Source organism: Acidovorax sp. 69, assembly GCF_002797445.1.
Lineage (GTDB): Bacteria > Pseudomonadota > Gammaproteobacteria > Burkholderiales > Burkholderiaceae_C > Acidovorax.
On the sequence record NZ_PGEP01000001.1, the window covers coordinates 1,486,531 to 1,717,216 of the forward strand.

Below are 230,686 nucleotides of genomic sequence, written 5' to 3' on the forward strand. Positions count from 1 at the left end.
GTGGCCGAGTTTCATCACGGGTTAAGCAGGAGCACCGACCATGGATCTTATTAATAACCTCTCGTTGGGTTTTGGTGTTGCGTTCACCTTCCAGAACCTGATTTACTGTTTTGTGGGCTGTTTGCTGGGCACGCTGATTGGCGTGCTCCCTGGCATTGGCCCCGTGGCGACCATCGCCATGCTGTTGCCCGCCACCTACGCGCTGCCCCCGTGGCTGCGCTGATCATGTTGGCTGGTATTTACTACGGCGCCCAGTACGGTGGTTCGACCACCGCCATTCTGGTGAATCTCCCCGGCGAGTCTTCGTCGGTGGTGACCGTGATTGACGGCTATCAGATGGCACGCAAAGGGCGAGCGGGGCCGGCGCTGGCGGCTGCTGGACTGGGGTCGTTCTTCGCGGGTTGCGTGGGTACGCTGATCCTGGCGGCCTTTGCGCCCCCGCTGACCGAAGTGGCTTTCAAGTTCGGCCCTGCCGAATACTTCTCGCTGATGATTTTGGGCCTGATTGGTGCCGTGGTGCTGGCTTCGGGCTCGCTGCTCAAGGCGGTGGCCATGATCGTGCTGGGGCTGCTCATGGGCCTGGTGGGTACTGACGTGAACTCGGGTGTCGCCCGTTTCAGCTTCGACATTCCTGAACTGACCGACGGCATTGGTTTTGTGACCATCGCCATGGGCGTGTTCGGCTACGGTGAAATCATCGCCAACCTCTCGCGTCCCGACGACGAACGTGAAGTGTTCACCGCCAAGGTGGAAGGCCTGTTCCCCACCAAGGAGGACTTCAAGCGCATGATTCCCGCAGTGCTGCGCGGTACCGCCTTGGGTTCTGCCCTGGGTATCTTGCCCGGCGGTGGTGCTCTGCTGGCCGCCTTCGCAGCCTACACGCTGGAAAAGAAAACGAAGCTCAAGCCAGGCGAAGTGCCTTTCGGCCAAGGCAACATCCGTGGTGTGGCGTCTCCTGAAGCTGCCAACAACGCTGGTGCGCAAACCTCGTTCATTCCGCTGCTGACGCTGGGTATTCCCCCGAACGCGGTGATGGCGCTGATGGTGGGCGCGATGACCATCCACAACATCCAGCCTGGCCCTCAGGTGATGACGAGCAACCCGGAGCTGTTCTGGGGCCTGATCGCGTCGATGTGGATTGGCAACGCCATGTTGATCATTCTGAACCTGCCGCTGATCGGCATCTGGATCAAGCTGCTGACCGTGCCTTACCGCTGGTTGTACCCGTCCATCGTGTTGTTCTGTGCCGTTGGCGTGTACTCCACGAACAACAACACCTTTGACATCTGGATGGTGGGTGCGTTTGGCCTGATTGGCTACATCTTCCACAAGCTGGGCACCGAGCCAGCGCCTCTGCTGCTGGGCTTCATTCTGGGCCCGATGATGGAAGAAAATCTGCGCCGTGCCCTGTTGCTGTCCCGCGGTGACTGGAGCGTGTTTGTCACCCGTCCGCTATCGGCCGGCCTGCTGGCAGCGGCTGCTCTGCTGCTCATCATCGTGCTGCTGCCCTCGGTGAAGAACAAGCGCGAAGAAGCGTTCGTGGAAGACTGATCGCTATCGGGTTTTCCGGTATTCCTCTGCAACGGCACCTTCGGGTGCCGTTGTTTTTTGGAGAGTCGACTCCGTTCCGTGCCATCTAGGCCGGTACACAATTGCGGGCAGAGGTCCGCATGTCAACTCCTGTCCGTCCGACGCAGCACCCCCATCGGGTAATGCTGCACAACGAAATCCACGCCCGCCCGCCCGAGGCGATGGCAGCGCCCCTGGCCATTGCCCATGTCGTGATGCTGGCGGATGCTGCCGAGCGTGAAGCCAGTCGTGCCCATGTGGCCGCACTCTTGCGGGACCACCACATGGCCCTGCCTGATGCCCACACCACCCACTTGCGGATGGATCTGGGTGCTTTCCGCATGCGCTGGGAGCTGCACACCGAGTTTGTGTCCTGGACCTTCATGGTGCCCGCCCTGGCGGACGCCTTTGGCGAGCGCGAGCCCGTGAGCGCAGTGGGCTCTGTGCCCCGCGAATGGCTGGCGGCACTGCCCGGGCAGTGCCTGTGTAGCCTGAACCTGTGGGTCTTGCCCACACACACCTTCGGCTCGGGTTCTTTGGTCAAACATGTGTTGCACGAAGACACCCTGGTGGCAGCCACCGTGGCCGATGGGCATGGGGAGATCTACACCGACTTTGCGATCCATGCTGACGGTTTTTCGCGCATGGTGTTGCTGGCAGGTGGCATGACGCCACGCCGTCTGGGTCGCCTGGTGCAGCGTCTGCTGGAGATCGAAACCTATCGCATGGCGGCACTTTTGGGGCTGCCGGCAGCCCGGGAAGCAGCCAGCGAGCTGGCCTTTGCCGAGCGTGAACTGGCTGAGCTGGCCAATGCCATCCGTACGGCCAACCGTGACGATGAACCGGCTTTGCTGGACCGCTTGACGCGTTTGGCCGGGCAGGTGGAGAGTCAATACGCGGCGACCCATTCCAGATTCTCGGCCAGCAGCGCCTACTTTGAGCTGCTGGACAAGCGCATCGAGGACATCGCTGAGTCTCGTCTTGCGGGCATGCAGACCATCCGCGAGTTCATGGACCGGCGTCTTACGCCCGCGCGCAGCACCTGCGAATGGGCGACCCGCAGACAGGATGCGCTGTCCCAGCGTGTGTCCCGCATGAGCAATCTGCTCCGCACCCGCGTGGAAATCGAGCAGCAACAAAGCAGCCAGGCGCTGCTGACCACCATGAACCACCGGCAAGACCTGCAGCTCCAGATGCAGTCCACCGTCGAGGGGTTGTCTGTGGCTGCCATCACTTACTACATCGTGGGGTTGGTGAGTTATCTGGCCAAGGGGGCGCAGAAGCTGGGATGGCCCCTATCCCCAGAGACCACGGCAGCCATTGCGATTCCTGTAGTGGCGATCGGGGTGTGGTGGTCGCTCAGGCGCTTGCACCACCGCGTGTTTCACAAACACGACTGACCGCGCTGGGTTGTGGAAGGCCCTTGCCATCGTTGATGAAGGCGACGCCCGCGCAGAGGTCCGATGGCGGTGGGCAGTGCTCCCATGCCAAACTAGTCAGCATGTCTGCGGCATGGCGGGCCGTTGATGCAACAACAAACCCGGCGGTCAGCGGCCATCGCGCTGGGTGGCACCCCGGAGGTATGCGCTGCGTTCGTGTGTTCGGTGCGATCACGCTGCCCATCTTTGGGGGGTGCGGTGTTGTTGCATATGGCCTGGTGCGAATTTGCTCCGAACCCGTTTTTTGACAGGAACTAGAACCCGGTGTCTTCAGCCTCCTTTTCACCCACGCAAGCAGCGAAGAAGAGCATGCTGCCCGGCCTATTGCTGGCCTTCTTTGGTTCCATTGCGTTCAGCGGCAAGGCCATCATCGTCAAACTGGCATACCGCTACGGTGTGGATGCAGTCACGCTGATCATGTACCGCATGTTGTTTGCGTTGCCTATTTTTGCCGCGATGGCCTGGTGGGCGAGCCGGGGCAAACCGCCCCTGACGCTCAAGGACTGGCTGGGCGTTCTGGGCCTGGGTGTGACCGGCTATTACTTGGCCAGCTTTTTGGACTTTGCGGGCCTGGCCTACATCAGCGCGAGCCTGGAGCGGCTCATCCTGTACCTCAACCCCACGCTGGTCATGGTGCTGGGCTGGCTGCTTTATGGGCGTGGCATCCGCTGGGCTCAGGCGGCGGGCATGTTGGTCAGCTACAGCGGCGTGGTGCTGGTGTTTGGCCATGAAGCCAATCTGCAAGGTGCTGATGCCGCGTGGGGCACCTTGCTGGTGTTCTTGAGCGCGGTGAGCTATGCCATCTACCTCGTCTACAGCGGTGAGATGGTGCAACGCCTGGGCTCGCTGCGCCTGGTGGGGCTGGCGACCACGGTGGCGTGTCTGTGTTGTCTGGCCCAGTTTGTGGTGCTTCGCCCGCTGAGCGCAGCGGTGGTGGCACCCGAGGTGATCTGGTTGTCGATTCTCAACGCCACTCTGTGCACCGCTGTACCGGTGCTGATGGTCATGATGGCCATTGAGCGCATCGGTGCTGGTATGGCTGCGCAGACTGGCATGGTGGGGCCGCTGTCCACCATTCTCATGGGTGTGTGGATTCTGGGCGAGCCTTTCACCGCCTGGGTGGCTGCCGGAACGGTTTTGGTGGTTGCGGGTATTTTTGTCTTTACCCGCATGGCACGGCGGCCGGACTGAGGGCCTCCTGCTCAGTCGCGGTCGTGCTCCTGGCGGCGCATGGGGTTATGACGTCTTTTTCTTTGGCGGTGTTTTGCGTGTGGGCGCCTCCGCCGGGGCGGTGGGTGCCACAGGGGCTGCCTTGGGGTGCATGCGCTGGGCGACCGTCACTGCGGTGCCGCCCGTGAAACCGTCCAGGTTTTTACCCATGGCCAGTTCCAGTTGCTCCAGACGCGCCTGTGCTGGCGGGTGGGTGGCCAGGGCCAGCGCGAACATGGGGTTGTCGGGGGTGGCTGTGCGCAGCTGTTGCAGTACCGACACCAGTCCATAGGGGTCAAAGCCCGCCCGGGTGGCCAACGCCACGCCAGTGCGGTCGGCGTCGTATTCATCGGTCTGGTCCAACCCGCGGGCATACAGGTTGCGGCCAAGGGCCAGGAACTGAGAGGCCACCATGTTGCCAACCGCGTTGGACCTGATCTGTGACGCCATCAGCTGTGTCAGCATGCCTGACTGTGCTGTCTTGCGCATGGCCAGAAGATGGTGCTTGGCCGTGACGTGGGTGATCTCATGGGCCAGGATGCCCGCCAGTTCGGCTTCGTCCGCGCACCGGTCAATGAGCCCTTTGGTCACAAATACATAACCCCCCGGGGCCGCAAAGGCGTTGTAGCCGGGATCATCCAGCACCACAAACGTCCAGGGCAGGTTGGGACGCGGAGACTGCAGGCTGATCCAGCGCCCCAGCTGGTTCACATAGCGCTGCAGCGCCATGTCGGGGTGAAGGGGTTTGCTGCCCAGCAGCACCGCCGCCAGCTGGCGGCCAATCTCGATCTCGCGCGGCTCGTCAATGCTTTCGACGGAGCGCGTCAGCAGGCTGACGAGGTCGTCGCCCTGGCTGGCGGGGCTACCACCGCCTGTGATGGCGCCGAGCAGGCCGCCGCCTGAGTTACTGCTGGTGCTGCCGCCACCCAGGGCGTTCAGCAGGTTCATCACACCCTGACTCTGGCCCTGGCTGGGCAGCAGGGTCAGGGCCAGGGCCGTGCAGGCCGTTGCAAGCAGCCGGGTGCGGAAGGGGCGGAAGGGCAGGCGCATGGCGGCTCTTGATTAGTTGGGGCTGAAGTTGGGATCTGACGGATTGTTCGAAGAGCCTGTGGCCCCCGATCCGCTGCTCGACGATGGGCGGGGTGGCTCGGCCAGAGGCGACACCGTGCGCGGTTGCAGCGCTGCGTTGCTGGCGAATTGGCGGGCCTGGTCGGCATTGACCCGCATGCCCTCGGCTTGTCCCACGGCCGCAGGGTTGGGTTGCGCCTTGGCGATGTCTTCTGCACCCAGGCCGCGGATGCCCACGGTAGAGGTTGCCGTGGTGGACGGGCTACTGTTGCCACCGAACAGACCGCCGATGCCCCGCAGGCCGCTGGTGGCGGTATTGTTGTTGGCCGACGCCGAGCCCGATTGGGGTCCCAGGTCAAACATATGCACCCACCCCGAAGCGCCCTGGGCCGTGCTGACCTTGGTCCAGGGGCCTTTGCGTTCACTGCCGCGCGTCACGACGGTGTTGGCCTCCAGTGGCGCCACACTGGCACCACTTTCAGCAGGGCTGTCGCGCAGTTGTGTAGCGCGTTTGACCACGGCAGCCTCCTGCGCATGTGCAGTGCCCGCCAAAGGGGCCAGGGCGGCCCATGCCAACCAGGTGGCCAGGGCTCCACGGTGCAGCCAATTCATCTTGCAACTCTCCACTTATGATTTGCCAGGGCTGCAGGGTGCAGCACCGGAACCGGAGATTGTTATGGATTTGGGTATTGCAGGCAAATGGGCACTGGTGTGCGGCGCTAGCAAGGGGTTGGGCTATGGCTGCGCGCAAGCGCTGGTGCGCGAGGGTGTCAACGTGGTCATCAATGCCCGCAACGCTGAGGCCTTGGATCAGGCTGCTATTCGTTTGATAGCTGAAAGTGCAAATCAGTCCGGCACTAGCGGCCAAAATGAATCCAAACCTCGCGTATTGGCCGTGGCTGCAGATATCACCACCGTCGAAGGGCGCGATGCCGTGTTTTCCGTGGCCGGTGGCCCTGGGCGTGATTTCGACATCGTTGTGACCAATGCGGGGGGGCCGCCCACCGGCGACTTCCGGGACTGGGATCGCACCGCATGGATCAAGGCAGTGGATGCCAACATGCTCACGCCCATCGAACTCATTCAGGCCACCGTGGATGGCATGGCAACGCGGGGTTTTGGCCGCATCATCAACATCACATCCAGTGCAGTGAAGGCGCCCATTGACATCCTGGGCCTCTCCAACGGAGCGCGCAGCGGCCTCACAGGGTTTGTCGCTGGCGTGTCGCGCAGCAAGATTGCGGCGCATGGTGTCACCATCAACAACCTGCTGCCGGGTAAGTTCGACACGGACCGGCTGGCCGCAACGGTGAATGCCGCAGCCAGCAAGGCCGGTAAGAGTGTGGGCGACGTGCGTACTGCCCAGCAGGCGCAGATTCCTGCGGGGCGCTACGGAACGGCCGATGAATTTGGTGCGATCTGTGCGTTTTTGTGCAGCGTGCAGGCCGGCTACATGACAGGGCAGAACGTGCTGGCGGATGGCGGCGCCTACCCTGGCACGTTCTGACGCTGAGCGAGTGCGGCGCTGGGTGACCTGCCCGTGGGCGGCGCGTTTTTGCTCGCACTTGTGCGGGTTGCGTCACTCGCCCGCTTGATAGGGGCGTGTGCGTGTTGTTTTGCCGACAGCCTGCCCGCCAAGCCGAAAAATTGGTGGAATACTGCGTTCCGACACTCGCCATGCCTACTCATTTCGCCCCACTGATGTCCCGCTTTCGCCTCTGGGCGATTCCCCTTTGTATGCTGTGGGCTGCCGGTGGCTGCGCGCTTGCGGCGGAACCTGCCTCTGCACCATCGCCTGCGAAGACCCCAGCGCCGTACAAGCTGCGCATTGTGGGTGGGCTGGCTGGCATCAGCCAGTATGTGCGGCAGGAAGAACCGTTCTGGAGCAAAGAGCTGCCGCGCCTGAGTGGGGGCCGTTTTCAGGCCGAGATCGTGCCGTTTGACCGTGCGGGTGTGCCAGGCGCAGAGATGCTGCGCCTGCTGCAACTGGGTGTGGTGCCCTTTGGCACCACCCTGATGAGTTCATTCACCTCGCAGTACCCGGAGTACACAGCGCCCGATCTGGCGGGCCTTAATCCTGATATCGCCACACTCAAGACCACGCTGGCGGCATTTCGTCCGTATCTGGAGAAGGCCCTGCGTGACCAGCATGGCGTAGAGGCCTTGGCGGTGTATGTCTATCCCGCCCAGGTGGTGTTTTGCAAGAAGCCGCTGCGAGCGCTCGCAGACCTCTCCGGGCGTCGTGTCCGCGTGTCCTCGTCCACGCAGGCCGATTTTGTGGGCGCGCTCGGTGCAGTGCCGGTGCTGACCAGTTTTTCTCAGATTGTGCCCAGCTTGACGGCCGGCAATACCGAGTGCGCCATCACGGGCACCATGTCGGGCAATATGCTGGGCTTGCCAACACTGACCTCTCACGTTCACACACTGCCCGTGACCTGGGGCTTGGCCGTTTTTGGGGCCAATCAGGCCGCCTGGACTGCTTTGCCCCCCGATCTGCGTGAACTGCTGCAGCGCGAATTGCCCCGGCTGGAGGCTGCGATTTGGGCCGAATCCGAGCGCGAAACCGCTGACGGTATCGCCTGCAACCGCGGTGCACCCACATGCGCTGCGGGCACCAAGGGGGCGATGGTGGTCGTGCCGGTCTCGCCGCAGGATGAGCGCAGCCGCCAGGAGATTCTGGCGACGACCGTGCTGCCACGTTGGGTGCAACGTTGTGGTACGCGCTGTGCCCAGGTCTGGAACCAGACGATCGGGCCCGCGCGCGGCCTGCTGGCAGCCCCCGCGAAATAAATGAGGGAAACCACCACGCCGTGGCGTATCAAGGCCTTTGTATGGACAGGGGTCGTGGTGTTTGTGATGGCCGTGGCCCTGGTGGCTGCCGCCTTGGTGTGGAACGCCCGCAAGGTCGCTCTCGATGACGGCGAGGCCCAGGCCACGCGCTTCGTGGCGGGCGCGGAGGCCGCACTCAACCGATCCTTGCTGGCTGTCGATGTGCTGCTGGCCAGCATGGACGAGTTGCTGGGCCTGTCGAACGCCACAGCCGCCTGGATGGACCCAGACTCTGCCAGTCAGCGTCTGCGGGGTTCCACCCGGCAGAACCTGATGGTGCGCTACGTGGCCCTGCTGGATGGCTCCGGCAAAACCATGGCTTCTTCCGATCCGTCGGGCAGTGCGCTGGCGGTGCAATTGCCGGCCGGGTTTCTGGAGTCCGTGCTGGAGCAGCCGGTGTCCACCCTGATGGTCAGCGCGCCGGTCGTGAGTTTTGCCAGTTCCGAGCGGGTTCTTTACTTTGCGCGCCACCTGCGCCTGGCCGACAGCACCCAGGTGGTGGCCGTGGCTGAACTGCCGGTCGTGGCGCTGAGTTCCGTGCTGGTGCAGGGTGTGGATATCAGTGGCCTGCAGGTCACGCTGGAGCGGGCGGGTGGCCAGTTGCTGCTGGGAGTGCCTGGCCGTGATGAAGTCATTGCGCCCACGCTGGCCCCGCCCTTGGGCGATCTGGCCGATCTGGGAATGCAATGGAAGGCCCGTGCACGCTTGACCGGTGAGCCTGCGCTGGTGGTTTTTCGGCCCATTCTTTATCAGGACCTGCGGATTTCCGCCAGCATTCCGCTGCGCGATGCGCTGAGCAGCTGGCGCGGCCAGCGTGACACCATTGCGCTCACGGCGCTGCTGTTTGAAGCCATGATCCTGGCGGCAGGGGTGCTTGCTCTGCGCTACCTTGATCGCCTGTCGCAGGCGCGTGTGGCCATCGCCCAATCCAAGGCCACGCTCGACCAGGCGCTGGAATCCATGGTCAGCGGTTTTCTGCTGCTCGACAGCCAGAACCGCGTGGTGCAGTGGAACAGCCAGTTCGAGTTGATTTTCCCCTGGCTCAAAGGCATCCTCGCGCCCCGGTTGCCCTTTCGGAGGGTGATGGAAGAGACCGTCAAACACCACCTTCCCCGCCTTCCCGATGATGAGCACCAGCGCTGGGTAGACCAGCGTCTGCTCAAGCAAAAACAGCACCAGGAACCCCACGAACAAGAATATTCCAGCGGCCGCACCATCCAGATCACGGAGCGTGCGACCCCTGATGGCGGACTCGTCATCAGCTACCACGACGTCACGGCCCTGCGGCGGGCCAGCGCTGAAATCGAGAGCCTGGCTTTTTACGACCCGCTGACCAACCTGCCCAACCGCCGTCTGCTCATGGACCGCATGCAACAGGCCATTGCGGCCAGCGTGCGCAGTGGGCAGTACGGAGCCCTGCTGTTTTTGGACCTGGACCATTTCAAGACCCTGAACGACACCCGGGGCCATGAGGTGGGCGACATGCTGCTGCGCCAGGTGGCCCAGCGCCTGCAGACCTGTGTCCGGCGCGAAGACACGGTGGCGCGGTTGGGGGGCGATGAGTTTGTGGTCATGCTCAGCGATCTCTCGGCCAGCAGCGCTGAAGCCGCCGCCTATGCCCGCCGGGTGGGCGAGAAGATTCTGCGCAAGCTCAACGTGCCCTACACCCTGGGAGGGCACGCCCACCACAGCACGCCCAGCATTGGCGCCACGCTGATGGGGGGGGCGATCCAGTCCTCGGTCGATCTGCTCAAGCAGGCCGACATCGCCATGTACCAGGTCAAATCGCAAGGGCGCAATGCCTTGTGCTTTTTTGACCCCGAGATGCAGATCGTCATCAGTCTGCGCGCGCAGCTTGAAGGTGATCTGCAAGTGGCGCTGACGGCGCGGCAGTTTGTGCTGCACTACCAGCCCCAATTTCACCTGGATGGCCGCATCGTGGGCGCCGAGGCGCTGATCCGCTGGCAGCATCCCGAGCGTGGGCTGGTGGCACCGGGGGCCTTCATCGGGGTGGCCGAAGAGAGCGAACTCATCGTGCCCATGGGCCACTGGGTGCTGCGCACGGCCTGCGAACAACTGGCCGCCTGGCAGGGCGACCAGCGCTACCAGCACATGCAACTGTCGGTCAACGTGAGCGCGCGGCAGTTTCGCCAGCGCGACTTTGTGGCGCGTGTGGTCGAGGTCCTGCGCGAAACGGGTGCCAGGCCGCACCTGCTCAAGCTCGAACTCACCGAGTCGCTGGTGCTGGACAACGTGGACGACACCATCGCCAAGATCGGCATGCTCAAAACCAAGGGCGTGCGCTTTTCGGTGGACGACTTCGGCACCGGGTATTCATCGCTGGCCTACCTCACACGGCTGCCGCTGGACCAGCTCAAGATCGACCAGTCCTTTGTGCGCAACCTCGGCGTGCGGCATACCGACGACGTGATCGTGCAAACCATCCTGGGCATGGCGCGCAACCTGGAGCTGGATGTGATCGCAGAAGGTGTTGAAACAGAAGCCCAGAAGAACCTCTTGGCCCAATATGGCTGTGTGTTCTTTCAGGGCTTTCTGTTGGGGCGACCCACCCCTGTGGCGGAGCTGGAGGCGTTGATGAAAGCCTCTGTGCCGGCGGCTGTGCAAGGGTGACCCGCGCGACGATGTGGCGGTGACCACCGCCTGCCCATGGCCCACCACCCTGGCCGGACCTTGTAGGGATTTGGGGAATGATTGCTATATTTTTAATAGCTGATTGCGCTTTGTGGGTGGGCGCTAGAACCGATTTTTACTGAAACCGCCCGCCTCTGTCCATCAGATCAGCGCCGTGAAGACACCACGATGCCACCCACAATCAATGCAAATGCAACGCCGTGGAACGCCTGGGGTGTATCGCCCAGAAACGCGGCCGACAATATCCCGGCAAACAGGGGCGTGAGGTTGATGAAAAACCCGGCCACCGCAGGCCCGGCACGCTGCACGCCTACCCCCCAGCAGCGGTAGGCCAGCACGGCGGGCCCCACGGCGATAAAAGCCAGGGCCGCAATCAGCGGCCAGCCCCATTCAATGTGCGTGCGGCCACTGGCCCACTCGGCCCCCGCAAAGCTGCCCGACCAGGCCAGCCCAAACACCATCTGCGCCATCAAAAACGCCGCCCAGTCCCCCGAATGCGGGAGGGCTCGCTGGTGCGCGACAGCAGCCAGCTGTAGAACGCCCACGAGATGGTCGCCAGCAGCATGAACAGATCGCCCGGCACCAGGCGGAACGCGAGCAACTGCGACCACTCGCCCCGGCTCAGCACCAGCAGCACGCCACACATCGACAGCAGCGCACCCATCACCTGCCGCCGTGTCACGGAGGCTCCGAAAAACAGCGCCCCCACGGCCAGCATCCACACCGGCATGCTGGAGCCCACCAGGGTCACGTTGATGGGCGTGGAGGTCTGTAGCGCCATGTATTGCAGCGCGTTGTAGGCGCCGATGCCCAGCAGCCCCAGCAGCGCATAACGGCGCCAGTGCGGCCACAGCGGGCTGTCGGCACGCAGCACGCCGTGGGCCAGGGGCAGCAAGATGGCAAATGCCAGCACCCAGCGGATGAAGTTGAGCGTGATCGGGGGAATCAGGTCATGTACCAGCCGCCCCACGACGGCATTGCCAGCCCACAGCAGGGGCGGTATCACCAGCAGCACGGCTGTGCCGGGTGTGATTTTTTGAGTCATGGGGCAGGACTGTAACGGCGCGCGCCCTGTCACGCTGCCGGTGGCCATAAGGCCCTTGGGTGCCATCGGCCGGCGGGCGGCACGTTCGCACGATTCGTGGCAGGATGGCCGCCGTTGTTGCATCCCCCATTTTCAGGAGAGCTTTTGCCATGAGCCTTGCCGTCCAGATCCGCCAGCACGGTGGTCCCGAAGAACTTCATATCGTTGACGTGACCGTGGGCGAGCCTGGCCCCGGTGAAGTCCGCATCCGCCACCACGCCATTGGCCTGAACTTCATCGACGTGTACCACCGCACCGGCCTGTACCCGCTCACCATGCCCGCCACCATCGGCATGGAAGGCGCGGGCGTGATCGAAGCCGTGGGCGAGGGCGTCGCGCACCTGAAGGTGGGCGACCGCGCCGCCTATGCCAGCAATCCGCCTGGCGCTTACTGCGAAGTGCGCGTGATGCCCGCCAAATGTGTGTGCAAACTGCCCGACGCCATCAGCTTCGAGACCGGCGCGGCCATGATGCTCAAGGGCCTGACGGCGCAGTACCTGCTCAAGAAGACCTTGCCCGTGGAAGGCCTGCAGCCTGGCGACCATGTGCTGTTCCACGCTGCTGCCGGTGGTGTGGGCCTGATTGCCAGCCAGTGGGCCAAGGCCTTGGGCCTGCAACTCATTGGTACGGCCGGGAGCGATGCCAAATGCCAACTGGCCCTGGCCAACGGTGCAGCGCATGCCATCAACTACAACACCGAAGATTTTGCGGCCCGGGTGAAGGAGATCACCGGTGGCAAGGGCGTGAAGGTGGTGTACGACTCGGTGGGCAAGGACACCTGGGACAAGTCGCTCGAATGCCTGCGCCCCTTTGGCCTGATGGCCAGTTTCGGCAATGCATCAGGCCCGGTGGCGCCGTTTGCGCCGGGCTCGCTGGGCGCCAAGGGTTCGCTGTACGTCACGCGCCAGACGCTGTTCACCCACATCGCGACGCGCGAGGCCACGCAGGCCATGGCCGATGAACTTTTTGCCGTGGTGGCCAGTGGGCAGGTGAAGATCCACATCGACCAGCGCTACCCGCTGGCTGATGTGCAGCAGGCGCACCGCGATCTGGAAGCGCGCAAAACCACCGGCTGCACCATCCTCACGCTGTGAACGCGGCTGTTCAGACACCCACGTTCGACCAGTGGCTGGCGGGGGCGCGCCAGGCGTCGCAGCAGCCCCCGGTCCAGCCACGCCAACCCCTGGTGGTGGCCGGGCAGGTGGTGGGCTCGGTGGCGTCAGGGTTTTTAAACCAAATCCGCCTTGAGCGCTTTATTCATAAGCGCTACCAGCTATCAGAAACAGAGCATTCTCCGGGCCGTGCATGGCATTTGCAGGCATCGTCCGCTGACACCACGGATGCCCTCAACACCCTGGCGGCCGCGCTGCGCGATGCGGGCCTGTGCGGCCCGTGGCGCGACGAGCAGCTGGCGGTGACCAACCCGGCGGGCGAGGTGGTCGGCACCGTGGAACGCGGGGCGGTGCGTGTGCTGGGCGTGGCCACCCGGGCCGTGCACCTGGTGGGCCTGGCGCCCGACGGCCGCATGTGGGTGCAAAAACGCGCGATGACCAAGCCCAACAACCCTGGGCTGTGGGACACGCTGATGGGTGGCATGGTCTCGGCCGCCGACTCACTGCCGCAGGCGCTGGCCCGCGAAACCTGGGAAGAGGCCGGTTTGCGGGTCGAGGCATTGGCCGACGTGGCCCACGGTGGTCAGGTGCTGTTCAGCCGCCCCAGCCGCGAGGGCGGTGGCGCGGGCTTCATGGTCGAGCGCATCGACTGGTTCTGCGCCCAGTTGCCTCAGGGCATGGAGCCCGACAACCAGGATGGCGAGGTCGAGCGTTTTGACCTGCTGCCTCTGGAGGTGGTGCGCGAGCGGGTGGCCCAGGGGGCGTTCACGCTGGAAGCTGGGCTGGTGATTGCGGGGTTTCTGGGGGTGTAGGCGCCGAGGGGTTCTCGGCAGGACCACGGCAAATTTTGCTTTTGATGGTCAATGGATTTCTTTCATGAAATTTGGATGACTATCAATCCTTGACTGCATGGCTGTGGTGATCCCTTGCACGGGTATATGCGCAGTGTCAGGAGATGTTCCTCAAGTTCGTTCCGCACCCGCCGAAAAACTCTTGAGCGCATTCCGCAGTGGCCCGCTCTACAGGCAGAAAAACGCCACCAGATACAGCGCGAGTAACCCGCATGGCATCCACCATCAACAGCAATGTTGCGTCCTTGACGGCGCAGCGTCACCTGGGCGCCAGCCAGGCCTCGCTCAACACATCCATCCAGCGCCTGTCCTCGGGCCTGCGCATCAACAGTGCCAAGGACGATGCGGCCGGCCTGGCGATTTCCGAGCGATTTACCAGCCAGATCAAGGGCCTGAACCAGGCGGTGCGCAACGCCAACGACGGCATCTCGCTGGCCCAGACGGCAGAAGGCGCGCTCAAGGCTTCGGGCGACATCCTGCAACGGGTGCGGGAACTGGCCGTGCAGTCAGCCAACGCCACGAACAGCGCGGGTGATCGGCAAGCCCTGAACCAAGAGGTCGGCCAATTGGTGGAGGAGTTGGGCCGCATTGCCCAGACCACCGAGTTCAATGGCCAGAAGTTGTTGGACGGTACCTTCGGTACGCAACAGTTTCAGGTGGGCGCCAATGCAGGGCAGACCATCGTGGCTGCGGGAGCCAACTTGCGAACCACCCAGTATGGCAACAACCGAGTGACGACGACCGGCCCCGGACTGCAGTATTCGCCCAACCATCCTTTTACGTTCAATGGGACCTTGGCCGGTGATACGGTGGCGATCAAGGGCAGTTTCGGTAGCGCCAATATCACCTACGCGGTCAATGCCTCGACCAAAGAGATCGCCGAATCCATCAATCAGGTGGCGGCGCAGACAGGCGTGCGTGCCACTGCGAAAACGGAAGTGGGTGTCACTTTCTCTGCGGTGGGTGATTACACGCTGGAGCTGCGCTCGGATGCCACCTCTGTGGAAACCGTGAGCTTTGGTGTCTCAGCCACGCAGGGGGCCAATGGGCTTTCATCGGCCACCGCAGCCATCAATGAGCGCACCAGTAAAACGGGCATCACGGCTACCTTGAACAGCGCCAGCAACGGCATCATGCTGACCAATGCGACCGGCAACAACATCATGATTGGTGAGGCCGTCACCAATGCGGGCGATGTGACGATGCAAAAGTTCGCTCGCGATGGCGACCAGGAACTCGTTGCGGTGGGGGCTCCTGTGACCATGCTGACGCCCAATGCTGCCAACTACAACTATGTGTCCAGCGGCTATCTGGTCCTGGATTCCGAAAAGTCTTTTGGTGTTGACGCCAACGGCGGTACCGCGATGGTGGACGCGAGCGCCACACTGCGCAAGGTTTCGGATCTGGATGTGTCGTCGGTACTGAAGGCCACGGACGCATTGCAGACAGCGGATTCGGCCCTGGCGTTCATCAACGGTGAGCGTGCCAAGTTGGGTGCCCTGCAGTCCCGGTTTGAGACTTCGATTGCCAACTTGCAGGTGACGTCCGAGAACCTGTCGGCCTCACGCAGCCGCATTCTGGATGCCGACTTTGCGGCCGAAACGGCCAACCTCTCCCGCTCGCAGATCCTTCAACAGGCGGGCACGGCCATGGTGGCCCAAGCCAACCAGCTGCCTCAGGGCGTGCTGGCGTTGCTGCGCTAACGCGGCAGTCGCGCCTCCAACGCGCTTGCATGGGTCCACACCCGCCCGCAACAAATGCGCGGCTTCTTGATGCTGCCGGTTCTCAAGCCTGGTCCACCATCGTCTTGAGCCGGCTGGGCGCCAGCGCCCCGGCAGACTCAAGAATCGGGTAGGCCACCGAGCACAGCAGCGAGTTGATGCGCTTGAGTTCGCTGATCAGGTCAATGTGCAGCGAGCTGGTCTCGATGCTCTGCACCGTGTTGTCCGACAGGCGCGCCAGGTGGGTGGCCGAGTACGCATGCTCCAGGTCGCGAAAGCGCGCCTTTTCTTCCAGCAGCTTTTGTGCATCGCGCACGCTGCCGTTGAGGAACACGCTCATCGCCAGCCGCAGGTTGTCGATCAGCCGGGCGTGCAGCTCGTTGATCTCTTCCATGCCGGCTTCGGAGAACTGGCGGCCCTTCTTGATCTTCTTGTCCTCGATGTCGATGAGCACACGCTCGATGATGTCGCCGATCTGCTCCATGTTGATCGTGAAGCTGATGATGTCGGCCCAGCGGCGGCCCTCGCGTTCGTCCAGGGCCTCGCGCGAGATTTTGGTCATGTAGTACTTGATGGCCGAATACAGGCCATCCACCTCGTCATCGAGCTTGCGCAGGTCTTCGGCGAGCTTGATGTCGTCAGTGCGAATCACCTTGTGCAGGCCCAAAAGCATGGACTCGACCACGTCGGCCTGGTGCAGTGCCTCGCGGGCGGCGCAGGAGATGGCGAGGGATGGTGTGGCCAGCGCGGAGGGGTCAAGGTGCTGGGGGCGGGTGCCTGCGGCCGCCTGTGTTTTTTCCACAGGCAGCAGGCGCTGCACAGTGCGGGCCACGGTCCCCGTGAGGCCGATGCAGACGATGCCCACCACCACGTTGAAGGCCAGGTGAAAGAGCACCACCAGTGCGGCGGTTTCGGGCACATAGGGGCGCACATGCTGCAGCCACAGGCCCGTGAGCGGCGTCATGATGACCACGCCGATGATCTTGAAGAACAGGTTGCCCAGCGGCACCTGGCGCGTCTGTACGTTGGCCTTCATGGTGGTCAGCACGGCCAGTACGCCGCTGCCCAGGTTGGCGCCCAGCACCAGGCCCAGCGCGACGTCGGCCGGGATGCCCCCCGAGCCTGCCAGTGCAGCGGTCAGCAGCACGGTGGCGAGGCTCGAATACGCCACGATGGCCAAAATGGCCCCGGTGAAAATCTCCAGCAGCAAATCGCTGGTCAGTGCGCCCAGCAGCGTGCGCACGGTGGGCGACTGGGTGAGGACCGTCGTCGACTCGGTGATGAGGCGCAGGGCTAGCAGCATCAACCCCAGGCCGATCAGCACCCGGCCCACGCGGCCCACGGCCGTGTCCTTGCGCGAAATGAACAGCACGACCCCCACAAAGATGAACAGTGGCGACAGCCACGACAAGTCCATCGAAAACACCACAGCCATCACGCTGGTGCCCACGTCGGCACCCAGCATGACCGCCAGCGCAGCAGGCAAACCCACCAGACCCTGGCCCACAAAGGACGAAACGATGAGCGCCGTGGCGGTGCTCGACTGAACCACCGCCGTGACCCCGATGCCGGACAGAACCGCAGTGAACCGGCTGCTGACGCTGTGCGCAATCAGCTGTCGCAGGTTGGCGCCAAACACGCGCAGGATGCCGGTACGCACCAGGTGGGTGCCCCAGATCAGCAGCGCCACGGCTGCCAGGAGATTGAGGAGATGCTTCATGAAAAACCGTTGTTTCTTCTTCTTGTGATCTGCGCCAAACATGGCATGGGGGCACCAGGGTGCTGAACCCCTGTCCATGACTCCCATTGTGTGGCGCATTCCCGGGTCGGCGGTGCCTGATTGCCTGCGCGGCTGTCAGCCCCTACCGCTGTACGCAAGAACTGCGCACACTGGTTGTCATAAAACTGACATATAAGCATACTCCTGATTCCATAGCGCGGGCGCAGATGCCCATGCGGCGATGGGGCGATAAAGCAAAACGGCCCGCGTCTGGCGGGCCGTTTTTGGGGGGCAGGCGGGATGGGCGCTGTCAGCGCTCGCGCCGCACCCGCAGAAGCTCATCCAGGATGAGGCAGGCTGCACCTACGCTGATGGCCATGTCTGCCAGGTTGAAGGCCGGAAAATGGCCGGCCGGGAACATGCCGGCAAGGAAATTCCAGTGGAAGTCCAGAAAGTCCACCACGTATCCGTGCATCAGCCGATCCACCACGTTGCCCACAGCACCCCCGAGGATGCTGGACAGTGCAAAGCAAAATAGCTTTTGCCCTGGGTGGGCACGCAGTTGCCACACGATGAAGACCGTGGCTGCTGCGCCGATGCCGGTGAACAGCCAGCGCTGCCATCCCCCCGCGTCCGACAGGAACGAAAATGCCGCTCCTGTGTTGTGGGCGCGCACGATGTTGAAGAAACCCGTGATGAACGTGGCGTCGCCCAATTGGTAGTGGCCCAGGATCAGCGTCTTGGTGATCTGGTCGCCCGCCAGGAGCACTACTGCCCAAGCCAGCCAGGGCCACATGTGGGCGCCGGAGCGCCCGGACAGTGAGGGGCGCACCATCAGGCGTGCGCCCGGCTTTCGCCGGCCCCGTAGAGGTTGCTGGTGCAGCGGCCACAGATGGTGGGATGGGCGGCATCCTGCCCCACATCGCTGCGGTAGTGCCAGCAGCGCTCGCATTTGGTGTCAGAACTGGCCTTGACGCTTGTCTGTAAAGCGCTGCCAGCTACCACTTCAATAGCGGAGGTGATGAACACGAACTTCAGGTCCTCGCCGAGGCTGGCCAGAAGGGCGTGGTCCTCGGGGGCTGCCGTGAGGGTGACGGCCGCCTGCAGCGACGAGCCCACCTGACCGGCCGCACGCAGCACTTCGATCTCCTTGTTCACCACATCGCGGATTTCGCGCAGACGCGACCACTTGGCGAGCAGACCTTCGTCGGCACCCGCCATGGAGCCATAGGTTTCCAGGAAGATCGAGTCCGAGCTGCCAAACACCTTCCACGCCTCTTCGGCCGTGAACGACAGGAACGGTGCCATCCAGCGCAGCATGCCGTGGGTGATCTGGTACAGCGCCGTTTGTGCACTGCGGCGCGCCAGGCTCTTGGGCGCCGTGGTGTACAGGCGGTCTTTCAGCACATCGAGGTAGAAGCCACCGAGGTCTTCCGAGCAGTACAGTTGCAGCTTGGCCACCACGGGGTGGAACTCGTACACCCTGTAATGCGCGAGCACCTCGGCCTGGAACTCGGCCGCGCGCGTGAGCGCGTAGCGGTCGATCTCCAGCATTTGATCGAACGGCACGGCATCGGTGGCCGGGTCGAAGTCACTCACGTTGGCCAGCAGGAACCGCAGCGTGTTGCGGATGCGGCGGTAGGCATCCACCACACGCGCCAGGATCTTCTCGTCGCCCGCGATGTCGCCCGAGTAGTCGCTGGCCGCCACCCACAGGCGGATGATTTCGGCGCCCAGCTTCTTGTTGATCTCCTGCGGGTCGATGCCGTTGCCCAGCGACTTGCTCATCTTGCGGCCCTGGCTGTCCACGGTGAAGCCGTGGGTCAGCAGGCCACGGTAGGGCGCGCGGCCTTCGAGTGCGCTGGCCAGCAGCAGCGAGCTATGGAACCAGCCGCGGTGCTGGTCATGCCCTTCGAGGTACAGATCGGCCTCGGGGCCAGTGTCGTGGTGCACGTTGGGGTGCGTGCCGCGCAGCACATGGCTGAAGGTCGAGCCCGAGTCGAACCACACCTCCAGGATGTCGGTGCTCTTGGTGTAGCAAGCCGCGTCTTCGGCACCCAGGATTTCCTCCGTGGTCACGCGGCTCCAAGCCTCGATGCCACCCTTCTCCACGATATCTGCCGCCTGGTCCAGGATCTCCATGGTGCGGGGGTGCAGTTCGCCCGAATCCTTGTGCAAGAAGAACGGGATGGGCACGCCCCAGCTGCGCTGGCGCGAGATGCACCAGTCGGGCCGCCCGGCGATCATGTCGTGCAGTCGGGTCTTGCCGTTTTCGGGATAGAAGCTGGTGTGCTCGATGGCGTCGAGAGCGATCTGGCGCAGTGTCTTGGCGGGCTTTTCGCCGGCCTTGGTGAATACGCCTTCGCCTTCGTCCATGCGCACGAACCACTGCGCGGCGGCGCGGTAGATCACCGGCGTCTTGTGGCGCCAGCAGTGCGGGTAGCTGTGGGTGATGTCCTTGGTGGTCATCAAGCGGCCCGCGTTGCGCAAGGCTTCGATGATGGCCGGGATGGCTTTCCAGATGTGCTGGCCACCGAACAGCGGGAAGTCGGCTGCGTAGGTGCCGTTGCCTTGCACGGGGTTCAGGATGTCGTCCAGCGCCATGCCGTGCGCAACGCAGGAGTTGAAATCCTCCAGCCCGTAGGCGGGCGACGAGTGCACGATACCGGTGCCGTCGTCGGCCGTGGCGTAGTCGGCCAAGTAGACGGGCGACAGGCGCCGGTAGCCGAAACTGCCGTCTTCGCTGGCCACGTCGTACAGCGGGTGTTCAAATTCCAGCCCGCCCAGGTTTTTGCCCAGGGTGGTGGCAATGACACTGCCGGTCAGGCTGTAGCGCTCCAGGCACGATGCGACCAGTGGCTCGGCCACCAGCAGGATGCGCTCGCCGGTGTCGACCAGCGCGTAGCTGATCTCGGGATTCAGGTTCAGCGCCTGGTTGGCCGGGATGGTCCAGGCGGTGGTGGTCCAGATGACCACGAAGGCTTCTTTGGTCAGTGCGGGCAGGTCAAATGCGGCTGCCAGTTTGGCGGGCTCATGCGATTTGAACGCTACGTCCAGCGTGGTGCTGCCTTTGTCCTGGTATTCGATCTCAAACTCGGCCAGCGACGATCCGCAGTCAAAACACCAGTACACGGGCTTGAGGCCACGGTACACAAAACCGCGCTCGATCACGCGCTTGAACGCACGGATCTCGCCCGCCTCGTTGGCGGGGTTCATGGTCTTGTAGGGGTTGTCCCATTCGCCCAGCACACCCAGGCGCTGGAAGTCGACCATTTGCTGCGCGATCTGTTCGGTGGCAAACGCACGGCTCTTGGCCTGCATGTCGTCGCGCGACAGTTTGCGGCCGTGCTTCTTTTCGATGGCGTTCTCGATCGGCAGGCCGTGGCAGTCCCAGCCGGGCACATACAGCGCGTCAAAGCCTTCGAGCTGGCGCGCCTTGGTGATCATGTCCTTCAGGATCTTGTTGACCGCGTGGCCCATGTGGATCTGGCCGTTGGCGTAGGGCGGGCCGTCGTGCAGGATGAACTTGGGCGCGCCCCGGCGTGCGTCGCGCAGGCGTTTGTAGATGCCTTTGTCGTCCCACTCCTTGACCCAGCCCGGCTCGCGCTTGGGCAGGTCGCCGCGCATGGGGAAGGGGGTGTCGGGCAGGTTCAGCGTGCTGCGGTAGTCCGTGGCGGGGGGCGCTGCGGAAGCTGTGGAGGGGGTGCTGGCGTTGTCGTCGGACATGAGGGAGCCTTAAAAACAGGGCATTCCGGGGCAAGGCCCAGAGCGAGAGCAGGGTAGGAGCGCGAAGGATGACGGGCCCGCCAGGCGGGCGCTGCGAAAAGCAGCCCCCCTCAAATTCGGTCGCGGGTAGTCTGGCGCCGGGTTTCGGTGTGGTTGGGTGCCTGGGCCGCGGCAAAGTAGGCTCGCGCGTCGGCGCAGTCTTTGGCAATGCCCACTGTCAGGGCATTCAGACCGTCGTATTTCAGCTCGTCGTGCAGTTTGTGCAGTAGTTCCACCCGCACGATTTTACCGTACGCCCCTTCGGGCCCCAGATCGGTGGGCCACTGCAGACAATGGGTTTCCAGCAGCACGCGGCCGCCGTTGACATCGGTGGGGTCCAGCGAAGGGCGCACGCCCAGGTTGGCCACGCCGGGCAGCGCGGTGTCAGAGAGTCCATGCACCAGCACCGCAAAGATGCCGCTGGCGGCGGGCTTCCAGTGTGCAAAGCGCAGGTTCAGTGTGCGAAAGCCGTTGCCTGCACCGGCTGCGGTGGCGCCCAGTTCCCGCCCCAGCTTGCGGCCGTGCACCACGTGGCCGCTGATGGTGTAGGGCCTGCCTAGCAGGCGCGCAGCGGTCTCCATCTCTCCCGCACCCAGCGCCTGGCGCACGGCCGAACTGGAAACCCTCAGCCCATGCACCTCGTAGCTGTTCATGCGCGCCACATCAAAACCTTTGGCTTGCCCCGCGGCGTCCAGCATGGCGTAGTCGCCGGCCCGCTGGCGGCCAAAGCGGAAGTCATCCCCCACCAGCACGTAACGCGCACCCAGGCCGCGCACCAGAACTTCGTCGATGAATGCCTCGGGCGATTGCGCGGCCAGTTTTGCGTCAAAGGGCAGCACCACCGTCTGCTGCACGCCACAACGCTCCAGCTCGGTGAGCTTGTCGCGCAGAGTGCCGATACGGGCCGGTGCCAGTTCGGGCTTGTGGTGTGCGCCCGCAAAGTAGTCGCGGGGGTGGGGCTCGAAAGTGAGTACGCAGCTTTCCACCCCCCGGTGCGCCGCCTCGCTGTTCAAAAGGGCCAGCATGGCCTGGTGGCCTCGGTGCACGCCGTCGAAGTTGCCAATGGTCAGCGCACAGGCACTGGCAATACCAGGGTGGTGGAATCCGCGAAAGATCTTCATCGGTCTGTTATCTTTTTGATAGCAGCATGCGCAGGTACATCAAGCGCAAGACGCCAATTTGTCATGGAAACGGAGTATATTGTGATGGACAGGCTGCAGAGTGCCAGCGGCCTGCGAGACATCTGCGTTCCGAATCCTTGTGTACTTTGTGTCCCAGGAGGCGTGTTTTGAAGGTCTTGAAGCTGTCAGCCCAGGGGTTGCCCCAATCGTGGATTTCGCTCGAACAAGCGGTGATTCATTACGCAGCGGGTGAGGTGCGCTGGGAATCCGGTGCCCAGATCGCCCGTTTTCGCGGCGGGTACAACGCCGTCACGGGAGAGCAGTCGGTGATTGCCATCAATAGCATCATCGGCACCAAGGGCGTGCCCAGCATCAACCCGTTCGACCTCAAACCCAGTCTGACTAACAGCAAGCTGTTTGCCCGTGATCGCAATGTCTGCGCCTACTGCGGCGGGCATTTTCACGAAGAAGACCTGACCCGCGAGCACATCGTGCCCTTTGCCCGCAACGGTCAGGACCACTGGATGAATGTGGTCACTGCCTGCCGCCCTTGCAACCACCGTAAGGGCCCGCGCACGCCAGAGCAGGCGCACATGCCGCTGCTATACACGCCCTACGTGCCCAGCCTGTGGGAGGATTTCATCCTGCGCAACCGGCGCATCCTGGCCGATCAGATGGACTTTTTGATGGCCCATGTGCCCAAGTCGTCGCGCCTGCTGGCGTGACGGATTCAGGTTTACCCATCAATGCGTTCCGGAGAGCTTGCCCACCGCAATGCTGAAGAAACAGCAAGCTCTGGCGGACATCATGCAGGCTTGTGGCCCATTACGACGAAACCATTGACGGGTTGGTGGTTCTCATGGCGCAGGACGGCTTCTTCGACGTTGACCGTGTCAAAACCTGCGGCCTTACACAGCGCCTCAACGTGACTGCGCTTGTGTGCATAGCGCCCGGTGGGTAGCAGAGCCAAATCAGACCCGGTTTCACTTGCGGTTTCGCAGGAGAAGATCAACGTTCCGCCAGGAGCCAGAACACGGAAAGCATTCGGGATGGCCTGGGTCAGGTCGCCCGCATAGATAAACACATCCAGCGCGGTAATTACTTGGTAAAGCCCATCAGGGGTCTCGCGCAGGGCGTCATGCAGATTGACCGTGTGGAAGCGGTCGTACACGTTGTGGCGGGCTGCCTGCTCGATCATCTTCATCGACAGGTCTACGCCGATGAGGGCGCCATCCAGGCGACCCAGACACACGCCGAGAAGACCCGTGCCGCACCCGAGGTCCAGAACATTGAGCTTTTTGTCGGGGTAGCGGGCAATGATCTTGTCTGCAACCTGCTTTGGCAACTGGTACTTCAAGCTGCGCACCATGTGCGTGTCATAGAACTCGGCCATGCCGTCGAACAGGGGGCGCGTCAGCTCGGCAGGCTGTTGGGTCGGTGTATCGCCGCGTGTGAGCTGGACGTAATAGTGATAGACCGCATCTTCGGGAGCTAACTCCTGCAGGGTTGCCGCGTTTTTATGGGCATCCGCAGGTTTGCCGGCGGCAATCGAGGCTTGCACATGTCCGACCAGTGATTGAGAGTCCGTTGGATTTTCATCCACCAAGGCACTCCACAGTGTCAGGGACGCATCGTGCTGGCCTTGTTCGCTCAGATCTCGTGCCAACAGGCGCCGTAGTGCGACATCGCCAGGCACTAGCTCTAGTCCGCGACGCAGGTGACGGATCGCCATTTCCGTGTGGCCTGCACGGTGGGCAATGTCGATCACGCCAGCCAGCACCAGCAGGTTTTCGGGCTCCAGCGTTGCCACTTTCTCGGCAGTCTCTACGGCTTCCTGAAATTGGTTCTGGCGAGCCAAAAGCAATGCTAGCTCCAGCAGGCCTGGGCCCCAGTCTGGTGCCAAAGAAACGGATTTACGCAGAGCGTCAAATGCGCCCTTCACATTGCCCGTCTTTTCTGCCAGCAAGCCGCCCAACATGAAGACGCGCGGGTCCTGTGGCCATTGGGCGTTGGCTTTGTTGAGCGTCAGCGCGGCATTTTTAAGGTCGCCTTTGTCGATTTGTTCGCGGGCCTTGGTCAGGTGCTTGAGGTTGGGGTCGGTCGCTATGGCGCTCATGGCAAAAGAAGTGAAGAGGCTAAAAACGTACAACGGGCTTCGCCACAGGCCGTCGATGTTGTATTGAGCTTCGGATTATCCCGGATTTGTTGTGCGCGGATGCCGGGCTCTGTGGCGCAGGGGTCATCGATGGTGCTGCGTATTCGCACACGGCCTTTACGGGGGTGTCGTGCGTGCAGGTATTGACTGCGGTGAATGTTAACTATTGTCAAAGCTGTATCAATTGCTGATTGAATTTGACTATGCTATCCCCAGTCCTTGTTCTTGCAGTCTTGGCTAGGTGAATGAACCAGTGCTGCGCTAGCCGGCAGGTGGCTATGGGGGGCGCCTGTATCCAGGCGGCCTGATCGACAAAAAAATGAAAGAGTGAGTTCCATGAAGAACGACTGGATGCCGGTGCGTTTTGCACGCGGCAGTGGGTGGGTGCACGGGTTGTCAAACGCATGGCGAGTAATCGCCGTCGCGTTTATCGGCAGTTTGATGATGATTGGCCAGGCGGCTTTGGCCGGCGTCGTCAATGGCGGGTTTGAAAGTGCTCCCGATTTTGCGGGTTGGACCAAGCAGTCCTACAACCTGCAAGCTGGGGGCATCACTACCTTTCCCCCCACACAGAAATCGGATCTGAACCTGTCTGCCCCTGTATTGGCGTTTGACCTGTCTGCGGTTCTGCGTGGTGCCCCGGAAAGTCTCAGCGACGCTAACACCAACGGGCTGTTGAAGTTTCCGCGCTGGGGCAATGCGGTGGCTCGTGTTCACAATCAGTTTGGGGCTGCTCCTGGCACAGCCCAGGACAAGGCCAGCTCGATCGAGCAAACAGCCACGATGACGCTGGCGGATGTGGATCCCACCGATGGAAAAATCCATTTGCGTTTTGCCGCCGCACCCGTTTTGCGTGCGCCAGCCCACGCTGATAACCTGCAGCCGTACTTTTTCATCGAGGTGACGAATGTCACCAAAGGCACGAAGCTGTTCACGACTTTTAATTTCTCGAACCAGCCCGGTATTCCTTGGCAAAGTGGCGTAGGCGACTACAAGTTTACGGACTGGCAAGGTTTTGATATCGCGCCGGGCAATGGCTTTCTGGATGTGGGTGACTCGGTCAAGATGGAAGTGATCGTCGCCGGGTGCCAGCCCAGCGGACACGAAGGCCACTTGTACCTCGACTCAGTGGGTGCGTTTATCCAAGGTTTGGCTGTTACCACTGTGGGACCTACTACTGCCCGGCCTGGTGATCAGATCACCTACACCTACACCTATACCAACAACAGTGGTGTGATCTCCAGCAACACGACGGTGACCGCAGTGATGCCCAAAACGGGCAACGACCTGGATACCACTTTTGTGTCTATCCAGCCTAACGGTGGCACCTGCACGCTGCCGACAGTCGGTACCGCCGATGCACCCGTGGTTTGCAATTTCGGCACCCTCAATAACGGGGCCAGTGGTTCGTTCACGGTGACGGTCACGATTCCTCCGGCTTCCAGTACCGCCAGCCCGACCAACGTGGTCAACAACGGCAATTACAAGGTGGCATCAGACGGAACCAGTGCATTTCTGGGGCCCTTGTTCCAGACCCAGGTGATGCCCTTGGCAAGCCCGTTGACTGACTTGGGCATTACCATTTCTGATGGTGGCGTCTCTGCTGTGGCGCCAGGCAGTACGGTGACTTACACCGTGGTAGTGACCAACAATGGGCCCACGGCTGTGGTGAGCGCGCCCGTATCCCAAACCTTATCCGGTTTGAGTGGCGTCACATGGGCCTGCGCTGCTGGCGCCGGGGCCGCATGTGGCGCACCGGTCGGTGCAAACGCGATCGTGGATGCACCCTCGTTGCCGGTGGGCGCTTCGGTCACTTATACGGTCACGGGCACTGCGGGTGCTGCGGGTACCACTACCGCCACGACCGTGAGTGTGGCAGCCCCCGGTGGCATCACTGACAGCAACACGGCAAACAACGCTGCGGCAGATACCAATGCGGTAGGTACGCTGTACGCTGTGGGCGTTTCTAAATCCGGCGCGGGTTCTGGCTCCGTCAGCAGTGTGCCTTCCGGCCTCAGTTGTGGTGCGGCCTGCGCATCGGCATCGGTGAGTGTGGCAAACGGAACGACAACGATCTTGTCGGCTGTGGCTGCGCCTGGTTCCATCTTCACCGGCTGGTCGGGCGCCGGGTGCTCGGGAACGGGTACTTGCACGGTGAATGTCTCTGGCGCCAACGCGAACGTCATAGCAAACTTTGCGCTGACCCGGACTGTGACGCCTGTCGTGGGTGCCAACGGAACCGTCACGCCAGCAACGCCGACGACAGTGGCCTCGGGTTCGTCGGTGACTTACACCATCAACCCTGACCCAACCTATGCCCCGCTGATCACTGGGAACTGCCCCGGTGTGCTCTCTGGCAATCAGTACACCGTATCGCCAGTGAACGCTGACTGCACTTTCAACGTGGCGTTTACCAATGCGACTGCCACTGTGACGTCTTCTGTCAATGGCGGTAACGGAGGCATCTCCCCGGCGGGCGCACAGACCGTGGCTTTGGGCTCGCAGCAGACCTTCACCCTCACGCCGGTTGCGGGCTACGTGGCGCGGGTCGCGACGGGTGGAACCGCCTGCCCAGGAAGTCTTGTGGGGAACACCTTCACGACCAACGCTATTGCTGGAAGCTGCACGGTGGTCGCGTCTTTTGTTCTGTCTGCGGGAGTATCCAGTGTTCCTACCTTGTCGGAGTGGGGCCTGATTGTGTTGTCCCTGGTGCTCGCTGCGCTAGGATTGCGACGTCTGCCAGTGGGTCGCAGACCCACGCACTGATCCGGATATTCCTCATTGCTGTGACATCCCAAATGCCCACCTTGGTCACGGGTGGGGGTTTGGTTTGCTTCTGTCTGCAACGCATTTGAATGCAAGTATGAAAACGTATGTCGTCTTGGCCTTGGCCGTTGTGGTGCACCAGGCAGCATGGGCACAGAGTGTGCCCACACGCAAGGCTGGGTTGTGGGAGGTGTCGATCCGCGCGGAAGGAGAAGCAGAAGCACTTGCGCTCAAAGTGTTGCAGTGCACGGACCGTGCGTCCGACGCGTTGACACTGATGTCCATTGCGCCCGGGCAGGAAAACTGCCGCAAGCCTGTTGTCGAGAGGCTGAAAACAAAAGGTTATCGCATCCGTACCGCATGTGTCGTGCACGAGCAACGTGTAAACACCGTCATGGATCTGAGGGGCGATGTGACATCGCGCTATGAAGGACGTTTGGAAACTCGCTACCCCACTATGGCATCCCAAACGCCAAGTCCCAAGCTGTTTGAGGGCAGGTGGCTGGGCGAGTGCCGCGCGGGAATGCGACCCGGCGATATGTTGTTGCCCAACGGTGTCACGGTGAACGTGGTCGATGACCGCAGGCGCGCAGAGATCAATCAGGACCATAAGGGACACAAGCACTGAATGTGCTCTGCCCAGTTGCCGCATACCCGACTCGCAGACCTGACTGCATGCCCTACCGCTAGATGGGCGTTGGGCGATGGGTGTGTTTCCCGTCCAGTCCTTTGCAGGCAGCCCATGCGGGCTGCCTTTCTTTTTTTACTGACTGATCTCCAGCATCACCACATGCCCTTGTGCAGCAGGCCAAGTCTGGCCTGTGACCCTTTCACCGTTGAACTCGGCACTGACGGTCCGCACGCCGCCGCTGGGTTTGATCTTGGCACTGGCGGCGCCTGCACCGGCAGGCACCCCGGCGGGCGCTGTGCCATCCAGCATCATCTTGTCGCGCGCTGGGTCCAGGTAGCCCCGGGGACGGGTCAGGGTGACGATGGATTCGGCCGTTCTGTCCGCATCGGCGATGCGTTCGGGGCGCAGGTGGATGATGTCACTGCTGCGCGGGAAACCACTGCGATAGACATGGGTGGTGGCGTAGCCGGGGGCGGTGATCACGAACTCGATGGGGGAGCCAGGGGGTACCGTCAGCGGGCCCCATTGGCCATCTGTACCCACGGTTTTGCGCAGCAGGGCGTTGCCGGAGCGGGCGCCGGTGGCCGCGTCGGTGCCATACACCTCCAGCTGCGCCCCCGCCAGGGGCAGGTTGTTGCTGAAGTTGCCAGTTTTGGGGTCTGCGGAGTCCACGCCCAGGCCGGTGACCTTGCCATTCAGCACCACCGTTTTCTCGGCGGCGATTGCTGTGCGTTCCGGGGTCTTGCCGGTGATGAAACGGTACGTGGCCTCGAACGCGGCGGGCGAATACGACGTCTCGCGGTGGTCGATGCGGGGAATCACCACGTTGGTGGCGCCTTTCAGCTCGGGGCCTGATGCCGTCACGTGGGTGGGCGTGCCTTTCTGGCCGATCCACAGCCCATCGGGCTGCGCGAACTTGTCGTTGTTGTCCGAGCGAATGGTCATCCATTTCACCGGGCCGCTCACTTCGTCGCCCGCCGCATTCTTGGGCGCGTTCAGCCCCTTCAGGAACGGCCCCGTGCCCGAAAACTCATTGCCTTCACGGAATCCTGGAATGGCCCAGACACCATGGTTGGGCGTGCCGCCCAGGATGGCGTGGCTCACCGTCTTGTCACCGCCGCCGTTGTAGATGTAGTTGCGGATGGCATTGCCGCCGCGCGAGTTGCCCACCAAAACGACCTGGCTGGCGCCGGTGGCTTTGAGCACTTTCTCAACCTCGGCCTTCAAGTAGGCCATGTGTTCCGCTGCCGAGGTGCGGCCGGGTTGTGGCTTGGCATCGTCGTCGCGCGACAGCGGGTAGGGCACGTCGATGGCGTGCAGGCGTTCGCGCGGCCAGCCGTTGGACTCGAATCGCCACGCCGTGGTTTGCCACAGCGCTGCGGTGTCGCCGTTGCCATGGACGAAGACGATGGGCGGGGCCTCGGCCAGGCTGGGGCTGCGGGTGGCGCAGCCGGCCAGGGTCAGGCTGGCGATAGCGCCGGCCAAAAGGAAGGCGCGGCGCTGCACAAGGAGGCGTGTGTTCATTGGAATATCTCCAGAAAGAAAAAATGCCCGTGGACCGGTGAGTCCACGAGCATTGCAGGGTTGCGTGACAGTCCTTGCGGCTTCGTTAGGCAAACACGCCAGCAGTGTCCTGCATGCGGGCCGACACTTCACCCAGGTGGTGCAGTGTGTCACCGAACGTCGTTTCCAGCTGCGTGAACTTCTTGAAGTAGTGGCTGCCGATGTACTCGTCGGTCACGCCGATACCGCCATGCAGTTGCACCGATTGCTGGCCCACAAAACGCATGGACTGACCCAGCTGCACCTTGGCGCGGGCCATGGCAGCACGGCGCTCGGCAGCGGGGGCACCGAGCTTGAGGCTGGCGTAGTAGCTCATCGAGCGGGCCAGCTCCAGCTGCATCTTCATGTCGGCCACGCGGTGGCGCAGGGCCTGGAAGCTGGCGATGAACACGCCGAACTGCTTGCGCTGGTTCATGTATTCCACGGTCAAGGCGACGGTCTTGTCCATCACGCCCACGGCCTCGGCGCAGGTCGCGGCGATGCCCGTGTCCACGGCGAGTTCCAGCGCGGCCAGGCCGTCGGCAGTGATGAGCGTGGCGGGGGCGTTGACCAGTTGCACTTCAGCGGCGCGGCTGCCGTCCTGCGTGATGTAGCCCTTGGTGGTGACGCCAGTGGCCGAGCGCTCCACCAGGAAGAGGGCGATCTTTCCGTCGAGCTGCGCCGGTACGATGAAGGCGTCGGCCAGGTCACCAGCCGCCACTATGCTTTTGGTAGCTGTTACCGTATGTTCCGCCTGCGCTGGAGCCGCTTTTGCCTCGCAAACATCCAGGCGGTAGCGCGCCTTGCGCTCCTGGTAGGCCAGCACCACCAGCGCTTCGCCGCTGGCCACGCGGGGCAGCCAGGCGGATTGCACGGCAGCGGGGGCATAGTGGGTCAGCACACTGCTGGCGATGAAGGCCTGCGCAATGGGCTCCAGCACCATGCCTCGGCCCAGTTCCTCGGCCACCACCATGGCGTCGATAGCGCCCTGGCCCATGCCGTCATGGGCTTCGGGCACGGTGAGTGCAGTCAGGCCCAGTTCGGCCAGTTCGCCCCAGGCGGCGCGGTCAAAGCCACCGGTAGCCACAGCGGTGCGGCGGCGCTCAAACGTGTAGCCCTTGTCCACCCACTTGCGCACGGCGTCGCGCAGTTGTTCCTGGTCGTCAGAAAAATCGAAATCCATGTGTCTCTCCTTGTGCTGGCTTGTGGCGCCGTGGCGCCTTCTACAACCAGCGAAGCTCTAGCTGGAACCCCCTCCCGGAGGGGGCATGGGGGAGCAGTCCTGTCGCGCAAGGCGCGGACTGTCATCGGCGTCAGCCGAGAACAGTCTGCGCCACGATATTGCGTTGCACTTCATTGCTGCCACCGTAGATGGTGGTCTTGCGCAGGTTGAAGTAGGTGGACGCCAGCGGTGCGTTGGCAGTCACGCCACCAGGGAAGTCGCCCTGCCAGCCAGCTTCCATCGCTTCTTCGATGAAAGGCAGGCTGAACGGCCCGGCGGCCAGCATCATCAGCTCGGCATAACGTTGCTGGATCTCGCTGCCTTTGATCTTGAGCAGGCCCGCAATGTCGAGTGAGTTCTTTCCTGTTTTCTCGGCAGAAAGCACGCGCAGCACCATCATTTCGAGGGCCACGATGTCCACTTCGAGCAAGGCGATCTGGTCACGGAAGCGGCTGTCATCCCACATGCCTTCGGTCTTGGCGATGCGCTTGAGGCGCTCCAGCTCGCGCTTGCTGCGGTTCACGTCGGCGATGTTGGTGCGTTCGTGGCTCAGCAGGTGCTTGGCGTAGGTCCAGCCCTTGTTTTCTTCGCCAATCAGATTCTCGGCCGGCACTTCGACGTTGTCGAAGAACACTTCGTTGACTTCGCACTCGCCGTCCAGCAGCTTGATGGGACGCACCGTGACGCCCTTGGACTTCATGTCGAGCAGCAGGAAGGAGATGCCCGTCTGGGGCTTGCCCTCGGTGCTGGTGCGCACCAGGTTGAACATCCAGTCGCCGTGCTGGCCAAGGGTCGTCCAGGTCTTTTGGCCGTTGACGATGTATTTGTCGCCCACGCGCTCGGCACGGGTCTTGACGCTGGCCAGGTCGGAGCCTGAGCCCGGTTCGCTGTATCCCTGGCTCCACCACACTTCGCCGCTGGCAATGCCGGGCAGGAAGCGTTTTTGTTGCTCGGCATTGCCAAACGCCATGATCACCGGCGCCACCATCACGGGGCCGAAGGGGATGATGCGCGGCGCGCCGGCCAGTGCGCACTCTTCTTCAAACAAATGTTTTTGTACGGCGGTCCAGCCGGGGCCGCCAAACTCCTTGGCCCAGCCAAAACCGAGCCAGCCTTTTTTGCCCAAAATCTTGGCCCAGCCCTGCATGTCTGCACGGGTCAGGCGCAGGGCGTTGTGCACTTTGTGCGAAATGTCCTGGGGCAGGTTGGCGTGAACCCATGCGCGAACTTCGTCGCGAAAGGCCTGTTCTTCGGGGGTGAATGCGAGATCCATGCGGCTTGTCTCCTGAGAAGTTGTATTTGTAGCACGGTCGTTCGTTTTATTCCTGTCCGGGTGGCGACATGGGCGCAGGCTCGGGGCCATGCCCAGTTCTGCGCACAGCCGCTGAACGGTAGCCCGCAGGCTCGCCACCTCAGTCTCCAGCGCGTCCACCCGGGCCTGCAGGGCCGTGGTTACGCCACTTCCGCCGCCGCTGGTAGCGGGCCCGCTGGCGCTGGTGTCCACCGGCCCACACATCAGATGCGCCCAGCGCTGCTCGCGGGCCCCGGGGGCGCGCGGCAATGGCACGACCAGCGGGCCGCCTTTTTCTGCGCTGCGCTCCTGCAGCTCGTCAAGGAAGGCTTCCACGGAGGAAATGTCGGCAAATCGGTACCAGCGCTCGGCATTGATGCGCAGTTCGCCCGCTGTTTGCGGGCCGCGCAGTATCAACAGGCCGAGCAGCACGGCCGATTGTTCGGGTACGCCGACGCCGCGCTGGAAGTTGTGCTCCCAGCGTGTGGTGCGGTTGCCGCTGGTTTCAAACGCCAGCGTCAGCAACTTGAGTGAGTCCAGTGCCTCCTGTGCGTCGGCGTCGCTCAGAGTCATCACTGGGTCGCGGCTGGTCTTCTGGTTGCAACCGGTGACCAGGCCGTTGAGCGACATAGGGTAGCTGTCGGGCACGGTGCGGGCCTTCTCCATCAAGGTGGCGAGCACGCGGGCTTCGTGGGGGGTGAGGGGGCGGATGGCGGGATCAAAGGGCATGGTGGGGAGGCTGTCGGGCTTGGGGTTGACTCTGCGTTGTGCGACAGAGTATGCAGGCTGGGCGCCCGGCGCAAGCTGCACTGGCAGTGCAGCGAGCATGGGCAACGCAGCCTGCGTGCTCTGTCGCGCAACCCTTCGGGCCGCCGCCTGGAACGGCCATGCCGCATTGCGGGTTCGTTGTGTGGCTTGGCCACACGGCCTCACCCGCGTCTTGCCTGGCCGTGCCAGGCGGTGGCGCAGAGTCAACCCCAAGCCCGACCGCCTCCTAGATAATCCGGGGCAATTTATGAAGAACATCGTCATTCTGATCTCTGGCGGCGGCTCCAACATGGCCACCATTGTTCGCACCGCACAACAAGAGCACTGGGAGCAGCGCTACGGTGCCCGCGTGGCCGCCGTGATCAGCAACAAACCCGAAGCCGCCGGGCTGGCGTTTGCGCGCGGGCAGGGCATTGCCGCCGAGGCCCTCGACCACAAGGCTTTTGGCAGCCGCGAGGCATTTGATACCGAACTGGCCGCCATCATCGACCGCTACCAGCCCGTGCTGGTAGTGCTGGCTGGGTTCATGCGCATCCTTACGCCGGGGTTTGTCGCGCATTACGCGGGGCGGCTGATCAACATTCACCCCTCGTTGCTGCCAGCGTTCACGGGGCTGCACACGCACCAGCGCGCGATTGACGCGGGCTGCAAGTTTGCGGGCGTGACGGTGCACCAGGTGACGGCCGAGCTGGACGTGGGCCCCATCCTGGACCAGGCGGTGGTGCCGGTGCTGCCGGGTGACACGGCGGACACCTTGTCTGCCCGCGTGCTCACGCAGGAGCATGTGATCTACCCCCGGGCAGTGCGTGCATTGGTGCAGGCGTTGTAGCTCCGGTGGGGGCGCAAATGCCTGCCAAGTGCCGTGGGCGCTCCGGGCTGGCGAATATAACGGCCCTTTAGAACTTTGATGCTATCAAAATATGAGCTGCTAGCGCTTATTCGATAAGCGCTATCAGTCATTTTTATTCAATAGAGATAGCTCCGGGTATTGCCGTGGCTTCTGGCGCGCGCAGCTCGTCAACTGACGGGCGAATCGCACTGCGCGGCCAGAACGCAGGGGCGGGCCCGAGGGGCCAGATGGGTGGGCGGTCAGGCCATCGCGCTCAGGCCGCCAGCGCTGGAGGACGTATTCCAGTCATTGGCGGCCATTTCGTACTGGTGCCTTGCAAAGTCGGCCAGCCGTGCCAGGTCATTGCGTGGGCCGGATTCCTTGCTGTTGCTGGACGATGTGGACGATGTTGTGCTGGTCATTGGCTGCACCTGGCTTGTCAGCGGGTCGATGAATGCCTTTGATTCGCTGGCACTGAGGGTGGCGTCGCCGTCGGTATCGATGCGGTTGAACAGCGCCGTGATGGCGTCTTGCTCCACGCTGCTCCTGCCGCCCGCCAGCCGTTCAGTGAGCGAGACCACGCCATCCTCATTGGTATCCAGAGGGTCGTACGTGGCGCTGCCGCTATCCGAAGCCGCCCCTGCACCGCCTGGGCCCCCGGGGGGAGGTGGCATGCCACCCATGGCCTGCATGCCACCGCCCACCTCGCTCGCTGCTTCCCCGGCGGTGCCCGAGGGGCGGGCTGCGTCGAATTCGGCTTGGCTCAGGCTGCCGTTGCCGTCCGCGTCCAGTTGGCTGAACAATTCATCGCTGCTCACGCCGGTCTGGCTCGCTGTTCCGCCCGACATGGCTTCGAGCAGTGCCTGCAGCTCGGTTTTGCTCACGGTGCTGTCACCGTTGCTGTCCACTTTGCCAAACAGGTCGTCGCCAGCGCTGCCCGTGGCGGTGTCACTGGCAACACTGGTACCACTGCGGCGCGACTGGGCGAAGGTCATGGTCGAGGGAGGTGCGGGCAGCACGTTTTGCAGGGTCTTGCCCAGCTCATCGGCATTGAGGCTGCTATCTCCGTTGCTGTCGTACTGGGTGATGAGGTCTGCGGAGCTGGTGGTGGTGCTCACGCCCGTCTTTTTGGAGACATCGTCCAGCAGGCCTTGCAACTCGCTGCTGTCCACGCCGCCGCTGCTGTCTGTGTCCAACTTCGACAGCAGCCGTTCCGACATTTGCCCAGGGCGCTGGGCCCGTTGGACACTTGCACTGGACCAGGCACTGCTGACGCTACTGATGGTCGTCATCGTCGTTCCTTTCGTTCCATGGGTGGGCCAGCGGCTGGGCCCCCCGGGCGGGAGCTGGCAGCGCCAGTGCCTGCGCAGGGTCTCTCTTCCGAAAGAGCGTGGACAGGCTTCAGGGCCCGAATCCATTGTTGGGTGCGTGTGTCTCTGTGGTTTGTCTGCTTTGTACCAAGCCCGATACAAAGCGCCCCTGCAAGGCCTGAACAGGGGGGCAAATGCCCGCCAGATTGTTGCCAGTGCGCGGTGGGTGCTGCCTAAACTCAGTGTTCAAAGACCCAGACTTTTGCGCACGCAGGCCCATGCAACACATCTTGGTGGTGGACGACGATGTCGAGATCACCACGCTGCTCACTGAATACCTCGCCCGTTTTGGTTATGCCGCCCATGCGGCATGCGATGCGGCATCAATGCGCGCCCAGATGGTGGCGCACCCCGTGGGCCTGGTGGTGCTGGACGTGATGCTGCCCGGCATTGACGGCATTACGTTGGCGCGCGAGCTGCGTGAACGCTCCCGTGTGCCCATCATCATGCTCACCGCGCGGGCCAATCCGTATGACTGCGTGTTGGGGCTGGAGATGGGGGCCGACGACTACATGGGCAAACCCTTCGAGCCGCGCGAGCTGGTGGCCCGCATCCAGACGGTGCTGCGCCGCATGGCGGGAGAGAGCGCCCCGACAAGGCCCGGCCCCGACGACGTGGTGCGGTTTGATGGCTGGACGCTGCACAGCATCGAGCGGCACCTGGTGTCCCCCCGTGGCATGGTGGTGCCGCTGTCGAACGCAGAATTTCGGCTGCTGTGTACCTTCTTGCGCATGCCGCGCCGCATTTTCAGCCGCGACCAGCTCATGGAACAGGCCCGGGGCAGGGCGATGGACGCGTTTGAGCGCAGCATCGACCTGCTGGTCTCGCGCCTGCGCAGCAAACTGTCAGATGACCCGCATTCACCCTCGATGATCCGCACCGTGCGCGGTGCCGGTTACCTGTTCAATGTGCAGTCGCTGCAAGGGCAGGTGGGATGGCCGCGTTGATGGGTGGGCGCTTGCGCGCATGGGGGCAGCGCTGTCTTCCCGATACCTTGTTTGGGCGGCTGGCACTGCTGCTCATCGTTGCGGTCATCGTGAGCCATGTGCTGGCGCTGACCTTGATGTTCGAGCTGCGCCCTGCGCACCCACCCGGTCCGCCGCCGCATGAAGTGGCCGTGGAGGGGCCCCCGGGGCCACCTGCTGGCCCGGGGCCGGGCGGGCGGCGGCCGGGGTTGTGGGATGCACCGCCATCGCTGCAACTGGGCCTGCTGCTCGATATTGGTGTGCGACTGGCGGCCTTGGTGGCCGTGGCGTGGTGGGCGGCACGCTGGTTGTCGCGCCCGATGAACCGGTTGGCCACGGCGGCGCAGGAGCTGGGCCGCGATATTGAAAGACCCGCGCTGCCAGAGGATGGCACGCTTGAATGCCGGGATGCCAGCCGGGTGTTCAACCAGATGCAGGCGCGCATCCGGCAGCAATTGGCCGAGCGCGACCGTTTTGTGGCGGCGGTCTCGCACGACCTGCGTACGCCCTTGACCCGGCTGCGCCTGCGCGCTGAAAGCCTGGACGACCCCCGGGCGCAGCAGCTTTTTCGCCGGGATATCGCCGAGATGGACGCCATGATTGCCTCGACGCTGGACTATCTGCGTGGCGTGGCCGGCGCAGAGGCCTGGGTGTTGCTGGATGTGCAGGCGCTGGTGGAAAGCATGGCAGACGACCACCTTGCCATGGGCCAGCAGGTCACAGTGGTGGGGCAGGCATCGCCCTTTCGGGTGCAGGCCGTGGCCTTGCGCCGCTGCCTGGACAACCTGGTGGGCAACGCGATCCGCTATGGAGGCAGTGCCGAGATCGCTCTGCATGACATGGCGGATGCGCTGACCATCGCTGTGCGCGACCATGGCCCAGGCCTGCCACCCGAGGAACTCACGCGGGTGATGGAGCCGTTTTATCGCGTCGAGGCCTCGCGCAACCGCCAGAGCGGCGGGGCCGGGTTGGGGCTCACCATTGCCAGCGACATCGTGCGCCGCCACGGGGGACGGCTGACTATGGGCAATGCCGAAGGCGGTGGGTTGGTGGCAGCGGCCATCTTCCCGCGTGCTGCAGCGTGACCTGGGTCGATCTCAGCCGGCAGAGGTTTGATCCTCGCATCTTTCGAACCGGGGGCGCAGCACCCCGTCGATGAGCACCTGCTCTTCAAACATGGCGGCAGGGCGCACCCACAGGCCCCGCTGGCCATAGAGCGCGCGGTACAGCGTCATGGGCTCCAGCGTTTCGCTGTGACGCACGGTGTCGATCACCTCATAGAGCATGCCCTTGTAATGGCGGTACAGGCCAGGGGGCGTGTGGCGGAGGGGGGGCAGGTCGTCGTCGGTCATGGTGGCAGGTGGGGTGGGCATGAGTGGTTAGGATGGCGTCTGAAAAAAATCAACCGAGAGAGGGGTGCCCGTGGATCAGGCAGATTTTGTGCATTTGGTGCGCATGAGCGAGCATGCCAGTGCGGACAACAGCCGTGCCTACCGTCGCAGTGTGGCGGCCTTTGCGGCGCTGGGCTATGCGTGGGTGTTGGGTTGTCTGGCGCTGGCCATCGGTATTTTGCTGTGGGTGGTGCCGCAGATATTGCACGGGCGGTTTCGGTTGGCGATGGTATGGGCCCTGTTGGGAGCCGGGGGGCTGCTCTGGGTGAGCCTGCGAGCGTTGTGGGTGCGTTTTGACGAGCCCACCGGGGTGGAGATCACGGCGCTGGAGGCTCCCGATCTGTTCGAAGCCCTGGAGCGCATCCGCCGCAAGATCAAAGGGCCGCCCCTCCACAAGGTCACCCTCAACGACGAGTTCAACGCCAGCATTCAGCAACTGCCTCGCTTTGGCCTGCTGGGTGGGGCGGTCAATCACTTGAGCATTGGCCTGCCCTTGCTGATGGCGCTCGACCGGCCGCGCTTTCTGGCCGTTCTGGCCCACGAGTACGGGCACTTGCGGGGTGATCACGGGCGGTTTGCGGCCTGGATTTACCGCACGCGCTTGTCGTGGATGCGGCTGAACCACAGCCTGGCGGATGACGAGGGTCCGGTGGCCGCCGCCACGCAGGCGTTCATGCGGTGGTACTTCCCGCGCTTTTCTGCCAAAACCTTTGCGTTGGCCCGCCAGGACGAGTACGAGGCGGACCGTATTGCCGGCAGGCTGCTCGGCCGTGATGTGACATCCGCCGCGCTGGCCGAGATCGAAATACGGGGCGCATGGCTGCAGTCGGAGTTCTGGGGCAACCACTGGTGTGCGGCCGCTGGCAACCCGCTGCCGGTGGGGCCCTACCGCAGCATGCGCCGCGCTCTGTCCAAGGCCCCAGAAGCCGCCTTTGCCAATGACGCCTTGCGCCAGGCACTCAAGCGCCTCAGCAGCGTGGACGACACCCACCCCGGTCTGCGCGACCGCATCGAGGCGCTGGACGCCACACCCACCTTGCCCGATTGGTCGCATGGCAACGCACTGGCCCTGTTGGGACCCGAGGCCAAACGCTGGGTGGCCCATTTCGACAAACAATGGTGCCGCGATAACGCCACGGAATGGAAGCAGCACCACGCCTGGCTGGGCCGAGTGCGTGCCCGCGCGGAGGCTTTGGGCGCATCGACCGCCCAGAGCAGCGCCGCCGACCTGGTGGAGCTGGCGCGCCTGAAGCGCCACCTGGACCCCCACGCTGATGTGCGCGCTCTGTATGTGTTGGCCCTGGAGCGCAGCCCCGATGACCCGGCCGCGCTGCGGGGGCTGGTACCTTGTCTGCCCGACGATGACCGTGACGGCAAGCTCCAGTTGTTGCACCGGGTGTGGGATGCCGGGAGCAGCGACCGATACTGGGCTGCTCGCACCGCGCTGGCCGAACTGGAGACACCTCGCATCGGCATGGACCATGACGCCGCCGTCTTCAAACAGTGGCGCAAGCGGCTGGAACGCGCCCAGGAGTCCGAAGAGCGGGCCTGGGAAGAGCTATCGGGTACGTCGTTTTTCAGCCAGATTGTGCGGAACGACCTGAGGGCCTTCGAACTGGCTGAACTGCAATCGGAGCTGGCCCGTTGTACGTCGCTGACCCGTTGCTGGCTGGTGCGCAAGAGTCTGCGCGAGCATCCGCAACGCAGGGCGTACCTGGTGTTTGTGGAATTGCCGGGGATGGATGACGAAAGCCGCTACCACCTGTGCCGCGCGCTGGAGCGCAACCTGAGCCTGCCCGGGCCCGCCCTGGTGTTGTGGGCGGGCGAGTCGCCGACGTTGCAAGAGATCCAACGCTCCGCGTTCGAACCCATTTATACGCGCTGACGTCAAGCGACAACCCTCCGTGCGGTTTTTTTGCTTTCCTTTTGCTGGCGTTGCTCAGGAGGGGCGTAGGCAGCGCATGCGGGTGCACAGCGCCCTTGGGCCGCACCAGTTGCGTGGGCGGTGGGTGGCGCACAGCGCGATGGATTGCCACTGAGCAGGGTCGGAATGTGGCCCGCGCAGTGAGGAATGGGACAATCGGAGGATGCATCCCAAAGTTCTTCTCGACGCCTGCGCTGAATTGGTCAGGCTCACCCTCACGTTTGAACACCCCGCCGACGCGGTGGTGTCACGTTTTTTCCGCGACAACCGGGGCCTTGGCCCCCGTGAGCGCGCCACGCTGGCCGAAACGGTCTACACCGTGCTGCGCAAGAAGCTGTTGTTTGACCACATGGCTCCATCGGGCTCGGGCCCGAAGGAGCGTCGGCTGGCCATCCTGGGGTTTTATGGCCCGCGCGACTTCCTCAACGGCGCCTTGACGGACCAGGAGAAAAACTGGCTGGACCAGTGCGACTCCGTGAAGCCTGACGACCTGATGGAGCGCCACCGCCATAACCTGCCCGAATGGCTGGTCAAGCCCCTCAAGGACCAGCTCGGCACGGGCTTTTGGCCCCTGGTGGAGAGCCTGACCCAGAGCGCGCCGCTGGACCTGCGTGTCAATGCACTCAAGGACAAGCGCAGCGATGTGCAAAAAGAATTGGCCAAGGCCGGCATCAAAGCCAGTCCAACGCCGTACTCGCCCTGGGGCCTGCGCATTGACGACAAGCCCGCGCTGACCAAGCTGGATGTCTTCACGCGCGGCGCCATCGAGGTGCAGGACGAAGGATCGCAATTGCTGGCCCTGCTGCTCGACGCCAAACGCGGCGAGATGGTGGTGGATTTCTGTGCGGGTGCGGGTGGCAAGACGCTGGCCATCGGCGCCGGAATGCGCAGCACCGGGCGTCTGTACGCCTTTGATGTGTCTGCCCACCGGCTGGATGCCCTGAAGCCGCGTCTGGCCCGCAGCGGCCTGTCGAACGTGCACCCCGCCGCCATTGCGCATGAGCGCGATGAGCGAGTGAAGCGGCTGGCGGGCAAGATCGACCGTGTGCTGGTGGATGCGCCTTGCTCGGGCCTGGGCACGCTGCGCCGCAATCCCGACCTCAAGTGGCGCCAGTCGGTCAAGGCGGTGGAAGAACTGGTTGCCAAGCAAACTTCCATTTTGGACAGTGCCGCCCGTCTGCTCAAGCCGGGTGGCCGTTTGGTGTATGCCACGTGCAGCATCCTGCCGCAGGAGAATGAGGCCATTGCCGAGGCCTTCAGTGCCGCTCACCCTGATTTTGAGCTGGTCGATGCGGGTGAACTGCTGGAGCAGCTCAAGGTCGAAGGCGCCAAGGGCTTGTGCAGCGGTGGTGCATCGGGCAGTGGATATTTGCGACTCTGGCCCCACGTACACCAGACGGATGGCTTTTTTGCCGCCGTTTGGAGTAAAAAGAGCTGAGTTAGCGCTCTAAAAGCGCAAAATCAGCGTGAATGGTGTGGGTGTCCCCGAGCCCTTTCGGGTCATGCCACTCTAAAATCAGACACCCGATCCGCTGGCGAACGGGTTCTTTGTAGAACGAAGGCTTTCTGACTATGTTGTTACCCGATTGGGCTGTGCTGAACGCTGCCATTGACTGGCTGGGCCATGGGTTGTGGAACCTGGCCTGGTGGCAGATCATTCTGTACACCTTGGCGACGACCCACATCACCATTGCTGCGGTCACGATTTTTCTGCACCGCGCCCAGGCGCACCGTGCGCTCGACCTGCATGCCATTCCCTCGCATTTCTTCCGATTCTGGCTGTGGGTCGGCACGGGCATGGTCACGAAGGAATGGGTCGCTATCCACCGCAAGCACCACGCCAAGTGCGAGACCGTGGAAGACCCCCACAGCCCCCAAACCAGGGGGTTGGACACCGTGATGTGGCGGGGCGCCGAGCTGTACCGAGCCGAGTCCAAAAACATGGAAACCATGAAGAAGTTCGGCCACGGTACGCCCGATGACTGGATGGAACGCAATGTCTACACCCGCTACGGTTGGCAAGGCGTGGGTCTCATGCTGATCCTGAACCTTGCCCTGTTCGGCGCCCTGGGTGCCGCCGTGTGGGCCGTGCAGATGCTCTGGATTCCGTTCTGGGCGGCCGGTGTGGTCAACGGCGTGGGTCACTATTGGGGTTACCGCAACTTCGAGGCACAGGATGCCAGCACCAACCTGTCGCCCTGGGGAATCATCATTGGTGGCGAAGAGCTGCACAACAACCACCACACTTACCCCACGTCGGCCAAGTTTTCGGTCAAACCGTATGAGTTCGACATCGGCTGGGTCTACATCAGCCTGATGAAGGCAGTGGGTTGGGCCACGGTCAAGAAGGTGCCGCCGAAGCTCCAACTGGGCGATATCAAGCCCGTGGCCGACGAAAAGACGCTGGAAGCCCTGATTGCCAACCGCTACGAGGTGATGGCGGGCTACGCGCGTGGCGTGCGCAAGGCGTGCAAGGAGGAAATGGCTGCGCTGCAGGCGCGTCAAGCCGATGCGTCCGCGCTCAAGACGGCCAAGCGCTGGCTGCACCGCGATGCGGAGAAAGTGCCTGCCGTGGCGCTGCCGCAACTGGCGCAAGCCCGTGCTGCACACCCGGCCCTGGACAAGATGGTGACCATGCGTGAAGAGCTGCGCCAACTGTGGCTCAACACCTCCCAATCCCGCGAGCAGCTCACGGCCGATTTGCAAGCCTGGTGCCGGCGGGCGGAGGAAAGCGGGATTGCCGCATTGCGTGAGTTCTCTATCAGCTTGCGTGCTGCACGGGTCTGACACTGAGAAGCCCTGTTCTTCAGGAACGTTCCGAGCCGCTGCAGGGCCCTTCCAGCCCGCAGCGGCTTTTGTTTGGGGTGTGGCACTTTGACCCGTGAGGAGTGTGAGCGCCGCCCCGATGGTTGTGAAGCGAGCGTCAGGCAACGAAGTGGGGGAGTGGCGCCTCGCTCGTTGTGGATGCCAGGCAATGTGGCATTGCACGAAGGCTTGCTATCTCAACCAACGGGGGAGCCATGGAGTGGCCTGTCCTTGTGCCTTCTCCATTCTTTCGCGCAAAGAAAAAGCCGCCGAGCGTAACGCCGGGCGGCTTGATCGGGGAAAGAGGCTGAATTACTTCAGCTTCATTTCCTTGTATTCAACGTGCTTGCGAGCTTTTGGATCAAACTTCATGATCAGCATCTTCTCGGGCATCGTCTTCTTGTTCTTGGTCGTGGTGTAGAAGTGGCCAGTACCCGCAGTGGATTCCAGCTTGATCTTGTCGCGTCCGCCTTTGCTTGCCATGGTGCTTCTCCTTAAGCCTGACCACGTGCGCGCAGGTCTGCGAGCACTGAGTCGATACCGTTCTTGTCGATCAAACGCAGGGCAGCGCTCGAAACACGCAGGCGAACCCAGCGGTTTTCGGTCTCGACCCAGAAACGGCGGTATTGCAGGTTCGGCAGGAACCGGCGCTTGGTTTTGTTGTTGGCGTGGGAAACATTGTTCCCAGTCATGGGCTTCTTGCCCGTTACGTCGCAGACGCGTGCCATGAGGACACTCCGATACTTTTAACGGCCGTTTGCTGCGTGCCTCCGGGATGTTTCCCAGAAGCACAGCTTGCGGCCTCACCTCGCCAGAAAGGGTGGCGGTAACCCGATTTGCCTTTTTCGGCGGGCCGCAAAAAACGGGCCGAATTCAGCAAAGCCGCAGATTATAGCCTGCAGCCCACTTTTTCATCAACTTTCTTGTTCGAGGAAACGCTGGGCGTCCAGCGCCGCCATGCAGCCGGTGCCTGCGCTGGTGATGGCCTGGCGGTATACATGGTCTTGCACGTCACCAGCAGCGAACACGCCCGGCACGCTGGTCTGTGTGGCAAAACCCTTGAGCCCGCCCTGCGTGATGATGTAGCCGTTCTCCATCTCCAATTGGCCCTGGAAGATCTCGGTATTGGGCGCATGGCCGATGGCGATGAAGCAGCCCTGGAGCTTGATGTCTTCGGTGCTGCCGTCCGTGGTGCTCTTGATGCGGATGCCGGTCACGCCCGTGTTGTCGCCCAGCACTTCATCCAGCGTGTTGAACAGCTTGAGTTCGATCTTGCCTGCCGCGACCTTGTCATTGAGCTTGTCCACCAGGATGGGCTCGGCCTTGAACTTGTCGCGGCGGTGCACCAGGGTGACCTTGCGGGCGATGTTCGACAGATACAGCGCTTCTTCCACCGCCGTGTTGCCGCCTCCGACCACACAGACATCCTGCTCGCGGTAAAAGAAACCGTCGCAGGTGGCGCAGCCCGACACGCCCTTGCCCATGAAGGCCTCTTCCGAGGGCAAGCCGAGGTACTTGGCCGAAGCGCCGGTCGCCAGGATCAGTGCATCGCAGGTGTAGGTGCCGCTGTCGCCGGTCAGTGTGAAGGGGCGCTGGCTGAAATCGACCTTGTTGATGTGGTCAAAAATAATCTGGGTCTTGAAGCGCTCGGCGTGCTCCAGAAAGCGCTGCATCAGGTCTGGGCCCTGCACGCCATGCACGTCGGCGGGCCAGTTGTCCACCTCGGTCGTGGTCATCAGTTGGCCGCCCTGGGCTATGCCGGTGATGAGCACAGGGTTCAGGTTGGCGCGGGCGGCATAGACCGCCGCAGTGTAGCCAGCGGGGCCAGAGCCGAGGATCAGAACTTTCGCGTGTTGGGTGGTGGACATGGTAAAAGCCTGTGTTTTGCGCCCGCTACATGGGGTGCTGTTGGTAAAGCTGGGGGCTGAGCCGTCGAGTATCAACCGACGCCCGCTCATGCGAGAGGCCCCGTTTTCAATCACGGTGATTGTAAGAACCCATTGATAACCCGTTGCGGCACCGGTTGGGTCGCACCCCCTCTGAGGAGATGTTTGCATGTCGACGATGTTGTCCAACCTGGACCTGTTGCGCCGGGTGCCCTTGTTTTCGCTGTTGACGGTGGCGCAGGCCGAGGTCATCAGCGGTGCGGTGATCAAACGCCGCTTCAAGCGCGGCGAGGCGTTGGTGGAGCAGGGGCAGAAATCCAATGCCTTGTTCATCCTGCTCACCGGCCGGGCCCGGGTGATGACATCCGACAGCCGGGGGCGCGAGGTGATACTGGCCACGCTGGCACAGGGCGACTACCTGGGCGAGATGAGCATCATCGACAACGAGCCCCATTCAGCCACGGTGCGGGCAGAGGTGCAGACCGATGTGCTGATGTTAGGGCGCGCGGAGTTTGCCCGTTGCCTGACGGAAAACGCATCGATGTCACTGGTGGTGATGCGCGGCCTGGTTAAGCGCTTGCGCCACGCCGATCGCAAGATTGAGTCACTGGCGTTACTGGATGTATATGGCAGGGTGGCCCACGCGTTGCTGGATTTCGCCCTGCCTGATGCCCAGGGTCAGTTGCTGATCAAGGAAAAAATTTCCCGACAGGATCTCGCCAAGATGGTGGGTGCCTCGCGCGAAATGGTCAGCCGTGTGATGAAAGACCTGGAGGAGCGTGGTTTCATCGAGGCACTGCCTGGTGGCGCCACTTTGCTCAAAGACCGACTGAACGCACTCGGCTGAACGCATGCCAGGGTGATGCCGGCTGGAGCGTCAATCCCTTGTTGCGCATGGGGTAAGCTCCCCCGGCACGCTTATGACCTATTCCCTCAATACCCTGAATGCATCGGCAGCGGCCAAGTCGCCGCCGCGCACGGGCGCCGCCCGTTTTGGCCATGAAATCGCCCTGATGGCGGGCCTGCTGGCCCTGGTTTTCTGGCTGCTGGCGTTGGTCAGCTATTCGGCCCAGGACGCCGCCTGGTCCACCTCGGGCGCGCGTGACGCGCGCATGGTGGCCAATTGGGCGGGGCGGTTCGGTGCCTGGCTGGCCGATGGCAGCTACTTCGCACTGGGTTTTTCGGTGTGGTGGTGTGTGGCTGCAGGTGTGCGGGCCTGGCTGTCGTCGCTGGCGCGCTGGATGCGCGGAGGCGAAGTGGTGGCCGGGGCTGTCAGCCCTGTGGTGCGCCGGGCCACTTTCTGGGTGGGTTTGGTGGTGCTTATGGGGGCCAGTACCGCGCTTGAATGGTCGCGTTTGTACCGGTTTGAATCCTTCTTGCCGGGGCATGCCGGTGGCGTGCTGGGTTATCTGGTGGGGCCTGCCAGTGTGAAATGGTTGGGCTTCACAGGCTCCGGCCTGCTGGCGATCGTGCTGGCGGTGGCCGGTGCGGCGTTGGTGTTCCGCTTCTCATGGGGTCATGTGGCAGAGTTTCTGGGGGGCGCCTCGACACCCTCGTGCAATCGCGCCTGGCCAAGCGCGAGGTGGCCAAGGACGTGGCCGTGGGTCGCAAGGCGGCGCGTGAGCGCGAGGTGGTGGTGCTCGAAGAGCGCATCGAGAGCGAAGTGCACCATCCCGAGCCCGTGCAGATCATCGAACCCATTCTGGTCGACGTGCCGCAGAGTTCCCGGGTTGTGAAAGAGCGCCAAAAGCCCCTGTTCACTGAAATGCCCGACAGCAAGCTGCCACTGGTGGACCTGCTCGACGGCCCTCTGCAGCGCCAGGAAACCGTGGCCCCCGAGACGCTGGAGATGACCAGCCGCCTTATCGAGAAAAAACTCAAGGACTTTGGCGTGGAAGTGCGTGTAGTGGCGGCCATGCCCGGCCCGGTGATCACACGCTACGAGATCGAGCCCGCCACCGGCGTGAAGGGCTCGCAGATCGTGGGTCTGGCTAAGGATCTGGCGCGCTCGCTCAGCCTCGTCTCCATCCGCGTGGTGGAGACCATCCCGGGCAAGAACTTCATGGCGCTGGAGCTGCCCAACGCCAAGCGCCAGTCCATCCGCCTGTCCGAAATCCTCGGCTCGCAGGTCTACCACGAGGCCAAGAGCATGCTCACCATGGGCCTGGGCAAGGACATTGTGGGCAACCCGGTGGTGGCAGACCTCGCCAAGATGCCGCACGTGCTGGTGGCAGGGACGACCGGTTCGGGCAAGTCGGTGGGTATCAACGCGATGATTCTGTCGCTGCTTTACAAGGCCGAGGCACGCGATGTGCGCCTCTTGATGATCGACCCCAAGATGCTGGAAATGTCGGTCTACGAAGGCATTCCGCACCTGCTGGCGCCGGTGGTCACCGACATGAAGCAGGCGGCGCACGGCCTGAACTGGTGCGTGGCCGAGATGGAGCGCCGCTACAAGCTCATGTCCAAGCTGGGTGTGCGCAACCTGGCCGGCTACAACGTCAAGATCGACGAGGCCAAGGCGCGCGAAGAGTTCATCTACAACCCCTTCAGCCTCACGCCCGAAGAGCCCGAGCCGCTGCAGCGCCTGCCGCACATCGTTGTCATCATCGACGAACTGGCCGACCTGATGATGGTGGTGGGCAAGAAAATCGAGGAGCTGATCGCCCGGCTTGCGCAGAAGGCGCGGGCTGCGGGCATTCACCTGATCTTGGCCACCCAGCGCCCCAGCGTGGACGTGATCACGGGCCTGATCAAGGCCAACATTCCTACCCGTATTGCCTTCTCGGTGGGCTCCAAGATTGACAGCCGGACCATCCTCGACCAGATGGGTGCCGAGGCGCTGCTGGGCATGGGCGACATGCTCTACATGGCCAGTGGCACGGGCCTGCCGATCCGGGTGCATGGCGCCTTCGTGTCGGACGAAGAAGTACACCGTGTCGTCAATTACCTCAAGGAACAAGGGGAGCCGGACTACATAGAAGGCGTGCTCGAAGGCGGAACTGTGGATGGCGACGGTGATCTGTCAGGGGACGGCGGTAATGACGGGGGCGAAAAGGACCCCATGTACGACCAGGCCGTCGAAGTGGTGCTCAAGGACCGCAAGGCGAGCATCTCGTACGTGCAGCGCAAGCTGCGCATTGGCTACAACCGCTCGGCGCGCTTGCTGGAAGACATGGAGAAGGCGGGTCTCGTCAGTGGCCTCACCACCAGCGGCCAGCGCGAAGTGCTGGTGCCAGCGCGCAGCGAATGACCGGGCAGGGCGCCGAGCCTGGCCCATGCCCCCACAGGAGTTTCTGTTGAAAAAGATCGCCACTGCAATTTTGATAGCAGCCAGTGCATCGTTGGCTAGCGCTGACGGCTTGAAAAGCCTGGAATCCTTCATGAAGGGTACACAGGCAGGCAGGGCCGACTTCAGTCAGACCGTGACCTCACCGCCCAAGGAGGGGCAGGCGGTACGCACCAAGATTTCCAGCGGCAGCTTTGAGTTTCAGCGCCCGGGGCGCTTCAAGTTTGTCTACAAAAAGCCGTTTGAGCAGACCATCGTGGCTGACGGCCAGACCCTGTGGCTCTATGACGTGGACCTGAACCAGGTCACCCAGCGCTCGCAGTCCCAGGCGTTGGGCAGCACGCCCGCTGCGCTGCTGGCGTCGGCGCCCGACCTGTCGGCGCTCAAGGCCGAGTTCACGCTGGAGGCTTCGCCCGACCAGGATGGCCTGCAGTGGGTGCTGGCCAGCCCCAAGACCAAGGACGGGCAGCTCAAGAGCGTGCGTGTAGGCTTTGCGGCGGATCAGCTGGCGGCGCTCGACATCCTGGACAGCTTTGGCCAGCGTTCGCTGATTCGTTTCACCGGGATGCAGGCCAACGCGTCGCTGCCCGCCAGCACGTTCCAGTTCAGGCCGCCCGCCGGGGCGGATGTGGTGAAACAGTAGGTTGCTGCGAAAAAGATAGCTGCCAGCGCTTTATAGTAGAGCGCTAGAGGCCAGTTTGGCCTAAAAACGGCGTGACGTAGACAGGACATGAACATGGCAGCACGCAGTGCCTCCGCCCCTTCTCAGGCACACCAGGCGCACCCCTCGGCCCACCAGCCCCTGGCAGAGCGCCTGCGGCCCCGCACGTTGGGCGAGGTGATCGGGCAACAGCATGTGCTGGGCCCGGGTATGCCGCTGCGTCTCGCTTTTGAATCGGGGCGCCCGCACAGCTGTATTCTTTGGGGCCCGCCCGGTGTCGGCAAGACCACCATTGCGCGCCTGATGGCCGATGCGTTTGATGCGCAGTTCATCAGCATCAGCGCCGTGTTGGGCGGGGTCAAGGACATCCGTGAGGCCGTGGAGCGCGCCGAGGCAGCGCGCGACGGGCTCATGCAGCAGCGCACCATCGTGTTTGTCGATGAGGTGCACCGCTTCAACAAGAGCCAGCAGGACGCCTTTTTGCCGCATGTGGAGGGTGGCCTGTTCACCTTCATCGGGGCCACCACCGAGAATCCATCCTTCGAAGTCAACTCGGCGTTGTTGTCGCGTGCAGCGGTCTACGTGCTGCAGCCTTTGTCCGAGCCAGATTTGAAGCAAATTGTGGCCCTGGCACAGGCAGAGAAAGCGCTGCAAGCTATCGAAGATGTAGCAATCGACCGGCTGGTGGCGTATGCCGACGGCGATGCCCGCCGATTGCTCAACACACTCGAAACCCTGGCCATGGCGGCCACGCAGGAGAAGCTGGACCAGATCACCGACGTCTGGCTGCTCAAGGTGCTGGGCGAGCGCATGCGCCGCTACGACAAGGGCGGCGAGCAGTTCTACGACACCATCAGCGCGCTGCACAAGTCGGTGCGCGGCTCCGACCCCGACGCCGCGCTGTACTGGCTGGTGCGCATGCTCGACGGCGGTGCCGATCCGCGCTACATGGCCCGCCGCCTGGTGCGCATGGCGAGCGAAGACATTGGCCTGGCCGACCCGCGCGCCCTGCGCCTGGCGCTGGACGCCACCGAGGTCTACGAGCGCCTGGGCACGCCCGAGGGAGAGCTGGCGCTGGCAGAGTGTGTGGTCTACCTGGCCGTGGCGCCCAAGTCCAATGCGGTCTACAAGGCCTACAACGCAGCCCGCGCCTGGGTGAAGGCGGATGGCACGCGCCCCGTGCCGATGCATCTGCGCAACGCACCCACCCAGCTCATGAAGCAGCTCGACTACGGCAAGGGCTACCGCTACGCCCACGACGAAGAGGGCGGTTTTGCAGCGGGCGAGAGCTACCTGCCTGAAGGCATGCCCGAGCCCGGTTTCTACCAGCCGGTGGAGCGGGGGCTGGAGATCAAGATTGCGCAGAAGATGCGCAACCTGCGAGAGCGCAACACCACCGCAGGCCATGGCGGAGACTTCGGCGAGGAGTCTTGACCGTTGGCTCCGGATTGAGCGGGGTACGCCAAGGATTTGCCACTTTATGCCGATTGTGCATGGTCAAGGTAATAAGTTTGCACATCAATTTTCCTGCGTGCATCAATATTTCTTATGAATTGCGTTGCGCGCTGATGGGCCCAAAACCCGAGGGAAAACCCCGCCCGGCTTGGATAGGGGCGGTTGTGACTACTCGCTACAATCCCGTCCACAAACCCGCACAGTTGTATTCCTGGCGGGTTTTTTGCTAGATGGCAGTCGGGCCCACAAGGCTGTACCGATTCCGGTGCCTGAGCGGTGGGTGCGTCACAAACGAAGGACTTCTCTTATGGACATTTTGCTGCAACAGATCATCAACGGTCTGGTACTGGGCAGCATGTACGCCTTGATAGCCTTGGGCTACACGATGGTGTACGGCATTATTCAACTGATCAATTTTGCGCACGGTGAGGTGCTCATGATTGGCGCTCTGACCAGTTGGAGCTGTATAGGAATGATGCAGGGTGCCATGCCCGGCGCGCCCGGCTGGGTCATTTTGCTGCTGGCCACCATCATTGCCTGCGTGGTCGCCGCAACACTCAATTTTGTGATTGAAAAAGTGGCCTACCGCCCTCTGCGCAGCAGTCCGCGTCTCGCTCCCCTGATCACGGCCATCGGCATGTCGATCCTGCTGCAGACGCTGGCCATGATCATCTGGAAGCCCAACTACAAGCCCTATCCGACGATGCTGCCCAGCGCACCCTTCGAGATTGGTGGCGCGTACATCACCCCCACGCAGATCCTGATCCTGGGCGTGACCGCAGTGGCCCTGGCCTCGCTGGTGTACTTGGTGAACCACACCAACCTGGGCCGCGCGATGCGCGCCACGGCGGAGAACCCCCGCGTTGCGTCCCTGATGGGCGTGAAGCCCGACATGGTGATTTCTGCCACCTTCATCATCGGCGCCATCCTGGCGGCCGTGGCCGGCATCATGTACGCCTCCAACTACGGCACGGCGCAGCACACCATGGGCTTCCTGCCGGGCCTCAAGGCCTTCACGGCGGCGGTGTTTGGTGGCATCGGCAACCTCGCTGGCGCCGTGGTCGGCGGCATCTTGCTGGGCCTCATCGAAGCCATCGGCTCGGGCTATATCGGCACCCTCACCGGCGGTTTGCTGGGCAGCCACTACACCGACATCTTTGCGTTCATCGTGCTCATCATCATCCTGACGCTGCGCCCTTCGGGCCTGCTGGGTGAGCGTGTGGCCGATCGCGCCTGAGGAGCCTCACACCATGAAGAACACCAAAACCAACTGGATCATCGGCGCTGTCGCGCTGCTGGTGCTGCCGCTGCTCCTGCAATCCTTTGGCAACGCCTGGGTGCGTATTGCCGACCTGGCGCTGCTGTATGTGCTGCTGGCCCTGGGCCTGAACATCGTGGTCGGCTACGCCGGCCTGCTGGACCTGGGCTATGTGGCTTTCTACGCCGTGGGCGCCTACCTGTTTGCCCTGATGGCCTCGCCGCACCTTGCGGACAACTTTGCGGCCTTTGCTGCCATGTTTCCCAACGGCTTGCACACCTCGCTCTGGCTGGTGATACCGGCTGCGGCGATATTGGCGGCATTTTTCGGAGCCCTTCTCGGGGCGCCCACGCTGAAGCTGCGCGGTGACTATCTGGCCATCGTGACCTTGGGTTTCGGTGAAATCGTCCGCATCTTCCTGAACAACCTGGATCACCCCATCAACCTGACCAACGGCCCCAAGGGCCTGGGCCAGATCGATTCGGTCAAGATCTTCGGCCTGGATCTGGGCAAGCGCCTGGAGGTATTCGGTTTCGACATCAGCTCCGTCACGCTGTACTACTACCTGTTCCTGGTGCTGGTGGTGATTTCCATCGTGATCTGCTACCGCCTGCAGGATTCGCGCATCGGCCGCGCCTGGATGGCCATCCGTGAAGACGAAATCGCGGCCAAGGCGATGGGCATCAACACGCGCAATATGAAGCTGCTGGCCTTTGGCATGGGCGCTTCGTTTGGCGGCGTGTCGGGTGCCATGTTCGGTGCCTTCCAGGGCTTTGTGTCGCCTGAGTCCTTCAGCCTGATGGAGTCGGTCATGATCGTCGCCATGGTGGTGCTGGGTGGTATCGGCCACATCCCCGGCGTGATCCTGGGTGCGGTGTTGCTGTCGGCCCTGCCTGAAGTGCTGCGGTACGTGGCCGGCCCGCTGCAGGCCATGACGGACGGCCGTCTGGACTCCGCCATCCTGCGCCAGCTGCTGATCGCGCTGGCCATGATCATCATCATGCTGTTGCGTCCCCGTGGTTTGTGGCCTGCGCCCGACCATGGCAAGAGCCTCACGCAGAAGACCTGAACACCGCAGAAAGTCAGAACATGGCAGAGAACACTAACAATTCGGCCAAAGACGTGGTGCTGAAGGTTGCAGGCATTTCCAAGCGTTTTGGTGGCCTGCAAGCCCTCTCCGACGTGGGCATCACCATCGAACGGGGCCAGGTCTACGGCCTGATCGGCCCCAACGGTGCTGGCAAGACCACGTTCTTCAACGTGATCACCGGCCTGTACACCCCCGACAGCGGCACCTTCGAGTTGGCAGGCAAGCCCTACGAGCCCACGGCTGTGCACGAAGTCGCCAAGGCGGGCATTGCGCGCACCTTCCAGAACATCCGCCTGTTTGCAGAAATGACGGCACTGGAGAATGTGATGGTGGGCCGCCACATCCGCACCAAATCAGGCTTGCTGGGCGCCGTGCTGCGCACCAAGAGCTTCAAGGAAGAAGAAGCGGCCATCGCCAAGCGCGCACAAGAGCTGCTTGACTACGTGGGCATCGGCAAGTTTGCTGACTACAAGGCGCGCACTCTCTCTTATGGTGACCAGCGCCGTCTGGAGATCGCCCGCGCCCTGGCCACCGATCCGCAACTCATTGCCCTGGACGAGCCCGCTGCTGGCATGAATGCCACCGAGAAGGTGCTGCTGCGTGAGCTGATCGACCGCATCCGCAAGGACAACCGCACCATCTTGCTGATCGAGCACGATGTCAAGCTGGTGATGGGCCTGTGCGACCGCGTGACGGTGCTCGACTATGGCAAGCAGATCGCCGAAGGCACGCCTGCCACCGTGCAGAAGAACGAAAAAGTGATTGAGGCCTATCTGGGCACCGGAGGACATTGAGAATGGCCGAAAAATCCAACAAGGTACTGCTGCAGGTCAAGGGCCTGAAAGTGGCCTACGGCGGTATCCAGGCCGTCAAGGGCGTGGACTTTGAAGTCCGCGAAGGTGAACTGGTTTCGCTGATCGGCTCCAACGGTGCGGGCAAGACCACCACCATGAAGGCCATCACCGGCACGCTGCCCATGAACGACGGCGACATCCAGTACCTGGGCAAGAGCATCAAGGGCAAAGGCGCATGGGATCTGGTCAAGGAAGGTCTCGTGATGGTGCCGGAAGGCCGGGGCGTGTTCGCGCGCATGACCATCACCGAAAACCTGCAGATGGGCGCCTACATCCGCAAGGACAAGGCGGGCATCCTGGCCGACATCGAAAAGATGTTCACCATCTTCCCGCGCCTGCGTGAGCGCAAGGACCAGTTGGCCGGCACCATGTCGGGCGGCGAGCAGCAGATGCTGGCCATGGGCCGCGCGCTGATGAGCCAGCCCAAGGTGTTGCTGCTGGATGAGCCTTCTATGGGCCTGTCCCCCATCATGGTGGACAAGATCTTCGAGGTGGTGCGCGATGTGTACGCCCTGGGCGTCACCATCCTGCTGGTGGAGCAGAACGCCAGCCGTGCGTTGGCCATTGCCGACCGTGGTTATGTGATGGAGTCTGGCTTGATCACCATGACTGGCCCGGGCCAGGAGCTGCTGAACGACCCCAAGGTGCGTGCTGCGTACCTGGGCGAGTGAGTCGACCCCACCAGACCTGCTGCGCGGCGTTTTTTAGACGCATGCAGTCAAGGCACTTCCTTCGGGCAGTGCCTTTTTTTTGGCCCGTGGGTGGCAATTAAGTTGTGAAATTGCTATGCTTTATATAGCTACTTGTGCATATTCCATAAGCGCAATCTGGCATTTTGTTCATAATTTGCTTTCTACCAAAGTTGTGGCACCCATCACCTCGCCATGGGTGCCCTTCCATCTTTGGCATCGCGCCGGGCTTGTGTGCCTTTTTCCGGGCTTTGTATGGGCCAGCCACCGAAATGGGACGACCCGTTGGCAGGGTCCTGCCGAGTAGGTGTGTGTATTTCATTGCCTGCAGTGGTTGAAGGGGCGCTTTCTGGGGGCCTGCGGTAGCCCCAGTCTTGCCCGACGTCACCACCGGTGGGCCTTGGTCCGTCAGGTCGGACGGTTAAACTCGCCGGGTCACGAAAAAGTCATGCTGCTGTCATGACTTGGCCTCTTTCAAAAAATCGATCCCGTTCCAGGAGTTCCCATGCTGTTTGCCAAGCTGTTGCCACGCGAAGGCAATTTTTTCGAAATGTTCAACCAGCATGCAGACCGCATCGTCGAGGCGGCCCGGGCCTTCTCGCAACTGGTAGCGAACTACAACGACCCACACTTGCGGGACAAATACAACCAGGATGTGGACAACGCCGAGCGTGCTGCCGACCGCGTGACACACGAGGTGAACAAGGCCATCCACAAGACCTTCATCACCCCCATCGACCGTGAGCAGATCCACACGCTGATCAACACCATGGACGATGTGGCCGACCTGATCCAGGACTCGGCCGAGACCATGGCGCTCTACGACGTGCGCCACATGACGGAAGAGATTACCCGCCTCACCGACCTGAGCCTCAAGTGCTGCGAGCGCCTGCGCGATGCCGTCAAGCTGCTCGACAAAATTGCCGACCCCGCTGTGGCCGAAGCCGCGCTCAAGACCTGCGAAGAGATTGACAAGCTTGAATCCGATGCCGACCGTGTGATGCGCAGCGCCATGAGCAAGCTGTTCCGTGAAGAACCCGATGTGCGCGAAGTGATCAAGCTCAAGGCGATTTACGAGCTGCTGGAGACGATCACCGACAAGTGCGAAGACGTCGCCAACTGCATCGAGGGCATCGTCCTCGAAAACTCCTGATCCGGCGGGCTGACCAGCATGGAAACCGTACAGACGGCCCTGTGGGTTGTGGTTTTGCTTGTGGCGTTGGCGATCCTGTTCGACTTCATGAACGGGTTCCACGACGCGGCCAATTCGATTGCCACGGTGGTGTCCACCGGGGTGCTCAAGCCGGCACAGGCGGTGTTATTTGCCGCTTTCTTCAATTTTGTGGCCATCTTCATCTTCCACCTCAGTGTGGCCGCGACGGTGGGCAAAGGCATCGTGCAGCCCGGCGTGGTCGATACCCATGTGGTGTTCGGTGCCCTGGTCGGCGCAATCACCTGGAATGTGATCACCTGGTACTACGGCATCCCCAGCAGCTCTTCGCATGCGCTTATCGGTGGCATTGTGGGGGCCGTGATTGCCAAGGCGGGGGCGGGTGCCCTGATGTCCGCCGGTATTCTCAAGACCGTGGCGTTCATCTTCGTTTCGCCGTTGCTGGGTTTTGCATTGGGGTCGCTGATGATGGTGGCTGTGGCATGGATCTTCCGGCGGACGCGACCGAGCAAGGTGGACAAGTGGTTCCGCCGGTTGCAGTTGGTGTCTGCGGGCGCGTACAGCCTGGGCCATGGTGGCAACGATGCACAAAAGACCATCGGCATCATCTGGTTGCTGCTGATTGCGACGGGGTACTCGTCGGCATCTGACGCATCGCCGCCGGTTTGGGCCATCGTGAGTTGCTATGTGGCCATCGGCCTCGGGACCATGTTTGGTGGCTGGCGCATCGTGAAAACCATGGGCCAGAAAATTACCAAGCTCAAGCCCGTGGGTGGCTTCTGTGCCGAGACAGGTGGTGCGATGACGCTGTTTCTGGCGACCACGCTGGGGATTCCGGTCTCGACCACCCACACGATCACCGGCGCGATCGTCGGGGTGGGCTCTACCCAGCGCGCCAGTGCTGTGCGTTGGGGGTGGCGGGCAACATCATCTGGGCCTGGATTCTGACCATTCCTGCCAGCGCGTTTGTGGCCGCCGTGGCCTACTGGATCAGCCTGCAAATCTTCTGATCGTCAGTGCCCTCTGGGCGGAGGCCGGCGAAATGCTGCTGGTGCTCCCTGAAAAGCACCAAAGCCCCGGCGGATGTTCATCTGCCGGGGCTTTGGTTTTTGCGACAACGGGCCGTGGGGTGCCTACTGCGAGATCTTGCGGGCTTCCTCGATCTGGTACTCGAAGTACCTCTGAAAACTGAAAGCGAGGCTGGCCATGAGCACTGTGGTGCCGATCAGCAGCGACACCACAATGGCACCGATGGTGATCCACTGGGTTCTCCCTGGCTCGGCGTCTGGCGCGGCGCTGGGGTTGAAGCGGGCGTTCCAGGCCTCGGGCGTCATCAGTGCGTACAGAATGGCGCGCAGTGCACACCCTGCAATCGTGAAGCCCAGCAACGGTATCAGCACCCAGCTGTAATGGTCGTCCTGCCCCAGTTGCTGGACCCGCTGGATGCCGTAAATGCCCAAGGCCGTCGGGATGGGGAGCAGCCAGCCGAGCATGTCGGAGAGGCCGTGCAGGTAAAAGCGGTGCAGGCCCAGCGGGCCGCCCACGAAGGCGAGCCAGGCCGCCACGGTTTTGTTTTTCATGCCCGATTATTCATTCAGGAGAGGTGGTGTCCCCTGCGCCCAGGGTCTTTTCCATGAGAACGATGTCGCGCCAGGCACCAAATTTCCAACCCACGGAGCGCATCACCCCCACGTCGGTAAACCCCAGGGCCCTGTGCACGCCGATCGAGCCTGCATTGGCCGAGTCGCCAATCACGGCCAGCAGCTTGCGTACTCCCGCTGCCTCGGCCTGCACCGCCAGCTCGGTCAGCAGTTTGCGGCCCAGGCCCATTCCGAGAGCTTGGTCGGCGACATAAATCGAATCCTCGGCCGAAAAACGATACGCCGGGCGCGGTTTGAACCAGTTGGCGTAGGCAAAACCTAGCACCTGCCCCTCTTTTTCTGCCACCAGCCAGGGCAGGCCGCGTGCCAGAACGTCCGCGCGACGGCCGAGCATGTCGGTCTCGGAGGGAGGGTCGATCTCGAACGTACCGGTGCCGTGCAGCACATGGTGTTGGTAAATAGCGGTAATTGCGGGGATATCGCTGTCGGTGCTAGGTCGGATGGTGGGCATTTTGGGGAAATGGATATAATCGCGGGCTTTGCAGCGTGTCGCTGGCCGGGTGGCCATGTCGCGTGTCTCAAGCGTTGCGAATATGGTTGCGAATACAGTGGCTCAAGGCAAAGGTTGCCGGAGTTCACCACCCGAAGGATAAATCATGGTCGTCATTCGACTCTCCCGCGGCGGCTCCAAGGGCCGTCCTTTCTTCAATATCGTTGTTGCTGACAAGCGCGTGCGCCGTGACGGCCGCTTCATCGAGCGCATCGGTTTCTATAACCCCACCGCCAAGGAAACCGAAGAAGGCCTGCGCATCGTGCAAGACCGTCTGACGTATTGGCAGAGCGTGGGCGCCCAGTCCTCGCCTACCGTGGACCGCCTGATCAAGCAAGCCGCCAAGAAGGCTGCTTAAAGCTCCCTGAAAAGGGCGGGTTTCGTCGGCTTGCCTGGCGAAACCCGCCCTTTTCCTATTCTGGAATCCCTACCACCATGGCCACCCATTTGTCCCTAGAACCAGCAGAGCTGCCCGCCGATGCCATTGAAGTGGGGCGCATTGCCGATGCCTGGGGCGTCAAGGGCTGGTTCAAAGTGTTGTCCCACAGCAGCAGCCCCGAGGCGCTGTATTCAACCAAACAGTGGTACCTGCTGCCGTCTGAGCGGGGTGCCAAGACGTTTACGGGCACTGTGCGGTTGTCCATCCGCCAGGCCAAGGACCATTCCGACACCGTGGTGGCCTGGGCGCAAGGCATTGATGACCGCGATGCGGCCGAGGCATTGCGCGGCGCGCGTATCTTTATTCCTCGGTCGAGTTTCCCGTCCACCACAGAAGATGAGTATTACTGGGTCGATTTGATCGGCCTGGATGTCACCAACCGCGAAGGCGTTGCGCTGGGACGGGTGCAGGAACTGATGTCTACAGGCCCGCAGACAGTGCTGGTCTTGGCCTACGAACACAATGGCAAGGCGCAGGAGCGCATGATTCCTTTCGTCTCGGCCTTTATCGATAAGGTGGACCTGCCTGAAAAGCGCATCACGGTCGATTGGCAGCCTGACTACTGACCGGCTCGGACCAGGCCGCGTTACACACCATGCGCTTTGACATCATCACCTTGTTCCCCGAGCTGTTCGCGCCGTTCCTCGCCAGCGGTGTGACCCGTCGGGCCTACGCGAACGGCCAGGTTGATGTGCACCTGTGGAACCCGCGTGACCATGCCGAAGGCAACTATCGCCGTGTGGATGACCGACCCTTTGGTGGCGGTCCGGGCATGGTGATGATGGCGGAGCCCCTTGTGAGATGTCTTTCCGCCATCCGTGCTGAACGGTGTGAATCGGAGACCGGCCAGGTGCCGGTGGTTCTTTTTTCGCCCATTGGCGAGTCGCTCAACCATGCGGTGGTTGAGCGCTGGTCTGCCAGTGCGGGGGCGGTGCTGCTGTGCGGACGCTATGAGGGGGTTGACCAGCGCTTCATCGATGCACATGTCGATCTGCAGATGAGTCTGGGCGATTTTGTGCTCTCGGGTGGTGAAATCGCCGCCATGGCCCTGTTGGATGCCGTGGCGCGGCTGCAGCCCGGCGTGCTCAATGACGAGGGCAGCCATCAGCTCGACAGCTTCAATCCTGCGCTTGATGGACTGCTCGATTGCCCGCACTACACGCGCCCCGAGGAATGGGCGGGGCAGCAGGTGCCAGCTGCGCTGATGTCTGGGCACCATGCGCAGATTGAGCGCTGGCGGCGTGACCAGCGGCTGGCCATTACGGCCCGGCATCGCCCTGATCTCATCGATGCGGCGCGCAAGGCTGGGCACTTGGCGCCGGTGGATGAGACGGTATTGGCCAAGCTCGGCTGAATTGCTATAATCAAAGGCTTTTCGATCCTCTGGCCGGCCGTTTTGACAGGGAGTTCTCCCGCAAAACACTGAATCGTCAATCCCGACGCAGCCATTTTTGGCGCGGACAAGATCGTTGGATATCAAACATGAACCTGATCCAGACCCTGGAAGCGGAAGAAATTGCCCGCTTGAACAAGACCATCCCCGAATTCGCCCCTGGTGACACCGTCATCGTGAGCGTGAACGTGGTTGAAGGTACCCGCAAGCGCGTGCAGGCTTACGAAGGCGTGGTGATTGCCAAGCGCAATCGCGGTCTGAACAGCGGCTTCACGGTGCGCAAGATCTCCAGCGGTGAAGGCGTGGAGCGTACGTTCCAAACCTACAGCCCGCTGATCGCCAGCATCGAAGTCAAGCGCCGTGGTGACGTGCGCCGTGCCAAGCTGTACTACCTGCGTGACCGCAGCGGCAAGTCGGCACGTATCAAGGAAAAGCTGCCTTCGCGTGTCAAGGCCAAGGCTGCAGCCACCGCCGCATAAGGCGCGGGCTCATCCTGGTAAGCCGCTACAGCGTTCGTCTGTAGCGGCTTTTTGTTTTTTGGTCCTTGCTTGCTTTTGTGAACTCACCTTCTTCCCCCGCCGTGTCTTCGGTCATTGCTCCGCTGTCGAGCTTGCCCGATTTCGACCCTCGTCTTGTGCCTGTGCTGGGCGTGGATGCGCATCTGCCCGCAGTGCCTGCCGATGCGCAGACACCGCAGGCGCTGCGCGCGCGGTTCGCGCGCCCGCCGCAGTGGGAGCCCGAGGTGCTGCTGGAGAAGAAGTTCATGAACCGCGAGCCGGCCCATGCGTCCGTGCTGCTCGCGATCATCTTGCGCGACCAGCCCATGGTGTTGCTCACGGAGCGCACGGCGCATCTTTCTACCCATTCGGGGCAGGTGGCGTTCCCTGGCGGGCGGGCGGATCCTGAAGACGCCACGACCGCGGAAACGGCTTTGCGTGAAGCCCAGGAGGAGGTGGGGCTGGGGCGTGAGTTTGTGGAGGTCCTGGGCACTCTGCCGACCTATGTCACGGGGTCATCGTTCATCATCACGCCGGTGGTCGCACTGGTGCAACCGGACTGTGTGCTTGCGCCCAATCCCTACGAAGTGGCGGATCTTTTCGAGGTTCCTCTGGACTTTTTGCTCAACCCCGCGAATCACCGGCGCCATGTTTTTGATCGGGATGGCGTGCACCGCGAGTGGTTCTCCATGCCGTATCAGGACGGTGAGAAGAATCATTTCATCTGGGGTGCAACGGCGGGCATGCTGCGTAATTTCTACCGGTTTATGCGGGCCTGAACCTGGAGCGCACGCAATGAGGTGGGTTGATGCGAAGCACCAGTATCATTGCCCCCCATGAGTTTCTTCGCCATCCTGTTCGCTCTGCTGATCGAGCAGGCCCGCCCTCTGGCACGCAGCAACCCCATCCATGCGGGTCTGCGCGCTTGGGCGATCTCCGTGAGCCGCAATTTTGATGCGGGCAAGCCGCACCATGGCTGGGTGGCCTGGAGCCTCGCGGTCCTGGTTCCTGCCTTGGCCACGCTGGCTATCCACTGGCTGCTGCTGTGGGGTCTGGGCTGGCCGTTCGCTGTGGTGTGGAGCGTGGCGGTGCTGTATGTCACGCTGGGTTTTCGGCAATTCAGCCACCATTTCACCGGTATCCGTGATGCCTTGGAAGAGGGGGATGAAGACGCCGCCCGCGAACGCTTGGCGCACTGGCAGCAGGTGGATGTGGGTGTTTTGCCGCGCAGCGAGATCGTGCGCCATGTCATCGAGTATTCGGTGCTGGCTGCCCACCGACATGTGTTTGGTGTGTTGGCCTGTTTCTCGGTCTTGGCGGCGCTGGGCTTCGGCCCCACGGGGGCAGTGTTGTACCGATTGGCCGAATTTGTGTCGCGCTACTGGCATTACAGGCAACGGGCTGGAGCGCAGCCTGCCAGTGCCTCCTTGCAGCAGGCGTCGGCCCAGGCCTGGACGGCCATCGATTGGCTTCCTGCCCGGCTCACTGCGCTGAGTTTTGCGGTGGTGGGCAGCTTTGAAGAGGCCATTGAAGGCTGGCGTTTTCACGCGCAGCGCTTTCCCAATGACAACGATGGTGTCGTGCTCGCTGCCACTGCGGGGGCCATCAATGTGCGTCTTGGCGGCGAGGCGTTGAAGGCCCGCACCGAGATGCACACGCCACAGGGTCTGGAGATCGACGCCGACATGGGTGATAGCGACTCCACCCCAGGCCGGGAGCCCGAAGTGGGCCACTTGCGCAGCGTGGTGGGGTTGGTGTGGCGCTCGGTGGTGGTCTGGATGCTTCTGCTCGCATTGCTCACGCTGGCGCGTTTGCTAGGGTGAGGGCGCCGTTCCCTGCATAGATCTCTGTGACTGCCCCGGAAGGGGATGGACCCGGCTGCCTGGCGGAGCCAGGTTCACAAGTGTGCTCTGGTGTAGGCCGTTGCAGCATCAATAACGGGTATGGCTCAGTTCTTCGAATAGGTCGCTATATATTTTGTAGCGTTTAGCGCTTATACCACCGGCACTAGCGCCTGTTTTGACTGCATCCAGCACGCCGCAGCCTGGCTCGTGCAGATGCGTGCAGTTGTAGAACTTGCAGTCGGTGGCGTGTTCGGCAATGTCGGGCATGCAGGCGGCCAGTTGCATGGGGGCAATGTGGTGCAGCCCAAACTCCTGAAAACCCGGAGAGTCGATCAGTGCTGTGGTTCGTGCCGCATCCATCCAGTACCAATGGGTGCTGGTCGTGGTGTGTTTGCCCGAGTTCAGGGCCTGTGATATCTCGCCAGTCAGCACGGAGGCGCCCGGTACCAGCAGGTTGATCAGCGTGCTCTTTCCGGAGCCCGAGGGGCCCAGTACCAGCGTGGTTTTGCCCTGCAGGTGTTCCATCAGCAGGGCGCGGTCCACGTCGCTGGAGAGCGCCAGAGACAACGGCAGCACACCATAGTGCTTGCCTGAACCCATGCGGCGGTACGGCAGCAATCGCTCCCAGGCGCGGGCAAAGGGCTCGATCAGATCACTTTTGTTGAGCGCAATGAGGGGCTTGATGCCCTCTGCCTCGGCAGCGATCAGCGCGCGGGAGAGTTGACTTTCGGAGAATACGGGCTCTGCAGCGATCAGGATCAGCACCTGGTCGAGGTTGGCCGCAAATGACTTGGTGCGAATTTCGTCTTGGCGGTAAAAAAGATTGCGCCGCTCCTGCACCTTCTCGATGGTGCCTTCTTCGCCCTGGCCGGGCGGTGGTGCTTGCCACAAGACGTGGTCACCGACCACAGCCTGGCTTTTTTTGCCCCGGGGATGGCAGATGCGGCGTTCTCCATCCGGGGTCTCGACCATGCAGTGGCGCCCATGGCTGGCCACCACGGTACCTTCCATGAGGGCGCTGCGTTCAGCCATGGTGGGCCTGTGTCACAGCGCGACCAGTGCGTCGAACTGGGTGGCACACTCGAAGTCGGTGCTGGAGATGCCATGCACATCGTGCGTGTTCAGTCGCACCACGCAACGGTTGTAGTGCACCGACAGGTCGGGGTGATGGTCCTGGGCGTTTGCGATAAAAGCCAAGGCGTTCACGAACGAGATGGTTTCGTAGTAGTTGGCGAACTGGTAGGTCTTTTCGATGGCGACATTGGCGCCGTCGCCGCTCAGGCTCCAGCCTTCCAGTTTGGCGAGGTTTGCTACAACTTCGGTAGCTGTCAGTGCACGGCGGGTCAGCGCGGACCAGTCTTTTTTCTTCAACATGGTAGTCATGGGTGAGCGGGGGTTTGCATGCGCGCCAGCCGTTCGGTGGCGGGCGGATGCGAGTAGTAAAACTTCACGTACACCGGGTCTGGCGTGAGTGTGGAGGCGTTGTCTTCATACAGTTTGAGCAGAGCTGAAGACAGATCAGCGCCGCTGGCTTGGGTTACTGCATATGCGTCCGCCTGAAACTCATGGCGGCGTGATTGCTGTGAGAACAGTGGTGAGATGAAGAAGGTGAACACCGGCACGACCAACATGAACAGCAGCAGTGCCAGCGCGTCGTTCGGCGCGGCGGTGATCGCTGGGTCCAGCGAGATATTGGGCCGCACACCCAGTCCGGTGTAGAACCACACTTGGGTGGAGAGCCAGCCCAGCAGTGCAAATCCTGCCAGGCTCAAGGCGAACATGGTCACGATGCGCTGGATGATGTGGCGGTGCTTGAAGTGCCCGAGTTCATGGGCCAGCACGGCCTCGACTTCGCCCGGTGCCAACTGGCGCAGCAGCGTGTCGTAAAACACCACGCGTTTGGCAGCACCAAAACCGGTGAAGTAGGCGTTGGCATGGGCGCTGCGGCGGCTGCCGTCCATCACGAACAGGCCTTTGGCCGAGAAGCCGCAACGCTGCATCAGTGCCGTCACGCGCGCCTTGAGTGATTCGTCTTCGAGCGGCTGGAATTTGTTGAACAGCGGAGCGATGAAGGTGGGGTAGATCACCATCAGCAGCAGATTGAAGCCCATCCAGAAACACCAGGCCCACAGCCACCACAGCGGGCCAGCCGCCCCCATGAGCCACAGGATCAGTGCTGCGATGGGCAGGCCAATGGCCACGCCCACTGCCAGACCCTTGAGGGCATCTGCCAGCCACAAGCGCAAAGTCATCTTGTTGAAGCCAAAGCGTTCTTCGACCACGAAGGTCTGGTAGAGCGATAGTGGCAGGTCGATCAACCCACTGATGGCTACAAACGCCACCAGCAGCGCCAGTTGCTGCCACATGCCGCCCTCCAGAGTCGCAAGGAGGGCCTGGTTCAGTGCATCCAAACCGCCCAGCAGGGTCCAGCCCAGCAGACCGACGCAGCCCAGCACCATCTCCAGCATGCCGAGGCGACCCTTGGTGACGGTGTAGTCGGCGGCTTTTTGGTGCGCGGCCAAGGTGATGTGTTGGGCGAAGGGGGCAGGAACAGTGGCGCGGTGACGGGCCACATGCCGAATCTGGCGGCTTGCCAGCCAGAACTTGAGTGCAAGGCCTGCTACCAGCGCCATGGCAAAGGCCAGGGTGAGCAGCATGGAGGGGGAGTAGTCAGGGGAAGTGGGCATGAGCGGCGAGTTTAGGTCATCGGCGACAATGCGCGCTATGTCAGAAGCCAACAACCCCACCCCTCTCACGCTTGCCAAATCCGACCAAAACCTCGTCTGGCTCGATTGTGAAATGACCGGCCTGGAACCCGATACGGATCGCCTGCTGGAGATCGCAGTGGTCGTGACCGGTCCGAGCCTGGAACCCCGCATCGAAGGCCCTGTGTTTGCCATACATCAGGCGGATGAATTGCTGAACAAGATGGATGCCTGGAACAAGGGCACCCATGGTCGCAGCGGACTGATCGACAAGGTCAAGGCTTCCACCGTGACCGAATCGGAGGCAGAGCAGCAGATACTCGCTTTTTTGAGCCAATATGTTCCGAAGGGCTCAGCGCCCATGTGTGGTAACAGCATTGGCCAGGACCGGCGCTTTTTGGTCCGTTACATGCCTAAGCTCGAACGCTTTTTTCACTATCGCAACGTGGATGTCAGCACGCTCAAAGAACTGGCCAAGCGTTGGAAGCCCGAGGCCTACACCAGCTTCAAGAAGGCCCAGAGGCATACCGCCCTGGCCGATGTGCACGAATCCATCGATGAACTTGCACACTACCGCCAGCACCTGCTGTCCGTGTGAGGCCCTGCGATCCCCTGGCATGGGCGCGAGCCCGGTCACGGGGTTGCGTCCATGAAGGGTATTGCGGGCAAACCCTAATCGTGCAATAATCGATGGCTGCGCAGGAATCCCTCGCAGATTGTGCATCTCCCCTCACACACCGGGCTTGCCAGCCGACTGTCCCTAGACAGTGCAGGACTGGCGAATAACGCCCACCCGCTACGGCCGCTAGAGCCAGCGCAGGTTTCGTTTGATGGTTGATGTTTTTTAACCATTTGACGAAGCCAATCGTGGGCAGCGCCCGCGACCGTCTTCGTGAGAGAAAAATCATGACCGACACCTCTTTGGTGCAGGGCGAATTCGCGCCTGCAGATACTTCCTTTGCTGCCGACATTTCCGTGCAGTCCTCCCCCCTCGACGCCGTGGTGGAATCCGCCGCTGAAGCCGATGCCGCCGTGACCGCCGAACCCAATGGTTTCGTGGAACTGGGCCTGGCCCCTGAACTGGTTCAGGCCGTGGCCGACCTGGGCTACACCCAGCCCACCAGCGTGCAGCTCAAGGCCATTCCCCTGGCCATGGGTGCCGGCGCCGATGCCAAGCACTTCATCGACCTGATGGTCTCCAGCCAGACCGGCTCGGGCAAGACGGCCGCTTTCCTGCTGCCCGTTCTGCACACGCTGATCAACCAGCAAGCGGCTGCCGAAGCCGAAGAGCGCGCTGCGTTCGATCGCGCTGTGGCCGAAGCCGCTGAGCGCGGCGAGCCAGCTCCCAAGCGTGCCAAGCGCAAGGACCCCACCAGCTCGCGCAACTTCAAGGCCGCCACCCCCGGCGCCCTGATCCTGTGCCCCACGCGTGAATTGGCCCAACAAGTCGCTCATGACGCCATTGACCTGGTCAAGCACTGCCGTGGCCTTCGTGTTGCCAACGTGGTGGGCGGCATGCCTTACCAGTTGCAGATCGCCAAGCTGCAGAACGCAGACCTCGTGGTGGCCACCCCTGGCCGCCTGCTGGACCTGCAGCGCTCGATGCAGATCAAGCTCGACAAGGTGCAATTCCTGGTCGTCGACGAAGCCGACCGCATGCTCGACCTGGGCTTCTCGGACGACCTGGCCGAACTGAACCAGCTGACTGCCCAGCGCAAGCAGACCATGATGTTCAGCGCCACGTTTGCGCCCCGCATCCAGCAACTGGCCATGCGCGTGATGCACGACGGCGGTTCGTCGGTGCAGAAGGTGACCATCGATTCCCCACAGGAAAAGCACGCCAACATCAAGCAGGTGCTGTACTGGGCCGACAACGCCCAGCACAAGCGCAAGCTGCTGGATCATTGGCTGCGTGACACCACGATCAACCAGGCTATCGTGTTCGCCAGCACCCAGGTGGAGTGCGACGGTCTGGCCAACGACCTGCAACAGGAAGGTTTCTCGGCTGTGGCGCTGCACGGTGCCCTGAGCCAGGGCCTGCGCAACCGTCGCCTGATGGCGCTGCGCGCCGGCCAGGTGCAGATCCTGGTGGCCACCGATGTGGCGGCGCGCGGTATCGACGTGCCTACGATCACCCACGTTTTCAACTTCGGTCTGCCCATGAAGGCCGAGGACTACACCCACCGCATCGGCCGTACCGGCCGTGCTGGCCGCGATGGTTTGGCCATCACGTTTGCCGAGTTCCGCGATCGTCGCAAGATTTTCGACATCGAAAGCTACAGCCGCCAGCAGTTCAAGTCGGACGTGGTTGCCGGTATGGAGCCCTCGCAGCGCTCGCCCCAGGCGCCGCGCGGTGGTGACTTCGGCGGTGGTCGTGGCGCCCCTGGCCGTTCCTACGACAACCGTGAAAACCCTTCGCGCGGCCGCTTCGGTGGCCCCGCACGTGGTGGCAATGACCGTGGTGGCTTTGGTGGCGGTTTCGCCGGCCGTGGCAGCGACAACCGTGGTGGTTCGCAAGGTGGTTACCAGGGTGGTGGCGGCAATGGCGGTGGCGGCGGCGCCTATGCCGGCCGTGATGACCGTGGTGGTGATCGTGGCAGTTTTGGTGCTCCCCGTCGTGACGGCGAAAGCTATGGCCGCAAGCCTGGTTTTGGCGATGCAGGCCGTGGTGGTTTCGCCCCCCGTGGTGATGCTGGCGCACCCCGTAGCGACTTCGCTCCCCGCAAACCTGCATTCTCCAAGCCAGCGGGTGCTGGCGGTGGCAAGCCGTTCGTGGCCCATGACGCCCGCAAGCGTCCTGCCCGTCCTGCACGCTGATCGATGGGGCTGTTGAGGCCCGATCAAGATCTGCAAAGGGCTGGTGCCGCAAGGTGCCAGCCCTTTTTTTTGTCGATAGCGTGGGTCACGCCTTGCATGATTTATCTGCCATGTCGTCAATAATCGCCCACGGAGGAATTTGTTGTGGTGTCTTCTCTATCCTCGGGCGCTGATTTTGAGCACATGTTCGAGCTGGCTCCCGTGTCGTTGTGGCTTGAGGATTACAGTGAACTCAAGCGGTTGTTTGACGGCTGGCGCACCGAAGGTGTGACCGACATTCGTGCCCACCTGGCGGGGCATCCGGAACGTCTGCGCCTGTGCAGTGCTTCGCTGCGCATCCTGCAGGTCAACCGCCGCACCCTGGAGCTATTTTCTGCAGACAGTCAACAGCATCTGGAAGCCAATCTGGGCGCAGTCTTTCGCGACGACATGCACGACGCTGTGGCGCATGAGATGGCGCAGCTGTGGAATGGTCAGCTCGAATTTTCCAACCAGACAGTGAATTACGCGCTCGATGGCCGGCGCCTGGATGTGCAGATCCGTGCTCGTATCCTGCCGGGCCATGAAGGCGATTGGAGTCGTGTGCTGGTCTCGCTGGAAGACAACACCCTTCAACTGGAAAACGCACGTCGCCTCCAGCGCAGCGAGCAGTACGCACGTGATCTATTCGAACATTCGCCGGTCTCGCTCTGGGTCGAGGATTTCAGCGCGGTCAAGAACCTGCTCGATGGTGTACGTGCCCAGGGCATTGGCGACTTCAAGACGTTCCTAAAGGTGCATCCTGACTTCGTGACACGCTGTATGCAGGAAATCCGCGTCATTGATGTCAACCAGCAGACTCTGCGCATGTTCGGTGCCGACAGCAAGGAGATGCTGCTCAATGGCATTGGTCGTGTCTTTCGCGGAGAGATGCACGAATCTTTTGCAGAACAGTTGCAAGACCTGTGGGATGGCAAAACCTTCCAGCAGCGTGAGGTTGTCAACTACTCGCTCTCAGGCGACGCGGTGAACATTCACATGCAGTTCTCTGTGCTCGACAGCCATATGCGTGATTGGGGTCTGGTGCTCTTGTCGCTGGTCGACATTACGGCACGCAAGAAGGCCGAGGCCTACCTGGAGTACCTGGGAAAGCATGACGTACTGACTCAGTTGCGCAACCGTGCCTTCTATGCCGAAGAGCTCAATCGACTCACGCGCAAAGGGCCTTGGCCGTTGTCTGTGATTGCCATCGACCTCAACGGCCTCAAGGTCGTCAATGACGAGCAAGGCCATGCCGCCGGCGACTCCATGTTGCGCCGCGTGGGCGAGGTGCTGGCCAAAGCCGTGGACGCGCCTGCCTGCGCGGCGCGCATCGGAGGGGATGAGTTCACCGTGCTGCTGCCTGGTACTGATGAGCGCGGCGCCCATGCACTGCAGGAACGCATCATTTCCATGCTGGACCTGAACAACCAGTTCTATCCTGGGCAACATCTGAGTCTTGCGATGGGCATTGCGAGCTGCCGGTCGGGTGACGCCGTGGAGGCCACGATCAACCGTGCCGACCAGGCGATGTACGCCGAAAAAAATCGCTATTACCAGCAAAAGAGCGTGGACCGCCGCCAGCCGACCGAGTGAACAACCGTTCGCCTCCGTGGAGGCCGGGTTTCGGCGTTGGGTCAGTGATGCACGGGTAGTCGGCCGATGTCGGGCCAGCGGTGGTGCAGGTAGATCCAGGCCAGCATGCCAACACCCATCATCAGGAGTGACGACAGCGCGAGCCAGACCGTCGAGTGCATCACCAGCGGCGCTATCACCCCGGCCACCAGCCCGTTGGCCGTAGAACCCACAAAAGCTTGCATGGACGAGGCCATGCCCCGGCGCTCGGGGTACAGATCCAGCACCAGCAGGGTCACCACCGGCACCATCAACGCCCAGCCAAAGGCAAAGACCGCAATCGGCGCCAGCGCCCACCAGGCGTGCGGTGGGAACAACAGGTTGGCTGCCAGGTTCAGCACGGCCACCGTGAACATGATCAGAAAGCCGTGGCGAATCTGCCGCTTGGGTGGAATGCGCCCGGCCAGGCGTCCGCTGAGCCAAGCTCCGCCCATGATGCCCGAGATGGTCAAGATGAAGAACCAGAAGAACTGCGTGGGCGCCAGCGACAGGTGATCGCCCAGGAAGGCCGGCGCCGACAGCACATACAGGAACATGCCGTTGAAGGGCACGCCGCTGGCCAGCGCCAGCAGCACGAAGCGCGCGCTGGAGCTCAGCTGCACATAGCCCTGCATCAGGTGGCGCACGTTGAAGGGTTGGCGCTGCTCCACGTGCAGTGTTTCCGGCAGCAGCCGGTAGTTGGTGGTCCACAGGACCACGCCCACCAGGCTCAGGAACCAGAAGATGCTGTGCCAGCCCATGTGCACGAAAAGCCAGCCGCCGATGATGGGCGCAATCGCCGGGGCCACGCCGAAGTAGATGGTGACCTGGCTCATGACCTTCTGGGCCTGAGCGGGCGGGAACATGTCGCGGATCACTGCGCGTGAGACAACGATGCCGGCCCCGGTGGACAGGCCCTGCAGCGCCCGGAACATCACCAACTGTCCGATGGTCTGCGACAGGGCGCAACCGGCCGAGGCCAATGTGAATACCGCGATGCCCCACAGGATCACCGGTCGGCGGCCAAAACTGTCCGCCAGCGCACCATGGAACAGGCTCATGAACGCAAAGCCGAACAGGTAGGCTGACAGCGTCTGTTGCATCTCCAGCGGAGTTGCTCCCAGTGCGGTGGCAATGCCAGAAAACGCCGGGATGTAGGTGTCAATGGAAAACGGCCCCAGCATCCCCAGTACGGCCAGTAGCACCGCCAAAGCCCAGCGAGGCGCTTTCCAGAGCAAGTGGGCTTGTGGGTTCATGCGAAGGGGCTGGAAGTTCGTGGGATGCGCTGCCGCAAATGGGCGAGGAGGCAGGCCCGCCGCAGGGCGGAGGGCTGCGACTCATTATGCGGGAAGCAGCCCGCCCCGGCGCTGTGCCTGCGCAATTCTTGCACCAGATTGGGGCTATCCATTCCCCCCGGCTGTACCCGGTCGCGAAGAGCCTCGGCGCATCAGTAGTTGTAGGGGATCCACTCCCCGTTGCCCGACTTCATCACGTACCTGCCCGCAGCGTTGCGCATCACGACCACGTCGGCGTTTTCAGAAACGAATGGCGTTGTTTTGGGTGTTTGCAGGCGCTCGGTCAGGGGGCGGGCGGATGCAGCGTAGGGGCTGTCGTTGAGCAGGTCGCCCAGCAGCGTGAACAGGCCCAGATAGCTCATGGGCTGATTCACCACGAGGGGCGCTGTGGGGGGGGCCTCAGGTACCTTCTTCAGACCCACCAGCTTCACGGCGGCGGGCACCAGCGTGATGCGCGGGCCGGGGATCTCGCGCATGCCCGAGATCTGGATCTTGTCAGCGCGCAGCGAGGCACCGTGCTCGGGTACCAGCACCACAACCACCGGGCGTCCAGACGCTTCCAGCTCTGAGATGAATTTGTCAAAGTCCGCCAGCAACTGCACCAGGCGAGGCTTGTAAGTATCGAGGCTATTGCGCGAACTCATGCCGGGCACGCGGTTGCCGTCATGCAGCGAGATGGTGTTGTAGTACAGCGCCATGGGGGCTGCGCCGCGCTCGGAGCTGTGCTTTTTCCACCATTGCGACAGCAGCGCATGGTCGTTGTAGATCGGCGAGCCGTCGAAGTTCTGCATGTGCACCGGCGCGTCCTGGTTGCGCTGCAGCTTGCCAGCCAGGCCACCACGCTGCTCCAGCGTGTGGGCGAACTCTTCGTACACACCATCGTGGTTCATCAAGCCTGCCGTCTGGTATCCCAGCTTTTCGAGGTTGGGGAACACATAACACTGGGGATCGATGCCTTCGTAAAGTTTGGTGTGTGGCGTTTGCCCACAAGAGCCATGCAGCACCCGCAGCGATGCCGGTCCGCTGTAGCTGGCAGCGCTGTTGAAGTTGGTAAACAGTACATCGAAGCGTTGGAGCAGTGCGTTGTCGCGCTGCCCCACGAATTCCATGTCGTCCCAGGACAGCGAGCACACGTGCAGCAGAATGATGTCGAAGGCTGGCGGCCCGCCAGCAGAGGTGAACTGCATGCGCTTTTGGCTTTCGCTGGCGTAGAACTTCTGCAACGAGGCGTCCGGATCGGACGCGTCGGCGCCAACCGCCTGTGTGCCATTGCCCTGGCCGGCCAGGGCATCGTCTGCATCGCTCTGCTGGATGGCCGCCACCAAGGGGACGCTCAAAATGCCCGCCAAAGCAAATGTGGCAAACCGCACGCGCCGCGCCAACGCTGCGTACACGACGATGCCAGCGATGGCCGTGACCAGTGCCGCGGGGCTCACCAGCCGCGTGGCCAGTTCGAGCCAGTAGTCCGCACTGAAGCCTGCCAGTGCTTTGAGCTGCGACACCACGCGGGCCAGCGTGGGAAGATAGGAGTCGTAGTAGAGCAGGGCCATCGCGGCCGGCCAGGCCAGCACGGCACGCGTGCGCCGCAGCGTCTTGTGTGCGATGGGGGGCAACAGCGCCAGCCACAGCAGCAGGTTCAACCACCAGTGGAAGCCGATGTAGCCCGTGAAGGTCAGCCCGACCTTGGCCAAGAAGTACAGGTTCCAGTACCTCATGCGCGCAGCCTCTGTGGTCCGTGCTGGTGGCCCCGGGACCAGCGGCTCTTGGCCGCTTCGACCAGGGATTCCCAGAACTTGTGGTAACCCAGCACGCCCAGTTGCGCGATCTCCTGCAGTCCGTGCAGGGGGCGGTCGGTGTCATGGCTGTCGTTCCACTCGCGCCAGGTGTCCGGGCGGGCAAAGGTGCACTGCACCAGATCGATCTGTTGTTCGCGTGTCATGGGGTCGAATTGCAGACCTGTGGCGCTCTGGCCTCGGTGCAGCATGATGGTGGCAGGGAAGGTGCACTCGGTATCGCCGCGCCACAGGCCCACATGGACCTTCTCTCCCACGGCCAGTCGCACGCCCTCGGGCAGTTGCAGGCCCACGCCGGTCATCGAGAAGTCGATGCATACGGCTTGCAGCACGCTACCGTCGTCCTGATAGAGCGTGGCCTGCAGCTGCGTGGCCACGCGGTGCATGCGGCGCACCTGGCGGGCCTCTGAGGCAACGCCCAGCGCGGCGCCCAGCATCAGGATGCTGTAGGTGGTCCACAGCAGGTTCAGCAGCACGGTGGCCGTCTCATCCGTGTTCCAGTAGAACAGGCGCATGATTCCCATGCCGAATGCCGCAAAGTTAAGCAGCACCAGCACGGTGTATGGGCGTGAGATCGCCCAGTCGAAGTAGGGCTCGTCCACCAGGCCACCCTTGGCTGTCACATTGAACTTGCCCAGGCGCGGGTTGATCAGCGCTACTGTGGTCGGCAGGGCCACGTACCAGGCCAGCACAGTCTCGTAAACCTCAGCCCAGAAGGTGTGTCGGTGCTCGCCCTGCACGTGGGCGTTGGCGATGTTGGATTGCAGGATGTAAGGCAGCACGTACAGCGCGATCATGATGGCGCCTGCATTGATGATGTGCCACTCAAAAAACAGGAAGGCCATGGGCGCGGTGAGGAACACCAGCCGTGGCAGCCCGAAAAAGAAATGCACCATGGCGTTGGCGTAGCAGATGCGCTGCCACAGCGTGAGGCCCTTGCCCAGGAAGGGGTTGTCCACACGGAAGATCTGTGCCATGCCACGCGCCCAGCGGATGCGCTGGCCCACATGGGCCGACAGGCTCTCGGTAGCAAGGCCCGCTGCCTGCGTCTCGTTGATGTAGGCCGTGTTGTAGCCGAGCCGGTGCAGCTTGAGTGCAGTGTGTGCATCTTCGGTCACCGTCTCCACGGCGATGCCGCCCACCTCCATCAACGGGCCCCGGCGTATCACCGCGCAGGAGCCGCAGAAGAAGGTGGCGTTCCAGAAGTCGTTGCCGTCCTGGATCAGGCCGTAGAACAGCGATCCCTCGTTGGGTACGCGGCGGAAGGTGCCCAGGTTGCGCTCGAAGGGGTCGGGCGAAAAAAAGTGGTGCGGCGTCTGCAGCATGGCGCACTTGGGATCGCGCTGGAACCAGCCCACGGCGGTGGTCAGGAAGGAGCGCGTGGGGATGTGGTCGCAATCGAAGATGGCGACCAGCTCGCCGTCGGTCTTGGCGAGCGCGTGGTTCAGGTTGCCGGCCTTGGCATGGTTGTTGTCGGGGCGCACGATATAGCCCACGCCCATGGATTCGGCGAACTCGCGGAATTCCTCGCGCCGGCCGTCGTCCAGGATGAAGACCTTGACCTTGTCCTTGGGCCAGTCCAGCGCCATCGAGGCCAGCACGGTGGTGCGCACCACGCTTAGCGGCTCGTTGTAGGTGGGTATGTACACGTCCACCGTGGGCCACGATGCCGGCACGCCCTGCAGTTCGGCCGGGCGGCGGTGCAGCGGCCAGGCGGTCTGGATGAAGCCCAGCACCACCACCAGCCAGGTGTAGGCCTCGGCAGCCAGCAGGCCGTAGCCGAGGAAGGACTCGATGACCGAGTCGAATTCGATGGACGACGTGATGCGCCACCAGGCATAGCGTCCCATGGCCAGCAGGCTGATGGCGGCCAGTGCCAGCGAGGGGTAGCGCCCAGGCAGGCGGCGCAGCACCAGCGACAGGGCCCAGCACAGCATCATGAACAGGGTCTGCCCGAACCAGTTGAATGGCGTGGTCATCACCACCAGTCCGGCCATCATGCCCACGGCCAGAACGACCCAGCGCAGGCCTGGTATCTCCATGGCGGGCGAGAGCACTTGGTCGGCCAGGCGCATGCCTTTTTCCACGTTGACGTGCGCGGCCAGGCGGTCCATGGCGCGCAGAAAGAGCCGGATCGGCCAGAACACTGCCGTGAGCAGCAGGGCCAGACCCTTCCAGCCCCAGCGCAGCGTGAAGCCCAGTCCGGCCCATAGCCAGTGCAGCGGCTGTAGCAGCCAGGGCAGCAGGGTGCGGTCGGGGGTGGCGGGCAGCACGATGCAGCGCCACAGCCACATCCACCAAGGGGCACCGGGCGCCACCTCCAGCTGGCGTGCCAGCCACCGCCACGCCAGGCGCAGCCACGTGCGGCTGTCCAGTGTGGGTGCGGGTGCCGCTTCGGGTGCTGCGGCGGGCAAGGCCGAGCTGGTATCGGGCTGCTCCGTCATGGCCGTGCCGCTCCGGCGGACAGCATCGACAGGGGGGCGGCGCGCTGCCCGGAGAGCCAGTTGCACACGCCCTGCAGGTCATGGGCCGACTGTGCCTGCGGCGCAAAGCTGCCGACACACATCGAGCGTGCGAGCGCCCGGGGGATGTTCTCGTCTTCGTGCAGTGTGTAGGGAATCAGCCGCTCACCCCATTGCCCGCGCAGCGTCTGCAAGGCCTCCCGGTGGGATATGCGGCGCGGGTCGAAGCGGGTCACCAGCACGCCCTGGTCGGCGGGTGCTGCAGCCGCTTCCTGCAGCATGGCCTGCACCCCGAGGGGGTTGGCGCAGGCGCGGGTCGATGCCTCCAGCGTCACTAACACGGCATCGGCACAGCGCAGGGCCGCCTGTGCCAGCGGAGATGGCCATGCGGGGGTGTCCAGCAGCACCGTGCAATTGGCGGGTACGTCCAGCAGCTCCATCTGGTCCAGCAGCCAGCGCGGCTGCGCCTGCAGCTGCCTGTGCAGGGTTTCGAGGGTGTCCAGCCCCGCCTTGCCAAATGGCAGTATGGCTACGCCGTCCGAGTTGTCGAAGCCGCCATCGGCCCACCACTGGCCGTTGGCCGCCAGAGCGGCCCAGCCCAGTGCGCTGGGCTCCTGCATGCCCAGGTGCCTGGAGAGCAGGTTCTGGGCGCACAGCTCCACCGCCAGGCAGGGCTGGCCCTGGCGGGCCAGGAGCGTGGCCAAGTGGGCGGTCAGCGTGGTGCGCCCGGATCCGCCCAGGGGCGATACGACGGCAATCACGCGCATACGGGGTCTCGGTTCATTGTGGATTACTCATTGCGCGCGCGGAGGCGTTGCGGTATCGCCCGCATCTGCGGCGGGCAGGCGGGGCTGGCGGGGCTGGTAGGGCTGTACGCAGCGCAGCGGCTGGCGGGCCTGCTGTGCACGGCGCAGCAGTAGCCAGCAGGGCCAGGCCAGCAGGGCGCCCAGCAGCATGTAGAACAACAGCATCGATAGCGTCATGCCATGGACCTCGGTGAAACGCGTGGCACGGCGCGGCGTGCAATCGGCCGGTGCTGCACGCTGGGCCCGGCCGCAATGTGCAGCAGGGGCATGGTCAGCGGGTCTGCCGGCGGGTGGGGGGCACCGGTGTCGATGGGCAGCGTCGGCATGCCCGGCGCTGGTGCGCGGGCCATGGGCGTGGGCACCACGGCGACCGGGTGCGGATGGTTGTCAATGACGGCACTGTAGTCGGGCAAGCCCTTGCGCAACGATTCCTGCAGGTGGCCTGCCATGGCGCGGATTCCCATCTCCGAGCAGTCGGTGGCCTCGGAGGCGAACAGCTGGGTCAGCGGCAGCGTGAACAGGCGGTTGAGCGCCAGCTCCACATCGGGCTCGCGGCAGGCAAAGAGGAAGACGTAGACCGCCTCGTGGTCGGCTGTGAACAAATCGCCGTCGCGCGAAGTGTGGCAGGCGCGCAGGGCATCCAGGTGCGGGATCTGGGCCAGTACGTTCAGGCGCACCATGCTGTGCGACAGGCCGATGTTGTGCGTGCGATCCAGCATGCCGCGCACCAGGGAGCAGAACTGGGCGGGGGGCTGGTAGCCACGTTCGCGTGCCGGCATGAAGCTGTCCAGCGCCTGCTCGTAATCGGGATGCACCTTGCGGGTGTGGCTCTGGGCGTTGACGTCCTGCAGCAGCTGCAGCAGGCGCGAAAAGCCCACTTCCTTGTAGACCACCGCGCTGGCACCCAACTGCAGCAAGGCCTGCTCGCTGTGGGTGCGCAGCTTGCCCAGGTTTTCGCGCACCACGATCTTGAGCGTGAGCGGGCGCGACAGGCGCAGCTGGTGCACCAGGCGTGCCCGCGACTCGAAGTCGGCCGCCTGGCCCGCATCGATCAGCACCGTGGCCGCCACGCTGGCGGCCGCAGCCACCTCCACATCGGCCAGGCTGTCGACAATGCGCCAGTGGCCCGGCACGCCGCGCTGCCCGTGGACCGAGGCGCGGGTGGCGATCACGTCCGACTGGTCCACGGCCTCCACCAGCTCGCGCACGGCGCCGCGGGTGCGGGTGCCGTCTGCGGCCAGCCGGCCGGATGCGGCATCGTGCAGCACCCCGAAGGCGGTCTGGAAGAGGGCGCCTGCATCCGTGTTCCAGCGCTCCAGGCCCAGGCTCCAGCGGTCGGCGTCGGTGCGCAGGGTGGCGATGTGCATGGACATCTGGCACAGGTTGCGCAGGGCTGGCAGCAGCACCTCGGGCTCCAGCGGCGGGAAGAAGCCCAAGACCACGGGCCGCAGCCGCTCGCGGCACAGTGCACCGAGCTGGCGGCTCACGCGGGCGAGCTGGGCCACGCTCAGACCCGACAACAGGCCCTGGGCATCGCACATGTACAGCGCGTGCTCGTCCCTGAGCCCCGTGCGCTCCAGTTCGTCCATTAGGGGGGCAAGGCCATGGCGCTGCACCTCGGCCTGCAGGCCGGGGGCGAGCAGCCACAGCATGAGCCGGCCCGTGCGGCAGGCCTCGCGCAGCGTAGGGTGCAGCAGCAGCGCGTCCGCCCATGCGGCGCTGGAGGCGACCAGCGCCACGGGGCCGGCTGCCACGGCGTCTTCGAGCAGGGCCGGGAACCACAGGGCGGCGCTGCTGTCGTCGGCGGCTACCAGGGACACGGGCACATGCGGCGGCAACTGGCCCACGCCGTCGGGCAGGCCTTCGATGCCGATGCGCGCCGTTGGGGCGCTGCTGGCGGCGCGCTGGCGGGAGGACGGCCGCAGGCGCTGGGTGATGGCGCGCAGGAAGCCCGCTGGCGTGGCAGCCTTACGCTGTGAGGAGGAGGCGGAGGACATGTCAGAAGCTCGAGTAGGTCTGTACCGGGCGGGGCCGGTTTTCCAGCGGGGCCAGCACCGGATCAAACCGGTAGCGGCCATAGACCATGAAATTGGTGGGCGCGTAGTAGGCAGAGCGGTCCAGCTCCAGCTGGGCTCCCAGTGCCAGGTTGCGTGTGGCCTGGTACTCCAGCACGCCCCGGAACGAGCGGCCAAAGCCCGAGCCCGAGCTGCCCGCATACACCGGTACGCTGCCGCTTTCGGCCAGGCGCGCACGCGCTAGTGATTGGAGCAGTGCGCTCTGCGGGAAGTAGTCGGTGTCTGCGCTGCTGCTGCGCGATACAGAGATCGACCCCCGGGCCAGCCAGGTGAGCGGGCCCCTGCGGCCACTCCACTCGACGGGCAGCGCGACAGAGGCGTAGCTGCGCGGGCTGTAGTAGCCGCCGTGGCCGAAGCTGTACTCCGACAGGTCCTTGCCGTAGTGCCAGGCCGAGAACGTCACACCCATGTTGACCACGCTGGTGGTGCTGCGCCAGACATCGCGGTCCACGGCCACGCGCAGCTGCGCGCGGGTATTGGACTGCACGTTCTTGCCCGTCAGTGCGGCCAGGTTCAGGCTCACCGAACTGCTGTACGGACCGATATCGGTCGACAGGCGGCCCGAGGCACCCGTGGCCACCACACCACCCCAGATCTGGCCGGTGATGGGGTCGGCTGCGCCCGCATACGACAGCAGGCTGCCGGTAACGGGCCGGCGAAAGCCCTCCAGCTTGTAGCCATAGCGGCCCAGGTCCCCGGTCTTGGCCAGGCCGCCGACCAGGTTGGTCACAGGAAGCCCGACGCCGGTCGTCCCGACGTCCCACTGGAAGTTGTCCCCTGCGAAGCCGAAACCCAGGTTGGTGCCCGTGCCACGCTGGCGCCGGTAGGCCAGGGGCAAGCCTGTGGGCTGTGCTGCGACCTGTCCGAAGCCCAGGATGTCCGGGCCATTGGCCGGCAGTTCGCCCGCGTCGAGCTGGACCCGGTCCACATGCAGAAAGTAGTGCCCGTCGTAGCCGCGCGGCATGAAGGCCACCATGGGTCGCTCCCAGCCGCGCAGGCTGGAGATGCCTTCGGTGGCGCTCTTGCGCAGCGCCTGGTGGCCTGCCTCGATCCACACCTGGCGGCGGGCCTCGATGGCGTCTATCTCCCCCTGGATCTTGGCGACCACGGCCGTGTCCACGGGCAGCGACAGCGCGTAGCTTTGCAGCAGAACAAGAGGGGGCTCGGTGTCGGCCAGCTCGCCCTGTTGCGGCTTTGCCGACGCGCTGACTGCACTGTGGCCCTCCAGCGTCAGCGCGCTGCGGAAGAACCCCAGGGCTTGCACATAGTTACGGTTGGCGCGTGACAGGCGCGCAGCGTGCAGCAGGACGTCGCTGTCCTGCGGGAAGTCCTGCAGCAGCCGTGCCGACAGGGCCCGTGCCTCGTCCATGCGGCCGATGCGTTGCCAGATGCGCAGCAGCGCCAATGCCTGGCCAGCATCGGTGGCGGGCAGGTGGTCCTGCAGCCACAGCGCCTGCTCTGCGGCGCCGCGCACGTCGCCCACGCGCGACAGCGCATCCGCCAGGCCCATGCGGACCTCCAGGCGCTTTGGCGATGTCTTGGCCAGCGGCGCCAGCAGCTGCGCGGCATCGGCGTATTCACCGGCGGCCATGAGCAGGCGGGCCTGCGTCTGGGCGCGCTGCTGGGCGGTGGTGGGTGTGGCGGGCAATGGCAGTGGCTGGCGGGCCAGGCGCACGGCTTCGGCCAGGTTGCCGGCCTGGCGCTGCTGCTCCACCAGCCGCTCGCGGTGCGATGCGTAAAGGGCCACCAGCCGGGCCTCCTGCTCCTCGTTCCAGCCAGGCGATTGCAGCAGGCTGGGAAGGCGTGCGGCCAGGCCCGCATCGTCCTGCGCACGGCCGAGCAATTGGGCGTGGTCGAGCTGTGCCTCCAGCGGCAGGCCAGGGCTGCGCGCCGCCAGGCGGTCGAACACGGCCACGCCGCGCTTTGGCTGTGCGCGGCGAAACCAGGTGTTGGCCACTGAGTACAGCAGTTCCGCATCATTGCCGGCCGCTTGCTCGGCCCTGTCGAGCAGGGCTTGCGCCTCGGCCGGGCTGCGGTTGGCGGCACCCTGCGCCAGAAGCGATTGGACCGTGGAGCGCTGCACCAGCGCGCGCATGGAGTCGGTCTGATCGGCTGCGGCGACCTGTGCGAGGTCGGCCAGGGCACCCTGGTCGTCGTCCGCCGCAGAGCGGATCAGCGCACGTGCATAGCGCATGGCGCTGCGGTCGGCGGCGGGGAAGGAGGCGACGGTCATGCGAGCGATGCCTTCATCCATCACGCTGAGTGCCTCACGCGGCAGGTTCAAGCGCAGGTACAGGCGCGCCAGGCGGTGGCGCAGCCAGGCGTCGTCGGGGGTCAGCAGCACGGCGGATTCCAGCGTGCGCATGGCGGTACTCAGGCGCTGTGCCTGCATGTGTTCATCGGCCTGGGCCAGCAGGATGTCGGCCTGGGTGCCCACCAGCTTTTCGCCCAAGGCGGCATCGGTGGCCGCAGCCTTGGCCAGCAGGGTCAGGGCTTCGTCGGACCGGCCGGTGCGAGCATAGAGCCCGGCCAGGCCCTTGTAGGCTGAGCTGTTGTTGGCCTCGGCCTTGAGCGCGTTCTGGTACAGGGCTTCAGCCTGGGTGCGGTCGCCCTGCAGGTCGCGGATGCTGGCCAGCGTGGTCAGCGCCTCGGCGCTGCGGGGCTGCATTGCCAGCGCGCGGCCCGCCAGATCGGCGGCGGTGGCCAGTTCGTTTTTATCGAGGGCCATGTCGGCCTGGCGCAGAAACCCCCAGAACCGGGCCGTGGACTGCAGGTCTTTCCATTTGCCCTGGCGGGTCAGCGTGAAGGCCTGGCCAAACAGGTCCTGGGCCTGGGCGTGCCGGCCCTGGCGCAGGCGAATGAGTCCCAGGTTGCCGAGGCTGTCTCCATCGCTGGGGCGCAGGGCCAGCACCGCCTGCAGCTTGTCTTCGGCCAGTTCGATGTTGCCCTGGTCGAGTGCGGTGCGGGCGGCGTTGCGTGCGATGTTGGCCGGGTCGCGGGCCACGCGCTCGGCGCGCTCCACCGCCTGCTGCATGGCGGCCAGGCGGTCCATCGCAGCCTGGTCGGCAGGGTAGCGCTGCAGGAATGCCCGCACGCGCGGGATGCTGGCGGGCGTGTTGGTCAACCGGTCCAGTGCGCGGCGCCACAGGTCCTGCAGTTGTTGTGCATTGATATCGGGCTGCTTGGCGAGCGCCTCGATCTCCTGCACCACGGTGGTCGGGTTCGCGCCCTGGTACATGCGCATTTCCAGTTGGGCCATCCGGTAGCGGGACTCCCCGGTGTCCTGGTAGAGCTTGCCCAACTGGCGCATGGATTCCGTGCCGCTCTTGGGGCTCGATCCGATGATCTGGTGGTATTCCAGTGCCAGTCCGCCGAGCTCCGGCGGGCCCTGCGGGAACAGCTTGCGGGCCAGCTCGGCCGCCTCGGCCTTGCGGCCAGCGCGCGCCATCAGGCGCATCTGCGAGAGCTTTTCACGGTCGGGGCCGTAGATTCGCACCAGGGTTTCCAGTTCCTGGGTCACACTGTTCTCAGGGTGGCGGGTGCGCAGAGTCTCCAGGATGCGCTTGGCCTCGTCGGTTTTCTTTTCGCGCAGGGCCAGGTCGGCCAGCGCACCCAGGCCCTGGGGGGAGTAGGGGTCTATGGCCAGCAGCTTGTCCACCAGCTGGCGTGCCATGTCGGGCCGGTTTTTGGAGGCCCACAGGCGTGCGCCACTGAGCAGCTCGGCCTCGATGGCGGGAGGGGCGCTCGCTAGCACCCCCTGGCTCGTCAGCAGGCAGGCGGCGGCCAGCAGGGTGAGCGAGGGCAGCCAGTGGCGGGGTCGGCGCAAGGCTCGGGTCACGGCTTCCACCGCACGATGAGCTGGCCGGCCGCCGTGAAGCGGTACTGCCCGTCAAAGGCGCCCAGGCCGAACAGGGCCAGCACCTGCTCATAGTAGGCCGTGGGCCGCAGGGGCCTGGCCTCCAGGCGCATGCGCTGCGATTGCAAGGCTTTGTCGTCCCCGGCAGCGCGCAGGAAGGGCAGCATCGCAGCCGAGAAGCCGGAGGGCGCAGGCCCCGAAGCCTGCACCGTCAGAATGTCGATGGACTCCGGCGGGTAGCCCTGGTCGCGCACGTAGCGCGCCATGGGCGCAAGGGTGTCCAGCAGTGCCTTGCGGCCGGGTGCGTCGGTGTGCATCACGCCGGCCCACAGGTAGACGCGGATGGCGTTGTAGGTGCCCTGGCCCTTTTCCTTGCCCTGGTCGTCGATCAGGAAGCCCTGCTTGGCGTCGTACACCGTCCAGTCGGGCGTGAAGCCCTTGGGCGAAGAGCCACGGATGACCTTGAGCGAGCTGTCCACCAGCTTCTTCCACTGCGGGTCGGCCTCAGCGCCTGCGGCCAGCCAGTGCATCAGGTGCATGGGAATGTAGCTCGGGTTCAGGCGCCAGCGGCCGTTGGCCTGCACGAAGCCCTTGGGGGCCGGCAGCAGCGTGGGGCCCAGGCCCGGGATGTCGGCCGTTTCCTCGCGCAGGATGCGCGCGGCCAGCAGGCTGGACAGTGCGCGGTAGCTGCGCTCGTTCCACAGGCGGCCGGCTTCGCCCAGCGCGTAGGCGATCCACAGGTCGGCGTCGGAGGCGGCGTTGGCGTCGATCACGCCCCAGGTGCCGTCGGGCCGCTTGCCCCATAGCCAGGCGGGCAGGCGCGCGGTCATGTCGCCCTCGCACAGGTTGTTCTCGGTCCAGCGCAACAGCTTGTCAAACATGGGCCGGTCGTTGGCTACCAGGGCGAAGAACAGCGCGTACGCCTGGCCTTCGGAATAGGTCTGGCCGCTATCCCCATCGTCGGAGACTACGCGGCCGCCGTCGTTGATGAACTGGGCCTTGAACGCCTCCCAGGCGGGCCAGGCCACACGGCCCGCACCGGCCGACACCTGCTGCGCCTGCAGGGGGGGAAGCCATGAAAGCAGGGCGGCTCCCCCGCTGGCCTGCAGTGCGGTGCGCCGGCGGATGGAGTCAGTCATTGCGCGAAGCCAGCCGGCGGCGGGCCATGCTGCGCAGCGCGGCATAGACGATGAAGGTCAGTAACAGGCCGGTGGCAATGCCCACCAGGGCCAGCAGCAGCGGGTGGCTGTGCATGTGGAACCACAGGCGCTGCCACCAGGGCAGGTCGCCCACGTAGTACACGGGCTTGATGCGGAAGCTCTCGATGGCGTCACCGCGCATCAGGCCCAGGTCACCGCGCAGGCTTTTGATCTTGCCGGAGTCGTTGAGGCCCAGGCTCAGCAGGGCCATGGCTTCTTTGTCGGTGGCGGTGAGTGCCACCACGCTGCGCCCGGCCGATAGGGGCGACTCGAAGCCTGTGACAGCCGCCAGCGACCCATTGCCGTGCAGGATGGCCTGGCCGCCCGAGGCCGACAGGCGCTGGTTGGATTCGAGGTTGAACAGGTCGATGAACGAGCCCATGGCGCGCTCCAGCGGTTGCACCGAGCGCGCACCTGCGGCCAGCAGGGCGGGCAGGTGGCTTTTCCATTTTTCGAGCAGTCCGTCGCTGTCCGCCTGAGAGATCACCAGGATGTCGGTATCGCCTGCCTTCTCGGCGTCCGCTGAGCGCAGCAGCTGAAAGCGTGTTCCGGGGTAACCGGTGGAGGCGCTCATGCGGCCCACGGCCGTGAGGAACACTTCCACGTCCGCGGTGGTGGGTTGGTTGGGCAGGATGATGGAGGTTTGCGCCAGGTCGGGCACCCGGGTGAAGGGGAAGCCGCTGTTGGCATAGGCCGCCAGGTTGGGCATGGCCAGATAGTGGCGAAAGGCCGTGAGGTCGATGGTGGACTGCGGGTCGATGGCGGCGAACAGTTCGGTCGGTGGTGCGGACTTGCAGCGGCCCAGGTCGTTGGGCGGGATCTGGAAGGCGAACTGCAACTGGTTGTCGCCGCCGATCATGAAGGCCGGGATCTTCAGGTCCGAGCGGGACTGTGCATTGCCGTCGTCGAACAGCGGCAGCATCACCGTGCTCTTGCTGCTGGTGCGGTCCTCGCGTGACTGCAGTGGGTAAGACTGGATGAACTGGTTGTTGATCGAGATGTTCAGCGCACCGTGGTCCGACACGCTGTTGGGTGTGTAGCGGTACGTCAGGTTCAGCGGCACGCCCTTGGCGTTCCAGGTGAACAGGTCGGGCGCCATGCGCGTGTAGATGTTGACCGTGTCGTTGAGCACCGAGCCGCGCAGCTGCAAATCGGCGGCGCTGGGTACCAGCTCGGCCAGCTTGACCGGCCGCTGGGTGGTGATCCAGCGGGGGGCGTCATAGGGCTTGGCCAGCGCGGGGTACTCCAGCGACTTGACGGCAATCGTCTGCCCCGAGAGCACCGCCTTGCCCAGCGCCAGCGCATCGGCGGCGAGTTGCAGCTGGGTATCGTCCTTGCCCAGTACCAGCAGCAGCTTGGCGCCAGCCACATCGGGGTGGGGCACGATGGACAGTGTGGGTTCCGTCACGGCCGGCAGGGCCTGCAGGAAGGACGGGCGGTTGTCGTTGGTGGCCAGCACCACAGCATGCTGGCGCGGCAACTGGTTCTCGAACGCCGGGAACTGGTTGCCCCGGTAGCCGGCGAGCATGCCGATCCAGCTGGCAATGGAGCCCGAGGCCTTGAGCGTGCCCGTGCTGGGCTTGCCGCCGTACACAAACGGCAGGTTCACCGGCCGGTTGTCGCGCGCATCGAAGAACGGTGCGGGCAGCAATGCCAGGTCATCGCGCAGGGGGATCTGGCGCAGCGACAGTTCCAATTGGCTTTCATTGCTGATGGTGGCCCACAGACTGGAGTGGTTGGGTGTTTCGCATTCCATCGTGTAGTGGCCGATGAACTGGTAGCGAAAGCGGTTGTAGTCCGTGAAGTAGCGGGGATCGATGTTCAGTTCGACGGTCTGCGGCGTGCCCAGGCGCTCCTTGTCGAGGACGATGGTCTGCAGCGTCTCATCGTTCAGCATCACCTTGAGGTGTGACAGTGCGGGGATCAGGGCGGGCGAGAGCGTGAAGGTCAAGCGCAGCTTGGCGGCCTCAACGAGTTCGTCACGCCGGACGCCGACACCAACACTGGCCTCGCTTTCCACACCGCGCAAGGCAATAGGGCGGGCCACACCCAGTTCCTTCAGGCTGACTTTCCATCGGCGCAGCGGAAGCTGCGGGCTGGCAGTTTGCTCAGATGCCCGGGTACTTGCTGTCGCGCTCTCCGCAATCGCGCGGCGCGTTCCGTTGGGTTCCTGTCTGGCTTGGGCGCGTTCCTTGGCCGAGGCATCGCTTGATTTGGTGGCTTGCGCGTCGGCAATGGGGTGATGAAGTGAGACGAGGCCGACAGTGACCAGTGCAATCCAAACAGGCGGTGCGCAATGTATTTTTCTGAATTTCACGGTGTTCTTGAAGGTTCTTTTCTTGCCTGTTGGAGGTCGGCGTCTATTACCCCGTCAGCGGGCGTGTCATCTGTATGACAAAGTGTATCTACAGGCTTTCGCAGTGAAACGCCCAAAGACAGTTGTTTGCAATTGCCGATGACCAATGTGCGGAGCATTCGCAGCAGTACGCGGCCATATGACAGCTGGATTCATGAACCAGAAATTTCTGTCAGCACGGTGCGTGCACAGGTCGAACGCCGCACCGTGGCGGCAGAGGACCTGACTGATGGGAATGGGTCGTCTCTGCGGAGACGCATTTGTTGCCGCCCTGAGGGAGGGCGGACACCAAGACCTTGTGGTCTGGTGGTCAGATGTTGCGCCGGCAGACCTCTGAGTGATGAACTCGTGCAGGCCGCAAGAATAGGCGGTTGTTCTGAAAACAAAAAAGCCTGCTAATTTTATATAGCAGGCTTCTTGTGCCTTGCGGCTTTGATTTGGTGGGTCCTGAGTGACTCGAACACTCGACCTACGGATTAAGAGTCCGCTGCTCTACCAACTGAGCTAAGAACCCAAATCTTTTAATTCGTCTGCGTTGCTGCAGAGCCTCGAATTATGCACTATTTTCTGTGGCGCTCGCAAGTGGCTCTGAAAAATTATTGCATCGCGTTGCGGCTGGCCAGCTCGACGAACAGGCCGCTGTGGTCCAGTTCACCCAGCCCATGCTCGACACCTTCTGCATAGAGGGCCTCGAACAGCGCGGTGATGGGGGCGTCGAAGCCAGTTTCTCGGGCTGTGGCCATTGCGTTGCGCAGGTCTTTCAGTTGAACGGCCATTCGGCCGCGCGGGGCAAAGTCGCGCTCCACCATGCGTTGGCCGTGTAACTGCAGGATGCGACTGTCAGCAAAGCCTCCGCCAATGGCTTCACGGACCTTGGCCATGTCTGCGCCGCCCTTGGCTGCAAAAAGAAGGGCCTCTGCGACGGCACCGATGGTGATGCCCACAATCATCTGATTCGCAAGCTTGGCCAGTTGCCCCGCACCGTGGGGGCCTACATGGGTGGCGCGGCCCAGGTGCTCAAACACGGGTTGAGCGCGAGCAAAGTCTTCGGACCGGCCGCCCACCATGATGGCGAGCGTGCCTGCTTCTGCGCCGACGGTGCCGCCGGAGACAGGAGCGTCCAGGTGGGCTACGCCCAGTTCTCCCAGGCGTGCGGCGTGGTCACGCGCCTCGCTGGGCTGGATGGAGGCCATGTCCACAAACAGCGCGTCTTTGCGCATGGACCGCGCGGCAGCCAGGTCGAACAGCACATGGCCCACGACAGGCCCGTTTTCGAGCAGGCTGATAACGACGTCAGCCTCCCGAACAGCTTCTGCGGGTGTGTTGTCCACGGTGATGCCGTGGCGGACCAAGGGCTCAGCCTTGGCGCGGGTGCGGTTCCAGACGTGTACCCGGTGGCCCGCTTCGCTCAGACGGCGTGCCATGGGCAGTCCCATCATGCCAATGCCGAGGACGGCGATGCGTAGCGGTGTAGTGGTCATGGCGTCATTCTTTTTTGAAGGGAATACGGAGGCTGTCTCTGGCGCCATCATGTGCCTTTTTTGGCGCGTCAGTCTGTCACGGAGCTTGCAGCGTGGTACGAATGGAAAGATGATCCTTGGCGTACCAAGCCTCCGCCCGGGCGCCTTCGTTGTTGGTTGACCGAAGTTTTCCCTGGCCGCTGGCTCTTACCCCTAGGAGATATCACCCATGACCTTGTCCTCTCATGATCCCGCCTGGCTGGAGCGTATGTACAACAACCGCGCGCTGGTGCCAGACCATATGGACTATTTCCAGCGCTGGGCCCAGGATTCGGCCCAGGTCCGGGCCAACGTGCCTTGCGTGCTCGATCTGGCCTATGGGACAGGGCCTGGAGAAACCCTCGATGTTTTCCCCCCTGCACATGCGTCGGGTGCCCCGGCTCCGGTGCTGGTTTTCATCCACGGGGGCTATTGGCGATCGCTCGACAAGTCTGATCACTCGTTCATTGCGCCTCCGTTTACCCAGGCGGGTTTTTGTGTGGTGGTCGTGAACTACGCGCTGTGCCCTGGCACACCCGAAGCGCCTGTCACCATTCCTCACATCGTGCGCCAGATGGAAAAGGCCCTGGGCTGGGTCGCACACCACATTGGAGAACATGGTGGGGACATGAGGCGCATCACGGTGGCGGGGCATTCGGCCGGTGGTCAATTGGCAGCGATGCTGCTGACCAGCGTCTGGCCCTTGATCGGGAGTGGATTTCCTGACGGGCTGGTGCGCAATGCACTGTCCATTTCTGGTGTGCATGATCTTGAGCCCCTCATGTACACCCCTATGTTCCAGTCGGTGCTGCATCTGACGGAACAACAGGTGCTGCAGTGCAGCCCTGCGCGCTTGCTGGAGCCACCCACAGGCCAGTTGTATTGCGCCGTGGGAGGGGATGAAAGCCCCGAGTTCCTGCGGCAGAACCAGCTGATGCAGGACGCCTGGGGCAGTCACTTTGTGCCCCGCAGTCAGGCGCTGCCGGGGTTGCACCACTTCAGCGTTGTGGATGCGCTGGCCAGGCCGGGGCATGACCTGCACCACATGGCGCAAAACCTGTTGCGGTCTTGATGCAGGGCCTGCGCAGCAGGCCACTGCCGCCCAGTTACATCAGCAGGTGTTCACCCGCGTTGTCGCCGCCCAAAATCACATAGTTCACCTTGCGGATGTCCATCAGCTTCTTGCCACCCGCATAGCTGATGGAGCTTTGTACGTCCTGCTCCATCTCCACCAGCGTTCCAGCCAGTGAGCCCTTGATGGGTTCGAGGATGCGCTTGCCTTCGACATGCTTGTACTCGCCCTTGTTGAAGTCGCTGGCAGAGCCGTAGTACTCCTTGAACAGCGCGCCATCGACCTCTACCGTCTTGCCGGGGGATTCCTCATGGCCCGCGAACAGTGAGCCGATCATCACCATGCTGGCGCCGAAGCGGATGCTCTTGGCGATGTCGCCATGGCTGCGGATGCCCCCGTCGGCAATGATGGGTTTGGTGGCTACGCGCGCGCACCACTTGAGCGCTGAGAGTTGCCAGCCGCCCGTGCCAAAACCGGTCTTGAGCTTGGTAATGCACACCTTGCCTGGGCCCACGCCGACCTTGGTAGCGTCGGCACCCCAGTTTTCCAGGTCAATGATCGCCTCGGGCGTGGCCACGTTGCCAGCAATCACGAAGGCCTTGGGCAGCTTGGCCTTGAGGTAGCCGATCATGTTCTTCACGCTGTCGGCATGGCCGTGCGCGATGTCGATGGTGATGTATTCGGGCGTCATGCCTTCGGCCACCAACTGGTCCACGGTGTCGTAGTCCGGTTGTTTGACACCGAGCGAGATGGAGGCATAGCATCCCTTGGCATGCATGTCCTTCACGAACTGGAGGTTGTCCAGGTCAAACCGGTGCATCACGTAGAAGTAACCGTTCTGGGCCATCCAGGCACAGATTTTTTCGTCCACCACGGTTTTCATGTTGGCTGGCACCACCGGGATGCGGAACGAGCGGCCGCCCAGTTCTACGCTGGCGTCGCATTCCGAGCGGCTCTCCACACGGCACTTGCGTGGCAGCAGCAGAACGTTGTCGTAGTCGAAGATTTCCATGAGATTCCAAGCTCCTTTGAAAGGTCGCCACCGAAGGATTTCGTTGGCGTGGGCGCTTGGCTTGGGACCGGCTTTGTGGGCATTGGCGTGGTGGCCAACTCCGACCCCGCAGTTTGCGCGGGCACAAAAAACCGGGCGTCAAGAAACTTGGGCCCGGTGATTGATTCTACCCGCCTGCCCGGCAGACCCTATAACGGTGCGGGTATGACCGGTATCACCCGCGTCACTTGCAAGTGGACTGCGCAATCGCAAGGACTCGGCCCTGGGCATCCTGCACCCAGCCGACCAGGCTCAGCCGCTCGGCCTGTGCGCTTTCAGGGATGCGCATGGACCGGGTCTCCATCCATTTAGATTGCTCTGATTTTGATAGCTTTACGCGCTTTTCCCATGTGCCGTGGAGCATGTTTCTCACCATATTCCGGTCCACGTTCGTGCCCTCTGCACCTGCAGGCACAGATTCGACAAGCAGCAGATAGAAGTCCATGGCCCCAGGCGCCGCGCCGGAGCGCTGCGCGGCGCGCTGCGCAGGCGTGAACGCGATGGCTGCGCCCAGGTAGTCGTTGAACGGCATGCCGTGGGCCACGCGCACGCGGGCGGGCGGGGTCGCCTCGATCGCCGCGGTGTGCACATCGGTGGTGACAGGGGGCTTGCGGCCCAGGGCTTGCAGGCGGGCCAGGGCGTCGTTGGTGGCGGCAGCCGACAAGGGCGCGTCGTCGCCGGTCTTGCCCGGCACGACCCAGTCCAGCACCACCGCGCGCGCCGTAGAGGAGGGCGCTGGCGTCTTCGCATCGCTCCAGCAGTTCTCGCAGTCGGCGCTGATGAAGCGTTCGAACACCGCCACGGGCTGGGCCGTACCGTCGCTGCTGCAGCTCGCCTGGGCCCAAGCGTGTGGCACCTGGGCAAGCGCCAGCAGGCTGGCCAGGGTGAGTGCGGTGTTTTTCATGGTACGGGGCTGCGCAGGGCAGGGTGCTTTCTACAATGGCCGCATGTTCCCACAAGACCCGTTTTCGGGTGCACCAGACGCCCTGGTGCCCCCACACTCCGGTGCGCCCTTGGCCGCATCGCCCCTTCTGGCCCATCTGAACGACGAGCAACTGGCTGCCGTCACCCTGCCTGCGGGCCACGCGCTCATCTTGGCGGGGGCCGGATCTGGCAAGACGCGGGTGCTCACCACCCGCATCGCCTGGCTGCTGCAAAACGGCTACGCCACGCCCGGCGGCATCCTGGCAGTCACCTTTACCAACAAGGCCGCCAAGGAAATGGTGGCCCGCCTGTCGGCCATGCTGCCGGTGAACGTGCGCGGCATGTGGATTGGCACCTTCCACGGCCTGTGCAACCGGCTCTTGCGCGCGCACCACAAGGCGGCTGGGCTGTCGCAGTCGTTCCAGATTCTGGACACGCAAGACCAGCTCTCGGCCATCAAGCGCCTGTGCAAGCAGCACAACGTGGACGATGAGCGCTTTCCGCCCAAGCAGCTTTCATATTTCATCGCCAACTGCAAGGAAGAGGGCCTGCGCCCCGGCGATGTGGAGACGCACGACAGCGACGCGCGCAAGAAGGTCGAGATCTACCAGCTCTACGAAGAACAATGCCAGCGCGAAGGCGTGGTGGACTTTGGCGAGCTGATGCTGCGCAGCTACGAGCTGCTGCGCGACAACGACCCCATCCGCGAACACTACCAGCGCCGTTTTGCGCACATTCTGGTCGATGAGTTCCAGGACACCAACAAGCTGCAGTACGCCTGGCTCAAGCAGCTGGCCGGCAACGAGGTGGATGGGCGTTTTGAAGCGCGCGGCAGCGTGATTGCCGTGGGCGACGACGACCAGAGCATCTACGCCTTTCGCGGTGCGCGCGTGGGCAACATGACCGACTTTGTGCGCGAGTTCGATGTGCAGCGCCAGATCAAGCTGGAGCAAAACTACCGCAGCTACAGCAACATCCTCGACTCGGCCAACGCCCTCATCAGCCACAACAGCCGCCGCCTGGGCAAGAACCTGCGCACCACGCAGGGCGCGGGCGAGCCGGTGCGCGTGTACGAGGCCAGCTCGGACCTGGCCGAAGCGCAGTGGATGGTCGACGAGATCAAGCAGCTGGTGAAGAGCGACGGTTTCGACCGCAAGGAAATCGCCGTGCTCTACCGCAGCAATGCGCAAAGCCGGGTGATCGAATCAGCGCTGTTCAATGCCAGCGTGCCCTACCGCGTGTACGGCGGCCTGCGGTTCTTTGAACGCGCTGAAATCAAGCACGCGCTGGCCTACCTGCGTTTGCTGGAGAACCCACACGACGACACCAGCTTCACCCGCGTGGTCAATTTTCCGCCGCGCGGCATCGGCGCGCGCAGCATCGAGGTGCTGCAAGACGCGGCCCGCGCTGCTGGTTGCTCGCTGCACGACGCCGTGAGCGCCGTGCCCGGCAAGGCCGGGTCCAATCTGGGCGCGTTTGTCGCCATGGTCGATGTGCTGCGCGAGCAGACCCAAGGGCTGAACCTGCGCGGCATCATCGAGCAGATGCTCGAATCCACGGGTCTGGTGGAGCACTTTCGCACCGAAAAGGAAGGTGCTGACCGCATCGAGAACTTGCAGGAACTGGTCAACGCTGCCGAGAGTTTTGTCACGCAAGAAGGCTTTGGCCGCGACGCGGTGGCTTTGCCGCTGGACGAGCACGGCACGCCACTCGCACAAAGTGCCGTCAGCCAAGGCCTGGACCCCGACGCGCCCGTGCTGGACGAGCCGCTGAAACCAACGATCCCCGGCATCGTGGACATCGACACCGGCGAAACCCTCTCGCCCCTGGCCGCCTTCCTCACCCACGCCGCGCTGGAGGCGGGTGACAACCAGGCCCAGGCTGGGCAAGACGCCGTGCAACTGATGACTGTGCACGCGAGCAAGGGCCTGGAGTTCGACGCCGTGTTCATCGGTGGCATGGAAGAGGGCCTGGTGCCACACGAGAACTCCGCCAACGAACGCGATGGCCTGGAGGAAGAGCGCCGCCTGATGTATGTGGCCATCACCCGTGCCCGCAAACGCCTGTACCTGAGCCATTCGCAAACGCGCATGCTGCACGGCCAGACGCGCTACAACATCAAGAGCCGCTTCTTCGACGAACTGCCCGAGGCCGCGCTCAAGTGGATCACGCCCAAGCAGCAAGGATTTGGCTCGTACGCTCCTAATTCAGGAGCTGGTGGCGCTTATGGATCAAGCGCTAGAGGCCAATTTGGCTTCAAATCCGAGACCTTTGCCAGTCCCCCCGTGCCCGTCCAGAAAACCGCGCCATCGCATGGCCTGCGCGCCGGCATCAACGTGTTCCACACCAAGTTCGGTGAAGGCAAAGTGCTGGCCATCGAAGGCACGGGCGACGACGCGCGTGCGCAGGTCAACTTCCCGCGCCACGGCACCAAGTGGCTCGCACTGAGTGTGGCGAAGCTCACGGTGGTGGAGTGAGAGCAGCCGTCGCCCAGACTGAGGCCCTCTATGCCCGATAACAGCGATTCCTCCAAAGAATCCCGGCGCCCGCGCGGCGCTACGCACGGCGCGTCGGCACGCCATCTTGTCAGCCCTGCGCAGTGGGCAGAGAGCGTGGCCATCGGCGCACCGCCCTCGCTGCGCATCTTCGCCATAGCGGGGGTTCAGGCCGCGCTGGCCGTGCTGCTGGCCATGGTGGCCACGCATTTTTCGCCCTGGCCCCCGCTGGTGGGATATGCGTCGCTCGGCGCGCTGGCAGCCTTGTTCGGGCGTTTTGCCACGGTAGAGCGGCGCATGCGTATGGTGGTGATCTGCGCGCTGCTGCTGGCGCTGGGGGTGCTGCTGCCGTCGCTGGCATCGTGGGCTGGCGCGTTGCCGTGGATGATGGTGCTGGTGCTGGCCCTGGTGGCTGGCGCATCCACCGTCGCCGTGTCGTGGTGGGGGCTGGGCGGGCCTGGGGCGGTGATCATCGTGTTTGCGGCCGGGGCGGCCTATCACCCCGTGGGCAGCGGCGCCGAGGTGCTGGCGCGAGTGCTGGCTACATTGGCTGGGGGTGTGGTGGCGGTGTTGACCTGCCTGGCGACCGACCGCTGGCGGGCCGCAGAACTCAAAACCCTGCGCTTGCCACCCGTGCATGTGCCCCCTTGGTCGCACCAGTGGATTGCCGCAGCGCGCATCACCGCCTGCGCTGCACTGGCCGCGTGGATGGCCTTCATGCTCGGCTGGCATTACCCGGCATGGGCGGCGATTGGCGCGGTGTCGGTCCTGCAGGGTGGGCACCTGCACGTCACCATGAGCCGCGCGCTGCAGCGCATGGCGGGCACCATCGTGGGCTCCGTCATCGTCTGGGCCATGCTGGCGCAGCAGCCCTCGTTCTGGACGGTGGTGGCTGCGATCGTGGTGTTTCAGTTTTTGACCGAGGTGGTGATTGGCTACAACTACGCGCTCGGCCAGATCACCGTGACGCCCATGGCGCTGCTCATGACCTACCTGGCATCGCCCACCGCGGGCGCGAGCATGCCGGTCGAGCGGGTGCTGGACACCATGCTGGGCGCGGTGCTGGGCATCGTGTTTGCCGTGGTCTTCTCCAGCCTGGACGACCGCATGCACCTGCATGAGCACCGCAGCAAGGCGCGCTGAGGTCGGTTTGCATTTTTGATGCTACTAAATTTATAGCTGATGGTGCTTGAATTGATTGCGCTAGTGGCATATCCCCCCTTGGTTCAGAAGCAATGGATCCAGCCTTTTACGGATGGGTGCATTCGCGTCTGGCGCAGTCGCCATAAAAAAAGGCGGGGCATCAGCCCCGCCTTTTTGCATGGAAGGCATGCCGTGCATGCCCGCCATTTGCCCGTGGATCAGCCCAGCTTCATCTGTGTCGGCGTACCCGTGAGGTACCCCACGGCCGCACCCGACTTGTTCTTGTAGTTGGCCTTGACCAGCGGGTCGAGGGTGTCCTTGACCACGCTGTGGATGGCGCCCCAGTCACCGGCGTGCTGGAAGTTGCTCATGATGTAGGTCCAGCCGTTGATCTCGTCCACGGCGTGCAGGCCTGTGGATTCGCCGCCGGCAGGGATCGACATCACGCGCGACAGCTGCTTGGTGTCCACGTTGTAGGCCCACAGGAAGTTGTTCACGTGCTGGCCGCTGTCCTCGCCGATGAACAGGGTGCGCATCTTTTCGGAGAACTTGAGGTTGTCCGGGTTGGCGATGGTGTTGGGGTTGGCGGTGTTGCCCAGGGCGTCGGCGGTGATGTCTTCACCGGCCAGCAATGCCTTGGTGTCCACGGGCATCCATTCGCTGTTGATGGCTGCACCTGCGGTGTCCTTCTGGCCACCCTTGAGGTTCAGTGCCATCACGGCGCCGGCCACCAGTTGCTTGGGCACCGAGATGCCGTTGCCGGGTACGTTGGCAGCATTGCCCGCCACCATGGACGACTGGATGTTCTGCAGGGCAGAGTAAGCCACCTTGTCCTTGATGTTGACGGTGGTGCCTTCCATCTTGGTGAAGCCCAGGCTGGCGCCCATGAAAGCGGCGTAGCGATGGGTTTCCAGGAACGCGGCGGCCTTCTCCATGCCGGCGTTGATCTTGATCCACTCGGTTTTGCCGTTGGCGACGATCTTGGTGTACGAGGCATCGCTGGGGTCTTTGCTCACCACCGTCATGATGTCGGTGGGCTTGAGCGTGTTCGCCAGGTTCTCGATCTCGGCGCTGGTTGCAGAACCGAGCTTGATCCAGGTCAACGCGGCGGCCGTGGTGGCCTTGGGGTCGATAGAGAAGCCGCTACCCACCTTGGCTGCGTACAGCGTGCCCGACGACAGGTCTTTTTCCTTGTCTGCCACGAACACGAAGTAGGCGCTGTTGGTGGCGTCGTCGCCCATCAGCGCGGTGCGGTTGTCGGGCATGACCTGCACCAGTTCGTGCGAGATGCGGCCCATGCAGTAGTGCTTCTTGATGCTGCCCGTGCCGTCGGCGTTCACCGTCACTTCCGGCATGTGGCCGTAGTGGTACGGGTTGGCTTTGGCGGCGTCGCCATACAGGTTCTTGCTGTAGGCCTGGAACATGGTGTTGCTGGCGATGCTGAAGGCATCGGGCTCGTACTCCTCGCTCGACAGGTGCGTGCCCCAGGGCGACAGGCTGGCGCCGCAGGTGATCCACAGGCCATGCACCTTGGAGGTGTCCACGTTGTGGTAATTCACCAGGCTCAGCTTGCCGGTGGTCTGGTCCTGGTCAAGGGTCAGCACGGCGATGGGTGAAGGCAGCTTGCCGTACATGTCGCTCTTGCCGTCTTGCGCCCAGGTGGTGTATTCAAACTGCACCACGGCAAACACGGCCTTGCCCTTGAGGCCGGTGACCGTTGGGTTGGCGACCGTCAAGAGCGAAGTGCCGTCGGGTGCATCGGAGTAGAAATGACGCTCTTTGCCCACCACGGTGCTGTCGATGATGGGCTTGTTGTTGATGTCGTAGTACCCACCCGACAGGATGGTGCCGCCCTTGCCGTCGGAGACCATGTCACCCGTCACGAAGAAGGGTTGGTAGGCCAGCTGGAACGACCGCACGGAGTCATCGCTGAGCTTGATGTTCAGCGTGGAGCCCACCGTGGTGGTGGCCATGGCAGCCGCAGATGCGAGCGTTGGTGCGGCCATCGAGGTGAAGCTGGCCGAGACAAAGCTGGGTGCGGAGTCGCCGCCGCCGCCGCAGGCAGACAGCAAGGCTGCCGACGCGCTGGCGCTGAGTGGAAGCATGGGAACGCCCGCCAGCAGTTGCAGGGCTTTGCGGCGGGTGGGCATCGTCGGTTGGGTCATTTTTGGGGTGTTTCCAAGTAGGTATGCGGACGTTCGTGGCCATGCCGCGCCCTGGCCCCATGCCCCTGTGTGACGGGATGAGGGTGGGTGGCATGGATTCCAGCGGCCGATGCTAGGAATTCCCCGTGACAGTGGTTTGACGGTTGTGTGACGGTTTGACGCGGGCGCAGGCACCGAGGGGCTGGGTCGGCGGGCGCTGTGCAAGGTCGGGCGTGCTGATGGGCGGGCGCCGTGGAGGTCGCCGGCAGGCCGGGATGGTGGTGGGCGGGCGCCGTGGAGGTCGCCGGCAGGCCGGGATGGTGGTGGGCCTGGTCCGTCTTTGCCCGCCAGAAACTGCTCAGTCGCGGGAGCCCGGTGGGCCGGATGAATAGCTGGGTGAGGCCCCGCCGCTGCCATCCTTGCTGCCTTTGCGCCCGGTGATTTGCCAAGCCGTGCGCTGGTTCACGAGGCCCGCCAGAAATTCCAGCTCTTCGTCGGTGTGGTTGATGGCGCCTGCCGGTGTCAGCAGGCGGCCATTGCGCGGCGTGGGTTCGGCCCAGAACGACTGGTGGTAGGACGACTGGCTGACCACGCTTTCGCTGCCAGATGTCAGGTCCACCGTGCCATAGCAGTTGCACAGGTAGCCGCGCTGGCCCTGATCGGCAAACACCTCGGCATACACCCCCGTGCCACGGATGCCTGCGGTGGCAGTGGGCAGGATGATCTGGCGGTCGGTGCCGCGCCCCCACACGCTGGCCACCGCACCGCTGAGCACGCGCAGCACCTTGACGGCGGTGGGGGTGTCGCTCTCCAGCGCCACGCGCGAGTTTTGTCGCACCATGAAGGCGCTGTCTCCGATGCTGAAAACAGCGGTCGAACCGGGGCCGGTCTCTATGCGGTCGCTCGCGACGACGGTGTGCTGGTTGGTCAGGGGCTCACCGTTGCGCAGCACATCACCGCGCAACTCCACGATGTTGCTGCGCGCTTGGGCATGGGCTGCGGCCCATCCGCCGGACGCCATCCACAGCGCTGCGGCCTGCATGAGGCTGCGCCGCCGGAACCAGGCCAGTTCGTCCTCAGAGCGGCCCAGGAGTTGATGCGGGTGGTGGTGGCTCGTCATGGGGCGCCTCGGGCACGGTTGTGGAAGGAGGTTCGAAGCAATCACGGAAGGTGAACACCACCGACGTGAAGAACATGGCAGCCATCATCATGGCGGCTCCCACCATGATGCCACCGGCCGCCGATCCGGCAAGCCCTGCCACCGCAAGCAGCGCCGAGACCAGGCTGACCACCAGACCCCCCAGCAGGAAAACGCCCAACCAGCCGAGCCCATAGACCACGAAGGCGCCAAAGTTGCGCACGCAGGCCACGATGCTGAAGAACAGCGCTTTGACCGGCGGCACGCCGTGCCAGTGCACCAGCCCCGGTGCATGCCAGAACAGCAGCGACAGCGGCAGGTACAACATCATGGACAGCCACATGGCGCTCTGGAAGGCTGGGTCTTCGGCCACCTCCTTGGTCAGCGGGGCACCACCCAGGTACACCTGGGCAAACTGCCCGCCGTCCAGCAGGGCCGAAAGGCCCATGATGGCCAGGAACCCCCCAGCGTACAGCGCGCCCAGCACCAGCATGTCGCGCAGGCGCTGCTGGCCGGTGCGAAACGCCACCAGCAACAGGGCAGGGGTCGGAAACTTTCCCAACGAGGCCTGCGCTGAGGCCACCATCATCGCCAGAGTGGCCGACGGCAGCAGAGCCAAGGCAATCGCAGGGCCCACCAGGGGAATCATGGTGGCCAGCGACATGGAGGCCATGGTCATGAAGAACAGCGCTGCCAGCGCCATGGGCTGCCGCCAGAACGCCCGGATGCCGAGCTTGACCCAGGCCATGCCAGTGCGGGCGGGGACGATGTGGAGTTTCATGAATGCGTTGGAGAGGAAAAGAAGGCCTGCACCTGCGCAGGGCCCCATGTTGGCCACAGAAAGGCCAGGCCCGGTGGTGGCGCCAAGGCATCGAATTTACCGCAGTGCCTCAATCCGGCCACCACGCAGGGCGTAAACAGGCCTAGGGGAGGGGGCTTTGGTGCGGCGACTCCTCCACGGCCCAGCGGTCAGCGTGGGTGCACGGGACGCGCAATCCGGCCCCGCAGCACGCGCTCAAAATGTGTGGGGTCGTGGGGCGTGAGCATGGAGGCTTCACGGGGCAGGTAGAAGTCCCACAGGCGCGATATCCAAAAGCGCAGCGCACCGGCGCGCAGCATGGCGGGCAGCAGTTCACGTTCAGCCGCCGTGAGCGGGCGCACGGCCTGGTAGGCGTCGAGCATGCGGCTGGCGCGCTTGGCATCGTGGACGCCGGTGGCAAGGTCGATGCACCAGTCGTTCAGGCACACGGCCAGGTCGAAGAGAAACGTGTCCACGCCCGCAAAGTAGAAGTCGAAAAACCCCGTGAGTTCTTCGCCATCAAACATCACGTTGTCGCGGAACAGGTCGGCATGCACCGGGCCCCTGGGCAAGGCAGCATAGGCCGAGCTGGCGGACACGTGGTTCTGGTAGGCCAGCTCCGAGCGCAGCAGAGCGGCCTGCGCCTCGCCAATGTGTGGCAACACCACGGGCACGGTTTCGTTCCACCAGGGCAGTCCGCGCAGGTTGGGCTGGTGCCTGTCAAAGTCGCGTCCCGCCAGATGCATGCGTGCCAGCATGGTGCCCACGGCCGCACAGTGCGCGCCCTGTGGCGCTAGCTGGCTCTTGCCATGCAGCTTGTTCACCACGGCAGCGGGCTTGCCACATACGGAGTGCAGGATGTCGCCGTTTTTGTCGGCACGGGGGTCTGGCACAGGCACACCGGCATGCGCCAGGTGTTTCATCAGGTACAGATAGAAAGGCAACTGCTCGGCGGTGAGCCGCTCGAACAGCGTGAGCACGAAAGCGCCCTGGTCGCTGGTGAGAAAGTAGTTGGTGTTCTCGATACCGCCCTCGATGCCACGCAGCTCCACCAGCTCACCCAGTTGTAAACGGCACAGCAGATCGCGCGCCTCGGTATTGGAGACTTCGGTAAAAACAGCCATCGCTCAGAAGGTATCGAAAAAGTGAGGGAGGAATTGGCGGGTGCGAAAGGAAGACGCGGCAGTGCTGCGTGCAGCGGCAGGTGCGCTGCAGCCCCCTGGGCTCAGAACTTCAGCACGTTCCAGACGCGGGGCGCAGTGGTGGTTTCTGCGCCACTGTTGCTGCCCGCACGGCTGCGGGCGCCATCGGGTGACTGCACTTCGTACCCCGGCAGGTTGCCCGCCTTGGGCTGCACCGAAATCGTCTGCGTCTGACCGCCGACGCGAAGTTCATCCACCCGGCTGCCTGCATCTTCCACCTGGATGCGCTCGGTGCGCTGGTTGGCGCGGCCCGATGGCTGCTCTTGATTTTGCAGCACCTCGCGCTTGTCTGTAGCGCCCTGGGGGGCGGTTTGACTTGAATTTTGGGCAAAGACGGTGCCGGAGGCCATGCCCAGCAGAAAAAGAAGGTGAACAGCGCGCATCGGGCGATTGTAGAGCGCTGCCCGGGTGTGGCAGGGGCGGGCACAATCGCTGCATGAGCAACAAAAAGACCCTGGTGCTGGTGGATGGCTCCAGCTACCTCTACCGCGCCTTTCACGCCATGCCCGACCTGCGGGCCGTGCCGGGTGACCCCAGCAGCGCCGCCACAGGCGCCATCCGCGGCATGATCAACATGATGCAGGCGCTGCGCAAAGAGGTGCATGCCGACTATGCCGTGTGCGTGTTCGACGCCTCGGGCCCCACCTTCCGCGATGCCTTGTACACCGAATACAAGGCCACGCGCTCGCCCATGCCCGACGACCTGCGCAGCCAGATCGAGCCCATCCACGAGGTGGTGGACCTGCTGGGCTGGAAGGTGGTGGCCGTGCCTGGCGTGGAGGCCGACGACGTGATCGCCACCTTGGCCAACGCAGCAGCCGCACAGGGCATTGAGGTCATCGTGTCCAGCGGCGACAAAGACCTGAGCCAGCTGGTCAACGAGCACATCACCATCATCGACACCATGAGCGGCAAGCGCCGCGACGTGGCGGGCGTGACAGCAGAGTTTGGCGTGCCACCCACGCTGATGGTGGACTACCAGGCCCTGGTGGGCGACACCGTGGACAACGTGCCCGGCGTGACCAAGGTGGGGCCCAAAACGGCCGCCAAGTGGCTGGAAGAATACGGCTCGCTCGACAACCTGATTGCGAACGCCGACGCCATCAAGGGCGTGGCAGGCAACAACCTGCGCGAAGCCATTGCCAGCGGCCAACTGGCCCTGAGCCGCCAGCTCGTCACCATGAAGACCGACTGCGCGCTGGCCGACTACATCCCCGGTTTGCCCGCGTTTGACGACATCACACTCGACGCGCCAGACAGCGCTGGTTTGCTGCCGTTTTACGAAAAATACGGCTTCAAGGGCCTGGCCAGCGCGATCAAGGGCGCAGCGGCCCCAGCGGCTGCAGCCCCCACCGTCGCCATGCCCGGCCAAAGCGGCGACCTGTTTGCCGATCATTCCGCCAGCACCGTGGCCGAAGAAGCCCAGCACCGCACGGTGGTGTACGACACCATCCTGAACTGGGCCGACTTTGACCAGTGGCTGCAGCGCCTGCACAAAGCCCCGCTCACGGCCATCGACACCGAAACAGACTCTCTCGACGAAATGCGCGCACAAATCGTCGGCATCAGTTTCAGCGTGCAGCCCGGTGAGGCCGCCTACATTCCCCTGCGCCACGAAGGCCCCGATGCGCCCGCGCAAATGCCGCTGGATGAAGTGCTCGCCCGCCTCAAGCCCTGGCTGGAAGACTTAAGGCACCCCAAGCTGGGCCAGCACATCAAGTACGACCGCCATGTGTTCGCCAACCACGGCATCGAGGTGCAGGGCTACGCGCACGACACCATGCTGCAAAGCTACGTGCTCGAAGTGCACAAGCCCCATAACCTGACCAGCCTGGCCGAGCGCCACACCGGCCGCAAAGGCATCACCTACGAAGACCTGTGCGGCAAAGGCGCCCACCAGATCCCGTTTGCGCAGGTGCCCGTGGACAAAGCCGCCGCCTACTCGTGCGAAGACTCCGACCAGACCCTGGACGTGCACAACGCCCTGTGGCCCCTGCTGCAGGCTGACGAAAAATTGCGCTTCATCTACGAGCTGGAAATGCGCAGCAGCGAAACGCTTTACCGCATTGAGCGCAACGGCGTCCTGATTGACGCGCCCACCCTGGCCAACCAGAGTCACGAACTGGGCCAGCGCATCCTGCAGCTCGAAACCGAGGCGTACGAGATTGCAGGCCAGCCCTTCAACCTGAGCAGCCCCAAGCAACTGGGCGAAATCTTCTTCGACAAACTGGGCATGCCGGTTGTGAAGAAGACCGCCACCGGCGCCCGCAGCACCGACGAAGAAGTTCTGGAAAAACTGGCCGAGGACTACCCCCTGCCCGCCAAGCTGCTGGAGCACCGGGGCCTCGTCAAGCTCAAAGGCACCTACACCGACAAGCTGGCCCAGCTGGCGCTGCCACGCACCGGCCGCGTGCACACCCACTACGCGCAGGCCGTGGCCGTGACTGGCCGCTTGTCCAGCAACGACCCCAACCTGCAGAACATCCCCATCCGCACTCCCGAAGGCCGTCGCGTGCGCGAAGCCTTCGTGGCCCCCGCAGGCTGCGTGATTGCCAGCGCCGACTACTCGCAGATCGAGCTGCGCATCATGGCCCACCTGAGCGGCGACCACTCGCTGCTGCATGCCTTCCACGCCGGGCTGGACGTGCACCGCGCCACCGCTGCCGAGGTGTTTGGGGTAGAGGTGGACCAGGTCACCAGCGAGCAACGCCGCTACGCCAAGGTCATCAACTTTGGCCTCATCTACGGCATGAGCAGCTTTGGCCTGGCCAAGAACCTGGGTATTGAGACCAAGGCCGCTGCGGCGTACATCGACAAATACTTCCAGCGCTACCCCGGCGTGAAGCAGTACATGGATGAAACCAAGGCTTTAGCCAAGTCCATGGGCTACGTCGAAACCGTGTTCGGCCGCCGCCTGTACCTGCCCGAGATCAACTCCCCCAACGGCCCCCGCCGCGCCGGGGCCGAACGCGCCGCCATCAATGCGCCCATGCAGGGCACGGCGGCGGACCTGATCAAACTGGCGATGGTGGCCGTGCAGAAAGAGCTCGATACCCACAAGCCGGACATCCAGATGATCATGCAGGTGCACGATGAACTGGTGTTTGAGCTGCCGGAGGGCGAGGTGGATTGGCTCAAGAGCCATATCCCGCGCCTAATGGCGGAGGTGGCGGCGCTGAAGGTGCCGTTACTGGCGGAGGTGGGGGTGGGGGTGAATTGGGATAAGGCGCATTGAGCCTGCCAGCGCAAGCGCGGCAGGGCGTCAATTTGAGTGTTTTTGGCCCCTGGAGCTTTCCCTTAAAGCGCAAGAAGCTATATTTTTGATAGCTGATTATTCAGCGGCCAATAAAAAGGGCTCCCCGATGGGAGCCCTTTTTGTTTTCATGCACAGCAGTGGCGGTGAAAACACTCCCCATGGCAGCTCCCCCGCCAATGCTAGGGACCGCCACCATGGGAAGGCCCGCAACTCAATCGATCACATCGCGCCGATTTCGCCAGACGAGATCTGGCCGGTGCGCAGGGCTTCTGCAGCCTGGGCACGCACCGCAGCGCGGTCAGCCGTGGACTTGTAAGTCACGACACGCGAGCCAGCAGGCTCGATGGAACGGGTCTGTGCCACGGTAGCGGCTTCAGCAGCCACTTCAGCGCGGGTGCGGCTGGTTTCAAACTTGGTGGCAAATTGCGAAGCATCGGCTTCGTCGGCCTGTGCACCAAAAGAAGCGAAAGCGGCCACAGCGGCGATAGACAGGAAACGGGCAGTCTTGTTCATGGTGAAACTCCAGTGAAATTCAAAAAATGGGGGTGAGGTACTGACAAATACGCAAACAGGGGAACAGCGGATTCAAAAAGAATCAACCGCGCTCGCCCGAAGGGATCTGGCCAGTACGCACAGCGTCAGCAGCCTGGGCACGCACCGCAGCGCGGTCAGCCGTGGACTTGTAAGTCACGACACGCGAGCCAGCAGGCTCGATGGAACGGGTCTGGGCCACGGTAGCGGCTTCAGCAGTCACTTCAGCGCGGGTGCGGTTGGTTTCAAACTTGGTGGCAAATTGCGAAGCATCGGCTTCGTCGGCCTGGGCACCAAAAGAAGCGAAAGCGGCGACAGCGGCGATGGAGAGGAAACGTGCGGTGTTGTTCATGATGAAAATCCTTGAAGTTAAAAAGCGGCTCAAAAAACCGGAGCAAAGAGCAAGAAGAAATGACTGCTTCAAACCGGGTTCGGTGAGTCGCCTTGCGGGTTCGGCTCATCGATGGGTTGAACTGTACGCCGATGGTGTTCAGAGAAAAACTACCCGGTCGCGAACTAACTGTTCCAGTATTGGAAACAATGAGGGGCGAATTTTTTGGGGTTAACCCGAATTTTTTGGATGAAACAGGCACCGAATGCTGTTTTTTGAAGGCAAAACATGTCTTTGGCAGGAATGGTTGTTCGGGCCATGAGGGGCTGGGGCCTGCGCAACATCGCCCGCCGAGGCGACCACATCCCCTGAGCCGGTGGAAGGGTTTGATGGGCTTTGACAGACACCGCCTTGCTCCGTCGCTACACTTTTTTCGCACAGCGGCGCCATGGCGCAAGCCGCTTCACCCTTTCTTTTCACCCCCTATTTGGTGCCCCTCTCATGACCCATCCGACCCCCTACACCCCACCCGCCATCTGGCAATGGAACAAGGAAAACGGCGGGCAATTCGCCAGCATCAACCGGCCCGTTGCCGGGGCCACGCATGACAAGGAATTGCCCGTGGGGCGGCACCCGCTGCAGCTGTATTCGCTGGGCACTCCCAATGGCGTGAAAGTGACGGTGATGCTGGAAGAGCTGCTGGCGCTGGGCCATAGCGGGGCAGAGTACGACGCGTGGCTGATTCGCATCAATGAGGGGGCACAGTTTGGCAGCGGGTTTGTTGGCGTGAACCCGAATTCCAAAATCCCTGCGCTGCTGGACCGCAGCGATGCCGCCAACCCGGTGCGCGTGTTCGAGTCCGGCGCTATCTTGATGTACCTGGCCGAGAAGTTCGGTAATGCCTTTCTGCCCACCAGTGGCGCGGCGCGCGCCGAGTGCCTGTCTTGGCTGTTCTGGCAGATGGGCAGCGCGCCGTTTTTGGGTGGCGGGTTTGGGCACTTTTATGCCTATGCGCCCGAGAAATACGAATACCCGATCAATCGGTATGCGATGGAGGTCAAGCGCCAGCTCGATGTACTTAACCAGCGCCTGGCCGACAACGAGTTTTTGATTGGCAGCGAGTACACAGTGGCGGACATCGCCATCTGGCCCTGGTATGGGTTGATGGTCAAAGGCCAGGCCTATGACGCGGGCGAGTTTTTGCAAGTGCACGAATACACCCATGTGGTGCGCTGGGCCGACCAGATTGCCAGGCGCCCCGCGGTGCAGCGGGGGCGCAAGGTGAATCGCGTCAATGGCGACCCGGCCAACCAGTTGCGCGAACGGCATGACGCCAGCGACTTTGATACGAAGACGCAGGACAAGATCGAGGCTGCCGCGTCGGGTTCTTCATCATCCGCACAATGAGCGCTTTGCAGGACGCCACCATGATCACCCTCTACGACTGCGCCACGGCGCCCAGCCCGCGTCGCGCGCGCATCCTGCTGGCCGAAAAAGGCATTGCCCACGACACCGTGCAGGTGGACCTGCGCAGCGGTGAGCAGATGGGCGATGCCTACCGGCAGATCAACCCGCAATGCACGGTGCCCGCGCTGCGCACCGACGACGGTTTGCTGCTGACCGACAACGCGGCCATTGCGGCGTATGTGGAGGCGCGCTACCCGCAGCCGGCACTGCTGGGCGAAACCCCTGCAGAAAAGGCCGAGATCGCCAGCTGGAACTGGCGCATGGAGTTTGAGGGACTGCAAGCCATTGCCGAGGCGCTGCGCAACAGTGCGCCCGCCATGGCCAACCGGGCCTTGCCGGGCGCGGTGGACTACCCGCAAATCCCGGCGCTGGCCGAGCGCGGGCTGGTGCGGGTGGCGCAGTTCTTCCACCTGCTCAATGAGCGCCTGGCGGGCCGCGACTTCATTGCCGCCGGCCGCTTCAGCATGGCCGACATCACGGCCGTGGTGGCGGTGGATTTTGCGCGCGTGGTCAAGCACAAGCCGGGCGAACAGCACCCGCACCTGCTGCGCTGGCGCACGGCCATGGCGGCGCGGCCGTCGATGTCGCTGTAGCGTGTGCCCCCGTGGCGTGGCGGGCCTGTCGGGTTCCTGGTGTATCCAGGGCCGGGTGAGCCCATCGGTTGGTAGATTGCTATTAAATAAATAGCTATCAGGGCATGCAAAGCCTGCGCTAGAGGGTGATTGGTCTGTGTATTGGGCGCCAACCACCCCGGCGGTACTGCGCTCAACGCCAGGCGGTAGCCACCAGCTCGCTGTAGTGCACCGCCTTGCGCCCCAGCAGCTGTTGGAACAGTGCCGGGTTGCCCACGTTGTCGCTGCCCAGCATGCTCAGGGTTTCGGTGCACCAGGGCACGCCCGGCACCGCGTCGCCCAGGCGGGCGCTCAGCTGGGTCAGCGGGTCGGGGAGGCGCAGCACATGGGCTTTGCCATGGCCCAGTTGCTGGCGCAGGCTGGCAATGAAGTCGCCCATGGTCAGCGCCTCAGGCCCTGCGCATTCAATGATGCCCTGGGTGGCGATGGCGGGCCCCAGCAGCGCAACGATGGTGGCGGCCAGGTCGTGTACCGACACCGGCTGTACCCGCGCTGTGAGCATGGGGCCCGGGAACAGCGCGAGCGGCAGGCGCGCCAGGTTCATGAACAGGGCGCTGCTGTCGCCGCCTTTGCCAAACACGACGCTCGGGCGCAGGATGGCGGGCTGCACGACCCCTTGCCCGGCCAGTGCCATCAGGTGCGTGTCGGCAGCGCGTTTGGTGGTGGCATAACGGGTGGCGCTGCCTTCAATGCCCAGTGCCGAAATGTGCACCACGCGCCGCACGCCCGCCTGGGCGCAGGCGTCAAACAGGGCCGAGGGCGTGTGCTGGTGCACGGCGTCGATGGGGCGCGCGCGGCTGTCGCGCAGCACCCCCACCGCGTTGACCACCGCATCGATACCCGCCAGACGGGGCACCCAGGCCTGTGCCGTGGTGTCGTGCGCAAAATCCATGGGCACTTGCAAGGCATGCGGCGACCGGTGCCGGGGGGATACACCGCCGTGCACCTGGTGCCCGGCGCGGGTGAGTGCTGCGGCCACGGTACGGCCCACAAAACCGGTGGAGCCGGTCAGCAAAATATTCATTGGCGTTGTCCTGCGAAGAATGCGAAGAAGCGGTTTCTGTACCCGCCCCGCAGGCACCCCGGTCACTGCGGTGGGCTGAAGACCTCGAAGCGGTTGCGGCCCCCGTATTTGGCACGGTACAGGGCTGCATCGGCAGCTTGCACCAAGGTGTCAGACCCCGTCTCTGGGTGGGGTATGACACTCGCAATGCCCATGCTGAGCGTAATGACCGGCGCGGTGGGCGAGCGGGGGTGTGCCAAGGCGGCATCGTGCAGGTTTTCCATGCAGCGCTGCGCGACCGTCACGGCGTCGGCCAGGGGGACATCCGGCAGCAGCAGGACAAACTCTTCGCCGCCGTAGCGGGCGGCCACCTCGTCGGCACGCCGAATGGTGCCCTGCAGCAATTGCGCGACGCGGCGCAGGCATTCGTCGCCAGCCAGGTGGCCAAAGTGGTCGTTGTAGAGCTTGAAGTGGTCGATGTCGATCAGGATCAGGGCGAGCGGCAGGCTGTGCCGTCCGCAGCGCATCCATTCGGTGGCCAGGCGTTCGTCAAACCGGCGGCGGTTGCCGATGCCGGTCACGCCGTCGGTGGTGGACAGCAGGGCCAGCTTGGCGTTGGCCGCTGCCAGCTCTTGCTCCTTGCGCACGAGTTGGGTCACATCGGTGCGCACGCCGGCAATGCCTCCTTGGGGGGTGCGTCGCTCATCGGCCTGCACCCAGCGCCCTTCGGGCAGGCGTTGCAGCACGGCACGCTGGGCGGCGCGGTGGTCGGCCACACGTTGTGTCACCCAGGCCTCTTCATGGTCGATGGCGTCCAGGTATTGGCCTCGCTCGGCGCCGTAGCGCGCAATCTGCTCGAAAGTGCTGCCCGGCACGATCATGGGGGCTGAGATGGAATACATGCGCCGGTACTGCGCATTGCAGACCACGAGACGGTCGTCCGCGTCGAAAAGTGCAAAGCCCTCCGGCAGGGATTCGACCGCGTCCTGCAACAGTTGGCGCGCCTGAAGGGCGGCATCCTGGGCGTTTTCGAGTGCCTGGCGCTGTTCGATCAGATCGGTGATGTCCAGCCGCACCGCCACCACGTAGTTCTCAGGGGTGCGGGTTTCATAGATATTGATCCAGCGTCCGTCGGCGAGCCGTTGCACCAGCGTGGATGTGCTGCTCCCGTGTTCAGACAGGCGCTCTGCAATCCAGGCCTCCTCGCGACCCTTGGCCGAAGGGATCAGGCCCCGCTCCACCGAGTAACGCAGGATGTCAGCAAACCCTTTGCCCAGATGTTCCGCGTAGTTCATGTGCGGATACATGCGCGAGAGTTGCTGGTTGTAGAGCACCAGCCGGTCTTGATCGTCAAAGATCTCGATGCTGACGGGCAGGGCTTCGACCGCCCGTTCCAGCAGTTGCCGGATGCGCTGGCTTTCCTGGCGGGCGGTTTCCACCTTGTGGCGCTGTTCGATCAGGTCACTGATGTCCAGGCGCACACAGACGGTCATGCCCGACGGTGTGCGGCTTTCGTGCATGTGCATCCATGCGCCGTTGGGATAGTGGCGCACCTCGGCGCCCGGGCGATGCCCGCGAATGGCCAGTTCGTGGGCCAGCCACAGTTCTTCCTGCCCGCTGGCTTCGGCAGGAATTCCGTGGCGCAAGCCTTCGCGCAGAAGGTCTTCGTAGGTCTTGCCCAGTGACTGCTCTACGGGCAAGTGGGGGCGCAGGCGTGCCATCTGGTCGTTGCACAGCACCAGCCGGTCGTTCTCATCGTAGATTTCGAGCCCGGCCGGCATGGCATTGACCGCTTCGCGCAGGCTGCGCTCCGCGCGCTCCGCGTCGTGCAAGGCTTGCTTGAGCGCGCGCTCCCTGAGCACCGTGTCGGTGATATTGGTGCGCAGCACCACCACGCCCCCGGTGTCGGTGAGGCGCTCGGTGATCTGCATCCAGCGGTCGCCGTCGATCTCCTGCACCTCCGGCTTACCTGGCGAGCGGTGGCGGGCCATGCGATGGGCCAGCCAGGTCTCGGTGTCTGGGCGGGCGGCGACGATGTGACCTGACCGGGCAGCGCGGCGCAACACGTCTTCAAACCGCGTGCCGTATTGGACGGACATCGAGGTGCCTGTGCTCACCTCCAGGTAACGGGTGTTGCACAGCACCAGGCAGTCGTTGGCATCGTAGATGGCCAGTCCGTCCGGCAGGATGTCCAGGGTGGCGGACAGCTGCGTGCTGGCGCGCTGGGCGGCATCCTGGGCCTCGCGGGCCGCTGTCTCCAGTTTTTGTGCCTGTTGCGTCAGCCGCCAGTAGAGGATGGCACTGACCACCAGCCCCAGCCCCGCAGCGGCCGATGTTGCGCGGGTGACCCCATCCATGGATTCACGGGCCAGGGTCCAGGTCAGCAGCACCAGGCCGCCCGCTCCGCAAAGCCAGACCACCAGCAACGCCAGCAGGTGTCCACGCGGTGGGGTGGGGTTCATGGTGCGATGCATGCGCTAGGGCAGTTGCTGTTGGGGTTGGCGGGTGGAGCTGTCTGGCTTGATCGGTCGGAGGGTGCGCTGCGGATGTGGGGCTGTTCGCAGAAAGTCTAGCAGCGCTCCCTGTTTTCCGGTATCCGAAAATGCAGTGCTGCGGTAAACCCCCTAGACTTCGGGGCTGGCAGTTTTCTATCTTTGCCCACCCCCACTTTTTCTGGAGAACCCCCATGTTCAATGACGACCTCCATGCCGATGCCAGAGCGCTGTTGCCCGGCCGCGCCACCGATGCGGGTGCCACCCGCCGCACTGCACTGCAGGCCGCGCTGGGACTGGGTTACGCGGCTGCTGCTGCGCCCGTCATGGCCCAGACGGCCATCGCCACGCCGGCAGACGGACTGACGGCCGGAGAGGTGAGCTTCATGGTCAATGGTTTCAAGGTGCCGGCCTACCGCGCCGCGCCGGCCGGCAAGACGGGATTGCCGGTGGTGCTGGTGATTCAGGAGATTTTTGGCGTACACGAATACATCGCCGACACCTGCCGCCGTTTTGCCAAGGCGGGTTACCTTGCCATTGCCCCGCAGCTGTATGCGCGCCAGGGCGATGCCTCTTCTTACACTGAAATCGCCAAGCTCATGGCCGACGTGGTGGCCAAGGTGCCCGATGCCCAGGTGATGGCCGACTTGGATGGCGCCGTGGCCTGGGCGGCTGCCAATGGCGGCGACGCCGCGCGTGTGGGCATTACCGGCTTTTGCTGGGGCGGCCGCATCACCTGGATGTATGCCGCGCATGGCCCGGTGAAGGCGGGGGTGGCCTGGTATGGGCGCTTGGTGGGGCAGGCCAGCGAACTGACCCCCAAGCACCCGATTGATATCGCGCCCATCCTCAAGGCGCCGGTCCTGGGCCTGTATGGCGAAAAAGACACCGGCATCCCCCTTGACACGGTTGATAAGATGAAAGTCGCCTTGGCCAGCGGCTCCGCGCAGGCCAAGGCGTCGGAATTTGTGGTGTACCCCGATGCGCCCCATGCCTTCCATGCCGACTACCGCGCCAGCTTCCGCAAGGAAGCGGCCGAGGACGGCTGGAAGCGGGCGCTGGCCTGGTTCAATAAACACGGCGTGGTTTGATCACCACGGCCTCCTGCCGCATCCTGAGCCGCCCCGATGGGCGGCTTTTTTTACCCTTGCGGCAGGGCATGAAAATTTGAAGTAAAAACAAGCCCTAGCGCTTATCCATAAAGCACAAGAAGCTATGACTTTGGTAGCAATTCTCCTGGCCACCCTGGCCGCTGGTATTGGCAGCGTGTGGCTGGCCGCGCTGCTCATGCGGCTGGGCCTGGGCGGGCGGGGCGACAGTGTGGGCCCCCAGCACCTGCTCAGCCTGGCGGCGGGCGCCTTGCTGGCCACGGCCTTCATGCACCTCTTGCCCGAGGCGTTTGAAAGCCAGGCCGGTGCGCACGACCTGTTTGCCACGCTGCTGGTGGGCTTGGTGTTCTTCTTTTTGCTCGACAAGGCCGAGCTGTGGCACCACGGGCATGAGCACAGCCATCCTGAGCCCGCAAAACACGACCCTGCCCACGGGCATGCGCATTCCCATGCCGGGCACGAAGGCCATGACCATGGCCACGCGCACCACCACCACGGCCCGCGCGCGGGCGGCTGGGCGGTGCTGACGGGCGACAGCGTGCATTGCTTTGGCGATGGCATCCTGATCGCCTCGGCCTTCATGGCGGACATCCGCTTGGGCGTGATCGCCGCCGTGTCGGTGCTGGCGCACGAGGTGCCTCACCACATGGGCGATCTGGTGGTGCTGCGCCAAAGCAGCCCCAACCGGCGCATGGCGCTGGTCAAGGTGTCGCTGGCAGGTGCCGTGACGGCGCTGGGCGGGGTGGTGGGCTACTTTCTGGTGGGTCAACTGCACGATTTCCTGCCGTATTTCCTGGCCGTGGCATCGAGCAGTTTTGTGTACGTGGCGCTGGCCGACCTGATCCCCCAGCTGCAAAAGCGCCTGACAGCGCGCGAAACCATTGCGCAGATCGCCTGGCTGATCGCCGGCATGGTGGTGGTCACGCTGGTGAGCGGGGCTGCGCACAACCACTGAGACTATCCACGGGGTTGGGCGGCCCCAGGCTCAGCCCGTGCGCAGCGCCCGGGTCAGAAACTCCAGGCAGTCCTGCACCAGCGGGGGCCGCGCATCTTGGGCGGCATGCACCATGAGCGCCACCTTGCGCGAGATCACCGGGGCCTGCAGCGGGCACACCTTCACGGCGCCTTCGTGCAGGCTGTGGGTGTACAGCCGCGAGATCACGCCCACCGCCAGCCCGCAGCGCACCAGGCTGTAGAGCGACTCGCTGTACAGCAGCTGGTCGGCACGCGCCAGATCGGCCCCATGCTGGCGCAAGGTGGCCATGGCCAGCTCGTAGGTGCTGCCGCGTGCAAACAGTGCCAGCCGCTCACCTGCCAGGTCTTGCCAGGTCAGGCGTGCACGGTGTGCCAGCCGGTGGCCTACGGGCAGCACCGCCACCAGGTCGTCTTGCGCCACGGCGATGGCTTCGATCTGCGGCGGCAAGTCCAGCGCCACACCCAGCGCCAGGTCCACTTCGCCGCGCTGCAGTGCGGCCAGCAGGTCGTCGTTGAGCGGGTCGTACAAGCGCAGGTCCACATCGGGGTGCTGCGCCAGCCACTGCCGCAGGGGCTCGGCCAGCAGGTGCATGGCCGAGGGCAGGGCGGCCACGCGCAGGACGCGCTTGCCATCGTGCAGCGTGCGAAACAGCCCATCCACCCCTTGCTCGTAGCCATTGATGAGTCGCTCGACCTGCGGCAGCAGCAGGGCACCCTGCGGGGTGAGGCGCACATGGTGCGTGCTGCGCTCCAGCACCGGGGCGCCCAGCACGGCCTCCAGCTCGCGGATGGAGGCCGACAGCGCGGGCTGCGTGAGCGACAGGGCCTCAGCCGCCTGCCGAAAGCTCATGGCCCGGGCCACCGCCTGAAAGCTGCGCAACTGGCGCAGCGTGGGGGTGCGATGTGTGGGCGAGGGCTCGGTTGCGGAATGTGTTGCCGGGGTCTTGCTCATAAATTGCTTTTATTGCGCCATCAAATTAAATCACTTCCGTTATCACCCTGCGCTGCATAGCATGCGGCCATGCCCACCTTTGTTGCGCCCGCAGACCCGCTGTACACCTTTCTCCATGCCCTGCCCAAGGTCGAGCTGCACTGCCATTTGCTGGGCACCGTGCGGCGCGAGACGTTCACCCACCTGGTGCGCCGGGCAGGCGCGGCCATCAGCGATGCCGAGATCGAGGCCTTCTACACCCGGGGCGAAAAGCCCGTGGGCGTGCTGCGGGTGCTGCGTGCGCTGGACGCCGAACTCATCCGCAGCCCCGACGACCTGCACCGCCTGACCTACGAATACCTGCAGGATGCCGCTGCGCACCAGGTGCGCTATGCCGAGTTCTTCTGGAACCCCACGGGCACCGCCCAGCAGTCGGGACTGGCCTATCCGCAGGCGCTGGGCGGCATCGTGCGCGCCATTGCCGATGCCGAGGCCGACTTCGGCATCACCGGCCGTTTGATCGCAGCGATTGACCGCGAGGCCCCGCCCGAAGCTGCCACCGAGATGGTCGAATGGGTGCTGGCCCATCGGCGCGACGAGGTGATTGGCATTGGCATTGATTACCGTGAGGTGGACCACCCGCCCGAGTGGTTTGCTCCGGCCTATGCGCTGGCGCGCCGTGGGGGCTCAAGACCACTGCCCATGCGGGCGAATTTGGCATGCCCTGGAACAACGTGCGCACGGCCATCGATGTGTTGCAGGTGGACCGCATTGATCACGGCTACACGGTGCTCGACAACCCAGCCCTGGTGCGCGAATGCGCCGACCGGGGCATCGTCTTCACCGTGGTGCCCACCAATTCGTACTACCTGCGCACGCTGGCCCCTGAGCGCTGGGCGCTGGACCACCCCATCCGCCGCATGCCAGCGGCGGGCCTGCGCATCCATCCCAACACCGATGACCCCACGCTGCACCACGTGAACCCCACACAGGCCTGGGCCATGATGGTGCGCGACTTTGGGTTTGGCGCGGCCGACCTGCGCGGCTTTCTCGTCAACGGCCTGGATGCCGCCTGGATCGACGATGGCACGCGCCGTGCGTGGCGTACGCAGTGGCTGGCGGCGTTTGATGGGCATTTGGCGGCCGCCAGTCCTTTTTCTGTTGCACCCCTCTGAAGGAGTCTTCGCATGTTCACCCCACCTTCGTTTTTGTTGCCACGGCGCGTCGCCTTGCAGCTGTTTGCCGCGCTGCTGGCCGGGGGCACTGGCGTGGCCGCGCAGGCGCAGCCCGCCTGGCCAGCGGCCAAGCCCATCACGCTCATCGTGCCGTTCAGCGCCGGGGGCAGTGTGGATGTGACGGCGCGCCTGATTGCCCAAAAGCTGGCCGAACGCCTCAAGCAAAGCGTGGTGATTGAGAACGTGGCGGGCGCTGGTGGCGTCATCGGCATGGAAAAAGGCGCCAAGGCCGCGCCGGATGGCTACACCCTCGTCCTGGGGGCCGACAGCCCCGCCGCCATTGCGCGGCTGGTGAACCCGGTGGCGGTGCGCTATGACACGCTCAAGGACCTGGCCCCCGTGGGACTGGTGACCACCGCCCCCATGGTGATCGTGGCGCGCCCTGGCTTGCCGGCCAACAACCTGGCCGACGTGATCCGCCTGGCGCGCGAAAAGCCGGGGCAGTTGAGCTACGCCACGTCGGGTGTGGGCACCGTGCTGCACCTGGCCATGGAACGCGTCAAGGACCAGAGCAAGACCTTCATGGTGCATGTGCCCTACCGGGGCGGCGCCCAGATCGTGACCGATGTGGTCGGCAACCAGGTGGACCTGGCCGTGCTCATCAGCGTGACGGCGGCGCCGCACATCCACAGCAAGAAGCTCAAGGCCATTGCCCTGACGGACGGCCAGCGCCTGCCTTCGCTGCCTGATGTGCCGACCGTGGCCGAGACCGCAGGCTTCAAGGGGTTTGACATGGTCTCGTGGACGGGCCTGTTTGCCCCCGCGCAAACGCCCCCCGCCGTGGTGGAACGCCTGAACCGCGAGCTGGGCGAAGTGCTGCGCATGGACGATGTGCGCGCCAAGCTGGCCGATGGCGGGGCCGTGCCCGGCAAGGGCAGCGCGCCCGAGTTTGCGCGGTTTGTGCAGACCGAAAGCGCTCGGTATGCGGCCATCGTGAAGGCTGCAAACATCAAGGAATAGCCTGCGGACGGGGTCGTGGCTGAACGGCCTTGCGCCCCGTGGTTCTTGATTCAGGTCAACGGGACGTTGGGCGGCCGGGCCATCGGGGCCGTTGCGGCAAGACAAGGACAGGTGTCTGTGCCATGCTGATTGGATGACACCAGCCGACTCAGTCTCTGCCTCTCTCCACTCGCCCTCGATTCGTCTGGGCCTGCTGGCGCAACCCACGCGGTTTCTTTTCTTCACGGGCAAGGGCGGGGTGGGCAAGACCTCGTTGTCCACCGCTGCGGCCATCGCCTTGGCAGACGCCGGGCGGCAGGTGCTGCTGGTCAGCACCGATGCGGCCTCCAACCTCGATGAAATGCTGGGCGTGCCGCTGTCCAACCAGCCGGTGGCCGTGCCCGGGGTGCCAGGGCTGCACATGCTCAACATCGACCCCGACACGGCTGCCGAGGCCTACCGCCAGCGTGTGCTGGCGCAACTGGAGGCCACGGCCACCAGCGACGAGCGTGCCACGGTGCGCGAACAACTCTCGGGCGCCTGCACCACCGAGATCGCTGCGTTCGACGAATTTGCCGCGCTGCTCGCCAGCGAGGGCAGTGACATCGGCCATGTGTTCGACCACGTGGTGTTCGACACCGCGCCCACCGGCCACACGCTGCGCCTGCTGAGCCTGCCCAAGGCCTGGACCGGGTTCCTGGCGGGCAACGACCGGGGCGCCTCGTGCCTGGGCCCGCACTCGGGGCTCAAGATGCAGGAGGCCCGCTTCAACGCCGCCCTGGCCGCGCTGAGCGACCCAGCCCTCACCACCGTGGTGCTGGTCACCCGCCCCGACCCTCGCCCCATGCAGGAGGCCGCGCGCACGGCACTGGAGCTGCGCGCCCTGGGCCTGGCCAACCAGCGCCTGGCCATCAACGGCGTGTTCCATGCCAGCCGCCCGGGACAGGACGCCGTGGCCGACGCCATCGAAGCGCTGGGCCGCGAAGCCATGGACCAGATGCCCGATGCCCTGGCGCAGCTGCCGCGCGACGAGGTGCCGCTGCGCGCCTTTGACACCGTGGGCCTGCCCGCGCTGCGGGCGTTGCTGGGCGGTGGTTCAGTGACCCAGGCCGGCACCGCCGTGAAAGTGGACGTCGCGTTGCAGGCCGAGCCGCTGTCAGCGCTGGCCGATGCGCTGGCCGCCAAGGGCCACGGCCTCATCATGGTGATGGGCAAGGGCGGCGTGGGCAAGACCACCATTGCCGCCGCGCTGGCCGTGGGCCTGGTGCAGCGCGGGCACAGTGTGCACCTCACCACCACCGACCCGGCGGCCCATGTGCAAAGCCAGCTAGACGGCAGCCTGCCCGGCCTCAAGGTGGGGCGCATCGACCCGCAGGTGGAGACCCAGGCCTACATCGACAAGATCATGGCCACGCGCGGCAAGGCGCTGGACGACGCGGGCCGTGCCCTGCTGCTGGAAGACCTGCAGTCGCCCTGTACCGAAGAGGTGGCGGTGTTCCACGCCTTCAGCCGCGTGGTGAACGAGGCACGGAGCGCTTTTGTGGTGCTGGACACCGCGCCCACCGGCCACAGCCTGCTGCTGATGGACGCCACCGGCGCCTACCACCGGCAGATGACTCAGCAGTACGAAGGCCGCGCTGGCGGCGCTATGGCCAAACACATCATCACGCCGCTCATGCGCCTGCAGGATGCCGACATGACCCATGTGGTCATCGTCACACTGCCGGAGGTGACGCCAGTGAGCCAGGCGGCGGCCTTGCAGGACGACCTGCGCCGCGCCCGCATCGAGCCCTGGGCCTGGGTCATCAACAAAAGCGTGGCGGCCACAGGCACCTCAGACCCCTTGCTCCAGGCGCGCCTGGTGGGCGAGCAACAGCAGGCCGCACGCATTGCCAACGGCCTGGCGCAGCGCACCTATGTGCTGCCCTGGCTGGCGACGCCGCCGGTGGGAGTGGAGGCGCTGGGCCAATTGGCCACAGATCCTTTGTCTGAGGGTGTTTGAATGCTACTGAATTTGTAGCTATTGACGCTTTATGGATAAGCGCTAGAGGCCAAAAAAGACCAAAAATCAGCGCGCCAGCTCTTCCCGCACGGCCGCGACCTGCCGGCGTGACACCGCCAGCAGCTCGGTGGACCCCTGCAGCCGCACGGCCCAGCCTTCACCTTCTTCGGGGTCGTAGTGTTTTTCCAGTGCCCGCATGGCGCGCCTTGCCACCAGGGCATTGCGGTGGATGCGCATGAAGCGCGGGGCGAATTTGGTTTCGATCTCGCTCAGTGATCCATCCATGATGTAGCTGCGCGTGGTGGTGCGCACCGTCACGTATTTTTGCTCGGCCTTGAAGTACAGCACCTCGGCCAGGGGCAGGCGTTCGGTGCGGCCCCGGTCCTGGATCAGCAGCGTTTCCCCTTCGGGTGCGCCCTGGGTCGCACTGGGTGCGATGGTGCGGCTGCTGCGTTGTGCCTTGACCAGGGCCTGCTGAAGGCGTTCCCGGCGCACGGGCTTGGTCAGGTAGTCCACGGCATCCAGCTCGAACGCGCTCACGGCGTGGTCGGCATGGGCGGTCACAAACACCACGGCGGGGGCTGGGGCAGGGTCTGCAGGGTGTGGGCCAATGCCAGGCCGTCTTGGCCGGGCATGTGGATGTCCAGCAGTACCAGGTCGAAGGCACGGCCACCTGTGGGGCTCAGCAGTGCCATCGTTTCGGCCGCGTTGGAAGCCTCGGCCACCATGCCACGCGGTCCGCCAGCGCCCTCGGCGCAGTCAGACAGCAGGGTGCGCAGGCGGCTGCGCGCCAGCGCTTCGTCGTCAACGATGAGGATATTCATGGTCGGTGGTGTTGGGGGTGTCTGCAGAAGGCATGGCGCCACGGCGGGCGGTGTCCCGGCGGCCGTTGGTAGGGCTGGAAGGGGGGCGAGAGCGGGTTGTCAGGTCGGTGGAGGGCAGGGTGATGCGCACCTGGTACAGGCCGTCCTGCACACCCGCCGTGAATTCGCCCTGCACATCGTGCAGCAAGGCCAGGCGTGCGCGCACGTTGGCCAGCGCAATGCCGTGGCCCTTGGTGGCCGGGTCATCGACTTTGCTATGTTTTTTGCCTTCCTTGGGCGGCAGGGTGTTGGTGATGCGCACCACCACCCGGCTGCCACGCAGTTCGGTCAGCACCCGCAGCTTGCCACCGCGCGCGCTGGGCTCCACGCCGTGCTTGACGGCGTTTTCCACCAGGGGCTGCAGCAGCAGGGGGGGCAAGCGGGCGCTGTCGGTGCGGGGGTCCAGGTTCCATTGCACCTGCAAGCGTTTGCCAAAACGCACTTCTTCGATGGCGAGATAGCGGCGCGCCAGCGTAATCTCCTCGGCCAGTGTGGTGGATTCACCCTGCTCGATGAGCGCCACGCGGAACAGGTCGGAGAGGTCTTCCAGCAGTGACTCGGCCTTGGCGGGTTCTTCGCGCACCAGGGCGATGGCGCTGTTGAGGGTGTTGAACAAAAAATGCGGGCGGATGCGCGACTGCAACTCGGCCAGCCGCGCCGTGGTAGCGGCCGGGGTGCGGCCCCGGGCGCGCAGCACCAGCGCTGCCACCAGCATGGCGGCCAACAGGGCCCCGGTGGCCGCGCTCGCCAGCCAGGGCGGCGAGGTTGCCATGCCCACCAGCGCCAGCATGGCGCAGGCATAGGCCCCGGCCAGGGCGCCCAGCAGCACCCCAGCGACAAATTGCTGCGCCATGGAGAGGCGCTGCAGCACGGTCTTGAGGCTGCAGGCCGTGACCAGCCACACCAGCGTGGCGGGCAGGGCCCCCCCGTCAGCAGCGCCAGGCTGGCCAGCCATTCAAAGGGGTTGTGGGCCCCGTACATGGCCCCCACGCCCATCACCAGTTCGACAAACAACACGGCCCGCAGTACCACGCCGACCTGGCAGGCGTCGAACACCAGCGCCCGTCCACGGGGCTGCTGGGGGTTGCGCCGGGGGCCCTTGGCGGGGGCTGAATCCTGCGGCGCAGGCGGGGTCGATAAAATTTGGGTGTTTTGCATTGCGGCATCCGGGAAGTCCGGGTGTCTGAACCACCGGATTATTGCCCTCCTTATGTCCAAAGCCCAAGCCACCAGCGCTGCGTCTGCGCCTTCCCACAACCAGCTTGACACCAAGGCCCAGGCCTGGTCGGCGCTGTTCTCCGAGCCCATGAGCGACCTGGTCAAGCGCTACACCTCCAGCGTGTTCTTCGACAAGCGCCTGTGGCAGGCCGACATCGCGGGCAGCCTGGCGCACGCCGAGATGCTGGCGGCGCAAGGAATCATCGGGGCGGAAGACCACGCCTCCATCCAGCGCGGCATGGCGCAGATCACCTCCGAGATCGAGTCCGGCGCGTTTGAATGGAAGCTGGACCTGGAAGACGTGCACCTGAACATCGAAGCCCGCCTGACCCAGCTGGTGGGCGATGCCGGCAAGCGCCTGCACACCGGCCGCAGCCGCAACGACCAGGTCGCCACCGACGTGCGCCTGTGGCTGCGCGGCGAGATTGACTTGATTGGCGACCTGCTGAAAGAGCTGCAGGTGTCGCTGGTCGACGTGGCCGAGCAGAACGTCGAGGTGATCCTGCCCGGCTTCACCCACCTGCAGGTGGCCCAGCCCGTGAGCTTTGGCCACCACATGCTGGCCTATGTCGAAATGTTTGCGCGCGATGCCGAGCGCATGGCCGATGTCCGCCGCCGCACCAATGTGCTGCCGCTGGGCAGCGCCGCGCTGGCCGGCACCACCTACCCGCTGGACCGCGAGCGCGTGGCCAAGACGCTGGGCATGGTGGATGCGCAAGGCGCCCCCATGGTCTGCCAAAACAGCCTGGACGCCGTGAGCGACCGCGACTTCGCCATCGAATTCACCGCCGCCGCCAGCCTGTGCATGGTGCACGTCAGCCGCTTGAGCGAAGAACTCATCATCTGGATGAGCCAGAACTTCGGCTTCATCCGCATTGCCGACCGCTTCACCACGGGCAGTTCAATCATGCCGCAGAAGAAGAACCCTGACGTGCCCGAACTGGCGCGCGGCAAGACCGGCCGCGTGGTCGGCCACCTGATGGGGCTGATCACGCTGATGAAGGGCCAGCCCCTGGCCTACAACAAGGACAACCAGGAAGACAAGGAGCCGCTGTTCGATACCGTGGACACGCTCAAGGACACGCTGCGCATTTTTGCTGAAATGGTCGGCGGCCAGTTGAACCCTGCCACGGGTAAGAAAGAGGGCGGCATCACGGTCAACCCGCAGGCCATGGAACAGGCAGCGCTCAAGGGCTACGCCACCGCCACCGACCTGGCCGATTACCTGGTCAAGAAGGGCCTGCCCTTCCGCGATGCGCACGAAACCGTGGCCCACGCCGTCAAGGCCGCCCAGTCCCATGCGTGCGACCTGTCGGAGCTGCCGCTGAACGTGCTGCAGGGCTTTCACCCCCAGATCGAAAAGGACGTGTACGAGTGTCTGAGCCTGCGTGGCTCGCTCAATGCGCGCAACACGCTGGGGGGCACGGCGCCCGCCCAGGTGCGTGCCCAGCTGGCCCGCCACCGGGCACGTCTGGCCTGAGGCCATCGCTTGATCAATCGGCCGGCTGTGCTGGCCTGATTTTTGCACCGTATCTTGACCATCTACCCTGGAGCTTTGCCATGAAGACTTCCCGCCGCAGCTTGCTGTCCCGCCTTGTGCGCACCAGTGCTTTTCTGGGGGCCGCCCTGACCGTGGGGTTGGCCTCGGCCCAGTCGCCCAAGCCGATTCGCCTGCTGGTGGGGTTTCCGCCCGGTGGGGGGTCGGACGCCATCGCCCGCACCTTGAGCGAAAAACTCAAGGACGAACTGGGCGTGCCCGTGGTCGTGGAAAACCGGCCCGGTGCCGGGGGGCAGATTGCCGCCCAGGCCCTCAAGGCGTCTGCAGCCGACGGCACCACGCTGTTTTTGACCCACGATCACACCATCTCCATCCTGCCCCAGGTGGTCAAGAACCCTGGCTATGAGCCCGCACGCGACTTTGTGCCCGTGGCAGGTTTTGCCACCTTCGTGAATGCGTTTGCAGTGTCGGGCGGCACACCCGCCAAGTCGTTCACCGAGTACGTCAGCTGGATCAAGACGGCGGGTGGTGGCAAGGGGGCGGTGGGCATTCCTGCACCCGCCTCCACGCCCGAGTTTCTGGTCAAGCTGGTGGGGCAGAAGTACCAGGTGGATCTGGTCTCGGCCCCTTACCGAGGCAGCGCGCCCATGATGGCGGACATGCTGGGCAACCAGATTGGTGCGGGCGTGGCCTCGGTCCAGGATTTCATCGAGAACCACAAGGCGGGCAAGGTGCGTGTGGTAGGCGTGCTGGGCACCAAGCGCCAGGCGGCATTGCCGGATGTGCCCACCTTCGACGAGATGGGCCTCAAGGGCTTTGAAGACTTGCCGTATTACGGCATCTACGCCCCCACGGGTACGCCCCAGAAGTTCATCACCGACTTCTCCAGCGCCATGGCCAAGGTGGTGGCCATGCCGGATGTGCGCGATCACCTGACGGCCATGGGCCTGACCGTGGGCTACATGTCGCCCCAGCAGTTGGCCACGCGTGAGAAGGCCTACACCGAAGCCTGGACGCGCATCATCAAGACCAGTGGTTTTGTGGCGCAGTAGTCTGGGGACCGGCCTGCGTGGTCATGCGGTCGGATGCCGCTGTGCTCCAGGGTTCCTGAAAACCTTCGATTTTCAGTAATTCAAGTGAAAATAGCCGCCAGCGCTTATCAGTAAAGCGCTGGTAGCTATTTTATTTGTAGCAAGCATCGGGCAATGTGCCCTTGGCCTCCCGGCCCCGCTCTGCGGTCAGAGCATGGTCTCGCGCTGCTGCTCGGCGCGCGAAGCGCCAATGGCGGTTTCCACCTTCTTGATTTCTTCGGGCGGTGGCAACACAGCAGGCATGCCCAGGGCCTGAATGGACAGCTCGCGGCACCAGCCCTTGGTGTGGTACAGGTGGTGGTCTTCGTCTTTTTCGACGGCCTTGTGCGCCACTTTGAGGGTGTGGCCCACATCGCCCGTGGCCACCTTGGCTACTTGGCCCAGCAACTCCCAGTTGGCGTGGTCCTTGGTTTCTGCATGCACCACGCACTCGCAGGCCACCAGCTGTGCGGCGTCGGGCGCGCCAGACTTCTTGGCCAATTGCATCGCCTGCACCAGTGAAGCACCGATGTGCTTGACCACGGCCCGCGTGGGCGACTGGGCGTCAGGGTCGAGCCCCAGCGCATCGCAGATGCCGCGCACCACGTTCTGGTGCGCCAGCGTTTCTTCCAGATAACCTTCCCATTCCTTCTTCAGGTCCGGGTTCACGGCGCAGGTCAGGGCGGTGCGGTATACCTGCTCGCCGCCGAGTTCGGTCTCCATCATCTGCAGCACCAGGTCGTCCAGTTGATGGCTGTCGTAGTGGCTCTTGGGCATGGGGGCTCCTTCGGTGGTTGGGTGGGTGAGGGAAATGTGCGCAGGCGTTCAGGCCAGAGTGCGAACCTTGGCTTCGCGGTCCCATTGGCGTGTCTGGGCGGCGGCGATGAAGCCCTGGGCGTCTGCCGGGTCCACCACGCCCGCATCGGGCTCAATGCCGCCAGCCTGCAGGATGGCCTGGGTGCCCTTGCAGGCGGCAATGGCCTTGAGGTGGCCGAACGCATCGCGGAACCAGTCCACGGCCGCCGCCTCTTTGGCCAGCTGTGCGCCCATGTCGGGCGACAGGACGGAGGCCACCGCGTCAAACACCACCGATGGCGTACCCGCCAGCTGACCATCCGCAGGCAGCAGCGTGCCGTCCTTCAGCAAGGCACCGCCCACCTTGGGCGCCACGATCTTCACGGTGGCGCCGGCCTTCTCCAGCGCCTTGCGCAGGTTGGCCACCGAGGTGCCGTTCGATCCATCCGCCACCAGAATGCCGATCGAGCGGCCCTGCAGTGTGGGCTTCATGCGGTCGATGATGCGCAGGGCGGGCGAAAGGGGCAGGTCTTGCACGGGCTCGGCGGCGGGTGGGGCCGGGGGCAGCGCCTGCAGCCCCAGGCCATCGGCAACGCGCTGTGCCAGCTCGGGGTCCACGTGCAGCAGGTGGCCCACCACGGCTTCGCGCACATGGGGTGTGCCCACCTTGGACAGCTCGAACACCAGCGCCGAGGCCATGTGGGCCTGCTCTAGCGGGCTCTGGCTGCGGTAGAACATGCGCGCCTGGCTGTAGTGGTCGGCAAAACTCTCGGGGCGGATGCGCCCTTTTCCCCGGCCATCGCCATCGTCGGCCTGTGCAAAGTGGCGAAAGCCTTGTGCCAGCGAGGCGCGGGGCGCGTCCGGCTGAAGGCTGCTGGGCTCGTAGTTGACGCGGCCTTTGAGCGCCTGTACCTGCATTTGCATGTGGCCATCGCGCTGCAGGTTGTGGAACGGGCACTTCGGGGCATTGATGGGTATCTGCGCAAAGTTGGGCCCGCCCAGGCGCGACAGCTGCGTGTCCAGGTACGAGAACAGGCGGCCCTGCAGCAGTGGGTCGTTGCTGAAGTCGATGCCCGGCGGCACATTGGCGGGGCAGAACGCCACCTGCTCGGTCTCGGCGAAAAAGTTGTCGGGCCAGCGGTTGAGCACCATGCGGCCAATCGGCTGCAGGGGCACCAGTTCTTCGGGGATGAGCTTGGTGGGGTCGAGATGATCGACCGGGAAGCGTTCGGCATCTTGCTCAGTGAACAGCTGCACCGACAACTCCCACTCGGGAAAGTCCCCCGCCTCGATGGCTTCGAACAGGTCGCGCCGGTGGTAGTCGTTGTCGGCCGATTGCAGCTTGAGGGCCTCGTCCCACACCGTGGACTGGATGCCCAGCTTGGGCCGCCAGTGGAACTTGACAAACGTGCTCTCGCCCGCAGCGTTGATCAGGCGAAAGCTGTGCACGCCAAAACCTTCCATCATGCGCAGGCTGCGCGGGATGGTGCGGTCGCTCATGGCCCACATGATCATGTGCAGGGTTTCGGGCATCAGCGAGACAAAGTCCCAAAAGGTGTCGTGCGCGCTGGCCGCTTGTGGAAACCCGCGGTCGGGCTCCATCTTGACGGCGTGCACCAGGTCTGGGAACTTCATCGCATCCTGAATGAAGAACACGGGAATGTTGTTGCCCACCAGATCCCAGTTGCCCTCAGGCGTGTAGAACTTGACGGCAAAGCCACGCACGTCGCGCGGTGTGTCTACCGAACCCGCACCCCCGGCCACGGTCGAAAAGCGGGTGAACACAGGGGTCTGTACACCGATGTCGGTCAGCACCTTGGCGGTGGTGTACTTTTTGAGCGAGTGCGTCAGCTCAAAAAAGCCATGGGCCGCCGTGCCCCGCGCATGCACGATGCGTTCGGGGATGCGTTCATGGTCAAAGTGCGTGATCTTCTCGCGCAGGATGAAGTCTTCCAGCAGCGTGGGCCCGCGGGGCGATGGGCGCAGTGAGTTCTGGTTGTCGGCGACTGGGATGCCCTGCTGGGTGGTCAGCACCGGGTGTTTGCCGCCAGCCTGCTGCTGCAGCTCGCCCGCGTTGCCGCGAAAGTTGTCGGACTGGGTCGATGAGGGCAGGGCAGACGGCGATTTGTGGGCCGCGCTGCGCGAGGTAGGGGGTCGTGCCATGGGCGCTCCTGGGTGGTGCGTGGGGTAAAACGAAGCCACCATCTTTGGATGCTGAGGGGGCATGGCGGGTAGGACATGGCCCCATCGGCGCGTCGTCGGGCGCGGGTGATGACGGCTTGCCCGGCGGATACGTAAGTGCATGCAACACCCACCCGGGCGACATGGCACTTTGTTACGCTTGCCGGTTCCTTCGGAGGGGATCGCGTGAACGCAAAAAAATGGATGTTGGCCGCCAGTCTGTCGCTGCTGGCCTGGGGTGCGCAGGCCCTGCAGATCGCCAGCTTCTCGCCCCAGGGCGAGGTGGCGCGCGTGCGCCAGGTGGTGGCCAAGTTCGATGCCGCTGCGGTCAACTTTGGTGACCCCAAGGCGCCAGCGCCCCTGAACCTGAGCTGCAGCGATGCCAGCGTCACCAAGGGAGCAGGCCGCTGGACCGGCGAGCGCGAGTGGGTGTTTGACTTTGAGCGCGACCTGCCGCCGGGCGTGCGTTGCACGGCCAGCGTCAAACCAGGCTTCAAATCGGCCGCTGGCGCAGAGCTGACGGGCGCTAAAAGCTATCAGTTCAATAGCGGCGGGCCGTTTGTGCAGAACCTCCGCCCCAGCACGTACGAGCAGATCGACGAAGAGCAGTTCTTTGTGCTGTTTCTCAATGGCGCCGCCACCACGGCCAGCGTGCAGGCCAATGTGTGGTGCACGGCCGAAGGCGTGGGCGAGCGCATCCCCGTGCGTTTGATCGAGGGCGCCCAGCGCGCCGAGATCCTCAAAGGCCTGGGCCTGGAGAAGGATGCCGCACGCGAGCCCCTGGCCTTTGCCACGCTCGCCTGCAACCGCCGGTTCACCTCGGGCTCGCGCATGCAGATCGTGTTCGGCAAGGGCGTGGCCACCCCCAGCGGGGTCGCCAACACGGTGGAAAAGCGCTTTGACTTCAAGGTGCGCGAGCCGTTCTCGGCCGAGTTCAGCTGCGAGCGCGAAAACGCCCAGGCAGCCTGCCTGCCAATTCGCCCCATGATCTTGTCCTTCAACGCGCCGGTGCCGCGCAAGCTGGCGGCGGCCATCCGCCTCAAATCCGGCAAGGAAACCCTCAAGCCCCAGATAGATGGGGGCGCAGAGGGCGCGCAGGGTGATGCGCTGGTCAACAGCCTGCAGTTCAGCGCCCCCCTGGCCGAGAACACCGCTTTCACCATCGAGCTGCCCAAAGACTTCAAGGACGCCTCGGGGCGCCCACTGCGCAATGCCGACAACTTCCCGCTCAAGGTGTCCACGGGCGGCATGCCGCCGCTGGCCAAGTTTGCGGCGGCGCCGTTTGGCATCGTGGAGCGTTTTGCCGAAGGCCCCGCATCGGACAACCCCCCGGCGTTGCTGCCTGTGACGCTGCGCAACGTGGAGGCCGCCCTGCGCGTGCAGGGTCTGCAAGCGGGCGTGGCGGCCGCCGCCCCACCGGCTGGCAAGGTGAGCACGCTCAAGCCCGGCACCGACGCAGACATCATTGCCTGGTTCCACAAGGTACGGCGGTATGACAGCTACGTGGTGGATCGCAAGCAGGCGCGCCAGGATGTGACGGGCCCCTTGCCCAAGGTGCTCGACGACGACAAGGAATATGTGCAGTCCCGCATGCTGTCGCTGCTGGCGGGCAAGGGCGGCGTCAAGACGCTGGACCTGCCCAAGCCCGCAAGCAACGACCCGCGCCCGTTCGAGGTGGTGGGCATTCCGCTCACGCCCGGCTTCCATGTGGTGGAGATTGCCTCGCAAAAGCTCGGCGCCTCGCTGCTGGACGACCGCCATGGCGAAGGCCGCACGATGTATGTGCGCACCTCGGCGCTGGTGACCAACCTGGGCGTGCATTTCAAGCTGGGCCGCGAAAACGCGCTGGCCTGGGTCACCACGCTCGACAAGGGCCTGCCCGTGCAGGGCGCCACGGTGCGGGTGTCCGACTGCCGCGGAAAGGAACTGGCGCAGGCCGTGACCGATGCGCAGGGCATTGCGCGTGTGGAGGGGCTCTCGTCAGAGCCGCCCGGCTGCAACGCCAATGGCGAAGAGGACGGTGGCCAGGCCTACTTTGTGAGCGCGCGCCACAAGGGCGTGGATGGCGTGGAGGACATGGCCTTTACCTGGAGCGACTGGCAGCGCGGCATCGAGCCTTGGCGCTTTAACGTGCCCACCAGCCGTGCCACCGAGCCGGACGAACGCGCCCACACCATCTTCGACCGCACGCTGTTCCGCGCGGGTGAAACCGTATCGATGAAGCACCTGCTGCGCGCTGAAACGCGCCAGGGCTTTGCGCTCTCAGCGGCGCGACCCGATAAGCTCGTGATCACCCACCTGGGCAGCGGGCAGCAGTTCACCCAGCCCCTGGCGTGGCGGGGCACAGCCACGGGAGGGCTCAGCGCGCAAAGCAGCTTTGCCATCCCGCCCGCCGCCAAGCTTGGGGTGTACCAGGTCGAGCTGGGAGGCAACGGCACGGTGAACGGCAGCCTGGCGTCGGGCTCGTTCCGCGTGGAGGAGTTCCGCCTGCCCGTGCTGGAAGGCCGCATCACCCCGGTGGAAAAGAAAGCGCTGGTGCGTGCGCGCTCAGTGCCCACCGACGTGCAGATCAACTATGTGGCCGGTGGCGGCGCCGCCAACCTGCCGGTGCGCGTGTCGGCCCTGGTGCGCGGCAAGTCCCTGCAGTTCAGCGACTACGACACCTTCAGCTTCAACCCGCCGCGCAAGCGCGAGCAGAGCAACGCCAGCAGCGACGACGAAGAAGCCACCGCCAGCCAGGACGCGCGCGTGATCGCCGACAAGCTGCCGCTCACGCTGGACAAGAACGGTGCGGGCAAGGTCACCATCGACAACGTGCCCCAGGCCCGCCAGCCGCAGGAGCTGCTGCTGGAGGCCACCTATGCCGACCCCAATGGCGAGGTGCAGACCCTTCGCAGCACGCAGGCGCTGTGGCCTGCCGGTGTGGTGGCGGGCATCAAGACCGAGGGCTGGGTGTCTGCCCGCCAGAAGATCCGCTTTCAGGCACTGGCACTGCAACACAACGGCAAGCCTGCGGCCGACACGTCGCTGCAGGTGCAAGCCATGGCCCGCATCACCACCACCACGCGCAAGCGCATGGTGGGCGGCTTCTACAGCTACGACAACCAGACCGACACCAAGGACCTGGGCACGTTGTGCACGGGCAAGAGCGACGCGCGCGGCCTGTTGCTGTGCGAATCCAAACTCGACGAGGCGGGCGAGGTGGAGCTGGTGGTCACCGCCACCGACAAGGACGGCAACACCAGCGTGGCCGCGTCGTCGGTGTGGGTCACGCGCCAGGGCGAGTTGTGGTTTGGTGGTGAAGACCATGACCGCATCGACCTGCTGCCCGAAAAGAAAAGCTACCAACCCGGCGAGACCGCCAAGTTCCAGGTGCGCATGCCGTTCCGCTATGCCACGGCCCTGGTGGCCGTGGAGCGCGAAGGCATCATCGATACGCAGGTGGTGCAGCTCAACGGGCAAGACCCGACCGTGAGCCTGAAGGTGCAGCCCGACTGGGGCCCCAACGTTTACGTGAGCGTGCTGGCCCTGCGCGGCCGCCTGCGCGAGGTGCCGTGGTACAGCTTCTTCACCTGGGGCTTCAAGGCACCGCGCGAGTGGTGGACCTCGTTCTGGTACGAAGGCAAGGAATACCAGGCGCCCACGGCGCTGGTGGATTTGTCCAAGCCCGCGTTCCGCCTGGGCCTGGCCGAGATCCGCGTGGGCACACAGGCCCACCAGATCGACGTGAAGGTGACTGCCGACAAGGAGAGCTACGCCGTGCGCGGCAAGGCCGAGGTCACCATCACCGCCACGCTGCCCGGTGGCAAGCCCGCTGCCAACGCCGAGGTGGCGCTGGCCGCTGTGGACCAGGCGCTGCTGGAGCTGATGCCCAACAACAGCTGGAACCTGCTCGAAGCCATGCTGCAGCGTCGCAGCTGGGGCGTGGAGACCTCGACGGCGCAGATGGAAATCATCGGCCGGCGCCACTACGGCAAGAAGGCGGTGCCTGCCGGTGGCGGTGGCGGCAAGTCGCCCACGCGCGAGCTGCTCGACACCTTGCTGCTGTGGGAGCCCGCCATCAAGCTCGACGCCAACGGCCAGGCCAAGGTGACGGTGCCGCTCAACGATGCGCTCACCACCTTCAAGATCGTGGCGGTAGCGGATGCGTCCACCGGGCTGTTTGGCACCGGCAGCACCAGCATCCGCGCCACGCAAGACCTGCAGATCATCAGTGGCCTGCCGCCGCTGGTGCGCGAGGACGACCAGTTCCGCGCCCAGATCACGCTGCGCAACACCACCAAGACTGCCATGAAGGTAGAGGTGGCACCGCGCGCCACACTGCTCGACCTGAAGCCACAGACCATCGACATTCCGCCCGGAGAGGCGCGTGAGGTGGCCTGGGACGTGACAGCCCCTGCGCAGCTGGCGCAAACGCGCGCCGAAGCCATCCTGTGGGAGATCGAAGCCAAAGACCAGGTCAGCGGCGCCCGCGACGCCCTCAAGGCCCGCCAGCGCATCATCCCGGCCGTACCGCTCACGGTGCAGCAGGCCACGCTGGTGCAGGTGGACGGCAGCTTCAACCTCGATGTGAACCCACCCGCCGACGCATTGCCTGGCCGAGGCGGCCTCAAGATGTCGCTGCAGCCCAAGCTGGCCGAAGGCCTGCCCGGCGTGCGCGACTGGTGGGCGCGTTACCCGTTTGCTTGCCTGGAGCAAAAGACCAGCAAGGCCGTGGGCCTGCGCGATGGCGTGTTGTGGCAGACCGTGGTGGCGCAGTTGCCCACCTACCTCGATAGTGACGGCCTGGCCAATTACTTCCCGCCGCGCGATGGCGATGCCAACCGGGGCAGCGACACACTCACGGCCTACGTGCTGGCAGCCACGCATGAGGCCGCCGCCATCAACCCCGCGTTTGCCCTGCCCGACGCTGCCCGTGCGCCGATGGAGCGTGGCCTGATTGCGTTTGTGGAAGGCCGCATTCAGCGCAATTTCTGGAGCCCGCGCAAGGACCTGGACATGCGCAAGGTGGCCGCGCTGGAGGCGCTGTCGCGCTACGGCAAGGCCCAGGGCCGCATGGTGAGCAGCATCACCATCGCGCCCAACCAGTGGCCCACGCACACGGTGATCGACTGGGTCAATGTCTTGAAGCGCGTGGCCGATGTGCCCCAACGCGACCAGCGCCTGGCCGAGGCGCTGCAGATCTTGCGCAGCCGCCTGTCGTTCCAGGGCACCAAGCTCATTTTCAGCACCGAGCAGGACGACTACTGGTGGTGGCTGATGCAAAACGGTGACGTGAACACTGCGCGCCTGATGCTGGCGGTGATGGACGACCCGGCCTGGAAGGACGACATGGGCCGCTTGGCCAACGGGTTCATCAGCCGCCAGCAGGGCGGGGCGTGGCACACCACCACGGCCAACCTGTGGGGCGGGCTGGCACTGGAGAAGTTCAGCGCCAAGTTCGAGGCCACACCCGTTTCGGGCACCACCAAGGCCAGCATGGGTGGCAACACCGCGAGCGTGGACTGGAGCAAGGTCGAGCGCGTGAAGGCCAGTGACCTCACGGGCGCCGCGCACCAGACCACCTGGTTCGGTGCGCCCGCATCGCCTGGCAACCTCAAGAACAACGACATGTTCCTGGCTTGGGGCAAAGCGGGCGGCAAAGAGAACCTGGCGGTGGCGCACCAGGGCCCAGGCAAGCCCTGGCTCACCCTGCAATCGGTGGCCGCCGTTCAGCTCAAGGCGCCGTTTGCTGCAGGCTATGCCATCACCAAGACCATCACGCCCGTGGAGCAGGCCAACAAGTCGCTGCCCGCAGGCCAATACACGCGCGGCGACGTGCTGCGCGTGACGCTGGAGGTCAACGCCAGCGCCGACATGACCTGGGTGGCCATCACCGACCCCATCCCGGGCGGTGCCACCATCCTGGGCAGCGGCCTGGGTCGCGATTCCGAGATCGCCACGCAAGGTGAGAAGAAGAGCGGCAGCGGCTGGGCTGCGTTTGAAGAGCGCAGCTTCGAGTCCTTCCGCAGCTATTACGAATATCTGCCCAAGGGCACCGTCAAGATGGAGTACACCGTGCGCCTGAACAACGCGGGTGACTTTGCGTTGCCGCCAAGCCGTGTCGAAGCCATGTATGCGCCCGAGATGTTTGGCGAGTCGCCCAATGCGCGGGTGAAGGTGCAGGTGGCCAAATAAGCCCACGCCACCACGCCATAAAGCCGTCATGCACAACCTTGCCCATCGCCCACCCCAGGCATGCATGCCATGAGCCTCAGCGTCTTTCTGGAGCTGCGGTTCTGGCTGCTGGTGGGCTTTTCACTGGTGCTGCCGGTGGGGATTTATGCGCTGCTGCTGGCAACCCGGGCGATCTCGCGCTGGGCGGTGCTGGGGTTTGGCGTGGCCTTGGTGCTGATTGCCGGCGTCGATGTGTACCTGCTGCAGTCCCTGGTGGCGCAGGCCAAAAGTACGCCTTCGCTGGCCGACGATGCCTGGTTCAGCTCCGAACTGACGATTGCGCTGTACGTCCTACCGGTGGTGTTTGGTGGTATCGGCGTCAACCTGATCTCGCACGTGTTGCTGCGGCACCTGACCGAGGCCGAGGGGCGGTTTGACCGGGAGCACTCCGATCGCTGAATCGCAAACACGTTCTTATGATTCTCCGATCCCTTCGTTTTCAGAAAGTCAACCTGCCATGATCCTGGGTCTCGCTGCCAACCGCCTGCACCACCACACCGAAGATGCGGCGCTCTTTTCCTGGTTGCGCGCCTGCGAGGCGGGCATCCGGGAACTGCAACTGGGGTTGCACGCCGTGGGCCGTACGCACGATGCCATCGTCGCTGCGGGCATGCTTCAGGGGTACCGCCCGCTGGTGCGCTACCCCTACGGGCGCGAAGGCGGGTTGATGAAAGTGGTGGCAGAGGTGGTGGGCATGGGGGAAGGACGCACGCTCGATGGCGCGATCTACCTCACCGACCCCGTGGACCCTTCTTCCATATTCCCCGAGGCGCTGGCCCTCAAGCGGCAGTGCGTGATCCACGGCAAGCCGTTTCTCTCCACCGTTGCCAGCGCACGCGACTGGATCGAGATGGAGCGCATCCACGCCGGGTTGCCGCGCGACCCGCAGGCCGACCGGTTTCATGACCATGGCACCCAGACGCTGGCCCTGATTGCGCACGACGCGTGCAAGCAGGCCATGCTCGACTTCGCCGATCGCAACTTTGATGTGCTGTCGCAGTTTCGCCACCGGGTGGCCACCGGCACCACGGGCCAGCGACTGAACGCCCTGGCCTGGAGCAAGGGCTGGCCCGACGGGCAGCCCTGGGTGCAGCGCTTTAACAGCGGGCCGCTGGGTGGCGACGCGCAGATTGCCGACCTGGTGCTGGAGCGCCGTTGTCACCGCGCCGTTTTCTTTGAGGACCCGCATGTGGCGCGCCAGCACGAGGCCGACATCCAGTTGCTGGAGCGCGCCGTGACCACCGCCACACACGACGCGGTGTGTGTCACCGTTCCGGGCGTGGCGCAGCGCTGGTGCGACGCCGTGCGCTTGCGCGCAGCGCGCTGATGGCGCTTTCATTTCTGTGCGTTTGTGTTCCTTCCCTTCGATTTCTTCTTCACCGTGCGCCTGCGAACGCAGGCCGCCGCTCTGGTGCTGGCGGCCTGCGCCTCGGGCGCCTGGGCCATTCCCACGTTTGACGAGGTGCGCACGGACTTCAAGCCCTCGGACACCCTGATCCTCTCGCGCGAAGGCGAGGTACTGCAGCGCCTGCGCACCGATGCCACCGTGCGGCGCGGCCAGTGGGTGGCCTTGGCCGATGTGTCCCCCGCGCTGCGCCAGGCGCTGGTGCTCAGCGAAGACAAGCGGTTTTTTGAACACAGCGGCGTGGACTGGCGTGCGGCCTCGGCGGCCGCCTGGGGCAACCTGTGGAACCAGCGCACGCGCGGGGCCAGCACCATCACCATGCAGCTCGCGGGCCTGCTGGACGGGGACTGGCGCCAGGGCCCCGGGGGGCGCACCGTGGTGCAGAAGGTCGGCCAGACCGTGGCGGCCCAGGTGCTGGACCGGCGCTGGCGTAAGGACCAGATCCTGGAGGCCTACCTCAACCTGGTGCCGTTTCGCAGCGAGCTGGTGGGTATTGATGCGTTGAGCCGGACCCTGTTTGGCAAGGCCGCCCACGGCCTGGACGACCGCGAGGCGGCTGTCGCTGCGGCTCTGGTGCGCGCGCCCAATGCCCGGCCCACGCTGGTGGCGCAGCGTGCCTGTGGCGTGCTGCGTGATATGCAGCGGCTGCCGCAGCGCGCTGGTGAAACGACCACCCGGGTGGAGTGCGATGCCTTGGACCTGTTCACCACCGCCGCCTTGCAGCGCCGCGCGTTTGATGCCAGCGAAGGCGTGGCCCCGCACTTTGCGCGCTACCTGTTGCGCCAGCGGCACAAGGACGGCGCGGTGCCCGAACGGGTGCCCAGCACGCTGCGCGGCCCCTTGCAGCGTTTTGCCGTGCAGAGCCTGCAGCAGCACCTGCGCGAGTTGCGCGGGCGCCATGTGGAAGACGGCGCGGTGCTGGTGCTGGACAACGCCACGGGCACGGTGCTGGCCTGGGTCGGCTCGTCCGGCCAGCTCAGCCAGGCCAGCGAGGTGGACGGGGTGCTGGCGTTGCGCCAGCCGGGCTCCACGCTCAAGCCGTTCTTGTACGCCCAGGCGATTGCAGAACGGCGGCTCACGGCGGCCTCGCTGGTGGAGGATTCGCCTGCGCAGATCACCACAGCGGCGGGGCTCTATATCCCGCAGAACTACGACCGCCAGTTCAAGGGCTGGGTGTCCGTGCGCACGGCCCTGGCGGCGTCGCTCAACGTGCCGGCGGTGCGCACGCTGGTCATGGTGACTCCCGACGCTTTCCATCGGCAGCTTGGTGCGGTGGGTTTGCCGTTGCGCGAAAGCGGTGATTATTTTGGCTACAGCCTGGCGCTGGGCAGCCCCGAGGTGCCGCTGCTGCATCTGACCAATGCCTACCGCACGCTCGCCAACGGCGGGCGGGCCAGTCCTGTTGCAATCACGCCGGGCAAAAGCTGGCGGGTGAGCGCCGAAGCCCCGACCGATGCCAAGCCCCGCTTCACCCCGGCCATCGACCCACGCGCTGCTTTCATCGTGGGTGACATCCTGTCCGACGGCAATGCACGCGCCCGCACTTTCGGCACCGACAGCGTGCTGGCTACGCGCTTTTGGAGCGCCGTGAAAACCGGCACCAGCAAAGACATGCGCGACAACTGGGCGGTGGGCTGGTCTGAGCGCTATACCGTGGGCGTATGGGTGGGCAATGCCAGCGGGGCTGCGATGCATGACGTGAGCGGAACCAGCGGCGCGGCGCCTGTCTGGGCGCAGGTGATGGGCTTTTTGCATGCCCGCGAGCCCAGCCGGGCGCCCAAGGCCCCTGGGGGCCTGGTCAGGGCTGCTGTGCGGTTTGGCCCGGGGCAGCCGCCGTCTGCAGGCGTGCCCCAGCCGCTGGAGGCTGCCCGCGACGAATGGTTTGTGCCCAGCACACAGCAGCCTTTGTTTGCTATTGATTCAATAGCTTCAGGGCCATATTCCACTAGCGCATTCGGCCGAAAATCCTCCAAGAATGCTGTGCAGACTCCCACAGCGCCTCCTGCAGGTGTCGCTGCGCGCATCACTGCACCAGCGTCCGGCACGGTGATCGCTCTGGACCCGGACATCCCGCCCACGCGCCAGCGCCTGCAGTTCACCGCCACAGGCGACGCAGTGCAGTGGCGCATGGACGGCAAACCCTTGGGCCGGGGCCCCCGGGTGGCCTGGTTGCCCTGGCCCGGGCGGCATGTGGTGCAGATCACCGACGCGCAGGGCAAGGTGCTGGACGAGGTTCGGTTGGAGGTGCGCGGCGCAGGTGTGGTGTCCGCGCCCCCCCGGGCAGGTGCGCATTGACGCTGGTAAATCCGAGGAATACGGTGTGACTTGGGGCTAAGTCCCAGTTAAGGCGGCTGTTTAAAATAGTTACAAACTATCCCTATGCCCTCTCTTCGCCAGTTTTTCTCTCACCGCCTGATCTGGCTGGCCTTGCTGGTGGCTTTGGGCATTGGTGCGTTGTTTGCCCGCGCTATCTGGACGATCCGCAACGACGAGTGGAGCTACGCGGAGCAGACCAACGCCAACCTGGCGCGCACCCTGGAGCAGGGCCTGGCCTGGTCGCTGGACTCATTTGACAAATCCCTGGAGGGTGTGGCCCGCGAGGTGGCCCGGCCCGATGTGTGGGAGATGCCCCCCGAGCTGCGCTCGCGGGTGGTGTTTGACAACTCGCTGCGCGCACGCGGTGCGGGGGATGTGCTGGTGCTGGATGCGCAGGGCAATGTCATCCTGGACTCGGGCTCCATCGCCCCGCGCAAAGTCAACTTTGCCGACCGAGACTATTTTCTGGCGTTCCGTGATCGGGGCGAGCAGGGGCTGTTCTTTGGCAAGCCCGTGCCATCGCGGGTGACGGGCCTGAACATCCTGCCCATCTCGCGCGCCTACTTCAACGCTGACGGCAGTTTTGCCGGGGTGGTGGTTGGGGCCATCCGCCTGAGCTATTTCAACGAACTGTTTGGCTCGCTGGACTTGGGCTCCAACAGCGGGATCAACATGTTCCGTCAGGACGGGGTGGTGATCTCCCGCTTTCCCTACGGTGATGCCGATGTCGGCAAAACCATTGCAGGCAGCCCCAACCTGCTGCGCTTTCAGGCGGAGGGCACCGGCTCGTTTGTGGGCCGGGCCGCGCTCGACGGCGTAGAGCGTCTGTATTCCTTCCGGCCAGTGGGTAACTACCCCCTGATCCTGAACGTGGCCCAGTCCACCGAAACCATCCTGGCCAAGTGGACGCGCAGCGCCTGGGTGCTGGGCAGTTTTGCGGTGCTGCTGATGGCGGGTTGCCTTGGTCTGGCCCTGCTGTTCGTTCGTGAACTTGTGCTGCGCCAGCAGGTTTCGGCACGCTTGGCAGAGGCCGAGCACGACCTGCGCACCACCCTCGACAACGTGCCCTCCATGATTGCCTACTGGGATGCCAGTATGCACAACCGCTTTGCCAATCGGGCGTCGCTGGAGGAGTTCGGCACGTACCCGGTGCCAGTGCGTGGCCGACACATCAGCGAGCTGGTCAGCGAAACCCGCTACGCCGCCAGCAAGCCCTACTACGACCATGCTTTGGCGGGCGCGCCGCAGTGTTTTGAGCGCACCGACAAGGACTCGCAGGGCCTGCCGCGACACAGCATCGTCTCCTACCTGCCCGATGCGGATGCGCGCGGCGTGGTCACGGGCCTCTTCGTGCAAGTGACGGACATCACCGAGCGCAAGCGCATGGAGAACGAGCTGTTCGACGAGAAAGAGCGCGTGCGCCTGACGTTGCAAGCCATTGGCGACGCAGTGGTCTGCTCAGACGCGAATGGCATGGTGACCTACCTCAACCCGGCGGCCGAGCGCCTCACCGGCTGGCAGGCGTTTGACGCCGCAGGCCACAACGTGGACGAGGTGATCAGCCTGCGCAGCCCCAGCAGCGACCAACCGCTGCCCAGCCCGCGGCGCATCGCCATGCAGCAGGGCACGGCCATGGAAGCAGTGCGCGGCGTGGTGGTGCACCGCACCAACGGCCAGCGTTGTCAGGTGGAAGAAACCGCCAGCCCCATCACCGATCGCCATGGCACGGTGACCGGGTCCGTGGCTGTGTTGCGCGATGTGACCGAGGCCGTGGCCATGGCCGAGCGCATGTCGCACCTGGCCCAGTACGACGCGCTGACCGACCTGCCCAACCGTGTGCTGTTGCAGGACCGCGCCAACCTGGCCATCGCCCAGGCGCGGCGTGAGGGCAAGTCATTGGCCGTGATGTATCTGGACCTGGATGGCTTCAAGGAGGTCAATGACCGCTTGGGCCACGACGTGGGCGATGCGCTGCTGGTGCAGTTTGCCCAGCGCCTGAAGGCTGCTGTGCGGGCATCCGACACCGTGTGCCGCCAAGGGGGTGACGAGTTCGTGGTGCTGCTGCCCGGGCTGGATGGTGCCGAGTCCGCCTGTGGCGTGGCGCGCAAGATCCTGGCGTCATGCGACGAGCCGTTTGATCTGGCGGGGCATCCCCTGCATGTGGGGCTCAGCGGCGGCATTGCGTTGTTTCCCCAGCACGGCGATACGTTTGACTCCCTTTCGCGCCATGCCGACAGTGCCATGTATGCCGCCAAACGCGGCGGCCGCATGCGCTTCATGCTCTACCAGGGGCCACACGCCGAGCCCGAGGTGGTGTTGCCCGACGCAACGGTGGGCAGTGCCAAGTAGCCGTTTGGTCTGCAACTGGCGATCTTTTGGCGAATGAATTGCTATTGAAAATATAGCTGCTTGTGCTTGCCATTCCAGCGCAATCCCGGGTTTTTGCTATGTATCGGCGCGAACCGCGCTTCATGGCGGCAGGGGGCGCTGGAAATTTGTTGCAGCCCATCGAAATAATTTTGATGGCTGGCCCGTGCGCCACCGCCTACCATTCGGCGCATTCCCCATTCTGGAGAGCCTGCGTGCCCAATCTGTCCAAAATCACCTGTATCGAAGACCTGCGTGTCATTGCCAAGCGCCGCGTGCCGCGCATGTTTTATGACTACGCCGATTCGGGCTCGTACACCGAGGGCACTTACCGCGCCAACACCGCCGACTTTCAGGGCATCAAGCTGCGCCAGCGCGTGGCCGTGAACATGGAAGGCCGCAGCACGCGCACCACCATGATCGGGCACGATGTGGCCATGCCGGTGGCCATTGCGCCCACGGGCCTCACGGGCATGCAGCATGCCGATGGCGAGATCCTGGGGGCGCGGGCCGCCAAGGCGTTTGGCATTCCGTTCACGCTGTCCACCATGAGCATCTGCTCCATCGAGGACATTGCCGAACACACGGCGCGCCACCCGTTCTGGTTCCAGCTGTATGTGATGCGCGACCGCGATTTTATCGAGCGCCTGATCGACCGTGCCAAGGCAGCCAACTGCTCGGCGCTGCAACTCACGCTGGACCTCCAGATCCTGGGCCAGCGCCACAAGGACATCAAGAACGGCCTGTCCACACCGCCCAGGCCCACCATTGCCAACCTCATCAACCTGGCCACCAAGCCACACTGGTGCCTGGGCATGCTGGGCACCAAACGCCGCACCTTCGGAAACATCGTGGGCCACGCCAAGGGCGTGGGCGATTTATCGTCGCTGTCGTCCTGGACGGCCGAGCAGTTTGACCCGCAGCTCAACTGGGGCGATGTGGAGTGGATCAAGAAGCGCTGGGGCGGCAAGCTGATCCTCAAGGGCATCATGGACGCCGAGGACGCCCGCCTGGCCGTGAACAGCGGCGCCGATGCGCTCATCGTCAGCAACCATGGCGGCCGCCAGCTCGACGGAGCCCCTTCGTCGATTGCCGCGCTGCCCGGCATTGCCGAGGCCGTGGCCCAGATGGGCGGTGGCATCGAAGTCTGGATGGACGGCGGCATCCGCAGCGGGCAGGACGTGCTCAAGGCCCGCGCGCTGGGCGCACAGGGCACCCTGATCGGGCGCAGCTTTTTGTACGGCCTGGGCGCCTATGGCGAGGCGGGCGTGACACGCGCGCTGCAGATCATCCAGAAGGAGCTGGACATCACCATGGCGTTTTGTGGCCATACCAATATCAACACGGTGGATTCCTCCATCCTGTTGCCGGGCACCTTTCCGACCGCCTGAGTCGAGCCAGGCCCATCACCGGGTGGGCGCCACCGGCGCAGGCGCAGGCAGACGTTTGAGCGTGGCCAGATAGGCCACGACATCCTCGCGGTCGCGCGCATCGTCGAGCTGGTAGTCCATGCCCTGGCCGGGGATCAGCGCCTCAGGGTCAGTCAGCCAGGCCTTGAGCGTGGCCCGTGTCCACAGCAACTTGCTCGTGCGCAGAGCGGGCGAATAGTCAAAATCCTTCAGCGCTCCTGCGCGGCGGCCCACCACGCCCCGGTGCGCGGGGCCATCGCCATGCTCGTCTGTGCTGTGACAGCTACTGCAATGTGCGGCGTAGAGCGCGCGGCCACGATCCACCGACTGGGCGTTGCTGGGGCTGTGAGCCACCCACAGGAGGGCAATGACCGCCCCAACAAGACGAACATGGGACAGCGGCAGGTGGGTGGGCATCGTGGGTGATTGACAAAAAAAGGGGCGTGCGTGAAGACCTTCCGCACGGAGGCGAATGGGGCGAATAGGGCATGAGCCCCTGTAATACGCGCCATGCGCTCGGCTGGATTCAACCCTTTCATCCCTTTGGGGTGTTGGTGGCGCCGGGTGGCGCCCCGCACAGATTCTGGGCGCAGTTCCTTTTTTTGTTCAGCGCAGCACATCCAAAGTGCTCGCTGTGGCGTATTCACCTACAGCAAAGCCCCGCAACCCCTTGTGAACAGACCAATCCCAGACAATGGGCGCATGAGCACCCTCTACCCAGACAGTGAACTGATGGACCTCCTTGACCGCATCGCCGCGCAGGACGATTCCGCGCTGAAAAAGCTGTACGAGCGCACATCGTCCCAGCTTTTTGGCCTGGCCCTGCGCATTGTTCGCAACCGCGATGCGGCCGAGGATGTGCTGCAGGAGGCTTTCATGGGCATCTGGCGCGGTGCGGGCAACTACCGTGCATCGCTGAGCCCGCCCATGGCCTGGATGGGGCTCATCGTGCGCAGCCGGGCGCTGGATTCCTTGCGCAAGCGCACCAGCGACCGGGCCGACCTGATGAACGAGCTGGACGACGATATGGCGCAGATCCTGGAAGGCAACTCGCCCAACCCCATGGATGCTGCCGACGCCAGCGAGCAGGCCTTCGCGCTGCACCAATGCCTGGGCAAGCTCGACCACAAGCAGCGTGAGGTGGTGAGCCTCGCCTACCTGCGTGACCAAAGCCATGGCGAGCTGGCCGAGCAGCTCAAGCTGCCGCTGGGCACCGTCAAGACCTGGATTCGCCGGGGGTTGGAGCAGTTGCGCACCTGCATGGCGCGGTACGCCTGAGAACGCAAAGGCCACCATGAACATTACCCAGCACCCCGATCTGCTCGACCGCCTGGCCGCCAGCTATGCCCTGGGCACATTGCGCGGCGGTGCCCGCCGCCGTTTTGAAACCCTGGCCCGTGAGCACGCCACTGTGCGTGCCGCTGCCCTGGTGTGGCAGACCCGCTGGTCGGGCCTGACCGAGCTTCAACCCACCGTACAGCCTGCGCCGGCCGTGTGGACACGCATCGACAACTTGCTGCGGGCCGACCAATCTGCGCAGGCCATGCGTGCCGCCCGGGTGCCCGAGTCCACGCAGACTGCCGGAGGCTGGTGGCGCAACCTGCTGGTGTGGCGTGGTGCCTCTGCCGTGGGCGCCCTGGCCACCCTGGCAGCCGTGGTGGTGGGTGTGCAGATCAACGGAGGCTTGCGCACCACTAAGGGGGCGCAAATTGCCGCTTTGCAGCAGCAGTTGCAGGTCGCGCCCCAGATCCAGTATGTGGCGGTGTTGGCCGATGACAAGGCCGCCGCGTCGATGCTGGTCACCTTCGACCCCAAGAACAACCAGTTGGTGCTGCAGCGCGTGGGGGGCTTTCAGGAGGGCACCGACAAGTCCCTGCAGCTATGGGCGTTGCCGCCTGCGGGTGGTCCGCGCTCGCTGGGCGTGTTGGGGCAGGACAAACTGCTCAAGCTCGTGGCGGGCGAGGCCGACGTGAAGCAAGTGCCTACGCTGGCCATCAGCCTGGAGCCCAAAGGGGGTGTTCCCAGCGAGACCGGGCCCACGGGCCCCGTGCTGTTCAAGGGTGAGCTGATTCAGCGCATGCTCTGACACCGGTTCGTGTTGGGTCGGTGGGCGCCCTTTCGAGGGGGCTGTTCCGGTGGTGTGGGTCAACGAAGGGGTTGTAGGGGTTTTCCTTCTGGGCAAATTTTTTGTGGTTTTTGAATCCACCGGGGCGCGCGGGCCGTAAGTAGAAGGCAACATCTTCTTACAACCCATTTCTGCACTGGAGACCACGATGAAACACTGGCACCGAACCACTCTGCTGGCGGCCCTCGCAACCACCGCCGGACTGGCCCAGGCCGACACCGGCAAGTTGCTGCTCACCGCCGGTGTCAGCACCATTGCGGGGTCAGCGGGCGGTGGGCTTACCCCCTGGGCGGTGATCGGCAGCAACGCCACCGAGGGCGAAATCGGTTTCAGCGGCTACGCCACACGTGCAGCTACCAAGGACTACAGCCTCAACGGCTATGGCGTGGCCCTGGGCCTGCACGACAGGGTGGAGCTGTCGCTGGCGCGCCAGGACTTTGATGCATCTCCCGCCATCGCCTTGAACGGCATAGCGCCGTTTGGCGTGGCACCCGGCCAGCACATCAAGATGGACGTGATCGGCATCAAGGTGAAGGTGGCGGGTGATGCCGTGCTGGAGGCAGATTCGTTCATGCCACAAATCGCCGTGGGCATCGAACACAAACAGACGCATCCCGGCTCCATCGGGTCTGTGCTCGACTTTTTGGGCACCAAGACCAGTGGCACCGATCTGTATGTCAGTGCCACCAAGCTGCTCTTGGCCCAAAGCCTGCTGGTCAACGGCACGCTGCGCTACACCAACGCCAACCAGAACGGCCTGCTGGGCTTTGGCTCTGCCGCGCCGGGCAAAAACAGCCGCAGCCTGCAACCCGAGTTTTCAGTGGCGTACCTCATCAACAAAAATCTGGCAGTGGGTGCTGAATACCGCTTCAAGCCCAACAACCTGCAGGCCTTGGGCGCTGCGGCCGGCTTGGGGTCTGCGCTGCGCGAGGACGACTGGAAGGACCTCTTCATTGCCTGGGCGCCCAGCAAGAACCTGTCGCTGACGCTGGCGTATGTCGATCTGGGCCGCATCGTACCCGGCATCACCAACAACCGCCGCCAGACGGGTTACTACCTCTCTGCCCAGGTGGCCTTTTGAGCCCGCAGCGGCCATTCACCCCCATTTTGTGAGACCCCCATGAAACACCACACCTTCATCGCCTTGGGCCTGTCCGTTGTCAGCCTGCTGGCCGCGCCCGCCCTGGCACAGACCACCGCCGCCCCCGCAACTACCGCCACCATTGCGGTGGCCCCTGCAGGTCTTTACACAGCCCTGGGCGAAAAGCCCGGTATCACGCGCCTGATGGATGATTTCGTGAACCGCGTCGTTAAAGACCCACGCATTGGAGGCCACTTCAAGGACGTGAAACCCGCAGCGCTGAAAGAGAGCCTGACCGACCAGATCTGCCAGTTGAGCGGCGGCCCTTGCAAATACGAAGGCGCTGACATGAAATCGGCCCATGCCGACATGGACATCAACAAGGGCCACTTCAATGCCCTGGTGGAGGTGCTGCAAAGCGCCATGGACGCCCAGGGCATACCGTTCGCTCAGCAAAACCGTCTGCTGGCCTTGCTGGCGCCTATGCACCGTGATGTGATCACCCAGCGATGAAATGATGAAAAATACTATCGTTTTGATAGCTGCTAGCGCTTTATTTACTTGCGCTAGCGCCGGAAATGTTCAAATTCAGGTGCTGGACCGCGAGGGCAAGCCCGTGCCCGATGCCGTGGTGGTGATGTACCCCGGTGCGGCCGGGGCAGCGGCACCCAGCCTGTTGCAGCCGAGCCCCACCATTGAGCAGGAGCGCATGCGCTTTGTGCCCGCCGTCACGGTGGTGATGCCCGGCAGCACTGTGCGCTTCACCAACCAGGACCGCTGGGACCACCACGTGCGTGGCAACCCGGCCGGGGGCACTGCAAGCCCTGCGGGTGCGGCTGTTGCGCCCGCGGCGGCCAGCACCAACTTCGAGTTGCGCCTGGCGGGCAAGGCCGATGGCAAACCGGCCAACTTCGCTGATGTGAAGCTCGATACACCGGGTGTGGTGTTGCTGGGCTGCCACCTGCACGGCTCCATGCGCGGCCACGTGTTCGTGACCGATTCGGCCTGGACGCTCAAGACCGACAACGATGGCATTGCCCGGTTTGCCAGTGTGCCGGACGGTGCCGCCCAGGTGCGGGTGTGGCACGCCGAGCAGTTGGTGGACCTGCCACGCAAGGCCTTGAATGTGGTGCCCGGCCCGGTGCTCGACACGGTGCAGCTCAGCGTGGTGCCACGTGTGCGCCGCGCGCCCCCCGCAGCGCCCACCAACACGCCGGGCGGGCCCATGGGGTCGTACAGCCAGGCACCTGCGCCATCCCACGGCTCCCATCTCCACTCCGGCAGCTGACCCACCACCACGGCGGGTGGTCCACTGGGTGGCGGGTCTGTGGGGGCGACCGAGACCCCGCAGCCTTCCTTTTTGTCGGTGCTTATCCCGGCAGCCTGAGCCCACCTGACCCTGAAGGCGCCGTGTTGGCGCTGCTCTTGGTGGCGCCGACGGGTGCGCTGCTGCTCGTGTCCTGCTTGACGCTGCCCGCAGGGGCGTTCAGGTACAGGTAAAGCGCCTGCGCATCCACGTCGCTGAGCTGCCCCAGCGACTCGAAAGGCATCACCTGGATGGCCGTTCCATCGGAGCGCTTGCCGGTGCGCAGCATGTTCACAAAACTCGTTGCGTTGGGGTAGCGTGCGAGGGCACTGTCGGCGCTGCTGGTGCCGGGGCGGATATCCGCTGCCGCTGGCCAGTCGGGCGGCCCGCCGGGGATCTTGCCGCCCGACAGGTCCGCGCCATGGCAGCCAATGCACATGTTGGCCACATACTGCCCGTTGGCCAGCGTCACGCCCGCAGCGGTGGGGCGCGAGGGCGCCAGTTGGTGGTCGATGCGCGATGCGGCATCGGGGATGGCACCCAGGCCATACAGTACCCAGGCGGGCTGTGGCAGCTCAATCACGGCCGGCGTTGTGCCTGCCTGGGGCGGCAGTTGGCGCACATACGACACCAGGGCATTGAGGTCGTCGTTGGTGAGCCGGTTGTAGTCCTCGCTGGGCATCACCAACACCGGGCGTCCGTTGGGCTTGACGCCGTGGCGGATGGCACTGTTCCAGTCTTCGGGTTGGTAGCGTGCCACCACTCCCGCAGGCGTGATGTTGGGGCCTGCCAGGCGCGTGCCCTTGCCATCGTTGACGAATTCGCGGCCTGCGCCCTGGGCACCGTGGCAGTCGGTGCAGCCGCGCGATGCATACAGGTAGCGCCCGCGCTCGATGGTCTGCGCATCGGTGGTGTAGGCCACGGGGCGGGGCTTGATGTCGATGTAGCGGTTGCGCTTTTGCTCGGCCAGGTACAGGCCGCTGGCTGCGGTGGCAATAACAACGACACCGAGCAGCAGCGCGCTGCCTGCGGTCCATTTGATCCAGCGTTTCATGGTGGTATCCCTCTTCTTCGAATGAATGAACGACTGAACGAATCAGTGTGTCCAGGCGCCGGATTCTGGGTTCGAAGAAGCGGTTTGTGACCCCCTCACGCTGCAGGGCAAGGCGGGGCCGGTGACTTTTGTCACAAACGGCCCGCCGGTGTAGGCAATTTCCCGGTGCTCAGCGCTCGATGGTCTTGTTCCAGCGCGCGTTCCAGGCGGGGCGGTTCGCGTTCACGCTGTCCCAGTCCAGCGTCACGGCGTTTTTCATACACTGGCTGATCTGCGCTACTTGTGCAGCACCTTCACCCACAGCCGGCGCCTTGGGGTTGGTAGGGATCTGCGCGCCAAACTGCAGCACGTTGGCCTGGGCCAGCGGGCTCAGCAGAAACTCGGCCAGCTTTTGCGCCAGCTCGGGCTCGCTGTTCTTGGCGATCACGCACTGGCCGGTCATCAGCACCACCGAGCCTTCTTTGGGCTGCGCGTATTCGACGGGAATGCCCTTGGCCTTGAGGGCGGCCACGCTGGTCGGTGTGAGCGGGAATAGGGCCGCTTCACCCGTTTGCACCATCTCTGAAATCTTGGCCGAGCTGGGGATGTATTCCAGCACGTTGGGCCCAATCGTCTTGGCCCAGTTGGTAAAGCCTGGCTCCACGTTCTTGTCGTTGCCGCCCTGGATGCGGTTGAACATCAAAAAGCCGTGCAGACCAAACGAAGAGGAGGGCATGGACTGGAACACCACTTTGCCTTTGTACTTGGGGTCTGCAAAGTCCATCCACGACGTGGGCGCAGCCCAGCCCTTCTCGGCAAACATCTTGGTGTTGTAGGCAATGCCCGTCATGCCCAGGCTCACGCCGCTGGCCAAGTCGTCCTTGAAGCGGGCCGCCGGGTAGATGTCGTTCAGGTGCGGGTTGGGGCGCTGCTTCTCGCACAGGCCCATGCCCATGGCGCGCACCATGATGCCGTCGTCCAGAAACATCACGTGCATCTGTGGCTTGTCCTTGTTGGCCTGGGCCTTGGCCAGGATGTCGGACGAAGTGCCTGGCACCACCACCACCTTCACGCCATGCAGCTTTTCAAACGCCGGGAACACGTACTGTGTGTACGCCTTCTCCATCGTGCCGCCATTCATGCCGATGTACAGCGTCTTGGTTTGCGCGGTAGCGGTGCCTGCTGCGGCCACGGCTGCCAGTGCGGCGGCCGCCAAGAGAGCGCGGCGGGTGCTGCGTGTGAAGCGAGGGGAGAAGGTCATGGTGGTTTCCTTTCTGGTGGGGGATGGGGAAGGCGCGTCGGTGGCTGACGTGGTCAGTGGGCAGCGGCAGTGCTGGCCACTTCAGCCACCGTCGTTGGGAGAAATCGCTCAATGGCAAACGCCGCAATCGGCGTGGTGCTGCGGCCGTCGAGCGCCAGCTCGGCCAGCACCTCGCCCACGCCGGGGCCGATCTGAAAGCCCGCACCGGCAAAGCCAAAGCCGTGGATCAGGCCGGGCGTGGTGTGGCTCTTGCCCAGCACGGGCTGGCGGTCGGGCAAGTAGCCCTCGGTGCCGCTCCAGGTGCGAATGAAGTGTGCGTTTTTGAGCTGCGGCAGCAGCTCTACCGCCTGCACTGCCAATGTGGCGATGGCGCTGCGCTCCGAGCGGGCGCGGTCGGCATCCAGTGCCACACCGGCGCCACCGCCCAGCACCAGGTTGCCGCGTGCCACCTGGCGGCAGTAGATGCCGCCACCTTCCACGCCCAGGCTCCAATGCATGAAAAAGGGCAAGGGCTCGGTCACCGCCATGGCGGGGTGGCCCGAGTGGATGGGCACTGCCTCGCCAAACTGCGCCGCCAGCGCACCGGCCCAGGCGCCCGCGCAGTTGATGAGTACCGGGGCGCGCACGGTCACGGCGGTGCCAGAGCGCACGGTGAACAGCTTGCCGTCGTGCTCCACCGACGTCATCGGTGTGCGCTCCAGAATCTGCGCGCCCGCGCGCCGTGCGGCCAGTGCGAACGCGGGCGACACCAGGCGCGGGTTGGCTTGGCCGTCATCGGGGCATAGCGACCCGCCCATCGCACGCCCGCCCAGCCACGGGCAGCGCTCGCGCAGGGTGGCGCCAGAAATCAGTTGAATGCCCAGGTCGAAGTCGCGGCTCACCTCCGCATACTTTTCCAGCGAAGCCATGTCCGCCTCGCTGCGGCCGATCTTGAAGTGCCCGCTGCGCTGGTATTCGCCATCGGTGCCAATCAGCGCGGGCAGATTGGCCCATACCTGGTGCGCGCGCTGCGCCAGCGGCAGCTGGCTCACAGGGCGCCCCTGGCGGCGCACGCCGCCGTAGTTCACGCCGCTGGAGCGGGAGCCACACAGGTCGCGCTCCAGCAGCACCACGCTGACGCCCTTGCGGCGCAACGCCAGCGCGGCCGATGCGCCCATGATGCCACCGCCCACGATGGCGACGTCGGTGTCTATCACTCGGGTGCTGGTGGTCATGCGGTGTGCTCCGCCGTGGCGCTGGCAGCGCCAGCGGCCTGGGCCTGCAGATGGATCGGAATCGGCTTGATGGGTGCTTGCCCGCGCAGGCGTCCCACCAGCTCCACCGGCTTGCCCGTCGCCTGGGCCAGGATCTCAGCCGCAGCCACGCCGCACATGCGGCCCTGGCAGCGGCCCATGCCCACGCGGGTCAGGGCTTTCAGGCGGTTCATTTCGTCGGCCCCGGCGTCGCGCGCGCAGGCGCGCAGCTCACCGGCTGTGATGTTCTCGCAGCGGCACACCACCAACGCATCGGGCGCGTTGACGGCCCAGTCGGTGGGGAAGGGGAAGGCGCGCTCCAGCCCTTGTCTGAAAGGCATGAGCTTCGTCAGCTTGCTTTCCAACTCCGCAGCGCGTGCGGCATCGACCTTCACCCCGTGGTCGGCCAGCAGCGCCAGCGCGGCGCGCTCGCCCGCCCATTCAGCGGCGTCCGCGCCCATGATGCCCGCACCATCGCCCGCCAGGTACACGCCTGGCACGCTGGTGCGGCCTGCGCTGTCGCGCTCGGGCAGTTGGGCGCGGTGCATGGGGGCCCAGGCAAAGCGGCAGCCCAGCAGGTCGGCCAGTTGGGTTTCGGACCGCAGGGCATAGCCAAAGCCCACGGCGTCGCAGGGCACGCTGTGCTCACTCCGGCCGTCGCTCCATACCACGGCGTTCACCCGTGTTTCGCCCTCCACACGCACGGGCCGCACGCCGGTGTGCACGGCCACGCCATGGGCACGCAGCCAGCCCACGTAGTACAGGCCCTTGGCCAGCACGGAAGGCTGGGTCAGCATGCCGGGCAGGGCGGCCAGCTGGTCGGCAAAGCGGGCGGTGTCGAGCACCGCCGCCACCTTCACACCCGCCTGTGCGCCTGCCTTGGCGTATTGGTACGCCACCAGGTACAGCAGCGGCCCGGTGCCCATCAGCACCACGTTACGGCCAATGGTGCAGCCCTGAAACTTCAGCGCCACCTGCGCGCCGCCCAGTGTGTAGACCCCTGGAAGTGTCCAGCCCGGCACGGGCAGCACGCGGTCGGTGGCGCCGCTGGCCACGATGAGCTGGCCGTAGGGCACCGTGCGCGTGGTCTGCGTGGGGCCGTGCAGCACGTCAAGCTGGCCGCCCTGGGCGTTCCATACCAGGCTGTTGGGTTGATAGTCGATGTGCGCGTACAGACCATCCAACGTGCTGTGCAGCGCTGTGGCGCGGTGGGCCTCGGTGCCGTACAGCGTTTGCGCGCTGCGTGCAAAGTGGGCGGGCGGGCGGCGGTAGATTTGCCCGCCGCCGCGTGCAGATTCGTCCATTACCACAGGCCGCACGCCATGCGCCACCAGGGTTTGCGCGGCGCGAATGCCTGCGGGGCCTGCGCCCACGATCACGGGTTGCAAGGTGGGGGCGATCATTCGGCCCCTCCGGTAGTCAGCTGCATGCCCGCCTGGATGAAGGTGGCGCAAGACCGCAGGCGTTCGCCCGTGGCAGTCATCACCCAGCAGTCCTGGCACGCGCCCATCAGGCAAAAGCCTGCGCGCGGCTCGTGGCTGAACTCGTTGCGGCGCAACTGGGCGCGGTGGGTGAGGATGGCCGTGAGCACCGTGTCGCCTTCGAGCGCCGTGGCGGGCTCGCCGTCGAGCACGAAGGGCACGGGCGCGCGGTCCTTTTCGGCCACGCGATGGAGCAAGGGTTGGCGGTAACTCATGGTTGCGGTGCTCATTTATTTCCGACCTACCAAGACGCGGTCGAGCCCGTACACCCGGTCCAACACCACCATGGCGCAGGCAGTCAAGGCCACCATGAGTGCCGACACGGCCGCCATCAAGGGGTCAATCGACTCGGTGGCGTACATGTACATGCGCACCGGCAGCGTCACCGTGCTGGGCGAGGTGACAAAGATCGACATGGTCACTTCGTCAAAGCTGTTGATGAAGGCCAGCATCCAACCACCGGTCACGCCGGGCAAGATCATCGGCAGCGTGATGCGCGTGAATACCGTGGCCTGGCTGGCGCCCAGCGACAGGGCTGCGTGCTCGGCACTGCGGTCAAACCCCACCAGCGCCGCCACCACCAGCCGCAGCGTGTAGGGCGTGACGATGAGCGCATGCGCAAACACCAGCCAGCCAAAGCTGCCGGTGCCCCCCAGCAGCGCAAACAGCCGCAGCAGGGCCACGCCCAGCACCAGGTGCGGAATGATCAGTGGCGACAAAAACAAGCCATTGAGAAAGCCGCGCCCCGCAAACTCGTAGCGCGTGATGGCAATGCCCGCAGGCACGGCCAGCACCGTGGCCAGCGTGGCCGACGCCAGGGCCAGCCACAGGCTGTTCCAGAACGACTGCATGAAGTCCGAATGCTCGAACACCGCCTTGAACCAGCGCAGCGAGAACTCGGTGGTGGGCAGCGTCAGCGTGTTGTGCGGCGTGAATGCCACGATGCACACCACCAGCAGCGGGGCGAGCATGAAGGTGATGACCAACGCGTTGAACGCGAGGGCGAGGGGGCCGTTTTTTTGCATCGTGCTCACCCGAGAGATTTTTTGTAGCGGCCCTCAACCAAGCGGTTGTAGCTCAGCATGACCACGAGGTTGGCCACCAGCAGCGTCAGCGCAATCGCTGCGCCCAGGGGCCAGTTCAGCTCGTGCAGGTACTCGTCGTACACCACCGTGGCCACCATCTTCAGCCGCCGCCCGCCCAGCAGGCCGGGGATGGCAAACGAGCTAGCCGCGAGCCCAAACACGATCAGGCTGCCCGACAAAATGCCCGGCAGCACCTGCGGCAACACAATGCGCCGCAGCGTGGTCAACGGAGTGGCTTGCAGCGACAGCGCCGCGTTCTCGACACCAGGGTCCAGCTTCTGCAGTGAGGTCCACACGGGGATCACCATGAACGGCAGCATCACATGCACCAGTGCAATCACAACAGCGATCTCTGTGTAGAGCATCTTCACCGGGCCAAATCCCAGCAGCCCGAATAGCCCGTTCACCAGCCCCTCCGGCCCCAGCAGCATGCTCCAGCCAAAGGCGCGCACCACCACCGACACCAGCAGCGGTGCCAGCACCACCAGCAGCAAGATAGAGCGCCACGGGCTGCCCATGCGGCTCAAAATGTAGGCCTGCGGCGCGCCAATGGCCACGCAGATCAGCGTGACCAGCCCGGCAATCCAGAACGTGCGCCAGAAGATGGCGTGGTAGTACGAATCGGTGAACACATGCGCGTAATGCACCAGCGTGAACTCGCCCGCCTTCACCCCCGTGGCCGGGTCGAACGCGTTGAACGACAGCACTGCCGTGAGCGCCAGCGGCACCAGCAGCAGCACCGTGAACAGCGCCAGTGCCGGGGCCGAAAGCCACCAGGGCGCCGCCTTTTTGTGCAGCAAGGTGGTGGCCAGGCTCATGGCGCCACCTCGGCGGCGATGTCCTCCGCTTCCAGCTCGGCCATCGCTGTTTCATCGGCAGGCAATAAGCGCATGCAGTGGTCGGGCCAGTCCACGCCCGTGCGTTCGCCTTCGGCCAGGTCGGGGCGGCCATCGTTGGGCGTCAGCACCATCAGGTCGCCCACGGGCGTGCCGATGCGGTACAGCCACTGGCTGCCCAAAAAGAAGCGCTCGCACACCTGGCCATCCAGGCGGCCCTGCACGGCGGGCACCAGTTGCACTTTTTCAGGCCGCACGCTCAGCAGCACGGCGGCACCGGGGCGAAAGCGCTGGCCCGCCACCGCCACAGTCAGCCCGCCCACGGCCACATGCGTGTGCATGCCGCCAGCGGTGGTGACCTTGCCCGGCAGCAGGTTGGCCTTGCCCACAAAGGTCGAGATAAAGCGCGTGCGCGGGTGCTCGTACACGCGGTGCGGGTGGTCGATCTGCGTGGCGCGGCCGGCCTCCATCACCACCACGCGGTCGCTGATGGACATGGCCTCGCTCTGGTCGTGCGTGACCATGATGGTGGTGGTGCCCACCTTGCGCTGAATCTGTCGCAGCTCAAACTGCATTTCTTCGCGCAGCTTTGCGTCGAGGTTGGACAAGGGCTCGTCCAGCAGCAGCACGGGCGGCTCGATCACCAGCGCGCGGGCCAAGGCTACCCGCTGACGCTGCCCGCCCGAAAGCTCGCGGGGGTAGCGCGTGGCGTGCGCCTCCAGGTGCACCAGCGACAGCGCCTGGGCCACGCGCTCGGCACGCTCTGCCTTGGGCACCTTGCGCATCTCTAGCCCAAAGCTCACGTTGGCCGCCACCGTCATGTGCGGGAACAGCGCATAGCTTTGGAACACGATGCCCAGCCCGCGCGTATTGGCCTTGGCGTGGGTGATGTCCTTGCCATCCAGCTCAATCCGCCCGCTGGTCACCGCCTCAAACCCCGCCACCATCTGCAGCGTGGTCGTCTTGCCGCAGCCCGAGGGCCCCAGCAGCGACACAAATTCACCCTTTTGCACCGTGAGGTTCATGGCCTGCACCGCGCAGGTGCTGCCATAGAACTTGGTCACATCCGTGAGCTTGAGAAACGACATGGCGAAAGCCTTTCCGGTGGGGCCACTGCACGGCTTGCCTTGAGGGCTGCGCGTGCCACCTGCTGTGGAGTTGCATGGAGGGGCTGCGCGCCTGTGGGGGGTGTTTGCACCGGGGTGGTGCAAACACCGCACAAAGGTTGAAGCAGCTACTGGTTTCAATTGAATCTATTGCAATAAACAAACCAGAACGCTTCGGGTATTCCACTAAACGAAAGTTTTATTGAATTTATTCCGTTCAATGAAATATGATGCCTTCAGTTTGAACAAGCAATTCCACAGGAGCGAGGTATGGAAGCAGCATCAACCGCACCCATCGCTTCAGGCGGCGTACCCCGGGTGTTTGCCGTCATCCGGGCCCTGTCAGCCTTGCAGGCCGAGGGCGGGCGAGTCACCCAATTGGCGCGTGCCGTGGGCTTGACGCAGGGCACCACGCACCGTTTGCTGCAATCGCTGGTGGCAGAGGGCATGGTCGAGCAGGACGAGCGCAGCAAGCTCTACCGCCTGAGCATGGACTTTTTTGCCCTGGCTGCTAAGGCCGGCAACCCCGGCGACCTGCGCAGCCTGTGCCGCCCGGCGCTGCTGCGCCTGTGCGCCAGCCTGGGCGACAGCATCTTTTTGTTGGTGCGCAGCGGGTTCGACGCCGTATGCCTGGACCGCAGCGAAGGCCCGTTCCCCATCCGCTCCTTCACCGGCGACATCGGCGGCCGCGTGGCCCTGGGCGTGGGGCAGGGCGCGCTGGCCATCCTGGCCTTTTTGCCCGAGGCCGAGCGCGAAGAGGTCATCCGTTTCAACCTCTCGCGCGTGCGGGAGTACGGTGTGTTTGACGAGGTCTATCTGCGCACCGAGATCGAGCGCGTGCGCCAGCTGGGCTACGCGGGCCGCAATACCGGCTTGCTCGAAGGCATGGCGGGCGTGGCTGTGCCTATTTGCGACCGCGAAGGGAGGGCTGTGGCGGCGCTGAGCGTCGGGACCATTTCTGCGCGCCTCAACGATGACCGATTACCGACGGTGGTGGAGTTGCTCAAACGCGAGGCGGCGGCGATGGGGCCGAAGATCAATCCGTTTGATGCGACGCTGCGGCGGCCGGCGCAGAGCCTGGCGGGATCGCCGCCAGAGCAGAGGGTTGTGCTGCCTGCCGCAGACTTGAGCGCTGGGGTGGACAGCGCAGATTGAAAGGCTGGCGCCCACTGAGGGAGGCGACGTGATGTCACGCTGCATCGCCTAGCCGAGTGCTCCTAGCGCCCGTTGAGTGCCGTCGCCGCGTGCGCGGCAATGCGCGTTGTGCGTGGAACGCTGTGGCGCAGAAAGTACGGTTCACGCGCACCCTGCCCGTGGATGTAAGTGCCCCTTTATAGTGCGCGCTCCATGACCGTTTTTCACCGTCACCAGCGCGTCGCGAAGCTTGGTCTACCCTTCATGTTCTTGAAAGCAAAACGGCCACCATGGGTCCTTCACTTCTTCAGCAAGCCACTCCGGAATACCTGAACCAATGCCGCGCAGCGCAAGCCGCCGAGCAGCAACACTCCCTCGCCAGCACCAACAACTGGGCGCATGTTGACAAGCCCCAGGCGCACGCTGATTTCGATGCGTTCTACAAAGAACTGGCACCGCTGATCGATGCGAACGATCCTGCGTCGCCAGCGATCCAGACGCTGATGGCCAAGCACTACGCCATCGCATCGCGCTTCTACGCCCCATCGCGCGATGCATATGTGGGCACGGCGCTGTTCTATGAAGACAACGCGGACATGAAGGCGTTTCACAACGGGTATCACCCGCGGATGGTGGAATTTTTGGGGGATGCGGTGTATCGGTATGCGCGGGGAAATTTGAGCTAGATGGGTGGGCTGCGGGACGGGCTAGCCGCCCCTACTTTGCGGAGCCGATCTCGTCCCGCGAGCTTGACCGGAGGACAACGTTGCACCCATTGCTGCAGGCGATGTCGGCCCCCTGAATTCATGGCCTGGGCTACGCAGCGGTCATTCATGCGCTAGTGACTCCTCGGACCCCGTGGCCCGCTTCAAAGCACTGCTGACCTTGCCAGCCAGCCGGTATGGTCATGACGCCTGAACGTCCGCTGACCTCGGCCAATTTGGCGTGAACTTACCTGCGGCTCAATGAACCCGCAGCACCTCAAACTGCTGCCGGATTGGAGCGACCTGTATCGACACCTCATCACCCTCGCATTTACCCAGAATGGCCCTGCCCAAAGGAGCTTCGCTGCTGATGACTTGAACGAGCTGAGCGCCGCTGACCAACTTCATGCTGCCACCATCCGGGCCGAGGAAGAGCTGGTGCTGCTTGTCGTCGGAATCGATCAGGCAGACCAGCGCGCCGAGCTGAATACCTTGACTGGCGTCGTAGGGGCGCGGGCGGAATTGGCGCCAATGGGCCATCGCCTGGCGGATGGCTTCGGCGCGCCGAGCTTGGCCGGTGGCCAGGTAGGCGGCTTCGAGTCCCAATGTGTCGTATTTGTTTTCTGCGATGTTTTCTTCGTGGGTCGCCGTTTCATGGGCCGCCCGCACTGCCTGTTCGGCTTGCAGAAGGTCTTCGGCGAGCCGTTCCAGCACCTGCTGCTGCAACAAGAATTTATCCATGATGAAAGGTCGGCATCTCGAACAAGCGAGGGGGTAGGTCTTGATTGCGAAGGGCTCCACCAGCCTTCGACGCTTCTGTTGGCTGCCGCTTAACTTCAGCGATGGGCGCTGTCCTGTCGCCCATGTCGGTGCTTCGAACGGCAGGGGCCGGCGGATAGTACCCCTTTGCTCGAGCGAAGCGAGTGTCAGCAACCAGCCTGGAGCAGCCGCTGACAAGTCAGCCGACTTAAACTAACTCATTGTCAATTAGATTAGTCATTCAGAATTCTCTGGGCAAGCTCCAAGGCGTCCTTGGGGCTCAGCCAGTCAGGGCGTGTGCGGCCCTTTGCAGTGTCACAACTAAGCACTGCATCGATCATCTGTCCGGGAATGCCGGTGAGACCAACTCGCGCACCCACAAGCCCTCCGACGATGCAGGCATTCGTATCTGTATCGCCTCCATACCCTAGGACATTTTGCAGTGCATCGAAAAACGGGGTACCGCGCAGCATGTGATGAAAAGCATGGACAAAGGCGATACGCACAAACCCCATGCTGGGTTGTCCGTCTGGCAACTTGCCATTTGAGGCGTCTTCAAGCCATCCGTACACTTCCGCGGAGTCGCTTTTTGGGGCAAGTGAGAGTGCCCAGTTCGCCAGTTCAAACGCACCCATGCTGTCATCGGGATGGAGTAGCAAATGCCGGATGGCAACAACGTAGGCGGCGCCGGCCCACAGGCAGCTTGGATTCGGATGAGTGAGGCGTGTATCGCCGCACGCAGCTCTCACCGCATCTTCAGGTGACACTCCTGTAGACCAGATGCCCAGCGCACTGGCTCTCATCAGAGCTCCATTCGCCTTGGAGCCCATGTTGTAAATCGCCGCTCTGCTGGAAACGGCATCGGCTATGGCCTCACCGACTTCGATCGGTCCGCCGAGTGCAGCATAAGTAGCCTGCCCCATGTCAAAGGGCTTGCTGGCGACCCATGCGCGATAGTTGGCCGCGACCTTCTCTCGTGGAAATTGCAAAGAACCTGCGAGGGAACGGGCGAGCGAGAGAGTCATCTCTCCATCGTCTGTGATTTGGCCTGGAGCCAGTCCAAAGACGCCTCCGCCTTTCATCGCCAACGCTTCTGCCACATCTGCTTGCGTAGGCTTTCTTCCCAGGAACTCCAATCGAGATCCTGCGGCGTCGCCGACCAACGCGCCGAGCAAGCATCCTTGAGCCAAGTTCCGGATGGAATTCATACTTTCCTTCCCAAGGAAAACTGCTCCAGCTGCGTACAGGTATCGACATCAAAAGGAGGCATGTCGGGTGCATCTTCAGCCATCCACCGACGTAGTTCTCGAGTGACGAAGTCTGCAAACACTGCCATCGAGTCCTGATCGTTAGGAATCGATTCGCCTGTCGGCCCCAGAGCCCGAAAACTCCACAGATAGCCCATCCAAGTGACTCGCAGCCACACGTTACCATCCTTACCGCGCCAGAAGTCTGCGACGGAAGACTGGGGTCCGGAAAAGCCACCCAGAATTGTGCAGCCCACTCCTGGCACTACGCAGCGCCTCAGACCCTTCGCGTAAAACGCAGGCAGGCCTGTCACCCTGAAGGCGCTAGTTGGACTCAAGGCTAGTCCATTTCTTGCCAAAGAGTTCCTTGCTGTCCGTTACCAATGGGCCGAACTCGTGGGTCTCAGGATTGAGAATGCGGTAGCCTGTCTCTGCCTTTTTCTTGGTATTCCATTGGTACAGCAGCACCTTGCCAATCTGGTAGCGATCGGCCACGCGTTCCATGCGTGCGATGTCCTCAGCTGACGGTGTCTTTGCAGCGCCACCCTTGACCTGAATGAGCATGATGTCCAAGAGATCGAGATGCTTGAGATCGGCGTCCTCGGGTTCCTCTGAGAGGTCCCAACGCTTTCTGATGGCCAGGATGTCAACGATGCCTGCTGATTCACGGCCCTTCGGCCCTGGAAAGTCGACCCATTGCCAGCGGCCACCATGTTTTCGTGATTCGCGGATCAAGTGGGCCTTGGCCAATGTCGTAGCCTTCTTTGCAGTATCGATGGCACTTTTTGCAGCCTCCTGCCATTTTTTGGCCGTACCAGCTCCATCAATCGATGTGCCCTGTTCTGGCGTATCGACGTAACTGGCAACCTCCGTTGGAATATTGATCTTTTTACGCATCAGGGCCTCCCGCAACAAAGAAATTCTTGGTGCTCAGTTCAGACTCACCGTCCCAACGGTAAGCGACCAGCGGACCACCTTTCCCTGCGCTGTAATCAACACACGCAATCTTGCTGCCCTGAAGCACCGGCTTGCCCTGCATCCAGTAGTGGCCAATGAAAACCGGCTTGCACTGATCGTAAGTCGGTCTGCTTTGCGCTGGCACAGTCACCTTAGGCAGCGACATGCGCGCCTCGTCAGGCATGAGCGCTAAATCTCTGTAGCTATGGCTGTTTTCGTCCCACCAGCGAATTCGGACATTGCGCCGCTCGTGCCCGTCCTTGTCGAGAAACGCGTGCCTGTCAGGGAGCGCGACTTCCAAGCCTTTGGTCAAACCCTCAACGGCTTGAAATACCGAGTCGCCCTGACGGCTCGCCCGGACCATCAACTCCCTGGTCAATGTTTGCGACGGCCCCATTAGAGGTTTCAGTTCCGAGATGTAGTCGTCATGCCAACAAGCATGAATTACTCGCAATTCGGGTAGGTCCAGCCACAGCGGCAGGGTGAGGAACCACTCGATGATTTCATCGTGTAGCCGCGTCCCTTCAACCTCCGCCAGGAAATGCTGGTGCTGTAGACGGTTCTTGGATCCGGTTTCACCGTGGCGAGGACGCAGAAAGTGCCCTTGTGCGGCACCTGCTGGGTCTGCGGTGTGCCACGCAATGGCATTGAACTCGTGATTCCCTAGGATTGCCAGGGCATTTTGAGACTCCACCATGGCCCGAACGATCCTGTACGTGTCCACCTGTCGAGGGCCCCTGTCGATGTAGTCGCCCACAAAGATGGCTTTCCGGTGGGGGTGCTGAAATGCCCCGGCTTTAAGCCGATACCCCATCCCTTCCAAGAGAGCCTCTAACTTGCTCGCCTGACCATGTACGTCTCCGATGATGTCGTAGCCCATGAGACCCCTCTTAGTTGCATAATGCCACTATTGTGCATGTGTTAGTGGTGATTTGCAACTATGGTCAAGAATCGCGAACTTTTCCCACTCGTCAGCGTTGATATCGCGTTGTTTAGCGTGGTCGAAGAGCGCCTCAAAGTGTTGCTGGTGAAACGGGCCCAAGAGCCCGAAGTTGGGCAATGGGCGTTGCCTGGTGGCGTCCTCAAACCTCATCTGGACAACTCGCTCGAAGCGACAGCTCGCCGAGTGCTTGCTGACAAGGTGGCCATCGACTTGCCGCACCTGCAGGAGGTCAAGACCTACAGCGGACCGGACCGAGACCCCAGAGGGTGGTCCATCGCCGTCTTGTTCTACGCCCTATTGCCTTTGGACAAGACAGATGCCGTTGTCCGCAACAAGATAGAAGCGGTGGCTTGGATGGACGTCGTGTCTCCCAAGCGCCGCCTGGCCTTTGACCACTCCGACCAATTGGAACTAGCGATTCAGAAGCTGCGGGCTAAAGTGGCTGCAGATGTACTTCCCCTGCACCTGCTGCCCGAGCGCTTCACGTTGTCGCAGTTGCAGAAGGTGGTTGAAGCTATCTTGGGTCATCCTCTGGACAAAAGTTCTTTTCGACGACGGCTCAAGTCATCGGAAGACATCATTGAGACCGACGAGTTTGTGCGAGGTGCACAACGTCCTGCGCAAGTTTTCAGAGCGAGGCAGGATTTTTCATTTTAGGAAGAGGAAGGCTCTCTTGGAGACCCCTGTGCTGGTCTCATTTCCCCGGACACCTCGATAGATGGAATCCACCTGGACGAGGGACATGACTGTTGACGGTAACTGCATTATTGGTGGCGGGCCTGAGCTTGGCGGCGGCTTGGCCAGAGCGCTGGGATACCAAGATCAAGTCATGGAGCGGCAAGTTCGAGGCACTCATCGAGATGCTCCGGCCAGGCGGCCCGCCACCTGCTCCATGACCGGTAGTGATCGAAGCGGTCATTGAACGTGTAGATATCCAACGCCCGCAACCAGCCTGGAGCTGTCTCTAACCCTTCGATAGTTTTCCCGTGGATCTTTGCAAGCTCAATTCGCACGCCCCGCGCATTCCCCCACCACCCAATCCTTGAACGCCTTCACCAGCGGTGTCTGCGCGCGCGCCTCGGGGTACACCAGGTAATACGCATCGGTGCTCGTCAGCACCTGGTCTGACAGCTCCACCAGGCTCCCTGCCGCCAGCTCCTGCTCGATCAAAAAACGCGGCAGCAGCGCCGCCCCCAGGTGGGAGACCGCAGCCTGCGCAATCATGGCGAAGTGTTCAGACTGCGGGCCGCGCAGGGCCAGAGCCGTGGGGGCGCCCACCAGCTCAAACCATTCGGCCCATTGTGTGGGGCGGGTGCTTTGCTGCAGCAGCACCACGCGGGTGAGGTCTTGCGGGGTGTGAATGCCGTGGCGGTCGCGGTAGGTGGGGCTGCACACGGGCACGGTTTCTTCGTGCATCAGGTATTCGCACACAGCGCCCGCCCAGTGCGGTGTGCCGAAGTGGATGGCCGCGTCAAACGGTGTGCCCCCAAAGTCAAAGGGCTCGGTGCGCGCCGAGAAGTTGACCATGGCCTCGGGGTGCAGCGCCATAAAGCCGCCGAGGCGGGGGATGAGCCAGCGGGTGCCCAGGGTGGGCAGCACGGCCAGGTTGAGCAGGCCGTCGGTGCTGGAGAACGCCATGGCTTTTTGCGTGCTGGCCGACAGCTGCTGCAGCACGTTTTGCACGTCGGCGGCATAGACGCGGCCTGCGTCGGTCAGCACCACACGCTGGCGCACGCGGTGGAAGAGGGCGGTGCCGATTTGGTCTTCCAGCTGGCGGATCTGGCGCGACACGGCGCTTTGCGTGAGGTGCAATTCCTCTGCCGCGCGCGATACGCTTTGGTGCCGGGCGGCGGCTTCAAAGGCCAGCAAATCGGCGGTGGATGGCAAAAAGGCGCGGCGCAGCAGGGTCATGGAGGTAGAGCGCAGAGGTCATGCGGTGGGGGAATGAGCGACGTTGGCGGCCTGCGCACTGTTTTGGGTCGCGGTGCATACGGATTGTGCGCAGGCCGCTCTGCAATTTTCAAGCACTTCATGCAGATTTGTGATGAAGTAGTTCCAATTTTTTGCTATCCAGCCCCCAGTGATTGGCGGATATTGGCGCCATGTTTGCGTAGGTTCTCTTGCGCTTTTGTGTTTCTCTGCCCCGTTTCACCTTTGCGAGCCGCCATGTCTGCCACCTCTGCTGCTACCCCTCTTGTGTCTGAAGTCGATCAACTCTTGCAGCGCCTGGGCGTGCCTCGCAGCGCTTACACCGGTGGCACGCTGGCGGCGCGCTCGCCCATCACGGGCGAGGTGCTGGCCCAGGTGCCGCAGCAAAGCCCGGCCGACGCCACGGCTGCCATTGGCCGCGCGCATGCAGCCTTTTTGGCGTGGCGCAATGTGCCCGCGCCGCGCCGGGGCGAGCTGGTGCGCCTGCTGGGCGAAGAGCTGCGCGCTGCCAAGGCCGACCTGGGCTTGCTCGTGACCATTGAGGCGGGCAAGATTCCGTCCGAGGGCCTGGGCGAGGTGCAGGAGATGATCGACATCTGTGACTTTGCCGTGGGCCTGTCGCGCCAGCTGTACGGCCTGACGATTGCCACCGAGCGAGTGGGCCACCGCATGATGGAAACCTGGCACCCGCTGGGCGTGTGCGGCGTGATCTCGGCCTTCAACTTCCCGGTGGCTGTGTGGTCGTGGAACGCCGCGCTGGCGCTGGTGTGTGGTGATTCGGTGGTGTGGAAGCCGTCCGAGAAAACCCCGCTCACGGCCCTGGCCACGCACGCCATCGCGCAGCGCGCCATCGCCCGTTTTGGAAGTGACGCGCCCGAGGGCCTGCTGGAGCTGATCGTGGGCCAGCGCGCCATTGGCGAGGTGCTGGTGGATGACGCCCGCGTGCCCGTGCTGTCGGCCACAGGCTCTACCGCCATGGGCCGCAGCGTGGGCCCGCGCCTGGCAGCGCGGTTTGCGCGCGGCATCTTGGAGCTGGGCGGCAACAACGCGGCCATCGTGGCCCCCACAGCGGACCTGGATTTGGCCTTGCGTGGCATCGCGTTTGCCGCTATGGGTACGGCCGGCCAGCGCTGCACCACGCTGCGCCGTCTGTTTGTGCACGAGAGCATTTACGACCAGCTGGTGCCCCAGCTGACCAAGGTGTACGCCAACGTGCAGGTGGGCGACCCGCGCACTGCGAGCACGCTGGTGGGCCCGCTGATCGACCGCCCCGCGTTTGACGGCATGCAAAAAGCGTTGGAGCAAAGCCGCGCGCTGGGTGCCATGGTGCACGGTGGTGGCCGCGTGGAAGGCATCGGCGGTGTGGATGCGTATTACGTGCGCCCCGCGCTGGTCGAGTTGCAAAAACACGAAGGCCCTGCGCTGCACGAAACCTTTGCGCCCATCCTGTACGTGGTGCGCTACAGCACCTTCGACGAAGCCATCGCCATGAACAACGCTGTGGGCGCGGGCCTGTCGTCGTCGATCTTTACGCTGAACGTGCGTGAGGCTGAGTTGTTTATGTCGGCTGCGGGCTCGGACTGCGGCATTGCCAATGTGAACATCGGCCCGAGCGGTGCCGAAATTGGCGGCGCGTTTGGCGGGGAGAAGGAAACCGGCGGTGGCCGCGAAGCGGGCTCGGACAGCTGGAAGGCCTACATGCGCCGCGCCACCAACACCATCAACTACTCCACCGCGCTGCCTCTGGCACAGGGCGTGACGTTTGATGTGTAGCCCACGTGCTGGCAGCCCCATCCATGTCTATCTCTAACGGCCAACACCCCATCGTCATCATCGGCGGTGGCGTCATCGGCAGTGCGATTGCGTACTTCCTCACGCTGCAGCATCCGGGCTGCGAGGTGGTGGTGGTCGAGCGCGATCCGACCTATGCGCGCGCTTCGTCGGCGCTGTCGGCCAGCTCGATTCGCCAGCAGTTTTCGACCGACATCAACATCCAGATATCGGCCTACGGCATCGGCTTTTTACGCAACGTGGGCACGCTGCTGGCCTGCAACGGCGATGTGCCCGACATCGGTCTGCACGAAGGCGGCTACCTGTACCTGGCCACCCAGGCAGGCGAGGCCACGCTGCGCGAGAACCATGCGTTGCAAAAGCAATACGGTGCCGATGTGGCGCTGCTGAGCCCGCAGCAATTGGCCGAGCGCTTTCCGTGGCTGGCGCTGCAGGACGTGGTGCTGGGCTCGCTGGGCCTGTCGGGCGAGGGCTGGTTTGACGGCTACCTGCTGTTGACCGCGCTGCGCAAAAAGGCACAGAGCCAGGGCGTGCGCTATGTGGCCGATGATGCGGTGGGGCTGGACACGGCGGCCAGCGACGGCGTGCTGCATGTGAACGCAGTACGCCTGCAAAGCGGCGCCGTGCTGCCTTGCCGCTACGCCGTGAACGCCGGTGGACCCTGGGCAGCAGCCATTGCGGGATGGGCTGGCATTGATCTGCCCGTGGTAGGCAAGCGCCGCACGGTGTTCAACCTCGCCAGCCCCGCAGCGCTGCCGGGTTGCCCGCTGCTCATCGACACCAGCGGTATCTGGCTGCGGCCTGAGGGCAAAGGCTTCATCTGCGGCTTTGCGCCCGACGCCGACAACGACGCCGACTTTGCCCCGCTGGAGCCCGAGTACGACGCGTTTGACAACCACATCTGGCCCCTGCTTGCCGAGCGCATCCCGGGCTTTGAGGCGCTGCGCATGCAGGGCGCCTGGGCGGGCTACTACGAGATGAACACGTTCGATCACAACGCCATCGTGGGCCTGCACCCGGCGTGCGACAACCTGGTGTTTGCCAACGGCTTCTCGGGCCACGGCTTGCAGCAATGCCCGGCCGTGGGGCGGGGTCTGGCAGAGCTGATGTTGGCCGGCAGCTACCAGAGCCTGGACCTGTCGCCGCTGTCCATCGAGCGCATTGCGCGCAACGCGCCGCTGCTCGAAAAGAACGTGATCTGAGCAGCATCGTTGCTGCCCGTTTTTCCTCACCCTTTTCTCAACCTGCCAACCACAACACATCAGGAGACAACGACATGGCAATTTTCCGCAAGACCTTCACTGCGTTCGCCGCAGGCCTGGCCCTGGCCTGCATGGCCACGGCCCCCGCGCTGGCGCAGACGGTCGCCCAGCCCACGCTGGAGAAGATCAAGGCATCTGGCAAGGCGGTGCTGGGCGTGCGTGAAACCTCGCCGCCCATGGCCTATGCGCTGGGCGCCAACGAAAAATACGTGGGCTACCACGTCGAGCTGTGCGAACGGGTGCTGAAAGAAATTGCGCCCGACGCCAAGCTCGAATACATGGCCGTGACCGCGCAGAACACGCTGCCGTTGGTGCAAAACGGCACGCTCGACATCGGCTGCGGCCCCACCACCAACAACACCGCGCGCCAGCAGCAGGTGGCCTTTGCGGTGACCACCTACGTGAGTGAAGTGCGCATGGCGGTGCGTAAGGACTCGGACCTGAAGTCCGTCAGCCAACTTGCCGGGCGCACCATTGCGGCATCGACCGGCACCACCGCCGTGCAGCTGCTGCGCAAGCAAGAGCGCGCGCTGGGCGGCGGCGCCATCAAGACCGTGCTGGGCAAAGACCACCACGAGAGCTTCTTGCTGCTCGAATCCGGCCGTGCGGATGCCTTTGTGCTCGACGACAACCTGCTGGCCGGGATGATTGCCAACTCCAAAGACCCCTCGGCCTTTCGCATCGTGGGCGAGCCGCTGGGCGCTGAGCCGATTGCGCTGCTGTTCCGCAAGGACGACCCCGCCTTCAAGGCGGCGGTGGATGGGGTGCTCATCAAGCTCATGCAAAGCGGCGAGATGGAAAAGATTTACACCAAGTGGTTTGTGAACCCCATCCCGCCCAAGAACATGAGCCTGAACCTGCCGCTGGGCACCACGCTGCGCCAGCTGTTTGCCACTCCCAACGACAAGCCCCTGGAGACCTACCAGCAATGAACGCTCCCATCCCCGCCACGGCTTTTCGTGCGGCCGACCGCCTCGGCGCCATCGGCGTCTCGGAAATCGTGCGCCTGACGCAAGAGGCTAACCAGCTTAAGCGCCAGGGCCAGCCCGTGATCGTGCTGGGCCTGGGCGAGCCCGACTTCGATACGCCCGCCCATATTCTGGAAGCCGCCCAGCAGGCCATGGCGCGGGGGGATACGCACTACACGGTGCTGGATGGCACGGCCGAGCTCAAGGCTGCCATTCAGCACAAGTTTCAGCACGACAACGGGCTCAGCTTTGCGCTCAACGAAATCACCGCCGGAGCGGGCGCCAAGCAGATCCTCTACAACGCGTTGATGGCCTCGGTGAACCCGGGCGACGAGGTGATCCTGCCCGCGCCGTACTGGACGTCGTATGCCGACATGGTGCTGATCGCTGGGGGCGTGCCCGTGGTGGTGCCCTGCACCGAGGCCAACGGCTTTCGCATCACGCCCGAGCAGCTGGAGGCGGCCATCACGCCGCGCACACGCTGGGTGTTCATCAACTCGCCCTCCAACCCTAGCGGCGCGGCCTATAGCGCAGAGCAGTTGCGGCCCGTGCTGGAAGTGGTGGAGCGCCACCCGCAGGTGTGGCTGCTGGCGGACGATATCTACGAACACATCTTGTATGACGGCCGCGCTTTTGCCACGCCCGCTGCCGTGCTGCCCACGCTGCGCGAGCGCACGCTCACGGTGAATGGCGTCTCCAAGGCCTATGCCATGACGGGTTGGCGCCTGGGCTACGGCGCAGGCCCCAAGGCGTTGATTGCGGCCATGGCCGTGGTGCAGAGCCAAGCCACGTCGTGCCCTTCGTCCATCAGCCAGGCGGCGGCCGTGGCGGCGCTGACGGGCCCGCAAGGCGTGGTGCGCGAGCGCTGCCAAGCGTTCCAGGGCCGGCGTGATCTGGTCGTGGCCGCGCTCAACGCATCGCCGGGCCTGCGCTGCCGCGTGCCCGAAGGTGCCTTTTACACGTTTGCCAGCTGCGAAGGCGTGCTGGGCCGCACCACACCGGCGGGCATGCTGCTGCGCACCGATGCTGACTTTTGCGCCTACCTGCTGCGCGAGCACCATGTGGCCGTGGTTCCTGGCGGCGTGCTGGGGCTGGCGCCTTACTTCCGTATCTCTTACGCTGCCAGCACGGCCGACCTGCAAGAGGCCTGCGCGCGCATAGACCGCGCGTGCACGGCGCTGTTCTGAGTTTTGTTTTTTGAAATGACCGACTGACATGACGACTGCACCCACCAACCCCCGCACTGGCGGCCAGATCCTGGTCCAGCAGCTCATCACCCACGGCGTGAAGCAGCTCTTTTGTGTGCCCGGTGAAAGCTATCTGGCCGTGCTCGATGCCCTGCACGATGCCGACATCGCCGTGACGGTGTGCCGCCAGGAGGGCGGCGCCGCCATGATGGCCGAGGCGCAGGGCAAGCTCACCGGCCAGCCCGGCATCTGCTTTGTGACGCGCGGGCCCGGTGCCACCAACGCATCGGCAGGCATTCACATCGCGCACCAGGACTCGACCCCGATGATCCTGTTCGTGGGCCAGGTGGCGCGCGGTGCGATGGGGCGCGAGGCGTTTCAAGAACTGGACTACAGCGCCGTGTTTGGCACCATGGCCAAGTGGGTGGTGCAGATTGACGACCCGGCGCGCGTGCCCGAACTGATCTCGCGCGCCTTCCATGTGGCCACGTCGGGCCGCCCCGGCCCTGTGGTGGTGGCACTGCCCGAGGACATGCTGACCGAAGCCGCCACCGTGGCCGATGCGCTGGCCTACCAGGTGACAGAAACACATCCTGGCGCTGCGCAGATGGCTGAGTTGGCCCAGCGCCTGAGTGCAGCCAAGCAGCCCGTGGCGATTCTCGGCGGCAGCCGCTGGTCTGAGCAGGCGGTGAGCGAGTTCACCGCCTTTGCCGAGGCCTGGTCGTTGCCGGTGTACTGCTCGTTCCGCCGCCAGATGCTGTTCCCGGCCAAGCATGCCTGCTATGGCGGTGACCTGGGCCTGGGCGTCAACCCCAAGCTGCTGGCGCGCATCAAGGCCTCTGATTTGGTGCTGGTAGTGGGTGGGCGCCTGTCTGAGGTGCCTTCGCAGGGCTACGAGCTGTTCGACATTCCCACCCCCGCACAGCCTTTGGTGCATGTGCATGCCGATGCGGATGAACTGGGCAAGCTGTATCGCCCCACCCAGGCCATCCACGCCACGCCGCAGGCATTCACTGCGGCCTTGAATGCTGTGCGCCCCACGGCCACAGTGCCCTGGAAGGCTTACGCCGAAGCCGCCCATGCCGAGTACCTGGCCTGGAGCGACCCCGCCCCCATCCGCATTCCCGGCAACCTGCAAATGGGCCAGGTGATGCAGCACCTCAAAGACGTGCTGCCCGCTGACACCATCTTCTGCAACGGTGCGGGCAACTTTGCCACCTGGGTGCACCGCTTCTGGCCCTTCACCACCTATGCCAGCCAGCTAGCCCCCACCAGCGGCTCCATGGGTTACGGCCTGCCCGCGGGCGTGGGCGGCAAGCGCCTGTGGCCGCAGCGCGAGGTGGTGATCTTTGCGGGCGACGGCGACTTCCTGATGCACGGCCAGGAATTTGCGACCGCCGTGCAGTACGGTCTACCGATCATCGTGGTACTGCTGGACAACGCCATGTACGGCACGATCCGCATGCACCAGGAGCGCGAGTACCCGGGCCGCATCAGTGCCACCCAGCTCCAGAACCCCGACTTCAGGGCCTACGCCCAGGCCTTTGGCGGCCACGGCGAGCGCGTGGAGCGGACGGAAGACTTTGCCCCCGCTTTGGCGCGCGCCCGTGCCAGCGGCCTGCCCAGCGTGTTGCACTGCCTGATCGACCCCGAAGCCATCACGCCCACGGGCACGTTGCAGGGCATTCGCAGCGCAGCCATGGCGAAGCAATAGGGTTTGGCACGGCGCAGCTGTTGGTTGAAAGCAGCGGCACACAGGGGCGACTGGCAGTAGCCTGTCGCACCGCCGCGCACAATAGCGGCCGTGACCGTCCCTGACCCTGATACCGCTGCCAGCGGCCCGGCTGCCCCGGCCCAGCCCGAAGGCAAGCTGCGCCGCATCGCCCACCTCGACATGGATGCGTTTTTTGCATCGGTCGAACTGCTGCGCTATCCGCAGCTCAAGGGCCTGCCGGTGGTGATTGGCGGTGGGCGGCGCACGGTGGATGAACTGCTGCTGCAAGGCCCCGACGGCAATGGCGTGCGCGAGCGGCATTTCATCCCGGTGGAAGACTTCCCGCTGCTGAAGGACTACGTGGGCCGGGGCGTGATCACGACGGCGACTTACCCCGCACGGCAGTTTGGTGTGGGCTCGGCCATGGGCATGATGAAGGCCGCCAAGCTGTGCCCGCAGGCCATCGTGTTGCCGGTGGATTTTGACGAGGTGCGCCGATTTTCGCGCCTGTTCAAAAGCACTATCATGGACATTGCACCGGTAATGCAGGACCGGGGTGTGGACGAGGTGTACATCGACTTCACCGACGTGCCCGGTGGCCAGCGCGAAGGGGGCAGGGTGCTGGCGCGGCTGATCCAGAAGAGCATCTTTGAAGTGACGGGACTGACCTGCTCCATCGGCGTGGCGCCCAACCGGCTGCTGGCCAAAATGGCCAGCGAGTTCAACAAGCCCAATGGCATTTCCATCGTTTACGAAGAAGACCTGCACAGCAAAATCTGGCCACTGCACGTGCGCAAGATCAACGGCATTGGCCCCAAGGCGGGCGAGAAGCTGGGGCGCCTGGGTATTGAAACCATTGGCCAGCTGGCGGCGCAGGACGAGCAATGGCTGATGGGCCACTTCGGCAAGTCCAGCGGCGCCTGGATGCACCGCGTGGCCTGGGGCCGCGACGACAGCCCGGTGGTGACCGAGAGCGAGCCCGTGAGCATGAGCCGCGAGACCACGTTCGACCGCGACCTGCATGCCGTGCGCGACCGGGCCGAACTCGGCGCGATCTTCACCGACCTGTGTTTGCGCCTGGCTGACGACCTCCAGCGCAAAGGCTACGTGGCGCGCACCATTGGCATCAAGCTGCGCTACGACGACTTCAAGATCGCCACGCGCGACCATACGGCGAGTCTCTACACAGCCGATGGCGCCACCATTCGCCAGCTGGCCGGGCAATGCCTCAAGCGCGTGCCGCTGGACAAGCGCTTGCGCCTGCTGGGCGTACGGGCCAGCATGCTGGCGCGGCGGGGGGAGGAGCCTGCGCTGGAGCCGCGTGCCGCCGCAGCCGCCGATGGGCGTCGGCGTGGGCCGCAGGCAGATACGAGCATGGAGACCGGGCAGCTTTTTTAATGCAGCGGATTCCAGGGGACTTTTGGGGGCGTGGGGAGGCACCTTTTTAGGGCCAAGCGGTGGGGTGAGCAGTTAGACTTGATTCGTATCAAGCGGTTACATCCAACATTCCACAAAAACCGCGCTGCCTGCCCATGCCGCAGGCCCATCAGGAGTTTTGTATGCGCATCAACCTGCCGGTGACCCAGCAGAACTTTGATTTCCCTGGCGACGAGTTGCTGGTGTCCAGCACCAACACCAAGGGCGAGATCACCCATTGCAACCCGGCGTTTGTGCGCGTGAGCGGGTACAGCTACGAAGAACTCATCGGCCAGCCGCACAACATCATCCGCCATCCCGACATGCCTGCCGAGGCTTACAAGGACATGTGGCGCACCATTGGCCGCGGCGAACCCTGGACAGGGCTGGTAAAAAACCGCCGCAAGAACGGCGACCACTATTGGGTGCGTGCCAATGTCACACCCATCATGGAAGGCGGCAAGCCACGTGCCTACATGTCGGTGCGCACCAAGCCCAGCGTGGCAGAAACGACTGCCGCTGAGGCTTTGTATGCCCAGATGCGCAGCGAGGCGGCGTCGGGCGCGAGCAGTTTCTATCTGGATTCCGGCAATGTGCGGTATCGCGGAGTGCGGGGCTGGCAACAGCGCGTGGCCCACATCGCGTTGTTACCGCGCATGGCGCTCTTGCTGCTGGTGCTGGTGTTGCTGGCGTTGGTGCCCGATGTGATGGGCCTGCAGGGCACCACCGCCTGGGTGGCGCGCCTGGTGCTGTTGTTGGTGGGAGCGGGGTGGACGTTATGGCGCTTTCAGGCCACGGTGCTGCAAGGTGTGGGCGATGCAACACGGTTTGCGTCCGACATTTCGGCATGCAATCTGGCGACCTCGGTCAACACCGACTATCCGCAGCCTTTGGGTGCACTGATGCAGCGGTTGCGGCAAACCCAGATCAACCTGCGTGCGGTGGTGGGCGATGTGCGCACCGAAGTGCGCAATTTCACCCAGTCGGCGACCGAGATCTCGCGTGGCAGCCTGGATTTGTCGGCGCGCACTGAGTCGCAGGCCAGCAGCCTGGAGGAAACCGCCGCCTCCATGGAGCAGCTGGCCAGTACCGTGCAACAGACGGCAGATACGGCCGCCAAGGTGTCGCACGAAAGCGCACAAAGCAGCAGCATCGCCACCCGTGGCGGGCAGGCGGTGCAGGAGGTGGGCTCTGCGATGCAGGAGATGAAGCAGTCGTCCACGCGCATCAGCGAGATCGTGGGGGTGATCGAGGGCATTGCCTTCCAGACCAATCTGCTGGCGCTCAATGCCGCTGTGGAAGCGGCCCGTGCGGGTGAGCAGGGCCGTGGTTTTGCCGTGGTGGCGGGCGAGGTGCGGGCATTGGCGCAGCGCAGCGCCAGTTCTGCCAAAGAGATCAGCGCCTTGATCGGTGTGACCGTGAACCAGATCGCCAGCGGTGCCCAGCAGATGGACCACGCGGGCACCACGATTCAGGGGGTCGTTGAGGCAGTGGGGCGCGTGAGCACACTGGTGCAGCAGATCAGCAGCGCGACCAAGGAGCAATCCCAGGGCATTGCCCAGGTCAACGAGGCTGTGACGCAGCTCGACATGGTGACGCAGCAGAACGCGGCGTTGGTGGAGGAGTCGGCGGCTGCGGCTCAGGGGCTCAAGGAAAGCGCCGAATCGCTGGGTCTCTCGGTGGATGTTTTTCGCCTGGGCTGATGGCACACCGAGAGCCACAGATCGGTATTTCTTGACGAATTCTTACTTGTAACTTACATTGAATTTCCCGTTTTCCGGGAGATTCCCATGACCCTCAATGAGCTGCAGCGCATCAAGCAGTGGCATGTTGCGCACAGAGCAGAGCATCCACTGGAATACCACCTGTGGGACCTGGTGCTGACGCTCTGGGTGCTGGGCTGGGTGGGGTGGTTCCCCATCTGTGCTTTTGGCGAGCCGTGGGCCTCGCCGTTGTGCCTGATCGGGATTTTTGTACCCAGCCTCTATGTGACCTGGCGAACGCGTGCGCACCTTCGCCATACCTTGCGATGTGACTGGGTCGATACGCAGGGGTAGTGCCCGCCGGCTTATTGCCGCGCGGTGCGTGCGTTGCGCGGCAGGCCCTGCGGGTGGCTGGTGCGCAGCGGGTTGATGTCCAGGCCACCCCGGCGCGTGTAGCGGGCGTACACGGTGAGCTTGATGGGTTTGCAGCGCGTCCACACATCCATGAAGATGCGCTCCACGCATTGCTCATGAAACTCGTTGTGATTGCGAAAACTCACCAGGTACTGCAGCAGCCCTTCCTGGTTGATCTGCGGGCCGCTGTAGCTGATCTGTACGCTGCCCCAGTCGGGCTGGCCGGTCACCAGGCAGTTGCTCTTGAGCAGGTTGCTGGTCAGCGTCTCGGCCACAGGGGTTTCGTGGAACGCGGCCGTCAGCAGCTCGGGCGCGGGTTGGTACTGCGTGCATTCCACGTCCAGGCGGTCCAGGCTCAGGCCGTCGAGTTCATGCACGGGCTCCTGGTCGAACAGCTCAGGCGCGATGAGTTTCACGCCCACGGTGGCAGGGTGCTCGGCTCCGCGCCAGGCGGCTTCGCTGATGTCTGCGCGGATACGGGCCTGCACCTCGGCGGCATCGGCAAAGCGCGTGTTGTTGAAGCTGTTGAGGTAGAGCTTGAATGATTTGCTCTCGACGATGTTGGGTGTTTCGCAGGGCACGGTGATGTGCGCCAGCGCCACCTGCGGCTTGCCGCGCTGGTTGAGCCATGACAGCTCGAACGCCGTCCACAGGTCGGCCCCGAAGAAGGGCGCCGCAGCGGTGATACCGATTTCGGCGCGTTTGCCAGCGCGGGGAATGGGGAACAGCAGCGAAGCGTCGTACTGGTCGATGTAGGCCGACGCCTTGCCGAGTTGGGATTGTTCTGGCGTGTTCATGGCCTGCTCTTTCATGGTCTTTTTGCTATATTATTAATAGCTATTGGTGCTTGTGAATAAAGCGCAAGCGCCTGTTTCTACTTGAATTCCCGTTCGCGCAGCCACTTGGTGGCAATCCACTTCTCGCCGGCGATCACGGGAGCGCCACCGTGCAAGGTGCGGGTCGATGGGTGGGGCCGCTCGTAGCTGAAGAACACCGCGTTGCCACGCTGTGGTGCCACTTCCAGATGGATATCGGGGAACGTGGTTCCGCCGCCTTGTTGGGGGGGTTCAGGTACATCACCAGTGTGCCCACGCGCTGGCCTCCGCGCTTGACGATGCTGGGCGTTCCTGGCTCGGCAGGGTCGAAGTAGTCGTAGTGCGGTTTGTACTCGGCCCCTGGGCGGTAGTGCAGCACCTGCAGGCCTTCGCCGTTCTCGATGGGCCAGTTCAACAGGCGGGCAATGCGCTCTTCGATGCGCTGGATCAGCGGGTTTTGGCCGCGCTGGAAGAACATGCCGTCGCTGGTGCGGTCATCGTTGATCTCCTCGCCGCCTGTTTTGGTGGCGACCGTGAGCGAGCGCGCCATGCGCGGTTCAGCGTCGGCCATCAGTGCATCGCATTCTTCGGGGGACAGCAGGTTGCCAAACACCACAACGCGCGGCTGGGCCACGGCCAGCAGAACGTTCACGGTGCGGTCGCCACAATCCACCTGGGTGGGGGACTTCTCCAGCGGGGGCTCGGGCACGGAAACGGCTGTGGGCTGGCCTTGCTGCACGGCCAGTTCGTTCAGGTGGTCTTGCAGCGTGATCTCCAGCGCATCGGCCGCCACGTCTTCGTCCCAGCCTGCATCGCGCATGGATTGCAGCACCACGGGCGCGGTGTAGCCGGCCTGGGCTTGCTCAACGATCCAGCGGCGCAGTTCGGGCGTGATGGACTGCCGCGCTGCGCTGGCGCTGTGGGCCTGGATGGGGCTGGTTGTGGTGGTGGTGTCCGGGTGCTGGTCAGAACGCGATGCCATGGCGGTCCTTCAACGTAATCTGGGGGGGTGTGGATCGGGTTTACGCCATGGGCGCCTTGCGCCGGAAGACCAGGCGCTCGGGTTCGGATGATGCCGGCGCAAATGCGTAGCCGTCCAGGTCAAACCCTTCCAGTTGATGGGGTGTGGCGAGACGGTGCGTGATGGCATAACGCGCCATCAGGCCCCGGGCGCGCTTGGCATAAAAGCTGATGATCTTGTAGCCGTCGCCTTTCCAGTCTTCGAACACACACTCGACGACACGCGCCTTCAGTGCCTTTCGGTCTACCGACTTGAAGTATTCCTGCGATGCCAGGTTGATCACCACGGGCGTGCCGGCTTTCGCGTCGTGGGCGCGCAGGCGGGTATTGAGGTGCTCGGCAATCTGGCTGCCCCAGAACTGATAGAGATTCTTGCCGTTGGCCGTGGCCAGGCGGGTGCCCATCTCCAGTCGGTACGGCTGCATGCGATCGAGCGGCCGCAGCACGCCATACAGTCCGCTCAGGATGGCTACATGGCTCTGTGCCCAGCCAAGGTCGTCCAGGCTCAGGGTGCGGGCATTCAGCCCTTCATACACATCGCCATTGAAGGCCAGCAGCGCCTGGCGCGAGTTGCTGGCCGTGAAACGGGGGCGCCAGGCCTGGTAGCGCGCCACGTTCAGAGCGGCGAGCGTGTCGCTCAGCGCCATCAACGAGGCAACCTGTGGGGGAGATTGCGTGCGCAGCACCTCGATGAGTGCCGTGGATTGCGCCACAAACTGGGGCGTGGTGTGCGGCAGACCGTCGGGCAGGGGCGTGTCGTAGTCGAGCGATTTGGCAGGGGACAGCAGAAACAGCATGGGGCCGGAAGATCCGTGGATGTCGGTGGGCGGGCAAGTGATGGCAGGCCGTGATCTGACGGGTTCCAGCCAACGAGGGGTGTGCCGAAGGGAGTTGCCGTGGCAGCGGCGATCGGCTCGAAATAGTACCCGCTGAAGAGCCGACTCTGGCCGGGGATGGGTATCTGTAGACGCTCAAAATAAAAAAGGCGGCCTGAAGCCGCCTTGGATAGGAAGGGCTGCGCCCCCGGGGGCGCAGCCGTTTCAGCGCATCAGGCCGCTGGGGGCTGCTCGAAAGGCAGCGTCATGGCCGACAGGTCACGGCGGGTTTCCACCAGCACCAGCGGGCCCTCGTCCAGCACCACCGCCGGTGGGCGTTCACGTGGCACGCGGATGGGTTGGGGTTCTGCGGCAATTGCGGCTTGCACGGCTGCAATCTTGTCCGCATCAGAGTTCACCCACTGCAGGCCCGACGAGGCCGCCACCTGTTGCAGGGCATCGATGGGCAGTGTGAAACCCTGGACGCGTGGCAGGCCCGTGACCACGGGTGCTGCTGGTGCTGTGGCTGCCACGGGGGCTGCAGTGGCCACCGTGGGTGCCGGGGCCACTACAACAGGGGCTACGGGAGCGGCTGCGGGTGCCGGAGTGGCGACAGGCGCGGCCACGACGACCGGCGCGGCGGCTTCGGCAGTAGCCACAGGTGCTGCTGCTGCGGCCGGTGCGGCTTGCTCCGCTGCGGGGGCGCTGAAGTAGCTGCGGCGTGGCGCATCGTCCTGCGCGGGTGCGGGCTCGGCCTGGGTGGGGTCGAAATCCAGCATCGCGGGGGCCGCGGCTTCTGTGTTGCCGTTGTTGTCACGCGGTCCACGCTCGCCACGTTCACGGCGGTCACGGCCATAGCGGTCGCGCGAACGACGCTCACGGCGCTGTTGCTCTTCGGCTGCGGTGCCATTGCCGTTGGCCTGAGCGTCGCTCAGATCCAGGTCAGGCAACGATGCCAGCGGTGCTGTGTCGACAAAGTCGCCGGTTGTCGCTGCTGGAGCCGACTCCTGGGCGTCTGCCGCACGGGGAGCGCGATCACCGCGTTCGCCGCCACGGTTGTTGCCCCGATCACCGCGTTCGCGGCGTGGGCCGCGTTCGCCACGGGCTTGCTGGGCGGGTTGGCCTTCCTGTCCATTGCCGGTGTTGCCCGCATTGGGGCCTTCCACCTGTGCCGTGGTGTTGACAGTGGTGTTGTCACCGTTCACACCTGCGTTCTGGTTGCGAGGCTCGGCGTCACGGCGGCCACGGCCACCGTCGCGGCCATTGCGGCCTCCTTCACGGCCCTCGCGGGCTTCGCCCTCGGGGCGGCGCTCGGTGTCACGCGGTGGGCGGTTCTCCGCATCGCGGGGAGCACGGCCTTCGGCAGAGCGTTCGCCACGGCGGCCACGGCCTTCACCGTTGTTTTCGCGGTTGCCGTCACGGGGTGCGCCTTCGCGCTGGCCGTCCCGATTGCCATCGCGGCCACCACGGCGGCCACGGCCTTCGCCGTTGCGTCCGTCGCGGCGGGGTTCGCCACGGCTGGTGGTTTCAGGAGCTGCGGCAGGTGCTGGCGCTGCCACCGTGGCAGGGGCCACCGGCGCATTGCCGAAGCCAAAAAGGCTCTTGATCCAGGCAAAGAAACCTTGCTCCTGTGGCGCTGGAGCGGCAGGTGCTGGAGCGGCAGTGGCAGCCGGGGCTGTCGCATGGGGGGCTGCGGGGCGCTGGCCACTACGGGGGGGCGGGCGGAGCCTTCAGGGCGGGGTTCGCGCGGCTCGGCCACGGGGGCCGGTGCGTCAGGCAACACACCCTTGATGACAGGGGTTTGTTTGTTGGTGGGCTCTTGCGAGCGGCGCGTCACGGCGGTGGGGTCTTCCACTTCTTCGGCGAGCTTGTAGCTGGCTTCGATGTGGTCCAGGCGTGGGTCGTCGTGCTTGAGGCGTTCCAGGCGGTAATTGGGGGTTTCCAGCGTCTTGTTGGGAACCATCAGCACGGCCACGCGCTGCTTGAGTTCGATCTTGGCGATCTCGGTGCGCTTTTCGTTCAGCAGGAACGAAGCCACTTCCACCGGCACCTGGCAGTGCACGGCGGCCGTGTTGTCCTTCATCGACTCTTCTTGAATGATCCGCAGGATCTGCAGCGCCGACGATTCGGTGTCGCGGATGTGGCCCGAGCCGCCGCAACGGGGGCAGGGGATGGACGAGCCTTCAGAGAGGGCAGGCTTGAGGCGCTGGCGGCTCATTTCCATGAGGCCGAACTTGCTGATGGTGCCGAACTGCACGCGGGCGCGGTCTTGGCGCAAGGCGTCGCGCAGGCGGTTTTCCACTTCGCGGCGGTTCTTCGACTCTTCCATGTCGATGAAGTCGATCACGATCAGGCCGCCCAGGTCGCGCAGGCGCATCTGGCGGGCCACTTCGTCGGCGGCTTCCAGGTTGGTGCGGGTGGCGGTTTCCTCGATGTCGCCGCCCTTGATGGCGCGGGCCGAGTTCACGTCCACGCTGACCAGCGCTTCGGTGTGGTCGATCACGATGGCGCCGCCCGAGGGCAGCTGCACGGTGCGTGCGTAGGCCGATTCGATCTGGTGCTCGATCTGGAAGCGGCTGAACAGGGCAGCATCGTCGCGGTAGCGCTTCACGCGGGCGGCATGCTCGGGCATGACGTGCGCCATGAACTGCTGCGCCTGTTCGTAGATGTCGTCGGTATCGATGAGGATGTCACCGATGTCGTTGTTGAAGTAGTCGCGGATCGCGCGGATGACGAGGCTCGATTCCTGGTAAATCAGGAAGGCGCCTTTGCCGCCCTTGCCAGCGCCGTCAATCGCGGTCCAGAGCTTGAGCAGGTAGTTCAGGTCCCACTGCAGTTCGGGCGCAGTGCGACCAATGCCGGCGGTGCGCGCGATGATGGACATGCCGTTGGGGTATTCCAACTGGTCCATCGCCTCCTTGAGCTCGGCGCGGTCCTCGCCCTCGATGCGGCGCGACACGCCACCGCCACGGGGGTTGTTGGGCATCAGCACCACATAGCGGCCGGCCAGCGAGACGAAAGTGGTCAGGGCGGCGCCCTTGTTGCCGCGTTCTTCCTTTTCCACCTGAACCAGCAGTTCCTGGCCTTCGCGGATCACTTCATTGATGCGCGCCTGGCTGGGCGAAACACCGGGGGTGAAGTAGCTGCGCGAGATTTCCTTGAACGGCAGAAAGCCATGGCGGTCTTCGCCGTAGTCCACAAAGCAGGCTTCCAGCGAAGGCTCGACGCGCGTGACAACGGCCTTGTAGATGTTGCCCTTGCGCTGTTCGCGCCCTTCGATTTCGATTTCGTAGTCGAGGAGCTTTTGTCCGTCGACGATGGCCAGGCGGCGTTCTTCGGGCTGCGTGGCGTTGATGAGCATCCGCTTCATGATGCGATTCCTTCAGTGTTTCGCGGACAGCAGCGGTGCAGCACACCCAATCAACAGGGAAGGCTGCGCGGGCTGCTGCCCACAGTTTCCAAACCAATACAACAAGCTCTACAGGAGCTGTGAATGCCTGGACTGACGCATCGAAACGAAGGGAATTGCCGGGGATGCCAATGATCTGCAGCGCTCTAGCGCAGCATCGTGAGGCAGGGGCGCGTGGATGGGGGCGAGTGGTAGGAACGCAGTTTTGCTAGCAAAAGAGTAGCTGATTGCGCTTGCTGGCTGTGCGCTGAGGGCGATTTTGAGCGTGCAGCCAAAGGCCGCAGCCTCCGCCACAAGGTCATCATCCATGCCATCAACAACCACATGCTCGCTTCGATCCGCTGGCAGACCGCTCTCGGGTAGAGAGCATCTGCCAGCTTGGGGGATTCCGTATCAGTGTTTCAATTTGTCAGTCCGCCGTGCTGCGTGCTGGCCACCACAGGCATCTGGCCTGCAATCTGCGTGCACGACGCCCGCTGGCATCGACCTTCCTGCGCCAGTGCAAGGGTTGTGTGGACTAAACTCCAGACAAATCAACCACTTACACAACAACGCGCAGGTGAAACACATTATAGGGGCCAAACCGCCATCCGACCGCACCGCAGCAGCAAGCCCTCCGGCAGTCCGCCTGGTGGAGGTCGACGAAGACTCTGCAGGCCAGCGGCTTGATAACTTTTTGATACGCCACTTGAAAGGTGTGCCAAAAACGCATGTCTACCGCATCATCCGCAGCGGCGAGGTGCGCATCAACAAAGGCCGGGTGAGTGCCGACACGCGCGTGGAGACGGGAGACCTGGTGCGTCTGCCGCCCGTGCGCGTCTCTGACAAAGTGGCAGAGAAGGCCGAGCGCCCGGCGCCTGCGCGCGAATTCCCCATCCTGCTCGAAGATGAGCACCTGATTGCCATCGACAAACCTGCGGGTGTGGCGGTGCACGGCGGCAGCGGCGTGAGTTTTGGAGTGATTGAGCAACTGCGCCAGGCGCGGCCGGGCGCCAAATTCCTGGAATTGGTGCACCGGCTGGACCGTGACACCTCGGGCATCCTGCTGGTCGCCAAGAAGCGGTCAGCGCTCACTCACTTGCAAGACCAGTTCCGCGAACGCGAGACCGGCAAGACCTATCTGGCGCTGGTCATGGGCGCCTGGCCCCCCAACAAAAAGGTCATCGACCTGCCGTTGCACAAGTACCTGCAGGAAGACGGTGAGCGCCGCGTGCGGGTGACCACGGCCGACGACCCGGACGGCATGCGCTCCATCACGTTGGTCAAGGTGCGCAGTGCGGTGCCTGCGCGCACGGCGCAAGGCCTGCCCGCGATGTCGCTGCTGGAAGTGACCATCAAAACAGGCCGCACCCACCAGATCCGCGTACACCTGGCCAGCCAGGGGCACGCGATCGTGGGGGATGACAAATACGGCGACTTTGACCTCAACAAGCGCCTGCAGAAGCTGGGGATGAAGCGCATGTTCTTGCATGCCTGGCGGTTACAGTTCAATCACCCTGCCTCGGGTGAGCGGGTGGCTTTGAATGCCGAGTTGCCGCCCGAACTGGCCGATTTTGTATCCCCCGCCTGAGAAGGCATGAACGAAACCCATGCCCGCCAAAACCTTCCGCCCGCGCCGCTTTGACCTCATTGCCTTTGACTGGGATGGCACCCTGTTCGACTCCACCGCCATCATCGTGCGCTGCATCCAGGCGGCGGTGCGTGACGTGGGTGGCACCGTGCCCACCGACAAGGAGGCGTCGTATGTGATTGGCATGGCGCTGACGCAGGCACTGGCCCATGCCGCCCCGGATGTACCGCCCGAGAAATACAACGAACTGGGCAACCGCTACCGCTTTCACTACATCCAGCATCAGGATGACCTGAGCCTGTTTGACGGTGTGTTGCCGCTTCTGACAGACCTGCGCGAGCGTGGCCACCTGCTGGCCGTGGCCACGGGAAAAAGCCGACGCGGGCTGGACGAAGCGCTGCATACGGTGCAACTCAAGGGTGTTTTTGATGGCTCGCGCACGGCCGATCAAACCGCTGGCAAGCCTCACCCGTTGATGTTGCAGGAGTTGATGGCGGATTTCGACGTACCGCCCGGTCGCCTTCTGATGATTGGCGACACGACCCATGATCTGCAGATGGCTGTCAATGCCGGTTGTGCGAGTGTGGGGGTGAGCTATGGGGCCCATGAGCCCGACGCGTTCCATGTGTTGAACCCGCTGTGCGTGGCCCATTCGGTGCGTGAGTTGCACGATTGGTTGCTGCACAACGCTTGAAGTGCGGCGTTGGAGTGAGGACGAGCCCATGACAACACTTCCCGAGCAGTCCATTGCGCTGTGCAACAGTTCTGACCTTGTCGATGGTGGCTCGGCGGTGCCGTTTGATGTGCACTACGCGGGCCAGACCTGCCGGGCCTTTGCCATTCGCTACCGGGGCGTGCCCCATGCCTATCTGAACCGCTGCACGCACGTGGCCATGGAGATGGACTATCAACCGGATCGGTTTTTTGACGACACCGGCCAATGGCTGCTGTGCGCTACGCATGGCGCTGCCTACCTGCCCAGCACCGGCCAGTGCGCTGGGGGCCCCTGTCGGGGAGGCTTGGTGAAAATTGCCCTGGCGGAAAACGGGGGGGTGGTGCGCTGGCATACTGCCTACAACCTGCAACCCGTAGAGTTCTAGAAAATCCAGATGAATTACCCTAATGTGCTGCCGCCTGGTGCCAGCCAGCGCGACGCGCGGGCCCCAGCGCTGTGGTGCCCAGGACGCATGACATGACCGATCCCCAACAGCCCGGATCTTCGGGTTTTGACTCTAAAAACAATCCAGCGCCCGACCTGTGGGCGCAAGCAGCTACTAATTCAGGAGCATCTGTGAGCGATTCATCGCGTGAACCCGGCTGGGAGCGCGCCACGCTGGAAAAGCTGGCCTTCTCTGCCCTCAACGAACAACGCAGTAGCCGTCGCTGGAAGATCTTCTTTCGGCTGGCCTGGCTGGTGCTGATTGCCGCTGTGGCGTTTGTGGCCTTGCGCCAGGCATCACCCAGTGCCAGCAAAAGTGCGCCGCACACAGCGGTGGTGGACATCAAGGGCGAGATCGCCTCGGGGGCCGACGCCAGTGCTGAATTTGTCGTGGCGGCCATGCGCAGTGCTCTGGAAGACGAGGGCTCGCAAGCCTTGGTGCTGCTCATCAACTCGCCCGGCGGGAGCCCCGTGCAGGCCGGCATCATCAACGACGAGATCGTGCGTCTGAAGGCCAAGCACAACAAGCCGATCTACGCGGTGGTGGAGGAAACCTGCGCGTCGGCCGCCTACTACATTGCGGCTGCTGCCGATGACATCTATGTGGACAAGGCCAGCATCGTGGGCAGTATTGGCGTGCTGATGGACGGCTTCGGCTTCACCGGTGTCATGGAAAAGGTGGGCGTGGAGCGCCGCCTGCTCACGGCCGGAGAGAATAAGGGGTTCCTCGACCCTTTCAGTCCGCAGACCGAGAAGCAGCGTGCCTATGCGCAGACCATGCTGGACCAGATTCACCAGCAGTTCATTGCTGCGGTGAAAGCCGGGCGCGGCGACCGCCTCAAGACCACCCCCGACACCTTCAGCGGCCTGTTCTGGACGGGGCAGCAGGCGGTTGAAATGGGTCTGGCCGACAAGCTGGGCAACCTCGATTACGTGGCCCGCGAAGTGGTGAAGGCCGAGGACATCATTGATTACACCCGCCGTGACAACGTGGCTGAGCGCTTGGCCAAGCGGTTTGGTGCGGCTGTGGGCATGGGGGCCGTCAAGTCGATGGCTGTGTCGGGCCCCCAGTTGCGCTGAAACGCCGCGAAGAGCCGACAGGCCCGGCGATTTTCGCGATGGTCTGACTGATCGCAGACTCCCATCCAAAACCCTGGGCAGAGGTATCTCCCCGGGGTTTTTTTATGAGCGCGTGCCGCGTGGTGCTTCGATGGTGGCTCTGGGGCTTCTGCTGCCTGGTTGGAAGGCATTTTGGCTTGGTGCGCTGATGTTATACGCCTTGATAGCTATGAAATACGTAGCGATACAAATTTCAGTCCAATGCCCGGGAGTCCTATCTCCCCAGTGCAAACACTACGGGCGTGCGGTTGTCTGGCGGCGCGGGTTGCTGTTTCCACTGCCGCACCAGTTGGCTCTGGACGCGGGCGTCCGGCAGGGTCAGCCCGCTGGCGAGTGCCAGGCGGGTGTGGGGCTGTAGCGTCTGCACCAGGGCCTGCCACAGTACCGGGTTGCGGTACGGGGTTTCGATGAAAAGCTGGGTCTGTCCCGTGCGCAGCGCGATCCCCTCCAGCTCCTTGATGCGCTGCGTGCGCTCATGCCCGTCTTGCGGCAGGTAGCCCACGAAGGCGAAGTTTTGCCCATTGAGGCCACTGGCCGCCAAGGCCAGCAGCAGCGATACCGGTCCTACCAGTGGCACCACGCGCAGGCCCAGGTCGTGCGCGGCCCGCACCACCGACGAGCCAGGGTCGGCCACAGCGGGCATGCCCGCTTCGCTGACCAGGCCCATGTCGTGGCCATTCAATGCAGCCGCGAGCAGCGGGCGTGCGTCGAACGGGGCCGAGCCTTTGTCGCCATGGTCACCCTTCTTGTGGACCTCGCGCGGCAGTTCGGTGATCTGCTGCTGCTGCAGAGGCGCGGCCAAGGGGTGCAGTGCGTCGATGCGCTTGAGGTAGGCGCGCGTGCTCTTGGCGTTCTCGCACACCCAGTGGGTCAGGCGTGCAGCGGTCTGCAGTGTGGCCGAGGGCAGGGCATCCTGCAGGGCGGCCTGGGTGTCGCAGCCAAAGTCGAGGGGGGCGGGAACAAGGTATAGCGTGCCGGTCTTCGCATTCATCGTTGGCCTCCATTGCGCTGCGCAGTAGCCGTGGCCAGCGAAGCCGACGCAGCGCAGGCCAGTGCACCCGTGGATCTGGCTAGGCCGGGCCACTGGGTGTGTCTCCCTCTCAGAGGATAGGGGGAGGGCGCGAAGCGACTCAGTGAGTGCTTCGTCATGGCAGCACCAGCCCCGCCGCGCGCAGCATGCGGCATGTACGGATCAGCGGCAGCCCGATGAGTGCCGTGGGGTCGTCGCTGTGGATGGCGTCCAGCAGCGCAATGCCCAGGCCTTCGCTCTTGGCGCTGCCCGCGCAGTCGTAGGGCTGTTCGGCGCGCAGGTAGCGCTCGATTTCTTCGTCAGACAGGTCGCGGAACTGGACCTCCACTGGGGCAAGGTCCACCTGCTCAAAGCCCGTGGCGGCGCATACCACGGCCAGCGCGGTCTGGAACACCACGGTCTGGCCGCGCATCTGGCGCAGCTGCTGCACGGCGTGATCGTGCTGGCCCGGCTTGCCCAGCGGTTCGCCTGCAAGGTCTGCCACCTGGTCAGAGCCAATCACCACCGCTTCGGGATGTTGTTGCGCAACGGCACGCGCCTTGGCCAGGGCCAGGCGCAGGGCCAGAGCGCGCGGGGTTTCTCCGGGCAAGGGTGTCTCGTCCACATTCGGGGCCGTGACGTCAAAAGGCAGGTTCAGCCGCTGTAGCAATTCACGCCGGTAGCGCGAGGTGGAGCCCAATACCAGACGGCGTTGCAAGGAGGGGGATTGATGCATGCGCCGATTCTCTTACACTGCCGCCATGACCAAGGAATTCTCCGCTCAACGCCTGGATGTGAAAGCCTTTGCACAGGCGGGTGGCCGACTGTCGGGCCACGACTCATTGCTGAAGTACGAACGCCTGGCCCAGGAGGCCAAGGGCTTGCATCCCGATCTGCTGGTGGATTGGGAGGCTGTGGGTGAGGTGCGTACCGCGCTGGGCGGTATGGGGCAGGTGTGGCTGCATATCAAGGTGCAAGCGAGCTTCCCTATGGAATGCCAACGTTGCCTGACGCCTGTGGATGTGCCTTTGGCGGTGGAGCGTGAGTTCCGCTTTGTGGCAGATGAGGCCACCGCTGAGGCGCTGGACGATGAGAGCGAGGAAGACCTGTTGGCCATGAGCCGCGAGTTCGATCTGCACGAACTGATTGAAGACGAGCTGCTGATGGCCCTGCCGGTTGTGCCCAAGCACGACGAATGCCCCACCTCCGTGCCGCTGGCTTCTTCGGATGAGGATTTCGAGGAGGCCAATGCTGAAAAACCCAATCCTTTTGCTGCTTTGGCTGCGCTGCGTAAGGACGACAAGGGTTAATTGGCAGTCCAAAAATCATTTGGGTTATAATCGTGGGCTTCACGCGAACCCCATCGTGTCTTTTGGGCTGATCGCGTTTTTACCAACCTACTCAAGATCAGGAGCCATCATGGCCGTTCAGCAAAACAAAAAGTCCCCTTCCAAGCGCGGTATGCACCGCTCGCACAATGCCCTGAATGTGCCAGGCATTGCTGTGGAACCTACTACTGGTGAAACGCACCTGCGCCACCACATCAGCCCCAACGGTTTTTACCGTGGCCGCCAGGTGCTGAAGAACAAGTCAGAAGCCTGACTTTCGCCCCATCCAAAGGCCCGTTGCTACAAAAAATGTAGCGCGGGCCTTTGTTTTGACCGTCGTATTTATCTTTCGGCCTGTTTGGCCGGCCGGACAAGTCGCCCATGATCACACTGGCTGTTGACTGCATGGGGGGCGACCATGGCCCCCGCGTCACGCTCGCGGCGTGCCGCCAGTTTCTCGACCACCACCCTGAAGCCCGTCTGCTGCTTGTCGGCCTGCCGGATAGCCTGAAGGCGTTTTCGCACGACCGTGCCACCATTGTTCCTGCCTCCGAAGTGGTGGCCATGGACGATCCTGTGGAAGTCGCCCTGCGCAGGAAGAAGGATTCTTCGATGCGTGTGGCGATTCAGCAAGTCAAGGATGGAACCGCGTCTGCGGCTGTCTCTGCTGGTAACACTGGCGCATTGATGGCCATTGCCCGTTATTTGCTCAAGACGCTGGATGGTATCGACCGCCCGGCCATTGCCACGCAGTTGCCCAACGCCCAAGGTGGTGCCACCACGGTACTGGATCTGGGGGCCAACGTGGATTGCTCGGCAGAGCACCTGCTGCAGTTCGCTGTCATGGGTTCAGCCCTGGTCTCGGTCCTCAAAGATGTGGATGAGCCCACTGTGGGCCTGCTCAACATTGGCGAAGAAGTGATCAAAGGCAGCGAAGTTATAAAAAAAGCCGGCGAATTGCTTCGATCAGCGGCCAACTCCGGTGATTTGAATTTCTATGGAAATGTTGAGGGAAACGACATTTTCAAAGGAACCGTCGATATCGTGGTGTGTGACGGCTTTGTAGGTAACGTCGCGCTGAAAGCGAGCGAGGGTGTGGCGTCTATGGTCATTGGCGGGCTGAAGGCTGAGTTTTCTCGCCATATCTTCACCAAAATGGCAGCCATCGTCGCCTATCCGGTTCTAAAAGCACTGATGAGTCGCATGGACTACCGTCGATACAACGGCGCAGCGCTTTTGGGTCTGCGCGGACTGGTGTTCAAGAGCCATGGATCGGCCGACGCCATGGCATTCGAGCAGGCGTTGAACCGGGCGTATGATGCAGCCCGCAACAACTTGCTCGACCGTGTCCGGACCCGGATTGCGCATGCGGCGCCTCTCCTGGTGCCCGCAGATGCCCAGCCCAAGCCTGGCGTGGCGGCGACCACACACTAGATGAGACGCTATTCCCGCATTACCGGCACCGGCAGTTATCTGCCTCCCCGCCGGCTGACCAACGCCGATCTGGTGGCCGAACTGGGCCAACGCGGCATCGAAACCTCGGATCAATGGATTGTGGAGCGCACGGGTATCCGGGCGCGCCACTTTGCCGCGCCCGATGTGACCAGCAGCGATCTGGGTTTGGAGGCCGCACGCAATGCCTTGCAGGCGGCCGGGCTGCAGCCCACCGACATTGACCTGATCATCGTCGCCACGTCTACGCCAGACATGGTGTTTCCGTCAGTCGCTTGTATCTTGCAGAACAAGCTGGGTGCCAATGGCTGCCCAGCGTTTGATGTGCAAGCTGTGTGCAGTGGTTTTGTGTATGCCTTGTCGGTGGCAGATGCCATGATCCAGACGGGTGCCGCCAACCGCGCGTTGGTCATTGGCGCCGAAGTATTCAGCCGCATTCTGGATTTCAACGACCGCACCACTTGCGTGTTGTTCGGTGATGGCGCTGGCGCCGTGGTGCTGGAGGCGTCGGAGACGCCCGGCATTTTGTCGAGCGACCTCCATGCGGACGGTAAGCATGTCGACATCCTGTGCGTGCCGGGAAATGTGTCGGGTGGGCAGGTGTTGGGCGATCCTGTGCTCAAGATGGACGGCCAGGCGGTCTTCAAGCTGGCGGTGGGCGTGCTGGAAAAAGCTGCCCATGCCGCTCTTGCCAAGGCGGGGCTGACCGAGGCTGACATTGACTGGTTGATTCCGCACCAGGCCAACATCCGCATCATGCAAAGTACGGCCCGCAAGCTGAAGATGTCCATGGACAAGGTGGTGGTCACAGTGGATCAACACGGCAACACCTCTGCGGCCTCCATTCCGCTGGCGCTGGACCATGCGGTTCGCACAGGCCAGGTCAAGAAAGGCGAAACGCTGCTCCTCGAAGGAGTGGGTGGCGGTTTCACCTGGGGTGCAGTGCTCCTGAAACTATAGCTATCGGCGCTTTTTGAATAAGCGCTATAGGCTAATTTCATTCATATTTCTGGATTTTTCATGAAGTCTTTTGCATTTGTCTTTCCGGGGCAGGGCTCCCAGTCGGTGGGCATGCTTGACGGTTGGGGCGATCACCCTGTGGTGGCGCAGACCCTGCAAGAAGCATCAGATGCCTTGGGTGAAGACGTCGCTGGCTTGATCAAGCAGGGCCCCAAAGAGGCGCTCGCCATGACCACCAACACCCAGCCGGTGATGCTGGTGGCGGGTGTTGCCGCATGGCGTGTCTGGCGCGCCGAGGGCGGTGCTGCGCCGGCAGCTTTGGCGGGGCATTCGCTAGGAGAATATTCAGCCCTGGTGGCGGCCGGCGTACTCACGTTGACCCAAGCTGCGCCACTGGTCCGCTTGCGTGCCGCGGCCATGCAGGAAGCCGTGCCCGCAGGCACCGGTGCCATGGCGGCGATTTTGGGTCTGGACGCATCCAAGGTGGTTGCTGGTTGTGCCGAGGCGCTGGCTTCTTTTGGAGCGGGCTCGGCGGAAGTGGTTGAAGCCGTCAATTTCAATGACCCGGCGCAGACGGTGATTGCAGGTTCCAAGGCGGGTGTGGATAAAGCCTGCGAAGTGCTGAAGGCTGCGGGCGCCAAGCGCGCGCTGCTGTTGCCGGTGTCGGCGCCCTTCCATTCGAGCCTGATGAAGCCCGCAGCCGAAAAACTGCGCGTGGCGCTCGCCGATGTTGTGCTTGCCGCGCCCCAGATCCCTGTGGTCAACAACGTGGACGTTGCAGTGCAGCAGGACGGCGACGCGATTCGCGATGCGCTGTACCGCCAGGCTTTTGGCCCGGTGCGCTGGGTGGAGTGTGTCCACGCGCTCAAGGCACGTGGCGTGACCCATCTGATTGAAAGTGGCCCAGGCAAAGTGCTGGCGGGCCTGACCAAGCGCATTGACCCGGAGCTGGTTGGTGCGGCGTTGTTTGACACGGCCACCTTGGCTGAAACCCGGGAGTTGTTGGCATGACGGAATCCACCCAGACAGCGCTAGTGGCGCTGGTGACTGGCGCGTCGCGCGGTATTGGCGCGGCGATTGCGCTGGAGCTTGCAATCAAGGGCTACCAGGTCGTGGGCACGGGCACCACGGACGAGGGTGCGGAGCTCATCACCAAGGCTCTGGCGGCCTATCCTGGCTGCCGTGGCGCTAATTTGAATGTGAACGACGGCGCTGCCATCGAGGCGCTGATGGACTCCATCGTCAAGCAGCTGGGTGGCTTGCATGTGGTGGTCAACAATGCAGGAATTACCCGCGACACGCTTGCCATGCGCATGAAGGACGATGATTGGGATGCGGTGCTGGACACCAATCTCAAGGCCGTGTTCCGTGTGAGCCGCGCTGCAATTCGTCCCATGATGAAGCAGCGTTTCGGGCGCATCATCAGCATCACGAGCGTGGTAGGGGCGTCTGGTAATCCGGGGCAAGCCAACTACGCCGCAGCCAAGGCGGGCGTGGCTGGTATGACCCGTGCGTTGGCCCGCGAACTGGGCAGTCGAAACATCACGGTCAACTGCGTGGCGCCTGGTTTTATTGAGACCGATATGACGTCTGCACTGCCCGAAGAACAGCAAAAAGCCCTCAATGCGCAGATCCCTTTGGGGCATATGGGCAAGCCCGAAGACATCGCACACGCGGTGGCCTACCTGGCTTCGCGCGAGGCTGGCTATGTGACGGGGCAGGAGTTGCACGTCAATGGCGGCATGTACATGTAATTGAGACAAGTTAACGCCGGTTCATCCGGACGGCGGGCTGCTGAGGGGATTCCCCTTAAGCGGCTAGAATCGCGGATTCATTCACAACCCCCAGAGGGAAACCATGAGCGATATCGAAGCACGCGTCAAAAAAATCATTGCCGAACAACTCGGTGTGGAAGAGTCCCAAGTCACCAATGAAAAGTCCTTCGTGGCAGACCTCGGTGCCGACTCGCTCGACACGGTGGAATTGGTGATGGCTCTGGAAGACGAGTTCGGCATCGAGATCCCGGATGAAGACGCCGAGAAGATCACGACGGTGCAAAACGCCATCGACTACGCCAACAACCACCAGAAGGCCTGAGCAGCGCCCAGCGCCTGACTCAAGCGATCAGCAAAAGGTTTTTACGCATGAGCCGTCGTCGCGTCGTCGTGACCGGCCTGGGTTGCGTCAGCCCCGTGGGCAACACGGTGGCCGATTCCTGGGCCAATCTCCTTGCCGGAAAGTCCGGCATTGATCTCATCACCAAGTTCGATGCGTCGAACTTTTCCTGCAAAATTGCAGGGGAGATCAAAGGTCTTGACCTGGAGTCGTACATCAGCGCCAAGGATGCGCGCGGGATGGACGCTTTCATTCATTTCGGCATCGCTGCCGCCGCGCAGGCTGTGCAGGACGCCGGTCTGCCGACTGGCGAGGCGCTCAGTGAAGAATTTGCCACACGCATTGCGTGCGTGATCGGCTCTGGCATTGGCGGCCTCCCGCTGATTGAAAACACCCATGCGGAGCTGGTCAGCCGTGGGCCACGGCGCATCACGCCATTTTTTGTGCCAGCCTCCATCATCAATATGGTGGCGGGTCATGTGTCCATGCGTTTCGGCTTCAAAGGGCCGAATCTTGCGGTGGTGACAGCCTGCACAACAGGCTTGCATTGCATTGGAGAAGCGGGCCGCATGATCGAGTACGGGGATGCGGATGTGGTGGTTGCCGGCGGCACGGAATCCACAGTGTCTCCGCTCGGCATCGGTGGGTTTGCCGCCATGCGTGCGTTGTCCACCCGTAATGATGATCCTCAGACGGCATCGCGCCCCTGGGATAAGGACCGTGACGGTTTTGTGCTGGGCGAAGGTGCCGGCGTCATGGTGCTCGAAGAGTATGAGCACGCCAAAGCCAGAGGCGCCAAAATCTATGCTGAGCTCAGCGGTTTTGGCATGAGTGCGGATGCCGGTCACATGACGGCACCCAGCATGGACGGCCCCCGCCGGGCCATGCTCAGTGCTTTGCGCAATGCGGGTATCAACGCCGATCAGGTGGACTATCTGAATGCCCACGGCACTTCGACCCCGCTGGGCGACCTGAACGAGACCAACGCGATCAAGGCAGCTTTGGGCGACCATGCTTACAAGACCGTTGTCAGTTCTACCAAATCCATGACGGGGCATTTGCTCGGTGGTGCAGGTGGCATCGAGAGTGTTTTCACCGTTCTGGCACTGCATCAGCAAAAGGTGCCACCTACCATCAATCTGTTCAACCAGGATCCTGAGTGTGATCTGGATTACTGTGCCAACACGGCGCGTGACATGAAGATTGATGTGGCTGTCAAAAACAACTTCGGTTTTGGCGGCACGAATGGGACGCTGGTTTTCAAACGCGTCTGATTCCACTGGCTGCGCCGCCTCTTTCGCGGCGTGAGCGGCCCATGGACTGCGTCCGCCGAGCTCTCAGGGCGCCTGCCTTCGGCTGCTGCACGGCGGAGCGCCTCACTCAGCCTGTCTTGTTGACTTGATGGCCGTCGTTATCCAATGACCCGGCTTACTCGGCTTCCCCCGGCGGTGCAATACCCATTGCGGCGCAGCTTTGTCTTGGGTGCTGTTCTTCTTGGCTTGCTGTTGGCTGGGGCTGGTGTGCTGGTGGCTTGGTTCCTGGGGGGCGCAAGATACCCCTCTGGGATCGGGATCGCCGCAGGTTGCCTGTGGCTCGTGGTGGCGGCGTGCGTGTTGCATTTCTGGTGGCACCAGTTAGAGGGGGTGTTACGGTGGGACGGGCAGGCCTGGACCGTGGAGGATGACCAGCACGGGAAAATATTCTGGGCACTTTCCCGTCCACCGGAAGTCATTCTCGACTTGCAAGGCCATCTTTGGGTGTGTGCGTTTCCTTTGGGGCATCACCAAACTTGGCTTTGGCTGGAGCGTTCAAGTCAGCCAGAACGTTGGGTTGACATGCGTCGTGCGGTATATTCGCGCGCCAAACCGGGCGCTGACAACGCTGACGAAACCGCCCCGGCCAAGCGCCGTGGGGCGTGAATCTTGAGTATCCATGACTGTAATTCCGCCTTCCCCCTCCGAAGACAGCGATCTCCAACTGGTGGAGCGCACGGTAGCGGGCGATCAACGCGCCTACGAGTTATTGGTCATCAAGTACCAACGCCGCATTGAACGCCTGATTGGTCGCATGGTGCGTGACACGGATATCGTCCAGGACATTGCCCAAGAGACATTCATCCGGGCCTATCGCGCGCTTCATCAATTCCGGGGAGACGCGCAGTTCTACACGTGGCTGTACCGCATTGCCGTCAATACCGCCAAAAAGGCGCTGATGGACATGAAGCGCAACCCTGTCATTTCCGAGAACGCTTTTCGTTCCAGTGATGACGAGGATGAAACTTCCCGCCTGGGACACGAACTAACCAGCGACGAAACCCCTGAAACCGTACTCGCCGCCCGAGAGATCGCGCAGGTGGTGAACGCGGCCATGGAGGCATTGCCTGAAGATCTGCGCCAAGCGGTGACGCTGCGCGAGATTGAAGGGTTGAGCTACGAGGAGATCGCTACGGCCATGGGTTGTCCTATTGGTACGGTGCGCTCCCGGATATTTCGGGCGCGGGAGGCCATATCCGCCAAAGTGCGCCCTTTGCTTGAGAACCAGTCGGGCAAACGGTGGTGAGGTGATGAGATGAATAAAGCTGAAACAGGTATCAACGGGCTGGCAGGTAACACCATGATGAATGACATGAAGATGCGAGAGCAATTGTCCGCTTTGGCTGATGGCCAACTCCAAGGGGATGAGTTGGCGGCTGCTCTGGCATATGCGGCCGAAGAGGAGGAGGGGCGCGACACCTGGCAGCTTTACCACCTTGTGGGCGATGTGCTGCGTTCGTCCGACCTGGCGCAGCCGGCGCACCCCGTGTTCTTGTCGCGGTTGCGTGAGCAACTGGCCCAGGAAGTGCCTCCTGAGCGTCCTCAAGCCCAGCAGGTTCAGATTGGCATGGTTGCTCCGTTGGCAGATGCGGCCAACGCCTCCGTGTTCCGCTGGAAGATGCTTGCAGGCTTTGCTTCTTTGGCGGCCGTGGCTGCCATTGGCTGGTCGTCCCTCGCCAGTTTGCAGGGTGCAGGCCCATCAGGTGCTCAACTGGCTGCTGTGCCCGATCGATCTTCTGCCCAGGGCGCTCCGGTCGTTGCTGTGGCCGATGCCGATGGGCAGCAGGTCATGATTCGTGATCCTCGCCTCGATGAGTTGCTGGCTGCCCACAAGCAGTTTGGAAGCACGTCTGCATTGCAGATGCCCGCAGGTTTCCTGCGCAATGCAACGTTTGAAACCCCTGGTCGCTGAGACGGGGATGGCTGTTCCCGGCGTCGAGATCGCGTGATGAGCACATTTGGAGTGATAAAGGCAGTCGGACTTGTCCGGTATCGATGGCTCATGTCGCTGTTCGCGGCGGCGGTGTGCGGCCTCGGTGGCTCGGTGGCGATGGGGGCTCCGTTGGCTGGAGGCATTGCAATACCCTCTGGTGATTCCCTTTCTTCTCCTGCCGAGCGTGACGTAGCGCAATGGGTCGAGCGCATGCAGGGGGCCCCCTGTCGCAAGTCCTATGCGGGCATTTTTGTGGTGATGTCTGCCAATGGAGCGATGTCCAGTTCGCGTATCTGGCACGCGTGTGATGGGCAGCAGCAGATGGAGCGGGTGGAGTCTCTCAGTGGTACGCCGCGTACCGTCTTTCGGCGCAATGACGAGGTGCGGACGTTCCTGCCGCAGGCGCGTGTTGTGCGCACAGACCGTCGCGATGCGGCTGGGCTGTTTCCCCGTGTTCCATTGGTCAGCGGTACGTCCATTGCACAGTTTTACACCTCCCATCTGATGGGGCAGGAGCGGGTGGCCGGGTTCGTTGCTGATGTCGTGTGGTTCAAGCCCTCAGACACTTTGCGCTTTGGCTATCGCCTGTGGATTGAGCAGGACTCCGGGTTGGTGGTGAAGCTGCAGACACTGGGCGCGGATGGCCGGGTTCTGGAGCAGGCGGCATTTTCAGAACTTGACCTGAATGCACCTGTGCGTGCTGAACAGCTGTCTCGCTTGATGGAGGCAACGGCGGGTTACAAGGTGGTTGCTCCGTCTGTGGTGAAGACCACCGCCAAGGCCGAAGGCTGGGTGCTGCGTCAGCCGGTTGCTGGTTTTGTCCCGGTCAGTTGCCGTCGGCGTGCCGTCTCTGCGGCGGACGATGCGCCCAGTGTCTTGCAGTGTCTGTATTCCGATGGTCTGGCATCGGTGTCCCTGTTTTTAGAGCCCTTTGATCCGCTGCGTCACACTGCGCAGCCCCAGATTTCCGGCATTGGTGCAACGCAGCTATTGGCGCAGCGCATGCCGTCAGATGTCTGGCTTACTGCTGTGGGTGAGGTGCCCTTGCCCACGCTGCGTCTTTTTGCGGGCCAACTGGAGCGTTCGCCCTGAAGTCGTCTGGCCGGGCGTTGGTGGGTGATTGGCATTGTGGGGTGGACCTGTGCCTGCCATGAACGACATGGAAAGAGTGCACTGTTCCCGGGAACCAATTGGCGCCACACTCTTCACAGTTGCACACAGTTAGTTGACAGCAATCGCCACAATTCACGAAAGGTCGATGATGCCGAAGTTCGATGGGAATAAGCTGCGCTCTGTTGCGTTAGCGTGCATGTTGAGCGGGGTTGCCAGCGTCATGGTGATGCCTTGCGCCGCCCTGGCTCAACCCACTGCAGTGGTGCGTGGGTTGCCTGACTTCACCGATTTGGTGGATCAGGTGGGTCCATCGGTGGTGAATATCCGTACCGTCGAAAAAGCATCCGGCCGGACCAATGCCAGCGGTGTGGACGAAGAAATGCTGGAGTTCTTTCGCCGGTTTGGTGTCCCCATTCCCAATCTTCCCCGCCAACAACGTCCTTCAAAGCCTCAGCAGGATGAAGAAGCGCAACCACGGGGCGTGGGGTCGGGGTTTATCCTGACCGCCGATGGATTTGTCATGACCAACGCCCATGTGGTGGAAGGCGCCGACGAAGTCATTGTCACGCTGCCGGATAAGCGTGAGTTCAAGGCCAGAATCGTGGGTGCAGACAAGCGCACGGATGTCGCCGTGGTCAAGATCGAAGCCACGGGTTTGCCTGCGGTCAAAGTGGGCGATGTGAGTCGTCTGCGTGTGGGCGAATGGGTGATGGCGATTGGTTCTCCGTTTGGGCTGGAGAACACCGTCACGGCGGGTATCGTGAGTGCCAAGCAGCGTGATACGGGCGACTACCTGCCCTTTATTCAGACCGATGTTGCTATCAATCCCGGCAACTCTGGTGGCCCACTCATCAACATGCGCGGTGAGGTAGTCGGTATTAACAGCCAGATTTACTCCCGCTCCGGGGGCTTCATGGGCATCTCGTTTGCGATCCCTATGGACGAAGCGATGCGGGTCAGTGAGCAGTTGCGGGCATCGGGGAAGGTTACGCGTGGCCGCATTGGAGTGCAGATCGGGCAGGTGACCAAAGACGTGGCTGAGTCCATTGGCCTGGGCAAGGCGCAGGGCGCGTTGGTGACGGGGGTGGAGGGCGGATCGCCTGCAGACAAGGCGGGCGTGGAGGCGGGTGACATCATTACGCGCTTTGACGGCAAGCCCATTGAGAAGGTGGCCGACCTGCCACGTTTGGTTGGCAACACCAAGCCGGGGAGCAAGAGCACGGTCACCGTATTCCGCCGAGGGGCCTCGCGCGACCTCGGTATCACCATCGCTGAAATTGAAGCGGACAAGCCTGCCGCCAAGGTTGCTGAACGTGAAGAGAAACCCAAGGCTTCTGCGGCCGCGCAGCAGGTCGGCTTGTCTGTGGCCGATCTGGCAGATGCTCAAAAGAAAGAGCTGAAGATCAAGGGTGGTGTGGCGGTTGTCACGGCCACCGATGCGGCTGCCCGGGCGGGCTTGCGCGAGGGGGACATCATTTTGTCCATTGCTAATACGGAGGTGTCCGGCGTGAAGGAGTTTGAGTCCGTTTTGGCCAAGCTGGACAAGAGCAAGCCCATCAATGTGCTCTATCGGCGTGGGGAGTGGGCGCAATATGCGCTGATCCGTCCCGGTCGCTAGGGCCGTTCTGCGGGGTCTGCGGTGATCGACCGAGAGCGGTCGATTGCCCCTTGATTTGAGCGGGCCTTTTTATTTGGAGCTCTTTTTTCCTCGTTTCCCTGCGCTCCCTGCAGTGGCGAGATGTTAGCTTTTGCTAACTTTTCATGGGCCTATCAACCAGATTCGATAGAATAGAGGTCCCTGTTCAACGTTTATCTGCATATTGATTGGCGTCGGGTTCACGATGCGGGATGTTTTTGTGCAATGCACAGCCGATCCACAGTTCACCCACAAGTTGTCCAGCGTTGTTGATGTGTTGGTTGTGAATAAACTGTGTATAAAATTCCTGTTGCAGACTGGCAACTCCCCTTGGATGCAGTTGGACGGGCTTTTCCAGGCGGCCTTTTTGCCTACAATGAAGCTCCAACTATCGCAGTTGCCAATGATTGTTGGTTCAGGGCGCGTCGCCACTCGACGCGCCCTTTTTTCTTGTGCGCGCCGTTTTAATTCAATCACTTGACGCTTTCCGTTGATGAATCACATCAGAAATTTTTCCATCATTGCGCACATCGACCATGGCAAGTCGACGTTGGCAGACCGCTTGATTCAGCGCTGCGGAGGACTGGCGGACCGTGATATGGAGGCCCAGGTTCTGGACTCGATGGATATCGAAAAAGAACGTGGGATAACCATCAAGGCGCAAACCGCCGCGCTGCAATACAAGGCGCAGGATGGACAGGTCTATAACCTCAATCTGATCGATACGCCGGGGCACGTGGACTTCTCGTACGAAGTGAGCCGTTCGTTGTCTGCATGCGAAGGCGCATTGCTTGTTGTCGATGCCTCGCAGGGGGTCGAGGCGCAGACCGTGGCCAATTGCTACACCGCATTGGATCTGGGTGTGGAGGTGGTGCCCGTCCTCAACAAGATGGATCTGCCCAACGCAGATCCCGAGAATGCGAAGGCCGAGATCGAGGATGTGATCGGCATTGACGCCACCGATGCCATCCCGTGCTCAGCCAAGACGGGGATGGGTATCGACGAGATCCTTGAGGCCATCGTTGCGAAGGTGCCCACTCCACGCGGCAAGCCTGATGGCCCGTTGCGCGCGATGATCATCGATAGCTGGTTCGACAGCTACGTGGGTGTGGTGATGCTTGTGCGCGTGGTGGATGGCCGTTTGCTCAAAGGCGAGCGCATCAAGATGATGGCCAGCGGCGCTGTGTATAACGCGGACAACCTCGGTGTTTTTACCCCCGCCAACGAGCCGCGCAACTCACTCGATGCAGGGCAGGTGGGTTACATCATCGCCGGCATCAAGGAGTTGCAGGCAGCCAAAGTGGGCGACACGATCACGCTCGAAAAGAAGCTGCCCAACAACGCGGGCCCAGCGACCGAGGCGCTGCCAGGTTTCAAGGAAATCCAGCCCCAGGTGTTTGCCGGACTGTATCCGACGGAGGCCAGTGAATATGACTCGCTGCGCGATGCGCTGGAGAAGCTCAAGCTCAATGACGCTTCGCTGCACTACGAACCGGAAGTGAGCCAGGCGCTCGGCTTTGGCTTTCGGTGTGGCTTCCTGGGTCTGTTGCACATGGAGATCGTGCAGGAGCGACTGGAGCGTGAGTTTGACCAGGACCTTATCACCACGGCGCCCAGCGTGGTCTATCAAGTGGTCAGGGCCGACGGCGAAATTGTGATGGTTGAGAACCCATCCAAAATGCCCGACCAAGGGCGGTTGGAGGAAATCCGTGAGCCCATTGTGACGGTGCATCTGTACATGCCCCAGGACTATGTGGGCCCGGTGATGACACTGGCCAATCAGAAGCGCGGCGTGCAGATGAACATGGCCTACCACGGCCGCCAGGTGATGCTCACCTACGAGATGCCACTCGGTGAGATCGTGCTCGACTTCTTCGACAAGCTCAAATCGGTGTCGCGAGGTTACGCGTCCATGGACTATGAGTTCAAGGAGTACCGTGCCTCTGATGTGGTGAAGGTGGATATTCTGCTCAACGGCGAAAAGGTGGATGCACTATCCATCATCGTGCACCGCTCGCAGTCGCAGTACCGCGGCCGCGCGGTGGTGGCAAAGATGCGCGAAATCATCAGCCGTCAGATGTATGACGTGGCCATTCAGGCGGCCATTGGAGCCAATATCATTGCGCGCGAAACCATCAAGGCGTTGCGCAAGAACGTGTTGGCGAAATGTTATGGCGGCGACGTGAGCCGTAAGCGCAAGCTCCTTGAGAAGCAAAAAGCAGGCAAGAAGCGCATGAAACAGATTGGCTCGGTTGAGGTGCCTCAAGAAGCATTCTTGGCCATTTTGCAGGTGGAAGATTGATGCAGTTCATGCAAGTATTCACGTCGATGGTGCTGGCCGGCTTTGCTGGCTATGTTGGTGCCTGGTACTTTGGTGCGATTGAGGGCAATTTTGCGCTGTTGCTGTTTTTGGCTACGGTCATTACGGGCGCTTACTGGTTGGCTGAGCGGCTGTGTTTTTTGCCTCGCCGCCGCCGGGCTGCACAGGCGATCGAGGACGCAGCAGTGCAGCGCCGCGCTGAGTTGGATCGCATGGGGATTCAGAAAATCGATGTCGATGTGGAGGAGGCCAAGGGGCGGCTCCTCATGCAGCCTTGGTGGCTGGATTGGACCGCTGGCTTGTTCCCGGTGATTGCTGCGGTGTTCTTCTTGCGTTCGTTTCTCTTCGAACCCTTCAAGATTCCGTCTGGCTCGATGATCCCCACCTTGCTGGTGGGCGACCTGATCCTTGTGAACAAGTTCACCTACGGTGTGCGCCTGCCGGTCATCAACACCAAGGTCATCGAAGGGAACCAGCCCGCGCGTGGCGATGTGCTGGTGTTCCGTTATCCACCGCAGCCGAGCCTGGACTACATCAAGCGCGTGGTTGGCGTGCCTGGAGACGAGGTCGCGTACATCAACAAGCGCCTGACCATCAATGGCAAACCCATCGATACGAAAGCGGCTCCTGATTTCTTCGAAGAAGATGCCATGCGCTACTTCAAGCAGTTTGAAGAACACCTGGGTGACCAGCCCCACCGCCTGTTGAATAATCCTGATGTGCCTGCTTTTGTGCAGGGTGCCAGCAATTTTGCCTATCGTGAAAACTGCCGCTACAGTGTGGAAGGTGTCGTGTGCAAGGTTCCGCAAGGCCATTACTTCATGATGGGCGACAACCGCGATAACTCACTGGACTCACGCTATTGGGGATTTGTGCCAGAGGGCAATATTGTCGGCAAGGCCTTTTTTGTCTGGATGAATTTCGGTAATCTCAAGCGCATAGGCTCATTTCACTGAGCAAAAACCATTGCGTAAAACAACGAGGGGTGAATTTATGAAGATGCATCGCACTGCAAGCCGGTCGCAACAGCGCGGATTGTCTTTTTTCGGGCTGATTTTTGTGGGCCTGCTTCTGGTGGCTGCTTTTGCCATTGGCGGCCAGTCGGTACCGATTTTCCTGGAATACACCTCGGCAAAGAAGGCCATCGAGAAGGCCAAGGTGGAGGGCACAGTGCCTGGTGTGCGTGCTGCATTTGACCGTGCTGCCGCGATTGATGACATCACGTCGATCAAAGGCTCGGACCTGGAAGTGACCAAGCGTGGTGACAAGGTGGTGGTGTCGTTCAAGTATTCGCGCGAAATCGCACTGGCGGGTCCGGCCTTTCTGGTTTACCGCTTTGCAGCGCAGACCAACTAGGTGCATTCCGGTCTCCTAGCGCTGCAGGGTCGCCTGCAGCATGTTTTTTCCGATCCATCCCTGCTCCAGCGGGCCACCACACACCGCAGTTTTTCTGCGGACCACAATGAGCGGCTGGAGTTTCTGGGGGACTCTGTCCTGAATCTTGCGGTGGCCAGCCTGCTTTACCAGCGGCTGTCTGCCTTGCCCGAAGGCGATCTTTCGCGCGTGCGCGCCAATCTGGTCAAGCAGGACACCCTGCACCAATTGGCCGTGGGGCTCAAAATCTCCGAGGTGCTGCGTCTGGGAGAGGGCGAGGCCAAGTCTGGAGGGCAGCAACGCCCTTCTATCCTGGCCGATGCGCTGGAAGCCCTGATTGGCGCGGTGTATCTCGATGCCGGTTATGCCAGTGCCGAAGCCCTGGTGCACCGACTGTTTCAGGGTGTCGAGATCAACCCGCAGATGCAGGCGGCTTCCAAAGACCCGAAAACGGCATTGCAGGAGTGGCTGCAGGGTCGCAAAATGAAGCTGCCACAGTACAACGTGGTGGCAACTGTGGGGGCGGCGCACCGTCAGACCTTTGATGTCGAGTGCGATATTCCCGAATTGCGTCTGACTGAGCGTGGCATCGGTGGCTCCCGTCGGGCGGGCGAGCAGGCGGCTGCGGCCGCCATGCTGGTCACATTGAAAGCAAAGAAATTATGAATGATGCTACCAAAGATGTAGCTGGTGACGAGGGCGCAGAAAGCGCTCCCGTTCAAAATGATCTAGAGGCCATGCTGGCTGCGGCAGGGGCGCCTGCCGCTGTTCCGGGGCAGCGTTGCGGTGTGATCGCCATCGTGGGCAAGCCCAACGTGGGTAAATCCACCTTGCTCAACGCCCTGGTGGGTCAGAAAATCAGTATCACCTCGCGCAAGGCGCAGACCACGCGCCATCGCATCACTGGCATCCGTACGCGGGAGCAGACGCAGTTTGTGTTCGTCGACACCCCTGGTTTCCAGACACGGCATGCCACGGCGCTCAACAAGTCGCTCAACAAGACCGTGATGGGCGCGATTGGTGACGTGGACCTGATCCTGTTCGTGGTGGAGGCTGGCAATTTCACACTGGCCGATGCCAAGGTGCTGTCACTGTTCAAGCCCGGCATTCCCACGCTGCTGCTGGCCAACAAGCTGGACATGGTGCACCGCCGCGCTGAGCTGGCGCCCTGGCTCAAGAGCATGCAAGAGCGCCACCCGTTTGCCGAGTTCGTCCCCATGTCCGCCAAGAACAAGGGCGACATTGAGCGGCTCTTCGGTATCTGCGCCAAATACCTGCCCGAGCAGGCCTGGTGGTACGCCGAAGACGAACTGACCGACCGCAGCGAGAAATTCCTGGCCTCAGAAACCGTGCGCGAAAAGCTGTTCCGCTTTACCGGTGACGAGCTGCCCTACACCTCGACAGTGGTCATCGACAAGTTCGAGGAAGAAGCCAGCAAGGCGCACAAGCGCATGGTGAAGATCGCCGCCACCATCGTGGTGGAGCGTGACAACCACAAGATGATGGTCATCGGTGACAAGGGCGAGCGCTTGAAGCGCATTGGCACCGAAGCACGCCAAGAGCTGGAAAAGCTCATGGATGCCAAGGTGTTCCTGGAGCTGTGGGTCAAGGTGCGCTCTGGCTGGGCCGATGACGAGGCGCGCGTGCGCTCGTTTGGTTACGAGTAAGTGCCACCTCCTGACAGGCCCACATCAACGCCAACCCCCGCCGCTTTGACGGGTGTTGGATTCCAGCCCCATTCCTCTCGCACTCCCTTCATCTCCAGTGGCCGCCGCCAAGCGCATTTCTGAGGAGCCGGCCTTTGTCTTGCACAGCTACGACTGGAGCGAGTCCAGCCTGATTCTGGAGGTTCTCTGCCGTCGCCAGGGGCGTGTAGCCCTGGTGGCCAAGGGGGCCAAAAAGCCAACCTCCAACTTTCGCCCCGTGTTGCTGCCGTTGCAGCCCCTGCTGGTGACTTATACGCTGGCCGGTGATGGCAGTGCTGACATTCACACGCTCAAGGGCGCCGAATGGGTGGGTGGGCATGTGATGCCTACGGGCGATGCCCTGCTGTCGGGCATGTACCTCAACGAACTGCTGCTGCGCCTGCTGGCCCGGGCAGACCCACACCCTGCGTTGTTCGATGCGTATGCCGGGGTGGTGCGGGTGCTTGCCAGCGAACACGGTGATGCACTGGAGCCTGTGCTGCGCAGCTTCGAGCTACTGCTGCTGCGCGAAATCGGTCTCCTGCCAGGCCTGGATGCCCAGACCATGACGCTAGAGGCCTTGCTGCCCGCAACGCGTTACACGCTGGTGCCAGAAGGGGGTCTGCGCGCCTCGTCCGCTGCCGATCGCGCGGGTCTGCTCGGTGGCCAGTGGCAAATGCTGCAGCGCGCGCTCGACGACACCAGCAGCTACACCGCCACCTTGCGCGCGTGTGCACCAGTGGCTGCAGAACTCAAGCCCCAGTTGCGGACCTTGCTGCAATACCATTGCGGCAGTCCCCTGCTGCGCACCCGCCAGCTCATGATCGATTTGCAGGCCCTATGACACCGTCACAACCTACCCCTCATCCCGGCACAGCCCTCTCGGTTAACGTCAACAAGGTCGCCCTGGTGCGCAACACGCGGCACCTGGGTATTCCGAGCGTCACGCGCGCGGCTGAGCTGTGCCTGCAGGCCGGCGCCCAGGGCATTACGGTGCACCCCCGGCCAGACGAGCGGCACATCCGCAGCCAGGATGTGTTCGAACTGGCTACCTTGATGAAGGCCTGGCCGGGCCGCGAATACAACATTGAAGGCAACCCGTCGCAGAACCTGATGGACTTCATCCGCCAGGTGCGTCCGCAACAGGCGACGTTTGTGCCCGACAGCGAAGACCAGTTCACCAGCGACCATGGTTGGAGCTTTCCGCAGGATGCCGAGCGGCTGGCTCCTTTGATCGCTGAGTGCAGTGCCCTGGGCGTGCGCGTCAGCTTGTTCATGGACCCGGCGCCCGAGCAGATGGCTGCTGCCAAGGCCGCGGGCGCCGACCGGGTGGAGTTGTATACCGAGCCCTATGCCGCTGCCTGGGGCACCTCGCTGCAAGCCGTGGCGCTTCAGCGTTATGCCGCAGCCGCCCAGGCCGCCCTGGACGTGGGTTTGGGTGTGAATGCAGGGCACGACCTCAATCGCGACAACCTCGCCACCTTTGTGCGCGGAGTGCCCGGTGTGCAGGAGGTCTCCATAGGCCACGCCCTCATCGCTGATGCGCTGGAGCTGGGCTACGCCGCCACGGTGCAGGCCTATCTGGACTGTCTGCAGCCCGGTTCTGCAAGCCCACTCAATCACTCCTGATTTGATAGCTGCCAGCGCTTTATAAACAAGCGCTAGCAGTCAATTGGACTCAAAACCCATGATCTACGGCATTGGCACAGACATCTGCGACGTGCGCCGCATTGCGGCCAGCCTGGAGCGCCATGGCGAACGCTTTGCCGAAAAGGTGCTGGCCGAAGGCGAACTGGCCACCTGGCGCGAGCGCAGTGCACGCTGGCCCGACCGGGGCCTGCGTTACCTGGCCACGCGGTTCTCTGCCAAGGAAGCGTTCAGCAAAGCCATTGGCCTGGGGATGCGCATGCCCATGACCTGGCGCCACTGCGAGGTGGCCAAGCTTGCGAGCGGCCAGCCTGTGATCGTGCTGCACGGGGCGCTCAAGGAATGGTTCGATGCCAAAGGCCTGAAGGCGCACCTGAGCGTGACCGACGAGACCGACTACGCCGCCAGCTTCTGTGTGGTAGAGAAATCTGATTAAAAATGGACTCTAGCGCTTGATACACATACGCTAGAAGCTATTGTTTGTATAGCATTTTGAGTTTGAACCAACACACCATGACTGAACACGCGCCCCTCATCCTTGACGTGGCAGGCCTTGAGCTGACCGCTGCCGACCGCCGCCGCCTGGCCCATCCGCTGACCGGCGGCGTGATCCTGTTTGCCCGCAACTGGGACAACCGCGCGCAGCTGCTGCAGCTGACCAGCAGCATCAAGGCCGTGCGCGACGATCTGCTGATCTGCGTGGACCACGAAGGTGGCCGCGTGCAGCGGTTTCGCACGGACGGTTTCACACATCTGCCACCCATGCGCGCGCTGGGGGATATGTGGATGGATGACGGCAAAGGCGCCAAGGCCTTGCCAGGCAGTGGTGCACTGCGTGCCACCAACGCGGCCACGGCAGCGGGTTATGTGCTGGGGGCCGAGTTGCGCGCCTGTGGTGTCGATTTCTCGTTTACCCCCGTTCTCGATCTTGACTGGGGCGAGAGCGGCGTGATCGGCGACCGCTCCTTTCACCGCGACCCTCGTGTGGTGGCGCTGCTGGCCAAGAGCCTCATGCACGGCCTGCTCCAGGCGGGGATGGCCAACTGTGGCAAACACTTCCCGGGGCACGGTTTTGTCAAAGCCGACTCGCACACCGAAGTGCCCGTGGACAAGCGCAGCCTCAAGGCCATCCTGGCCGATGACGCCGCGCCGTATCCCTGGCTCAGCAGCACGCTCACCAGCGTGATGCCGGCCCATGTGATCTACCCCAAGGTCGACAGCCGCCCCGCAGGCTTCTCGCAGCGCTGGCTGCAGGACATCCTGCGCCGCCAGATGCGTTTTGACGGCGCGATCTTCAGCGACGACCTCAGCATGGAAGGTGCACGGCGCCTGGACGGCCAGGTGGTCAGCTACACCGACGCGGCCGTGGCGGCGCTGGAGGCAGGTTGTGACCTGGTACTGCTGTGCAACCAGAGCGTGGGTGATGGCAAGGCAGTGGATGAACTCATCGATGGCCTGGAAAAGGCCCAGAAGCAGGGCCGCTGGCAGCCGAGTGTGGACAGCGAGTCCCGCCGCCTGGCGCTGCTGCCTGAAACCCTGCCGCAAGCCTGGGACGACCTGATGTACCAGCCCGCCTACCTGCAGGCGCTGGATCTGTTGCCCTGACCCGCTGAGCGCGTGTGGCCCGGTGCCGGGCTGCCTCGCGTGTTTTCCCGTCTGCGTCTGCTATGGCGTGTTGAACGGTCCTGGTGTGACCGGCACCGCCGCCGGCGCACTTTCTGCGGCACCTGCCGCGCTGGCGATAGCGGGCGGCGCAGACGGGGGTGGAACCCCTGAAACCGGCGCACCACGCGTTGAAACACCAGTGCATTCGGAATCTGCAGCCAGGCCACCTGGCCCGCAGCCGCGCCATGGTCTTCGAGGGTGGTGTAGAGCAGGTTGATGTCCACCACGCGCCCCTTGGCGCCGGGCTTTTCGGCGGTGTCCAGCACCTCGATGTAGTCGCCGATCTTGAACGGCCGTACTGTGAAGATAAGCAGCGCGCAGAACAGGTTGGACAACACACTCCACGCCGCAAAAAAGGCCACGGCCCCCACGGTGGCGAACCCCGTGAACGCGGTCCAGAGCACGGTGGCCGAGACCCCCATGCGCTCCAGCACCAGCAGCAGGGCGCTCGCAATGATGAGCCAACGGATCAGTCCGTTGATGGGCACCAGCAGCTCATTGGGCAGTTGGTAGTGCGCGCTTGCACGGCGCACGAGTCGGCGCAGCGTGCGCTGCAACAGCCAGGCAACGAACAGGATCAGCAGGATCTGCGTGCCCGGGATGATGACTTCGAGCCAGTCCTGCATCCATTCAGGCAGTCGGGTTTTCAGAACCTGCATACGGGAGACGGCGGTACGGGTGTTGCGCTCTGTCGCGTCAAACGAGAAGAAGGGGAAGAAACTCAATTGCGCAATTGCTCCACGGTATCCATTTGCATTTCAAAACTGAAGAAGCGATTGCGGCCCTGGGCCTTGGCGGCATACAGCGCCTGGTCGGCACGCATGATCAGGCTCTCGGCATTGGTGCTGTCGTCCGGCACACAGGTGGTGATGCCGCCCGACAGCGTCAGCGTGCTGCCCAGCGGTGAGTCCGCATGGGCAATGGCACGCACTTTGAGCAATTGCCCCAGGGCACGCGCGAAGGTCATGGCACCCGAGCGTGGCGTGTTGGGCAGGATGAGGGCGAATTCCTCGCCGCCATAACGCGAGGCGATATCACGCGGGCGCACACACACTTCGCGCAACAGGCGGCCGACCTCTTTCAGGCAGGCGTCGCCTTGCACGTGGCCGCTGGCGTCGTTGAACAGCTTGAAATGATCGAGGTCGCACAGCATCAGCGTGAGCGGCGTGCCGTCCCGGCGCGCGGCCAGGATCTCGTTGTGCAGGATGCGGTCAAATCCGCGGCGGTTGACGAGACCCGTGAGGGCATCGACCTCGACCATCTCATTGAGCCGCTGGTTGGCTGCGTGCAGCTCTGCAGACATGGACACCAGCCGGCGGCGCATGTCCAGCAGGCGCCTCATGGCGCGCAGCTTGGCCATGAGCACGATGGGTTTGACGGGTTTGACGAGATAGTCATCGCCTCCCACCTCAATGCCGCGCCATACATCGAGTTCGTTGTCCAGGCCGGACAGGAAGATGATGGGCGTCCAATCCCCGGCTTCGCTTTCGCGCATCTGCTGCGCCACCCAGTAGCCATCCTGGCCGGGCAGCCGAATGTCCAGCAGCACCAGGTCCGGGCGGCGGGTCTTGAACAGTTGCAGTGCGGCCTGTCCCTCGGACGCCTCGACAATTTCGGACACCCCGGCCCGCCGCAACTCGGCCACCAGCGCAGCGCGCACGGAGCCCTGATCTTCAACCACCAGCACCGAAAATGCATTGCCCGAGGGCAGGGGTTCGGTAGCCGGGTAGGGGGCGTCGCTGGAACTGAATGGCACGGTATGTCTCCTTGGGGCCGTCAAAGGTCGCGGTCTGAGGTGCCTGGGGTATGTATCCCCGGCACCTGGGCTGTCCGCCTCAGGACTCGCGGCGCAATGCGGGGAACAGGATCACGTCGCGGATGCTGGGGCTGTCGGTCAGCAGCATCATGAGTCGGTCAATGCCGATCCCGCAACCCCCCGTGGGAGGCATCCCGTATTCCAGCGCGCGCACGAAGTCGTGGTCGTAGAACATGGCTTCATCGTCACCACTGTCCTTGGCGGCCACCTGGGCGTGGAAGCGTGCAGCCTGGTCTTCGGCGTCGTTCAGCTCGCTGAAACCGTTTCCGAACTCGCGGCCGGTGATGTACAGCTCAAACCGCTCTGTGACCTCGGGGCGGGTGTCATTGGCACGCGCCAGGGGCGAGATCTCTGTGGGGTGCTCCATGATGAACGTGGGCTGCCAGAGCTTGTCTTCCACCGTTTCTTCAAAGTACAGCACCTGCAGGCTGGCCAGCGTGCGGGTCGATAGCTTGTTCTTCTCTTCGTTCAGGCCCAGTTTCTTGAGCGCGCTGATGAGCCACGCTGCGTCGTCCACATGGGCGCCGGCCTCGGTGTACTGGAAGATGGCTTCACGGATGGTCAGGCGGGCAAATGGCTGCGTCAGGTCCACGGCACGGCCCTGGTAGGTCATCTGCAGCGAACCTGTGGCCTTGAGGGCCACCTCTCGGATCAGCGTCTCGGTGAAGTCCATCAGGTCCAGGTAGTTCCAGTACGCCGCATAGAACTCCATCATGGTGAACTCGGGGTTGTGGCGAACCGAGATACCTTCGTTGCGGTAGCTGCGGTTGATCTCGAACACGCGCTCGAAGCCACCCACGATCAGGCGCTTGAGGTACAGCTCGGGCGCGATGCGCAGGTACATCTCCTGCTCCAGCGCGTTGTGGTGCGTCACAAAAGGCTTGGCATTGGCCCCGCCCGGGATGGGGTGCAGCATGGGCGTTTCGACTTCGAGAAAGCCGTGGCTCACCATGAACTCGCGCAGGCCGCTCACCGCCTTGCTGCGCGCCATGAAGCGCTTGCGGGCGTGCTCGTCGGTGATCAGGTCTACGTAGCGCTGGCGGTACTTCTGCTCCTGGTCGGCCATGCCATGGAACTTGTCAGGCAGCGGGCGCAGGCTCTTGGTCAACAGGCGCAGGCTCGTCACCTTGACCGAGAGTTCACCCGTCTTGGTCTTCATCAGCGTGCCCTCGGCACCCACGATATCGCCCAGGTCCCAGTGCTTGAAGGCGGCGTACAGGTCTTCGCCCAGGGCATCGCGGGTCACGTACAGCTGAATTCGACCCCCCACTTCACCCAGCGATCCATCCTGAACCGTGGCAAAGCTGGCCTTGCCCATCACGCGCTTGAGCATCATGCGGCCCGCCACAGACACGCTGACGGGCGTAGCTTCGAAGGACTCGTTCGTAGCGTTGACGTGCTCCACGTGCAGCTGGGCTGCTTTGTGGCCGGGTTTGAAGTTGTTCGGAAAGGCAACGCCACCCCCGTTGGCCTGAACTTCACGCAGAGCGCGGAGTTTTTCGCGGCGCTCGGCGATGAGCTGGTTTTCGTCCTGGGGTGCGACAGCGGGATGAGATGTATTGTTGTCAGACATGGGGAGCCGCCCGCAAATAGAGGCGTTCAAAGTCGTTAATTCGAACCAAAACCCGTCATTTTAGTTTTTTGCAGGTGCGGTGTGGAGTTTCTGCCTTTCTGAGCCTTGATAATTTGCCGCATGTTTCTCAAAGCTGGCCTGCTCTCGCTGACGTTGCTACTTGCCAGCCGGGTGCTCGGTGTGTTGCGCGAGACTGCACTAGCCGCTGCGTTCGGCAGTTCTGGCATGGCCGATGTGGTGATTGTCATGCTGACTTTGCCTGATTGGCTGGCCGGTGTTCTGGTCAGTGGCGCGTTGGCCTATGTACTTTTGCCACAGTGGGCCAAAGAGTCGGCGGTGCAGAGGGACGCAACGCAAAATCGGGTTGCCCGGCGCTTGTTGTTGATGGCTGTTGTACTGGCCGTTGCAATGTTCGTTACCCAGATTCCTTTGGGCGCTTTGCTGGTGCCTGGTGTGCCGTCTTCACTGCAGGACGCGGCAAGTCGTGCCGTGGCCTGGAGTGCGTTGGCTTTGCCCGCCGCCATGCTCGCTGGCCTTTGGGCAACGCGGCTACAGCATGAGCGCGATTTTGTCGGCCTTTACAGTGCGAACCTCGTGGTGAACGGCGTGCTTATTGGCGCGCTGTTTTTTGTGGGCGCGCAGGGCATGGGGTCGGCCTCGGGGCAGGTGCTTGGCATTTTCTTGTTGATGGCCGTGCTCATGAGGCTTCTGTGGCAAGGCTGGCGTTTGCGCCCGTTTCGTAACCACTCCGGGTTGCCTGCGACTGGGGCGTCGGTCTTGTTACCAAGCTGGCGCGTATGGATGTGGGCCACTTTGGGGGCGGGCCTGCCTTTGACCTTGCCTTTTGTGGCGAGATCCTTGGCTTCGGGGGCTGGAGAAGGGGCTTTAGCCACTTTTAACTACGCCTGGAAGTTGGTGGAGTTGCCTTTGGTGCTGGCTATTCAGTTGGTGGCTTCGTTGGCCTTTCCCGCGATTGCCAGAGCCCATGCCGTGCAGGCAGGTACGGATGACAAGGGTATGGACGGAATGACTGCTGCCGTGCGGACGGCGCTCGCACTGGCTTGGTCACTGGCGTGCGCGGCAGCTGCAGCCCTCCAGGTCGGAGCGCCGGCGATTGCTTCCTTGTTGTTTGGCTGGGGGCGCATGCAGGATTCAGCAGTGGGGCAGATTGCAGCTTGGGGGACTGTGGGGGCGTGGGGATTGTTGCCGCAAGCGCTGCTGGCCATTGCTTTGACAGTGTTGGCGACGATGGGACGTATGCGATTCGCGGTACTGGCCTATGCACTGGCTCTGGCTGTGCTGGCGTCTGCGACTGTTGTGGGGCTGACATCCGGAGAGGCGCTCATGTGGACCTTGAACGTCAGTTTTTCGGTGGCAGCTGTAGTGGCCTGGAGTGCAGTAGGCGCATCTGCAGTGCGTCGCTGGGCGCCGGCATCAGCTCTGTTGGCACCGCTTCTGGTGCTGTTGGTCGTGGCTTCGCTGGCTCATTGGTCAGGACGAGCAGATGGTACTGCTGTACACGCTCGGAGTATGGGGCGCGAACAGGTTCAAGCGCTTGTATTGTCTGTATTCGCTGCTCTCACTGTGATGGCGTCTGGCTGGCTTTCTGGTCTTGGTTTGCGTCAGGTCTTCCGGACATAATTGTTGCAACACCATGATGGATTTTCTTCAAATCACCAACGATCCCGTGCTGGCGCGCCGTTGCGACGCGATACCGGGCATGCGGTTGTTTGTCGATCTTGAGATTAACGGCAAGGCGGAGCGGCAGGCCGGGCGCAATACCTTCATCAGCACCCATCATCTCGACGATGTGGGGCGCATCAAAGCGGAGCTTCATCGGTCGAAATTGATGGTGCGAGTGAACCCGTTGCACGCGGGTACAGCCAAGGAACTGGATGCGGTTCTGGGCCAAGGGGCTGATTTGGTGATGCTGCCCATGTTTCACACTCCCGATGAGCTGCAGGCTTTCAGCCGCATGGTTGCGGGGCGTGTGCCTATCGTCGCGCTTTTGGAGACCGCGGGCGCACTTCGCTCTTTGGATGATTGGGTCAATACCCCCGATTTGTGGGAAGTGTTTGTGGGGCTGAACGACTTGCATCTTTCGCTGGGGTGCAGGTTCATGTTCGAGCCTTTGGCGCAGGGCATCCTTGATCGCCTTGCGGTCAGGGTCCAGTCGCAAGGCTTGCGTTTTGGTTTCGGCGGCATAGCGAGATTGGATGAGGGGTTGCTGCCAGGGCGCTGGGTTTTGGCGGAGCATGTCCGGATGGGCTCGGAGGCTGTGATACTTTCGCGAACCTTCCATCGTGGCGAGGCAGCAGTGTCTTACGAGAGTCAAGTTCGTCCCCTTCGGCTGGCAGAGAGGGAGCTTCAGGCGCGGACCGCTCATCAGATGGAGGCTGACCGTTTGCGGACTCGTGAGGCGATTGAGGTGATTGCCCTGGGTATGGAGCATGCCGCGTGAAGCGTCTGATGGATATCTGGTTGTCTCTGACAGCTCTGGTTTTGCTCAGTCCGCTTTTGTTGGCCACAACCGTGGCCTGTGTCATTGGCGATGGCTTTCCGGTGTTGTTTCGGCAGGTGCGCGTGGGGTTGAATGGGCGCGAGTACCGTATGTACAAATTCCGCAGCATGGTGCGTGATGCCAGTGCCGTTGGGCCACATTTCACGGATGGAGCTGGCGATCCTCGCATTACGCGAGTTGGACGCTTTCTGCGCCGTACCAGCATTGACGAATTGCCCCAACTTCTGAACGTCTTAAAAGGCGATATGAGTCTTGTCGGACCACGTCCCGACTTGCCTGTCCAGCGCAGTCTTTACTCTGAGCATCAATGGATTGAACGCTGCAGTGTGCGTCCGGGTATTACCGGGCTGGCGCAAGCCCTGTTTCGATCCGAAGCGACCCATGAGCAGCGGCTCGCAGCGGATTTGCGTTATGCCCGCGAGGCGAGCGTTTGGCTAGATATTCGTATTTTGTTCTGGACCATCAAGCGGCTCGGGGGTCAAGCCGCAAACTAGACTCGCTATGAGTGGTTTAGAAGTTTGGGCATGCTAGGCTCTGAATGCTGGAAATGATATCTGGCCCGAGGGCTACTAAATAGGGGGGCGCCTATAATCTTTTTGCCCATTTTTTGTCGTCCAAACTCGCGTCCTGAACGGGCGCTTTCATCCTCGTGAACCAAAGACAGAATGAACCTGTGATGGCGCAAGCGCCCATCGGATTTAACGTGCACACGGGCTCGGATGTTCAAGCCATGCTGGAAGTGATGGGGCTTCATTCGGTTGAGCAACTTTTTGCCGATGTGCCCGCCGAGGTGCGCTTGCGACGCGAACTCAATCTGCCTCCCGCACTCAGTGAGTGGGCCCTTCTGCGTGATGTGCGAGCCATGGCTGACATGAATGCCACGGTGCGGTCTCACGCGAGTTTTCTGGGCGGCGGAGCTTACGAGCACTATATTCCTTCGGTAGTGGATGCCATCGTTTCGCGCGGGGAGTTTCTGACGGCGTACACGCCGTACCAGCCCGAGATGAGCCAGGGGCTGCTGCAAGCCCTGTTTGAGTTCCAGGTGTTGGTCGGACGTCTATTGGGACAGGAGTGCGTGAACTGCTCTGTCTACGACGGCGCGACGGCGTTGGCAGAGTCGTGTTGGATGATGTGCTCGGCGAGTGGCAAGCGTCGTGTGGTGGTCGCTCAAGGGATTTGGCACCAATACCGCGAGGTGCTGGACACATACCTCCTGCCCCGTGGAGTTCAGGTGGACTATGTGAACCAGTGCCCGGAAACAGGCATGGTGGACACGGCCGCGATTGAAGAGCTGGTCACCCAGGGGAATGTGGCTGGTGTTGCTCTCCAGACTCCCAACGCCATGGGTGTGATTGAAGACGTGCAGGCCGTTGCGCAGATATGTCAACAGCACAATGTGCTGTTCACGGTGTGCGTCAACCCTTTGTTGTGCGGCTGGCTTGAAGCACCAGGCAAGCTAGGTGCCGATATCGTGGTCTGCGAAGGCCAGCCGCTGGGCCTACCCCTTGCGGCAGGTGGTCCCTACGTCGGCATCATCGCCTGCGCCAAACCGCTGGAGCGTTATTTGCCGGGCCGTTTGGTGGGGCGCGTGCATGACCTGAACGGCAAACTCGGCTATGCACTCGTCAAGGAAGACCGTGAGCAGCATGTCGCACGCGACAAGGCCACCAGCCACATCTGCTCGAACCAGGCACTCAATGCGATCCGAGTCGCCATTCACCTGGCGTGTCTTGGCGAGACCAATTTCATGCGCATCGCGCAGGTCAACGTCGCATTGGCCTCGCAGTTGCGCGAATTGTTGACAGCCCTGCCCAGCGTGAAGGTGTTGCGCAGCGGTGTGCACTTCAATGAATTCACCATCGAGCTGCCGGTGCCTGCTGTTGTGTTTTGCCGGCGCATGCGTAGCGAGGGTATTTTTGCCGGGATGCCTGTGAGCGAGACTCTCGCTGGCCATGACCGTGGCCTGCTTGTGGCCGTTACAGAGACGAAAACAATGGCTGACCTCGAAGCCTATGCAGTGCAGGCGCGTTCCTGCCTGCAGGAGTCCTGATATGCCAGTCACCTTTGTATCCCAGACCATCACCGAGCTGCACCGCGCCGGTGCAGCCAGCGACGTGTTTGCCGGTAGCCACCCGTCCATGAAACCACCCCTTGTGCCTTCGTTCGTGAGCCAGCGCGTCGCTATTGGCCTGCCCGAGGTAGCCGAAGTCGACGTTGTGCGCCACTTCACGCGCCTGAGCCAGGAGTCGCACGGTGTGGACAACGGGCCTTATCCGCTCGGGTCATGCACGATGAAGTACAACCCCAAGCGCAATGACGAACTCGCTCGACTGCCGGGATTTATCGACGTGCACCCGCTGCAGGACACCGACACGCTTGCCGGCGTGTGGGAGATGTACGAACGCCTGCAGGGCATGATCTGCGAAGTCACGGGCATGGATGCTTGCTGTCTCGCGCCTGCGGCTGGCGCGCACGGCGAGTTGGCCGGTTTGCTGGTGATTCGCGCCCACTTCGCGCACAAAAACAACCGTCGCCCAATCGTGCTCGTGCCCGATTCCGCACACGGCACCAACCCGGCTTCCGCTGCGATGGCCGGCTTTGAATGCCGCATCGTGCCCTCCGACATGAAGGGCCGTGTTGACATGGTCGAGCTGCGCGCGATGCTCACACCCGATGTGGCGGCCTTCATGTTGACTAACCCGTCCACGCTAGGCCTGTTTGAAGACCAGATCGTGGAGATTGCCGACACCGTGCATGCCAACGGCTCACTGCTTTACTACGACGGTGCCAATTTGAACGCGCTAATGGGCATCGTGCGCCCAGGCGATATGGGCTTTGACGTGGTTCACGTCAATGTACATAAGACCTTCTCCACCCCCCACGGTGGTGGTGGTCCAGGCGCGGGTCCTGTGGCCGTGAAGGCTGAGTTGGCCGACTATCTTCCCAGCCCCTTGGCTGTGCGCAAGAACGGTGTGGCCCATCACAACGATGCCCGACCGCTTTCCATCGGTCGCATGAAAAGTTTTCATGGCCACGTCGGTGTGTTGCTGCGCACGTATGGTTACCTGCGCACCATGGGCGGCGCGGGCCTGCGCGCTGCGTCTGAGAACGCCGTGCTGAATGCCAACTACCTGCAGCACCAACTCGCGCCGATGCTGCCGCCCGTCTACAACCAGTTTTGCAAGCATGAAACGCTGTTGTCTGGCGAAAAGCTCAACACGTCCGCGCGCCAATTCGCCAAGCGGTTGATCGACTACGGAATTCACCCGCCGACCCTGGTAGGCGCTGGCTGTGTCTACTTTCCGGGTGACCTGAAGTCGGCGATGCTGATCGAGCCGACCGAGACGGAAACCAAAGCCAGCCTCGACTACCAGGTCGGCATCTTCCGCCGCGTGTTCACAGAAGACGCGACGAATGAAGCTTTGGTGGAGAGCGCACCGCTCAGCCGCAAGATCGCTCGTATCGATTTGAAAAACTGAAGGACTGCCATGTGTGGAATTGCTGGCGTAGTGAACGCCATGGACGTGACCAAGGACGACGTCTGGAAAATGATCGATTGCATCAAGTACCGCGGCGTCGACGAGCAGGGCGTTGAAGCTCTCGGGCGTGCGGTGCTGGGCCATGCACGACTTGCCGTAGTCGATCCGGAAAATGGCATGCAGCCTATGAGCAGCACCGACGGCAAGGTTTGGGTCGTGTTCAATGGCGAGATCTTCAACTTCATCGAACTGCGTGAACAACTCAAGGCCAAGGGCTACAAGTTCAAGTCGCGCTGCGACACCGAGGTATTGGTGCATCTATGGTGCGAAAAAGGCGAGAAAATGCTGACCGACCTCGTTGGCATGTTCGCCTTCTTCATTTGGGATCAGCGCACCGAGACCGGCATGCTTGCGCGCGACCGCCAGGGTATCAAGCCCTGCTTCTATGCGCCGTATGAAGGTGGAATGGCCTTCGCCAGCGAAATGAAGGCGATCCTCGCCTTGCCCAAATTCGAACGCAAGGTCAACGAGACTGCGCTGGGCAACGTCTTCACTTTCAACTATTGCCCCCCGCCTGAGACCTGCTTCGAAGGCATCCGTCATCTGCCACCAGGCACTTTCATTCGTTATGGCGCGGACAAGTTCTCTGAACCTGTGCGTTACTGGAGTTGGCCGCTGGACGGCCCGCGCGTGGATGCAACGCAAGAAGATCTGGAAAACGCGCTGGACGAAGCCATCCGCCTGCAAATGCGCTTTGATGTGGACGGCGGCCTGTTGCTGTCGGGTGGCGTTGACTCGTCTGTGATCGCAACGCGCCTGGTGCCGCAGTGGAATCGGCCGCAGTTGGACGCCATCGGCCTGCGCATTGAGGACAAGGGCTTCTCAGAATATTCCTATGCCCAGCGTGTGGCAGCCGACCTGGACATTAACCTCACGGCGTTGGACATCCGCCCAGCCGATATTCCCGAGATCGCTCAGCAGGTGGTGCGCCATGCTGAGCAGCCGCACGGCGACTTTTCGTTCTTCCTGTTTTTCCTGCTGTCGCGCCAGGCGCACCAGCAGGGCAAGATTGTGATGTTCACGGGTGATGGTCCCGACGAGGTGATGCTTGGCTTCCGCCACAACGAACAGTTTTTCTCAGAGATGACTCGCGCCAACTTTCCAATGCGCAGCTACTTTGACCTCATCAGCTATACGACGGAGAAAGACCGTCGCCGGATGATGAGCCCGGAATTTTTCCCGCACACCCAGGGTGCGCTCGACAAATTCATGAGCATCATCGAACCGTTCAGCGACCTCGAGCCGATGGAGCAGGTAGCGGCTTATGAGCTTACCGCGCTCATGCCCGGCAATAACTCTGTTAAGGGCGACCGCATGGGCGCCTGCTGGTCCATCGAAGCCCGGGCGCCGTTCCTGGACCACCGTGTGAGCGAGATGTTTGCGCGCCTGCCGGTGACGTCAAAGTTTTACCGGGGCGTTGGTAAGCATTTCCTCAAGCAGATGGCCGAGCGCTACTTTGACCACGACTTCGTATTTCGTCCCAAAACCATGCCCACCCTCCCGATCGGCGAGTGGATCAAGGGCCCGCTGTACACCTGGGCGCGTGACATCTTGGCGCTGCCGGACGGAGGCCGCTTTGACAACAAGGAACTGCACGTCATGCTGGACGAACATCGCAGCGGCCTGCATAACCACACCAAGCAACTGCGTACGCTTCTCATGACCAAGCTCTGGCTGCAGGAGTTCTTCCCGCAGACTGTGTGAGCCTCACGAGAAGCAGGGGCAAGCCTTCAGAAAACACGCTGGGTAGAAACGAAGAAAGAGACCATGAAAGAGTTCGCCTCGAAAGAGTTTGATTACTACCTGGCGCAGTTTGTCGACATCCATGGCCGGCCCAAGGCCAAGCTGGTGCCGGGCAAGCATAAGGAGATGATCTTTGGAGCGGGCGCAGGCTTCGCAGGCTTCGCCATTGCAGGCATGGGTATGGGGCCGCATGGCCAGGAGTTCATGGCTGTAGGTGATAGAGCCGACGTGCGCCCAATGCCTTGGATGCCCGCCACAGCTGTCGTTACCTGCGATGGCCACGTGAATGGCAAGCCGCATGCGCTGGATTCTCGCGTGGTCGCTAAAAAGGCGCTGGCGGCTTTCCGTGAGGTGACGGGGCTCGAATTTTTTTCAGGCTTGGAGCCGGAATTCTTTCTGTTGCGCAAGGATGACGCAGGCAGTTACGTTGTGGCCACCGAGTCGGAGTCGTTGGACAAACCCTGCTATGACTTCCGCCATCTGTCCACCGTCTCGCCCTTTTTGATGCAACTGCAGTCTGCCCTCGCTGAGGCGGGTATTGATGTCTATCAGATTGACCATGAAGACGCCAACGGTCAGTTCGAGATGAACTTCACCTACGCCGAAGGACTAAAGACAGCGGACAACCTGACCTACTTCAAGATGGCAGCACAGGCAATTGCCAAGAAGCACGGCATGCTGTGCTCCTTCATGCCGAAGCCGTTTGCCGAGCGCTCGGGTAGCGGCCTGCACATGCACATGTCAGCCGGAAAGACGTTCGGCGACAATGCGTTTGAAGACGCGTCTGATCCGCTTGGCATGAGCTTGTCGCCGCTGGCCTACCAGTTCTTGGGCGGGTTGATGGCCAATGCGAACGCGCTCACGGCCATTGCCGCGCCTAGCGTAAACAGTTACAAGCGGCTGGTGAAGCTCGGCTCGCGGTCGGGGGCGACCTGGGCGCCGATCAACATCGCCTGGGGCGACAACAATCGCACGGCGTTTGTTCGCGTCCCTGGCGGGCGGCTTGAATTGCGTCTGCCGGATGCGGCGGCCAACCCTTACCTGCTTACTGCCGCGATTATTTACGCGGGCCTGGACGGTATCAAGCGCAAGTTGAGCCCTGGTGAGCCGTGCAACGAGAATCTGTATGCGATGAGCTCTGCTGAACTTGCAAAAAGAGGTATCAAACGCTTGCCGACTTCGCTGCCAGATGCGCTGGACTCCTTGGAGCAAAGTACCGTACTCACACAGGGCTTGGGCGAGGCCTTCGTGCGCGAGTTCCTTCGCGTGAAGCATTCGGAATGCGACGACCTGATGCACAACGTGTCGCCCGCGGAATTCCGCCGCTACGTTGACTTCTTCTGAGCATCGGCCTGGCTGGTCGCCGGGTACATGCCATGGCTGCAACCACCCTGTGTGATGCGCGTTGGGCAATGAAAAAAATCCTCTTCGTCACCTACGGCAGTGGCCACGTGCGTATGGTTGTCCCAGTGGCGCGCGCGCTGGCAGCCAGTGGTCTCGCGCAGGTCCAGGTGCTGGCGCTGACTACGGCAGCGCCCGTGGCCCGTGACGCTGACCTTGACGTACTTCAGTTCAAAGATTTCATTAGACCCCGAGATTCTGATGCGCTAGCGCATGGTCGCCGACTGATGGCTTGCATGAGCGGGCCGATAGCTGATCCGGCAGAGACCGAGGCCTACTTGGGCCTCTGCTGGGCAGAGCTCGAGGAGGACGTGGGGCCGCAGGAGGCCGCACGCCGCTATGCGCGCGATGGCCGTCAGGCCTTCCTGCCACTGCGACTTTTGCGGCGCATCCTGATGCAGGTCGCGCCCGCAGTCGTCGTGGCGACGAACTCACCGCGCGCCGAGCGTGCGGCCCTCATGGTGTCAAGGGAGTTGGGTCTGCCTTCGGTCTGCATGGTGGATTTGTTCTGCCTTGACGAGGTGTGGATCTGGCAGCGTGACTTTGCCGACCGCGTGTGCGTGCTCAATGACGCGGTGCGGACGTTTCTCATCACCGAAGGTCGCAATCCCGACGAGGTGAGCGTCACTGGTAACCCTGCCTTTGATACGCTGGGCGATACAGCCAGCGTCATTGCCGGGAGCTTTCTTCGCAAAGAACGCGGCTGGGAAAGCAAAAGGCTGCTGCTTTGGCCAACGCAGGTCGAGCCTGCCTTTCACCCATTCAATGGCCATGCCGGCAACCCGCAACTGCCGGCGATGGCGCTGGCCGAAGTCGTTGCATGGGTGATGGCGAGGCAAGACACCGTCCTCTGCGTGCGCCCGCGCGCTGGCGAGACCCCGCCTTCATTGCCGCAGGATGCTCGGATCGTTGTCGTGGACCAGGAAACACCGCTGGCGCAGCTTTTGCACGCCGTGGACGTAGTCGTCACACTCAACTCCACTGTGGGTCTGGAGGGGCATCTTGCGGGTACGCGACTGGTCCAGGTGCTGGGCTCGGTGTTTGATACGGCCATGCCGCTCAAGAGCTATGGCGTGGCCGACGAAGAAGCTGTGCTGGGCAGCATCGGCTCCGCGTTGGATCGGGTCGTCAGGCTGCCACGCGCGGCGGGTAGGCAACAGGCGGGCCGGGCCACCGGCCGCGTGCTTGAAGTCATCCGCAAGTTCCTATAATTCGATGGAGGTCGCTCGAAACGTTTTTCACTGCCAGATCCTACTTGGCCACCTCTGATTCAGCCTTCTATGTCATTCATCAAATCCCCAGCCCCCGTCGACCTGTCCGACTTTGACGCGAGCGACGACGAGGCCAAGGTCAAATACGGCCTGCCGCGCTATGTGCATTTCTGCAAGCAGTGCGTGATCTCTAACCAGCGGCCCAATTCGGCTGTGGAATACCAGCACACGAAGGGTAGCAAGAAGGCCACCATCGCGTTTGATGATGAGGGTGTGTGCGACGCATGCCGCTACGCAGACCAGAAGCACAACAGCATCGACTGGAAGGAGCGAGAAGACCGGCTGGCTGCACTGTGCGACAAGTTCCGTAGCAAGTCCGGCTATGACTGCCTGGTGCCTGGTTCGGGTGGCAAGGACAGTTTTTACGCCTCTCACGTGCTTAAGACGCGCTTTGGCATGCACCCGCTCACGGTGACTTGGTCGCCGCACCTCTACACCGAGTGGGGCTGGAAGAACTTTGAGTCGTGGATTCACGCTGGCCATGACAACTACCTCATGACGCCCAACGGGCGCATCCATCGGTTGCTCACGCGGCTGGCAGTCGAGAATCTGTTCCACCCGTTCCAGGCCTTCATCTTTGGGCAAAAGTCGCTAGCGCCGAAAATGGCCATCCTGCACGACATTCCTTTCGTTATCTACGGCGAGAACGAGGCCGAATACGGCAACCCGATCGGCGACACCACCAGCGCCAAGCGCGACTGGTCTTACTTCACCTCTTCGAACAAATCAGAGATCTATCTGGGTGGCACATCGCTGGACAGCCTGTATACCGACTTTGGCGTTGAAGAGCAGGACTTGCTACCTTATCTGCCGGCCGACCCGGCACAGATCGAGCGCAAGAACATCGAGGTTCACTACCTGGGCTACTATCTCAAATGGCATCCGCAAAGCTGCTACTACTACGCGGTGGAGCATGGCGGTTTTGAGGCATCGCCCGAGCGCACGCCGGGTACATACAGCAAGTACAACAGTATCGACGACCGCATCGACGACTACCACTACTACACGACCTTCATCAAATTCGGCATTGGCCGCGCTACATATGACGCTGCGCAGGAGGTTCGCTCGCGTGATATCACGCGCGATGAGGCGGTAGCCTTGGTGCGCCGCTACGACGGCGAGTTCCCCGAGCGCTTTGTGGATGAAATTTTCCGCTACCTCAGCATCACGCCTAAGGACTTTCCTAAGGCATCGAAGATGTTTGAGAAGCCCGTGATGGACCGCGCGCACTTCATGGCGCTGGCCGACAGCTTCCGCTCTCCGCACGTGTGGAGGCGCGAGGCCGACCAGTGGAAGCTGCGCCACTCTGTTTTCGATGGCCGCTGAAGCGCATCAGGCATGACCCGATTGCGCATCATTCCCCGGCTGGACATCAAGGGCTCGAACCTTATCAAGGGCATCCGTCTGGAAGGCCTGCGCGTCGTGGGCGACCCGAGCGAGTTCGCGCTGCGCTACTACGCCGAGGGCGCAGACGAAATTGTCTTCATGGACATCGTCGCCAGCCTCTATCAGCGCAACAGCTTGGCCGAAATCATCAGCCGTGCGGCCGATCAGATTTACATCCCCATCACCGTGGGTGGTGGCATCCGAACGCTTCAGGATGTGAACACCATGCTGCGCTCAGGCGCTGACAAGGTGGCCATCAACACCGCTGCGATTGCGCGGCCCGAACTCATCTCCGAGGTCTCCAAACGCTATGGCTCGCAATGCATGGTGCTGTCGGTGGAGGCCAAGCGCACTGGGCCAGGGCGGTGGGAGGCCTACACCGACAACGGGCGCGAGCACACGGGTCTTGATGCTATTGACTGGATTGAGCGGGCAGTAGCACTGGGTGCGGGCGAGGTGTTACTGACCGCTGTGGACCAGGAAGGCACGCGCAAGGGGCTGGACATCGAACTGCTAAAGGCTGTCAATGCGCGCGTGAGCGTGCCTGTGATCGCCAGTGGCGGCTTCGGCCCGGTGGAGGATCTGAAGCGCGCGGTCGACGTCGGTACCTCCGGCATCGCGATTGCCGACGCGCTGCATTGGCGGCGCATGACGGTGCAGGAGATCAAGCAGCATGCGCATCATCAGGGTCTGGAGGTACGGCAATGAACGCGCGGTCGGTGACGGTCATCGACTACGGCATCGGCAACCTGCTGAACGTGGTGCGTGCCTTGCAGCATTGCGGTGCTGACGTTACGGTGGTGGACCAGGCCAGCCAGGTGCAGGATCTACCTGAGCGTCTGGTGTTACCCGGCGTGGGTGCCTTTGCCGACGGTATGCTGGAGTTGAAGACGCGCGGCTTTGATGATCTGGTCAAGCGCTATGCGGATGCGCAGCGGCCCTTCTTGGGGATTTGCGTCGGCGCTCAGATGCTGTTCGATGTGGGCGAGGAGTTTGGAGACACGCCGGGTCTGGGGCTTATCCCTGGCCGTGTGCAGCCGGTGTCTGTTTTCGGCGCTGACGGCCAGCCGCACCGCATTCCCCACATTGGTTGGAGCGCTCTCACACTGCCGCCCGCGCGTGCTGGGTGGGAGGGGGGCATCCTCTCTTGCGTGCAGCCCGGTGAGCCCATGTACTTTGTGCACTCGTTTTCGCCCGTGCCCACGCACGAGGAGCACCGTCTGGCCGACACCTTGTATGACGGCGTGCGCATTTGTGCCGCCGTCGCGCGCGACCATATCTATGGTTGCCAGTTTCACCCGGAGCGCAGCGCGGCTCATGGTCTGTCCGTTCTTTCGGCCTTTCTGGAGCTGTGATGGCCCTGCGGGTGCTGGTCACGGGGCGTGGATCAATAGCGATGCGCCATGTGCGACATCTGAGGCAGCAGCGGCCTGATGTCGTGTTGGGCGTAGTGTCAGGCACAGGCCAGGTCGATGCATCGTTTGAGCCCTGCGATATCCTTCCCGATTTCGCGCAGGGGCTGAGGTGGAAGCCTGATGCAGTCGTCATCGCCAGTGTGTCAAGCCGTCACGCAAATGAACTGCTAGCTTGCCTGGATTTGGGGCTGCCTTGCTTGGCTGAAAAGCCGCTGGTGACGCAGCGTGCGGCGCTCGCGCAGTTGCTCGCCGCACGCGATGCCGCAAGGACTCAGGCAGCTGTATTGGTCGGTTGCAACCTGCGCTACCTGCCGGTGCTCGCGCGCGTGCGCTCCATGCTGAGGGATGGGGCCCTCGGCATCATCGTGCGCGCTCATCTTGAAGTCGGGCAGGCGTTGGCGCAATGGCGGCCCGCACGCGACGCTACGGCAACGTACAGCGCTGACCCGGAACTAGGGGGTGGGGTGGTGTTCGATCTCGTTCACGAGATCGACATGGCGCTATGGCTGCTTGGTCCTCTCACCGTGTGTGGTGCCATCGGTGGTCGCCACGGTCCGCTGACGATCCGCTCGGACGATGTGCACGTGGCCCTGCTGCAGGATAGTAACTGTAGGCCTGTGACAGTCAGTCTCGACTACGTATCCTGTCGGCCGGTGCGCCGCTATGTCTTCGTCGGTGCGAACGGTACCTTGATTTGCGATCTGATGAGCCGGCAGCTTGTGCTGGAGGGCCGCACTGGCTGTGAAGTCATCACCTTCGCTCCTGAAGATTTCGATGTCTCTGCCACTTACGGTCTACAGATGAGTGACTGGCTGCGCGCCCTTGACATGCCGGCACACGGATTGACCTCGCCGCTGGCCGACGCGTTCGCCACGGCCGACCTGATGCTGTCCATGAAGGAGGCTGCCACATGAAAATCATCAGCATCTGCGCACGCGGTGGTTCGGCGGGTGTACCGGGTAAGAACATCCGCTTGCTGTGTGGCAAGCCGCTGATCGCCTGGACCATCGAGCAGGCGCTGGATAGCGGTGAGGCCGACCACGTCTTCGTGTCCACTGACAGCGAAGAGATCGCCGTCGCAGCCCGCGCACATGGCGCCCAGGTACCGTTTATGCGCCCTGCAGAACTTGCGACGGCAACTGCTGGCAAGTTGCCAGTGATTCAGCACTTGGTGGAGTGGGTGGAAGCGAATCGTGGCCCTGTGACCCGCATCATCGACCTGGATCCGACCTCGCCGCTGCGCGATATTGCCGACATTAAGGCCTGCGCCACTATGCTGGACACTGACACCGACGTTGTGATCACCGGCTATGAGGCTGACAAGAACCCGTATTTCAATGTTGTGGAAATGAAGTCCAGCGGCTACTACGAGCGCGTGTGCAAACCCGAGAGCGAAGTCGTCGGTCGGCAGCTCGCTCCCAAGGTTTATGCGATGAATGCGTCCATTTATGTCTGGCACCGGTACACGCTCACGTCCTCCTTGTGGGCTACGCCGCGCATCCGCCTGCATGTGATGCCGCGTGAGCGTTCCATCGACATTGATCACCCCATCGACTTCGACCTCGTCGAGTTGCTGATGACGAAGAAAGGCCATTTATGAGCGATGCATTCCAGCTGGACGGCAAAGTTGTAGTGTTGACCGGCGCAGCTGGCATCATCGGTACTGAAGTGGTTCGGGAGTTTCTTGAAGCGGGCGCGCGGGTGCTTGCGCTGGACCGAGACGCGGGCGTTCTTGACGGCAAGCTTGGCACATCACATGAGACGCTGCTCACCTGCGTCGCTGACGTGTCGAGTCGGCCGTCGCTGGAAAATGCTATGACTGTCCTGCAGGAATCTTGGGGCTTACCGCATGTACTCATCAATAACGCCGCTACCAAGTCCGAGAATTTCTTCGAGCCTTTTGAGAGTTTTCCCGTTGCGGACTGGAATGAGGTCATGGCTGTCAATCTGACCGGCGCCATGATCAGTGCTCAGGTGTTCGGAGGGCCTATGGCGGCACGCGGCGGCGGTAGCATCGTCAACACGCTGTCGATCTACGGCATCGTCGCGCCGGACCAGCGCATCTATGTGGGTTCGCAATATCTCGGGCGTGCTATCAACACTCCGGCCATCTATTCGGCCAGCAAGGCGGGCCTATGGGGGTTGACGAAGTACCTGGCGAGCTACTGGGGCCACCGGGGCGTGCGTGTCAATGCCGTCACGCCTGGTGGCGTATTCAGTGGCCAGAACGACACTTTCGTAGAGAGTTATTCGCATCGCACGCCGCTTGGTCGGATGGCCAGCGCCGACGACATGGCCAACGCCATGCGTTATCTGGCCAGCGATGCCTCCAAGTACGTGACCGGGCACAACCTGGTGGTGGATGGCGGATGGACAGCATGGTAAACATCGCGTTCTCCGGCATGCCTGTTTTTGTGATTGCCGAAGCTGGTGTCAACCACAATGGTGATATGGCCCTGGCTCTCAAATTGTGTGACGCTGCCCGCGCGGCGAATGCAGACGCCGTCAAGTTCCAGACCTTCCGCGCTGAGGAACTTGTCGTGCGCGGCGCACCCACGGCAGAGTATCAGGCACGCCAGACCGGCGACCAGGACCAGTTCACGATGCTGCAACGGCTGGAGTTGTCAGAGGCGCAGCACCGCGAAATCAAGACACACTGCGACCGCATTGGCATCGAGTTTTTTTCGACTCCATTTTCGACAGATGCGGTGGATATGCTCGTGCAGTTGGGCGTGAAACGCCTGAAATTGTCGTCCGGTGAACTGACGCACCGTGCGCTGGTCGAACATGCAGCAGCAACCCGGTTGCCGCTGCTGATGTCAACCGGTATGGGCACCATGGAAGAAATCACTGAAGCTTTGACTTGGGTGCGCGCCTCGCGTGGCCACCTCGACGATGTGGTTGTGATGCACTGCACCTCGGCCTACCCTGCGGCCGATGACACACTGAATTTGACGGCGATGGATCAGATGCGCCGCGAGCTTGGTGTGCCTATAGGCTATTCTGATCACAGCCTCGGCATCGAAGCCCCGCTGGCGGCTGTGGCTCTGGGCGCCTGTGTGATCGAAAAACACCTGACGTTGGACCGTACCCTACCCGGACCAGACCACCGTGCATCGCTGGAGCCTCTGGGTTTTGCCGAGATGACCCGCGGCATCCGGCGCGTGGCCGCTATGCGCGGCAACGGCGTAAAGGCGCCTCGACTGGAAGAGCAGGACACCGCCCGCGTGGCGCGTCGCAGTGTTGTGGCCCTGCAAGACATTGCGGCCGGCGTGCCGCTGCTCCCCGAGATGCTGGGTTGCAGGCGCCCGGCGACGGGCATTGCACCGCGCGACTTGGGCGCATTGGCCGGGCGACAACTACGCCACGCAGTGGCGAGCGGCACCGTGCTGAACTGGTCCGATCTGAAGCCGGAGTCCGACGCATGAGTCTTGTGCACGCTGCACCAGCCCGACGCGTGCTTTACCTCAGTGGCACCCGGGCTGATTTTGGTCTGATGCGCAATACGCTGCAATGCGCCGCAGCCCACCCCGCACTGGCGCTGGCCGTTGTCGCGACCGGCACCCACTTGAGCCATGCGCATGGGAATACGGTGGATGACATACGTGCGGCAGGTTTATCGGTAGTGGGTGCGCTGCACGCGGACGTGCTCACTCGCACACCAGCCAGCATGTCCATCGCTGTGGCCCAGTGCCTGCAGGGAATGGCGGCTCTGCTGGAACAGCATCGACCCGATATCCTGCTGCTTTTGGGCGATCGGGGCGAGATGCTGGCCGGTGCCATTGCGGCCCTGAACCAGGGCGTGGTGACGGTGCATGTTCACGGCGGGGAGCGTTCGGGCACGGTCGACGAGCCCATGCGCCACGCCATCAGCAAGCTCTGCAGCTATCACCTCGTCGCTACGGAAGAGTCGCGTGAGCGCTTGATCCGCATGGGCGAAGCTCCGCAGCGTATCCATGTGGTGGGGGCTCCCGGGCTTGATGGCCTGACCGATTTAGCGTCGGGCGAGCGCGCAGTGGCTCTTGCGGCGCTGGATCTGCCCAGCGCCAAGCCGTTTATATTGGCGGTGTTCCACCCGGTAGTGCAACAGGCCAACCTGGCCTATGAACAGACCCGGGCCCTGATGGCGGCCATGCAACTGCAAGGCTGCCCTGTGCTCTGGCTGGAGCCCAATGCCGATGCGGGCGCCCTGGGTGTGCTCCAGGCACTCGACGAAGGCATGCTTCCCGCGGGCTCGCGGCGCATCGCTCACCTGAGCCGTGCACTGTTCGCCCAGGCCATGCGCCATGCTGCGGTGATGGTGGGCAACTCGTCGTCGGGCATCATCGAGGCGGCCAGCTTTGGCACCCCGGTCGTCAACATCGGCGACCGCCAGCGGCTGCGCGAACGCAACGCCAATACGGTGGACGTGCCCGCGGACACCGAAGCCCTGAGCGCCGCTCTGAGCGAGGCCCTGGCCCGCAAGCGCTACCCAAGCCACAACCGCTATGGCGACGGGCGGACGGGCGCACGCATCGTGGACCTGCTGACATGGCTGCCTCTGGCTCCTTGGGTGCTGGAGAAAACCAATGCTTATTGATATTTCCCCGCACCAACCTTTGCTGATTTTTGGTGCGGGCGGACACGCACGCGTCGTTGCAGACGCTTTGCTGCAAGCCCGCACCGACTGGCCATTGACCGCGACCGACCGCAATGATCGGTTGTGCCGGGGTGAGTTACTACCCGGCATCCCGCTGGCCACGGTGAGCTCCCTGGGACTCTGGGCCGGTGCCTTGCATGTGGCCATTGGTGACAACGGGGCGCGTGAAAAAGAGAGCATGGCGCTGGGCCTTTGTCAGCTGGTCACTGTGGTTCACCATCGGGCCAGTGTGTCTCCCCACGCGAAGGTGGCAGACGGCTGCTTTGTGGCAGCCCAGGCGGTGATTGCACCGTGTGCGCTGCTGGAGCGCAGTGTCATCGTCAACCACGCCGCTGTGGTGGACCACGACTGCGCCGTGGGTGCTTTCACCCATATCGCACCGGGTGCCTTGCTCGGCGGTGGGGTGCGCATTGGCTCAAAGGTCTTGGTGGGCTCTGGCGCCGTGGTGCAACCCGGACGGACCGTTTGCGACGACGTTGTGATCGGCTCAGGCGCAGTGGTGTGCCACGACATTCAACAAGCTGGCACCTACGTCGGTGTACCGGCCAGGAGAGTTTCATGAATCAGGCAGAGTTCAACGCCTTGTGCGTGGCGCCCAGTTGCACGCTGCGGGACGCCTTGTTGAGGCTGGAAGCCACGGCCAGAGGCTTTTTGATGGTGCTGAGCGAAGCGGGCCAATTGGTGCGCACACTGACTGATGGCGATCTGCGACGCGCGCGCCTCAGTGGGCTCGACGATGCAACCCTGGTGTGCGAGCTGCCGGCGCAGCTTCCCCTGGTGGTGCATGAAGACGCCACCGCGTCGGCTGTTCTCGAAAGCATGGACCGCCACCAGATCGATCACATCCCCGTGCTAGACGCGCAGGGCCACCCGGTGGATGTGGTGTTCCGGCGCGAGTTGTCCCAGCGCATCTGGCTCTCGTCGCCCCATCTGGGTGAAGAAGAAACCGCCTTTGTCGAAGAGGCATTTCGGACCAACTGGATCGCTCCCCTTGGCCCGCATGTGGATGCCTTCGAGCGTGAAATCGCGGCCCATGTGGACGTCGGCCATGCCGCTGCCCTCAGTTCCGGCACGGCCGCCATTCATCTCGGCCTGTTGTTGTTGGGCGTGCAGCCTGGCGATACCGTGTTTTGTTCTTCGCTCACGTTCGTGGGCAGCTGCAATCCGATCCTGTACTGCAATGCACGGCCAGTGTTCATCGACTCAGAGCCCTGCACCTGGAACATGTCGCCCCAGGCGCTGGAGCGCGCCTTCGAATCGGCACGTCAGGAAAACCGCATGCCGCGCTGTGTGGTGGTGGTTAATCTGTATGGCCAGAGCGCTGACATGGACGCCCTGCTACCCATTTGCGAGCGCTACGGTGTGTCAGTGCTCGAAGATGCTGCAGAGTCCTTGGGGGCCCGGTACAAAGGTCGCGCCAGTGGCAGCTTCGGCCACTTGGCGGTGTACTCGTTCAATGGCAATAAGATAATCACCACATCGGGCGGCGGCATGCTCGTCTCCAACGATGCCGCGCTGATGGCCCGGGCCAGGAAACTATCGACCCAGGCGCGCGAAGGAGCCCGCCACTACGAGCACGTAGAAATGGGCTTCAACTACCGCATGAGTAACGTGCTCGCTGGCATTGGACGCGGCCAGCTAAGGGTTCTGGATGAACGGGTGCGACAGCGCCGGCGTGTTTTCGAACGTTACCAGCAAGCCCTGTCCGATATCACCGACATCCGCTGGATGCCCGAACCTGAGGGCTATCTCACCACCCGCTGGCTCACCTGCTTCACACTCGCAGGCGAAGATGCGACTGCCCGCTGCGATGCATTGATGCGGTCGATGGAGCGGCATTCCATTGAAGTGCGGCCAGTGTGGAAACCCATGCATCTTCAGCCGCTGTTCCAGAACGCACCTTATTTCCCCCATGCCAATGGCTTCGACGTGTCGCGCCAGCTGTTTGAAACCGGCGTGTGCCTGCCGTCAGGATCCAACTTGTCTGAGGACCAGCAGGATCGGGTGATTGCCCATCTGCGCCGCGTCCTGTCGCAACCTGAGGCTCGCCGTGCGCTGGTCTAAGAACAATCTGCTGGCGTTCGTGCTAGACATGGTGCTGGTCGCACTCGGCTGGTGGCTCGCCTTCTGGCTGCGCTTCAATCTGGACACACCTGACGAATTCCAGTTGATGATGATGGATACCTTGCCTTGGCCGTTGCTCGGGTTTGGCGTCAGTTTGTTGGGCTGGGGCGTGTACCGCCATATCTGGCGCTACACCAGTGTGGCCGAGCTTACTCGCCTGATTTATGGCGTTGTTTTCGCCGCTCTTCTGACGGCTGCTGCGGTGTTGATGCTGCGCGTCGAATCTTTCCCGCGCTCGGTGCTGCTTCTGCATCCCATGTTGGTGCTGTTGCTGTTGGGGGCCGCGCGCACGAGCGCCAGATTGTTGCTTGCGAGCCGTGTACCCGCTGCATCTGCCGGTAAGCCGCTGTTGCTGGTGGGATCGGTGCAGGATGCGGCAGCGGCCTTGCCCGCGTTGCGCGGCGCGCGGCTATGGTCACCCGTGGGTATCGTGAGTCCTGTCGCTACCGAAAGGGGGCGAACGCTGCAAGGTCTGAGCGTGCTCGGTGGCATGACTGATTTGCCGCGCATTGCCAAACACACCAACGCTGCCGCAGCCGTGGTGGTCTCGGCTGTGGGCTCGGATGCGCGTCGCCAAGCGCTCATGGGTGCGAGTGAAGCGGGCTTGCCGTTGCTGACGATGCCCCGACCGGACGACTGGCTGCGCGGTGAAACGGGCCAGCCTCGGCAAATTGAACTCGAAGACTTGCTAGGCCGTACTCCCGTGTTGCTGGACGAAAAGGGACTTTCCGATCTCATCACTGGCCAAACCGTTCTGGTGACTGGCGCTGGTGGCTCCATAGGCTCAGAGTTGTGCCGCCAAATCGCACGCTTTGGCGTGGCGCGGCTCGTGTGCGTGGATGTGTCGGAATTCGCTATTTATCAGCTGGAGCAGGAGTTGCGAGCGGCCCATCCGCAAATGCAGGGCCTGTACTACACCGCCAATGTGCGCGAAGCAGATCGCTTGTTGGCGATTGCGCGCTTGCACCCGCCTACCGTGGTGTTTCACGCTGCGGCCTATAAGCACGTGCCGTTGATGGAGTCGCTCAATGAGATTGAGGCGCTGCGCACCAATGTTCTGGGGACCTTGCATTGCGCTCGTGTGGCGGGCGCGGTAGGTGCTGCTCGTTTTGTGCTGATCTCCACAGACAAGGCCGTCAATCCGACCAATGTCATGGGTGCCAGCAAGCGGCTTGCCGAGCGAGTCATGCAGGCCGTCGCAGCCGAACACGCGGGAACACGGTACGTTGCGGTGCGCTTTGGCAATGTGCTCGGTTCCAGTGGGTCGGTGGTGCCTTTGTTCACCGCGCAAATTGCGCGCGGTGGTCCGTTGACGGTGACACATCCCGATATCGTGCGCTACTTCATGACGATTCCAGAAGCCGCCCAGTTGGTGTTGCAGGCGGGCCTATTGGGGCAATCGGGGCAGATTTTCGTGCTGGACATGGGCGAGCCGGTCAAGATCGTCGAACTCGCCCGAATTTTGATTCGGCTGTCTGGCAAAACCGAGCAGGAAGTGCCCGTGGTGTTTACCGGCCTGAGGCCCGGCGAGAAGCTTTTTGAAGAACTTCTGGCCAATGGTGAGACCACAGAGCCCACTCCCCACCCCAAGCTACACGTGGCTAAGACCAATGAGGCGGGTGGTGTGGATCTTGGTGCGGTGAGCCAGAGCATGGTGGATCTGGGTGCAGAACCTTCGGCATCATCGTTGCGCGCGTGGTTGCACAGCCAGGTGCCGGAATACGCTCCGCGCTGAGACGGAAGGTGGGCGGCCGTTCTTATTGTGCAATCCCTGTCCGCTCCAGCACATCCCCCACCAGTTCAAGCCTCACCAGCGGGTTGTCCAGCTCCATCAGCCGTTGTTTGAGCTCCAGCGGCACGGGCAGCAATTCACACCAGCGGTTGGCTACCCAGCCACAGTCGTCGAGCTGTGCCGCCGTCGGCGTGAAAGCGTTGGGAGCGCCTGGATCACGTTGCTGAAGTGTGTGCATCACCTGCGCAAGCGCTGTAGCCGTCTTTTGGAGATCTTCGGGAATGGGCACCACCAGGTCTTGTTCTATGTGTTGGACATCGGCGGTCCACAGGCCGTGAAGGAGATGGTGGCGCTGGGTGATGCCAAAACGCTGGCTGCCCCGGCATAGCAGGGTAATCAACCCGGGTTGGGGGTTGTCGAGCTTCTCAATGACTGCCAGCGTGCCGACGTCATTAAATCGCTCATCAGGTGCCCCAGCTTGGCGTACTTCTTGTCCTTGGGTGAGAGATACCACACCGAACGGCGCACCTGCCTGGTGGCATTTGCGCACCATATCGAGATAACGCACCTCAAACACGCGCAGAGCCAGAGTACCTCCGGGGAACAGCACGGAGCCCAGCGGGAAAAGAGGCAGGGATGACAGAGTCAGGGGTTGTGTCATGGGTAAGGTGATGCCTTGGCCCGCTATCATCCCACGACACCATTGGCTTTCGTTGTGTCCCTTCGCTTTTGTCTTATCCATGCTCTACCAGATCGCCTCATTCCTGCTCGACGTCGTTGGTGGCCTGCTCACGGGGGCATGCCTGTTGCGTCTGTATATGCAGCTGCAGCGCGTCTCTTTTTCCAATCCTGTCGGTGGGTTGGTTTTTGCGCTGACAGACTGGCTCATCATGCCCCTGCGACGCGTAATCCCTCCTGTGGGGCGCTGGGACGTATCGAGTTTGGTGGCTGCTGTGTTGCTGCAGCTGGCGCAGTACCTTGTGTTGACACTGTTGTTGGGCGCGGCCTCGGCCTGGGCTTGGTTGCCATGGCTGGCATTGTTTGGCCTCGCTCGTGTGGCGGTGTCCGGGCTGATTGGTTTGCTGATCGTCTACGCCGTCATGTCGTGGGTGCAGGCGAGGTCACCGCTTTCGGATGTGATTGCCCGGCTGTGTGAGCCAATCCTGCGTCCATTTCGCCGCATCGTTCCGCTGGTGGGTGGTATCGACCTATCGCCGCTGGTGGCGCTGGTGTTGCTCCAGGTCGCGATGATCGTGTTGGGCCATTTGCAGGCCAGCGTAATGCGCTGACCTGGAAATATTGGTCAAAAAGACCTCTAGCGCTTATCTTTAAAGCGCTGAAAGCTATCAAAAGAATAGTATTTGATGGTGCCTGTACGACACCATGCCCCGTTGATATGGGGCATCAATCAGTCACACGGCCGCTTGGTTACATCACCGCATCGGCCGGCAGGCGCTGCAGCATGGCAAGGCTGCTGGCCACGGTGTTGCGCAACTCACGGCGGTCACAGATGAAGTCCACAGCACCCTTGGTCTGCAGAAACTCTGCACGCTGAAAGCCCTCAGGCAAGGTCACGCGCACGGTGGATTCGATCACGCGCGGGCCTGCAAAGCCGATCAAGGCCTTGGGCTCGGCAATCACGATGTCGCCCACGAAGGCAAAGCCAGCGCTCACGCCGCCCATAGTGGGGTCGGTCAACACGCTGACGTAGGGCAGGCCCTTCTTGGCGAGGCGCGTCAGGGATGCATTGGTCTTGGCCATCTGCATCAGTGACAGCAGGCCTTCTTGCATGCGTGCGCCGCCGGTGGCGGTAAAGCAGATGAAGGGTACCTTTTGCTCAATGGCGGTTTCCACACCGCGCACAAAGCGCTCGCCCACGACGGAGCCCATGGATCCGCCCATGAAGTCGAACTCGAAGCAGGCTGCCACCACGTTGATGCTCTTGACCGCGCCACCCATCACGATGAGGGCATCAGTTTCACCGGTGTTTTCCAGCGCTTCTTTCAGGCGTTCGGGGTACTTGCGGCTGTCCTTGAATTTGAGGGCGTCCACCGGCAGAACTTCCTGGCCGATCTCGTAGCGGCCTTCGGCATCCAGGAACGAGTCCAGGCGCGCACGGGCGCCGATGCGGTGGTGGTGGCTGCAGTGGGGGCAAACGTTCTGGTTGTGCTCCAGGTCGGCTTTGTAGAGCACCGTTTCGCAACTCGGACACTTGATCCACAGGCCTTCCGGCACCTGGCGGCGTTCAGTGGGGTCTGTTTGCTGGATTTTGGAGGGCAGAAGTTTTTCGAGCCAGGACATGGTGTTTTCCTCTTCATTGGCACGGCCTGCAGTGAAACTGGTGGGTGTTCACTGGGGGCAGGCCGAGTGTGAATCTGTGGGCGCGCTCCGCAAGGTGCGCCGGGCTGCATTATGCGTCCAGCGCTTTTCGTATACCGCGCAGAAAGTCAATGGTGAGCGGGACCACTTTGGCATGTTCCTGGTCTTCAATCAGCTGGATGATGCGGCTGCCGATCACCACGGCGTCCGCCACCTTGCCAATGGCCTGGGCTGTGGCGGCATCCCGGATGCCGAAGCCCACACCCACCGGGATGTGCACATGCTGGCGGATGCGCGGCAACATTTGCTCCACAGCCGCAGTGTCGAGCGCACCGGAGCCCGTGACACCCTTGAGCGACACGTAGTACACATAGCCACTGGCGACGCGGGCCACTTGGGCCATGCGTTCGTCCGTGCTGGTGGGGGCCAGCAGGAAGATCAGGTCCATGCCGTGAGCGCGCAGACTGGCGGCGAAGGCTTCGCATTCCTCCGGTGGATAGTCCACGATGAGAACGCCGTCCACACCGGCGGCGGCAGAGTCACGCACAAATGCGCCGATGCCGTGCTTCTGGTCGTAGCGTTCCACGGGATTGGCGTAGCCCATGAGTACCACCGGCGTGGTGCTGTTGCGCTTGCGGAATTCGCGCACATGGTCCAGCACCTGCACCATGCCGATGCCCAGGCTGAGGGCTTTCTCGCCCGCCTTCTGGATGACGGGGCCGTCGGCCATGGGGTCAGAGAAGGGCACGCCCAACTCAATGACATCAGCTCCGGCCTCGACCATGCCGTGCATGAGGGCGGGTGTGATGTCGGCAAACGGGTAGCCTGCAGTCACATAGGGAATCAGCGCTTTGCGGCCCTGGGCCTGGAGCGCAGAGAAGGTCGAATCGATACGGCTCATTGTTTGACCACCTTGATAGCTTGCTCGCCGCCCTTGACGGACTGGCCTTGGCAACTGGGGCGACAGTAAAAATCTGCGCCGCTGAGGTCAGCCACAGTACCGATATCCTTGTCGCCCCGGCCCGAGAGGTTGACGAGAATGGACTGGTCGGCGCGCATGGTTTTGGCCAGCTTCATGGCGTAGGCCACGGCATGGCTGGATTCGAGCGCGGGGATGATGCCCTCGGTGCGGCACAGGTAATGAAAGGCGTCCAGCGCTTCCTGGTCGGTGATGCCCACATATTCGGCACGCCCGATTTCCTGCAGCCACGCGTGTTCTGGCCCCACGCCAGGGTAGTCCAGCCCGGCGCTGATGCTGTGGGTTTCTGTGATCTGACCGTTGTCGTCCTGCAAGATGAAGGTGCGGTTGCCATGCAGCACGCCCGCGCTGCCTTTTTGCAGCGATGCCGAGTGTTTGCCTGAGTCCAGTCCCTCACCAGCCGCTTCTACACCGATCAGGCGGGTTTTTTCGAAAGGGATGTAGGGGTGAAAAATCCCCATCGCGTTGCTGCCACCGCCCACGCAGGCGATCACTACATCGGGCTGCTCGCCCAGCACCTTCTGTTCGGTCAGCATGGCGGGCATTTGCTCGATGCATTCCTTGCCGATGATGCTTTGGAAATCGCGCACTATCATGGGGTAGGGGTGGGGGCCCGCCACCGTGCCGATGATGTAGAAGGTGTTGTCCACATTGGCCACCCAGTCACGCATGGCTTCGTTGAGCGCGTCCTTCAGGGTCTTGCTGCCCGACTCCACGGGAACCACGGTGGCACCCAAGAGCTTCATGCGGTAGACGTTGGGGCTTTGACGTTTGACGTCCTCAGCACCCATGTACACCACACATTCCAGTCCGTATCGGGCGCAAATCGTGGCTGTGGCCACACCGTGCTGGCCCGCGCCGGTTTCGGCAATCACGCGGGGCTTGCCCATGCGTTTGGCGAGCATGGCCTGGCCGATCACGTTGTTGATCTTGTGGGCGCCGGTGTGGTTCAGGTCCTCACGTTTGAGGTAAATCTGCGCGCCACCCATTTCGCGGCTGGTGCGGGCCGCGTGGTACACGGGGGAGGGGCGGCCCACGAAATGCTTGAGTTCGTAGTGGAACTCGGCCAGGAACTCAGGGTCGTTCCGGTAGCGCGCGTAAGTTTCGCGCAGTTCCTGGATCGCGTGGGTCAGGGTTTCGCTGACAAAACTGCCGCCGTAGGGCCCAAAGTGGCCCGAGGGATCAGGTTGCTGATAGGAATTCATGGGGGTTCTTCGCAAGTTGTGCATCGGCCGCACGCACGGCGGCTACGAAACGTTGAATTTTTTCGGCGTCCTTGATGCCCCTGATGGGTTTGCCATCGGGGCCGCTGGCTTCGACGCCTGAACTGACATCAACCGCCAGCGTCTTGCAACGCGGGCGGACTTGCAAAATGCCATCGGTCACGTTTGCAGGCGTGAGTCCACCAGACAAAACGAGGTGAGAGTTGACGCTTGGTGGAAGGAGTGACCAATTGAATGCCTTGCCACTTCCGCCATAACCGTCGACATGGGCGTCGAGCAGGATGGCTTGGGCGTGAGAGTAATCGTGGGCGTATTTTACGAGGTCAAACCCGGCCGCACCGTCGCCCAGGGGAATTCGTGCCGCGCGCAGGTAGGGCCGCGCGCCTTGGTGGGTGGCGGTCAGGCAGTCCTGTGGAGATTCATCACCATGAAATTGGACTGTTGCGCCCGCTATCAAAGCGCTGGCAGCTATCACATTAGTAGTAGCCTCGTTCACGAACAGCAAAACTGGCGTCACAAAAGGAGGCAGGCGGCGGGCCAGTTCGGCAGCACGCTCAGGGGTCACAGCGCGTGGGCTGGGGGCGTACAGCACGAACCCCACGGCGTCAGCACCGGCCGCCACGGCGGCATCGACGTCTTGCTCGCGGGTCAGTCCGCAGATTTTGATGCGGGTGCGCGAAGCGGAGAGCGTGGGGGCAATCTTTTCAGCATTCATGGCAGCCAATCATACGCAGCCGTGCGCTGGGGCAGTCCCCAGGTGGCGTCATAGATTGGCCCTTGAAAATACAGCCCATCCGGGGAGAACGTCGGCGCCGCCGCATCGCGTGATTTGGCCGCGAGCACTTGTGCGATCCATCCGGGGGGCTGGTTGCCCTGACCTATCGCAATGAGGCAGCCCATGATGTTGCGGATCATGTGGTGCAAAAAGGCGTTGGCTTCGAATTCAAAACGCCAATAGCAGGGGCTCCAGCCCAGTTCTGGGTGGGGCTCGCTCAGGCCGCGGCGGGCAATGTCGATGCGTCGTAGCGTTTTGATGGGCGACTTGGCCTGGCATGCCGAGGCCCGGAATGAAGTGAAGTCATGTTCACCCAGCAACTGATCTGCGGCTTGCCGCATTGCATCATGATCCAGCGGGTGGTAAACCCAGCCCACCCGCCCGGCATCCACGCTGGGCCGCACGGGCGATTGCAGCAGCACGTAAGCGTAGCGCCGCGCCACAGCACTGGCGCGGGCGTGAAAATGGTGGGGCACGGACTGGGCCCACTGCACAGCGATGTCAGCGGGCAGGAAGGTGTTGGTGCCGCGCACCCAGGACGATGAAGGTCGCTGCAGCGGTGTGTCGAAGTGCACGACCTGCATCAGGCCATGCACGCCGGCGTCTGTGCGGCCAGCACACAGGGTGCTCACAGGGTGCGTGGCAAAGCGGCCCAAGGCCGCTTCGAGTTTGTCTTGAACCGTGTTTCGAGACAACTGGCTTTGCCAGCCACTATAGGTCTGACCGTTGTAACTGACACCCAGCGCCACCCTTGTCATGGCGTGGCCCGGGGTCGGAGCGGTTGAAAGGCTTGCTTGCCGCAGGGGCTGCATCAGCCCAATTCGGCCAGCATGCGCTGCGCCCGGGTTTTGAGCGCCCCGCTGGACTCTGCCACAACTTCTTCAATCAGCGTACGGGCGCCGTCGGTGTCGCCAATGGCATTGAACTCTTCGGCCAGGGCCAGTTTGGTGGCCAGCGGGTCATCTTGGGCAGCGGCTGAACCATCATCTGTGAACTCAGGCGCTGGCGCGGTCATCTTGGCCGCAGGGGCTGCCATGGGTTTGGATGGTGCATTCAAGTCCAGCGACAGCTCTCCGAGATCAAACTCCATGGGGCCGGAGTCCTTGGCGTCACCCGTCAGTGGCATTGGGCCTGACGGGGCCATGCTCAGATCATCTGCGCTCGGGAAGTCCAGGTCGGCGACAGGAGGGGCCGCCATCATGGGGCTGGAAGTCGTGTCTTGGCCACTCCATGCGGGGGCAGTCGCGGAGGTGATATCCGGCAGGTCCAGTTCCGGACGCAGCGTTTGGGGTTCGTCTGCCTCTGGGGTGGTACTGCGGTTGGCAGCGGCAGCGGCCGCTGCTGCAAATCCGCCCGCCGCTGCGGGTGGTGCGTCGGTCAATGCATCGTCGGGCAAGTCCAGGTCCAGGTCGAGATCGAGGTCTGGAGGCAATGCGGCACCTGGGTTGCCCGCACCCGTGAAGGTGCTGGCAAAACCGCCGGGCGGCAGCGATGGAGACTCGTCTTCGCCCATGCCTGGACGACCGCCAGGTTGGTAGATGCGGTTCTCGGGCTCCAGGTCGCGGCCTAACTCGGCAATGCGCGCCCAATCGGGGCCTTCACCTTGTGTCAGCTTGAAGACCTCGCCAGCGACAGCTTCCAGGGCCTTGCGGTCCTGGCGTTTGGCATAGATCTCGCCGAGTTTGACGTGTACGGAGACGCGGCCGGGGTTGTGGCGCACAGCCTCTTTCAGGATTTCTTCTGCCTGCAGGTCTCGGCCGTAGGCGAGGTACACGTCGGCTTCCGCCACAGGGTCCACGTCGCCACCGGCATCCAGTTGGCTGGGCGAGTAAGCCATGGAAGAACCCGTGGTCATCTCGCTGTTGGCCGTGTCCACACGCTGACCGCCACTGGCGCCGAAGAACGAGTCAGGCTGGATGCGGCTTTCAAGGAAAGAGCTGTCCACGCCACCGTTTTGACGGCGCCGTTGCACGACGCGGTATGCACCAAATCCCAACAGAGCGGCCACCAGAATACCGCCGCCGATGGGCAGGAGTGGGTCGTCCATGAGACCTGCCAGGAAGCCAGGCTCTTCGGCTGGGGCTGGGGCCGGTACGGGTTTTGGTTTCGGGGCAGGCGGCGCAGGGACAGCTGGTGCTTCTGCTGCAGGCGCCGAGGCGGCTTCCGCAGGAACAGTGACCTCAGACGCAGCACTGTTGGCGGGGACGGGGGTAGATGCTGGAGTTTCAGGCGCAGGTGGAGCGGTGGGTGTGGCGGGCACCGCCGGCGTTTGTACAGCGACCCCTGCCGGGGCGCTGGCCGTGCCTGCAGCAGCAGCGGCTGCACCACCTGCAGCAGCGCTGGCTGCGCTCAGTTTGTTCAGGTCGGTGATGTTCTTGGACAACTCCGCCATCCGGGTGGCTGCTTCTCCTGCCTGTTTGTCTTTGGCGACCTGCTCTTCGGCCGCCTTTTGGCCCTTGACAGAACCTTTGGACAGCGTGAGCTTGTCCGGCGCAGCGGTGGCGGGTTTCTTGTCCTCCACCTTGGTCTGAACGGCTCCGGAAGCAGAGCGTTGCGCCGCAGCGACTTCTGTCGTGGGGGCTGCGCCCGCAAGTTTGCGGCGGAAATCATTGAAATCGCGCGCTTGCGCCGCGAGAATCTGCCGTGCCTCGGGGGCCGTGGTGGACTGGGCTGCAGCCTGATCTGGCATTTGCAGAACCGCACCGGCCTTGAGGCGGTTGACGTTGCCCTGGATGAAGGCGTCAGGGTTGGATCGCATCATGGCGACCAGCATTTGGTCGAGCGAGACGCCTGCAGGTTTGTAAGTGCTGGCAATGCGGCCGGCCGTGTCGCCCGCTTGCACTGCCACGCCGTCGGTAGGGGTTGCGCGTGGCGCAGCAGTCGCAGCCGCTGGCCGAGAGGCCGCAGGCTCTGTGGCCC

187 protein-coding genes, 1 tRNA gene and 10 pseudogenes (2 of these 198 running past the window's edge) are annotated in these 230,686 nt (G+C 63.3%); 119 read left to right on the forward strand and 79 right to left on the reverse strand.

Annotated features, from left to right (window positions below):
* From CLU85_RS06910 to CLU85_RS06925, 4 genes and pseudogenes are all read left to right on the forward strand, one after another.
* Window positions 1–25 carry the 3' portion of a tripartite tricarboxylate transporter TctB family protein gene (locus CLU85_RS06910; protein ID WP_100409631.1) on the forward strand. 464 nt of this gene lie to the left of the window's left edge, so the window shows 25 of its 489 coding nt (coding positions 465–489); the start codon falls outside the window, past its left edge; the stop codon is at window positions 23–25.
* 15 nt (window positions 26–40) lie between these two features.
* Window positions 41–1,551: pseudogene (locus tag CLU85_RS06915) on the forward strand (tripartite tricarboxylate transporter permease).
* A gap of 119 nt (window positions 1,552–1,670) precedes the next feature.
* A complete protein-coding gene (locus CLU85_RS06920) occupies window positions 1,671–2,969 on the forward strand; it encodes a DUF3422 family protein (RefSeq protein WP_100409632.1) in 1,299 nt (432 codons plus the stop codon).
* A 348-nt stretch (window positions 2,970–3,317) separates the two neighbouring features.
* On the forward strand, window positions 3,318–4,199 hold the full coding sequence (locus CLU85_RS06925) for a DMT family transporter (RefSeq protein ID WP_100409633.1): 882 nt from the start codon (window positions 3,318–3,320) through the stop codon (window positions 4,197–4,199).
* Window positions 4,200–4,244: 45 nt separating this feature from the next.
* On the opposite strand, the gene CLU85_RS06930 is transcribed toward CLU85_RS06925, so the two are convergent.
* Window positions 4,245–5,267: a M48 family metalloprotease gene (locus CLU85_RS06930; protein ID WP_100409634.1), complete on the reverse strand. Its 1,023-nt coding sequence runs from the start codon at window positions 5,265–5,267 to the stop codon at window positions 4,245–4,247.
* Between the two features lie 12 nt (window positions 5,268–5,279).
* Complete coding sequence (locus tag CLU85_RS06935; protein WP_100409635.1) at window positions 5,280–5,897, reverse strand: SH3 domain-containing protein; 618 nt, start codon at window positions 5,895–5,897, stop codon at window positions 5,280–5,282.
* Window positions 5,898–5,961: 64 nt separating this feature from the next.
* Here CLU85_RS06935 and CLU85_RS06940 point away from each other — a divergent pair, with 64 nt between their 5' ends.
* The 3 genes from CLU85_RS06940 (at window position 5,962) to CLU85_RS06950 (ending at window position 10,745) form a co-directional block, all read left to right on the forward strand.
* The gene (locus CLU85_RS06940) at window positions 5,962–6,792 is read left to right on the forward strand and encodes an SDR family oxidoreductase (protein ID WP_100409636.1); all 831 of its coding nucleotides are present in this window, start codon (window positions 5,962–5,964) and stop codon (window positions 6,790–6,792) included.
* 230 nt (window positions 6,793–7,022) lie between these two features.
* Window positions 7,023–8,075, forward strand: a complete 1,053-nt coding sequence (locus tag CLU85_RS06945) for a TRAP transporter substrate-binding protein (RefSeq protein WP_100409637.1) — start codon at window positions 7,023–7,025, stop codon at window positions 8,073–8,075.
* Window positions 8,076–10,745, forward strand: coding sequence for an EAL domain-containing protein (locus CLU85_RS06950; RefSeq protein WP_100409638.1), 2,670 nt, complete (start codon window positions 8,076–8,078; stop codon window positions 10,743–10,745).
* A 167-nt stretch (window positions 10,746–10,912) separates the two neighbouring features.
* Here the strand turns inward: CLU85_RS06950 and CLU85_RS06955 are convergent.
* Window positions 10,913–11,811, reverse strand: a pseudogene (locus CLU85_RS06955) (DMT family transporter).
* Window positions 11,812–11,960: 149 nt separating this feature from the next.
* Between CLU85_RS06955 and CLU85_RS06960 the strand changes: the two are divergent.
* The 3 genes from CLU85_RS06960 (at window position 11,961) to CLU85_RS06970 (ending at window position 15,516) form a co-directional block, all read left to right on the forward strand.
* Window positions 11,961–12,944, forward strand: coding sequence for a quinone oxidoreductase (locus tag CLU85_RS06960; RefSeq protein WP_100409639.1), 984 nt, complete (start codon window positions 11,961–11,963; stop codon window positions 12,942–12,944).
* Entirely contained in the window at window positions 12,941–13,774 is an 834-nt protein-coding gene (locus tag CLU85_RS06965) for a DUF4743 domain-containing protein (RefSeq protein WP_100409640.1), read from the forward strand. Before CLU85_RS06960 ends, CLU85_RS06965 begins: the two co-directional genes overlap by 4 nt.
* Window positions 13,775–14,025: 251 nt before the next feature.
* Window positions 14,026–15,516: a flagellin gene (locus CLU85_RS06970; RefSeq protein ID WP_100409641.1), complete on the forward strand. Its 1,491-nt coding sequence runs from the start codon at window positions 14,026–14,028 to the stop codon at window positions 15,514–15,516.
* 82 nt (window positions 15,517–15,598) lie between these two features.
* On the opposite strand, the gene CLU85_RS06975 is transcribed toward CLU85_RS06970, so the two are convergent.
* The 4 genes from CLU85_RS06975 to CLU85_RS06990 form a co-directional block, all read right to left on the reverse strand.
* Window positions 15,599–17,254, reverse strand: a complete 1,656-nt coding sequence (locus CLU85_RS06975; RefSeq protein ID WP_100412404.1) for a Na/Pi cotransporter family protein — start codon at window positions 17,252–17,254, stop codon at window positions 15,599–15,601.
* Window positions 17,255–17,564: 310 nt separating this feature from the next.
* Window positions 17,565–18,089, reverse strand: a complete 525-nt coding sequence (lspA, locus tag CLU85_RS06980) for a signal peptidase II (RefSeq protein WP_100409642.1) — start codon at window positions 18,087–18,089, stop codon at window positions 17,565–17,567.
* Window positions 18,089–20,980 carry an isoleucine--tRNA ligase gene (ileS, locus tag CLU85_RS06985; RefSeq protein WP_100409643.1) on the reverse strand — a complete coding sequence of 964 codons (2,892 nt, stop codon included), beginning with the start codon at window positions 20,978–20,980 and terminating at the stop codon, window positions 18,089–18,091. Before ileS ends, lspA begins: the two co-directional genes overlap by 1 nt.
* A 110-nt stretch (window positions 20,981–21,090) precedes the next feature.
* Window positions 21,091–22,140, reverse strand: coding sequence for a bifunctional riboflavin kinase/FAD synthetase (locus CLU85_RS06990; RefSeq protein WP_100409644.1), 1,050 nt, complete (start codon window positions 22,138–22,140; stop codon window positions 21,091–21,093).
* Window positions 22,141–22,307: 167 nt separating this feature from the next.
* On the opposite strand from CLU85_RS06990, the gene CLU85_RS06995 reads away from it, so the two are divergent.
* Window positions 22,308–22,865: an HNH endonuclease gene (locus tag CLU85_RS06995; protein WP_100409645.1), complete on the forward strand. Its 558-nt coding sequence runs from the start codon at window positions 22,308–22,310 to the stop codon at window positions 22,863–22,865.
* 80 nt (window positions 22,866–22,945) lie between these two features.
* Here the strand turns inward: CLU85_RS06995 and CLU85_RS07000 are convergent, their stop codons facing one another.
* A complete protein-coding gene (locus tag CLU85_RS07000; RefSeq protein ID WP_100409646.1) occupies window positions 22,946–24,256 on the reverse strand; it encodes a methyltransferase domain-containing protein in 1,311 nt (436 codons plus the stop codon).
* Window positions 24,257–24,631: 375 nt separating this feature from the next.
* On the opposite strand from CLU85_RS07000, the gene CLU85_RS07005 reads away from it, so the two are divergent.
* Window positions 24,632–27,061, forward strand: coding sequence for an IPTL-CTERM sorting domain-containing protein (locus CLU85_RS07005; RefSeq protein ID WP_100409647.1), 2,430 nt, complete (start codon window positions 24,632–24,634; stop codon window positions 27,059–27,061).
* Between the two features lie 97 nt (window positions 27,062–27,158).
* Complete coding sequence (locus tag CLU85_RS07010; RefSeq protein ID WP_100409648.1) at window positions 27,159–27,689, forward strand: DUF3617 family protein; 531 nt, start codon at window positions 27,159–27,161, stop codon at window positions 27,687–27,689.
* A gap of 135 nt (window positions 27,690–27,824) precedes the next feature.
* Here CLU85_RS07010 and CLU85_RS07015 read toward each other — a convergent pair whose 3' ends face one another.
* The 4 genes and pseudogenes from CLU85_RS07015 to CLU85_RS23615 all read right to left on the reverse strand — a co-directional run.
* The gene (locus tag CLU85_RS07015) at window positions 27,825–29,216 is read right to left on the reverse strand and encodes an alpha/beta fold hydrolase (protein ID WP_100409649.1); all 1,392 of its coding nucleotides are present in this window, start codon (window positions 29,214–29,216) and stop codon (window positions 27,825–27,827) included.
* Window positions 29,217–29,301: 85 nt separating this feature from the next.
* Window positions 29,302–30,417 (reverse strand): acyl-CoA dehydrogenase family protein, encoded by a 1,116-nt coding sequence (locus tag CLU85_RS07020; protein ID WP_100409650.1) that lies wholly within the window; start codon window positions 30,415–30,417, stop codon window positions 29,302–29,304.
* A 130-nt stretch (window positions 30,418–30,547) separates the two neighbouring features.
* Window positions 30,548–31,729: an acyl-CoA dehydrogenase family protein gene (locus CLU85_RS23305; protein ID WP_232727922.1), complete on the reverse strand. Its 1,182-nt coding sequence runs from the start codon at window positions 31,727–31,729 to the stop codon at window positions 30,548–30,550.
* 330 nt (window positions 31,730–32,059) lie between these two features.
* A pseudogene (locus CLU85_RS23615) lies at window positions 32,060–32,815 on the reverse strand (YceH family protein); the annotation flags it as partial.
* On the opposite strand from CLU85_RS23615, the gene purN reads away from it, so the two are divergent.
* Window positions 32,763–33,344: a phosphoribosylglycinamide formyltransferase gene (purN, locus tag CLU85_RS07030; protein ID WP_100409652.1), complete on the forward strand. Its 582-nt coding sequence runs from the start codon at window positions 32,763–32,765 to the stop codon at window positions 33,342–33,344. The pseudogene CLU85_RS23615 and the gene purN overlap by 53 nt on opposite strands.
* A 260-nt stretch (window positions 33,345–33,604) precedes the next feature.
* On the opposite strand, the gene xopAW is transcribed toward purN, so the two are convergent.
* On the reverse strand, window positions 33,605–34,636 hold the full coding sequence (gene xopAW / locus CLU85_RS07035; protein WP_100409653.1) for a XopAW family type III secretion system calcium-binding effector: 1,032 nt from the start codon (window positions 34,634–34,636) through the stop codon (window positions 33,605–33,607).
* A gap of 296 nt (window positions 34,637–34,932) precedes the next feature.
* Here xopAW and CLU85_RS07040 point away from each other — a divergent pair, with 296 nt between their 5' ends.
* Window positions 34,933–35,661: a response regulator gene (locus CLU85_RS07040; protein ID WP_100409654.1), complete on the forward strand. Its 729-nt coding sequence runs from the start codon at window positions 34,933–34,935 to the stop codon at window positions 35,659–35,661.
* Window positions 35,649–36,764, forward strand: a complete 1,116-nt coding sequence (locus tag CLU85_RS07045; protein WP_100409655.1) for an ATP-binding protein — start codon at window positions 35,649–35,651, stop codon at window positions 36,762–36,764. The genes CLU85_RS07040 and CLU85_RS07045 overlap by 13 nt, the downstream gene beginning before the upstream one ends.
* A gap of 12 nt (window positions 36,765–36,776) precedes the next feature.
* Here CLU85_RS07045 and CLU85_RS07050 read toward each other — a convergent pair whose 3' ends face one another.
* A complete protein-coding gene (locus CLU85_RS07050; protein ID WP_100412405.1) occupies window positions 36,777–37,031 on the reverse strand; it encodes a DUF1653 domain-containing protein in 255 nt (84 codons plus the stop codon).
* Between the two features lie 70 nt (window positions 37,032–37,101).
* On the opposite strand from CLU85_RS07050, the gene CLU85_RS07055 reads away from it, so the two are divergent.
* The 3 genes from CLU85_RS07055 (at window position 37,102) to CLU85_RS07065 (ending at window position 41,781) form a co-directional block, all read left to right on the forward strand.
* Window positions 37,102–38,955, forward strand: coding sequence for a M48 family metallopeptidase (locus CLU85_RS07055; RefSeq protein WP_100412406.1), 1,854 nt, complete (start codon window positions 37,102–37,104; stop codon window positions 38,953–38,955).
* A gap of 202 nt (window positions 38,956–39,157) precedes the next feature.
* Window positions 39,158–40,432: an RsmB/NOP family class I SAM-dependent RNA methyltransferase gene (locus CLU85_RS07060; protein WP_100409656.1), complete on the forward strand. Its 1,275-nt coding sequence runs from the start codon at window positions 39,158–39,160 to the stop codon at window positions 40,430–40,432.
* 134 nt (window positions 40,433–40,566) lie between these two features.
* The gene (locus tag CLU85_RS07065; protein ID WP_100409657.1) at window positions 40,567–41,781 is read left to right on the forward strand and encodes a fatty acid desaturase; all 1,215 of its coding nucleotides are present in this window, start codon (window positions 40,567–40,569) and stop codon (window positions 41,779–41,781) included.
* A 330-nt stretch (window positions 41,782–42,111) separates the two neighbouring features.
* Here CLU85_RS07065 and rpmG read toward each other — a convergent pair whose 3' ends face one another.
* From rpmG to trxB, 3 genes are all read right to left on the reverse strand, one after another.
* Window positions 42,112–42,282 carry a 50S ribosomal protein L33 gene (gene rpmG, locus CLU85_RS07070; protein ID WP_008904999.1) on the reverse strand — a complete coding sequence of 57 codons (171 nt, stop codon included), beginning with the start codon at window positions 42,280–42,282 and terminating at the stop codon, window positions 42,112–42,114.
* 11 nt (window positions 42,283–42,293) lie between these two features.
* The gene (gene rpmB, locus CLU85_RS07075) at window positions 42,294–42,527 is read right to left on the reverse strand and encodes a 50S ribosomal protein L28 (RefSeq protein WP_010463481.1); all 234 of its coding nucleotides are present in this window, start codon (window positions 42,525–42,527) and stop codon (window positions 42,294–42,296) included.
* Between the two features lie 186 nt (window positions 42,528–42,713).
* Window positions 42,714–43,667 (reverse strand): thioredoxin-disulfide reductase, encoded by a 954-nt coding sequence (trxB, locus tag CLU85_RS07080; protein ID WP_100409658.1) that lies wholly within the window; start codon window positions 43,665–43,667, stop codon window positions 42,714–42,716.
* Between the two features lie 187 nt (window positions 43,668–43,854).
* On the opposite strand from trxB, the gene CLU85_RS07085 reads away from it, so the two are divergent.
* The 10 genes and pseudogenes from CLU85_RS07085 (at window position 43,855) to CLU85_RS07130 (ending at window position 55,162) form a co-directional block, all read left to right on the forward strand.
* Complete coding sequence (locus CLU85_RS07085) at window positions 43,855–44,532, forward strand: Crp/Fnr family transcriptional regulator (RefSeq protein ID WP_100409659.1); 678 nt, start codon at window positions 43,855–43,857, stop codon at window positions 44,530–44,532.
* Between the two features lie 73 nt (window positions 44,533–44,605).
* Window positions 44,606–46,938 (forward strand): annotated as a pseudogene (locus CLU85_RS07090) (DNA translocase FtsK).
* A 46-nt stretch (window positions 46,939–46,984) separates the two neighbouring features.
* Complete coding sequence (gene lolA, locus CLU85_RS07095) at window positions 46,985–47,617, forward strand: outer membrane lipoprotein chaperone LolA (RefSeq protein WP_100412407.1); 633 nt, start codon at window positions 46,985–46,987, stop codon at window positions 47,615–47,617.
* A gap of 93 nt (window positions 47,618–47,710) precedes the next feature.
* The gene (locus CLU85_RS07100) at window positions 47,711–49,069 is read left to right on the forward strand and encodes a replication-associated recombination protein A (RefSeq protein WP_100409660.1); all 1,359 of its coding nucleotides are present in this window, start codon (window positions 47,711–47,713) and stop codon (window positions 49,067–49,069) included.
* Window positions 49,070–49,397: 328 nt separating this feature from the next.
* Entirely contained in the window at window positions 49,398–50,327 is a 930-nt protein-coding gene (locus CLU85_RS07105; protein WP_100409661.1) for a branched-chain amino acid ABC transporter permease, read from the forward strand.
* 13 nt (window positions 50,328–50,340) lie between these two features.
* A complete protein-coding gene (locus CLU85_RS07110; RefSeq protein ID WP_100409662.1) occupies window positions 50,341–51,417 on the forward strand; it encodes a branched-chain amino acid ABC transporter permease in 1,077 nt (358 codons plus the stop codon).
* A 20-nt stretch (window positions 51,418–51,437) separates the two neighbouring features.
* Entirely contained in the window at window positions 51,438–52,232 is a 795-nt protein-coding gene (locus CLU85_RS07115) for an ABC transporter ATP-binding protein (protein ID WP_100409663.1), read from the forward strand.
* A 2-nt stretch (window positions 52,233–52,234) separates the two neighbouring features.
* Complete coding sequence (locus CLU85_RS07120; protein WP_100409664.1) at window positions 52,235–52,963, forward strand: ABC transporter ATP-binding protein; 729 nt, start codon at window positions 52,235–52,237, stop codon at window positions 52,961–52,963.
* 523 nt (window positions 52,964–53,486) lie between these two features.
* Window positions 53,487–54,134, forward strand: a complete 648-nt coding sequence (locus CLU85_RS07125; RefSeq protein ID WP_010463500.1) for a DUF47 domain-containing protein — start codon at window positions 53,487–53,489, stop codon at window positions 54,132–54,134.
* A gap of 18 nt (window positions 54,135–54,152) precedes the next feature.
* Window positions 54,153–55,162, forward strand: a pseudogene (locus CLU85_RS07130) (anion permease).
* A gap of 123 nt (window positions 55,163–55,285) precedes the next feature.
* Here the strand turns inward: CLU85_RS07130 and CLU85_RS07135 are convergent.
* Together CLU85_RS07135 and CLU85_RS07140 are read right to left on the reverse strand one after the other, a co-directional pair.
* A complete protein-coding gene (locus CLU85_RS07135; RefSeq protein ID WP_100409665.1) occupies window positions 55,286–55,732 on the reverse strand; it encodes a TM2 domain-containing protein in 447 nt (148 codons plus the stop codon).
* Window positions 55,733–55,742: 10 nt separating this feature from the next.
* Window positions 55,743–56,264, reverse strand: a complete 522-nt coding sequence (locus CLU85_RS07140) for a GNAT family N-acetyltransferase (RefSeq protein ID WP_100412408.1) — start codon at window positions 56,262–56,264, stop codon at window positions 55,743–55,745.
* Window positions 56,265–56,409: 145 nt separating this feature from the next.
* Between CLU85_RS07140 and rpsP the strand changes: the two genes are divergently transcribed.
* The 6 genes from rpsP (at window position 56,410) to CLU85_RS07170 (ending at window position 60,455) form a co-directional block, all read left to right on the forward strand.
* Window positions 56,410–56,661 (forward strand): 30S ribosomal protein S16, encoded by a 252-nt coding sequence (gene rpsP, locus CLU85_RS07145; RefSeq protein WP_010463504.1) that lies wholly within the window; start codon window positions 56,410–56,412, stop codon window positions 56,659–56,661.
* 77 nt (window positions 56,662–56,738) lie between these two features.
* A complete protein-coding gene (rimM, locus tag CLU85_RS07150; RefSeq protein WP_100409666.1) occupies window positions 56,739–57,308 on the forward strand; it encodes a ribosome maturation factor RimM in 570 nt (189 codons plus the stop codon).
* 29 nt (window positions 57,309–57,337) lie between these two features.
* Complete coding sequence (gene trmD, locus CLU85_RS07155; protein WP_100409667.1) at window positions 57,338–58,096, forward strand: tRNA (guanosine(37)-N1)-methyltransferase TrmD; 759 nt, start codon at window positions 57,338–57,340, stop codon at window positions 58,094–58,096.
* 128 nt (window positions 58,097–58,224) lie between these two features.
* Window positions 58,225–58,614 carry a 50S ribosomal protein L19 gene (gene rplS / locus CLU85_RS07160; protein ID WP_100409668.1) on the forward strand — a complete coding sequence of 130 codons (390 nt, stop codon included), beginning with the start codon at window positions 58,225–58,227 and terminating at the stop codon, window positions 58,612–58,614.
* Between the two features lie 101 nt (window positions 58,615–58,715).
* Entirely contained in the window at window positions 58,716–59,411 is a 696-nt protein-coding gene (locus CLU85_RS07165) for a CoA pyrophosphatase (protein ID WP_369858165.1), read from the forward strand.
* A gap of 57 nt (window positions 59,412–59,468) precedes the next feature.
* On the forward strand, window positions 59,469–60,455 hold the full coding sequence (locus CLU85_RS07170; RefSeq protein WP_100409669.1) for a CobD/CbiB family protein: 987 nt from the start codon (window positions 59,469–59,471) through the stop codon (window positions 60,453–60,455).
* Between the two features lie 108 nt (window positions 60,456–60,563).
* Here CLU85_RS07170 and rsgA read toward each other — a convergent pair whose 3' ends face one another.
* The 3 genes from rsgA to CLU85_RS07185 are packed head-to-tail and all read right to left on the reverse strand — an operon-like array spanning window position 60,564 to window position 63,163.
* Window positions 60,564–61,508, reverse strand: coding sequence for a ribosome small subunit-dependent GTPase A (gene rsgA, locus CLU85_RS07175; RefSeq protein ID WP_100409670.1), 945 nt, complete (start codon window positions 61,506–61,508; stop codon window positions 60,564–60,566).
* Between the two features lie 12 nt (window positions 61,509–61,520).
* On the reverse strand, window positions 61,521–61,859 hold the full coding sequence (locus tag CLU85_RS07180; RefSeq protein ID WP_100409671.1) for a 4a-hydroxytetrahydrobiopterin dehydratase: 339 nt from the start codon (window positions 61,857–61,859) through the stop codon (window positions 61,521–61,523).
* Window positions 61,856–63,163: a M48 family metallopeptidase gene (locus CLU85_RS07185; protein WP_100409672.1), complete on the reverse strand. Its 1,308-nt coding sequence runs from the start codon at window positions 63,161–63,163 to the stop codon at window positions 61,856–61,858. Before CLU85_RS07185 ends, CLU85_RS07180 begins: the two co-directional genes overlap by 4 nt.
* Window positions 63,164–63,200: 37 nt before the next feature.
* Between CLU85_RS07185 and orn the strand changes: the two genes are divergently transcribed.
* From orn to CLU85_RS07200, 3 genes are all read left to right on the forward strand, one after another.
* Window positions 63,201–63,779 (forward strand): oligoribonuclease, encoded by a 579-nt coding sequence (gene orn / locus CLU85_RS07190; protein ID WP_100409673.1) that lies wholly within the window; start codon window positions 63,201–63,203, stop codon window positions 63,777–63,779.
* A gap of 308 nt (window positions 63,780–64,087) precedes the next feature.
* On the forward strand, window positions 64,088–65,998 hold the full coding sequence (locus tag CLU85_RS07195; RefSeq protein ID WP_100409674.1) for a DEAD/DEAH box helicase: 1,911 nt from the start codon (window positions 64,088–64,090) through the stop codon (window positions 65,996–65,998).
* A gap of 144 nt (window positions 65,999–66,142) precedes the next feature.
* Complete coding sequence (locus CLU85_RS07200) at window positions 66,143–67,612, forward strand: GGDEF domain-containing protein (protein ID WP_198509149.1); 1,470 nt, start codon at window positions 66,143–66,145, stop codon at window positions 67,610–67,612.
* A gap of 41 nt (window positions 67,613–67,653) precedes the next feature.
* On the opposite strand, the gene CLU85_RS07205 is transcribed toward CLU85_RS07200, so the two are convergent.
* The 11 genes from CLU85_RS07205 to CLU85_RS07250 all read right to left on the reverse strand — a co-directional run bounded on the left by CLU85_RS07205 (window position 67,654) and on the right by CLU85_RS07250 (window position 84,953).
* The gene (locus CLU85_RS07205) at window positions 67,654–68,886 is read right to left on the reverse strand and encodes a multidrug effflux MFS transporter (RefSeq protein WP_100409676.1); all 1,233 of its coding nucleotides are present in this window, start codon (window positions 68,884–68,886) and stop codon (window positions 67,654–67,656) included.
* A gap of 191 nt (window positions 68,887–69,077) precedes the next feature.
* Complete coding sequence (gene bcsG, locus CLU85_RS07210) at window positions 69,078–70,640, reverse strand: cellulose biosynthesis protein BcsG (RefSeq protein WP_100409677.1); 1,563 nt, start codon at window positions 70,638–70,640, stop codon at window positions 69,078–69,080.
* Complete coding sequence (gene bcsA / locus CLU85_RS07215) at window positions 70,637–73,162, reverse strand: UDP-forming cellulose synthase catalytic subunit (RefSeq protein WP_232727755.1); 2,526 nt, start codon at window positions 73,160–73,162, stop codon at window positions 70,637–70,639. Before bcsA ends, bcsG begins: the two co-directional genes overlap by 4 nt.
* Window positions 73,159–73,947, reverse strand: a complete 789-nt coding sequence (bcsQ, locus tag CLU85_RS07220; protein ID WP_100409678.1) for a cellulose biosynthesis protein BcsQ — start codon at window positions 73,945–73,947, stop codon at window positions 73,159–73,161. Before bcsQ ends, bcsA begins: the two co-directional genes overlap by 4 nt.
* Window positions 73,948–73,974: 27 nt before the next feature.
* Entirely contained in the window at window positions 73,975–74,163 is a 189-nt protein-coding gene (locus CLU85_RS22965) for a hypothetical protein (RefSeq protein WP_157803940.1), read from the reverse strand.
* Window positions 74,160–75,983, reverse strand: coding sequence for a cellulose biosynthesis protein BcsE (gene bcsE, locus CLU85_RS07225; RefSeq protein WP_157803941.1), 1,824 nt, complete (start codon window positions 75,981–75,983; stop codon window positions 74,160–74,162). Before bcsE ends, CLU85_RS22965 begins: the two co-directional genes overlap by 4 nt.
* A gap of 1 nt (window position 75,984) precedes the next feature.
* Window positions 75,985–79,899 (reverse strand): cellulose synthase subunit BcsC-related outer membrane protein, encoded by a 3,915-nt coding sequence (locus CLU85_RS07230; protein WP_100409680.1) that lies wholly within the window; start codon window positions 79,897–79,899, stop codon window positions 75,985–75,987.
* Complete coding sequence (gene bcsZ / locus CLU85_RS07235; RefSeq protein ID WP_100412411.1) at window positions 79,896–81,056, reverse strand: cellulose synthase complex periplasmic endoglucanase BcsZ; 1,161 nt, start codon at window positions 81,054–81,056, stop codon at window positions 79,896–79,898. Before bcsZ ends, CLU85_RS07230 begins: the two co-directional genes overlap by 4 nt.
* Entirely contained in the window at window positions 81,049–83,433 is a 2,385-nt protein-coding gene (gene bcsB, locus CLU85_RS07240; protein ID WP_232727756.1) for a cellulose biosynthesis cyclic di-GMP-binding regulatory protein BcsB, read from the reverse strand. Before bcsB ends, bcsZ begins: the two co-directional genes overlap by 8 nt.
* Window positions 83,434–83,910: 477 nt before the next feature.
* Window positions 83,911–83,986 (reverse strand) — tRNA-Lys (locus tag CLU85_RS07245).
* 82 nt (window positions 83,987–84,068) lie between these two features.
* Complete coding sequence (locus tag CLU85_RS07250) at window positions 84,069–84,953, reverse strand: NAD(P)-dependent oxidoreductase (protein WP_100409681.1); 885 nt, start codon at window positions 84,951–84,953, stop codon at window positions 84,069–84,071.
* A gap of 208 nt (window positions 84,954–85,161) precedes the next feature.
* On the opposite strand from CLU85_RS07250, the gene CLU85_RS07255 reads away from it, so the two are divergent.
* A complete protein-coding gene (locus tag CLU85_RS07255; protein ID WP_100409682.1) occupies window positions 85,162–86,043 on the forward strand; it encodes an alpha/beta hydrolase in 882 nt (293 codons plus the stop codon).
* A gap of 34 nt (window positions 86,044–86,077) precedes the next feature.
* On the opposite strand, the gene CLU85_RS07260 is transcribed toward CLU85_RS07255, so the two are convergent.
* Window positions 86,078–87,055 (reverse strand): GMP reductase, encoded by a 978-nt coding sequence (locus CLU85_RS07260; RefSeq protein ID WP_100409683.1) that lies wholly within the window; start codon window positions 87,053–87,055, stop codon window positions 86,078–86,080.
* Between the two features lie 223 nt (window positions 87,056–87,278).
* Window positions 87,279–87,998 (reverse strand): hypothetical protein, encoded by a 720-nt coding sequence (locus CLU85_RS07265; protein ID WP_100409684.1) that lies wholly within the window; start codon window positions 87,996–87,998, stop codon window positions 87,279–87,281.
* 43 nt (window positions 87,999–88,041) lie between these two features.
* On the opposite strand from CLU85_RS07265, the gene CLU85_RS07270 reads away from it, so the two are divergent.
* Entirely contained in the window at window positions 88,042–90,495 is a 2,454-nt protein-coding gene (locus tag CLU85_RS07270; RefSeq protein ID WP_100412413.1) for a UvrD-helicase domain-containing protein, read from the forward strand.
* A gap of 30 nt (window positions 90,496–90,525) precedes the next feature.
* The gene (locus CLU85_RS07275) at window positions 90,526–91,656 is read left to right on the forward strand and encodes an FUSC family protein (RefSeq protein WP_100409685.1); all 1,131 of its coding nucleotides are present in this window, start codon (window positions 90,526–90,528) and stop codon (window positions 91,654–91,656) included.
* Between the two features lie 218 nt (window positions 91,657–91,874).
* Here the strand turns inward: CLU85_RS07275 and CLU85_RS07280 are convergent, their stop codons facing one another.
* The 5 genes from CLU85_RS07280 to CLU85_RS07300 form a co-directional block, all read right to left on the reverse strand.
* Complete coding sequence (locus CLU85_RS07280) at window positions 91,875–93,821, reverse strand: PhoX family phosphatase (RefSeq protein WP_100409686.1); 1,947 nt, start codon at window positions 93,819–93,821, stop codon at window positions 91,875–91,877.
* A gap of 337 nt (window positions 93,822–94,158) precedes the next feature.
* On the reverse strand, window positions 94,159–94,920 hold the full coding sequence (locus CLU85_RS07285; RefSeq protein ID WP_100409687.1) for a FecR domain-containing protein: 762 nt from the start codon (window positions 94,918–94,920) through the stop codon (window positions 94,159–94,161).
* On the reverse strand, window positions 94,877–95,719 hold the full coding sequence (locus CLU85_RS07290; RefSeq protein ID WP_100409688.1) for a BPSS1780 family membrane protein: 843 nt from the start codon (window positions 95,717–95,719) through the stop codon (window positions 94,877–94,879). Before CLU85_RS07290 ends, CLU85_RS07285 begins: the two co-directional genes overlap by 44 nt.
* A 188-nt stretch (window positions 95,720–95,907) precedes the next feature.
* On the reverse strand, window positions 95,908–96,861 hold the full coding sequence (locus CLU85_RS07295) for a homoserine kinase (RefSeq protein ID WP_100409689.1): 954 nt from the start codon (window positions 96,859–96,861) through the stop codon (window positions 95,908–95,910).
* Window positions 96,862–96,962: 101 nt separating this feature from the next.
* Entirely contained in the window at window positions 96,963–97,322 is a 360-nt protein-coding gene (locus tag CLU85_RS07300; protein ID WP_100409690.1) for a hypothetical protein, read from the reverse strand.
* A 53-nt stretch (window positions 97,323–97,375) separates the two neighbouring features.
* Between CLU85_RS07300 and polA the strand changes: the two genes are divergently transcribed.
* A complete protein-coding gene (polA, locus tag CLU85_RS07305) occupies window positions 97,376–100,174 on the forward strand; it encodes a DNA polymerase I (RefSeq protein ID WP_100409691.1) in 2,799 nt (932 codons plus the stop codon).
* A gap of 240 nt (window positions 100,175–100,414) precedes the next feature.
* Here polA and CLU85_RS07310 read toward each other — a convergent pair whose 3' ends face one another.
* Both CLU85_RS07310 and CLU85_RS07315 read right to left on the reverse strand, forming a co-directional pair.
* Window positions 100,415–100,708, reverse strand: coding sequence for a DUF4148 domain-containing protein (locus tag CLU85_RS07310; protein WP_100409692.1), 294 nt, complete (start codon window positions 100,706–100,708; stop codon window positions 100,415–100,417).
* 82 nt (window positions 100,709–100,790) lie between these two features.
* A complete protein-coding gene (locus CLU85_RS07315; RefSeq protein WP_100409693.1) occupies window positions 100,791–101,078 on the reverse strand; it encodes a DUF4148 domain-containing protein in 288 nt (95 codons plus the stop codon).
* A 480-nt stretch (window positions 101,079–101,558) separates the two neighbouring features.
* On the opposite strand from CLU85_RS07315, the gene yghU reads away from it, so the two are divergent.
* Together yghU and CLU85_RS07325 are read left to right on the forward strand one after the other, a co-directional pair.
* Complete coding sequence (yghU, locus tag CLU85_RS07320) at window positions 101,559–102,464, forward strand: glutathione-dependent disulfide-bond oxidoreductase (RefSeq protein ID WP_100409694.1); 906 nt, start codon at window positions 101,559–101,561, stop codon at window positions 102,462–102,464.
* 20 nt (window positions 102,465–102,484) lie between these two features.
* Complete coding sequence (locus tag CLU85_RS07325) at window positions 102,485–103,117, forward strand: glutathione S-transferase family protein (RefSeq protein WP_100412414.1); 633 nt, start codon at window positions 102,485–102,487, stop codon at window positions 103,115–103,117.
* A 172-nt stretch (window positions 103,118–103,289) separates the two neighbouring features.
* On the opposite strand, the gene CLU85_RS07330 is transcribed toward CLU85_RS07325, so the two are convergent.
* Window positions 103,290–104,180: an NAD-dependent epimerase/dehydratase family protein gene (locus tag CLU85_RS07330; protein WP_100409695.1), complete on the reverse strand. Its 891-nt coding sequence runs from the start codon at window positions 104,178–104,180 to the stop codon at window positions 103,290–103,292.
* A 62-nt stretch (window positions 104,181–104,242) separates the two neighbouring features.
* A complete protein-coding gene (locus CLU85_RS07335) occupies window positions 104,243–106,621 on the reverse strand; it encodes a GGDEF domain-containing protein (RefSeq protein WP_100412415.1) in 2,379 nt (792 codons plus the stop codon).
* Window positions 106,622–106,845: 224 nt separating this feature from the next.
* Between CLU85_RS07335 and CLU85_RS07340 the strand changes: the two genes are divergently transcribed.
* Both CLU85_RS07340 and CLU85_RS07345 read left to right on the forward strand, forming a co-directional pair.
* Window positions 106,846–107,742: a dienelactone hydrolase family protein gene (locus CLU85_RS07340; RefSeq protein WP_100409696.1), complete on the forward strand. Its 897-nt coding sequence runs from the start codon at window positions 106,846–106,848 to the stop codon at window positions 107,740–107,742.
* A 124-nt stretch (window positions 107,743–107,866) separates the two neighbouring features.
* Window positions 107,867–108,715 carry a ZIP family metal transporter gene (locus tag CLU85_RS07345; protein WP_100409697.1) on the forward strand — a complete coding sequence of 283 codons (849 nt, stop codon included), beginning with the start codon at window positions 107,867–107,869 and terminating at the stop codon, window positions 108,713–108,715.
* Window positions 108,716–108,745: 30 nt separating this feature from the next.
* Here the strand turns inward: CLU85_RS07345 and CLU85_RS07350 are convergent, their stop codons facing one another.
* Window positions 108,746–109,687 carry a LysR family transcriptional regulator gene (locus CLU85_RS07350; RefSeq protein ID WP_100409698.1) on the reverse strand — a complete coding sequence of 314 codons (942 nt, stop codon included), beginning with the start codon at window positions 109,685–109,687 and terminating at the stop codon, window positions 108,746–108,748.
* 69 nt (window positions 109,688–109,756) lie between these two features.
* Here CLU85_RS07350 and add point away from each other — a divergent pair.
* The 3 genes and pseudogenes from add to arsA all read left to right on the forward strand — a co-directional run bounded on the left by add (window position 109,757) and on the right by arsA (window position 113,842).
* Window positions 109,757–110,841, forward strand: a pseudogene (gene add / locus CLU85_RS07355) (adenosine deaminase).
* A 12-nt stretch (window positions 110,842–110,853) separates the two neighbouring features.
* Window positions 110,854–111,861 carry a tripartite tricarboxylate transporter substrate binding protein gene (locus CLU85_RS07360; RefSeq protein ID WP_100409699.1) on the forward strand — a complete coding sequence of 336 codons (1,008 nt, stop codon included), beginning with the start codon at window positions 110,854–110,856 and terminating at the stop codon, window positions 111,859–111,861.
* A gap of 133 nt (window positions 111,862–111,994) precedes the next feature.
* On the forward strand, window positions 111,995–113,842 hold the full coding sequence (gene arsA / locus CLU85_RS07365) for an arsenical pump-driving ATPase (RefSeq protein ID WP_232727757.1): 1,848 nt from the start codon (window positions 111,995–111,997) through the stop codon (window positions 113,840–113,842).
* A gap of 66 nt (window positions 113,843–113,908) precedes the next feature.
* Here the strand turns inward: arsA and CLU85_RS07370 are convergent.
* Together CLU85_RS07370 and CLU85_RS07375 are read right to left on the reverse strand one after the other, a co-directional pair.
* A pseudogene (locus CLU85_RS07370) lies at window positions 113,909–114,666 on the reverse strand (LytR/AlgR family response regulator transcription factor).
* Window positions 114,647–115,863: pseudogene (locus tag CLU85_RS07375) on the reverse strand (sensor histidine kinase). The pseudogenes CLU85_RS07370 and CLU85_RS07375 overlap by 20 nt, the downstream one beginning before the upstream one ends.
* A 52-nt stretch (window positions 115,864–115,915) precedes the next feature.
* Here CLU85_RS07375 and argH point away from each other — a divergent pair.
* Both argH and CLU85_RS07385 read left to right on the forward strand, forming a co-directional pair.
* Window positions 115,916–117,403 carry an argininosuccinate lyase gene (gene argH / locus CLU85_RS07380; protein ID WP_100409700.1) on the forward strand — a complete coding sequence of 496 codons (1,488 nt, stop codon included), beginning with the start codon at window positions 115,916–115,918 and terminating at the stop codon, window positions 117,401–117,403.
* Between the two features lie 80 nt (window positions 117,404–117,483).
* Window positions 117,484–118,473, forward strand: coding sequence for a Bug family tripartite tricarboxylate transporter substrate binding protein (locus CLU85_RS07385; protein ID WP_100409701.1), 990 nt, complete (start codon window positions 117,484–117,486; stop codon window positions 118,471–118,473).
* Window positions 118,474–118,659: 186 nt separating this feature from the next.
* Here the strand turns inward: CLU85_RS07385 and CLU85_RS07390 are convergent, their stop codons facing one another.
* Both CLU85_RS07390 and CLU85_RS07395 read right to left on the reverse strand, forming a co-directional pair.
* Entirely contained in the window at window positions 118,660–119,268 is a 609-nt protein-coding gene (locus CLU85_RS07390) for a hypothetical protein (RefSeq protein WP_100409702.1), read from the reverse strand.
* A 48-nt stretch (window positions 119,269–119,316) separates the two neighbouring features.
* Window positions 119,317–121,449, reverse strand: coding sequence for a catalase (locus CLU85_RS07395; protein WP_100409703.1), 2,133 nt, complete (start codon window positions 121,447–121,449; stop codon window positions 119,317–119,319).
* Window positions 121,450–121,671: 222 nt separating this feature from the next.
* On the opposite strand from CLU85_RS07395, the gene CLU85_RS07400 reads away from it, so the two are divergent.
* From CLU85_RS07400 to CLU85_RS07425, 6 genes are all read left to right on the forward strand, one after another.
* Window positions 121,672–127,644 (forward strand): alpha-2-macroglobulin, encoded by a 5,973-nt coding sequence (locus CLU85_RS07400; RefSeq protein WP_100409704.1) that lies wholly within the window; start codon window positions 121,672–121,674, stop codon window positions 127,642–127,644.
* A gap of 69 nt (window positions 127,645–127,713) precedes the next feature.
* Window positions 127,714–128,082: a hypothetical protein gene (locus CLU85_RS07405; protein WP_198509150.1), complete on the forward strand. Its 369-nt coding sequence runs from the start codon at window positions 127,714–127,716 to the stop codon at window positions 128,080–128,082.
* 58 nt (window positions 128,083–128,140) lie between these two features.
* Complete coding sequence (locus CLU85_RS07410; protein WP_100409706.1) at window positions 128,141–129,010, forward strand: methylglyoxal synthase; 870 nt, start codon at window positions 128,141–128,143, stop codon at window positions 129,008–129,010.
* A gap of 24 nt (window positions 129,011–129,034) precedes the next feature.
* Window positions 129,035–131,383, forward strand: a complete 2,349-nt coding sequence (gene pbpC / locus CLU85_RS07415) for a penicillin-binding protein 1C (RefSeq protein WP_369858168.1) — start codon at window positions 129,035–129,037, stop codon at window positions 131,381–131,383.
* Between the two features lie 84 nt (window positions 131,384–131,467).
* On the forward strand, window positions 131,468–133,753 hold the full coding sequence (locus CLU85_RS07420; protein WP_100409707.1) for a diguanylate cyclase domain-containing protein: 2,286 nt from the start codon (window positions 131,468–131,470) through the stop codon (window positions 133,751–133,753).
* Between the two features lie 233 nt (window positions 133,754–133,986).
* Complete coding sequence (locus CLU85_RS07425) at window positions 133,987–135,162, forward strand: alpha-hydroxy acid oxidase (RefSeq protein WP_100409708.1); 1,176 nt, start codon at window positions 133,987–133,989, stop codon at window positions 135,160–135,162.
* Between the two features lie 15 nt (window positions 135,163–135,177).
* Here CLU85_RS07425 and CLU85_RS07430 read toward each other — a convergent pair whose 3' ends face one another.
* A complete protein-coding gene (locus CLU85_RS07430) occupies window positions 135,178–135,597 on the reverse strand; it encodes a cytochrome c family protein (RefSeq protein WP_198509151.1) in 420 nt (139 codons plus the stop codon).
* Window positions 135,598–135,882: 285 nt separating this feature from the next.
* Here CLU85_RS07430 and CLU85_RS07435 point away from each other — a divergent pair, with 285 nt between their 5' ends.
* From CLU85_RS07435 to CLU85_RS07455, 5 genes are all read left to right on the forward strand, one after another.
* Entirely contained in the window at window positions 135,883–136,458 is a 576-nt protein-coding gene (locus CLU85_RS07435; RefSeq protein ID WP_100409709.1) for an RNA polymerase sigma factor, read from the forward strand.
* 16 nt (window positions 136,459–136,474) lie between these two features.
* Window positions 136,475–137,266 carry an anti-sigma factor domain-containing protein gene (locus CLU85_RS07440; protein ID WP_100409710.1) on the forward strand — a complete coding sequence of 264 codons (792 nt, stop codon included), beginning with the start codon at window positions 136,475–136,477 and terminating at the stop codon, window positions 137,264–137,266.
* 187 nt (window positions 137,267–137,453) lie between these two features.
* Entirely contained in the window at window positions 137,454–138,386 is a 933-nt protein-coding gene (locus tag CLU85_RS07445; RefSeq protein WP_100409711.1) for a DUF3034 family protein, read from the forward strand.
* Between the two features lie 39 nt (window positions 138,387–138,425).
* Window positions 138,426–138,899, forward strand: a complete 474-nt coding sequence (locus CLU85_RS07450) for a group 1 truncated hemoglobin (RefSeq protein WP_100409712.1) — start codon at window positions 138,426–138,428, stop codon at window positions 138,897–138,899.
* A 79-nt stretch (window positions 138,900–138,978) separates the two neighbouring features.
* Window positions 138,979–139,674, forward strand: coding sequence for a plastocyanin (locus CLU85_RS07455; protein ID WP_100409713.1), 696 nt, complete (start codon window positions 138,979–138,981; stop codon window positions 139,672–139,674).
* Window positions 139,675–139,756: 82 nt separating this feature from the next.
* Here CLU85_RS07455 and CLU85_RS07460 read toward each other — a convergent pair whose 3' ends face one another.
* From CLU85_RS07460 to CLU85_RS07495, 8 genes are all read right to left on the reverse strand, one after another.
* A complete protein-coding gene (locus CLU85_RS07460) occupies window positions 139,757–140,746 on the reverse strand; it encodes a c-type cytochrome (RefSeq protein WP_100409714.1) in 990 nt (329 codons plus the stop codon).
* 169 nt (window positions 140,747–140,915) lie between these two features.
* The gene (locus CLU85_RS07465) at window positions 140,916–141,986 is read right to left on the reverse strand and encodes an ABC transporter substrate-binding protein (RefSeq protein ID WP_100409715.1); all 1,071 of its coding nucleotides are present in this window, start codon (window positions 141,984–141,986) and stop codon (window positions 140,916–140,918) included.
* A gap of 53 nt (window positions 141,987–142,039) precedes the next feature.
* Window positions 142,040–143,200 carry an FAD-binding oxidoreductase gene (locus CLU85_RS07470; protein WP_100409716.1) on the reverse strand — a complete coding sequence of 387 codons (1,161 nt, stop codon included), beginning with the start codon at window positions 143,198–143,200 and terminating at the stop codon, window positions 142,040–142,042.
* Window positions 143,197–144,621, reverse strand: coding sequence for an NAD(P)/FAD-dependent oxidoreductase (locus CLU85_RS07475; RefSeq protein ID WP_100409717.1), 1,425 nt, complete (start codon window positions 144,619–144,621; stop codon window positions 143,197–143,199). The genes CLU85_RS07470 and CLU85_RS07475 overlap by 4 nt, the downstream gene beginning before the upstream one ends.
* Window positions 144,618–144,914: a (2Fe-2S)-binding protein gene (locus tag CLU85_RS07480; RefSeq protein WP_100412419.1), complete on the reverse strand. Its 297-nt coding sequence runs from the start codon at window positions 144,912–144,914 to the stop codon at window positions 144,618–144,620. Before CLU85_RS07480 ends, CLU85_RS07475 begins: the two co-directional genes overlap by 4 nt.
* A 15-nt stretch (window positions 144,915–144,929) precedes the next feature.
* On the reverse strand, window positions 144,930–145,724 hold the full coding sequence (locus tag CLU85_RS07485; RefSeq protein WP_100409718.1) for an ABC transporter permease: 795 nt from the start codon (window positions 145,722–145,724) through the stop codon (window positions 144,930–144,932).
* A 5-nt stretch (window positions 145,725–145,729) separates the two neighbouring features.
* Window positions 145,730–146,602 (reverse strand): ABC transporter permease, encoded by an 873-nt coding sequence (locus CLU85_RS07490; RefSeq protein ID WP_100409719.1) that lies wholly within the window; start codon window positions 146,600–146,602, stop codon window positions 145,730–145,732.
* Complete coding sequence (locus CLU85_RS07495) at window positions 146,599–147,708, reverse strand: ABC transporter ATP-binding protein (protein ID WP_100409720.1); 1,110 nt, start codon at window positions 147,706–147,708, stop codon at window positions 146,599–146,601. The genes CLU85_RS07490 and CLU85_RS07495 overlap by 4 nt, the downstream gene beginning before the upstream one ends.
* A gap of 288 nt (window positions 147,709–147,996) precedes the next feature.
* Between CLU85_RS07495 and CLU85_RS07500 the strand changes: the two genes are divergently transcribed.
* Window positions 147,997–148,881 (forward strand): IclR family transcriptional regulator, encoded by an 885-nt coding sequence (locus tag CLU85_RS07500; RefSeq protein ID WP_100409721.1) that lies wholly within the window; start codon window positions 147,997–147,999, stop codon window positions 148,879–148,881.
* 269 nt (window positions 148,882–149,150) lie between these two features.
* Complete coding sequence (locus CLU85_RS07505) at window positions 149,151–149,546, forward strand: TipAS antibiotic-recognition domain-containing protein (protein ID WP_100409722.1); 396 nt, start codon at window positions 149,151–149,153, stop codon at window positions 149,544–149,546.
* 276 nt (window positions 149,547–149,822) lie between these two features.
* Here the strand turns inward: CLU85_RS07505 and CLU85_RS07510 are convergent, their stop codons facing one another.
* From CLU85_RS07510 to CLU85_RS07525, 4 genes are all read right to left on the reverse strand, one after another.
* Window positions 149,823–150,305 carry a GreA/GreB family elongation factor gene (locus tag CLU85_RS07510; protein ID WP_100409723.1) on the reverse strand — a complete coding sequence of 161 codons (483 nt, stop codon included), beginning with the start codon at window positions 150,303–150,305 and terminating at the stop codon, window positions 149,823–149,825.
* 251 nt (window positions 150,306–150,556) lie between these two features.
* On the reverse strand, window positions 150,557–151,531 hold the full coding sequence (locus CLU85_RS07515) for an ADP-ribosylglycohydrolase family protein (RefSeq protein WP_100409724.1): 975 nt from the start codon (window positions 151,529–151,531) through the stop codon (window positions 150,557–150,559).
* A 363-nt stretch (window positions 151,532–151,894) separates the two neighbouring features.
* Window positions 151,895–152,467, reverse strand: coding sequence for a hypothetical protein (locus CLU85_RS07520; RefSeq protein WP_100409725.1), 573 nt, complete (start codon window positions 152,465–152,467; stop codon window positions 151,895–151,897).
* A complete protein-coding gene (locus tag CLU85_RS07525; protein WP_100409726.1) occupies window positions 152,460–153,407 on the reverse strand; it encodes a metallophosphoesterase in 948 nt (315 codons plus the stop codon). Before CLU85_RS07525 ends, CLU85_RS07520 begins: the two co-directional genes overlap by 8 nt.
* A gap of 60 nt (window positions 153,408–153,467) precedes the next feature.
* Between CLU85_RS07525 and CLU85_RS07530 the strand changes: the two genes are divergently transcribed.
* Both CLU85_RS07530 and CLU85_RS22970 read left to right on the forward strand, forming a co-directional pair.
* Window positions 153,468–154,127 carry an NUDIX domain-containing protein gene (locus CLU85_RS07530; RefSeq protein WP_100409727.1) on the forward strand — a complete coding sequence of 220 codons (660 nt, stop codon included), beginning with the start codon at window positions 153,468–153,470 and terminating at the stop codon, window positions 154,125–154,127.
* Window positions 154,128–154,219: 92 nt separating this feature from the next.
* Window positions 154,220–154,366 carry a hypothetical protein gene (locus CLU85_RS22970; protein ID WP_157803942.1) on the forward strand — a complete coding sequence of 49 codons (147 nt, stop codon included), beginning with the start codon at window positions 154,220–154,222 and terminating at the stop codon, window positions 154,364–154,366.
* Window positions 154,367–154,472: 106 nt separating this feature from the next.
* Here CLU85_RS22970 and CLU85_RS07535 read toward each other — a convergent pair whose 3' ends face one another.
* Window positions 154,473–155,381, reverse strand: a complete 909-nt coding sequence (locus CLU85_RS07535) for a LysR family transcriptional regulator (RefSeq protein WP_198509153.1) — start codon at window positions 155,379–155,381, stop codon at window positions 154,473–154,475.
* Window positions 155,382–155,636: 255 nt separating this feature from the next.
* Between CLU85_RS07535 and CLU85_RS07540 the strand changes: the two genes are divergently transcribed.
* The 8 genes from CLU85_RS07540 (at window position 155,637) to CLU85_RS07575 (ending at window position 165,794) form a co-directional block, all read left to right on the forward strand.
* Window positions 155,637–157,172 (forward strand): aldehyde dehydrogenase family protein, encoded by a 1,536-nt coding sequence (locus tag CLU85_RS07540; protein WP_100409728.1) that lies wholly within the window; start codon window positions 155,637–155,639, stop codon window positions 157,170–157,172.
* Window positions 157,173–157,195: 23 nt separating this feature from the next.
* Window positions 157,196–158,392: an FAD-binding oxidoreductase gene (locus tag CLU85_RS07545; RefSeq protein WP_100409729.1), complete on the forward strand. Its 1,197-nt coding sequence runs from the start codon at window positions 157,196–157,198 to the stop codon at window positions 158,390–158,392.
* A 74-nt stretch (window positions 158,393–158,466) separates the two neighbouring features.
* On the forward strand, window positions 158,467–159,384 hold the full coding sequence (locus CLU85_RS07550; RefSeq protein WP_100409730.1) for an amino acid ABC transporter substrate-binding protein: 918 nt from the start codon (window positions 158,467–158,469) through the stop codon (window positions 159,382–159,384).
* Window positions 159,381–160,607 carry a pyridoxal phosphate-dependent aminotransferase gene (locus CLU85_RS07555; RefSeq protein WP_100409731.1) on the forward strand — a complete coding sequence of 409 codons (1,227 nt, stop codon included), beginning with the start codon at window positions 159,381–159,383 and terminating at the stop codon, window positions 160,605–160,607. The genes CLU85_RS07550 and CLU85_RS07555 overlap by 4 nt, the downstream gene beginning before the upstream one ends.
* 28 nt (window positions 160,608–160,635) lie before the next feature.
* Window positions 160,636–162,321 carry a thiamine pyrophosphate-binding protein gene (locus tag CLU85_RS07560; protein WP_100409732.1) on the forward strand — a complete coding sequence of 562 codons (1,686 nt, stop codon included), beginning with the start codon at window positions 160,636–160,638 and terminating at the stop codon, window positions 162,319–162,321.
* A 180-nt stretch (window positions 162,322–162,501) separates the two neighbouring features.
* On the forward strand, window positions 162,502–163,719 hold the full coding sequence (locus CLU85_RS07565; RefSeq protein WP_100412421.1) for a DNA polymerase IV: 1,218 nt from the start codon (window positions 162,502–162,504) through the stop codon (window positions 163,717–163,719).
* 161 nt (window positions 163,720–163,880) lie between these two features.
* Window positions 163,881–165,440: a PAS domain-containing methyl-accepting chemotaxis protein gene (locus CLU85_RS07570; RefSeq protein WP_100409733.1), complete on the forward strand. Its 1,560-nt coding sequence runs from the start codon at window positions 163,881–163,883 to the stop codon at window positions 165,438–165,440.
* 87 nt (window positions 165,441–165,527) lie between these two features.
* A complete protein-coding gene (locus tag CLU85_RS07575; RefSeq protein WP_100409734.1) occupies window positions 165,528–165,794 on the forward strand; it encodes a hypothetical protein in 267 nt (88 codons plus the stop codon).
* Window positions 165,795–165,805: 11 nt separating this feature from the next.
* On the opposite strand, the gene queF is transcribed toward CLU85_RS07575, so the two are convergent.
* From queF to CLU85_RS07595, 4 genes and pseudogenes are all read right to left on the reverse strand, one after another.
* Window positions 165,806–166,651 (reverse strand): NADPH-dependent 7-cyano-7-deazaguanine reductase QueF, encoded by an 846-nt coding sequence (gene queF / locus CLU85_RS07580; RefSeq protein ID WP_100412422.1) that lies wholly within the window; start codon window positions 166,649–166,651, stop codon window positions 165,806–165,808.
* 77 nt (window positions 166,652–166,728) lie between these two features.
* Window positions 166,729–167,651, reverse strand: a pseudogene (locus CLU85_RS07585) (2OG-Fe(II) oxygenase).
* A gap of 40 nt (window positions 167,652–167,691) precedes the next feature.
* Entirely contained in the window at window positions 167,692–168,486 is a 795-nt protein-coding gene (yaaA, locus tag CLU85_RS07590) for a peroxide stress protein YaaA (protein ID WP_100409735.1), read from the reverse strand.
* Between the two features lie 251 nt (window positions 168,487–168,737).
* A pseudogene (locus CLU85_RS07595) lies at window positions 168,738–171,874 on the reverse strand (ribonuclease E/G).
* Window positions 171,875–172,472: 598 nt separating this feature from the next.
* Here CLU85_RS07595 and CLU85_RS07600 point away from each other — a divergent pair.
* From CLU85_RS07600 to CLU85_RS07615, 4 genes are all read left to right on the forward strand, one after another.
* Window positions 172,473–173,483: an RluA family pseudouridine synthase gene (locus tag CLU85_RS07600; protein ID WP_100409736.1), complete on the forward strand. Its 1,011-nt coding sequence runs from the start codon at window positions 172,473–172,475 to the stop codon at window positions 173,481–173,483.
* Between the two features lie 19 nt (window positions 173,484–173,502).
* Window positions 173,503–174,177 carry an HAD family hydrolase gene (locus CLU85_RS07605; RefSeq protein WP_100409737.1) on the forward strand — a complete coding sequence of 225 codons (675 nt, stop codon included), beginning with the start codon at window positions 173,503–173,505 and terminating at the stop codon, window positions 174,175–174,177.
* Window positions 174,178–174,205: 28 nt separating this feature from the next.
* Window positions 174,206–174,583: a Rieske 2Fe-2S domain-containing protein gene (locus CLU85_RS07610; protein WP_100409738.1), complete on the forward strand. Its 378-nt coding sequence runs from the start codon at window positions 174,206–174,208 to the stop codon at window positions 174,581–174,583.
* Window positions 174,584–174,675: 92 nt separating this feature from the next.
* Window positions 174,676–175,722, forward strand: coding sequence for a S49 family peptidase (locus CLU85_RS07615; RefSeq protein ID WP_100409739.1), 1,047 nt, complete (start codon window positions 174,676–174,678; stop codon window positions 175,720–175,722).
* Window positions 175,723–175,975: 253 nt separating this feature from the next.
* On the opposite strand, the gene CLU85_RS07620 is transcribed toward CLU85_RS07615, so the two are convergent.
* Window positions 175,976–176,752, reverse strand: a complete 777-nt coding sequence (locus CLU85_RS07620; RefSeq protein WP_100409740.1) for an SAM-dependent methyltransferase — start codon at window positions 176,750–176,752, stop codon at window positions 175,976–175,978.
* A gap of 154 nt (window positions 176,753–176,906) precedes the next feature.
* A complete protein-coding gene (locus CLU85_RS07625; RefSeq protein WP_100409741.1) occupies window positions 176,907–177,506 on the reverse strand; it encodes a Maf family nucleotide pyrophosphatase in 600 nt (199 codons plus the stop codon).
* A gap of 25 nt (window positions 177,507–177,531) precedes the next feature.
* Here CLU85_RS07625 and CLU85_RS07630 point away from each other — a divergent pair, with 25 nt between their 5' ends.
* The 21 genes from CLU85_RS07630 to nagZ all read left to right on the forward strand — a co-directional run bounded on the left by CLU85_RS07630 (window position 177,532) and on the right by nagZ (window position 197,251).
* Window positions 177,532–178,080, forward strand: a complete 549-nt coding sequence (locus CLU85_RS07630) for a DUF177 domain-containing protein (RefSeq protein ID WP_100412423.1) — start codon at window positions 177,532–177,534, stop codon at window positions 178,078–178,080.
* Between the two features lie 109 nt (window positions 178,081–178,189).
* The gene (gene rpmF, locus CLU85_RS07635; RefSeq protein WP_005794249.1) at window positions 178,190–178,372 is read left to right on the forward strand and encodes a 50S ribosomal protein L32; all 183 of its coding nucleotides are present in this window, start codon (window positions 178,190–178,192) and stop codon (window positions 178,370–178,372) included.
* A 107-nt stretch (window positions 178,373–178,479) separates the two neighbouring features.
* Window positions 178,480–179,532 carry a phosphate acyltransferase PlsX gene (gene plsX / locus CLU85_RS07640; protein WP_100409742.1) on the forward strand — a complete coding sequence of 351 codons (1,053 nt, stop codon included), beginning with the start codon at window positions 178,480–178,482 and terminating at the stop codon, window positions 179,530–179,532.
* Entirely contained in the window at window positions 179,533–180,510 is a 978-nt protein-coding gene (locus CLU85_RS07645; RefSeq protein ID WP_100409743.1) for a beta-ketoacyl-ACP synthase III, read from the forward strand. It begins immediately after the preceding gene.
* Between the two features lie 60 nt (window positions 180,511–180,570).
* Window positions 180,571–181,521 carry an ACP S-malonyltransferase gene (gene fabD, locus CLU85_RS07650; protein ID WP_100409744.1) on the forward strand — a complete coding sequence of 317 codons (951 nt, stop codon included), beginning with the start codon at window positions 180,571–180,573 and terminating at the stop codon, window positions 181,519–181,521.
* On the forward strand, window positions 181,518–182,264 hold the full coding sequence (gene fabG / locus CLU85_RS07655) for a 3-oxoacyl-ACP reductase FabG (RefSeq protein ID WP_100409745.1): 747 nt from the start codon (window positions 181,518–181,520) through the stop codon (window positions 182,262–182,264). Before fabD ends, fabG begins: the two co-directional genes overlap by 4 nt.
* A gap of 103 nt (window positions 182,265–182,367) precedes the next feature.
* Window positions 182,368–182,607, forward strand: a complete 240-nt coding sequence (gene acpP, locus CLU85_RS07660; protein WP_044397886.1) for an acyl carrier protein — start codon at window positions 182,368–182,370, stop codon at window positions 182,605–182,607.
* 47 nt (window positions 182,608–182,654) lie between these two features.
* Entirely contained in the window at window positions 182,655–183,899 is a 1,245-nt protein-coding gene (fabF, locus tag CLU85_RS07665; RefSeq protein ID WP_100409746.1) for a beta-ketoacyl-ACP synthase II, read from the forward strand.
* Window positions 183,900–184,557: 658 nt separating this feature from the next.
* Window positions 184,558–185,184 (forward strand): RNA polymerase sigma factor RpoE, encoded by a 627-nt coding sequence (gene rpoE, locus CLU85_RS07675; RefSeq protein WP_100409747.1) that lies wholly within the window; start codon window positions 184,558–184,560, stop codon window positions 185,182–185,184.
* A gap of 9 nt (window positions 185,185–185,193) precedes the next feature.
* On the forward strand, window positions 185,194–185,850 hold the full coding sequence (locus CLU85_RS07680) for a sigma-E factor negative regulatory protein (protein ID WP_232727758.1): 657 nt from the start codon (window positions 185,194–185,196) through the stop codon (window positions 185,848–185,850).
* 90 nt (window positions 185,851–185,940) lie between these two features.
* A complete protein-coding gene (locus tag CLU85_RS07685; protein ID WP_232727759.1) occupies window positions 185,941–186,963 on the forward strand; it encodes a MucB/RseB C-terminal domain-containing protein in 1,023 nt (340 codons plus the stop codon).
* A gap of 217 nt (window positions 186,964–187,180) precedes the next feature.
* Window positions 187,181–188,602 carry a DegQ family serine endoprotease gene (locus CLU85_RS07690; RefSeq protein ID WP_369858170.1) on the forward strand — a complete coding sequence of 474 codons (1,422 nt, stop codon included), beginning with the start codon at window positions 187,181–187,183 and terminating at the stop codon, window positions 188,600–188,602.
* Between the two features lie 511 nt (window positions 188,603–189,113).
* Complete coding sequence (gene lepA, locus CLU85_RS07695; RefSeq protein WP_100409749.1) at window positions 189,114–190,922, forward strand: translation elongation factor 4; 1,809 nt, start codon at window positions 189,114–189,116, stop codon at window positions 190,920–190,922.
* Complete coding sequence (gene lepB, locus CLU85_RS07700; RefSeq protein WP_100409750.1) at window positions 190,922–191,896, forward strand: signal peptidase I; 975 nt, start codon at window positions 190,922–190,924, stop codon at window positions 191,894–191,896. Before lepA ends, lepB begins: the two co-directional genes overlap by 1 nt.
* Window positions 191,897–191,933: 37 nt before the next feature.
* A complete protein-coding gene (locus tag CLU85_RS07705; RefSeq protein WP_100409751.1) occupies window positions 191,934–192,296 on the forward strand; it encodes a DUF4845 domain-containing protein in 363 nt (120 codons plus the stop codon).
* Window positions 192,297–192,980, forward strand: a complete 684-nt coding sequence (gene rnc, locus CLU85_RS07710) for a ribonuclease III (protein ID WP_100409752.1) — start codon at window positions 192,297–192,299, stop codon at window positions 192,978–192,980.
* Window positions 192,977–193,981: a GTPase Era gene (gene era, locus CLU85_RS07715; protein WP_100409753.1), complete on the forward strand. Its 1,005-nt coding sequence runs from the start codon at window positions 192,977–192,979 to the stop codon at window positions 193,979–193,981. Before rnc ends, era begins: the two co-directional genes overlap by 4 nt.
* Window positions 193,982–194,078: 97 nt before the next feature.
* Entirely contained in the window at window positions 194,079–194,843 is a 765-nt protein-coding gene (gene recO / locus CLU85_RS07720; RefSeq protein ID WP_100409754.1) for a DNA repair protein RecO, read from the forward strand.
* Window positions 194,840–195,628, forward strand: a complete 789-nt coding sequence (locus CLU85_RS07725; RefSeq protein ID WP_100409755.1) for a pyridoxine 5'-phosphate synthase — start codon at window positions 194,840–194,842, stop codon at window positions 195,626–195,628. Before recO ends, CLU85_RS07725 begins: the two co-directional genes overlap by 4 nt.
* A gap of 58 nt (window positions 195,629–195,686) precedes the next feature.
* A complete protein-coding gene (gene acpS, locus CLU85_RS07730; RefSeq protein ID WP_100409756.1) occupies window positions 195,687–196,082 on the forward strand; it encodes a holo-ACP synthase in 396 nt (131 codons plus the stop codon).
* A gap of 77 nt (window positions 196,083–196,159) precedes the next feature.
* A complete protein-coding gene (nagZ, locus tag CLU85_RS07735; RefSeq protein ID WP_100409757.1) occupies window positions 196,160–197,251 on the forward strand; it encodes a beta-N-acetylhexosaminidase in 1,092 nt (363 codons plus the stop codon).
* Here nagZ and CLU85_RS07740 read toward each other — a convergent pair.
* The 3 genes from CLU85_RS07740 to lysS form a co-directional block, all read right to left on the reverse strand.
* Window positions 197,221–198,036 carry a mechanosensitive ion channel family protein gene (locus tag CLU85_RS07740; RefSeq protein WP_369858171.1) on the reverse strand — a complete coding sequence of 272 codons (816 nt, stop codon included), beginning with the start codon at window positions 198,034–198,036 and terminating at the stop codon, window positions 197,221–197,223. The genes nagZ and CLU85_RS07740 overlap by 31 nt on opposite strands.
* Window positions 198,033–199,067 (reverse strand): diguanylate cyclase domain-containing protein, encoded by a 1,035-nt coding sequence (locus CLU85_RS07745; RefSeq protein WP_100409758.1) that lies wholly within the window; start codon window positions 199,065–199,067, stop codon window positions 198,033–198,035. The genes CLU85_RS07740 and CLU85_RS07745 overlap by 4 nt, the downstream gene beginning before the upstream one ends.
* A gap of 79 nt (window positions 199,068–199,146) precedes the next feature.
* Window positions 199,147–200,700 carry a lysine--tRNA ligase gene (gene lysS, locus CLU85_RS07750; protein ID WP_100409759.1) on the reverse strand — a complete coding sequence of 518 codons (1,554 nt, stop codon included), beginning with the start codon at window positions 200,698–200,700 and terminating at the stop codon, window positions 199,147–199,149.
* Window positions 200,701–200,820: 120 nt separating this feature from the next.
* Between lysS and CLU85_RS07755 the strand changes: the two genes are divergently transcribed.
* The 19 genes from CLU85_RS07755 to CLU85_RS07845 all read left to right on the forward strand — a co-directional run bounded on the left by CLU85_RS07755 (window position 200,821) and on the right by CLU85_RS07845 (window position 222,474).
* A complete protein-coding gene (locus CLU85_RS07755; RefSeq protein WP_100409760.1) occupies window positions 200,821–202,341 on the forward strand; it encodes a lipid II flippase MurJ in 1,521 nt (506 codons plus the stop codon).
* A 13-nt stretch (window positions 202,342–202,354) separates the two neighbouring features.
* Entirely contained in the window at window positions 202,355–203,161 is an 807-nt protein-coding gene (locus tag CLU85_RS07760; protein ID WP_100409761.1) for an aldolase/citrate lyase family protein, read from the forward strand.
* Entirely contained in the window at window positions 203,158–203,715 is a 558-nt protein-coding gene (locus CLU85_RS07765; protein WP_232727760.1) for a sugar transferase, read from the forward strand. Before CLU85_RS07760 ends, CLU85_RS07765 begins: the two co-directional genes overlap by 4 nt.
* A gap of 182 nt (window positions 203,716–203,897) precedes the next feature.
* The gene (gene gcvPA, locus CLU85_RS07770) at window positions 203,898–205,271 is read left to right on the forward strand and encodes an aminomethyl-transferring glycine dehydrogenase subunit GcvPA (RefSeq protein ID WP_255409643.1); all 1,374 of its coding nucleotides are present in this window, start codon (window positions 203,898–203,900) and stop codon (window positions 205,269–205,271) included.
* 1 nt (window position 205,272) lies between these two features.
* Complete coding sequence (gcvPB, locus tag CLU85_RS07775) at window positions 205,273–206,700, forward strand: aminomethyl-transferring glycine dehydrogenase subunit GcvPB (protein ID WP_100409763.1); 1,428 nt, start codon at window positions 205,273–205,275, stop codon at window positions 206,698–206,700.
* Window positions 206,701–206,709: 9 nt separating this feature from the next.
* Window positions 206,710–208,464 carry an asparagine synthase (glutamine-hydrolyzing) gene (asnB, locus tag CLU85_RS07780; RefSeq protein ID WP_100409764.1) on the forward strand — a complete coding sequence of 585 codons (1,755 nt, stop codon included), beginning with the start codon at window positions 206,710–206,712 and terminating at the stop codon, window positions 208,462–208,464.
* A 63-nt stretch (window positions 208,465–208,527) separates the two neighbouring features.
* Window positions 208,528–209,847, forward strand: a complete 1,320-nt coding sequence (gene glnT, locus CLU85_RS07785; RefSeq protein WP_100409765.1) for a type III glutamate--ammonia ligase — start codon at window positions 208,528–208,530, stop codon at window positions 209,845–209,847.
* A gap of 32 nt (window positions 209,848–209,879) precedes the next feature.
* Window positions 209,880–211,115 carry a UDP-glycosyltransferase gene (locus tag CLU85_RS07790; RefSeq protein ID WP_157803943.1) on the forward strand — a complete coding sequence of 412 codons (1,236 nt, stop codon included), beginning with the start codon at window positions 209,880–209,882 and terminating at the stop codon, window positions 211,113–211,115.
* A gap of 69 nt (window positions 211,116–211,184) precedes the next feature.
* Window positions 211,185–212,501: an N-acetyl sugar amidotransferase gene (locus tag CLU85_RS07795; RefSeq protein ID WP_100409767.1), complete on the forward strand. Its 1,317-nt coding sequence runs from the start codon at window positions 211,185–211,187 to the stop codon at window positions 212,499–212,501.
* Between the two features lie 12 nt (window positions 212,502–212,513).
* Window positions 212,514–213,269, forward strand: a complete 756-nt coding sequence (gene hisF, locus CLU85_RS07800) for an imidazole glycerol phosphate synthase subunit HisF (protein ID WP_100409768.1) — start codon at window positions 212,514–212,516, stop codon at window positions 213,267–213,269.
* Window positions 213,266–213,916, forward strand: a complete 651-nt coding sequence (gene hisH / locus CLU85_RS07805; protein ID WP_100409769.1) for an imidazole glycerol phosphate synthase subunit HisH — start codon at window positions 213,266–213,268, stop codon at window positions 213,914–213,916. Before hisF ends, hisH begins: the two co-directional genes overlap by 4 nt.
* Window positions 213,916–214,890 carry a Gfo/Idh/MocA family protein gene (locus CLU85_RS07810; RefSeq protein WP_100409770.1) on the forward strand — a complete coding sequence of 325 codons (975 nt, stop codon included), beginning with the start codon at window positions 213,916–213,918 and terminating at the stop codon, window positions 214,888–214,890. Before hisH ends, CLU85_RS07810 begins: the two co-directional genes overlap by 1 nt.
* Window positions 214,887–215,576 (forward strand): acylneuraminate cytidylyltransferase family protein, encoded by a 690-nt coding sequence (locus CLU85_RS07815; RefSeq protein WP_100409771.1) that lies wholly within the window; start codon window positions 214,887–214,889, stop codon window positions 215,574–215,576. Before CLU85_RS07810 ends, CLU85_RS07815 begins: the two co-directional genes overlap by 4 nt.
* A complete protein-coding gene (locus CLU85_RS07820; protein ID WP_100409772.1) occupies window positions 215,573–216,361 on the forward strand; it encodes an SDR family oxidoreductase in 789 nt (262 codons plus the stop codon). The genes CLU85_RS07815 and CLU85_RS07820 overlap by 4 nt, the downstream gene beginning before the upstream one ends.
* Window positions 216,346–217,404 (forward strand): N-acetylneuraminate synthase, encoded by a 1,059-nt coding sequence (neuB, locus tag CLU85_RS07825; RefSeq protein WP_232727763.1) that lies wholly within the window; start codon window positions 216,346–216,348, stop codon window positions 217,402–217,404. The genes CLU85_RS07820 and neuB overlap by 16 nt, the downstream gene beginning before the upstream one ends.
* Complete coding sequence (gene neuC / locus CLU85_RS07830) at window positions 217,401–218,555, forward strand: UDP-N-acetylglucosamine 2-epimerase (protein WP_100409773.1); 1,155 nt, start codon at window positions 217,401–217,403, stop codon at window positions 218,553–218,555. Before neuB ends, neuC begins: the two co-directional genes overlap by 4 nt.
* Window positions 218,545–219,177, forward strand: coding sequence for a NeuD/PglB/VioB family sugar acetyltransferase (locus CLU85_RS07835; protein WP_100409774.1), 633 nt, complete (start codon window positions 218,545–218,547; stop codon window positions 219,175–219,177). The genes neuC and CLU85_RS07835 overlap by 11 nt, the downstream gene beginning before the upstream one ends.
* A complete protein-coding gene (locus CLU85_RS07840; protein WP_100409775.1) occupies window positions 219,174–220,679 on the forward strand; it encodes an aminotransferase class I/II-fold pyridoxal phosphate-dependent enzyme in 1,506 nt (501 codons plus the stop codon). The genes CLU85_RS07835 and CLU85_RS07840 overlap by 4 nt, the downstream gene beginning before the upstream one ends.
* A complete protein-coding gene (locus tag CLU85_RS07845) occupies window positions 220,666–222,474 on the forward strand; it encodes a nucleoside-diphosphate sugar epimerase/dehydratase (protein ID WP_232727764.1) in 1,809 nt (602 codons plus the stop codon). Before CLU85_RS07840 ends, CLU85_RS07845 begins: the two co-directional genes overlap by 14 nt.
* A 22-nt stretch (window positions 222,475–222,496) precedes the next feature.
* Here the strand turns inward: CLU85_RS07845 and CLU85_RS07850 are convergent, their stop codons facing one another.
* Window positions 222,497–223,132, reverse strand: a complete 636-nt coding sequence (locus tag CLU85_RS07850; RefSeq protein ID WP_100409776.1) for an LON peptidase substrate-binding domain-containing protein — start codon at window positions 223,130–223,132, stop codon at window positions 222,497–222,499.
* A gap of 79 nt (window positions 223,133–223,211) precedes the next feature.
* Here CLU85_RS07850 and CLU85_RS07855 point away from each other — a divergent pair, with 79 nt between their 5' ends.
* A complete protein-coding gene (locus tag CLU85_RS07855) occupies window positions 223,212–223,760 on the forward strand; it encodes a YggT family protein (protein ID WP_100409777.1) in 549 nt (182 codons plus the stop codon).
* Between the two features lie 139 nt (window positions 223,761–223,899).
* Here the strand turns inward: CLU85_RS07855 and accD are convergent, their stop codons facing one another.
* From accD to CLU85_RS07885, 6 genes are all read right to left on the reverse strand, one after another.
* Complete coding sequence (accD, locus tag CLU85_RS07860; protein ID WP_100409778.1) at window positions 223,900–224,772, reverse strand: acetyl-CoA carboxylase, carboxyltransferase subunit beta; 873 nt, start codon at window positions 224,770–224,772, stop codon at window positions 223,900–223,902.
* Between the two features lie 109 nt (window positions 224,773–224,881).
* Window positions 224,882–225,691, reverse strand: coding sequence for a tryptophan synthase subunit alpha (trpA, locus tag CLU85_RS07865; RefSeq protein WP_100409779.1), 810 nt, complete (start codon window positions 225,689–225,691; stop codon window positions 224,882–224,884).
* Window positions 225,688–226,974: a tryptophan synthase subunit beta gene (gene trpB / locus CLU85_RS07870; protein WP_100409780.1), complete on the reverse strand. Its 1,287-nt coding sequence runs from the start codon at window positions 226,972–226,974 to the stop codon at window positions 225,688–225,690. Before trpB ends, trpA begins: the two co-directional genes overlap by 4 nt.
* Window positions 226,952–227,707 (reverse strand): phosphoribosylanthranilate isomerase, encoded by a 756-nt coding sequence (locus CLU85_RS07875; RefSeq protein WP_100409781.1) that lies wholly within the window; start codon window positions 227,705–227,707, stop codon window positions 226,952–226,954. Before CLU85_RS07875 ends, trpB begins: the two co-directional genes overlap by 23 nt.
* Window positions 227,704–228,525: a tRNA pseudouridine(38-40) synthase TruA gene (gene truA / locus CLU85_RS07880; RefSeq protein WP_100409782.1), complete on the reverse strand. Its 822-nt coding sequence runs from the start codon at window positions 228,523–228,525 to the stop codon at window positions 227,704–227,706. Before truA ends, CLU85_RS07875 begins: the two co-directional genes overlap by 4 nt.
* Window positions 228,526–228,578: 53 nt before the next feature.
* Window positions 228,579–230,686, reverse strand: the 3' portion of a protein-coding gene (locus CLU85_RS07885) for a FimV/HubP family polar landmark protein (protein ID WP_100409783.1). 502 nt of this gene lie beyond the right edge of the window; 2,108 of the gene's 2,610 nt are visible here — the last part of the coding sequence; its start codon lies beyond the right edge, outside the window — the gene reads right to left on this strand; it ends in the stop codon at window positions 228,579–228,581.

What these genes read in the sequence shown, in the direction of transcription:
- CLU85_RS07170 (WP_100409669.1), top strand. Translation starts at nt 59,469, where the DNA reads ATGAGTTTCTTCGCCATCCTGTTCGCTCTGCTGATCGAGCAGGCCCGC.
- trpA (WP_100409779.1), bottom strand. Translation starts at nt 225,691, where the DNA reads ATGAGCCGTATCGATTCGACCTTCTCTGCGCTCCAGGCCCAGGGCCGC.
- CLU85_RS07815 (WP_100409771.1), top strand. Translation starts at nt 214,887, where the DNA reads ATGAAAATCATCAGCATCTGCGCACGCGGTGGTTCGGCGGGTGTACCG.
- rpmG (WP_008904999.1), bottom strand. Translation starts at nt 42,282, where the DNA reads ATGGCAAGCAAAGGCGGACGCGACAAGATCAAGCTGGAATCCACTGCG.
- CLU85_RS07420 (WP_100409707.1), top strand. Translation starts at nt 131,468, where the DNA reads ATGCCCTCTCTTCGCCAGTTTTTCTCTCACCGCCTGATCTGGCTGGCC.
- CLU85_RS07755 (WP_100409760.1), top strand. Translation starts at nt 200,821, where the DNA reads ATGTTTCTCAAAGCTGGCCTGCTCTCGCTGACGTTGCTACTTGCCAGC.
- rsgA (WP_100409670.1), bottom strand. Translation starts at nt 61,508, where the DNA reads ATGGCTGAACGCAGCGCCCTCATGGAAGGTACCGTGGTGGCCAGCCAT.
- CLU85_RS07045 (WP_100409655.1), top strand. Translation starts at nt 35,649, where the DNA reads ATGGCCGCGTTGATGGGTGGGCGCTTGCGCGCATGGGGGCAGCGCTGT.
- rpmB (WP_010463481.1), bottom strand. Translation starts at nt 42,527, where the DNA reads ATGGCACGCGTCTGCGACGTAACGGGCAAGAAGCCCATGACTGGGAAC.
- CLU85_RS07840 (WP_100409775.1), top strand. Translation starts at nt 219,174, where the DNA reads ATGAATCAGGCAGAGTTCAACGCCTTGTGCGTGGCGCCCAGTTGCACG.
- CLU85_RS07050 (WP_100412405.1), bottom strand. Translation starts at nt 37,031, where the DNA reads ATGACCGACGACGACCTGCCCCCCCTCCGCCACACGCCCCCTGGCCTG.
- bcsG (WP_100409677.1), bottom strand. Translation starts at nt 70,640, where the DNA reads ATGAGGTACTGGAACCTGTACTTCTTGGCCAAGGTCGGGCTGACCTTC.
- fabF (WP_100409746.1), top strand. Translation starts at nt 182,655, where the DNA reads ATGAGCCGTCGTCGCGTCGTCGTGACCGGCCTGGGTTGCGTCAGCCCC.
- polA (WP_100409691.1), top strand. Translation starts at nt 97,376, where the DNA reads ATGAGCAACAAAAAGACCCTGGTGCTGGTGGATGGCTCCAGCTACCTC.
- CLU85_RS07300 (WP_100409690.1), bottom strand. Translation starts at nt 97,322, where the DNA reads ATGCGCGCTGTTCACCTTCTTTTTCTGCTGGGCATGGCCTCCGGCACC.
- rpsP (WP_010463504.1), top strand. Translation starts at nt 56,410, where the DNA reads ATGGTCGTCATTCGACTCTCCCGCGGCGGCTCCAAGGGCCGTCCTTTC.
- yaaA (WP_100409735.1), bottom strand. Translation starts at nt 168,486, where the DNA reads ATGCTGTTTCTGCTGTCCCCTGCCAAATCGCTCGACTACGACACGCCC.
- CLU85_RS07185 (WP_100409672.1), bottom strand. Translation starts at nt 63,163, where the DNA reads ATGCCCACTTCCCCTGACTACTCCCCCTCCATGCTGCTCACCCTGGCC.
- CLU85_RS07690 (WP_369858170.1), top strand. Translation starts at nt 187,181, where the DNA reads ATGTTGAGCGGGGTTGCCAGCGTCATGGTGATGCCTTGCGCCGCCCTG.
- arsA (WP_232727757.1), top strand. Translation starts at nt 111,995, where the DNA reads ATGACACCAGCCGACTCAGTCTCTGCCTCTCTCCACTCGCCCTCGATT.
- CLU85_RS07855 (WP_100409777.1), top strand. Translation starts at nt 223,212, where the DNA reads ATGCTCTACCAGATCGCCTCATTCCTGCTCGACGTCGTTGGTGGCCTG.
- CLU85_RS07620 (WP_100409740.1), bottom strand. Translation starts at nt 176,752, where the DNA reads ATGAATGCGAAGACCGGCACGCTATACCTTGTTCCCGCCCCCCTCGAC.
- CLU85_RS07505 (WP_100409722.1), top strand. Translation starts at nt 149,151, where the DNA reads ATGGGTCCTTCACTTCTTCAGCAAGCCACTCCGGAATACCTGAACCAA.
- CLU85_RS07645 (WP_100409743.1), top strand. Translation starts at nt 179,533, where the DNA reads ATGAGACGCTATTCCCGCATTACCGGCACCGGCAGTTATCTGCCTCCC.
- rpoE (WP_100409747.1), top strand. Translation starts at nt 184,558, where the DNA reads ATGACTGTAATTCCGCCTTCCCCCTCCGAAGACAGCGATCTCCAACTG.
- CLU85_RS07265 (WP_100409684.1), bottom strand. Translation starts at nt 87,998, where the DNA reads ATGAAAAACACCGCACTCACCCTGGCCAGCCTGCTGGCGCTTGCCCAG.
- CLU85_RS07545 (WP_100409729.1), top strand. Translation starts at nt 157,196, where the DNA reads ATGTCTATCTCTAACGGCCAACACCCCATCGTCATCATCGGCGGTGGC.
- CLU85_RS07005 (WP_100409647.1), top strand. Translation starts at nt 24,632, where the DNA reads ATGAAGAACGACTGGATGCCGGTGCGTTTTGCACGCGGCAGTGGGTGG.
- CLU85_RS07105 (WP_100409661.1), top strand. Translation starts at nt 49,398, where the DNA reads ATGGACATTTTGCTGCAACAGATCATCAACGGTCTGGTACTGGGCAGC.
- argH (WP_100409700.1), top strand. Translation starts at nt 115,916, where the DNA reads ATGTCCAAAGCCCAAGCCACCAGCGCTGCGTCTGCGCCTTCCCACAAC.
- plsX (WP_100409742.1), top strand. Translation starts at nt 178,480, where the DNA reads ATGATCACACTGGCTGTTGACTGCATGGGGGGCGACCATGGCCCCCGC.
- CLU85_RS07470 (WP_100409716.1), bottom strand. Translation starts at nt 143,200, where the DNA reads ATGACCACCAGCACCCGAGTGATAGACACCGACGTCGCCATCGTGGGC.
- CLU85_RS07345 (WP_100409697.1), top strand. Translation starts at nt 107,867, where the DNA reads ATGACTTTGGTAGCAATTCTCCTGGCCACCCTGGCCGCTGGTATTGGC.
- CLU85_RS07335 (WP_100412415.1), bottom strand. Translation starts at nt 106,621, where the DNA reads ATGAACCCCACCCCACCGCGTGGACACCTGCTGGCGTTGCTGGTGGTC.
- queF (WP_100412422.1), bottom strand. Translation starts at nt 166,651, where the DNA reads ATGAACACGCCAGAACAATCCCAACTCGGCAAGGCGTCGGCCTACATC.
- nagZ (WP_100409757.1), top strand. Translation starts at nt 196,160, where the DNA reads ATGACTGAACACGCGCCCCTCATCCTTGACGTGGCAGGCCTTGAGCTG.
- CLU85_RS07535 (WP_198509153.1), bottom strand. Translation starts at nt 155,381, where the DNA reads ATGACCCTGCTGCGCCGCGCCTTTTTGCCATCCACCGCCGATTTGCTG.
- CLU85_RS07520 (WP_100409725.1), bottom strand. Translation starts at nt 152,467, where the DNA reads ATGCGTAAAAAGATCAATATTCCAACGGAGGTTGCCAGTTACGTCGAT.
- CLU85_RS07280 (WP_100409686.1), bottom strand. Translation starts at nt 93,821, where the DNA reads ATGACCCAACCGACGATGCCCACCCGCCGCAAAGCCCTGCAACTGCTG.
- CLU85_RS07010 (WP_100409648.1), top strand. Translation starts at nt 27,159, where the DNA reads ATGAAAACGTATGTCGTCTTGGCCTTGGCCGTTGTGGTGCACCAGGCA.
- neuB (WP_232727763.1), top strand. Translation starts at nt 216,346, where the DNA reads ATGGACAGCATGGTAAACATCGCGTTCTCCGGCATGCCTGTTTTTGTG.
- hisH (WP_100409769.1), top strand. Translation starts at nt 213,266, where the DNA reads ATGAACGCGCGGTCGGTGACGGTCATCGACTACGGCATCGGCAACCTG.
- lepB (WP_100409750.1), top strand. Translation starts at nt 190,922, where the DNA reads ATGCAGTTCATGCAAGTATTCACGTCGATGGTGCTGGCCGGCTTTGCT.
- CLU85_RS07515 (WP_100409724.1), bottom strand. Translation starts at nt 151,531, where the DNA reads ATGAATTCCATCCGGAACTTGGCTCAAGGATGCTTGCTCGGCGCGTTG.
- CLU85_RS07140 (WP_100412408.1), bottom strand. Translation starts at nt 56,264, where the DNA reads ATGCCCACCATCCGACCTAGCACCGACAGCGATATCCCCGCAATTACC.
- CLU85_RS07330 (WP_100409695.1), bottom strand. Translation starts at nt 104,180, where the DNA reads ATGAATATTTTGCTGACCGGCTCCACCGGTTTTGTGGGCCGTACCGTG.
- CLU85_RS07820 (WP_100409772.1), top strand. Translation starts at nt 215,573, where the DNA reads ATGAGCGATGCATTCCAGCTGGACGGCAAAGTTGTAGTGTTGACCGGC.
- CLU85_RS07550 (WP_100409730.1), top strand. Translation starts at nt 158,467, where the DNA reads ATGGCAATTTTCCGCAAGACCTTCACTGCGTTCGCCGCAGGCCTGGCC.
- CLU85_RS06970 (WP_100409641.1), top strand. Translation starts at nt 14,026, where the DNA reads ATGGCATCCACCATCAACAGCAATGTTGCGTCCTTGACGGCGCAGCGT.
- CLU85_RS07810 (WP_100409770.1), top strand. Translation starts at nt 213,916, where the DNA reads ATGGCCCTGCGGGTGCTGGTCACGGGGCGTGGATCAATAGCGATGCGC.
- CLU85_RS06990 (WP_100409644.1), bottom strand. Translation starts at nt 22,140, where the DNA reads ATGAAGATCTTTCGCGGATTCCACCACCCTGGTATTGCCAGTGCCTGT.
- yghU (WP_100409694.1), top strand. Translation starts at nt 101,559, where the DNA reads ATGACCCATCCGACCCCCTACACCCCACCCGCCATCTGGCAATGGAAC.
- CLU85_RS07275 (WP_100409685.1), top strand. Translation starts at nt 90,526, where the DNA reads ATGCCCGATAACAGCGATTCCTCCAAAGAATCCCGGCGCCCGCGCGGC.
- CLU85_RS07610 (WP_100409738.1), top strand. Translation starts at nt 174,206, where the DNA reads ATGACAACACTTCCCGAGCAGTCCATTGCGCTGTGCAACAGTTCTGAC.
- CLU85_RS07485 (WP_100409718.1), bottom strand. Translation starts at nt 145,724, where the DNA reads ATGCAAAAAAACGGCCCCCTCGCCCTCGCGTTCAACGCGTTGGTCATC.
- CLU85_RS07315 (WP_100409693.1), bottom strand. Translation starts at nt 101,078, where the DNA reads ATGAACAACACCGCACGTTTCCTCTCCATCGCCGCTGTCGCCGCTTTC.
- CLU85_RS07445 (WP_100409711.1), top strand. Translation starts at nt 137,454, where the DNA reads ATGAAACACTGGCACCGAACCACTCTGCTGGCGGCCCTCGCAACCACC.
- CLU85_RS07135 (WP_100409665.1), bottom strand. Translation starts at nt 55,732, where the DNA reads ATGAAAAACAAAACCGTGGCGGCCTGGCTCGCCTTCGTGGGCGGCCCG.
- CLU85_RS07680 (WP_232727758.1), top strand. Translation starts at nt 185,194, where the DNA reads ATGAATAAAGCTGAAACAGGTATCAACGGGCTGGCAGGTAACACCATG.
- CLU85_RS07395 (WP_100409703.1), bottom strand. Translation starts at nt 121,449, where the DNA reads ATGGCACGACCCCCTACCTCGCGCAGCGCGGCCCACAAATCGCCGTCT.
- gcvPA (WP_255409643.1), top strand. Translation starts at nt 203,898, where the DNA reads ATGGCGCAAGCGCCCATCGGATTTAACGTGCACACGGGCTCGGATGTT.
- acpP (WP_044397886.1), top strand. Translation starts at nt 182,368, where the DNA reads ATGAGCGATATCGAAGCACGCGTCAAAAAAATCATTGCCGAACAACTC.
- CLU85_RS07040 (WP_100409654.1), top strand. Translation starts at nt 34,933, where the DNA reads ATGCAACACATCTTGGTGGTGGACGACGATGTCGAGATCACCACGCTG.
- ileS (WP_100409643.1), bottom strand. Translation starts at nt 20,980, where the DNA reads ATGTCCGACGACAACGCCAGCACCCCCTCCACAGCTTCCGCAGCGCCC.
- CLU85_RS07465 (WP_100409715.1), bottom strand. Translation starts at nt 141,986, where the DNA reads ATGACCTTCTCCCCTCGCTTCACACGCAGCACCCGCCGCGCTCTCTTG.
- CLU85_RS07430 (WP_198509151.1), bottom strand. Translation starts at nt 135,597, where the DNA reads ATGCCCACCCACCTGCCGCTGTCCCATGTTCGTCTTGTTGGGGCGGTC.
- bcsE (WP_157803941.1), bottom strand. Translation starts at nt 75,983, where the DNA reads ATGTCCTCCGCCTCCTCCTCACAGCGTAAGGCTGCCACGCCAGCGGGC.
- CLU85_RS07180 (WP_100409671.1), bottom strand. Translation starts at nt 61,859, where the DNA reads ATGACTACCATGTTGAAGAAAAAAGACTGGTCCGCGCTGACCCGCCGT.
- CLU85_RS07065 (WP_100409657.1), top strand. Translation starts at nt 40,567, where the DNA reads ATGTTGTTACCCGATTGGGCTGTGCTGAACGCTGCCATTGACTGGCTG.
- CLU85_RS07460 (WP_100409714.1), bottom strand. Translation starts at nt 140,746, where the DNA reads ATGAAACGCTGGATCAAATGGACCGCAGGCAGCGCGCTGCTGCTCGGT.
- CLU85_RS07875 (WP_100409781.1), bottom strand. Translation starts at nt 227,707, where the DNA reads ATGAATGCTGAAAAGATTGCCCCCACGCTCTCCGCTTCGCGCACCCGC.
- CLU85_RS07725 (WP_100409755.1), top strand. Translation starts at nt 194,840, where the DNA reads ATGACACCGTCACAACCTACCCCTCATCCCGGCACAGCCCTCTCGGTT.
- truA (WP_100409782.1), bottom strand. Translation starts at nt 228,525, where the DNA reads ATGACAAGGGTGGCGCTGGGTGTCAGTTACAACGGTCAGACCTATAGT.
- CLU85_RS07390 (WP_100409702.1), bottom strand. Translation starts at nt 119,268, where the DNA reads ATGCCCAAGAGCCACTACGACAGCCATCAACTGGACGACCTGGTGCTG.
- bcsQ (WP_100409678.1), bottom strand. Translation starts at nt 73,947, where the DNA reads ATGCGCGTGATTGCCGTCGTATCGCCCCTGGGCGGATCCGGGCGCACC.
- trpB (WP_100409780.1), bottom strand. Translation starts at nt 226,974, where the DNA reads ATGAATTCCTATCAGCAACCTGATCCCTCGGGCCACTTTGGGCCCTAC.
- CLU85_RS07705 (WP_100409751.1), top strand. Translation starts at nt 191,934, where the DNA reads ATGAAGATGCATCGCACTGCAAGCCGGTCGCAACAGCGCGGATTGTCT.
- lepA (WP_100409749.1), top strand. Translation starts at nt 189,114, where the DNA reads ATGAATCACATCAGAAATTTTTCCATCATTGCGCACATCGACCATGGC.
- asnB (WP_100409764.1), top strand. Translation starts at nt 206,710, where the DNA reads ATGTGTGGAATTGCTGGCGTAGTGAACGCCATGGACGTGACCAAGGAC.
- CLU85_RS07625 (WP_100409741.1), bottom strand. Translation starts at nt 177,506, where the DNA reads ATGCATCAATCCCCCTCCTTGCAACGCCGTCTGGTATTGGGCTCCACC.
- purN (WP_100409652.1), top strand. Translation starts at nt 32,763, where the DNA reads ATGAAGAACATCGTCATTCTGATCTCTGGCGGCGGCTCCAACATGGCC.
- bcsZ (WP_100412411.1), bottom strand. Translation starts at nt 81,056, where the DNA reads ATGACTGACTCCATCCGCCGGCGCACCGCACTGCAGGCCAGCGGGGGA.
- CLU85_RS07015 (WP_100409649.1), bottom strand. Translation starts at nt 29,216, where the DNA reads ATGAACACACGCCTCCTTGTGCAGCGCCGCGCCTTCCTTTTGGCCGGC.
- CLU85_RS07790 (WP_157803943.1), top strand. Translation starts at nt 209,880, where the DNA reads ATGGCTGCAACCACCCTGTGTGATGCGCGTTGGGCAATGAAAAAAATC.
- CLU85_RS07385 (WP_100409701.1), top strand. Translation starts at nt 117,484, where the DNA reads ATGAAGACTTCCCGCCGCAGCTTGCTGTCCCGCCTTGTGCGCACCAGT.
- CLU85_RS06945 (WP_100409637.1), top strand. Translation starts at nt 7,023, where the DNA reads ATGCTGTGGGCTGCCGGTGGCTGCGCGCTTGCGGCGGAACCTGCCTCT.
- CLU85_RS06935 (WP_100409635.1), bottom strand. Translation starts at nt 5,897, where the DNA reads ATGAATTGGCTGCACCGTGGAGCCCTGGCCACCTGGTTGGCATGGGCC.
- CLU85_RS07605 (WP_100409737.1), top strand. Translation starts at nt 173,503, where the DNA reads ATGCCCGCCAAAACCTTCCGCCCGCGCCGCTTTGACCTCATTGCCTTT.
- CLU85_RS07340 (WP_100409696.1), top strand. Translation starts at nt 106,846, where the DNA reads ATGTTCAATGACGACCTCCATGCCGATGCCAGAGCGCTGTTGCCCGGC.
- CLU85_RS07100 (WP_100409660.1), top strand. Translation starts at nt 47,711, where the DNA reads ATGGCAGCACGCAGTGCCTCCGCCCCTTCTCAGGCACACCAGGCGCAC.
- gcvPB (WP_100409763.1), top strand. Translation starts at nt 205,273, where the DNA reads ATGCCAGTCACCTTTGTATCCCAGACCATCACCGAGCTGCACCGCGCC.
- CLU85_RS07560 (WP_100409732.1), top strand. Translation starts at nt 160,636, where the DNA reads ATGACGACTGCACCCACCAACCCCCGCACTGGCGGCCAGATCCTGGTC.
- CLU85_RS07120 (WP_100409664.1), top strand. Translation starts at nt 52,235, where the DNA reads ATGGCCGAAAAATCCAACAAGGTACTGCTGCAGGTCAAGGGCCTGAAA.
- rpmF (WP_005794249.1), top strand. Translation starts at nt 178,190, where the DNA reads ATGGCCGTTCAGCAAAACAAAAAGTCCCCTTCCAAGCGCGGTATGCAC.
- CLU85_RS07110 (WP_100409662.1), top strand. Translation starts at nt 50,341, where the DNA reads ATGAAGAACACCAAAACCAACTGGATCATCGGCGCTGTCGCGCTGCTG.
- CLU85_RS07085 (WP_100409659.1), top strand. Translation starts at nt 43,855, where the DNA reads ATGTCGACGATGTTGTCCAACCTGGACCTGTTGCGCCGGGTGCCCTTG.
- CLU85_RS07350 (WP_100409698.1), bottom strand. Translation starts at nt 109,687, where the DNA reads ATGAGCAAGACCCCGGCAACACATTCCGCAACCGAGCCCTCGCCCACA.
- CLU85_RS07570 (WP_100409733.1), top strand. Translation starts at nt 163,881, where the DNA reads ATGCGCATCAACCTGCCGGTGACCCAGCAGAACTTTGATTTCCCTGGC.
- hisF (WP_100409768.1), top strand. Translation starts at nt 212,514, where the DNA reads ATGACCCGATTGCGCATCATTCCCCGGCTGGACATCAAGGGCTCGAAC.
- CLU85_RS07510 (WP_100409723.1), bottom strand. Translation starts at nt 150,305, where the DNA reads ATGGATAAATTCTTGTTGCAGCAGCAGGTGCTGGAACGGCTCGCCGAA.
- CLU85_RS07255 (WP_100409682.1), top strand. Translation starts at nt 85,162, where the DNA reads ATGACCTTGTCCTCTCATGATCCCGCCTGGCTGGAGCGTATGTACAAC.
- CLU85_RS06930 (WP_100409634.1), bottom strand. Translation starts at nt 5,267, where the DNA reads ATGCGCCTGCCCTTCCGCCCCTTCCGCACCCGGCTGCTTGCAACGGCC.
- lysS (WP_100409759.1), bottom strand. Translation starts at nt 200,700, where the DNA reads ATGTCTGACAACAATACATCTCATCCCGCTGTCGCACCCCAGGACGAA.
- CLU85_RS07115 (WP_100409663.1), top strand. Translation starts at nt 51,438, where the DNA reads ATGGCAGAGAACACTAACAATTCGGCCAAAGACGTGGTGCTGAAGGTT.
- CLU85_RS06925 (WP_100409633.1), top strand. Translation starts at nt 3,318, where the DNA reads ATGCTGCCCGGCCTATTGCTGGCCTTCTTTGGTTCCATTGCGTTCAGC.
- CLU85_RS07405 (WP_198509150.1), top strand. Translation starts at nt 127,714, where the DNA reads ATGAGCCTCAGCGTCTTTCTGGAGCTGCGGTTCTGGCTGCTGGTGGGC.
- CLU85_RS07285 (WP_100409687.1), bottom strand. Translation starts at nt 94,920, where the DNA reads ATGACGAGCCACCACCACCCGCATCAACTCCTGGGCCGCTCTGAGGAC.
- CLU85_RS07410 (WP_100409706.1), top strand. Translation starts at nt 128,141, where the DNA reads ATGATCCTGGGTCTCGCTGCCAACCGCCTGCACCACCACACCGAAGAT.
- CLU85_RS07480 (WP_100412419.1), bottom strand. Translation starts at nt 144,914, where the DNA reads ATGAGTTACCGCCAACCCTTGCTCCATCGCGTGGCCGAAAAGGACCGC.
- CLU85_RS07475 (WP_100409717.1), bottom strand. Translation starts at nt 144,621, where the DNA reads ATGATCGCCCCCACCTTGCAACCCGTGATCGTGGGCGCAGGCCCCGCA.
- CLU85_RS07400 (WP_100409704.1), top strand. Translation starts at nt 121,672, where the DNA reads ATGTTGGCCGCCAGTCTGTCGCTGCTGGCCTGGGGTGCGCAGGCCCTG.
- CLU85_RS07495 (WP_100409720.1), bottom strand. Translation starts at nt 147,708, where the DNA reads ATGTCGTTTCTCAAGCTCACGGATGTGACCAAGTTCTATGGCAGCACC.
- CLU85_RS07450 (WP_100409712.1), top strand. Translation starts at nt 138,426, where the DNA reads ATGAAACACCACACCTTCATCGCCTTGGGCCTGTCCGTTGTCAGCCTG.
- neuC (WP_100409773.1), top strand. Translation starts at nt 217,401, where the DNA reads ATGAGTCTTGTGCACGCTGCACCAGCCCGACGCGTGCTTTACCTCAGT.
- CLU85_RS07835 (WP_100409774.1), top strand. Translation starts at nt 218,545, where the DNA reads ATGCTTATTGATATTTCCCCGCACCAACCTTTGCTGATTTTTGGTGCG.
- CLU85_RS07060 (WP_100409656.1), top strand. Translation starts at nt 39,158, where the DNA reads ATGCATCCCAAAGTTCTTCTCGACGCCTGCGCTGAATTGGTCAGGCTC.
- CLU85_RS07195 (WP_100409674.1), top strand. Translation starts at nt 64,088, where the DNA reads ATGACCGACACCTCTTTGGTGCAGGGCGAATTCGCGCCTGCAGATACT.
- CLU85_RS06940 (WP_100409636.1), top strand. Translation starts at nt 5,962, where the DNA reads ATGGATTTGGGTATTGCAGGCAAATGGGCACTGGTGTGCGGCGCTAGC.
- CLU85_RS06920 (WP_100409632.1), top strand. Translation starts at nt 1,671, where the DNA reads ATGTCAACTCCTGTCCGTCCGACGCAGCACCCCCATCGGGTAATGCTG.
- CLU85_RS07435 (WP_100409709.1), top strand. Translation starts at nt 135,883, where the DNA reads ATGAGCACCCTCTACCCAGACAGTGAACTGATGGACCTCCTTGACCGC.
- accD (WP_100409778.1), bottom strand. Translation starts at nt 224,772, where the DNA reads ATGTCCTGGCTCGAAAAACTTCTGCCCTCCAAAATCCAGCAAACAGAC.
- fabG (WP_100409745.1), top strand. Translation starts at nt 181,518, where the DNA reads ATGACGGAATCCACCCAGACAGCGCTAGTGGCGCTGGTGACTGGCGCG.
- CLU85_RS07490 (WP_100409719.1), bottom strand. Translation starts at nt 146,602, where the DNA reads ATGAGCCTGGCCACCACCTTGCTGCACAAAAAGGCGGCGCCCTGGTGG.
- era (WP_100409753.1), top strand. Translation starts at nt 192,977, where the DNA reads ATGAATGATGCTACCAAAGATGTAGCTGGTGACGAGGGCGCAGAAAGC.
- CLU85_RS07440 (WP_100409710.1), top strand. Translation starts at nt 136,475, where the DNA reads ATGAACATTACCCAGCACCCCGATCTGCTCGACCGCCTGGCCGCCAGC.
- xopAW (WP_100409653.1), bottom strand. Translation starts at nt 34,636, where the DNA reads ATGACGACCATCAGTAGCGTCAGCAGTGCCTGGTCCAGTGCAAGTGTC.
- CLU85_RS07555 (WP_100409731.1), top strand. Translation starts at nt 159,381, where the DNA reads ATGAACGCTCCCATCCCCGCCACGGCTTTTCGTGCGGCCGACCGCCTC.
- CLU85_RS07615 (WP_100409739.1), top strand. Translation starts at nt 174,676, where the DNA reads ATGACCGATCCCCAACAGCCCGGATCTTCGGGTTTTGACTCTAAAAAC.
- CLU85_RS07500 (WP_100409721.1), top strand. Translation starts at nt 147,997, where the DNA reads ATGGAAGCAGCATCAACCGCACCCATCGCTTCAGGCGGCGTACCCCGG.
- orn (WP_100409673.1), top strand. Translation starts at nt 63,201, where the DNA reads ATGTCAGAAGCCAACAACCCCACCCCTCTCACGCTTGCCAAATCCGAC.
- CLU85_RS07795 (WP_100409767.1), top strand. Translation starts at nt 211,185, where the DNA reads ATGTCATTCATCAAATCCCCAGCCCCCGTCGACCTGTCCGACTTTGAC.
- CLU85_RS07310 (WP_100409692.1), bottom strand. Translation starts at nt 100,708, where the DNA reads ATGAACAAGACTGCCCGTTTCCTGTCTATCGCCGCTGTGGCCGCTTTC.
- CLU85_RS07125 (WP_010463500.1), top strand. Translation starts at nt 53,487, where the DNA reads ATGCTGTTTGCCAAGCTGTTGCCACGCGAAGGCAATTTTTTCGAAATG.
- acpS (WP_100409756.1), top strand. Translation starts at nt 195,687, where the DNA reads ATGATCTACGGCATTGGCACAGACATCTGCGACGTGCGCCGCATTGCG.
- CLU85_RS22965 (WP_157803940.1), bottom strand. Translation starts at nt 74,163, where the DNA reads ATGACGCTATCGATGCTGTTGTTCTACATGCTGCTGGGCGCCCTGCTG.
- CLU85_RS07325 (WP_100412414.1), top strand. Translation starts at nt 102,485, where the DNA reads ATGATCACCCTCTACGACTGCGCCACGGCGCCCAGCCCGCGTCGCGCG.
- CLU85_RS07530 (WP_100409727.1), top strand. Translation starts at nt 153,468, where the DNA reads ATGGTCAAGAATCGCGAACTTTTCCCACTCGTCAGCGTTGATATCGCG.
- CLU85_RS07540 (WP_100409728.1), top strand. Translation starts at nt 155,637, where the DNA reads ATGTCTGCCACCTCTGCTGCTACCCCTCTTGTGTCTGAAGTCGATCAA.
- fabD (WP_100409744.1), top strand. Translation starts at nt 180,571, where the DNA reads ATGAAGTCTTTTGCATTTGTCTTTCCGGGGCAGGGCTCCCAGTCGGTG.
- CLU85_RS07020 (WP_100409650.1), bottom strand. Translation starts at nt 30,417, where the DNA reads ATGGATTTCGATTTTTCTGACGACCAGGAACAACTGCGCGACGCCGTG.
- CLU85_RS06950 (WP_100409638.1), top strand. Translation starts at nt 8,076, where the DNA reads ATGAGGGAAACCACCACGCCGTGGCGTATCAAGGCCTTTGTATGGACA.
- CLU85_RS07000 (WP_100409646.1), bottom strand. Translation starts at nt 24,256, where the DNA reads ATGAGCGCCATAGCGACCGACCCCAACCTCAAGCACCTGACCAAGGCC.
- CLU85_RS07565 (WP_100412421.1), top strand. Translation starts at nt 162,502, where the DNA reads ATGGATGCGTTTTTTGCATCGGTCGAACTGCTGCGCTATCCGCAGCTC.
- rplS (WP_100409668.1), top strand. Translation starts at nt 58,225, where the DNA reads ATGAACCTGATCCAGACCCTGGAAGCGGAAGAAATTGCCCGCTTGAAC.
- CLU85_RS07630 (WP_100412423.1), top strand. Translation starts at nt 177,532, where the DNA reads ATGACCAAGGAATTCTCCGCTCAACGCCTGGATGTGAAAGCCTTTGCA.
- CLU85_RS23305 (WP_232727922.1), bottom strand. Translation starts at nt 31,729, where the DNA reads ATGGATCTCGCATTCACCCCCGAAGAACAGGCCTTTCGCGACGAAGTT.
- CLU85_RS07360 (WP_100409699.1), top strand. Translation starts at nt 110,854, where the DNA reads ATGTTCACCCCACCTTCGTTTTTGTTGCCACGGCGCGTCGCCTTGCAG.
- CLU85_RS07850 (WP_100409776.1), bottom strand. Translation starts at nt 223,132, where the DNA reads ATGACACAACCCCTGACTCTGTCATCCCTGCCTCTTTTCCCGCTGGGC.
- CLU85_RS07205 (WP_100409676.1), bottom strand. Translation starts at nt 68,886, where the DNA reads ATGAACCCACAAGCCCACTTGCTCTGGAAAGCGCCTCGCTGGGCTTTG.
- CLU85_RS07760 (WP_100409761.1), top strand. Translation starts at nt 202,355, where the DNA reads ATGATGGATTTTCTTCAAATCACCAACGATCCCGTGCTGGCGCGCCGT.
- trxB (WP_100409658.1), bottom strand. Translation starts at nt 43,667, where the DNA reads ATGTCCACCACCCAACACGCGAAAGTTCTGATCCTCGGCTCTGGCCCC.
- CLU85_RS07250 (WP_100409681.1), bottom strand. Translation starts at nt 84,953, where the DNA reads ATGACCACTACACCGCTACGCATCGCCGTCCTCGGCATTGGCATGATG.
- CLU85_RS07685 (WP_232727759.1), top strand. Translation starts at nt 185,941, where the DNA reads ATGTCGCTGTTCGCGGCGGCGGTGTGCGGCCTCGGTGGCTCGGTGGCG.
- glnT (WP_100409765.1), top strand. Translation starts at nt 208,528, where the DNA reads ATGAAAGAGTTCGCCTCGAAAGAGTTTGATTACTACCTGGCGCAGTTT.
- CLU85_RS07260 (WP_100409683.1), bottom strand. Translation starts at nt 87,055, where the DNA reads ATGGAAATCTTCGACTACGACAACGTTCTGCTGCTGCCACGCAAGTGC.
- CLU85_RS07270 (WP_100412413.1), top strand. Translation starts at nt 88,042, where the DNA reads ATGTTCCCACAAGACCCGTTTTCGGGTGCACCAGACGCCCTGGTGCCC.
- CLU85_RS06975 (WP_100412404.1), bottom strand. Translation starts at nt 17,254, where the DNA reads ATGAAGCATCTCCTCAATCTCCTGGCAGCCGTGGCGCTGCTGATCTGG.
- CLU85_RS07525 (WP_100409726.1), bottom strand. Translation starts at nt 153,407, where the DNA reads ATGGGCTACGACATCATCGGAGACGTACATGGTCAGGCGAGCAAGTTA.
- CLU85_RS07290 (WP_100409688.1), bottom strand. Translation starts at nt 95,719, where the DNA reads ATGAAACTCCACATCGTCCCCGCCCGCACTGGCATGGCCTGGGTCAAG.
- trmD (WP_100409667.1), top strand. Translation starts at nt 57,338, where the DNA reads ATGCGCTTTGACATCATCACCTTGTTCCCCGAGCTGTTCGCGCCGTTC.
- CLU85_RS06960 (WP_100409639.1), top strand. Translation starts at nt 11,961, where the DNA reads ATGAGCCTTGCCGTCCAGATCCGCCAGCACGGTGGTCCCGAAGAACTT.
- CLU85_RS07575 (WP_100409734.1), top strand. Translation starts at nt 165,528, where the DNA reads ATGACCCTCAATGAGCTGCAGCGCATCAAGCAGTGGCATGTTGCGCAC.
- rimM (WP_100409666.1), top strand. Translation starts at nt 56,739, where the DNA reads ATGGCCACCCATTTGTCCCTAGAACCAGCAGAGCTGCCCGCCGATGCC.
- bcsA (WP_232727755.1), bottom strand. Translation starts at nt 73,162, where the DNA reads ATGACGGAGCAGCCCGATACCAGCTCGGCCTTGCCCGCCGCAGCACCC.
- lspA (WP_100409642.1), bottom strand. Translation starts at nt 18,089, where the DNA reads ATGGTGCGCCCCTCACTGTCCGGGCGCTCCGGCGCCCACATGTGGCCC.
- CLU85_RS07295 (WP_100409689.1), bottom strand. Translation starts at nt 96,861, where the DNA reads ATGGCTGTTTTTACCGAAGTCTCCAATACCGAGGCGCGCGATCTGCTG.